180 protein-coding genes, 2 tRNA genes, 1 other RNA gene and 1 pseudogene are annotated in these 185,526 nt (G+C 59.3%); 79 read left to right on the top strand and 105 right to left on the bottom strand.

What is annotated here, in order from left to right:
• Nucleotides 1-175, top strand: a pseudogene (locus PIB16_RS07205) (IS4 family transposase); the annotation flags it as partial.
• A 109-nt stretch (nt 176-284) separates the two neighbouring features.
• Here PIB16_RS07205 and PIB16_RS07200 read toward each other — a convergent pair.
• From PIB16_RS07200 to PIB16_RS07190, 3 genes are all read right to left on the bottom strand, one after another.
• On the bottom strand, nt 285-1,214 hold the full coding sequence (locus tag PIB16_RS07200) for a prephenate/arogenate dehydrogenase family protein (protein WP_078051968.1): 930 nt from the start codon (nt 1,212-1,214) through the stop codon (nt 285-287).
• On the bottom strand, nt 1,214-2,320 hold the full coding sequence (hisC, locus tag PIB16_RS07195; protein ID WP_020808958.1) for a histidinol-phosphate transaminase: 1,107 nt from the start codon (nt 2,318-2,320) through the stop codon (nt 1,214-1,216). Before hisC ends, PIB16_RS07200 begins: the two co-directional genes overlap by 1 nt.
• Before the next feature lie 84 nt (nt 2,321-2,404).
• Nucleotides 2,405-3,166, bottom strand: coding sequence for a class I SAM-dependent methyltransferase (locus PIB16_RS07190; RefSeq protein ID WP_078051970.1), 762 nt, complete (start codon nt 3,164-3,166; stop codon nt 2,405-2,407).
• Between the two features lie 105 nt (nt 3,167-3,271).
• On the opposite strand from PIB16_RS07190, the gene gloB reads away from it, so the two are divergent.
• Together gloB and PIB16_RS07180 are read left to right on the top strand one after the other, a co-directional pair.
• Complete coding sequence (gene gloB / locus PIB16_RS07185; protein ID WP_065656770.1) at nt 3,272-4,042, top strand: hydroxyacylglutathione hydrolase; 771 nt, start codon at nt 3,272-3,274, stop codon at nt 4,040-4,042.
• Nucleotides 4,042-4,482: a cupin domain-containing protein gene (locus tag PIB16_RS07180; protein ID WP_162691912.1), complete on the top strand. Its 441-nt coding sequence runs from the start codon at nt 4,042-4,044 to the stop codon at nt 4,480-4,482. The genes gloB and PIB16_RS07180 overlap by 1 nt, the downstream gene beginning before the upstream one ends.
• Nucleotides 4,483-4,487: 5 nt before the next feature.
• Here PIB16_RS07180 and PIB16_RS07175 read toward each other — a convergent pair whose 3' ends face one another.
• Complete coding sequence (locus PIB16_RS07175; RefSeq protein WP_271045300.1) at nt 4,488-5,261, bottom strand: DUF3108 domain-containing protein; 774 nt, start codon at nt 5,259-5,261, stop codon at nt 4,488-4,490.
• Between the two features lie 252 nt (nt 5,262-5,513).
• Here PIB16_RS07175 and rpmB point away from each other — a divergent pair, with 252 nt between their 5' ends.
• From rpmB to PIB16_RS07160, 3 genes are all read left to right on the top strand, one after another.
• Nucleotides 5,514-5,804, top strand: a complete 291-nt coding sequence (rpmB, locus tag PIB16_RS07170; protein WP_003509888.1) for a 50S ribosomal protein L28 — start codon at nt 5,514-5,516, stop codon at nt 5,802-5,804.
• 161 nt (nt 5,805-5,965) lie between these two features.
• On the top strand, nt 5,966-6,610 hold the full coding sequence (locus PIB16_RS07165) for a queuosine precursor transporter (protein ID WP_125144925.1): 645 nt from the start codon (nt 5,966-5,968) through the stop codon (nt 6,608-6,610).
• A 90-nt stretch (nt 6,611-6,700) separates the two neighbouring features.
• Entirely contained in the window at nt 6,701-7,039 is a 339-nt protein-coding gene (locus PIB16_RS07160; RefSeq protein ID WP_125144926.1) for a pentapeptide repeat-containing protein, read from the top strand.
• Nucleotides 7,040-7,041: 2 nt separating this feature from the next.
• On the opposite strand, the gene PIB16_RS07155 is transcribed toward PIB16_RS07160, so the two are convergent.
• The 4 genes from PIB16_RS07155 to PIB16_RS07140 all read right to left on the bottom strand — a co-directional run bounded on the left by PIB16_RS07155 (nt 7,042) and on the right by PIB16_RS07140 (nt 11,762).
• Nucleotides 7,042-8,019, bottom strand: a complete 978-nt coding sequence (locus PIB16_RS07155; RefSeq protein WP_174039999.1) for an esterase-like activity of phytase family protein — start codon at nt 8,017-8,019, stop codon at nt 7,042-7,044.
• Between the two features lie 37 nt (nt 8,020-8,056).
• Nucleotides 8,057-9,961 (bottom strand): cobaltochelatase subunit CobT, encoded by a 1,905-nt coding sequence (gene cobT, locus PIB16_RS07150; RefSeq protein WP_127755896.1) that lies wholly within the window; start codon nt 9,959-9,961, stop codon nt 8,057-8,059.
• A 107-nt stretch (nt 9,962-10,068) separates the two neighbouring features.
• On the bottom strand, nt 10,069-11,058 hold the full coding sequence (gene cobS / locus PIB16_RS07145; RefSeq protein ID WP_004445672.1) for a cobaltochelatase subunit CobS: 990 nt from the start codon (nt 11,056-11,058) through the stop codon (nt 10,069-10,071).
• A 68-nt stretch (nt 11,059-11,126) separates the two neighbouring features.
• Nucleotides 11,127-11,762 (bottom strand): J domain-containing protein, encoded by a 636-nt coding sequence (locus tag PIB16_RS07140; protein WP_059755848.1) that lies wholly within the window; start codon nt 11,760-11,762, stop codon nt 11,127-11,129.
• A gap of 114 nt (nt 11,763-11,876) precedes the next feature.
• On the opposite strand from PIB16_RS07140, the gene PIB16_RS07135 reads away from it, so the two are divergent.
• On the top strand, nt 11,877-12,158 hold the full coding sequence (locus PIB16_RS07135; protein WP_003523290.1) for a BolA family protein: 282 nt from the start codon (nt 11,877-11,879) through the stop codon (nt 12,156-12,158).
• Nucleotides 12,159-12,183: 25 nt separating this feature from the next.
• Here the strand turns inward: PIB16_RS07135 and aroB are convergent, their stop codons facing one another.
• On the bottom strand, nt 12,184-13,317 hold the full coding sequence (gene aroB, locus PIB16_RS07130) for a 3-dehydroquinate synthase (RefSeq protein WP_078051976.1): 1,134 nt from the start codon (nt 13,315-13,317) through the stop codon (nt 12,184-12,186).
• 5 nt (nt 13,318-13,322) lie between these two features.
• On the bottom strand, nt 13,323-13,904 hold the full coding sequence (locus PIB16_RS07125; protein WP_035262338.1) for a shikimate kinase: 582 nt from the start codon (nt 13,902-13,904) through the stop codon (nt 13,323-13,325).
• 188 nt (nt 13,905-14,092) lie between these two features.
• Here PIB16_RS07125 and PIB16_RS07120 point away from each other — a divergent pair, with 188 nt between their 5' ends.
• The 5 genes from PIB16_RS07120 (at nt 14,093) to PIB16_RS07100 (ending at nt 18,097) form a co-directional block, all read left to right on the top strand.
• Nucleotides 14,093-14,266, top strand: a complete 174-nt coding sequence (locus PIB16_RS07120; protein ID WP_271045299.1) for a histidine kinase — start codon at nt 14,093-14,095, stop codon at nt 14,264-14,266.
• Nucleotides 14,263-15,255, top strand: coding sequence for a site-specific tyrosine recombinase XerD (gene xerD / locus PIB16_RS07115; protein ID WP_271045298.1), 993 nt, complete (start codon nt 14,263-14,265; stop codon nt 15,253-15,255). The genes PIB16_RS07120 and xerD overlap by 4 nt, the downstream gene beginning before the upstream one ends.
• Nucleotides 15,256-15,317: 62 nt before the next feature.
• A complete protein-coding gene (locus PIB16_RS07110) occupies nt 15,318-16,271 on the top strand; it encodes an acetyl-CoA carboxylase carboxyltransferase subunit alpha (RefSeq protein WP_078051979.1) in 954 nt (317 codons plus the stop codon).
• 294 nt (nt 16,272-16,565) lie between these two features.
• The gene (locus PIB16_RS07105; RefSeq protein ID WP_149742964.1) at nt 16,566-17,864 is read left to right on the top strand and encodes a L,D-transpeptidase family protein; all 1,299 of its coding nucleotides are present in this window, start codon (nt 16,566-16,568) and stop codon (nt 17,862-17,864) included.
• Nucleotides 17,861-18,097 carry a sulfurtransferase TusA family protein gene (locus PIB16_RS07100; RefSeq protein ID WP_142846587.1) on the top strand — a complete coding sequence of 79 codons (237 nt, stop codon included), beginning with the start codon at nt 17,861-17,863 and terminating at the stop codon, nt 18,095-18,097. Before PIB16_RS07105 ends, PIB16_RS07100 begins: the two co-directional genes overlap by 4 nt.
• A gap of 245 nt (nt 18,098-18,342) precedes the next feature.
• On the opposite strand, the gene PIB16_RS07095 is transcribed toward PIB16_RS07100, so the two are convergent.
• Nucleotides 18,343-19,479, bottom strand: a complete 1,137-nt coding sequence (locus PIB16_RS07095) for a CobW family GTP-binding protein (RefSeq protein ID WP_271045297.1) — start codon at nt 19,477-19,479, stop codon at nt 18,343-18,345.
• Between the two features lie 192 nt (nt 19,480-19,671).
• Entirely contained in the window at nt 19,672-20,727 is a 1,056-nt protein-coding gene (locus PIB16_RS07090) for a D-alanyl-D-alanine carboxypeptidase family protein (RefSeq protein WP_161988025.1), read from the bottom strand.
• Nucleotides 20,728-20,951: 224 nt separating this feature from the next.
• Here PIB16_RS07090 and PIB16_RS07085 point away from each other — a divergent pair, with 224 nt between their 5' ends.
• On the top strand, nt 20,952-22,115 hold the full coding sequence (locus PIB16_RS07085) for a M20 aminoacylase family protein (RefSeq protein ID WP_271045296.1): 1,164 nt from the start codon (nt 20,952-20,954) through the stop codon (nt 22,113-22,115).
• Between the two features lie 565 nt (nt 22,116-22,680).
• Nucleotides 22,681-23,190 carry a hypothetical protein gene (locus PIB16_RS07080; protein WP_271045295.1) on the top strand — a complete coding sequence of 170 codons (510 nt, stop codon included), beginning with the start codon at nt 22,681-22,683 and terminating at the stop codon, nt 23,188-23,190.
• Between the two features lie 268 nt (nt 23,191-23,458).
• Here PIB16_RS07080 and PIB16_RS07075 read toward each other — a convergent pair whose 3' ends face one another.
• Nucleotides 23,459-24,061 carry a hypothetical protein gene (locus PIB16_RS07075; RefSeq protein WP_271045294.1) on the bottom strand — a complete coding sequence of 201 codons (603 nt, stop codon included), beginning with the start codon at nt 24,059-24,061 and terminating at the stop codon, nt 23,459-23,461.
• 281 nt (nt 24,062-24,342) lie between these two features.
• On the opposite strand from PIB16_RS07075, the gene PIB16_RS07070 reads away from it, so the two are divergent.
• The 3 genes from PIB16_RS07070 to PIB16_RS07060 all read left to right on the top strand — a co-directional run bounded on the left by PIB16_RS07070 (nt 24,343) and on the right by PIB16_RS07060 (nt 25,713).
• On the top strand, nt 24,343-24,774 hold the full coding sequence (locus tag PIB16_RS07070) for a hypothetical protein (RefSeq protein ID WP_271045293.1): 432 nt from the start codon (nt 24,343-24,345) through the stop codon (nt 24,772-24,774).
• Nucleotides 24,713-25,069: a DUF5334 family protein gene (locus PIB16_RS07065; RefSeq protein WP_333779993.1), complete on the top strand. Its 357-nt coding sequence runs from the start codon at nt 24,713-24,715 to the stop codon at nt 25,067-25,069. Before PIB16_RS07070 ends, PIB16_RS07065 begins: the two co-directional genes overlap by 62 nt.
• Nucleotides 25,070-25,302: 233 nt before the next feature.
• Nucleotides 25,303-25,713, top strand: coding sequence for a hypothetical protein (locus PIB16_RS07060; protein WP_271045291.1), 411 nt, complete (start codon nt 25,303-25,305; stop codon nt 25,711-25,713).
• 6 nt (nt 25,714-25,719) lie between these two features.
• Here the strand turns inward: PIB16_RS07060 and PIB16_RS07055 are convergent, their stop codons facing one another.
• Genes PIB16_RS07055 through PIB16_RS07035 form a run of 5 tightly spaced genes read right to left on the bottom strand, consistent with a single transcriptional unit; the run spans nt 25,720 to nt 27,533 of the window.
• Complete coding sequence (locus PIB16_RS07055) at nt 25,720-25,986, bottom strand: hypothetical protein (RefSeq protein ID WP_271045290.1); 267 nt, start codon at nt 25,984-25,986, stop codon at nt 25,720-25,722.
• Nucleotides 25,983-26,408 carry a hypothetical protein gene (locus PIB16_RS07050; RefSeq protein ID WP_271045289.1) on the bottom strand — a complete coding sequence of 142 codons (426 nt, stop codon included), beginning with the start codon at nt 26,406-26,408 and terminating at the stop codon, nt 25,983-25,985. The genes PIB16_RS07055 and PIB16_RS07050 overlap by 4 nt, the downstream gene beginning before the upstream one ends.
• Nucleotides 26,405-26,632 carry a hypothetical protein gene (locus PIB16_RS07045; RefSeq protein WP_271045288.1) on the bottom strand — a complete coding sequence of 76 codons (228 nt, stop codon included), beginning with the start codon at nt 26,630-26,632 and terminating at the stop codon, nt 26,405-26,407. The genes PIB16_RS07050 and PIB16_RS07045 overlap by 4 nt, the downstream gene beginning before the upstream one ends.
• Entirely contained in the window at nt 26,629-27,132 is a 504-nt protein-coding gene (locus tag PIB16_RS07040; protein ID WP_271045287.1) for a hypothetical protein, read from the bottom strand. Before PIB16_RS07040 ends, PIB16_RS07045 begins: the two co-directional genes overlap by 4 nt.
• 32 nt (nt 27,133-27,164) lie before the next feature.
• On the bottom strand, nt 27,165-27,533 hold the full coding sequence (locus tag PIB16_RS07035; RefSeq protein WP_271045286.1) for a hypothetical protein: 369 nt from the start codon (nt 27,531-27,533) through the stop codon (nt 27,165-27,167).
• A gap of 113 nt (nt 27,534-27,646) precedes the next feature.
• Between PIB16_RS07035 and PIB16_RS07030 the strand changes: the two genes are divergently transcribed.
• The 9 genes from PIB16_RS07030 to PIB16_RS06990 all read left to right on the top strand — a co-directional run bounded on the left by PIB16_RS07030 (nt 27,647) and on the right by PIB16_RS06990 (nt 33,654).
• A complete protein-coding gene (locus PIB16_RS07030) occupies nt 27,647-27,892 on the top strand; it encodes a helix-turn-helix domain-containing protein (RefSeq protein ID WP_271045285.1) in 246 nt (81 codons plus the stop codon).
• The gene (locus tag PIB16_RS07025) at nt 27,892-28,476 is read left to right on the top strand and encodes a hypothetical protein (RefSeq protein ID WP_271045284.1); all 585 of its coding nucleotides are present in this window, start codon (nt 27,892-27,894) and stop codon (nt 28,474-28,476) included. The genes PIB16_RS07030 and PIB16_RS07025 overlap by 1 nt, the downstream gene beginning before the upstream one ends.
• 89 nt (nt 28,477-28,565) lie before the next feature.
• Nucleotides 28,566-28,844, top strand: coding sequence for a DUF6074 family protein (locus tag PIB16_RS07020; RefSeq protein ID WP_271045283.1), 279 nt, complete (start codon nt 28,566-28,568; stop codon nt 28,842-28,844).
• A gap of 552 nt (nt 28,845-29,396) precedes the next feature.
• Complete coding sequence (locus tag PIB16_RS07015; RefSeq protein WP_271045282.1) at nt 29,397-29,900, top strand: hypothetical protein; 504 nt, start codon at nt 29,397-29,399, stop codon at nt 29,898-29,900.
• 284 nt (nt 29,901-30,184) lie between these two features.
• Nucleotides 30,185-30,634, top strand: a complete 450-nt coding sequence (locus PIB16_RS07010; protein ID WP_333779992.1) for a thermonuclease family protein — start codon at nt 30,185-30,187, stop codon at nt 30,632-30,634.
• 7 nt (nt 30,635-30,641) lie between these two features.
• The gene (locus tag PIB16_RS07005; RefSeq protein ID WP_271045281.1) at nt 30,642-31,250 is read left to right on the top strand and encodes a hypothetical protein; all 609 of its coding nucleotides are present in this window, start codon (nt 30,642-30,644) and stop codon (nt 31,248-31,250) included.
• Nucleotides 31,251-31,576: 326 nt separating this feature from the next.
• Complete coding sequence (locus tag PIB16_RS07000) at nt 31,577-32,341, top strand: hypothetical protein (RefSeq protein WP_271045280.1); 765 nt, start codon at nt 31,577-31,579, stop codon at nt 32,339-32,341.
• A gap of 291 nt (nt 32,342-32,632) precedes the next feature.
• Nucleotides 32,633-33,097 carry a Panacea domain-containing protein gene (locus tag PIB16_RS06995; protein WP_271045279.1) on the top strand — a complete coding sequence of 155 codons (465 nt, stop codon included), beginning with the start codon at nt 32,633-32,635 and terminating at the stop codon, nt 33,095-33,097.
• Nucleotides 33,094-33,654 carry a hypothetical protein gene (locus PIB16_RS06990; protein WP_271045278.1) on the top strand — a complete coding sequence of 187 codons (561 nt, stop codon included), beginning with the start codon at nt 33,094-33,096 and terminating at the stop codon, nt 33,652-33,654. The genes PIB16_RS06995 and PIB16_RS06990 overlap by 4 nt, the downstream gene beginning before the upstream one ends.
• A 221-nt stretch (nt 33,655-33,875) precedes the next feature.
• Here the strand turns inward: PIB16_RS06990 and PIB16_RS06985 are convergent, their stop codons facing one another.
• Nucleotides 33,876-34,457 carry a hypothetical protein gene (locus tag PIB16_RS06985; RefSeq protein ID WP_271045277.1) on the bottom strand — a complete coding sequence of 194 codons (582 nt, stop codon included), beginning with the start codon at nt 34,455-34,457 and terminating at the stop codon, nt 33,876-33,878.
• Between the two features lie 243 nt (nt 34,458-34,700).
• Here PIB16_RS06985 and PIB16_RS06980 point away from each other — a divergent pair, with 243 nt between their 5' ends.
• The 6 genes from PIB16_RS06980 to PIB16_RS06960 all read left to right on the top strand — a co-directional run bounded on the left by PIB16_RS06980 (nt 34,701) and on the right by PIB16_RS06960 (nt 37,105).
• The gene (locus tag PIB16_RS06980; RefSeq protein ID WP_271045276.1) at nt 34,701-34,895 is read left to right on the top strand and encodes a dehydrogenase; all 195 of its coding nucleotides are present in this window, start codon (nt 34,701-34,703) and stop codon (nt 34,893-34,895) included.
• Between the two features lies 1 nt (nt 34,896).
• Nucleotides 34,897-35,205 carry a hypothetical protein gene (locus PIB16_RS06975; RefSeq protein ID WP_271045275.1) on the top strand — a complete coding sequence of 103 codons (309 nt, stop codon included), beginning with the start codon at nt 34,897-34,899 and terminating at the stop codon, nt 35,203-35,205.
• Nucleotides 35,206-35,208: 3 nt separating this feature from the next.
• Nucleotides 35,209-35,475 (top strand): hypothetical protein, encoded by a 267-nt coding sequence (locus tag PIB16_RS06970; RefSeq protein ID WP_271045274.1) that lies wholly within the window; start codon nt 35,209-35,211, stop codon nt 35,473-35,475.
• Between the two features lie 44 nt (nt 35,476-35,519).
• Nucleotides 35,520-35,825, top strand: coding sequence for a hypothetical protein (locus PIB16_RS06965; RefSeq protein WP_271045273.1), 306 nt, complete (start codon nt 35,520-35,522; stop codon nt 35,823-35,825).
• 264 nt (nt 35,826-36,089) lie between these two features.
• A complete protein-coding gene (locus PIB16_RS26765; protein WP_442866774.1) occupies nt 36,090-36,227 on the top strand; it encodes a YHYH domain-containing protein in 138 nt (45 codons plus the stop codon).
• Nucleotides 36,228-36,595: 368 nt separating this feature from the next.
• Complete coding sequence (locus PIB16_RS06960) at nt 36,596-37,105, top strand: hypothetical protein (protein WP_271045272.1); 510 nt, start codon at nt 36,596-36,598, stop codon at nt 37,103-37,105.
• 620 nt (nt 37,106-37,725) lie between these two features.
• Here PIB16_RS06960 and PIB16_RS26760 read toward each other — a convergent pair.
• The 12 genes from PIB16_RS26760 to PIB16_RS06905 all read right to left on the bottom strand — a co-directional run bounded on the left by PIB16_RS26760 (nt 37,726) and on the right by PIB16_RS06905 (nt 47,962).
• Nucleotides 37,726-38,031, bottom strand: a complete 306-nt coding sequence (locus PIB16_RS26760; RefSeq protein WP_442866776.1) for an HGGxSTG domain-containing protein — start codon at nt 38,029-38,031, stop codon at nt 37,726-37,728.
• Nucleotides 38,032-39,532: 1,501 nt separating this feature from the next.
• Nucleotides 39,533-41,602 carry a hypothetical protein gene (locus tag PIB16_RS06955; protein WP_271045271.1) on the bottom strand — a complete coding sequence of 690 codons (2,070 nt, stop codon included), beginning with the start codon at nt 41,600-41,602 and terminating at the stop codon, nt 39,533-39,535.
• Nucleotides 41,603-41,642: 40 nt separating this feature from the next.
• On the bottom strand, nt 41,643-42,662 hold the full coding sequence (locus PIB16_RS06950; protein WP_271045270.1) for a hypothetical protein: 1,020 nt from the start codon (nt 42,660-42,662) through the stop codon (nt 41,643-41,645).
• Nucleotides 42,652-43,092: a hypothetical protein gene (locus PIB16_RS06945; RefSeq protein ID WP_271045269.1), complete on the bottom strand. Its 441-nt coding sequence runs from the start codon at nt 43,090-43,092 to the stop codon at nt 42,652-42,654. The genes PIB16_RS06950 and PIB16_RS06945 overlap by 11 nt, the downstream gene beginning before the upstream one ends.
• 76 nt (nt 43,093-43,168) lie before the next feature.
• The gene (locus PIB16_RS06940) at nt 43,169-43,459 is read right to left on the bottom strand and encodes a hypothetical protein (protein WP_271045268.1); all 291 of its coding nucleotides are present in this window, start codon (nt 43,457-43,459) and stop codon (nt 43,169-43,171) included.
• 277 nt (nt 43,460-43,736) lie between these two features.
• A complete protein-coding gene (locus tag PIB16_RS06935) occupies nt 43,737-44,453 on the bottom strand; it encodes a ribonuclease H family protein (protein ID WP_271045267.1) in 717 nt (238 codons plus the stop codon).
• Entirely contained in the window at nt 44,450-44,956 is a 507-nt protein-coding gene (locus PIB16_RS06930) for a hypothetical protein (protein ID WP_271045266.1), read from the bottom strand. The genes PIB16_RS06935 and PIB16_RS06930 overlap by 4 nt, the downstream gene beginning before the upstream one ends.
• Before the next feature lie 178 nt (nt 44,957-45,134).
• Nucleotides 45,135-45,449 carry a winged helix domain-containing protein gene (locus PIB16_RS06925; RefSeq protein ID WP_271045265.1) on the bottom strand — a complete coding sequence of 105 codons (315 nt, stop codon included), beginning with the start codon at nt 45,447-45,449 and terminating at the stop codon, nt 45,135-45,137.
• Nucleotides 45,446-45,661, bottom strand: a complete 216-nt coding sequence (locus tag PIB16_RS06920) for a hypothetical protein (RefSeq protein ID WP_271045264.1) — start codon at nt 45,659-45,661, stop codon at nt 45,446-45,448. The genes PIB16_RS06925 and PIB16_RS06920 overlap by 4 nt, the downstream gene beginning before the upstream one ends.
• Before the next feature lie 8 nt (nt 45,662-45,669).
• A complete protein-coding gene (locus PIB16_RS06915) occupies nt 45,670-45,876 on the bottom strand; it encodes a helix-turn-helix transcriptional regulator (protein WP_271045263.1) in 207 nt (68 codons plus the stop codon).
• Nucleotides 45,877-45,996: 120 nt separating this feature from the next.
• The gene (locus tag PIB16_RS06910) at nt 45,997-46,758 is read right to left on the bottom strand and encodes a hypothetical protein (RefSeq protein WP_271045262.1); all 762 of its coding nucleotides are present in this window, start codon (nt 46,756-46,758) and stop codon (nt 45,997-45,999) included.
• A gap of 7 nt (nt 46,759-46,765) precedes the next feature.
• Complete coding sequence (locus tag PIB16_RS06905) at nt 46,766-47,962, bottom strand: tyrosine-type recombinase/integrase (RefSeq protein ID WP_271045261.1); 1,197 nt, start codon at nt 47,960-47,962, stop codon at nt 46,766-46,768.
• A gap of 397 nt (nt 47,963-48,359) precedes the next feature.
• Here PIB16_RS06905 and PIB16_RS06900 point away from each other — a divergent pair, with 397 nt between their 5' ends.
• On the top strand, nt 48,360-48,656 hold the full coding sequence (locus PIB16_RS06900) for a hypothetical protein (RefSeq protein WP_065656415.1): 297 nt from the start codon (nt 48,360-48,362) through the stop codon (nt 48,654-48,656).
• Between the two features lie 149 nt (nt 48,657-48,805).
• Here the strand turns inward: PIB16_RS06900 and pbpC are convergent, their stop codons facing one another.
• The 6 genes from pbpC to PIB16_RS06870 all read right to left on the bottom strand — a co-directional run bounded on the left by pbpC (nt 48,806) and on the right by PIB16_RS06870 (nt 58,927).
• Nucleotides 48,806-50,884, bottom strand: a complete 2,079-nt coding sequence (gene pbpC / locus PIB16_RS06895; protein WP_271045260.1) for a penicillin-binding protein 1C — start codon at nt 50,882-50,884, stop codon at nt 48,806-48,808.
• A complete protein-coding gene (locus PIB16_RS06890) occupies nt 50,881-56,337 on the bottom strand; it encodes an alpha-2-macroglobulin family protein (RefSeq protein ID WP_271045259.1) in 5,457 nt (1,818 codons plus the stop codon). Before PIB16_RS06890 ends, pbpC begins: the two co-directional genes overlap by 4 nt.
• A 118-nt stretch (nt 56,338-56,455) precedes the next feature.
• A complete protein-coding gene (locus tag PIB16_RS06885; RefSeq protein WP_003523265.1) occupies nt 56,456-56,644 on the bottom strand; it encodes a Trm112 family protein in 189 nt (62 codons plus the stop codon).
• 10 nt (nt 56,645-56,654) lie between these two features.
• Nucleotides 56,655-57,326, bottom strand: a complete 672-nt coding sequence (locus PIB16_RS06880) for an LON peptidase substrate-binding domain-containing protein (protein WP_003523264.1) — start codon at nt 57,324-57,326, stop codon at nt 56,655-56,657.
• Nucleotides 57,327-57,395: 69 nt separating this feature from the next.
• Complete coding sequence (trxA, locus tag PIB16_RS06875) at nt 57,396-58,364, bottom strand: thioredoxin (protein WP_003523262.1); 969 nt, start codon at nt 58,362-58,364, stop codon at nt 57,396-57,398.
• A 53-nt stretch (nt 58,365-58,417) separates the two neighbouring features.
• On the bottom strand, nt 58,418-58,927 hold the full coding sequence (locus PIB16_RS06870) for a prolyl-tRNA synthetase associated domain-containing protein (protein ID WP_080857459.1): 510 nt from the start codon (nt 58,925-58,927) through the stop codon (nt 58,418-58,420).
• A gap of 253 nt (nt 58,928-59,180) precedes the next feature.
• On the opposite strand from PIB16_RS06870, the gene PIB16_RS06865 reads away from it, so the two are divergent.
• Nucleotides 59,181-59,255: transfer RNA gene (locus tag PIB16_RS06865), tRNA-Gly, on the top strand.
• A gap of 809 nt (nt 59,256-60,064) precedes the next feature.
• Here the strand turns inward: PIB16_RS06865 and PIB16_RS06860 are convergent.
• The 24 genes from PIB16_RS06860 to ruvC all read right to left on the bottom strand — a co-directional run bounded on the left by PIB16_RS06860 (nt 60,065) and on the right by ruvC (nt 84,403).
• A tRNA-Met gene (locus PIB16_RS06860) sits at nt 60,065-60,141 on the bottom strand.
• A 135-nt stretch (nt 60,142-60,276) separates the two neighbouring features.
• The gene (gene mnmA, locus PIB16_RS06855; RefSeq protein WP_080854270.1) at nt 60,277-61,473 is read right to left on the bottom strand and encodes a tRNA 2-thiouridine(34) synthase MnmA; all 1,197 of its coding nucleotides are present in this window, start codon (nt 61,471-61,473) and stop codon (nt 60,277-60,279) included.
• Nucleotides 61,474-61,679: 206 nt separating this feature from the next.
• The gene (locus PIB16_RS06850) at nt 61,680-62,870 is read right to left on the bottom strand and encodes an OpgC family protein (RefSeq protein WP_271045258.1); all 1,191 of its coding nucleotides are present in this window, start codon (nt 62,868-62,870) and stop codon (nt 61,680-61,682) included.
• A 474-nt stretch (nt 62,871-63,344) separates the two neighbouring features.
• The gene (locus tag PIB16_RS06845) at nt 63,345-64,418 is read right to left on the bottom strand and encodes a Tim44 domain-containing protein (protein ID WP_271045257.1); all 1,074 of its coding nucleotides are present in this window, start codon (nt 64,416-64,418) and stop codon (nt 63,345-63,347) included.
• Between the two features lie 224 nt (nt 64,419-64,642).
• Nucleotides 64,643-66,238, bottom strand: coding sequence for a phosphoglycerate dehydrogenase (gene serA, locus PIB16_RS06840; RefSeq protein ID WP_003523252.1), 1,596 nt, complete (start codon nt 66,236-66,238; stop codon nt 64,643-64,645).
• Between the two features lie 83 nt (nt 66,239-66,321).
• Nucleotides 66,322-67,500 carry a phosphoserine transaminase gene (locus PIB16_RS06835; protein WP_271045256.1) on the bottom strand — a complete coding sequence of 393 codons (1,179 nt, stop codon included), beginning with the start codon at nt 67,498-67,500 and terminating at the stop codon, nt 66,322-66,324.
• 212 nt (nt 67,501-67,712) lie between these two features.
• A complete protein-coding gene (locus PIB16_RS06830) occupies nt 67,713-68,558 on the bottom strand; it encodes an outer membrane protein (protein ID WP_080795081.1) in 846 nt (281 codons plus the stop codon).
• A 186-nt stretch (nt 68,559-68,744) separates the two neighbouring features.
• Nucleotides 68,745-70,097: a phosphoglucosamine mutase gene (glmM, locus tag PIB16_RS06825; RefSeq protein WP_003523248.1), complete on the bottom strand. Its 1,353-nt coding sequence runs from the start codon at nt 70,095-70,097 to the stop codon at nt 68,745-68,747.
• A gap of 188 nt (nt 70,098-70,285) precedes the next feature.
• Nucleotides 70,286-72,250 carry an ATP-dependent zinc metalloprotease FtsH gene (gene ftsH, locus PIB16_RS06820; protein WP_080819500.1) on the bottom strand — a complete coding sequence of 655 codons (1,965 nt, stop codon included), beginning with the start codon at nt 72,248-72,250 and terminating at the stop codon, nt 70,286-70,288.
• Nucleotides 72,251-72,404: 154 nt separating this feature from the next.
• The gene (gene tilS, locus PIB16_RS06815) at nt 72,405-73,745 is read right to left on the bottom strand and encodes a tRNA lysidine(34) synthetase TilS (RefSeq protein WP_271045255.1); all 1,341 of its coding nucleotides are present in this window, start codon (nt 73,743-73,745) and stop codon (nt 72,405-72,407) included.
• A gap of 31 nt (nt 73,746-73,776) precedes the next feature.
• Nucleotides 73,777-74,793 (bottom strand): tol-pal system protein YbgF, encoded by a 1,017-nt coding sequence (gene ybgF, locus PIB16_RS06810; RefSeq protein WP_161987909.1) that lies wholly within the window; start codon nt 74,791-74,793, stop codon nt 73,777-73,779.
• A 158-nt stretch (nt 74,794-74,951) separates the two neighbouring features.
• Nucleotides 74,952-75,485 (bottom strand): peptidoglycan-associated lipoprotein Pal, encoded by a 534-nt coding sequence (pal, locus tag PIB16_RS06805; RefSeq protein WP_003506243.1) that lies wholly within the window; start codon nt 75,483-75,485, stop codon nt 74,952-74,954.
• Between the two features lie 210 nt (nt 75,486-75,695).
• Nucleotides 75,696-77,003 (bottom strand): Tol-Pal system beta propeller repeat protein TolB, encoded by a 1,308-nt coding sequence (gene tolB, locus PIB16_RS06800; protein ID WP_003523242.1) that lies wholly within the window; start codon nt 77,001-77,003, stop codon nt 75,696-75,698.
• Between the two features lie 20 nt (nt 77,004-77,023).
• Nucleotides 77,024-78,193 (bottom strand): cell envelope integrity protein TolA, encoded by a 1,170-nt coding sequence (locus PIB16_RS06795; RefSeq protein WP_003523241.1) that lies wholly within the window; start codon nt 78,191-78,193, stop codon nt 77,024-77,026.
• A gap of 9 nt (nt 78,194-78,202) precedes the next feature.
• Complete coding sequence (gene tolR / locus PIB16_RS06790) at nt 78,203-78,661, bottom strand: protein TolR (protein WP_003523240.1); 459 nt, start codon at nt 78,659-78,661, stop codon at nt 78,203-78,205.
• A gap of 52 nt (nt 78,662-78,713) precedes the next feature.
• Complete coding sequence (gene tolQ, locus PIB16_RS06785; RefSeq protein ID WP_003523238.1) at nt 78,714-79,433, bottom strand: protein TolQ; 720 nt, start codon at nt 79,431-79,433, stop codon at nt 78,714-78,716.
• 261 nt (nt 79,434-79,694) lie between these two features.
• Complete coding sequence (ybgC, locus tag PIB16_RS06780; protein WP_065656478.1) at nt 79,695-80,135, bottom strand: tol-pal system-associated acyl-CoA thioesterase; 441 nt, start codon at nt 80,133-80,135, stop codon at nt 79,695-79,697.
• Complete coding sequence (locus PIB16_RS06775; protein ID WP_271045254.1) at nt 80,132-80,668, bottom strand: NUDIX hydrolase; 537 nt, start codon at nt 80,666-80,668, stop codon at nt 80,132-80,134. The genes ybgC and PIB16_RS06775 overlap by 4 nt, the downstream gene beginning before the upstream one ends.
• Entirely contained in the window at nt 80,665-81,189 is a 525-nt protein-coding gene (locus PIB16_RS06770; protein WP_078052024.1) for an NUDIX hydrolase, read from the bottom strand. Before PIB16_RS06770 ends, PIB16_RS06775 begins: the two co-directional genes overlap by 4 nt.
• Nucleotides 81,186-81,767, bottom strand: a complete 582-nt coding sequence (locus PIB16_RS06765; RefSeq protein WP_271045253.1) for a DinB family protein — start codon at nt 81,765-81,767, stop codon at nt 81,186-81,188. The genes PIB16_RS06770 and PIB16_RS06765 overlap by 4 nt, the downstream gene beginning before the upstream one ends.
• 36 nt (nt 81,768-81,803) lie before the next feature.
• Nucleotides 81,804-82,022 carry a DUF2945 domain-containing protein gene (locus PIB16_RS06760; protein ID WP_080629651.1) on the bottom strand — a complete coding sequence of 73 codons (219 nt, stop codon included), beginning with the start codon at nt 82,020-82,022 and terminating at the stop codon, nt 81,804-81,806.
• 52 nt (nt 82,023-82,074) lie between these two features.
• Complete coding sequence (gene ruvB / locus PIB16_RS06755) at nt 82,075-83,115, bottom strand: Holliday junction branch migration DNA helicase RuvB (protein WP_031234297.1); 1,041 nt, start codon at nt 83,113-83,115, stop codon at nt 82,075-82,077.
• A 125-nt stretch (nt 83,116-83,240) separates the two neighbouring features.
• Nucleotides 83,241-83,858 carry a Holliday junction branch migration protein RuvA gene (gene ruvA / locus PIB16_RS06750; protein ID WP_080857465.1) on the bottom strand — a complete coding sequence of 206 codons (618 nt, stop codon included), beginning with the start codon at nt 83,856-83,858 and terminating at the stop codon, nt 83,241-83,243.
• 32 nt (nt 83,859-83,890) lie between these two features.
• Nucleotides 83,891-84,403, bottom strand: a complete 513-nt coding sequence (gene ruvC / locus PIB16_RS06745; protein WP_003523217.1) for a crossover junction endodeoxyribonuclease RuvC — start codon at nt 84,401-84,403, stop codon at nt 83,891-83,893.
• Between the two features lie 246 nt (nt 84,404-84,649).
• Here ruvC and PIB16_RS06740 point away from each other — a divergent pair, with 246 nt between their 5' ends.
• Together PIB16_RS06740 and PIB16_RS06735 are read left to right on the top strand one after the other, a co-directional pair.
• A complete protein-coding gene (locus PIB16_RS06740; protein WP_271045252.1) occupies nt 84,650-86,959 on the top strand; it encodes a methyl-accepting chemotaxis protein in 2,310 nt (769 codons plus the stop codon).
• A gap of 130 nt (nt 86,960-87,089) precedes the next feature.
• Nucleotides 87,090-88,091 (top strand): LLM class flavin-dependent oxidoreductase, encoded by a 1,002-nt coding sequence (locus PIB16_RS06735; protein WP_271045251.1) that lies wholly within the window; start codon nt 87,090-87,092, stop codon nt 88,089-88,091.
• Nucleotides 88,092-88,146: 55 nt separating this feature from the next.
• Here PIB16_RS06735 and PIB16_RS06730 read toward each other — a convergent pair whose 3' ends face one another.
• Entirely contained in the window at nt 88,147-88,893 is a 747-nt protein-coding gene (locus PIB16_RS06730) for a YebC/PmpR family DNA-binding transcriptional regulator (protein ID WP_003523214.1), read from the bottom strand.
• 194 nt (nt 88,894-89,087) lie between these two features.
• Between PIB16_RS06730 and PIB16_RS06725 the strand changes: the two genes are divergently transcribed.
• Nucleotides 89,088-89,591 (top strand): pyridoxamine 5'-phosphate oxidase family protein, encoded by a 504-nt coding sequence (locus PIB16_RS06725; RefSeq protein ID WP_065656489.1) that lies wholly within the window; start codon nt 89,088-89,090, stop codon nt 89,589-89,591.
• 38 nt (nt 89,592-89,629) lie between these two features.
• Here the strand turns inward: PIB16_RS06725 and PIB16_RS06720 are convergent, their stop codons facing one another.
• The 7 genes from PIB16_RS06720 to PIB16_RS06690 all read right to left on the bottom strand — a co-directional run bounded on the left by PIB16_RS06720 (nt 89,630) and on the right by PIB16_RS06690 (nt 94,594).
• A complete protein-coding gene (locus PIB16_RS06720; protein WP_059755787.1) occupies nt 89,630-90,472 on the bottom strand; it encodes an MBL fold metallo-hydrolase in 843 nt (280 codons plus the stop codon).
• A gap of 114 nt (nt 90,473-90,586) precedes the next feature.
• Complete coding sequence (locus PIB16_RS06715; protein ID WP_003523211.1) at nt 90,587-91,411, bottom strand: TIGR00282 family metallophosphoesterase; 825 nt, start codon at nt 91,409-91,411, stop codon at nt 90,587-90,589.
• Nucleotides 91,412-91,585: 174 nt separating this feature from the next.
• Nucleotides 91,586-92,203, bottom strand: coding sequence for a 5-formyltetrahydrofolate cyclo-ligase (locus PIB16_RS06710; RefSeq protein ID WP_174045569.1), 618 nt, complete (start codon nt 92,201-92,203; stop codon nt 91,586-91,588).
• Complete coding sequence (locus PIB16_RS06705) at nt 92,203-93,465, bottom strand: hemolysin family protein (protein WP_020812224.1); 1,263 nt, start codon at nt 93,463-93,465, stop codon at nt 92,203-92,205. The genes PIB16_RS06710 and PIB16_RS06705 overlap by 1 nt, the downstream gene beginning before the upstream one ends.
• 230 nt (nt 93,466-93,695) lie before the next feature.
• A non-coding RNA gene (ssrS, locus tag PIB16_RS06700) (6S RNA) lies at nt 93,696-93,854 on the bottom strand.
• 79 nt (nt 93,855-93,933) lie between these two features.
• A complete protein-coding gene (locus tag PIB16_RS06695; protein WP_003523207.1) occupies nt 93,934-94,311 on the bottom strand; it encodes a cell division protein ZapA in 378 nt (125 codons plus the stop codon).
• 10 nt (nt 94,312-94,321) lie between these two features.
• Nucleotides 94,322-94,594, bottom strand: a complete 273-nt coding sequence (locus PIB16_RS06690) for a DUF4164 domain-containing protein (protein ID WP_035263131.1) — start codon at nt 94,592-94,594, stop codon at nt 94,322-94,324.
• Between the two features lie 325 nt (nt 94,595-94,919).
• Between PIB16_RS06690 and tkt the strand changes: the two genes are divergently transcribed.
• The 13 genes from tkt to PIB16_RS06625 all read left to right on the top strand — a co-directional run bounded on the left by tkt (nt 94,920) and on the right by PIB16_RS06625 (nt 112,527).
• Nucleotides 94,920-96,902: a transketolase gene (gene tkt / locus PIB16_RS06685; RefSeq protein ID WP_271045250.1), complete on the top strand. Its 1,983-nt coding sequence runs from the start codon at nt 94,920-94,922 to the stop codon at nt 96,900-96,902.
• Nucleotides 96,903-96,964: 62 nt separating this feature from the next.
• Nucleotides 96,965-97,975: a type I glyceraldehyde-3-phosphate dehydrogenase gene (gene gap / locus PIB16_RS06680; RefSeq protein WP_059755800.1), complete on the top strand. Its 1,011-nt coding sequence runs from the start codon at nt 96,965-96,967 to the stop codon at nt 97,973-97,975.
• A 316-nt stretch (nt 97,976-98,291) separates the two neighbouring features.
• Nucleotides 98,292-100,157 carry a potassium/proton antiporter gene (locus tag PIB16_RS06675; protein WP_271045249.1) on the top strand — a complete coding sequence of 622 codons (1,866 nt, stop codon included), beginning with the start codon at nt 98,292-98,294 and terminating at the stop codon, nt 100,155-100,157.
• A gap of 67 nt (nt 100,158-100,224) precedes the next feature.
• Nucleotides 100,225-101,427 carry a phosphoglycerate kinase gene (locus tag PIB16_RS06670; protein ID WP_271045248.1) on the top strand — a complete coding sequence of 401 codons (1,203 nt, stop codon included), beginning with the start codon at nt 100,225-100,227 and terminating at the stop codon, nt 101,425-101,427.
• A gap of 191 nt (nt 101,428-101,618) precedes the next feature.
• The gene (locus PIB16_RS06665) at nt 101,619-102,644 is read left to right on the top strand and encodes a class I fructose-bisphosphate aldolase (protein ID WP_271045247.1); all 1,026 of its coding nucleotides are present in this window, start codon (nt 101,619-101,621) and stop codon (nt 102,642-102,644) included.
• Nucleotides 102,645-103,323: 679 nt separating this feature from the next.
• Nucleotides 103,324-105,201: a TRAP transporter large permease gene (locus PIB16_RS06660; RefSeq protein WP_271045246.1), complete on the top strand. Its 1,878-nt coding sequence runs from the start codon at nt 103,324-103,326 to the stop codon at nt 105,199-105,201.
• A gap of 68 nt (nt 105,202-105,269) precedes the next feature.
• Complete coding sequence (locus tag PIB16_RS06655; protein WP_059755806.1) at nt 105,270-106,280, top strand: TRAP transporter substrate-binding protein; 1,011 nt, start codon at nt 105,270-105,272, stop codon at nt 106,278-106,280.
• A gap of 107 nt (nt 106,281-106,387) precedes the next feature.
• Entirely contained in the window at nt 106,388-107,191 is an 804-nt protein-coding gene (locus tag PIB16_RS06650; RefSeq protein ID WP_161987910.1) for an SDR family NAD(P)-dependent oxidoreductase, read from the top strand.
• 1 nt (nt 107,192) lies between these two features.
• On the top strand, nt 107,193-108,050 hold the full coding sequence (locus PIB16_RS06645; RefSeq protein ID WP_065656496.1) for an IclR family transcriptional regulator: 858 nt from the start codon (nt 107,193-107,195) through the stop codon (nt 108,048-108,050).
• Nucleotides 108,047-109,216: an acetyl-CoA acetyltransferase gene (locus PIB16_RS06640; protein ID WP_065656497.1), complete on the top strand. Its 1,170-nt coding sequence runs from the start codon at nt 108,047-108,049 to the stop codon at nt 109,214-109,216. The genes PIB16_RS06645 and PIB16_RS06640 overlap by 4 nt, the downstream gene beginning before the upstream one ends.
• Nucleotides 109,213-110,838 (top strand): acyl-CoA synthetase, encoded by a 1,626-nt coding sequence (locus PIB16_RS06635; protein ID WP_174040053.1) that lies wholly within the window; start codon nt 109,213-109,215, stop codon nt 110,836-110,838. The genes PIB16_RS06640 and PIB16_RS06635 overlap by 4 nt, the downstream gene beginning before the upstream one ends.
• Before the next feature lie 31 nt (nt 110,839-110,869).
• On the top strand, nt 110,870-111,637 hold the full coding sequence (locus PIB16_RS06630) for an SDR family NAD(P)-dependent oxidoreductase (RefSeq protein WP_065656499.1): 768 nt from the start codon (nt 110,870-110,872) through the stop codon (nt 111,635-111,637).
• The gene (locus PIB16_RS06625) at nt 111,634-112,527 is read left to right on the top strand and encodes a PCC domain-containing protein (protein WP_271045245.1); all 894 of its coding nucleotides are present in this window, start codon (nt 111,634-111,636) and stop codon (nt 112,525-112,527) included. The genes PIB16_RS06630 and PIB16_RS06625 overlap by 4 nt, the downstream gene beginning before the upstream one ends.
• A gap of 47 nt (nt 112,528-112,574) precedes the next feature.
• On the opposite strand, the gene PIB16_RS06620 is transcribed toward PIB16_RS06625, so the two are convergent.
• The gene (locus PIB16_RS06620) at nt 112,575-112,973 is read right to left on the bottom strand and encodes a PPC domain-containing DNA-binding protein (RefSeq protein WP_271045244.1); all 399 of its coding nucleotides are present in this window, start codon (nt 112,971-112,973) and stop codon (nt 112,575-112,577) included.
• Nucleotides 112,960-113,526: a DUF296 domain-containing protein gene (locus tag PIB16_RS06615; protein WP_271045243.1), complete on the bottom strand. Its 567-nt coding sequence runs from the start codon at nt 113,524-113,526 to the stop codon at nt 112,960-112,962. The genes PIB16_RS06620 and PIB16_RS06615 overlap by 14 nt, the downstream gene beginning before the upstream one ends.
• 161 nt (nt 113,527-113,687) lie before the next feature.
• Between PIB16_RS06615 and PIB16_RS06610 the strand changes: the two genes are divergently transcribed.
• Complete coding sequence (locus PIB16_RS06610) at nt 113,688-114,173, top strand: Lrp/AsnC family transcriptional regulator (protein WP_065656502.1); 486 nt, start codon at nt 113,688-113,690, stop codon at nt 114,171-114,173.
• A 29-nt stretch (nt 114,174-114,202) separates the two neighbouring features.
• Here the strand turns inward: PIB16_RS06610 and PIB16_RS06605 are convergent, their stop codons facing one another.
• A complete protein-coding gene (locus PIB16_RS06605; RefSeq protein ID WP_003520354.1) occupies nt 114,203-114,358 on the bottom strand; it encodes a hypothetical protein in 156 nt (51 codons plus the stop codon).
• Between the two features lie 137 nt (nt 114,359-114,495).
• On the opposite strand from PIB16_RS06605, the gene PIB16_RS06600 reads away from it, so the two are divergent.
• The 3 genes from PIB16_RS06600 to rcdA all read left to right on the top strand — a co-directional run bounded on the left by PIB16_RS06600 (nt 114,496) and on the right by rcdA (nt 116,893).
• Nucleotides 114,496-115,785, top strand: coding sequence for an MFS transporter (locus PIB16_RS06600; RefSeq protein ID WP_035262904.1), 1,290 nt, complete (start codon nt 114,496-114,498; stop codon nt 115,783-115,785).
• The gene (locus PIB16_RS06595) at nt 115,782-115,973 is read left to right on the top strand and encodes a DUF1192 domain-containing protein (RefSeq protein WP_003506186.1); all 192 of its coding nucleotides are present in this window, start codon (nt 115,782-115,784) and stop codon (nt 115,971-115,973) included. Before PIB16_RS06600 ends, PIB16_RS06595 begins: the two co-directional genes overlap by 4 nt.
• Before the next feature lie 404 nt (nt 115,974-116,377).
• Nucleotides 116,378-116,893 (top strand): protease adaptor protein RcdA, encoded by a 516-nt coding sequence (gene rcdA / locus PIB16_RS06590; protein ID WP_003506184.1) that lies wholly within the window; start codon nt 116,378-116,380, stop codon nt 116,891-116,893.
• Between the two features lie 156 nt (nt 116,894-117,049).
• Here rcdA and rpmE read toward each other — a convergent pair whose 3' ends face one another.
• A complete protein-coding gene (gene rpmE / locus PIB16_RS06585) occupies nt 117,050-117,271 on the bottom strand; it encodes a 50S ribosomal protein L31 (protein ID WP_003497640.1) in 222 nt (73 codons plus the stop codon).
• A 260-nt stretch (nt 117,272-117,531) separates the two neighbouring features.
• Here rpmE and PIB16_RS06580 point away from each other — a divergent pair, with 260 nt between their 5' ends.
• Nucleotides 117,532-119,331, top strand: coding sequence for an ABC transporter transmembrane domain-containing protein (locus PIB16_RS06580; RefSeq protein WP_271045242.1), 1,800 nt, complete (start codon nt 117,532-117,534; stop codon nt 119,329-119,331).
• 1 nt (nt 119,332) lies between these two features.
• Here PIB16_RS06580 and PIB16_RS06575 read toward each other — a convergent pair whose 3' ends face one another.
• From PIB16_RS06575 to PIB16_RS06550, 6 genes are all read right to left on the bottom strand, one after another.
• Nucleotides 119,333-120,979 carry an FAD-binding dehydrogenase gene (locus tag PIB16_RS06575; protein ID WP_271045241.1) on the bottom strand — a complete coding sequence of 549 codons (1,647 nt, stop codon included), beginning with the start codon at nt 120,977-120,979 and terminating at the stop codon, nt 119,333-119,335.
• Between the two features lie 89 nt (nt 120,980-121,068).
• The gene (locus PIB16_RS06570) at nt 121,069-122,100 is read right to left on the bottom strand and encodes a peptidoglycan -binding protein (RefSeq protein WP_078052040.1); all 1,032 of its coding nucleotides are present in this window, start codon (nt 122,098-122,100) and stop codon (nt 121,069-121,071) included.
• A 2-nt stretch (nt 122,101-122,102) separates the two neighbouring features.
• A complete protein-coding gene (locus PIB16_RS06565; RefSeq protein WP_065656504.1) occupies nt 122,103-123,119 on the bottom strand; it encodes a flagellar motor protein MotA in 1,017 nt (338 codons plus the stop codon).
• A gap of 201 nt (nt 123,120-123,320) precedes the next feature.
• Entirely contained in the window at nt 123,321-124,121 is an 801-nt protein-coding gene (locus tag PIB16_RS06560) for an inositol monophosphatase family protein (RefSeq protein ID WP_003520360.1), read from the bottom strand.
• A 164-nt stretch (nt 124,122-124,285) separates the two neighbouring features.
• Complete coding sequence (locus tag PIB16_RS06555; RefSeq protein ID WP_035262893.1) at nt 124,286-125,386, bottom strand: tetratricopeptide repeat protein; 1,101 nt, start codon at nt 125,384-125,386, stop codon at nt 124,286-124,288.
• Between the two features lie 8 nt (nt 125,387-125,394).
• On the bottom strand, nt 125,395-126,048 hold the full coding sequence (locus tag PIB16_RS06550; RefSeq protein WP_174037008.1) for a thiamine phosphate synthase: 654 nt from the start codon (nt 126,046-126,048) through the stop codon (nt 125,395-125,397).
• A 104-nt stretch (nt 126,049-126,152) separates the two neighbouring features.
• On the opposite strand from PIB16_RS06550, the gene PIB16_RS06545 reads away from it, so the two are divergent.
• Nucleotides 126,153-126,917, top strand: coding sequence for a sulfite exporter TauE/SafE family protein (locus PIB16_RS06545; protein WP_271045240.1), 765 nt, complete (start codon nt 126,153-126,155; stop codon nt 126,915-126,917).
• 103 nt (nt 126,918-127,020) lie between these two features.
• Here the strand turns inward: PIB16_RS06545 and PIB16_RS06540 are convergent, their stop codons facing one another.
• On the bottom strand, nt 127,021-127,197 hold the full coding sequence (locus tag PIB16_RS06540; RefSeq protein ID WP_003506164.1) for a YdcH family protein: 177 nt from the start codon (nt 127,195-127,197) through the stop codon (nt 127,021-127,023).
• Between the two features lie 234 nt (nt 127,198-127,431).
• Here PIB16_RS06540 and PIB16_RS06535 point away from each other — a divergent pair, with 234 nt between their 5' ends.
• The 6 genes from PIB16_RS06535 (at nt 127,432) to PIB16_RS06510 (ending at nt 130,850) form a co-directional block, all read left to right on the top strand.
• Nucleotides 127,432-127,635 (top strand): YdcH family protein, encoded by a 204-nt coding sequence (locus PIB16_RS06535; protein ID WP_003497661.1) that lies wholly within the window; start codon nt 127,432-127,434, stop codon nt 127,633-127,635.
• 15 nt (nt 127,636-127,650) lie between these two features.
• Nucleotides 127,651-128,151 (top strand): 5-(carboxyamino)imidazole ribonucleotide mutase, encoded by a 501-nt coding sequence (gene purE, locus PIB16_RS06530; protein WP_065656506.1) that lies wholly within the window; start codon nt 127,651-127,653, stop codon nt 128,149-128,151.
• An 11-nt stretch (nt 128,152-128,162) separates the two neighbouring features.
• Entirely contained in the window at nt 128,163-129,239 is a 1,077-nt protein-coding gene (locus PIB16_RS06525) for a 5-(carboxyamino)imidazole ribonucleotide synthase (protein ID WP_271045239.1), read from the top strand.
• A gap of 147 nt (nt 129,240-129,386) precedes the next feature.
• Nucleotides 129,387-129,512, top strand: coding sequence for a type B 50S ribosomal protein L36 (gene ykgO, locus PIB16_RS06520; protein WP_003497670.1), 126 nt, complete (start codon nt 129,387-129,389; stop codon nt 129,510-129,512).
• A gap of 101 nt (nt 129,513-129,613) precedes the next feature.
• Nucleotides 129,614-130,234, top strand: coding sequence for a tetratricopeptide repeat protein (locus PIB16_RS06515; RefSeq protein ID WP_271045238.1), 621 nt, complete (start codon nt 129,614-129,616; stop codon nt 130,232-130,234).
• Between the two features lie 46 nt (nt 130,235-130,280).
• Nucleotides 130,281-130,850 (top strand): hypothetical protein, encoded by a 570-nt coding sequence (locus PIB16_RS06510; protein ID WP_174037010.1) that lies wholly within the window; start codon nt 130,281-130,283, stop codon nt 130,848-130,850.
• Between the two features lie 42 nt (nt 130,851-130,892).
• Here PIB16_RS06510 and PIB16_RS06505 read toward each other — a convergent pair whose 3' ends face one another.
• From PIB16_RS06505 to PIB16_RS06495, 3 genes are all read right to left on the bottom strand, one after another.
• A complete protein-coding gene (locus PIB16_RS06505; RefSeq protein WP_026364047.1) occupies nt 130,893-131,150 on the bottom strand; it encodes a DUF2312 domain-containing protein in 258 nt (85 codons plus the stop codon).
• Nucleotides 131,151-131,297: 147 nt separating this feature from the next.
• A complete protein-coding gene (locus PIB16_RS06500; protein WP_080857481.1) occupies nt 131,298-131,603 on the bottom strand; it encodes a DUF1244 domain-containing protein in 306 nt (101 codons plus the stop codon).
• 15 nt (nt 131,604-131,618) lie between these two features.
• Nucleotides 131,619-132,407 carry an N-formylglutamate amidohydrolase gene (locus tag PIB16_RS06495; RefSeq protein WP_271045237.1) on the bottom strand — a complete coding sequence of 263 codons (789 nt, stop codon included), beginning with the start codon at nt 132,405-132,407 and terminating at the stop codon, nt 131,619-131,621.
• A gap of 291 nt (nt 132,408-132,698) precedes the next feature.
• On the opposite strand from PIB16_RS06495, the gene PIB16_RS06490 reads away from it, so the two are divergent.
• Both PIB16_RS06490 and pyk read left to right on the top strand, forming a co-directional pair.
• Nucleotides 132,699-133,085, top strand: coding sequence for a DUF1036 domain-containing protein (locus PIB16_RS06490; RefSeq protein WP_020012242.1), 387 nt, complete (start codon nt 132,699-132,701; stop codon nt 133,083-133,085).
• On the top strand, nt 133,085-134,524 hold the full coding sequence (gene pyk, locus PIB16_RS06485; RefSeq protein WP_065656511.1) for a pyruvate kinase: 1,440 nt from the start codon (nt 133,085-133,087) through the stop codon (nt 134,522-134,524). The genes PIB16_RS06490 and pyk overlap by 1 nt, the downstream gene beginning before the upstream one ends.
• Nucleotides 134,525-134,608: 84 nt before the next feature.
• Here the strand turns inward: pyk and PIB16_RS06480 are convergent, their stop codons facing one another.
• Entirely contained in the window at nt 134,609-136,513 is a 1,905-nt protein-coding gene (locus PIB16_RS06480) for a DUF882 domain-containing protein (protein ID WP_161987913.1), read from the bottom strand.
• A gap of 175 nt (nt 136,514-136,688) precedes the next feature.
• A complete protein-coding gene (locus PIB16_RS06475) occupies nt 136,689-138,236 on the bottom strand; it encodes a sigma-54-dependent transcriptional regulator (RefSeq protein ID WP_125144959.1) in 1,548 nt (515 codons plus the stop codon).
• A gap of 169 nt (nt 138,237-138,405) precedes the next feature.
• Between PIB16_RS06475 and PIB16_RS06470 the strand changes: the two genes are divergently transcribed.
• Both PIB16_RS06470 and PIB16_RS06465 read left to right on the top strand, forming a co-directional pair.
• Complete coding sequence (locus tag PIB16_RS06470) at nt 138,406-140,256, top strand: M3 family oligoendopeptidase (RefSeq protein WP_271045236.1); 1,851 nt, start codon at nt 138,406-138,408, stop codon at nt 140,254-140,256.
• Between the two features lie 99 nt (nt 140,257-140,355).
• Nucleotides 140,356-140,991 carry an aminotransferase class IV family protein gene (locus PIB16_RS06465; protein WP_271045235.1) on the top strand — a complete coding sequence of 212 codons (636 nt, stop codon included), beginning with the start codon at nt 140,356-140,358 and terminating at the stop codon, nt 140,989-140,991.
• Here the strand turns inward: PIB16_RS06465 and PIB16_RS06460 are convergent.
• Nucleotides 140,988-141,896: a sensor domain-containing diguanylate cyclase gene (locus tag PIB16_RS06460; RefSeq protein ID WP_271045234.1), complete on the bottom strand. Its 909-nt coding sequence runs from the start codon at nt 141,894-141,896 to the stop codon at nt 140,988-140,990. The genes PIB16_RS06465 and PIB16_RS06460 overlap by 4 nt on opposite strands.
• Nucleotides 141,897-142,153: 257 nt before the next feature.
• On the opposite strand from PIB16_RS06460, the gene PIB16_RS06455 reads away from it, so the two are divergent.
• The 6 genes from PIB16_RS06455 (at nt 142,154) to PIB16_RS06430 (ending at nt 149,226) form a co-directional block, all read left to right on the top strand.
• Nucleotides 142,154-143,599 (top strand): homospermidine synthase, encoded by a 1,446-nt coding sequence (locus PIB16_RS06455; RefSeq protein ID WP_271045233.1) that lies wholly within the window; start codon nt 142,154-142,156, stop codon nt 143,597-143,599.
• Between the two features lie 149 nt (nt 143,600-143,748).
• On the top strand, nt 143,749-144,123 hold the full coding sequence (gene omp10, locus PIB16_RS06450) for an outer membrane lipoprotein Omp10 (protein WP_003506132.1): 375 nt from the start codon (nt 143,749-143,751) through the stop codon (nt 144,121-144,123).
• A gap of 214 nt (nt 144,124-144,337) precedes the next feature.
• Nucleotides 144,338-146,263 carry a 5'-nucleotidase C-terminal domain-containing protein gene (locus tag PIB16_RS06445; protein WP_125144963.1) on the top strand — a complete coding sequence of 642 codons (1,926 nt, stop codon included), beginning with the start codon at nt 144,338-144,340 and terminating at the stop codon, nt 146,261-146,263.
• A 354-nt stretch (nt 146,264-146,617) separates the two neighbouring features.
• A complete protein-coding gene (hemH, locus tag PIB16_RS06440) occupies nt 146,618-147,652 on the top strand; it encodes a ferrochelatase (protein ID WP_125144964.1) in 1,035 nt (344 codons plus the stop codon).
• Nucleotides 147,653-147,709: 57 nt separating this feature from the next.
• On the top strand, nt 147,710-148,759 hold the full coding sequence (locus PIB16_RS06435) for an SPFH domain-containing protein (protein ID WP_065656520.1): 1,050 nt from the start codon (nt 147,710-147,712) through the stop codon (nt 148,757-148,759).
• A 2-nt stretch (nt 148,760-148,761) separates the two neighbouring features.
• Complete coding sequence (locus PIB16_RS06430) at nt 148,762-149,226, top strand: NfeD family protein (protein WP_031233584.1); 465 nt, start codon at nt 148,762-148,764, stop codon at nt 149,224-149,226.
• Between the two features lie 36 nt (nt 149,227-149,262).
• On the opposite strand, the gene PIB16_RS06425 is transcribed toward PIB16_RS06430, so the two are convergent.
• Together PIB16_RS06425 and PIB16_RS06420 are read right to left on the bottom strand one after the other, a co-directional pair.
• Nucleotides 149,263-150,258 (bottom strand): KpsF/GutQ family sugar-phosphate isomerase, encoded by a 996-nt coding sequence (locus PIB16_RS06425; protein WP_003519544.1) that lies wholly within the window; start codon nt 150,256-150,258, stop codon nt 149,263-149,265.
• Nucleotides 150,259-150,370: 112 nt separating this feature from the next.
• Nucleotides 150,371-150,736, bottom strand: coding sequence for a PAS domain-containing protein (locus PIB16_RS06420; RefSeq protein WP_065656522.1), 366 nt, complete (start codon nt 150,734-150,736; stop codon nt 150,371-150,373).
• 420 nt (nt 150,737-151,156) lie between these two features.
• Between PIB16_RS06420 and uppP the strand changes: the two genes are divergently transcribed.
• The gene (uppP, locus tag PIB16_RS06415) at nt 151,157-152,662 is read left to right on the top strand and encodes a polysaccharide biosynthesis protein UppP (RefSeq protein WP_271045232.1); all 1,506 of its coding nucleotides are present in this window, start codon (nt 151,157-151,159) and stop codon (nt 152,660-152,662) included.
• A 59-nt stretch (nt 152,663-152,721) separates the two neighbouring features.
• Here the strand turns inward: uppP and galU are convergent, their stop codons facing one another.
• Nucleotides 152,722-153,609: a UTP--glucose-1-phosphate uridylyltransferase GalU gene (galU, locus tag PIB16_RS06410; protein WP_065656524.1), complete on the bottom strand. Its 888-nt coding sequence runs from the start codon at nt 153,607-153,609 to the stop codon at nt 152,722-152,724.
• A gap of 195 nt (nt 153,610-153,804) precedes the next feature.
• Between galU and PIB16_RS06405 the strand changes: the two genes are divergently transcribed.
• The 4 genes from PIB16_RS06405 to PIB16_RS06390 all read left to right on the top strand — a co-directional run bounded on the left by PIB16_RS06405 (nt 153,805) and on the right by PIB16_RS06390 (nt 158,601).
• Entirely contained in the window at nt 153,805-155,028 is a 1,224-nt protein-coding gene (locus PIB16_RS06405; protein WP_003519550.1) for a lytic murein transglycosylase, read from the top strand.
• 63 nt (nt 155,029-155,091) lie between these two features.
• Nucleotides 155,092-156,327, top strand: coding sequence for an SGNH/GDSL hydrolase family protein (locus PIB16_RS06400; RefSeq protein ID WP_078052055.1), 1,236 nt, complete (start codon nt 155,092-155,094; stop codon nt 156,325-156,327).
• 247 nt (nt 156,328-156,574) lie between these two features.
• The gene (locus tag PIB16_RS06395; protein WP_271045231.1) at nt 156,575-157,249 is read left to right on the top strand and encodes a response regulator transcription factor; all 675 of its coding nucleotides are present in this window, start codon (nt 156,575-156,577) and stop codon (nt 157,247-157,249) included.
• Nucleotides 157,246-158,601, top strand: coding sequence for a sensor histidine kinase (locus PIB16_RS06390; RefSeq protein ID WP_065656527.1), 1,356 nt, complete (start codon nt 157,246-157,248; stop codon nt 158,599-158,601). The genes PIB16_RS06395 and PIB16_RS06390 overlap by 4 nt, the downstream gene beginning before the upstream one ends.
• A 73-nt stretch (nt 158,602-158,674) precedes the next feature.
• On the opposite strand, the gene PIB16_RS06385 is transcribed toward PIB16_RS06390, so the two are convergent.
• Genes PIB16_RS06385 through gltB form a run of 3 tightly spaced genes read right to left on the bottom strand, consistent with a single transcriptional unit; the run spans nt 158,675 to nt 165,055 of the window.
• A complete protein-coding gene (locus PIB16_RS06385; RefSeq protein ID WP_065656528.1) occupies nt 158,675-160,129 on the bottom strand; it encodes a glutamate synthase subunit beta in 1,455 nt (484 codons plus the stop codon).
• Nucleotides 160,130-160,144: 15 nt separating this feature from the next.
• Nucleotides 160,145-160,273 carry a hypothetical protein gene (locus tag PIB16_RS06380; protein ID WP_271040152.1) on the bottom strand — a complete coding sequence of 43 codons (129 nt, stop codon included), beginning with the start codon at nt 160,271-160,273 and terminating at the stop codon, nt 160,145-160,147.
• Nucleotides 160,274-160,309: 36 nt separating this feature from the next.
• A complete protein-coding gene (gene gltB / locus PIB16_RS06375; protein WP_065656529.1) occupies nt 160,310-165,055 on the bottom strand; it encodes a glutamate synthase large subunit in 4,746 nt (1,581 codons plus the stop codon).
• A 373-nt stretch (nt 165,056-165,428) separates the two neighbouring features.
• Between gltB and PIB16_RS06370 the strand changes: the two genes are divergently transcribed.
• On the top strand, nt 165,429-166,481 hold the full coding sequence (locus PIB16_RS06370; protein WP_271045230.1) for a threonine aldolase family protein: 1,053 nt from the start codon (nt 165,429-165,431) through the stop codon (nt 166,479-166,481).
• Between the two features lie 30 nt (nt 166,482-166,511).
• Here PIB16_RS06370 and PIB16_RS06365 read toward each other — a convergent pair whose 3' ends face one another.
• From PIB16_RS06365 to PIB16_RS06325, 9 genes are all read right to left on the bottom strand, one after another.
• Nucleotides 166,512-167,201: a response regulator transcription factor gene (locus PIB16_RS06365; protein ID WP_078052059.1), complete on the bottom strand. Its 690-nt coding sequence runs from the start codon at nt 167,199-167,201 to the stop codon at nt 166,512-166,514.
• Nucleotides 167,202-167,249: 48 nt separating this feature from the next.
• The gene (locus PIB16_RS06360; RefSeq protein ID WP_271045229.1) at nt 167,250-169,952 is read right to left on the bottom strand and encodes a sensor histidine kinase; all 2,703 of its coding nucleotides are present in this window, start codon (nt 169,950-169,952) and stop codon (nt 167,250-167,252) included.
• A 55-nt stretch (nt 169,953-170,007) separates the two neighbouring features.
• On the bottom strand, nt 170,008-170,574 hold the full coding sequence (gene kdpC, locus PIB16_RS06355; RefSeq protein WP_078052061.1) for a potassium-transporting ATPase subunit KdpC: 567 nt from the start codon (nt 170,572-170,574) through the stop codon (nt 170,008-170,010).
• Nucleotides 170,575-170,586: 12 nt separating this feature from the next.
• Entirely contained in the window at nt 170,587-172,671 is a 2,085-nt protein-coding gene (kdpB, locus tag PIB16_RS06350) for a potassium-transporting ATPase subunit KdpB (RefSeq protein ID WP_174045637.1), read from the bottom strand.
• A gap of 44 nt (nt 172,672-172,715) precedes the next feature.
• Nucleotides 172,716-172,877: a hypothetical protein gene (locus tag PIB16_RS06345; protein ID WP_162934196.1), complete on the bottom strand. Its 162-nt coding sequence runs from the start codon at nt 172,875-172,877 to the stop codon at nt 172,716-172,718.
• Nucleotides 172,878-172,886: 9 nt separating this feature from the next.
• Nucleotides 172,887-174,590: a potassium-transporting ATPase subunit KdpA gene (gene kdpA, locus PIB16_RS06340; protein WP_271045228.1), complete on the bottom strand. Its 1,704-nt coding sequence runs from the start codon at nt 174,588-174,590 to the stop codon at nt 172,887-172,889.
• A 135-nt stretch (nt 174,591-174,725) separates the two neighbouring features.
• Nucleotides 174,726-174,815 carry a K(+)-transporting ATPase subunit F gene (gene kdpF, locus PIB16_RS06335; RefSeq protein ID WP_003506089.1) on the bottom strand — a complete coding sequence of 30 codons (90 nt, stop codon included), beginning with the start codon at nt 174,813-174,815 and terminating at the stop codon, nt 174,726-174,728.
• 375 nt (nt 174,816-175,190) lie between these two features.
• Nucleotides 175,191-176,144, bottom strand: coding sequence for an asparaginase (locus PIB16_RS06330; protein WP_271045227.1), 954 nt, complete (start codon nt 176,142-176,144; stop codon nt 175,191-175,193).
• Nucleotides 176,141-177,592, bottom strand: a complete 1,452-nt coding sequence (locus PIB16_RS06325) for an amino acid permease (protein ID WP_078052064.1) — start codon at nt 177,590-177,592, stop codon at nt 176,141-176,143. Before PIB16_RS06325 ends, PIB16_RS06330 begins: the two co-directional genes overlap by 4 nt.
• A gap of 272 nt (nt 177,593-177,864) precedes the next feature.
• Between PIB16_RS06325 and PIB16_RS06320 the strand changes: the two genes are divergently transcribed.
• The gene (locus tag PIB16_RS06320) at nt 177,865-179,292 is read left to right on the top strand and encodes an aspartate ammonia-lyase (protein WP_271045226.1); all 1,428 of its coding nucleotides are present in this window, start codon (nt 177,865-177,867) and stop codon (nt 179,290-179,292) included.
• Here the strand turns inward: PIB16_RS06320 and PIB16_RS06315 are convergent.
• The 4 genes from PIB16_RS06315 to PIB16_RS06300 form a co-directional block, all read right to left on the bottom strand.
• Nucleotides 179,261-179,977, bottom strand: a complete 717-nt coding sequence (locus PIB16_RS06315; protein WP_065656538.1) for a FadR/GntR family transcriptional regulator — start codon at nt 179,975-179,977, stop codon at nt 179,261-179,263. The two genes, PIB16_RS06320 and PIB16_RS06315, sit on opposite strands and share 32 nt — an antisense overlap.
• 197 nt (nt 179,978-180,174) lie before the next feature.
• On the bottom strand, nt 180,175-183,246 hold the full coding sequence (locus PIB16_RS06310; RefSeq protein WP_271045225.1) for an efflux RND transporter permease subunit: 3,072 nt from the start codon (nt 183,244-183,246) through the stop codon (nt 180,175-180,177).
• Complete coding sequence (locus PIB16_RS06305) at nt 183,243-184,328, bottom strand: efflux RND transporter periplasmic adaptor subunit (RefSeq protein WP_271045224.1); 1,086 nt, start codon at nt 184,326-184,328, stop codon at nt 183,243-183,245. Before PIB16_RS06305 ends, PIB16_RS06310 begins: the two co-directional genes overlap by 4 nt.
• Nucleotides 184,328-185,404, bottom strand: a complete 1,077-nt coding sequence (locus PIB16_RS06300; protein WP_271045223.1) for an efflux RND transporter periplasmic adaptor subunit — start codon at nt 185,402-185,404, stop codon at nt 184,328-184,330. The genes PIB16_RS06305 and PIB16_RS06300 overlap by 1 nt, the downstream gene beginning before the upstream one ends.
• Between the last annotated feature and the right edge of the window lie 122 nt (nt 185,405-185,526).

Raw genomic sequence — 185,526 nt, 5'->3', positions numbered from 1 at the left:
CCTGCTCCTGCGATTGGCGCAGGCTGACCAGAAGACCGTGCCAAGCCCACTCGCCTTCGCCAGGCTGGTACGCGCAAACCTCATGCACCGGCGACGCACCGATCGGCTTCTAAACCCGCCACCAGACAAACCCAGAAACCAAAACCAGATGGCCTTCCAATGGCCGCAAATTTAAACCGGACAGTAGTGGGACAAGCCCAAGGATGACGAAAGCAAAGCTCTGACACTTTGCCAGCGGTCTGATGGCCGGATCAAATCCGGCCATGACTGTCGCCAGCGGCGATTTATTTCTTCTGGTCCAGCGCGTGACGGCCGAAGTCCGGTGCGTCGACATCCTGGCCCGCCTGCACGATGGAGCGGCGGATGGCGCGGGTGCGGGAAAACAGTTCGAACAGCTTGTCGCCCTCTCCCCAGCGGATCGCCCTTTGCAGGGACGCCAAGTCTTCGGAAAACCGCGCCAGCATCTCAAGGATCGCATCCTTGTTATGCAGGCAGACATCGCGCCACATGGTGGGATCGGAGGCGGCAAGACGGGTGAAGTCACGGAAACCGGAGGCGGAATATTTGATGACTTCCGATTCGGTCACCGTCTCCAGATCATCCGCCGTGCCGACGATATTGTAAGCGATGATATGCGGCAGATGCGACACGATCGCCAGAACCTTGTCGTGGTGTTCGGCATCCATCTCATCCACGCGGGAGCCGAGCGCCCGCCAGAAATCCTTCAGCCTTTCCAGAGCCTCCGCATCCGTGCCCGGCAGTGGCGTGAAGATGCACCAGCGGTCGCGGAAGAGACCGGCAAAACCGGCATCCGGGCCGGATTTTTCCGTACCCGCCAGCGGATGGCCGGGAATGAAATGCACATTGTCAGGCATATGCGGCGCCATCTGTGCGATGACCGAAGCCTTGGTGGAGCCGACATCGGTAACGATGGCGCCCGGCTTCAGATGTGGCGCGATCTGCTGCGCAACGCTCTCGGAAGCACCGACCGGCACCGAGACGATGACGAGATCGGCATCCTTTACCGCCTCCGCCGCCGAAACGGTGTAATCCGTGCCAAGCGCCAGTTCTTCCGCCCGTTTCAGCGTGTCTTCGCTGCGGGTGGAAATCGTCACATGGCGGGCAAGACCCAGCTCTTTGACATCGCGGGCAATCGACGAGCCAATCAGGCCGATGCCGATCAGCGCGATGCGTTCAAACATGATCTCAGCCATCACGCCTGCCCCATGAACTCGGTGAGGGCCGCGATGACGCCGAGATTGGCCTCCTCCGAACCGACGGTCATTCTCAGCGCATTCGGGAAACCGTAACCACGTACCGCACGCAGAATGTAACCGCGGCGGCTCAGGAACTCGTCCGCATCCGCCGCACGCTTGCCGTCCTGATCCGGGAAATGGATGAGGATGAAATTGGTGACCGATGGCGTGACGGTGAGGCCGAGGCCGGTAAAGGTCGTGACCAGCTTTTCCATCCACAGCGCGTTATGCGCCACCGCCTTCTCTACGAAGGCCTGATCGCGGATTGCCGCAGCACCCGCCGCGATGGCCGGCGCGCTCATGTTAAACGGGCCGCGCACGCGGTTCAATGCATCGATGACAGCGGCCGGACCATACATCCAGCCCACGCGCAAGGCAGCGAGGCCATAGACCTTCGAGAAGGTTCGCGTCATCACCACGTTGCGGTTGCCGGAAACCAGCTCCAGCCCGGCCTCATAGTCGTTCTTGCGCACATATTCGGCATAGGCCGCATCCAGCACCAGCACGACATGTTTCGGCAGGCCGGCCTGCAGGCGGCGGATTTCCGCGACGGGAACATAGGTGCCAGTGGGATTGCCCGGATTGGCGACGAAAACCATCTTGGTCTTCGGCGTCACGGCGGCGAGGATCGCATCCACATCCACCGCGCAATCCTTTTCCTTCACCGTCACCGGGGTCGCGCCCGCACCCATGATCTGGATCTTGTAAACGAGGAAACCGTGTTCGGTGATGATCGCCTCATCGCCCGCGCCCAGATAAACGTGGCAAAGCAGGCCGAGAAGCTCGTCCGAACCGTTGCCGCACATGATATTCGCGATGTTGAGACCGTGCACGTCGGCAATCGCCTGGCGCAGCGCGATCGCCTGACCGTCCGGATAGATTTCCAGATGGCTGGCAGCCGTGCCGAAAGCCTCTATCGCCTTCGGGCTGGGCCCAAGCGGTGTCTCATTGGAGGAGAGCTTATAAACCTTCGCGACGCCGTCCACATGTTCCTTGCCCGGAACATAAGCGGCGATATCCAGAATACCCGGACGCGGAACAGGTTGGCTAAGCTCTGCACTCATTTGATCGACCTTTGGAAAAGCGCCGGAGAACCCGGCAAAAGCAATGCCGGAGGCATTAGACCGGAATGGGCGCTTTGTCGAGGGTCAGCGCGGCTTTCCTTGGCCTGCGGCAGTGCGGGTGGTGGGCACCCCCTGCGGGGCCAGCACCGGCACAAAAACGCGACGCGAGGCGCGCTGGGTGACGGGCAATCCCTGATAGAGACGCTTCTGGGCTTCCACCACGATGACACCGGAAAAAAGCGGCCACAGTCGGCGGCCGGTATGTTCGAGATAGCGGCGGAATTTCAGTATCGGCCGGCTGGTGGTGGGCGGGAAGAACAGCGCCTCGGCGGTGGCGCCCGGCGTGAAATTGGTTTCGCGCAAAAGCGCCGTCAGCTGTCCGCGCGAATAGGGCCTTCCGGAACCGAAGGGCGTATGCTCCATGCGCGCCCAGACGCCGCGCCGGTTCGGCACCACGATCACCAGACGGCCGCCGGGCGCCAGCACCCGCCACAGTTCCTTCAGGCTTTCACGCGGATTTTCGGCAAATTCCAGCGCATGCACCATCAAGACCCGGTCTATCGACGCATCAGGCAGCGGCAATTCCTCATCGAAAACCAGCGCCGTGGAAGACAGTTCGCCCGCCGGCCAGTTCACCGCCCCCTGCCCCGCCGGCATGAAGGCGAAGGTGCGCTCCGTATCGCGACGAAACCGCTCCAGAAACGGCACGGCATAGCCGAGCCCGACCAGCCGCTCTTCCGGCAAAGGCGGCCATAGCGTCGAAAGCGCCATGGTGATCGCCTGCTCGGCCGAGCGGCCAAGCGGAGAGTGATAGAATTCGCGCAGATCGACGATATCGGTATTCATGGGCGAGAATGTAGCATCAGGCGGTTGGACTTCAAGGCGTCTGCCCTTACATAGAAGGTCAGGCGGGCGATGCGCCGGTTTTGGCCGGCAAATGGAGAGGATAAGATGAAACCTTTGGAAATAGACGTCTTTCTTTGCCGCAGCGACAATTTCGGGGTTCTCCTGCACGATCCCGAAAGCGGCGCGACAGCCACCATAGACGCCCCGGAAGAAGGACCTATCCTGCAGGCGCTCGACGGCCACGGCTGGAAGCTCACCCATATCTTCACCACCCACCACCATCAGGACCATGTGGAAGCCAATCTGGCCCTGAAAGACAAGTTCCGCTGCGAAATTCACGGCCCCTACGACGAGGCGGTTGCGATCCCCGGTCTCGACCGTTCGCAGGCCGATGGCGACGAATTCGAATTCGCCGGCCGCCGCGTACAGGTCATCGGCACGCCCGGCCATACGGCGGGACATATCTGTTATTATCTGCCCGATGACGGGCTGCTGTTTGCGGCCGATACGCTGTTTGCCATGGGCTGCGGCCGCCTGTTCGAACGTCCCGCGGCGGATATGTGGCATTCCTTCCAGAAACTCATGGCGCTGCCGGATGAGACCAAGGTTTATTTCGGCCATGAATATACGCTGACGAATGCCCGTTTCGCCCTCACCGTCGATCCGGAGAATGCTGTGCTGAGTGAGCGCGCGGCCCACATCGAGAAGGCGCGGCAGGCGAATGAATTCACCATTCCCACCACCATCGGGCTCGAAAAACAGACCAATCCTTATATGCGGGTGGCCGATGCCGGTATTCGCAAATATCTTGGCCTTGAAAGCGCCACCGATGCCGATGTTTTCGCGGAAATCCGCACACGCAAGGACAATTTCTGATGGGAACGGATATATCGGCGCAGGCGATCATTCGCGAACTGGGGCTGGAGCCGCATCCCGAGGGCGGTTTTTACCACCAGACGTTCCGCGACAAGGCGGGCGGTGAGCGCGGCCATTCGACGGCGATCTATTATCTTCTGGAAAAGGGCGACCGCTCGCACTGGCACCGGGTCACCGATGCGGTGGAGGTCTGGCACTATTATGCCGGCGCGCCCATCGCATTGCATCTTTCGCAGGACGGCCGGGAAGTGCAGACCTTCACGCTCGGCCCCGCCATTCTTGAAGGCGAGCGCCCGCAGGTCATCGTTCCCGCCAATTGCTGGCAATCGGCCGAAAGCCTCGGGGACTTCACGCTCGTCGGCTGCACCGTCTCGCCGGGCTTTGCCTTTTCGAGCTTCGTTATGGCAGAGCCCGGCTGGTCGCCGGGCGATGCGCCGTAATTGCCTCAGCCGCCGTATTTCGTGGCGGTGATGTAAACCTGCCCCACCCGGGTCGGAATGATGGCATAAACAGGCGCATAGACATCCATGTTGTTCGACTTGGCGAACCAGATCTCCATGGAGATGGATTTCAGATATTCGATATCCTTGCGCCCCTGCCTGTAACCCGACTTCGGCACATACCGCGCCTTGCAGACGATGGCGTCGCCATTAAAACCATTGGTCTTGAACGGCTTGGTGCCGCTGGAGCTCAAAACCAGATCGAGTCGCGATTCGCCGTCATAGATCGGCAGGCGAGTCGGGCAGATGCGGCCGCCCGCGGGAATGATGAGGCCGGAGATCGGATCGAGAACCGAGCGCAGGTCGCGGTCCTTCACATCCACCCAGTTGTCCGGCCGGGCTTTCGGCTCAGGCTTCACCGTCGTCGATGTGACATTGCCGTTGCGATAGACAACGTCATAGGTGCGCACCCGCTTGCCGTCCTTGTAGACCAGCGAATATTCGTTGGCCTGCAGCCGGTGGCCGCGCTTGGCGCCGGAAACGGTCGTCTTGCCGGAAATATCCTTGAGTACGCTGGCAAGGCCGGCGGCGCTGAAGGAACCGGAGATCGAATAATTCGGTCCGTCCATGCGAGTCGAGAAACTCGCTTTGGCAATCGGCAAAATGCCGAGATTGATGCTGTATTCGCTTGTGTGGCGCGCTTCGGCGGCGAGCGAGGGGGAGACGCCCGCTAACGCTATTGTCGCGGCCACGAAAATGCTTTTTCCTCTGGCAATCATTTCGATATCACCTTAAAAGAGGCGCGGAAGCGGCCTTATCGGGCGATCATATACGCTGACTTGTGGCAATAAAAAAGCGGATGCCGGTTGAAAACGCCGGAATTTCCTTTCATTTGATCGCGAGCGGCTTGACTGTTAAGTCTCGTCTGACTATAGAACCGCAACTTTCCAATCATGGCCAGTTGGATTGCCACCCCGGTTTTGCCGGTGGCGAGCCAGTGGTGAAACAGACGAAACGAAATAGGTGTACCCATGTCCCGTGTATGCGAATTGACCGGCAAGGGCGTCCAGACGGGCAACAACGTCAGCCACGCCAACAACAAGACCAAGCGCCGGTTCCTTCCGAACCTCTGCCAGGTCACGTTGATCTCCGATGCTCTCGGCCAGCGTTTCCGCCTGCGTGTTTCCGCAGCCGCTCTGCGCTCCGTTGAACACCGTGGCGGCCTCGATGCCTTCCTTCTGAAGTCCGGCGAAAACGAACTGAGCATGCGCGCTCGTCTCCTGCGCCGCCAGATCGCCAAGAAGACGGCCGAAGCTGCTTAATAGCGGTTTCGACATCATCTGAATTCAGAAGGCTTGAATGGCTTTGCCGCTCAAGCCTTTTGTTTGTTCCAGATTTTAGTTGCATCGGGTTTGCGAAAACCGTTTGAGACGTTTTCCTCCGATGCTTGGCTCCAACTGGTGGCATCACCCAGGATAAAAAAATGCCCTATCTGCGCTATACGCTCATCTATGTTCTGCTGATGACGCTCGTCGTCGTCGCTTCCAATATTCTGGTGCAATACCCGCTTTCCGGCTCGTTGTTCGGCGTCAATCTGGGCGACCTTCTGACCTGGGGCGCCTTCACCTATCCCATCGCCTTCCTCGTCACGGACCTGACCAACCGCCAGTTCGGCCCCTCCATCGCGCGCCGCGTCGTGCTTGCCGGCTTCGTCGTCGGGGTCACGCTGTCCTTCTGGACATCCATTCCGCGCATCGCCGTCGCTTCCGGCACCGCCTATCTGATTGGCCAGCTGCTGGATATTTCCGTTTTCAACCGCCTGCGCCGCCAGCGCTGGTGGCACGCGCCGCTTGCCGGCTCCATGCTGGGTTCGGTGCTGGATACGGCCCTATTCTTCTCCATCGCCTTTGCGGCAAGCTTCTCCTTCGTCGGCCCCAACGATGCCTTCGCCATCGAAAACGCTCCCATTCTCGGTGTCTTCGCCGTGGAAGCGCCCCGTTGGATTTCCTGGGCTCTGGGTGATCTCTCGGTGAAGGTTCTCGTCGGCCTCGTCATGCTCCTGCCCTACGGCGCTCTGATGAACACGCTGAAGCCGATGCCGGGCGCCGTCAAAACGGGCCGCGTTTGAGGCCAGGCAAGCGCGGATCAAATCGCGCTTGCAAGCCAGCCGTCAGCATTGCAGTCTGTCGTCCGTGGTACAGCGCGGAGGCAGGTCGACATGCAGATAAAGGACGTTATAGACATCGTGGAGGCCGCCAGCGCCACGCTTTCAGGCTCAACCTTCAACGACGTCAATCTATCCGGCACGGTCTTCGACAATGTCAATCTTTCCGGGGCGAGCTTCAACAATATCAATTTGTCGGGTGCGTCGTTCACGGATAACAACATGTCCGGCTGGTCGATCAATGACGTCAATTTTTCCGGTCTGAAACTGAGCAACTCAAATCTGTCCGGTGCACAGATAACGTCATGCCGGATGACCGGCATGAAGATCGACGGCATTCCCGTCGAGGACCTGATGGCAGCCTACAAGGCGGCACAGCAGCAGCAGGCCTGATTTTATTCCACCAGCTTGAATTCCAGCATCAGGTTGCGCTGGAGGAACGAGTGATTGTCATCGGAAACGATGATGAGGCGCGTCGAGCCGTCCGGCCCCTTTACCACATCCATGCCTTCCATATTGTCGATCTGGTAGGCCATGCCGGCTTCCATGAGAATTTCGCCATCCACCACAGCACCCGGCCGGATATCGGCCCCACGGATGCGACGGATGCGCATGCCCACGCCTTCGGCGAAATTGAAGCGGCGCTCAAGAAGCAGCAGGTCGCCATTGGGCAGGAATGCGCCGTCCGTCACGTCGAATGACGGATGATGCTTGACGGCAAATGTGCCCTTGCGCGGACCTTCCAATATGGCGGCGAGAAGATTGCCGTCCGTGTCGATACTTTTTTCGGCCACCACGACCAGAGCGCCGGCGAGCGGCGAATCGGCGGGCGATACCGCGAGAGCCTCCAGGCCGCCATTGTGGCGCAACTCGTTGCTGGGGATGAGATATGGCAGGCGGTCTAGCGGCTTTGCGGTGGCGAAGCCCGGATCGGGATAGATATCGATCCTGTGGCGCTGCTCGTAACTGACGAAAACCCTGCCGTCGCGCAGCGCCAGCCCTTCCGCATCCATCTCCATCTTGCGCGGCGGTTCGCGCCCGCTCATGTCCAACATGGGGGTGATGCGGACATCGGCAAGCCCCGACAAAGCACCGCGAGCGTCACGCAAGACCCTGCCGGTCAGCCAATGGCCGGTATCGAGCACCGCAACGAAATCCTCCCCATTGGGACGGAAACGGATGGAGGATATCGCCCCGAACAGCTTTTCCGGCGCGCTCATCACCATGCCACCGATAAATTCCAGCTTGCCGAAACGTTTTTCGCTGGTGCCGACCTCGAAAGAGGAAAGCAGGCGCACGCTTACCGGCACATCGATGGTGGAAGCGCCGATGGAAACCGGACACAACGATGCGGCCGCCAGAATGGCGGCCATCGCAAGCGTTTTGCAGGCGGAAGAAGCCCGGCCCCGCTTATCCCGCACGGCGAACCCTGCGGGACGAACCGGAAGCGCCGCTCGTATCCTCGAAGAGCGCCGCAAGCTGCTCGGTCATCGCGCCGGCCAGCTCGTCCGCATCCACGATGGTCACGGCGCGGCGATAATAGCGCGTCACGTCGTGACCGATACCGATTGCCAGCAGTTCCACCGGCGAGCGCGTTTCGATCTGCTCGATGACGGCGCGCAGGTGCCGCTCCAGATAGTTGCCCGGATTGACCGACAGCGTCGAATCGTCCACCGGCGCACCGTCGGAGATCATCATCATGATCTTGCGCTGCTCGGGGCGGCCGATCAAACGGTTATGCGCCCACATCAGCGCTTCGCCGTCGATATTTTCCTTAAGCAGGCCCTCGCGCATCATCAGGCCGAGATTGCGCCGCGCGCGCCGCCACGGAGCGTCCGCCGACTTGTAGATGATATGGCGCAGATCGTTGAGACGACCCGGCGACGCCGGCTTGCCATTGGCGAGCCATTGTTCGCGCGATTGCCCGCCCTTCCAGGCTTTGGTGGTGAAGCCCAGAATTTCCACCTTCACGCCCGAGCGCTCCAGCGTGCGCGCCAGAATATCGGCGCAGGTGGCAGCCACGGTAATGGGACGGCCGCGCATCGAACCGGAATTGTCGATGACCAGCGAAACCACGGTATCGCGGAACTTGGTGTCGCGCTCCTTCTTGAAGGAAAGCGGCTGCATCGGATCGATGATGAGCCTGACGAGCCGGGCCGGATCGAGATAGCCCTCTTCCAAATCGAAGTCCCAGGAACGGTTCTGCTGCGCCATCAGGCGGCGCTGCAGGCGGTTCGCTAAGCGCCCGACCGCGCCCTGAAGGTGAGCGAGCTGCTTGTCGAGGAAAGCGCGCAGACGGTCAAGCTCGGCCTCGTCGCACAGTTCCTCGGCGTGAATTTCCTCGTCGAATTCCTGGGTGAAGATGCGGTAATCGACCTTCTCGTTGAAATCGTCGAAGGGGCTGTTGGGGCGACGGGTCTCGCCGGGCGTTTCGGAATCCTCATCGAGATCGTCGGACATTTCCTCGTCCGACATCTCGGCGCCGTCCATCTCGCCTTCTTCCATCTCCTCCTGCGAGGCCTCGTTTTCATCGGCAGGCGTCGCGTCCGAGCCGGCCTCTTCCTCGACCTGCTCTTCTTCGGTCTCGTTGGTGCGCGGCTGGTCCTCGTTGGATTCCGCTTCCTGGCTTTCCGGCTCGTTATCCTCGTCGCCGAAATCTTCCGCCATCTGCATGGAGGTCAGCATCTTGCGCACCAGCCGCGAAAACGCCTTCTGATCGGTGATGACGCTGGAGAGATCCTTGAGGTCGCCGGCCGCCTTGTCCTCGATGAAATCGCGCCACAGATCGACAACCTTGCCGGCGCTTTCCGGCGGCTTCTCACCCGTCAGCTTCTCGCGCACCAAAAGCGCAACGGCTTCGGCAAGCGGCGCATCGTCCTTGTTGTTGATGCCGGCGAAATTGGCCTTGGCGTATTTTTCCGTGTTCATGGCATGGATGTTGGAAGCCATGCCCGGCATGCGCAGCGCGCCGATGGATTCCACGCGCGCCTGTTCGACAGCATCGAAGATCAGTCGCGCTTCAGCGCCCTGCGGCGACATCACGGCGTGGGTATCGGCATCATGGCAGGCAAGACGCAGCGCCATGGAATCACCGAGACCACGGGTAATCGCAATTTCCTGCGCAGTCGGCTTCTTGGAAATTTCCGGCAGGCGCATGCGCTCACCGGCAAGACCCGGCCGTTCATTGGCGAAAACGACCTCGACTTCGGCATCGCCGGCGACGGATCGCACGCATCCGGCAATCGCCTGACGCAACGGCTCCGTATCGACCGCCGTACCCGGTTTTGCTCTGGAATTGTCGCCGCGCCCTGCCATTGTCTTTCCTGTCATTTGTCGGCGCCTGCGGCACGCGATTGGAAGATCGCGCGCGCCACCGGCGTCTTCAAGTCATCGGTGATCTTCCCCGGACAAGCCGGGGACTATCAGGCGCTGAGAACGATGTTCGCAGCGCTTTCCTTCAGCTCGACGCCGAAAGCCCGCTGATATTGCTCGGCCACCAGCGTGCGCTCCAGCTCGTCACACTTGTTGAGGAAGGTTACACGGAAGGCAAAGGCGAGATCGCCGAAGATTTCCGCATTTTCCGCCCAGGTGATGACGGTACGCGGGCTCATGACCGTGGAAAGATCGCCATTGATGAAAGCCGAACGGGTGAGATCGGCCACGCGCACCATCTTGGAGACGGTTTCACGGCCCTTCGGATTGTCGAAGCTCTTCACCTTGGCGGCGATGATGTTCACTTCCTGCTCATGCGGCAGGTAGTTCAGCGTGGTGACGATGGACCAGCGGTCCATCTGCGCCTGGTTGATCTGCTGCGTGCCGTGGTAAAGGCCGGTCGTATCGCCAAGGCCGATGGTGTTGGCGGTTGCGAAAATGCGGAAGGCCGGGTGAGGACGGATGACGCGGCTCTGGTCGAGCAGGGTCAGGCGGCCGGAGGATTCCAGCACGCGCTGGATGACGAACATGACATCCGGGCGGCCGGCATCATATTCGTCGAAGACGAGCGCCACATTGTGCTGGTAGGCCCAGGGCAGAATGCCGTCCTTGAATTCGGTGACCTGCTTGCCGTCCTTCAGGACGATGGCGTCCTTGCCGACGAGGTCGATACGGCTGACATGGCTGTCGAGGTTGACGCGCACGCAGGGCCAGTTCAGGCGGGCGGCCACCTGCTCGATATGGGTGGATTTACCCGTGCCGTGGAAACCGGAGACCATGACACGTCGGTTGTGAGCAAAACCGGCAAGGATCGCAAGCGTCGTGTCGCGATCGAAAAGATAGTCGGGATCGAGGTCAGGCACATAGGCGTCGCCCTGGGAATAGGCGGGAACCCGCAGATCCGTATCAATGCCGAAAACCTCCCGCACGGACACCGTCGTGTCGGGCAGGTTGGAAATATCAAGGTCGATTTTGCTCATCACGTCTCCAAGGCGGGCGGCAGCCACCCGGCCACATCATCAATCAGGCGGTAAACACATAAGTTGGCTTAGCAGAAACCTGACTGCTTTAACAATTGATATGCTTGAACAACAGCCCGAAAACGCTCTTCCGAACCACGATCGCCACCATTAGCATCAGGATGGTGCTTTTTGACAAGCTCCTTGTAGCGCCTTTTTATGTCTTCCTGCTTCGCGGTGGAAGAAAGACCGAGCGTATCGAAGGCTTTTGCCTCCAGCGTCTTCAATTTTCGGTCCTGCTGCATGCGGGTGCCGCCTGCCCTTGCGCCGCCCGCAAAACCGCCGGCAAAGCCGAAAGGATCGCGGATACGGGCGTTCCCGCTCGCCGTGCCGGAACGCAGCGTGGAGTGCAGCGGGCTGTCGCGCGCCGTCTTGTTGACGCCCACCGTCCAGGTGGGGCGATGGCCGGTGATCGCTTCCTTCTGGTAACGGGCGATCTCGCTGTCGGACAGGCCGGAAAAATAATTATAGCCCTTGTTGTATTCCTTCACATGCTCAAAACAGAACAGGAAGAATTGCCCCTCGGCATTGCGGCCGACGGGTGCCCGGTGAATACCCGGCTTGTCGCATCCGTCCCACTGGCAGGTGGGGGCCTGAACCTCAGGTTCCCTCTCCCTTTTCCGGCGCGTGCGGATGCGATCGAAATATTTCGAATCCAGTTTCATGATGCCCTGATTATGGGGTGCGAAAAGCCGCACAACAAGAATTGACAAAGCGGAATGTTGCTGGCTTTTAGGTAGCCCCCTTCAAGACCAGCCAACGAGAATGGAGCCCGTCGCATGTCCCTGCGAGAACGCATAGAAACGAAGCTTCGGGAAAGCTTTTCACCGGAGCGCCTGAGGGTCGTCGATGAAAGCCGGATGCATGCCGGCCACCAGCCGGATATGACCGGCACGGGCGAGACGCATATGCGTGTTCAGATAGTGTCGGAAAGCTTTTCCGGCAAGTCTCGCGTCGAGCGCCACCGGGCGATCAACGCGCTTTTGAAGCCGGAACTCGATGCCGGCCTGCATGCGCTGGCGATAGAGGCGGCGGCGCCGGGGGAAGCGGTGCGGTTCTAGGCACGGCTTCCTTTGTCTCGCGGCCTTAACCCGGATGTTTTTCCGACAGGAAGGACTGCACCTCGGACGCCGCAACATCATCGGCCACGAAGGACTGGCCGATGCCGTGGGTGAGGATGAAGGTCAGCTTGCCGCCCTTGACCTTCTTGTCCTGCGCGATTGCCGCCATCAGCGTTTCCACCGGCGGCAACTCGCCGGGGATATCCTTCATCGTCGTTGGCAGGCCGACGGCCTTCAGATGCGCTTCGACGCGGGCGGCATCGTCCGGGCTTGCGAGGTTGAGGCGGGCGGAGAACTGGTGCGCCAGCACCATGCCGATGGCGACGCCTTCGCCATGCACCAGCCGCTTGCTGTCGTAATTGGTCGCCGCCTCCAGCGCATGGCCGAATGTATGGCCGAGGTTCAGAAGGGCGCGCACGCCGTTTTCTTTCTCGTCGGCCACCACCACATCGGCTTTCGCCTGGCAGCTCGTCGCAATCGCCTGAATGCGGGCGGGGCCGCCGGTGCGGATTTCATCCCAGTTCTTTTCCAGCCAGAAGAAGAAATCCGGCTTGTCGATCAGCCCGTACTTCACCACTTCGGCATAACCGGCGCGGAATTCCCGCGGGCTCAGCGTATCGAGCACGGCCGTATCCGCCAGCACCAGATCGGGCTGGTGGAACACGCCCACGAGGTTCTTGCCATGGCGGCTGTTGATGCCCGTCTTCCCGCCGACAGAGGAATCGACCTGCGCCAGAAGCGAGGTCGGTATCTGCACGAAGCGCACGCCACGGCGCACGATGCCGGCTGCGAAACCCGCGAGATCGCCGATCACGCCCCCACCAAGCGCGATCACCGCATCGTTACGCTCTACTCTTGCTGCCAGAACCGCATCGCAGACGGTGACCAGATGCTCGAAGCTCTTGGTCTTTTCGCCGGCAGGCAGAGTCAGCGAAACCGCCTCGATGCCATCCGTCTGCAGCCCGTCCATCAGGCCTTCGAGATAGAGCGGCGCGACATGTTCATCGGTTATGATAGCCGCGCGCCGGCCCTTCAGCCGCGCCGAAATTTCGCCGCCCGCACGGCCGATGAGGCCCGGTCCGATAAGAATGTCATACGCGCGCTCGCCGAGCGGCACATGCACGAGACGTTCATCGGCGTGGATTTCGGAAGGCGTCATGGGGATCAGTCTTTCTGTTCGATGCCGGCTATGGCGGCCAGCACTTCTGTCACGATGATTTCCTTGCGGACATCGCGGGATTCGATGGTCAGATCCGCTTCCGCATAGATCGGATAGCGCTTCTCCATCAGGGCCGCCAGCGTGGCTTTGGGGTTTTCGGTCTTGAGAAGCGGGCGGTGGTCGCGCTTGTTGACCCTCTCCCACAACACCTCGAGATCGGCCTTCAGCCACAATGAAATGCCGCCGCGCGTGATGTGCCGGCGGGTATTGTCGTTGATGAAGGCGCCGCCGCCGGTGGAGATGACCTTGGGGCCGCCGCGCAGCAGCCGCTTGATGACCCGCGTTTCCAGCGCCCGGAATTCTTCTTCGCCATAGGTAGCGAAAAGTTCCGATATCGTCATGCGCGAAACGCGCTCGATTTCGACATCCGTATCGATGAACGGAACCCTGAGCTGCTGGGCGACCATGCGGCCCACTGCCGACTTTCCAGCCCCCATCAGCCCGACGAAGACGATGTTGCGCCGTCCGAGCTTTGCCCGCGCTTGCTCCCCGAGTGTGGCCGGGACGGATAAATTCGTTTCATTCATAGATTTGAAAGCCCGTTTGGCATGGATATCTGCAAATGTTTACGAAGCGTCAAGCCAAATTGCTGACTGAATTGCGGTGAATCACAATCATCGCCGCATGCGGCATGGAGCGGAGCGGGCATTTTGATCTTGTCGCCGCTTTCGCCGCACCGCATATACGTTTCGACCGCCACCTTCACGGAGCCGCCATGCCCACCCTCTTCCGCTTCACGATGATACTGGCGACCATCGCGGGGCTGGTCTATGGCGGCATGGTGCTGCTCGTCATGGTCGTCAAACCGCGCGACCGCGAAGTGACGGTACGCATTCCTTCCGAGCGGCTGAACCCGTCGTCTGCCGAACCGGCAAGGCGCACCCCATGAGCGGACCGGCAGGAGGGCGCGACGGCGCGCGGCTGGAAAGTTTTCTGGAAATGATGAGCGCCGAACGCGGGGCTGCCGCCAACACGCTCTCTTCCTATGAGCGCGACCTTGCTGACCTGCGCGAGTTTCTCGGCCGTCGCGGCCAGACCCTGACGGAAGCGCAGACGCCCGACCTTTCCGCCTATCTGACCCATCTTTCCGCACAGGGTTTTGCCGCAACCTCACAGGCGCGACGTCTTTCCACCATGCGGCAATTCTATCGTTTTCTCTATTCGGAAGGACTGCGCGGCGACGACCCGACCGGCATCATCGATGCGCCGAGAAAAGGTCTCGCCTTACCGAAAACGATGAGCGTCGCCGATGTGAACCGGCTTCTTAGCCTTGCCGCGCAGGAAGCCGCCACATCCGGTCCTGGTCAGCTTGCCCGCATCCGCATGCATCTGCTGCTCGAACTGCTTTATGCCACCGGCATGCGTGTCAGTGAGCTTGTCTCGCTGCCGGTCAAGGTGCTGCGTCAGGAAGGCCGCTTCCTGATGATACGCGGCAAGGGCAACAAGGACCGCATGGTTCTTCTTTCCCGCGCCGCCATCGAGGCGATGGAAAAATACGAGGCTGCCAGAAAGGCGCTCGCATCGGAGAAAAGCAGGGCGGCCGCTTCGCAGAAAAAACCGGAGACACCGGAAAGCCCGTGGCTGTTCCCTTCGCGCAGCAAGGAAGGCCACCTGCCCCGCCAGGTCTTTGCCCGCGACCTCAAGGACATCGCCATCCGTGCGGGCCTGACCCCGTCTGCGATATCGCCGCATGTGCTGCGCCACGCCTTTGCCAGCCACCTTCTGCAGAACGGCGCGGATTTGCGCGCGGTGCAGGAACTGCTCGGCCATTCCGACATTTCCACGACACAAATCTATACACATGTGCTGGAAGAACGCTTGCAAGAGCTGGTACAAACACATCACCCCCTTGCCAAACAGGGCAAAAACCTTGATTAGAGCGACCGGAACCGCCGGATAATCCGGTCAAACCTTGCGCAAAACGATCGGAAACGGATCTCATGCACAATTATCTCGACTTCGAAAAACCTATCTCGGACCTTGAGGGCAAGATCATCGAGCTGAAGAAGCTTGCCGATGAAGACGAGAGCATAGACACCTCGGAGGAGATCAACCGTCTGGAATCGCGCGTCAACGACGCGATGCAGGACATCTATTCCAAGCTCAACGCCTGGCAGAAAACGCAGGTCGCGCGCCATCCGCAGCGTCCGCATTTCGTCGATTACGCCAAGGCGCTGTTCACCGATTTCACGCCGCTGGCCGGCGACCGCAAATTTGCCGAAGACGCCGCCATTCAGGCAGGCCTCGGCCGCTTCAACGGTCAGCCCGTCGCCATCATCGGCCAGGAAAAGGGCAACGACACCAAAAGCCGCCTGAAGCATAATTTCGGCAGCCCGCGCCCGGAAGGTTACCGCAAGGCAATCCGCGTGCTGGAACTGGCCGACCGTTTCTCGCTGCCGGTGATCACCCTCATCGATACCGCAGGCGCCTATCCCGGCGTCGGCGCGGAAGAACGCGGCCAGGCCGAAGCCATCGCCCGCTCGACGGAAATGTGCCTCAACGTGAAGGTGCCGATCGTCTCCGTCGTCATCGGCGAAGGCGGCTCGGGCGGCGCAATCGCGATAGCCACCGGCAACCGCGTCTACATGCTCGAACACGCCATCTACTCGGTGATCTCGCCGGAAGGCGCCGCTTCCATCCTCTGGCGCGATTCGACCCGCGCCAAGGAAGCCGCGACCAACATGAAGATCACCTCGGAAGATCTGAAATCGCTCGGCGTCATCGACGGAATCATTCCGGAGCCGATCGGCGGCGCGCACCGTGCTCCGGAAACCGTGATCGGTGCGACCGGCGATGTCATCGCCAAGGCGCTGACCGATCTCTCCCAGCGTTCCGGCACACAGCTGCGCGCTGAACGCCGCCAGAAGTTCCTGGATATCGGCCGGAACCTCTAGAGCATTTCCAGTAAAAGTGCGCAGCGGTTTTACGTCCGGAAAATGCGTCAAAAGAAGGAGTCAGATTGTTTTGGCGGTTCGAAGAAAAGCCGAAACAATCTGACTCGGGTCTTATTTTCCTTGAATATCGCCCCAACTCGGCCATAGTCCGGTCACATCAAAAGATGTATCGGCGGCCGCGGGGCGGGTCCGATTTGAGTTAAGAAGATGTAAACGGTTAATACCGTATTTAAAATACACACGGGACGGTGTAGAACTGCCGCCGCTTCGTGCCATCGTCTTTCGGATCAGATCATGCGTTTGACACATTTTGCACTTCTTGCCTGCACCGCGCTCGTTCTTGCCGGCTGCAACGATACGCTCGAAACCGTTGAACGCGACGTCTCCCACGTCAAGAACAAGGTCGATTACCCGCTGTCTCCGGCCATTCTGGCCGAGATCGACAAAAGGGGCATGGACCGCACCTCGCCGATCATGATCCGCATCTTCAAGGAAGAAGGTGCCTTGGAAATCTGGAAAGCCAGGCGCGACAACCGTTTCGAGAAGATTGCCAGCTACGAGATTTGCGCATGGTCCGGCAAACTCGGCCCGAAGGTGAAGGAAGGCGACCGGCAGGCGCCGGAAGGTTTCTACAACCTGACGCCCGCGCATCTCAATCCGAACTCGAAATATTATCTCGCCATCAATACCGGTTTCCCGAACCGCTACGATGCCGCCAATGGCCGCAACGGCACCAATCTGATGATCCATGGCGCCTGCTCGTCCTCCGGCTGTTATTCGATGACGGATGCGCAGATTCTTGAAATTTACGGTTTTGCCCGTGACGCCTTCAAGGGCGGCCAGAAGACCGTGCAGCTGCAGGCCTTCCCGTTCCGCATGACAGCGGAAAACATGGCCCGCCACCGCCAGAGCGAACATCTCGAATTCTGGAAGATGCTGAAGGTCGGTTACGACAATTTCGAAGTGACAAAGCGCCCGCCGGAAGTGAATGTCTGCGAGAAGAAATATGTCTTCAACCAGCAGACGGAAGGCGGCAGCTTCAACGCGTCTGCCCAATGCCCGGCCATGAGCACACCGCCGGCGCTCGTCAGCGCGCTCTCGAGCTACGAGAAGACCTACGATCTCGCCTATGAAAAGGCGATGAAGAAATATGACGGCATGGCCTGGTACGACCCGAGCGAAGCCGAGCGCAAGGCGCTGGTCGCCGAAAAGCGCAAGGGCCGCGAGCCCGCCTATGCCCCGACCGGCTCGGCGCTGAAGGCCGGCAAGCTGATGAAGGAAACGGAATATGCCGCGCTGATGGAGAAAAAGGCGCAGCAGGTGACCACCTCCTCTCCGGCCACGACCGCAACCGCTTCTTCCCTGCGCGGCCCACGGCCTTCGGCTGTCCAGCCCGCCACGGCACCGCAATCGAACCCGGCCCCAGCGGCACCGACGATGGTTGCCTCGGCTACCCCCGCAGCGGCTGGCCAGACCGGAGCTGCTGCACAGAGCATCCCGGTTCCGGCCATGAACCCGCTTGCCTATTCCGCAGCACCCGCACCCGAAGCGCCGGAAAAGAAGCCGTTCTGGAAGTTCTGGGCCAAGGAATGAGCGACACGGCCGAGATCGTTTATGATTTGAGGGGGCTTAAATGCCCCCTTCCGGTTTTGAGAAGCCGCAAGAAACTCGCAACCCTGAAGGCGGGAGATGTTCTGACCGTCGAGACGACCGATCCGCTGGCGGTGATCGATATTACGCATATGTGCAATGAGGATGGGCATAGGCTGGTGGAAACCACTGCGCTGGATAAGGGGCATCGGTTTCGCATTGTGAAGGGGTCGTAGTATACGACGTTTCAACGTCCTCAGCCGTGGTTACCCCCCTCTGTCCTGCCGGACATCTCCCCCTCAAGGGGGGAGATCGACAAGCGGCTTGCTCCGCACATCTTTATCGATGCAGCAGCCCGAAGTGCAGAGCTTGTGAGAAAACGAGCGGTCGCCGCAACTGATCTCCCCCCTTGAGGGGGAGATGTCCGGCAGGACAGAGGGGGGTGAACCACACCCACCGACCTGGACCATCACGACACGCCCTAAAACCGCAACCCCGAAACCGCCAGCGGATTATCCGTCATCGCCTGCCTGTCCGGCCGGTCGATGCCCGGTGCGCTTGTGAAGGCCGCGAACAGGTCCTGCACGAAAGCCTCAGGCAAATCCTTCGTAATCAGCACCATGCGGGTTCGCTGATCAGCCGGGTCCGGCCACGCCGCGAGGCGCTCCGGCGTGTGGAAAATAGTCTGCACCCCATGTAACACCAGCGGCCGGGCCGGATTATCCGACAACTTGACGATGGCCTTCATGCGCAGGAGCTTTTCACCATGTGCCGAGCGCAGCAGATCAACGAACATGTCGATCGCCATCGGGCTGACTGGCTGATCGTGAATGATCGAGAAGGAACGGATAGACGCATCGTGCCGGTTCACATCGTGATGATGGTGGTGGTCGTCGTGATCGCCATGATGGTGGTCATGACCGTGATCATGATCGTGGTGATCGTGTACCGTCTCTTCGCCCAGCCAGCGGCCGACATCGGCATTCTTGCTGCCGGCATCGTAAAGGCCGTTGTCGAGAAGCCCCGCAGCGCTCCACTCGGTTTTGTCGCCATCCTCGATGGTCGCGCGCGGATTGAGCGCTTGTAGACGGGCTGTCAGCGCGGAAATCGTGGCAGCATCCGCAAGCGTGCGCTTGGTCATCACCAGACGGTCAGCCACGGCGGCCTGTTTCACCGCCTCCTGATGATTGTCGAGCGTGGAAAGGCCGTTGACGGCATCCACCACCGTAATCATGCCGTTCAGCACGAAATTCTGCGCGATGACCGGGTTGCCCATGACCGACTGCATGACGGGGGCGGGATCGGCAAGGCCCGTGGTCTCGATCACCACCCGTTTTACCGGCTTCAGCTTGCCTGTCTGGATGCCGTCCATCAGTTCCGCCAGCGTATCCACCAGCTCGCCGCGCACCGTGCAGCACAGGCAGCCCTCCGCCAGCTCGATGATGCCCTCACCAGCACTTTCGACCAGCATGTGATCGATGCTGACATCGCCGAATTCATTGATGATGATCGCCGCATCGCTCATCGCCGGATCCTTGAGAAGCCGGTTGAGCAATGTCGATTTTCCGGCGCCGAGAAATCCGGTGATGATGGAAACCGGGATGCGATCGCGAGACATGACTTGCCTGTATGTTGATGGCCGCTCCGGCCGATCACTGGACGACACGAAACCCGGAGCCGCTTGCAGCTAAAAGAAATCGCCCGCGCCTGGAAGCTGCGAGCGACACCGTAATATCATAACATCATCGACCTGCGAATACACAAACCGCATTGCAACCGCGAGGCTCACCCTCGAGGCAGTTACCGATCATCAGAATGTCGGGCGCGGGATCGGGATCGGCACGTTGGCGAGTTCGCCCTTGCCAGCTCCCTTGGTGGCATTCACCGCCACCGTCTCGCTGCCCGGAATGAGACCGGCGAAGGAATATTCCGGCGGGCGGGTCATTTCCTGCACATAAGGCGAATGGATGACCATGCGGCCAGCCTCGTCGCGGCTTTCGCTGCGCACCTTGGCGGCCTTCGGGTTGCAGATTTCGGCGCTGATATCGTTCACATCGCCGGTATCGCCATAGGGCGCCAGCGCGGCGAGCGAAACGCCTTGGCCCGAAGGCGCCGTCAGCCCCATCTGCAACAGATCGGCCGATTGATCGGTGCGTCCGGCAAGGCTGTCCGCGCCCAGCACAACCGTGATGACCGAGCGGCCATTACGCACGGCCGACGACACCTGGTTGAAGCCGGAGGCACAGATGAAGCCGGTCTTCATGCCATCCGCGCCATCGAAACGGCCGACCAGCATGTTGAAATTGGCGTAGTTCTTCTTGCCGGTGCTGACGCCTTCCAGCGAGAAATAATGGGCATATTCCGGAAACTCGCGCTTGATGATCAGCGCCAGCAGCGCCAGATCCCGGGCGGTCGTATATTGTCCCTTGCCGGGCAGGCCATTGGCGTTGATGTAACGGGTGGAACTCATGCCCAGCCGCTGCGCCTGCGCATTCATCTGCGCCACGAAATTATCGCTGGTGCCGCCGATGGTCTCGGCAATCGCCACGGCGATGTCATTGGCGGATTTGATGAGCAGCAGCTTCAAGGCGCTGTCCATCGTCAGCTTCTGGCCGGGCTTGAAATACATTTTCGAGGCCGGCTGATCGGCGGCCTTCTTGCTCATCACCACTTCCGTCTGCGGGCTGATCTTGCCGGCCTTCATCTGCGAAAAGGCGATATAGGCGGTCATCAGCTTGGTGAGCGAAGCGGGATACCACTTGCGGAAGGCTTCCTGATGGGAAATCACCTTGCCGGTTTTGACATCGACCACCATTTTCGGATTGGCATTTGCCACGGGTGCTGCGGCAACGAGGCCTGCGGTCATGATGGCAACGGCTGCGGAAAGCCGTCTGGCGGCGTTTGGCGATTTAAAAGTCTGTGGCAAGGCTTGTCCTCGAATTCCCGTCTTCGGTCGGGGAATGGCAATATTCACCATATATGTCCTAGCAATGGCAAAGTACATTGATTACGTCAATTATGCGGCGCACTATCCACCACGGAGGATAGGATTTTACGACACGCCGCACCTATGAACCCAGGAATGAACGAATGCCGATTTTGAACAGAGCCGCCGAACTCCAGCAGGAAGTCAGCGAATGGCGGCGTCACCTGCATGAAAATCCCGAGATTTTATATGATGTCGACAACACCGCGGCCTTCGTTGCGGAGAAGCTGAAATCTTTCGGCGTTGACGAAATCGTGACCGGTCTCGGCCGCACGGGTGTGGTCGGGATCATCAGGGGCAATCTTCCGGGCAATCGCACCATCGGCTTTCGCGCGGATATGGACGCTCTCCCAATTTTTGAGGAAACCGGCAAGCCCTGGGCCTCCAAAACCGCGGGCGCCATGCATGCCTGCGGCCATGACGGCCACACGGCCATGCTGCTTGGCGCGGCCAAATATCTTACCGAGACCCGTAACTTCGCCGGCTCCATCGCCGTCATCTTCCAGCCGGCGGAAGAAGGGGGTGCCGGCGCGCTTGCCATGGTCGAGGACGGCCTGATGGAGCGTTTCGGCATTAACGAGGTCTATGGCATGCACAACATGCCGGGCATTCCGCTTGGCGCCTTCGCCATCCGCAAGGGCGGCATTATGGCTGCACCGGACAAGTTCTCCATCACCGTCAAGGGCCGTGGCGGCCACGCGGCACAGCCGCACCGCACCGTCGATCCGATCACCATCGGCGCGCAGATCGTCGGCAACCTGCAGATGATCGCCTCACGCAATGCCGACCCCATCCGCTCGGTGGTCGTCTCCGTCACCCGCTTTCAGGCCGGTTCCAGCCACAACATCATCCCCAACGAGGCATTGATCGCCGGCACGGTGCGCAGCCTCGATGAAACTGTGCGCGATCTGGCGCAGGATCGCATCAAGCAGATGGCGGAAGGTATTGCCCTTGCCAACGGCGCGGAAGCGGAAGTCGTCTATGAGCGTTATTGCCCGGTGACCTTCAACCACGCCGCCGAGACCGACCACGCCATCCATGTGGCGCGAGATGTGGCAGGCGAACCGAATGTCGACCCCGATGTCGATCCTTCCATGGCGGGAGAGGATTTCTCCTTCATGCTGAAGGAACGACCGGGATGCTTCATCTTCATCGGCAACGGCGATTCGGCCGGACTTCACAATCCCGGTTATGATTTCAACGACGAGGCCATCGCTTACGGCATTTCCTACTGGGTGAAACTGGCCGAACAGCGCCTGACGAGCTGATTGCCGACTGACGCGAAGAAAGCCGAGGAAGAGATCGACCGCGATGAAGAACGCGGTTGATCCGCAGGCATGGTCAGGTTAAAGAGCAATTCAGTGTCCACGTAGCTCAGCAGGATAGAGCACAGGATTCCTAAGACAAATTGGGGGTTGCGCCCGGAAACGACGCAATCGATCTGCTCAAAGTCGGGGAAAGCTTCGCTGGTCTTCCAGCATGCCAATCCCGAGCCAAGCTCCGGAGAAATCCGGTGAAGGTGTAGAGACTGGATGGGCAGCACCTAAAGGCCGCAAGGCCCATGGTGAAGGGACAGTCCAGACCACGAACGTCTTGCCGGCAAATGGCGGGACGGCGGCGAAAGCCGAAGCGGTATGAATCCTGGGGTCGGAGGTTCGAATCCTCTCGTGGACACCATTTTCCTGTAAATTTTACTTATAAAACAACTAGTTAATGAAAATATTGGAGATTAAATCCACCTTTCTGCCCACCTTCCGCGCGGCGGTATAACGTTGCTTGTCTGTCCTCGTTCTGGCAGCTTTCACTCGTTTAAAGCATGAGGGGATCGGTTCTATGGTTTCAGCGACGTCGCTGCTTGGGGCTGCCGGTGAGCATTTCGTGATGTGCCAACTGCTCCGACATGGCCTGATTGCGGCACTCGCTCCTGCTGGCGTCCCAAATGCCGATATCGTGGTCACGGATGATATTGGCGACAGGCTCTGCGCTATTCAGGTTAAAACGCGGACCGACAAAGGGGCGGACGGCGGCTGGCACATGGGGCGCAAACACGAGTACATAGTTTCCGACCGGCTCTTCTATGTTTTCCTTGATTTTGGAATTGATCTGACGACGCAGCCAAAGTCGTACATCATTCCGAGCCGGATTGTCGCCGACGTCATAAAGACTTCTCATCAGGTTTGGCTTTCCGAACCCGGAAAAAAGGGGCAACCCAGGAAGGATACTGACTTCCGCCGGATGCTTCCTGACTATGACCGCATGGGCATTATATTCGGATTCGGCGCAGGCTGGATGGATCAGTACCGCGAGAATTGGGCAATCCTCCGGATCGAGTCCAATCAATGACGCAAGGTGCCGACGGCACAGGTTGGCGGCTATGATTCACTAAGCGAAGCGCAACCCCGGGGCGGAGCCGCCTTTTTTCGGCTTCCGAAAATTCGCCCTCACCAGTATTCCGCTCTATTTTAGAGGCCCATATGGGTGAGTGAAAAAAAGCGGGAGCCTAGGCTTCTGGCTTGTTTCCCCTTCCCGTTATTCCCCAAAAATACGGGGCGGTACTGACTCAAAAAAAGCGGCGAACTGATCAAGTCACCTTCACGCTTGCTGGCTGGCGTCAGTTTGCATTGACCTTGTTTTTTGCAACGTTGAGACAGTCTGCTTCGATCGTTCTCTCAGTCTCTTGATAATCTTGTGCGGCCACGTCCACTGGCACCCATGGGTTACCCGGCATTCGCTTGAAATGTTCGGGGACCAAATCCGTCTGAGCAAGCAAGAAGTCGCGAACAGAGAAAAGCAGCCTAGTGAGGCGCCTGTAATCCTGTCTCGTCTCAAAGCCAATAGCCTCGCGCGGAACTTGATCCCACATCAAATCCAACGCTGACAAGCTCTCTGCTATTTGGATAGCCGCGCCTGTGATCGATTTTGCAGGCTCGAAAGAGAGCAACTGCCTTGTTGCAAGTTCACGGTCATACTCGTGCATCCTTGCGTCTTCGAGCCTGCCCTTGTGTGCGAATCTGTCTTTTGGGAGCTCGAACGAGGCCTTTTCGTAGTCCATTTGCTTTTGCACGCCGGCAGCGATGGCCTCAGCAAGTTGCAGCACCTTGTCGGACGCATCAGCGCCCGCCTGGGTTCGAGATTCAAACTCGGCCGTCAGCCGCTGTTGATCCTGACGGACCTGATTTTCCTTTCGTGAAGTACGCACCGTTGCCTGTCCCATAAGATTTCCTAGCCTTGGTTCCGTGAACTCGCTGCGAAGGATGGATCAGCGCTCGTGAAGCAGCAATCAATAGTCTCAGGTATGGGGATTTTCGGGTTAGTTTCCACAGGACAAGTTTTAGACACGCACCAAATCAGCACGCACAATAGGTCTCCCTGGCTTCGCTCTGAAAGACCAATGATTCCTATTTTCTGTCGCTAATAAAAATCTCAGTTGAGTGGACTCGACTCTAAACGTCTTGCGTGTTTTTGTAATCACGGGGACGTTATCGGGGGGCTATTTTGACAATTTTTTATTTGCGGGTGCTTGGCGCCCTGTTCATTTCGTGTGCCTTGAGCGCATGCACCACTTCACGGGAAGCATTCAACGCTAATCCGAAGTCGATCGATAAACCCACGCTCTGTCGGACATACTTGCAGAGCCAAGATCCAGCATTCCAGCAAAATATTCTGAAAGAACTGAATCGACGGGGCGTACAAGCTTTTGATTGCCCTCAGATGGTTCAGAATCAGGATGCGGCGGCCACTGCGCTTGTTGCCGTAGCGCTCGTTGGCACCGCTGTTGCCGTGTGCGCGAACAACAATTGTGGGGGCGGCGGCTATCCTCCGCCTCGGTCGTACCACGGCAACTGCCAATACAACTGGCAATACGATGCGGCCGGTAACCGCTGCGGCAATCGCAGCGCTTGGGCTCGCCCCGGTGGCTATTATTGAAGAAAGGACTCCAATGCGTAAAAGGCACCTGTTTGCTGCTCTCGCAGTATTTTTCCCTCTAGTCACCAATTCGCTCGCCTGGGACGGAGTCGATACGGAAAGCGGAAATGACGTTGAAATTGGGAGCGGTAATCTTGTTCGCCCCGGTCGCGACATCGAGGTTTATGATTACGGCTCGAGCTCGTATCGGGATGTCGAAGTTCAATCAATTAGACGCTCTGGGTCGTCTGTCGAAGTCGAAGTGTATGACAACGAAAGCGGTGAGTACCGGACTTTCGAAATGGAAGACGACTGAGCTATCGGCATTCAAGTCATGTTTTCAATATCCTCTAAGATAAGGCGCGACTAGTCGTGAATCAGGATAGTTTTGAAACCGACCTCATTGACCCTGACCCATTTCTAATCGCGACCCTGGTAATCAGTGCCGTTGGGGCACTCGGTACGCTAGCGCAAGGGTACGCCGCAATCACAGCTACTCGGAGATCCATCTCATCTGGGGACGCCGTCAGTAATGTAGTGGAGGGCGGCTTGCGCCGCAGTCTTTCTGACGCGATTAGGGACACCGAAGATCTGATCCGGCTGCTGGCGAGACAGCAATTGCCCGCCAGCATCGACATTCCAGTACTTGCTCATGAGTTCCGTTACGGAAGCGGTCCGATGCTTCTCGAAATGCGCGATTTTATCCAGTTCCAAGACGTTTACTCCCGCCTTGCATTCTCAGCAAAGTCTGTGAACGAAGACGTTCTTACGCTTCTCAGAACGAGCCCGATCAGAGCAGAGCAATTGGGCCGGCTAATGAATTTAGAAGGCCTCAATCCTACAGCCCAGATCAATGAATTTTATCGCGGAAGCATGTCTACTGGGCAGGTGCTGGATTCAGCTTTGGAAGCGTTGAAGGCCTACCAGAGACTACTTGAGCGCCTCAATTTGCAGAACTGATGATGCCTAGCACGGCACGTTTATCAAAAGCTGCTTCAAGTCTTCAGGAGCTTCGACACGTAGGCCGCTTGGATTACACCAACCAAGCGAAGGCTCGTCATCGGTACCGGGCTCTCTTTCGTCGTCATCTTCTCTGTCTTGAAGTTCGGGAAATGTATCTGCGAGATACGGCTCCAGGTTCTCGTCGCCGTCGAGATGATCAAGGAGCGCGATAAGCTCCTCAATCTTGGCTTCGACCTGGGCGCGGCGATATTTGAGGAGGGCGCGGCTCATGGTGCACACCCTCTGGCCGTTCGAGCAATCTGCGTGAAAATCGAGTGCACGGCGCTTTCGTCGCAATAGAAGTACGCGCGGCAATCGTTCAAGCGGGCGTGAACCCATCGTGTGAGGGTCAGCACATCATCGAGCGTCGAAAGCTGGTAGGCAAAGATTGCCGCCTCCATGCGCTCCACGACGGTCTTTGCGTCCTGGCACCGTGCCTCTTGCGTGAGATATTCGGGCGATGGGTCTACCCGAAGGCCGGAGGGGTCGAGGTCAAACAGCTTACCCCATTCCGCACTATCTGCCTCATAGGCCAGCGTGTGAAGCTCGATAAGCCGCGAGAGAGTCACGTGGTCGGCCGTATCGGCAAACGCTGTGACGGTCGGCGTAGAGGCGGCAATGACTGCGGCCTTGATGAAGGTGCGGCGGTTCATACGCGTGCCCTTTCCATTGCCGTTTTCACGTCTTCAAGGCGGTCAACGACCTGACCCGCCAAAGCTTCGAGGGCGGCGCGCTGCTCGTCGTCCATCACTCTGCCTATTGCCATTTCAAGCGCGAGGGAAAGGCTAGCCACCATGCAGAGGTGGTCGTAAACGCGGAGCAGGTCGGATTGTGCGTCAGCGGGGGCGGAAGCGACGCTAGGATGTTGCGAGTTCATGCTGCCGCTCCTTCCAGATACCCTAGAACAGCGGCAATCATGCTTCTCACGCTTGGCTCCGCGTAATAGTCCTCACTCTCTTTCTGAGCGAACTTGAGCGCTGCTATAGCCCCTTCGCGCGAAACGCAGGGCTGCTTCCAATCATCGAGCGCTTGCATCGCTGCGCCATATGTGGACTGACACACCGCGTTTTCGCCGCCAAGTTCTGGCCACTTCTCCTCGGGAACGGCCCGAAACTCCGAGATACCCGCGTGATACCTGTTGATGACGCTGATAATCGGATCAGCTTCGTTTCCGCGCTCGTCGCGGGAAATGCTGCGGAAGAAAATCCCCCGTGCATCGCCTGCCGGGAAAACCATCGCCATAAACTTGCCATCAGCCCACTTTGGGAGGACTTCGGAAAGCTCGTGGGCCAAGCGTTCTACCTGATCGACAGGAAGTTCATCCCGCGTGGAATTTTTCGGCATAGCTTCGCCAGCGGCCGGAATCGTGTTCGGCATGATGGTGTCTCCTGATTGTTGGGTTGGTGCAGTCAGTGCGCCGTGATGGCGGCTATCTCGGATTTGATGGAAGCGCGGCGGGCGGCGGCGCTGTAGCGGAATGAAAGCGTGTCGGTATTGGCCAGAGCGGCGCGAAGGACGCGGAGGCGTTCACCGGAAGGCGTTCCCGCCAGCGTGGCAACCTTGGCGGCGACGGCAGCCTTGGTGCGGTTCTGCTTGGCAACGCGCCATGCGGTCTTGAGGCAAGCCGAGAAAGACGCATCAACCAAACCACGTTCGATCTGCCATGCGGCATACTGGCGACGGATATGGCGGTAGCGCTCCCATGCATCCGACATGATTGCAGCCAGGTCGAATTTGGGCATGCCTTCGGCGGTGGCCGGAACGGTGGTGTTCGGCATTTGCTTAACCTCAATTGATAACGATTAACGTTAACTGCAACATAAATCGTTACACGTTTACTTGTCAAACGATTTCCGTTATCCATAACGAAATTAATTGCCGGAGAATTTGCATGCTAACACCTGCACAGTGCCGCGCGGCCCGCGCACTCGTTGAAATGTCGCAAGATCAACTTGCCAGCGCAGCGAGGGTAGGAAATTCGACAGTTCGCAACTTTGAGGCGGGGCGCTCTGTTCCTGTTGCTAATAACCTCGACGCCATCACAAAGGCGCTGGAAGCAGCAGGCGTCATTTTCCTCTCCAATGGAGAGACCAACGACGGCGGCCCCGGCGTTCGCCTCGCGAAGAAGGAAGCTTGATGCCTCCAGTCTTCAACCCGCGAGACAAAAGCCGGACTTCTGCCGGCAAGACCTACAACATGGTCAAGAAGAATACCCAGCCGCCCGCGGATCAAGGCGGGTGGATGGCATTGACACGTGAGCTTCTAGAGTGCGCAGCCTATCGCTCGCTTTCTGTGAATGGTCGAAAAGCGCTGGATCGGCTCATCATCGAGCACATCTCCCATGGCCGCTCCGAGAACGGTAAGCTCATAGTGACACACGACCAGTTCTACGCTTACGGAGTGACCTTTAGCAGCATAGCCGATGCTCTGGACGAACTCGCGTACAAAGGCCTTGTAAAAATGTCGAAAGGCAGGGCGGGTAACGGGACAGCCCACCCTACGATTTACACCCTTACCTTTGACGGCACCCACGATGGCGCGGCAGCAACAAACGAATGGCGGCGCTTTACAATGGCCGAAGCCCGCCTGTGGTCTGAGGTGGTAAGAAAGCAACTGGCCGACGCGCGCTCGAAACCAGGCAGGAAGAAAAAAAGCTCGCTACGGGATTCCGTAGTCCCCCCGCTACGGGTTCCCGTAGTTCGTCGCCAGAACGGGGAGTAACAGGTGGAAAATTGTCCTTTGTTTTCAATATCCCAGCCGACTACGGGTTTCCGTAGCGCTATATATACTCTGGTGAGGGAATGCAGCGCATGAGCAACGACGCCGACAAGTTACCGCTGTTCGCATGGAAGCAGCCCGAATGCAGGCTCATACCGTTTCCCATGGTCAACCGGATAGGCCGCATTCGCGATACCGCCGCTAAGATGCTCGACAAGCCCACGGAAAAGAGCGCGGAGCATTACCGCCGGCAGGTCGATGAAGCCATGACGGGGCAGCTATCAAAAATCGGCCTGCTGGGCGAAGCGATTGAAGCTGAGCGAGCAGCATTCTGGAGAGCGGTTGACGCTGAGATGATGCAGCAGTCGTGAGTGAGGCAACCCAAAACTGACAGCTTGCTAGGCGGCAGCAATCTGGGGTTTCATAATCAATTAGCTTTCTAGGGATATTTGTCACTCAATTGAGTGAGGGGCAAATGCTGAGACAATCCACAATTTTCAAATACTGGGACACCGTTTGGTGTATCGCTGCGTCGAAGCACGTGCAGGAATTCATGATTGGTTACACGAGGCGCCCTTTGAGGTTCCGCCAAGGCGAGTATCAACGAAAACATGGATATCAATACTCGGTCGTATTGGCGAACGGCCTGACAAAAGACGAAGCCCATCAACTGGAAGAGTCAATTCAGCAATTAATCAAGTCAGATAAGCGGCTCAATATTTATCGGAAATACAACCCGGAACGCAGGGATGGTCGCTACTATCCAAGCGAAGGTCCGACGAGTCAGCAACCGTTGGACCCACTCCATTCCGTGTACATGGCTTGGTGGTGTGACGAATGAAACGAATTTTTTGTTTGGTTTTGATCGAGTGCGGTCTAAACGAGCATCGCCCTGCTAGCCCACGATCAGCGGAGGTTGCGCCATGAATACGTTAGTTGAACGGTCGATGGAAAAGATCGATGAGGATGACCTGAATCTCTTTGCGAACGCGGCGCTAGAAAGGTTGGCAGAAATTTACGAACGAGCACCAGTCGCGGGACTATATCGCGATAGGCTGCTTATGCTCACTTTGGCTCAAGGTGGCGCACTGCACTTCTTGGATCAGAAGAATGGCCTGAAGGATATCGACGTTTGGGCGTTCTATCGCGGCGGCCTAGAGAAGCCTTTCCCCGTTAGAGCCGTGTGGACTAAGGATTTTGGGAAATCGAAGTTTGGGAAAAACCCTCATGACCAAGGATTTTCCGGTCGGAGAATGGACATTATCGGCAGAGCGGTTGAGTGCCGCCCTGAGGATGATTTGATCAGTCCCACAATGAGATGGCTGCATGGACACAGCAGCTCGGCGGAGGCGCTCCGACAGAAGGCCGTGGTTTGCATTTATCCGCCCTCGGTCCGCGGGCGCGTTTTGATAAAACCACAGTACTGAACACCTTCTCTCATCAAGACGCTGGAAATAATGTTTTTCTCCTACCTGGCTAGAATTATCGCTGCGCTATCTTTGTTGATTGGCGTCTCCCAACTGCTTTTGGGAATATCTATAGGCGAGGGCCTGTTTCTCCCCTACGAGCAGGCGTTGGCGCGTTATGCACCGGGTTCGAAAAGCGCAGGCGCCGTGATAGATCGAGGCGTATACGCCATCGTCGTCGCAACAATTCTCGGAGCCGTGGCTGAAGTCAGTTTCCGCTTGCGGCAGATGCAACGTGACCGGACATGACTAGAGTTCTATTCTCAATCGCGGCGGTTGCCGGGTTTACGCTATTTCCTATTATTTTAACTGCTGGGCAGGGCGTATCGTGCGCTTCTCTTGTTGTCATTGATGGCGACACGATCAAGTGCGACGGCCAGAACATGCGCCTGCTGGGCAGTGGGGTGCCGTTCAAGTCGGGCGTGGACGCCCCCGAGATGGGGAGCCGCGCCAAATGCGATTATGAGCAGGATCTAGCCTTGAGGGCGAAAGCGAGGCTGAAAGAACTGCTGCTGGATGGCGTGCCTCGCATCGAGGACAGCGGGGCACGGGATCGAACGCAAAGCCGCAGGCCGCTTGTGAATATCTATCTCCCCGATGGCCGAGAAGCTGGGCAGGTTCTCATGTCTGAAGGACTGGCGAAGCTGTGGCACCCGAAGCGTCGCGTTGATTGGTGCAACGGTCCTACTGTATGACGCCCGCATGAGTGCAAAACGGGACGTCAGGCTTCGCATCTACGAAACGGTGGACGGAAGCCACCTTCACTTTCTTCTGGACTGTCCGCTGGAAAGCTTCGGTATATGCCCGAACGTGGGTGATACGTTGGCCCTCAAATTCGCAGAACAAAAGCTGTTTTCCGTCAGCCGGCGCTACTACGTCGACAGCGAAGGATGGGCTGTTATCGTTCGACCGGTCGAGACGTCCGCGCAATCAGACGCAGTTCTCCGCGCCTGGCAAGAGGACAACGAAGTTGACGCAGAAATCGATGCCGCCGAGCAAGAGCGTGTTCTAGAACGTATTCAGTTGCTCATCGGCAGGCCGCCTGCCGAGATTGACCTCAATCACAGAGAAGAACCTGTGATCAAAAAACTTGTTCGGAAAGGTGTTGGCATTAGGTTTCGGTGCAGCGCATTTAAAGGCTTTGGAGAGGCGACACGAAACCAGCTGGTCCAGCGCGGCCTCATTGCGATGGTTCCGAGCGATACTGGCAGGTTCAAGGACGACGAGGTTTCGCTGACAAAAGAGGGGGCAACGGTATGGAAAGCTCTGGTGGCCTATAGAAAACACGTGGAAGCGGCTCGAAAAACATGACCAGATCAATCCTCCGCCAACGCGACCTGGAGCGAATCTTCAGAGATGCAAAGGCGATAGGTGCTTGCGTGCAGATCGACCCGCCCGCCGAGCCGCCTGCAATCGATGACGACCGTGCTGCCGTGCCGTTTGGACAAGAGAACTGAGACAACTGATAAGGGCCGTGCAGCTTGGATTGAATATAAACGGTTTATAATGGACTATCCGCATCTCTGCCCCCCTGGCCGGAAAAATCTCACAAGGATATGCTCGATGGAATTCAGAGCCTTTACCCCTGAAGAAATCGCCGAAAAATTCGGGTGGTCGCCTCGCCTTTGGAGTTAATGATGCGCCGCAGCGACGCCATAGCCATTGCCGTTCTTGCCCTTATTCTTATCGCGATTTGTGCCTTAGCGATAATTTCGCAATTAGATGTATCAAGGTACGATGCGACCTTGAATTCATCTCTTAAAGATGAAGAGTTCGCAAAGAAGGCGGCGATAGCAAATATTGCGTTGTTGCAAGCGCAAATATACTGGGCCGCCTTTTCAGCTTTCTTGGCAGGACTAGGCTCGCTCGCCACAGCTGCCGGCATAATTTTTGTTGCCGCACAGCTTCGAGTGAGCAGACAGCAACTAAACCGCGATAGAGCATACGTCCACTATGACGGATTGAAATGGCTTTCTTTCTCCGCTGACGGAGTAAACACAGACAACTGGGGGCTTTTTCCGCGATGGATTAATTCGGGGGGGACGCCTGCACTACAAATGGAATGTTGGTACGGAGCAGATTGGCTGCAGCACGATCAATTTCCGGATTTTGACGCAACGCGAATGGAGGGCCATAAAACCACTCTGCGGCCGGGCGGGCAGATAGAGATGTCCCCAGTCTTCATTAAGCCTGCTGAAATCGAAGTGCCGCGGCACAACCACAGCTACTGCATTTGGGGAGAGGTAAACTACAGGGATATTTTCTTCCCAGAGACCAATCACGTTACTCGATTCTGCGTGAAGCTTTTGGGTTATAACGGCGATCCCAAACTAGATTGGAGTGCCGACAAAAATCCAGTTAATCTCCATTTCGGTAATATGGGCCCCAATTTCGCTACGTAGCACTCCTGCAATTTGTGTAAGTCTCTCCAGGTACTATTCATCGCCTATTGGAGCCGATGGCAGATGTTAGCAAAGAGCCCGCTGGTAGTACGAGGCTGCCGGCGGGTTTTCTTTATCGCCGCCCTGTGCAGGTGTCCAAGCTGGACTCTAAGACTTCGAACATCGCGGTATTTGTACGACTACCGGCGTATTTACATGTCGTTCGCAAATCACGTATAGCATCGCTATATATACGAAACGAATTGCGCGGCACTGTGTTATAATCGACCTCAGCGCCTATGGAGAACCGTCATGTCCGTAAGAGACGTTGCAGAATTCATTCTGCGGTCGCGCGGCGAAATGACCGCCATGAAACTGCAGAAATTGGTTTACTACTCACAGGCTTGGTCGCTTGTCTGGGATGAACGTCCCATGTTCGCAGAACCCATTCAGGCTTGGGCAAATGGTCCCGTTTGCCGCTCGCTTTACTCAGCTCACCACAAGCAATTCTCCGTCGCCGCTGGCAATATCATCCCGCCCGATGCACAGCCTAAGCTTGATGAAAAAGCTATTGGGACGATCAACGCTGTTTTGAATTTCTATGGAGACAAGTCTGCTCAGTGGTTGAGCGACCTGACGCATATGGAGGCACCATGGATTCTTGCTCGCAAGAGGGCAGGCGTAAAAGAGGGTGAGCCTTCGGAGGAAGAGATTCTTCTTTCTGACATGCACGAATACTACTCCGGCATTCAAGCGGCCAACACGACGCAGCAATGAGCAAAAAAGAGGCTCGCATCGAACGCAAGCTTGCCAAGAAGATGAGAGAGCAGGAGAAATCTGCTCGATTAGTGGTTCATGCGGAAGCCTCCCGGGTTCCGCGCACCGAAGCTAGCCCAACGACTGAAAAACTCCCTCGGTCTGATAAAGACCCTAGCAGCATCATGCAGATGCGGATGGAGTATCGAATCCATGAACACGCCGATAGGGAGGGCGCATGGTCTTGGGGTGCGCAGCGAAACTGGTGCCATCCCAGCAACGGCCCAGACAATGCATGCGTCGTGCGAGCGACCATGATTGAAATGGGAGGCCTGTACTGGCATGAAATCATGAGCCAGATGACCGGAGGCAAGGACCGGCATAAGAAACACCATTCGCAGAATTGGGACACCCTTTGCCCTGAAGCTCAAGAGCGTTGGGTAGGCATCGAACGCGTTGAAGAAGAGTTGTTTCGATTTCGAACCGGCGGGAAACAGAGGATTTGGGGATTCAGAACCGGACATGTTTTCAACGTCGTATGGTGGGATGCTGATCATCAAATCTACCCGTTAGACTGACATTCTCGTTTTCCTGTTACCTTTTGCGCGCTCCGCGGTGCAGCACGTACCAGCCTAGCCGGCATGATACCTTTGGAGATACCGTGGAAATTCGCGCAGTTCCAAACTGCACAGATTTGGCCAGTTTGCTGAATTAAATTGGTATAAGCCTTTGATTATGAGGCGGTCGCCAGGCAAACTCGAGAGGGTGTGTCGCGCAGCCTCAGATACAAAGCCTTCTGCTAATTCCAAGCAATCGCAAGCCGACCGTCCAACGCTTTCACCGCTAGTGCAATTTTCGCAATGTTTGGTCGCGAACGGCGCCAGCCTTGGTTTGAGAAGTATTTCTTTGTACGAGCTTCTTCATCCAAATCCGGTAGGGTCCAGCCTATTTCCTCGATCCTCGCTAGTATCGCGTCGATGAGATGGTGACCCGTTCTTTTGTACTTGCGGCGGGCACGGCTCATGCCATGTCTCTTGGCGGCAGCTTCTATTGCTCGCCAAGTCCCGCGCGGAAATTCCTCTCTGATTTTAACGCGTGAAGCAGTTGGATAGAGACGCCTCAACTTTGAAATCTCAGCGCCGGTCCACCAGTGAAGCTTCTTTGCGATTCCAAGCCTCTCGCACCGACCGTGGAGCGCCTTCAGACTACGCTCGGGGAATCTCAACTGCATTTCGGCGTACAAAGGGTAAAGAGATTTTACGATTTCGTCCTCTTCAGCAGTCCAGACTTTGAAGCCACTTGGCGTGTACCCAGTCCGCCGGATGCGCTCCTTGACTTGCATGCTAATCGTCAGGGTTCTGTTGTGAAAAGAAAGATCCATGGCAACCTCCAGGCCAAAACCGTGACGTTGGATGAGTAAGAGAGCGTGACAAAAAAAAGTTTTCCACCATATCCCCGCTCTTCAGTTTTGGTTTCAATGGCGAACGCCGCCCTTCCAAAAGCATTCACCGGCCGGCTTGACTCCTTAGCGAACGAGAACATAATAAGAACATGCTTGGCACGACGGCGTGTGCCTATCCAAAAATCAGGGACGATTTGAACTCTTGAACCGGAGAATGAGAACGTGCGCCCAGAAAGAGGAGAACCGGAAGCCGATCCGGTGGACCACATCATTGCCTGGCACGATGGCGGTAGCCGCGCTGCGATAGAGACGCTGATGGAAGATATACAGCATTTGCGGCTGCAGCTTGCCCTGGCGACCGCTGCAATGGGCAAGGGATTCACGAGAGGGTGGAAACCCGAGGCCGAGCGGAAATGATATGCGCCATCGTCGCGGGATCGATCTTACCGGCGGCAACAACGACAATTTGCCGCCAAAGCCCACGGGCATCTTTGTTCCCCAGCGCGACCACTCCGCCACCTTGGCAAATCTGCCGCAATGGTACGTCCTCGGTGCTCAGTGTTGGCGGTGCAAGCGGGTCGGCATGCTGGATAGGTGGGCAATCCAGCGCAAGCATGGAAAGTTCAGATCGATCATTTCCATGGAACCGCTGTTACGATGTCTCGGCTGCCAAAACCGCGAGAAAAACAGCTTTGTCCTCGCAAGGGCAAAAAGAGATTGGCCATGAGAAATGAACGTGGCATTTCTGGGCGCACTGTTGGAACAAGGAGCCGTCACGATGATATCCCGCATCGCCCGCCAGAAGAATGCAGAACAACGACTGGCGATGGCGCTTCGCCAATTGAATGATGCCATCAAGGAAGTTCACAAGACCGGCCTTGATGTAGAAGTCTCTACCCTGGCGATGATGACCTCGCGCGGGCCGTTGACACAGGTGGATCTTAAAACATTCAGAGCAGAAGGTGCGCCACCGGTCTTGAAGGTGGTAGGAGACTGACTATTCTGGACCGAACCGGAGGTGTGAAATGGGAGCAGCAGGCAATGTCACAGCCGACAGGGAAAACTGGCGGGTCGAGAAGCGGCTCATCTTGGCTGGGACGTTACATTGCGGAAGCATCGGGATTCTGGAAAGCGGCCATGTGCTTCCAAATCGCCTTCTTGGTTCTGATGCTGCTCCACGCCGGCGCCTTGCTTGCAGGCTGGCACAACGTTTCCAATCGGATACTAGGCTATTCGTCGCTGGCCCTTCTAGGGTTTTTCGTTTCGCTCCTGTGCCACGCATATGTGAGCATTAGGGGATCGATGAAACAGAACGCGGGAAAAAAGCAGAATAAAAATGCGCGTTGAAAAGGTTTACAATGCTTGGATGCTTCATTGAATCCATTTTGGGTAGCCTGTTCGGCGGCGCCAACAAACCGAAGAATGAAACGGAGCGGAAAGTACGCCGGGTTATGGTTCCGCTTGTTATATTTTTTCTCATTGGGCTGGCGGCGTTCTCGGTCTAGTCGCCACTGCGTAATCGGCTTACCTAATAAAAATTCTAGTTGAGTAGGCTCGACTCCAAACCAATACCGTGTTTTCTTTCTCCCCACTGTATGGGGGATATCAAGAATGAAAATGTTCAAACTCGCTCTAGCAGGAGCGTTGCTGATTTCGCCTGTCATTTCCGCGTTCGCGCACGGGGGCGGCCTAGACAAGAACGGCTGCCATAATGATCGGAAGCGTGGCGGCTATCATTGCCATAGGTGAAACGGGACGAGGTGAAGAAGCAGTGAACAACCATCCTTACCCTTGGCTCACCCCACAGGTTTTTCATGAGTTCGCAACAGACACCGGGCTGACGTACGTTTGTATGAAATGCAGCACGCTACCGAAGATGCCCTACATTGATGTCGGTGACGAAGGGTACATTCCACGGTCTAGTTCATACACGTCCACGCCAGAGGGCCTAGTGAACATGAGCCAGAGCCGCCACATACCGTGCGTTCGGGTATTGTGCACTCATTGTGGGCATGTCGATCTTTACTCAATGTTCGCCATCGAGCAGTGGCGAGAAAGAAAATCGAGGATGCAGCAACCTCAGATGGGCGGGTTGTTTGGTCTTGGAGGTGGCAACAATGTCGGCTGAGCTTCATCGAATTCATGGTGATGCAGGTCAAACCACTACCCCCTTGCAAGGCGGGGGTGGCGGTGGCACATTTGACGGCATGGAAGTTGTAGATGCAAAAATCGCCGCATCTGAGGCGCGTACAGATACAAAATTCGCTCAATTGTTGGGGGAATTATCTGCGATGCGCGCCGAAATAAATGGCCGTCTCGACGTTTTGGGAACCAGGGTCGGACACGTTGAAACATCAACTGCCGGCATGAAGACAACAGTCATCGTAACTGCAGTCGCAGCGCTTGGTTTGACCGTGGCAGTAATGGCTTACGGTTCGCAGTGGTTCGGACTAGGCATGGATGCTCAGCAGGTCGCTGACCGCTCCGCCCAAACCTCCTCGCAAAGCCTGCAGCCGCAGATAGACGCACTCAATGTGAAGATGGACACACTTATTCGCAGTCTGAATGACCGAATGATGGGAAGTGGTGGAGAGGCACCCGCCCCCTACAAAAATCCGAGTAACTGAGACCCGCTCTGGCGGGTTTCTTTTTGCTCTGGAATCGAACAGTTCGACTATCCGAGGGGAATCATAAAGTCTTCGGGCCCCACTACATGGACGCAAGCTGCGCTATGAGGACTCGAACCTCGCTCTCGTCTAGCTCAAACCCCGGGCCCTCTTGCATCGCCATCAATGTGAGGATTATCCGGTCCATCTCTGGCGTGAGGGCCAAACCATATCGCTGATAAATCTCGTGCGCCACGCTTGAGACCCTCGTCGCATTAAAGTCGCCAACAAGCGCCTTCTCCAGCAGCACGGCCAATTCGTTAGGCCCTGGGGTTACTTCCGTCATTTTCAGCTTGTACCCTGTGATTGCGCGTATCCATCTGATTTCACTATACTATCGGATTTTAACCCGTCCATCGCTGCGGTGCTTGGTTTGTCCCGAGCTTATAACACCCCATGTCGCGCACACGCCCATGCGTATTGGTGCGATTATGCTTTCGACATGCCATCTATTACCAATCTGCATAATTCTAGCGCCTATGACTCACTCCAAAAGAGCGGCAGAACTATTGTTCTCAATGATTAATCGTATGTTTTCGCTATTGTTCGCGGCCATTTGTTTCGAATCGATAACCCGAGAGTTATGAGTTATTCTCATGTGCTTCCCGTTGGAACGATGCTTTAGCCCATCGCCGCGCCTGCCCCTGCCTAATTCTCTCGATGCCTTCAGCGGTCTTTGCGCCTGTGCTTTTGCCCCCATGAAGTTTGCATCGGTTCTTCCCCTCTATCGCCTTGCATTGGCATGGCGTTCCCTTCCGCGTTTTCGCGCCACATAACCCCGTCCGCGGGGGTGGCGGAACGACGGGCTTAGAGCGTTCGTCAACTATCCGTTCAAGCTCGGACAGGCGCGCAAAGAGGCGCTTGATATGCTCATCCTGATATTCCATCATACCGCCAGCCTTCATAAATCCACACAGAGCGCCGCCAGCGCGCTTCAATGCTCGTTAGCGTATCGACGCCTAAAATCTAATAACGTCGCTCCTGGCCGGTTCTGCGACCCGTTTTGAGGCGTCGGGAGGTCAAAACCGTCAGCGCTCTCGTCATGCGAAAATAACAACTCCGAGAACGAAGCCGAACGAAGTCAGCAAAAACAGGCAATTTAATTCACCTAACCTACTGATTTTTCTCATATCGTCACACATTCTTTTACTCGCTTGAAACCTGTGTACTTTTCCGGGGCTGCGTTGTTCGCTATCCTGTCATTTTCCACATAGAGGAAAGGCAGCAGCATGAAACACGAGGATGGCATGTGGTGGGTCAATCCAGCCGCGTTCGTTCTGATTGCCGGAATGTGGGTTGTATATTTCATGACGCAAACCGTAAGCTGGGTTTCCCTCGGATTAGGGGGCGCCACTGGCCTCATGTTCATGGCCTGGGCTGGCGACACATTCCCCGGGCCATTCAAATCAGGGACCGACGATAGCCCTCCCGACGCCTGAAGCTTCTCCAGCCTGACCGCCTAACAGTATCTCGCCAAGCAATGCCCGTGCGCGAGGATCAAGCGCCATTTTCTGAGCCGCCTGATTTGAGAGGAGCGTTTGCCCTAGTCTTGACATCATGGCGGCGCCGAGAACCTTCGGAGCGGCGGCACCGGCTAGACCTGCCGTGATTGCTGCTGTGGGGTCGCCGCTGTAAGCGCCATATCCGAACCCCAGAATACCGGGGCCAAGCCTAGCCCCCAGGCGTGCAGCTGTCCCGCTGTTTGGCATAGGCCTCATGACGGATTCTCCAGCACGAGCAAGCTCGGCAAAATCGCCGCGGCCTCGGGCGTAGTTGCGTCGGCCCTGTCCGGTTACCGTTGCGCCTCTGAGTGCTGACGGTGAGATAATCCCTTGTGCAGCATCTTCGCCGGCTCTTGTTGCCGCCTTTTCCAGAACAAGCATGTTCCGGTATTTGTTTCGGGCCTCTTGCCATAACCCGGCGTCTGCTGGATTACTCACCGCAATACTGCGCTCCATGGCGTCATCGAGCGAGCTACGCAGTCCGTAGAGTGCTTGCTGAAGCTGGGGGTCGCGAACGGACGCACGGGCCGCCTTGTCTAGGCGGGAACGCGCAGATTGATATGCCGCCCCATCTAACGTGCCGGCTCCCTGTATCGCCTTCCCAATATCCTGTATCATGTTTTGAACGATTGGGGCGCGGGCGTTGTCCGGTGTAAGCGAGGCATATTCCCTCCACACGTCGCCCATGTCTTGCGCCAGCTTCGCGTCAGGGGCAATCGCGTTACGGGAAGCCAGAGTGTCAAACTCGTTTCCAATTGTGCGAAAAGCATCGTCTATGACTTCCGGGGTGGCCCGAGAAGCATTGATACCGGCGCGGGAAAGCGCGGCCTTTGTGAACTGCTCCCCCTGCCGTTCGAAAAGGTCACGGGCAGCATTGCCGCCGATTTCACTTTCCGCATATCGCAGCGCATCGGATCCAGTCTTCTGGCCGGCTGAAGTCTCTATGCCTTCGCGGACAAGAGCGTTGACTGCGGCGGCCCTTTCGGCTGTTGCGGGGAAAGGGCTTCGCGCCCGCGCCCAGATCGGGAATACCCACGTCAAAGAGCGCTCTTTCCCGGTCAAAGCCGTGACCTTCAGGATAAACCTTGTTCAGCCTGTCTCGATGACCTGTGACGGCAGCGGTTCCTGCTCGTTCCATGATATCCAGAAGGCGGCGAATAGTGCCCTCATTCAAGCCGATGCTCCCGCCTGCGGCTTTCTCGGCAAATTCACGATCCGCGTTCGAAATCTGCGTGCTGCCTACGGTCGCTTTCATCATCGCGGCAACCTGCGGGGCAATAGCCGAACGGAATGTTTCGGTGTTCTCGATCGTTTGGGGATTGGCGACGCCAAGCAATGCGCCAACACGCTGCAAACCTAGACGCGCATCGGCACCGGCACCGGAAATGATGCCGCCGTCAACAGCGTTCCGAGCTTCGCGCAGCGCGTTAAGACCAGTCACGGCAGAGCGGGCCGTGGCCGCGGAATCGGCCACGGCGTCAAAAACCTGCTTGTTATCGCCGCCGCCGACTGTGATGCTTGTTGCGCCAGCCTTTTTCATCTGCTGCTGGAAGTCGGAGAAGCTACCCGTGTAACCCTGGTTGACCGCAAAATTGTATTCGCGGATGTCATCTGTTGTCTCGGGTTTTGGCTGGCCGGCGTAAAGTACCTGACCTTCAGGCGATACCAGCGTTTCGCCTTGCCCCATCTTCAGAGGGTCGCGGGGCTTGTTGCGCTCAAAGTCGAATTTCTGGCGATCAAGGTCAATTCGAGCCTGATCGGCTGGCGACATGCGCGGGTTGCGCAGCGCGTCTAGCTCAAGCTGGCTCTTTTCCAGCCCAAGACGATAAGCTGGATCTTGTTGTTTAAGCTCTTGCTGCATGATGAGGTTCTGCCGCTCGTTCTGCTGCCCGAGCAAGGTCAACGCCAGTTTCTTCCGGTCTTCCGAAACCCAAGGATTTGAAAGAATATCCGCCGACGACTGAAGGCTAGGACCAGATTGCGCAAGGAGGACAGAGCCAAGCTGATTGGCAGTCCGCAAATGAGGGGGCGTTGATGGCTGGGCACCATCATTCGACATGACCGCTTGCGCCAGCTGCTCCCGCTGGGAATTTGGCGCTGACACCATGGGATCAACATAGCCGCCGGCCCTTCTTGAAGAAGGGGCAGGCATACCCGACGATGGGTCAAGGCTTGCGACTTCGGCATTTCCCTGAAACGTTGGGAGGTAGCCTTTCGCGTAACCGAGACGCCGCGCGGACTCCCCGCCGGGTCGATCGTAACCAGCGAATGCCCACGCGTTGTTCATAAGCTGCTGGGCTTCCTCGACGCTTTTTGCGCCGTTCAGTTTCTGGATAAGCGAAGGGTCTTCGTTCAGAAAAAATTTCGCCTGCCCCTGCGGCGACAGATCGCCCGTCGCGGCTAGCGCCTGATACCGCGGGCCGCGCCACGACATGATTCCGCCAGCAGTTCCGGGCTGACCGCTTTCGCTCGGGTCGCTCCATGTCCGGTTAGCATTCTTCGCAGACCAACCACTTTCGGCACGGCCAGTAGCTGCGATTGCTGCCAGAGCATACGGGTTTTGTACGCCGCCTGCCTTAATCGTGCCCATGAACGGGGAGAATGTATCGCCGGTCGTCGGTGATGTTGCCGCCACTTCGCCTGCTGCCTCACTCATCGGGATTTGAGCGGAGGATGACGATCGAGCGGGAGAGCCGTTAGAGAAACCGCCAAGATAGGATTTGAAGGCCGAATCCCCGCTCGTCTGACCGGTCTTCAAAGCCGTGTCGAGGTCGCCAAGGTCTTTGGCCGCAAAGTACGTTTCCGCCAGTTGGGCAAGACCTTGAAATGGGTGTTCGATTTTGCGCTGTTTCGTCGTGTCGCGCATTAGCGCCTCGGCAAGCAAGCGCTTCTTTGTGATGTAATCCGGCCCCATCTTGGCCAAATCTTCGGCCGTGTATCCGCTTTTGATAGCCATTGTACTGCCCCTCAATAAAGACCGCCGTTATTGCCGCTGCTCATCCCTCTTGCCCCCGTGTATCGATCCAGCCCTTCGTAAGAAGTTCGTTTGATAAAAGCGTGCCCCCAAGAAACTCGACTGAATATTGAATACGGCCAGAGGTGTCAGTGAAGATTCCGCTCGGGATGTAAGCTTGTCCTATTTCCTGATTTGCAACCGTCGTGACGAGCGTTGCCAAGTTCCCGCCCGCATTTGCGAAGCGCGTCTGAACGTTGCCCGTAGCGTTTTGCTGCTGCGTGGAAACCATGATCGGCTGAACAACAATTCCGCCGGGAACCGTCAGTGCAAGCAGTGTAGATGCTTGGGCGGCGTTCGAGGTTCTATTCATCACAGCGACGTTGAGTATGAAGGTATTCCCGTTCTGTGTGAACGCCAGAATGGTGCCGCCTGACCTGATGATCGATCCAATGCGGCGCTTGCGGTCGTAGTTGGTGGGCATCGTGGGCGCGGTGGCTGACAGCGAAAATAGAGCATCGACAACGCCTGTATCAGACCGCTGGATTAGCCAGACGTGATAGGTGGCGTTCGTTACCGTTCCTGCGTCAAGTCCGCCATTGTTGGAGCCGACTGCCCACAATGCATCAAGCCGTTTTGTTAGTGAGGCATCACGAGACATGAGGTAAGGAACTGTACCGTCACTCGATGCAGCACCAATAGCGATATCAATATCATTGGCCGCATCCACACCATTATTTGAAAGCGTGAGGCCATAGAGATAGCCAGCGATGAATTTGCCCCCGGGGATGCCATCGAGGAGCGCGTCTGTGAGACTATTTCCGTCCATATCGATGCCACCGGCCATGGTGTCGCCAGCTTTCGAAAGAACGTTCAGGTTTGTTGCGGCCGATGCGGCATTATTCGCGCCCGTGCCTCCCGCGATAACCGGGCGAGCGTAGTTATTGGCTGTCGCCAAATCCTGCAAAGGCTCGTTGTGTTGCGCGGCTATGATGACAGTTCCGGGGATTGCCAAATAGATAGCGGGTAGCGAAAACACGCCGGTCGATGGGTTATACGGCATGGTCATCCCCGTCGACTTCAATGGACACTATCAAGTCAGCATTTCGGCTAAGCGGCATTTCGGGGAAGGCTTCGGTAAACCCTCGTTCCCTGAGGTGACCAAGCGATTTAATCGCCGCCCGCATCGCCTTGCGCAATGCATCTTTCGTGGCGCTGTCATCATCGTCCCAGTTGGGGTAGCCGTGTCGCGTTTCCAATTCCGCAAGGCCATCCGAAAACGCCTGCCAATAAGCTCGGCACATTTCCTCTACAGGTAGAGACTCACCCGTTGCCCACACATCGCGGGTTTGTTCGAAAGCGTGGCGAAGACAACGCGCCGTTTCAATTGCGGCATCTATCCGAGCCAATGGCGGCTTTCCAATCTCGAAACCAAAGGAATCCAGAAAAGCCCGAAATGCAATATCAACGCCGGGGTTTTGGGTTTTGAACATTGACTGCGGTCCCTTATGTTTACAGTGATTTTTTACGCATTTGCTGCAAACTCGGGGATTGGACAGGTGTGGACATCTACAGACCAACAAAAAGCGGAGCAGCGGAGGGCTTAAACCTATCAAGGAAGGAAGCCACAATCGGATTTTCTCGATTGCCAGCGCGTAACATCTCCAAAGCTTGATGGTCTCCTTCGGCAACCATTTCGAGAGCGATAATAGAAATTTGCAGCGGAGCGCCGGCCGCCGATTGGCGGCCTATGCCATGACGACGGCACCACCTGCGAATTGTTTTCGTGCTTACGCGCGCATGATACGCAGCCCGCTTCACGTTGATAATCTCGTCCGGCAGCATTGGAACTGGTTTCACGCGCTCCCCTCCGAATGAGTCAGCAGATACACGGCGACCTGTATTTCCCGGTCTACACATGCCTCAAAAAAACTCGTCACTTGCTCAATCTCGTCTTGAGATAGGTCCGTAGCAGCAAGAAGCCTTCGCATCTCCGCGGATGCGTATTTCAGGCGTTCGCATACTGCTGGCGCGTCCAGATTCTCTCGATGCGTCAAGGCTGTTAGAAGCGCCACATATTCACGCCCAATAATGGCGATAGCTTCGGATGAAACTCCGCTCGGAAAGTGATCTATCGTCACGCTACCCGCCTTTCCCGAAGCCCACACTTCAGCGCATTGCAAGCCAACCGGTCGGCCGCTTCATTGCCGGGAATGCCAGAGTGACCGCGCACCCAATCGATGGAAACCGAAACAGCATCGAGAATTGCGTTCATCTGCTGCCATAGATCGGCGTTCGGCATGAGGTTTTCCCCACGCATCCAGTTCTTGCGCGCCCAGCCGTGCCGCCATTCGTTTGCGCCCTTCACACAATACTGGCTATCGCTGTGAACCTGGGCGGCGGCATATCCGCTCGACTGCATCCAGCGCAGCGCAGCCATGACGGCTTGCATTTCCATGCGGTTGTTCGTGGTCGCTGCATCAGTCCCACTTTCGCTGTGATTGATGGCGCCGTTCTCGATCGCTACGAATGCCCAGCCACCGGGGCCAGGGTTTGGATCGCATGCACCATCAGTGAAGACGTGAAGCCCAGACGAGAAATCAACTTTGGAAGCTGTTGGCTTGCGAGAACGTGGGCATTTGAATTTTGGCTTTGCGCCCTGCCCATCCTCAAAAGCAAAAACACCTTGCGGCATTTTGTCGGTCGATTTGATACCGTCGCTAGTCTCTTTGTCTCTAGTCTCTAGTCTCTTGTGTATCGATACCGTATCGATACCGTATTTCAGGGGCGAATTTGGGGTATTGATACCGTATGCATAGGGTATCAATAGGGTATCGGGGCGTTTTCTGGTCAAAGCTGCGCCCTCCGTTGCATGTAGCCAGTTTGAGCTAAATTCGAGGTGTTGGCCGTCCGCTCGATTGCCTCAATCATTTTCGCACGGGCCGCTTTCACCTTGTCGGGCTTCCTGTTGGCGTCGGTGGTGTAGAACGCGGATTGAACAGTCTCACGAAGTGTGGCGCTTTCGATCTCGGCAATCGCTTTTGTGATGCGCATAGCATGCCTGTCATTCATGGCCGCGTTCATGTCGAACCAACCGCGAATGAACATTTCGCTTGTCTCGCGATCGATCAATACGAGGCCGGAAGCCTCAATTTCCTGTAGCCGCTCGGCGTAATCGTCAGGCGTCCATCCTAAATCATGCTGCGCATATCCTTCCGGCAGGTGGAAACAGCCGGCAGAATTTTGATGCTCGCTCGTCATCAGATAGAGGAAAAGCAATTGGGAGCCGATAGACGGCAGGGCGCGAAAATCTCGGTTGCGCCAAATCTTCGGGGAAACTTTGCTGAAATCTCGCATCAGCCGTACACCTTGCGATTAAGTCGGAAGTTCTGCGCCAGCTTGCACGCCTCGCATGCTTGAAGGGCAGACAGACCGAACTCAGCTTTCAACGTTGGAACCGCCTGGGGCGGCGGCTCCTTCTGTTCGGCAAGCCACTGGGCTGCACGTATGACTTCAGGGTTATTGCTTGGCTCCCTCATGCTGCGACCCTCCCACTCGCAGCCGGCGCCTCAGCCGGGATAATCTCGACTTCGGTTCTAAGGACGTAGCGAGCATGGCTGCCAGGATAGGGCCCACCATGTTTTTCATCGATTGTTTCAATGAGGATGCCGTAGTCTTTGCGCAAGCGGTGAACGTATGCGGAGTGCCGGGGCGCCGGATGGTCAATCGGCGTGACGCCGCGCTCTCCAGCGTCAACGAGAGCTTTAAGCATCCAGCCGAAGCGACCGACAACTTTGAAAGGCTGCCCGTCAGGTAGAACACGGGCGGTGGTGATGATGCGTTTCGTCATGCTGCCAGACCTCCAAGGCCGTGAAGCTGGCAAATGGTCTTCGCATGCCAGAAGGACACGCGGCACCGACGCATGACGGACTTGACCGCCAGCAATTCAGATTGATTTTCAGGGATGGATTCTGTAGGGTTCCAAGTATCAAGCCCAGCCAGAGCATTGATATTGAAACCCGGTTTTGCGCCTGCCAGCGCGGCCGGGTTTTCCGTTTTCATGGGAAACCTCAGGCGGCGCGCTGGTGCTTCGCGGCCTCAATGACGCCGAGAATGTCTGAAAGAGGAAAGCGGGTGATTCCACCAAATGTCAGGGGTTTAGGAATTATGCCCTTGCGTACATAAGTCCACACCGTTTGCCGGGAAACCCCGAAATACTCACCTGCCTCCCTATCTGTGAGGAGGCGTTCTGACTTGTTGTCTGCGGAAATGTTCATGTCGTGCCCTCGTTTACGAGTTTGTCCAAAGGCGAAGTGCGCCTTTACGAGAACCGACAATGAAGCTGGCTGCGAATGATTAGGAGTAACGGAACCTCTATAATCGAGAAGGGGGTTTTGTTACCCTAGGAGCCATTTAGGAACGTGGGTAGACACCGCACTGGCGGGTATGCGGGCCTTTAATGCGTCAACAGCTGTGCGGATAGCGCGCGTGAAATTCTCATCTTCTCCTAGCGCACCAGCGTCTCGCCATGCAGCGCTGACGAAGTCTTCAAACAGATTCGGCTGACCGTTAGAGCCCGCTTGTTTCCCGGGCACGCGACCAGTCAAGCCGATCCACGTTTCCGCGAGCGATAGTGTAAAGGCCGCCTTGTCGCGCCGGCCTGGATTGTTGTTGTTCGACATGGCGGATAAGCGTGCGGCCGCAAATATTTCTAGTCCATGCAAAAGCTCATCAGCATGGAACAGCGTTCGAGAGTCATCGCGGGCTTCTGCAAGGGGAAGAGATGATTTGTTCCCTACGTGATATTGGGTGAGGAGCGGAATGATTGGCGTTTCATATCGTTGCGGAGCGATAAATTTGAGGAGCTCCCTAACAGCAACTGCCGCCCGTTTGGCATGTTCTTCCGTTCTTTTCCAATCATCACCAGAGTATTGCTCATTTTGCAGATGCAACGCCATCTCCGCTTGAGTGGCTGCGTTTTCTAGCGCGCGGCGGAATACTAATTGCATGCTCGGTTCAGAGTCCCAGCGTGGGTGCAGGCGCGGCATGTGATTGTTGCTCGGATTTCGGAGTTTTTGCAGAAACCCATCAATTTCGAAATGACTAGCTGACGAGTAAATGATTTCGTTTAGGTCGCTTCTGCCAAATTTCGCTTCCACTCTTATCCTATCCTTCCGCGACCAGTCGCAAGACTTTGCCACCCTTACCTGTCACATGTTTTGCCCAGCGCTCAAGAAGCTTCCGGCGCTGTTCCAAGAAATCAGTGCGCCGATATGCGCGTTCCACCTTACCGCCTACGGTATGTCCTAGCGTCGTCTCTGCAATATCGTGCGGAGTCTCAGTGGCTTCCGCAATCCAGTCTCGCAACGAAGATCGGAAGCCATGCGGGCGATACGGCATCTTGTCCCGTTCCATCAGTCTCGCCATTGTGGCGTCTGATATAACTCCCTTTTTGATGCTAGGGAAAAGGAACCCATTGCGCGAGAGCGGCTTAGCCGCCTCTACAATTTCCAGTGCTTCCGGGGTCAGCGGAACACGAAAATCCAGCGTCTTCCCCTTCCGACCCTTCATCACTTCCGCAGGTATGATCCACACATCGCCCTCAATCTGGTCAACATTTAGAAAGCGCAGCGGCCGCGAACGGACGCCCGTGAGGATGAGAAGGCGCAAGGCGAGGTGCGTTATAGAGCCATCGGACAAGCGCTCGTAGAAGTCGGGCACATCTTTCCATGGCATCGCCGGAATATTCACAGCATCGTGTCGTTGTTGGCCTAGCAATGCGCGTGCTTTCGTCGTCGCCTGGATGTCTACGTCCAAGCCAAGCGCCGCCGCGTGTTTCAGACAAAGACTGAGACGGTTGAGCGCCTTCAGCGCCGTGGGGGCTTTCGCGTGCCAGATAGGTAAAAGAACGTCTCTAATAGCAATCTGATCTATCTCAGCGACTGGTGTTTTCCCTAGTTTGGGAAGGATGTGCCGCTCAAGAGGAGTGAACCAGCGTCCGGCCTTGCCATCGCGTTTTAGTTCAGCCTTCCGACTTTCGAAAGCATCATTGGCGACGTCCTTTAGGAGATGCAATCGTTTGATCGCCTCTCGCTTGTCTTTCCCGCGCTGGATAATCGGATCTAGGCCGGACCGGACCACAGCGCGCCAACGCTCAGCCTCGTCACGAGCTTCCTTTAATGAGACATCTGAAATCGAGCCCAGCCCCATCTCTCTACGCCGGCCATGAACCGTCACACGTAGAACCCATTGACCGCCGCCGTCTTCACGCTTGAACAGCCAAAGGCCGCCCCCATCGGCGTATTTGCCTGCGCCGGCATTCTTAACTCCAAGGGCTGAAAGTCTATTTAGGGTGCGCGTCATCGATCCACCTTCTAATCCACCTTATTAGGCGCGACTTGACGATACCACATACTACATAAACAGACATGATTTTACAGCAGAATGCCGACAATCGCGCTTTTATCAGACAGAATATGACAGATGACTACCATACTTTACCTGTATTCAATTCCTCTCGTGGACGCCAATTTCCTGCAAAACGCAGCAAAAACAATGTTATAGTTTGAGCGCGGCCCAGCGCGGCTGATAGCCGTTTGGCAGGTCTCTACTTCGACCGGAGTCTTAGTGACATCCTTCACGAACACGAGAAATTAAAAGCTTCAAAAGGGAACGTTGAAAGCGGGCAATTGCTTCCTATTTCCTATCTGTGATGATGAAGCGCCTGTCAAAATTAGTTGCGCTAGAGGAAGGAGATTTGATGATCGACGAATATGGTCCATATGTGCAGATGTCCACGCTTGGAGAACAGATGGCTGCCTGCTACCAGACGGATACAAATCTCTTACTGGAACCGCATCTGGCGCATTACATGGACGAGGTGGAGGTCAATATCGCCGCCGATAGTTTTAATCACGTTGGCTTTCTGAACAACATCACAAGCCGGCTACAGGTGACACTGACGGCAACGACCAATCCCAGGCGCCGGGAATTTCTACAAGCCGTTGTGGCTTCGCTTCAGCAGCGGATCCACCGCCATTCACTCGATGTGGCGTAATAGAACTTAGGCACATCATCTTCGTCGTCACTCTTGTACAATTGCTTGCTACATATCTTTGTCAAGACGGCGAAAAAGAACTGACGAGACGCTCGAGGCGCTGTCTGACACAAGCCCGGGGCAACCCCTTGTGGAGTTGGACATCCCTGCTATTCGACGAAAACCCGCACGCTCGAGGCGCGGCCGTCGGCGTCGATAACCGTCAGTGTGGAAAATCCCTGGCCTTCCGGCCGCCATTCGCTGTTGCGGCGATGGGAAGCGTTCGGCAAAGGCAAACCATTGGCGAGCCAGCGGAAGGGCGCCCGCCCGCCCTGCAGCTTCAGTACCAGCGGCGAGATGCCCGACTGGCCAGAAAGCTCCACCCGCGCGCCTTCCGGCGGGTAAACGATGCGCGGGGCGCTTTCACGTCTTGAAGCAGAAAGCAGGCCGCTGGCCGTCGTGGTAAAACGCCGCTGGTTGGCGGGGAGGTCATTGACCCCGACCCGCGCGACACCGGAAGGTGCGGCCGGCATCGGCGTGATCGCCACGCCGGATTTTTCGAAAGCCTCGAACAGGATCGGGGCGGCTGTCGCATAACCGGCAATGCCCGGCACCGCGCCATTGTCGGCCCGGCCGACCCAGACGCCGACCACATGCCGCCCGTCATACCCCACCGACCAGGCATCGCGATAGCCATAGCTGGTGCCGGTCTTGTAGGCGATGCCGCGCTGTTTCATGCCGAGCGGCGGCAGCACGCCGGAGAGGATATCGGAGATGTTCCAGATCGCGGCATCGGAGAATAACCGGTCCCCCTCCAGCCGTTCCGGGGCGGATCGGACGCCGTCTCCAAGCCGCACGGGATCGCCGCCGCCGGCAAGCCCCGCATAGAGCTGCACCAGATCGACCAGCGAAACACCCGCGCCGCCAAGGGCGATGGCAAGCCCGGGCGCTTCATTGGCGGGAAGAACGAGTTTGACGCCCACCCGCCGGAACCGCACCATCAGCGCCGAGGGGCTGACGGCATCCAGCAGCTTGACGGCAGGCACATTGAGCGACAGTTGCAGCGCCTGCCGGATGCTGACATCGCCCTGATAATGCATGTCGAAATTGCGCGGCCTGTAACCGGAAAAGTCGGCCGGGCGATCCTCGATGATGGTTTCCTGCCCGACAAGACCGTCTTCGAAGGCAAGGCCGTAGATGAATGGCTTGAGGGTGGAGCCCGGCGAGCGAACGGCCCGGCTCATCTCCACGAAACCGCGTCTTGCCGTATCGAGATAATCCGCCGAGCCCACTTCCGCCAGAATATCGCCGCTCTGCGCATCCGCCATGACGATGGCGACGGAGACCCTGTCGCCGAGCTTTTCCGCCGCATGGCGGGCGACACCCTCCAGCTCCCGCTGGATCAGCAGCTTCAGCGTGGAGCGCACCTCGGCAGTATTCGGGAATTTCACCCGTGCGGCGACGGCCATATGCGGCGCATAGGCCGGCAGGTCCCGCCGGTTGGCGGGCACATTCGCAAGCGCCGACCGTTCCGCCTCCCCCTCACCCACCACGCGTTCCACGGCAAGCCGTTGCAGCACACGCTCCCGCGCCTGCTTCGCCGCCTCCGGAAAACGATCCGGACGGCGCTTTTCCGGCAATTGCGGCAACGCGACAAGCAGGGCCGCCTCCGCCGTATCGAGGCGGCCCGGTTCCTTGCCGAACCAGGCGAGGCTTGCGGCGCGAATGCCTTCGAGATTGCCGCCATAAGGCGCGATATTCAGATAGAGATCGAGGATTTCCGCCTTGCTGAGCCTTCTTTCGATCTGGAGCGCGCGCGCGGCCTGCAGGAATTTCGCCGAGAACGACCGGTCGGCGCGCGGCTCGATCAGCCGCGCCACCTGCATGGAAAGCGTCGATGCGCCGGAAACGATCCGGCCGTTGCTGGCCAATTGCCAGGCGGAGCGCAAAAGCGCCCAGGGATCGACCCCGTGATGATCGTAGAAACGCTGGTCTTCATAGGCCACCAGCATGCGCAGGAACTGTGGGTCGACTTCGGCGGCCGAGGTTTTCAGCCGCCAGCGGCCATCGGGTGTCGCAAAAGCGCGCAGCAGCTTGCCGTCACGATCCAGAACCTCGAAGGATCGTTGCTGCGCAGCGTCCAGCGGCGGCGGATAGGCCGTGTCCAGCGCATTAAGACCGAAGGCCGCGCCGCCCATAAGCAACGCGGCCGTCACGATGCCGACAATGATCGCCTTCTTCCGCCTCATGGGTTTGCCGAGCGCACCTCCATGCGGCCGGTTGCCGTGCGGGCGGCAAATTGCGGCCGGTACATATCCTCAACCGAAGCTGCCGGATGATCGTAGGTGCCGGGGGTAACGGCGCGGACCACATAGGCAAGGGCAATTTCCGAACTGTCGCCGGCCGAGCGGTCGAAGGCCGCCACGAAACGGTCGTAGCGGAATTCCGTATGCGCCGCTTCCGTTTCCGGCAGCCAGTCGAAATTCGAAAGCTCAGCCGAATTGACGAGGCTCGGATTGTCGATTTCGAAACCGGAGGGCAGCAGGTCGGTCACCAGAATGCGCGACTGCCAGTTATTCTGCGGCACCACATTCAGCACCACGACATAACGCTCGTTCTGGACCACCTCGCTCGGATTCACCTCCTCGCCATCCATGGAATAATAGGTGCGGGTGATGGTGAAGCCTTCGCCGCCGGCGGCAAGCGGCTGCGCCGGCGGCGCCACCGTGGTGACGACGGCCGTGACCGGATCGGCCGAGGCATTGGCGATCTTCAAGGGTGCGGCCAGCAGTTCATCGCCGCTCATCCGCTTGCCGAAGCCGCCAGTCTGCAGATCGCCGTTCACATCGAGACGGATATCCTTGTCTTCGCCTTTGACGGCGCGGGCGGCCAGCAGCATCCATGCCTGTTCCTGGGTGCTGGTATAGGGCTTCTTTTCCCATTCCTTCGCCACCGCTCCGGCAAGCTGCGGCACGACGGCCGGAACCGGCCGGCTTTCCGCGGCAAGCGCCAGCGTCGCCGCGCCGTCACGCAGGGCGGAGCCATAATCCGCGCGCGAGAAACTGACATTGGTGGTGCGGCTTGCCATGTCGAGCGAAGCGCCGAATACGGCCTTCGAACGGGCCTGATCGCCATAAAGCGAGAGGGCGGCGGCAACCTGCGCCTTGGCGAGCGGTGTGGCGAAATCGGCCAGCGCCGTATCCGCGTAATAACGCAGATCGTTGATCGCCGCCTTGCGGTTGCGCGCCAGCACATAAAGCGAATAGGCGATCTCGTTGCCGCGATCCTTGACATTGCTGTCATAGGAAAGACCGTTTTGCAGGTTGTTCAGCGCCTGCACCATGGCTGCTTCGGGCACATCGTAATTCTGCTCACGCGCCCTTGTCAGGAAGTCGCTGATATAGGCATCGAGCCACAGATCGCCGTAACCCGGCGACCAGAGGCCGAAGCTGCCGGAACTCGACTGGTAGGACAGCACGCGGTAGATCGCCTCCTGCACGCGCTTGCGGGTATCGGGGTCTTCTGCAAGGCCGCTATCCTTCATCAGTTCCGAAACGTAAAGCAGCGGCAAAGCGCGGCTCGTCGTTTGCTCGGCGCAGCCGTAAGGATATTTGTCCAGCATCATCACCAGCGCCGGAATATCAAAGGCGGGCGAGCGCGTGACATTGACCGCGACGGAAGAGCCGAGAAGCATGCTGTCCGCCAGAAGATCGCCATTGATCGTCAGGCTGCTATTGGGCGCGATCTTGATTTCGCGCCGCGTCGTCACCGGCAGAACGGCCGGACGTACCGGAACGTTCAGAACCTGCTCCAGTGAAAGACCGGCGGCATTGGAAACCTTGATGGTGATCGCGCCATTGCCGGGCTGTTCGCCCGTAAGCGGGACCGTCAGCGAAGACTTGCCGCCTTTCTGAAGCGCGAGAGTTTGCGACATCTCGCCCTGATCGACCGTCAATGCGGTATTGCTGGTCACATCCAGCCGGTAATCGCCGGGCTCGCCATCGGTATTGGCGATATCGAGCCGCAATTGCGAGACATCGCCGGGAGCGAGGAATTTCGGCGCGCTGGCCGTGACCACGACAGGATCGCGAATGATGGCGTCGGAGACGGCATGTCCCACGCCTGTCTTCGTCCAGGCCACCGCCATGATGCGGGCCGTGCCGTTGAACTGCGGAATATCGAAGCTCACCGTCGCCTTGCCGTCTGCGTCGAGTTCGACCGGACCGGCAAAGAAGGCCACGAGCTTTTCCGTGGGTGGGCTGCCCTGAAGGGCTGCCTGCCCGCCGTCACCGCCAGTGCGCAACCGGCCGGTGGCGCCGAGCGAACCGTCGATCAGGCGGCCATAGAGGTCGCGGATTTCCAGCCCCAGCCGGCGCTGGCCGAAATACCATTCATCCGGCTTCGGCGGCTCATAGCGGGTAAGGTTCAATATGCCGACATCGACGGCCGCAACGATGGCATAGGCCTTTTCGCCCACGTCGGCACCGGCAACGGTGATCGGAATTTCAAGCGGCTGGCGCGGCAGCGTTTTCTGCGGCGCACCGAGCGTGACGGCAAGTTTGCGCTCGGCCGGATCGACGGCGAGCCATTTGATGCCGATGGCGCGCATCGGCATACGGCTTTCCTGCGCATCGCCGGGACGGAACAGCGTGGCCGTCACATAAGCGCCCGCACCCCATTCCTCGGTGACGGGAATGTCGATCTCGCCGCCATCCTCGCCGATCTCGGCATTCTGCACGGCAATCAGCTTTTCCGAACCCGAAGTCACCATCAACTCGCCGGCAAAACGCGAGGAAACCTTGAGTTTGGCCGTATCGCCGATCTTGTAGCTCTGCTTGTCGAGAGCGATTTCCAGCGCATCCGGCGTTTCCGTCGAGCTTGCCTCGACATAAAAACCGGCATCGAACTCAACGCTGGAAACAGGCGCGCCGTTGCCGGCGCCCTCCACTTCCAGCCGATAGCGGCCCCAGGTAACGGGCACGGAAATCTCGCCGCCATTGGCATCGACCGAAAGCGTACCTGCTTCCTGCTGCTTGGTATATTCCACCGGTTCGTAACGCCAGGAGTTGCCCTGACGATACCATTGATAGTTCCTCTCAACCTTGATGAGCTTCCAGTTGAGGCCGTTCATCGCCTGTCTGGCGCCATCGGCGCTGACACCGATGATGTGGAAACGACCAACGGAATTCTGGGCGAGATCGCCGGAAAATTGCGGTTTGATACCGATGACCGGCGCTTCAGCCTTGATGGGCAGCGTCAGGGAGCGCTCCACGGCGCGGCCGCCGGCCTCGCGCATGCGCACGGTGATGTTGGCGGAAAGAAGCTGCGTTGTGGATGGCAGATCGGTCAGATCGATATTGAAGCTCGCCTTGCCCTCTTCGTCCAGCGCCGGCAGATCGGCAAGCGTGGTGCGGTTTTCCTCTTCGCTCTCCTCATCGGCCAGACCGAAGAAATAACCTTCGAAATCGGCGCTGGTGCGCGTCGGTTTGATGGCGACCTCGCCCTCCAGCGTCAAGCCGGCAGCGGGCGCGCCATAGAGATAACGGCCATCGACATCGATTGCCGTTTCCGCGCCAGGGTCGATCTGCTTTGCCTTGCTGGAAAGATCGAACTCGGTGCGATCAGGCACGAAATCATCGACGAGGAAGCTCTTTTCGCTGATCGCAGGCGTTTTCGGATCGGTATGGATGCGCAATGTCCAGGTGCCGCGCATCGCATTTGCCTGCAACGGCAGATCGACCGCATGGCCGCCCAGCGCCTTGCCGTCGCTGACGAAACGCCGGTCCTCGACACCATCCGGGCGCGAGAAGATGAAAGTGAGCGGCAGATCCTCGATTGCCTTGCCGTCGACATCGCGGGCAAGGGCTGCGGCATGCACGGTCTCGCCGGCGCGGTAGATGCCGCGTTCCGTCCAGCTGAACACGTCGATGGCGCCGGGGGCTGCACGGCCCGTCACGCCGCGATCCGAAAGATCGAAGCCGGCGCGGGTCATGTCGAGGAAGACGTAGTCCTTGTCGCCGTTGCGCGCCGTCAGGATCGCAGGCGCCTGCGCCGCCGTGCCGCGCATCAGGCCAGCCGAGAACACCGCGCGGCCGTCCGCATCCGTCTTCGCGGTGCCCAGCACCTCGTTATTCTTGGCGAGCAGCTGCAAATCCACATCTACCAACGGCTTGGCGCTGCCAAGTGCACGGACAAAGACATTCAGACCATCGGTTCCGGCATAGGTGGTGATGCCGGTATCGGAAACCAGGAACCATTGCGTGGCGCGCGAATCCCAGGTTTCCGGCGCGGTGCCCGGCGGTACGGCGGTCAGCACATAAATGCCGGGCTTGCGCTCCGGCAGGGCCTCGTCCACCGGGAAGCTCGTCACCACATCCTTGTTGAGATCGGGCTGGATATCGATCGAGCCCTGCCAGACAAGCTCGCCAATTTCGTTTTCGATACGGTCGGCATTGTAGCCGTCCATCTGCGTCAGAAACTGCGAGTTTGAAAGAAGCGAGGTGATGTTGCGGTCGCCGACGCGATAAAGCTTCAGGTCGGCCTTGTCGGCATTGACAGAGACGATTGGAATACCGCGGCGCGCCGTGCCCGGCAGCACGAAATTCTCGCCGGTGAAGCGCACACTGGCGGCGCGGTCACGCACATAGATATCGAGATCGACCTGCTTTTCGAGAGGCTCTTCCACCGAAGACGGCAGGCCGGCGCGAAACGCGATCTTGTAACGCTGGCCATGGGTCAGGCCTTCCACGCAAATCTCGCTGCCCTTCGCCTCGATGGCCTTGGGGGCTGCCCCATCGAGCGTGATGAAGGAGGAATAATCGACGCCGTTCTTCACCAGCGGCTCGGAAAACTGCACGCAGGCGCGCGGGCTGATGCTATCGGTATCCACGGTATTGTTGATGACGCGGAAACCCTGCCGCGTGCGCAGATCCGCATAGGCCGCCTTTGTCTGTGCATTGTCGGTAAGCGCAAGGCTTTCCTTATAGGCATTGAGTGCCGCGCGATAATTCTGGGTTCGCTCAAAAGCCTTCGCCAGCCGGTTCAGGGCCTCGGTGCGGGCGCTAACCGTGCGGCTGAGCTGGTAGGCATTGATGGCAGCGGAAGCGGCTTGTCCCGCTATCGAATAATTATCGGTGACCTGCGCGGCCTTTTCCGACAATTCCGCCCAGAGCGCGCCATCGTCAGGTGTGATCGCAAGCGCCTGTTTATAGGTCGTGACTGCATCGGGAATATTGCCAGCGGCTGCCTGCTGGCGCGCCGTTTCCACGAGGGCTTCCAGGCCCTGTTCGCCCTCACCCCCATTTGCCGCAAGGCCGGATTTCAGCCGGCGCGCTTCCTGCTGCAGGCTGTCGATCACGAAGGACAGGCGCTGCGGTGCGCCGATATCGGCTTCCGCGGCCACTTCCACAATCTTGCCGGCAACTGCGCCAGGGAAGGCGTTCAGCTGATTGAAATCCGACTTAAGGAAGCACCATTTCACCTTGGGATTGTAGGTAAAGGCCTTGCAGGTGGTATCGCCGACGCAAATCTCGCCGCATTGCTCCAGCGAGACATTTTGCTCCGTTCTGAGATCGAAGCCGAAATAATCGCCATTTTGGGTCGTAACGACCTTGCGGGAGGGTTCCGCCGCCATGGCTGGCGGAAAAAACAGGGCGGTTGAGACCGCAACCAGCGAAATCCGGACGAGCGCGCGCAACGACATCAGTTTTCTCCCCGCAACAGACATGTCGGGCGGGACTCTGGTCAAATCCACGCATGGTTGTCAACGCATCTTCGTCAATTCGCGACACGCAATGTGTGAAGGCGGACAAGCGGGAAGGTTAGTCTTCTATTTTTCTCGCTTCCGAAATCAGCATGATCGGCACGCCGTCGCGGATCGGATAAGCAAGCCTCGCGCTCTCGGAGATGAGTTCATTGCGGGCGCGGTCATAGGCAAGACGCCCTTTCGTCAAAGGGCAGACCAGAAGCTCCAGCAGCTTGGGATCGACATTGCTCATCCTGTCGTCCATGGCGGCGGTCCTATTGCAGCACGTTGCCGCCCTCGCCCGATCCCTGGGCAAGAACGATCTCGGTAATGGCGATCAATGTTTCGGCCCGCGTCTTCAGGTCCGGCGCTTCCAGCAGCGCCTGTTTTTCAGCCGGTCCAAAGGGAGACATCATGGAAAGCGAATTGACGAGAACGCGATTGCCCGCCCTTTCCACGCTTTCCCAATCCGCTTCCAGCTGGTTGGCATCCAGAAACGAGCGGAACACCCGGAGCAGATTTTCGCGGTCCACCGCATCCTCGTCATATTCGCCGGAAAGATCGGCGATGAAGGGCGCATGCCGGAAGCTGCGATAGGGTTTGCCCGCCTCCACCTCTTCCAGCAGACGGAAGCGGCACACGCCGGTGAGCGAAATGATATAACGGCCATCGCCGGTTTCGGAAAAGGACGTGATGCGGCCGAGGCAGCCGACCGCGCTCAGCGGACCGCCCTCAAGCCCCGCCTCGATGACATGCAGGGCGGGCTGCACCATGCCGATGATACGATGGCCGGCCAACGCCCAGTCGATCATGGCGAGATATCGAGGCTCGAAAATATTGAGTGGAAGATGGCCTTCCGGTAGAAGCAGCGCGCCCGGCAATGGAAAGACCGGCACGGTTTCCGGCAGATCGTCGTTCTTCACATATCTCGCATTTCCGACATGCATGGGAATCAAGCCCCCTGTTCAATGCTGCTCGGCCGGCGGATCAACCGCCACGGCCGGGATATGCCCGCATTACGAAAACAGTATCGCCGAAAGCTTCCTGCGGCCGGCAACGGTTGCCGGATCCTTGAAGCCCCAGGCCTCGAAAAACTCCAGAAGCTGGCGGCGCGCGCCGTCATCGTCGAAGGTCCGGTCCTTGCGCATGATGTAAAGCAGATGGTCCGCGGCCTCATCGCGCCGGCCTTGAGCATTCAGCACCTTGGCAAGCTTCACCCGCGCCTCGTGACGATCGGGATCGAGCGCCAGCTCGCGCTCCAGCGCCACGGGGTCGCCGATTTTACGGGCTTCCTCATATTGCGCGATCTTTTTCGAAACGAGCTGAATACCCGCATCCTCATTGAGTTCCGCGGGCAGCGAAGAGAGCAGTTCGCTTGCCCGCTCATATTGACCGGCGGCGATCATGCATTCCGCGATACCGGCAATCGCTGCCGGATTTTCCGGGTCGGCCTGCATGACGGCGCCGAAAAGCTGCGCCGCGCCGTTGAAATCGCCATCCGCCAGAAGCTGCTTCGCTTCCGTCAGAACAGCCTCGATCTCGGCCTTGGGATCGCCCGCGTCAGGCCCGGCGATCTTCTCGATGAACTGCTTGATCTGGCTTTCCGGCACGGCGCCCATGAAGCCATCCACCGGCCGGCCGTCGGCAAAGGCGACGATTGCCGGAATGGACTGGATGCCGAGCTGGCCGGGGATCGACGGGTGGTCGTCAATATTCAGCTTCACGAGCTTCACGCGGCCATTCGCCTCGTTGATGACCTTCTCGAGCACTGGCGTCAGCTGCTTACACGGACCACACCAGGGCGCCCAGAAATCCACCAGAACCGGCTGGCGACGCGATTCCTCAAGAACGTCCCTGGAGAAACCCGCCGTCGTGGTGTCCTTGATGTGGCCGGAGGCCGCACCGTTCAGCTCGCCATTATGATGGGCGCTTGCGGTCATCTGCCCGCTATAGGAACCGCCGTAAGGATTATTTTCGCCGCTCATGCCGGTCTCCCGTAACCTCTGTCATATGTCTTATTTGAAGCAAAGATCGTATCTCACTCGGTGACTTTCAAGACAAGCGGCGCATGTCCGGTTGCCTCGAGAAAGCGAATGAGATCCGTGGACGCGATCGTTGTCGTCTGGTCGTTGGAAAGCGGATGGCCATTGACCAGCTCGTTTTCCAGAAGCCCGCTGTCGAGCACGAAGGTGACCTGCCTGTCGGTGTCGTTGATGGCTCCGAACACCGTCACCGAGCCCGGCACGACGCCCAGATATTCAAGCATCTTTTCCGGTCTGCCAAAGGACACGCGGCTTGCCGCACCGATGGTCTTGTGAACGCTTTTCAGATCGACGACCGCATTTTCCTCAACGGTCAGAACGAAATACTGATCCTTCTTGTCCTTTACAAAGAGGTTCTTTGTATGGCCGCCGGGAATGAGATCGCGCAGCGACTGGGATTCGGCGACGGTAAACACCGGTTCATGTTGCTTCGTGGTGTGGGAAATGCCGAGTCCGTCGAGAAACTCGAACAGCTCCGATGCCGTCTTTCGAGAATTTTCCGCCATATCCTGCCACCTGCCTCTGCCGATTCCACTATCCTTGTTTCCTGATTAAGCGGGCAACCGACGCTTGGCAACGCAGGAAAAAACAGCGGGATGAAAAATTCTCAATCATTTCCGCCGCTTGTCGCATTTATCAAAGAAATTTTCGCGTTTTTGTCATTTCCCTGTTGCATTCCAAAATCGATTGAGCGATATAGCGCCCGTCGCCGCTTGGCGGCCCACGGTTCAGCGAACTACCCCGGACCGGTGGATTTGAGCGGGTGTAGCTCAGGGGTAGAGCACAACCTTGCCAAGGTTGGGGTCGAGGGTTCAAATCCCTTCGCCCGCTCCAAATTTCCCTAAAGATAGAATCATCATAAAATTATCGCCGTTTGCGCGTGTCGCATCGTTCCGTGTCGTGCGGCTTGAAACTCGGCCTGCGCAGCCCCTTTGTCGGCAAGGCGCGACGGAAATTATTCCGCAAGCGGAACTTATGCCGAAGATGTCCGTTTCAGACCCGAGGCTCCTAACCTCAGTTCCCCTCTGATTGCCCGCGATGAGCGGGCATTTTTTTGCCGATGTCCCTGGAACAGCTTATGTGCGCAGCACGTTCTCCTGCGTTGTTCAACGCGGGGAAGAGCCATGTCCGCACATCCTGGAAGAATTCTCTTGATTGCCGCAGTCGCCACCTTGTCGATACCCGGCATATCGCCTGCCGCCGATATGACGGTTTATCGTGAGGAACGGGTTTCACCGCACAAAGCACATTATCGACCGCAGCGGATCGAAAATACCTATTCCAATTCCGCGGAAATGCGCTGCACCGAAAATATCGTGTCCTATCGCTCCCCTTACGAACGGCACACGGAACAGGTCACGCTCTGCCATCCGCCACTAAACTGGCGAACAGGGCCATCAACCGCAACAATATGGTCGCCTTGATCTTGCCATAATTCATTCAATGTGCTTTTGTGCAGCCGCCCTTGTGGGAGGGGGTAAAGGTTGAGGCCCGCTGGCTGCGTTTTGGCAGTAAGCGGGTTTCCCTTTTTTTGGGCATAACTTACCGGCAGGCACCATCGGATCCATTGTTTCTCCGGCTCGGAAAATCAATGAAACATGGGCGCATAATCGTTCGGTTTGGATTTTTCGCATGAAGGAAAGTGGTAGCGGGAGAGGGACTTGAACCCCCGACACGCGGATTATGATTCCGCTGCTCTAACCACCTGAGCTACCCCGCCACAGGGGAAACGTGACAGTCATGTGACCGGCCGTTCCATCAGGATGAGCGGCTTATAAGGTGCCGCTCCCCAAAGTGTCAAGCGCAAGATGCGCAAAAAATTCGCTTTCCGCATCGCTGCAAAAAGCGAATGGTTTCAGGCGGCAACCGGCTTTTCCAGAAGCGCCTTCAGCGACGCCTCGGCTTCCGCCGAGCGTTCCGACCGTTCGATGAAACCGCCGCCGTAAACGCGGGCATCGGCCCCCGGTGCGGAATAAAGCACGCAGGCCTGACCGGGAGCGACACCGGCCTCCCCGGTCATCAGGTCCACATAGATACCGTTTTCGTCCGCATGCAGCATCGCTTCCGTCGGCGGGCGGGTGGAGCGCACCTTGGCGAAACAGGCAAAGCCCTGCCCTGCATCGTTCGCCAGCTCGCCGTCACCCAGCCAGTTCATGTCACGCAGATAGACCCGGCGGGTTTCCAGCGCTTCGCGCGGGCCAACGATGACCCGGCGGCCGCGTGCATCGAGATGCACGACATAAAGCGGCTCCCCCGTCGCGACACCAATGCCGCGGCGCTGGCCGATCGTATAATGCACGATACCATCGTGGCGGCCGAGCACGCGCCCGTCGAGATGGACGATATCGCCCGCCAATGCCGCATTCGGCTTCAGCTTGTTGATAATATCGGTATATTTGCCCTGCGGCACGAAACAGATGTCCTGGCTATCGGCCTTCTTGGCAACGACCAGCCCCATATCTTCCGCCAGAGCGCGCGTCTCGGCCTTGGAGAGGCCGCCGAGTGGAAAGCGCAGATAATCGATCTGTTCCTGCGTGGTTGCAAACAGGAACCAGCTCTGGTCACGGTCGCTGTCGATCGGCCGATAAAGCGCACGCCGCCCCGGCTGACCGGAAACGGGATTGGGACGCGAACGAATATAATGGCCGGTCGCCAGCGCATCGGCGCCCAGTTCCTGCGCCGTGGCGAGCAGATCGGCGAATTTTACCGTCTGGTTGCAGGCCACGCAGGGGATCGGCGTTTCACCCATCGCATAGGCTTCGGCAAAGGGGTTGATGACGGTTTCGCGGAACCGCGCTTCGTAATCCAGCACATAATGGGGAATGCCGAGCGTTTCGCAGACCCGGCGCGCATCGTCTATATCCTGCCCCGCGCAACAGGAGCCGGCGCGGTGCACGGCAGCTCCGTGGTCATAAAGCTGGAGGGTAATGCCGAGGACATCATAGCCCTCGCGCTTGAGGATACCGGCCACCACCGAAGAATCGACGCCACCGGACATGGCGACAACGATCCGGGTATCTTCCGGCCTCTTGTCAAAATCGAGCGTATTCACGTTTTTTCCCATCGTCAGTCATAACGGGGGTAAAGGCCCCGCCGCCTGTCGGTCATCCGCCGCGAGAAACCTGGCCGTCAATCGGGCTGTCCTGTCTCGTCATCCTGCGGATTTAAGGGCTGCATATAGAAAGGAATGGCCGCGCACGCAAGTACGGGGCGGAAAACCGCCCCGCAAAGCCGTCAGATTCGGGCTGGGACCGGCCCTCAGGCGCCGGCCGTCTTCTGGCCGCTGCTGCCGAACCACTTGTCGCGCTCCCGCCACAGGGCTGGCAGGGCCAGCAATCCGATAGCCGTGAAGGCGATCAGGGTCTTGTTGAGCTGCGACAATTCCGCTGTGCGGCCATCGAGATAATAGACACCATAGACGATGGCCACGTGCCAGACATAGACCTGAAGCGAATGGCGGCCGAGCAATTGCAGGAACTTCAGCGACAGCACCCAGATGACGCCCTCGGCGATGGAGCGCACGAGCGGACGATGATGCTTCGGACCTGCGATCACCAGCCAGGTCAGGCCGACGCCGACGGCGAGGAAGTTGATGAGATAGACCGGACCGAAATCGGCGCGGATTTCCATGGTGGAGAATTTGCCCATCATGAATTCCGGCATCAGGCCCCAGGCTGTGGCGATGCGTAGCGGCATGAAGAACAGGCAGATGAGGAGCGCCGCTTTCGGCAGCCACGTGTGCTCAGGCGAGAAGATCGCCTTCCACGGAATGCGGTTCTGCGCCGTCATCGCGCCCATCACCAGCGCCGAATAGAATACGAGCTGCCAGCCGAGCAGGTTAAAGCTGACGCGAATGCCCTGCTCGTCCGCACCCTTCACGAGTTCGTTGAGCGGGGTCGTCACGATCTGCTGCAGGCCGAGCTGACCGGCCATCCAGACCAGCAGGGAGCCGGCCATGACATAGGCCCACTTGCCATCAAGGCAGAGCTTCACCAGCACCGGTGCAAAGATCATATAGACGATATATTGCGGCAGAATATCCATGAAGGTCGGCTGGAACAGGAATGTTGCAATCGCCGCCAGTCGCAACGGATCATCGAACGACGTCATGCCGAGCCAGTTGTACCAGATATAGGGTGCATGCGGGATGACCATGCGGAAGAACAGCACGGCGATGACGAGACCCATCGCGTAACGATAAAGCTCCAGCGCCCGGTTCCAGATCATCTGCTTGCCGGCGTCATAGCCGTATTTCATCATCTTGCGCGCATAGACCATGCCGATCAGCAGGCCGGACAGGAACACGAAGCCCTGCGCGTCCTCGACAAAGGCAAACTGCCGGTGATTGATTTCCACCAGCCAGAAACCGCCGGCAAACACCAGATGGTTGATCAGCATGAAGACGAGGAAGTAACCACGCATCCCGTCGATCAGGTCAAAGCGTTTCATCTCGATAGCTCTCCGTTCTCGCAGGGCCTGCATTGCCCAGCCACCCAGCCCGGCTTGGGAGGGGCCGGGGATTGGATTGTCAACGCTGTTTTGCGCCTGAGGTTCCCTTTCCAAAGCGGTTTAGAACCGGCACGAAAAGTCACATTGACGTGTATGCATTCTGGTTAGGATGCAGGGACTGAATGCCGGATGAATAAAAAAAGGCAATTCCGTGGAGCGAATGAGCCATGCGCGGGCAACATGCCGCGACAGGCAGCGCTCAAAGCGTTGCATAGCAGGGCGAAACGGAATTCACCGCCGATGAGCGGTGGAGATATCACCCGTTAGATTTATCAGTCGTTTTTTTGACCGCATCTTTCCGCCCCTTTTGCGGAGCGAGCCTCGGCGTGACCATGCCCTCTGGAAGCGAGACGAACAAAGGCCCGGCGGTCGCCAAACCGCCGGGCCTCTATCTGTTAAACACATTCCGATTCGTCAGGCAGCGGCCTGAATAGCGGCCACCTGCCAGTTGTCGTTTCCGGGGCGACGAACGAAGGTCCACATTTCCACCGCTTCAGAAGGCTGGTGCTCGTCACCTTCGATTACCTTGCCGGAGGTGCGGTCGCGCATCACGTCGATGGCGGAGTAGCGCATCGCCACCGTTGCATAGTCCTGGCCCTCTTCGTGCCATGCTTCGGCAACATCGCCCTGTAGCAGCGTCACATCGCGTACGTCGTTTTTCACGCCGCTCGTGGCGTTGTCGCTCAGTTCTTCTGCGAGGTAAGACATGGCTTCCGGCGTCGTCAGCTTGCGCAAGGTGCCGTAATCCTCGGCGGCATAGGCGGCCTGTACGTCTTCCAGCATTTTCTGGAAAGTTTCGAGATCGCCCTGGGTAATGCCGATTTCATCGCCTTCCGACATGGCATTAGCATGAGGCACAGGCTTTGCCGTTGCGGCAGTGGCGGCCACACCGCCCGCAGCGCCGGCCAGCGCGCCGATCTTCGGAATCTTGAAAGAGGAAGCGGCAGAACCCGCCTGCGAACCGCCATTATAGGAGGAACCGGAATGATCCGTGCGCTGCGACCCACCGGCCGAGCCATAAGCGGGCTGGCCCTGACGGCGCGAGGCGAAGAAACGCATGGCGAGCATAACCAGAAGACCGATCAGCGCCACCTGCAGCAACATGCCGAAGAAACCGGCCATGCCGCCAAAACCGCCACCCAGCAGCATGCCGAACAGACCGCCCATCAGCAGGCCGCCCATCAAACCACCCATCATGCCGCCGAACAGGCCGCGATTCTGCTGCGGCGCCTGCGCGCCCGGACGGGCCGGCTGAGCAGCACTCGGCGCTGCCTGATTGGTGTTGGGCGTCATGCTGCGGTTGATCGGCGCGGTCTGGCCGTGGGCCGTGCTGGTCGAAGGCGGAGCGGAATAGGTCCGCGTGCCGCGGCTGCCGAAACCGCCGCTGGCGCGACGCGCTTCTGCCATATCAACCGCCACGAAAGACACCGCGATACCAAGCGCGGCGACTGCGAACAAACCCTTGAAGCGCCTAAAGGCAGCAAACATCGTTATCTCCTGTTGGCCGCCCTCCCATGAGCGGCATGTCAGCAGGCGATATAGCAACTCATGATCATCATTTTTAGACCACTCGGCTTAAATTTTTTGTGATATGCAACCAATGCGATAGTCGTCCGTGTTTTGCGACGAAACAGACAATGGAAAAACGAAAAACCCGGCACAGGGTTTCCCCTGCGCCGGGCCTTATTGTCCCCTTGGGAGGAACGATAAGATCAGTCGACGTTAAACGTCAGCGGCTTGACCTGGCGGATCGCCGGGTTGGCGCGCAGCTTGTCCAGCACGGCTTCGGAAACCGGGCCGTCGACATAAAGCAGCGCGATGGCGTCGCCGCCTTCCTTTTCACGGCCGAGCTGGAAGTTGGCGATGTTGACGCCAGCCTCGCCGAGCGTGGTGCCCATGAAGCCGATCATGCCGGGAACGTCGGTGTTGGTGATGTAGATCATATGCGACCCAACATCGGCATCCATGTTGATGTTCTTGATCTGGATGAAGCGCGGCTTGCCATCCGAGAACACCGTGCCGGCAACCGAGCGGATCTGATTTTCCGTCTTGACCGTCAGCTTGATGTAGCCGTCGTAAACGCCGGTCTTGTCGCGCTTGACCTCGGAGAGGATGATGCCCTTTTCCTTGATCATGACCGGGGCCGAAACCATGTTCACATCCGCAACCTGGCTGCGGATCAGGCCGGCCAGCAGGGCGCTGGTCAATGCCTTGGTGTTCATGCTGGCGGTTGCACCGTCATAAAGGATTTCGATTTCCTTGGTGGCGCTTTCCTGCACCTGACCGACGAAAGAGCCGAGAACATCCGCCAGACGGATGAACGGCTTCAGGCGGGGTGCTTCCTCAGCCGTGATCGACGGCATGTTGATGGCGTTGGAAACCGCACCCTTGACGAGGTAATCCGACATCTGCTCGGCAACCTGAAGGGCAACGTTTTCCTGTGCTTCCGTGGTCGAAGCACCAAGATGCGGCGTGCAGACGACATTCGGCAGGCCGAAAAGCGGGCTCTCGGTGGCGGGCTCGACTTCGAACACGTCAAAACCGGCGCCGGCGACATGGCCGGACTTGATGGCATCGGCAAGGGCCGCTTCATCCACCAGACCGCCACGGGCGCAGTTGACGATACGCACGCCCTTCTTGGTCTTGGCAAGGTTCTCTGCATTGAGGATGCCGCGCGTCTTGTCGGTCATCGGCACATGCAGGGTGATGAAATCGGCCTGGGCCAGAAGCTCGTCCAGCTCAACCTTGGTGACGCCCATTTCCTGCGCGCGTTCCGGCGACAGGAAGGGGTCATAAGCGAGAACATGCATCTTGAGGCCGAGTGCACGCGAGCAGACGATGGAGCCGATATTGCCGGCGCCGATGACGCCGAGCGTCTTGCCGGTAATTTCGACACCCATGAATTTCGACTTTTCCCACTTGCCGGCCTGCGTGGAGCTGTCAGCGGCCGGAAGCTGGCGCGCAACTGCGAACATCAGCGCAATCGCGTGTTCTGCCGTTGTGATGGAGTTGCCGAAAGGCGTGTTCATGACGATGATACCGCGGCGCGAGGCGGCCGGGATGTCAACATTGTCAACGCCGATGCCGGCGCGGCCGATAACCTTGAGGTTGGTCGCAGCCTCGATCAGCTTTTCGGTTGCCTTGGTGGCGGAGCGGATGGCGAGACCATCGTAGTTGCCGATGATTTCGGCAAGCTTGTCCTTGTCCTTGCCGAGCTTCGGCTGGAAATCGACTTCGACGCCACGATCGCGGAAGATCTGGACGGCGGTTTCCGACAGTTCGTCGGATACGAGTACGCGAGGTGCCATGGTTCACGGGCTCCTTGAAAAGCGGTGCAGTTTTGAAAGCGGGGAATGTGCGGCCCTGCACCAGCGCAGGGCCGGTATAAAAATCAGGCGGCAGCCTTGGAAAGTGCTGCCTTCTGCGTCTGGTAGGCCCAGGCGAGCCAGGGCATGACGGCTTCCATATCCGCCGTCTCGATGGTGGCGCCGGCCCAGATGCGCAGGCCGGACGGGGCGTCACGGTAAGCGCCGATATCGAGGGCGACATTTTCCTTTTCGAGCAGGGCGACGACGCCCTTGGCGAAATCGGCCTGTGCGGCGGCATCCAGCGCCTGTACCTCGGGATCGACGATCTTCATGCAGACGGAGGTGTTGGAGCGGGTTTCCGGCTCGACGGCCAGGTTGGCGATCCAGTCGTTCTTCTCGATGAAGTCGTAAATGACCTTGGCATTGGCATCGGCACGGCCGATCAGCGCCTTGAGGCCGCCGAGATTCTTCGCCCACAGCAGCGCGTCGATGTAATCTTCAACGCAGAGCATGGACGGCGTGTTGATGGTTTCGCCGGTGAAGATGCCTTCGATCAGCTTGCCGCCGGAAACCATGCGGAAGATTTTCGGCAGAGGCCATGCCGGCGCGTAGCTCAAGAGACGCTCGACAGCCCGGGGCGAAAGAATGATGACGCCATGGCCGCCCTCACCGCCCAGAACCTTCTGCCAGGAGAAGGTGACGACGTCGAGTTTCGTAAAATCCATGTCCTGTGCGAAGGCCGCCGAAGTGGCGTCGCAGATGGTCAGACCCTTGCGGTCAGCCGGGATGAAATCGGCATTGGGAACGCGAACGCCGGAGGTGGTGCCGTTCCAGGTGAAAACCACATCGCGGTCGAAATCGACTTCGGCAAGGTTCGGCAGCAGGCCATAATCGGCCTCGAATTTGCGGACGTCCTTCAGCTTCAGCTGCTTGACGACGTCGGTGACCCAGCCTGCGCCGAAGCTTTCCCAGGCGAGCATATCGACGCCGCGTTCGCCGAGCAGCGACCAGAGCGCCATTTCAACGGCACCGGTGTCGGATGCGGGAACGATACCGATACGATAATCAGCAGGAACGTTCAAAACTTCACGGGTGAGATCGATGGCCTGCTTCAGCTTGGCTTTGCCAACCTTGGCGCGATGCGAGCGACCGAGCGGCGCATCGGAGAGAGCATCTAGCGACCAACCGGGACGCTTCGAGCAGGGACCAGAGGAAAAATGCGTATTGCCCGGACGGACGTCCGGCTTCACGATATCTGTCATTTAACTACCCTTTCAGATAGGCGCCTCTCGTTAGGGAGAGGTGTCCTGACGCCGTTGCTATTCCTCTCGCCGATCCCAGTCAAGCGGAATATGTCGCTACGCAGAAGAATTTTGGTCCATATGCGTCATGCCCCGCGTCAGATGCCGGTAAAACAAAACCGCCCGCACCCGGAGGATGCGGACGGTCTGAAACTACCAGCTGGGCGTGACGTTTATTTATAAACGGCAGGCTGCAGAGGAATATCGGCGGGCGGCATGTATTGTGCGGTATCGCAGCCGTTGAAGACATAACGGCCGCCGACGCGCACTTCATGCGAATAAAGGCCCTTGTCACGGCCCGGACCGCCGCCATTCTCATAAGCGAACATATCGCCCTTGTTGATGTGGCGGAAACGATAGCCGATATCGGCCTTCAGATTACACGTGACGTCGATGGATGCGCCGGCCATCAGAGCATAGGCGAAGCGCCATTTGCCCTTGCCGCCATGCTCCGTGGTCGGGTCGCAGTAGCCGGATCCGTCCGTTGCACAGGACGTGTTACGCAGCTTGTCCCATTTCACATAGGATGCGCCGATACCGCCACCCACGTAAGGCGTGACACGGCCATAAGTGCCAAGATCGACATAGGCATTTGCCATCAGCGTGTAAGCCCTCAGCGCACTCAGGTCTGTCGAGACGCAATCAGCACCGTTGCCGCAATAGCCACGAGTAGAGCCACGGAAATCCGACTTGCCCATGTAGTCAAAGGTTAGGTCACTACGGAAATAGTTGTTGAACTGATAACCGACGCCGGCGCCGATGATGTAGCTGTCCTTGATCTTCGCAGTTTCGAAATCCGCGAGATAGCCGCCGGGGCCGCCCTGATAATAGTGAGCACCGCGTAGCTTGTTGAAGGAATAACCGACATCGCCGCGCAGATACCAGCCGCTCGCCTGGGTAACAGTAACCTCGGGTGCATCGACATAGGCCGGTGCGGGCTCGGCTTGATAAAGATCGGCAGCGATAGCGCTGGTACCGGTCAGCAGGACGGCCAGAAATCCGGCCAGGGCGTTTTTCATGACTTCCACTCCAGAAGAGGCACGTGCGGTTTCGGCAGCAGATGCCAGTGAACTGTTCAGTCATGGAGATTGACGTAAAATGGTTAAGTCCCGATTAACCACGATCATTCACTATATTTATTAGGAAATACTCAAAGAAAAAGCCGGCTGCAGAGCCGGCTTTTTGGGCGTTACTGTCTCGAAGGCTCACGCCGCCGAGCGGGCATTGGCGATGACGCCGACGAGATCGTTGACGATCTGCTCCACCTTAGCACTGTCATCGCCTTCCGCCATGACGCGGATCAGCGGCTCCGTACCGGAGGGGCGAATGACGAGGCGGCCATTATTGGCCAATGCGCTTTCCGCATCCGCAATCGCCTGCTGCACAACAGGGTTCTCCAGCGGCTTGCCGCCGGAGATACGGACATTCTTCAAAAGCTGCGGCACCGGCTCGAACTTGCGGCAGACTTCGCTGACCGTGAGGCCGGAGCGCTTGACCTTGGCGAGAACCTGCAAGGCCGCGACAAGACCATCGCCCGTCGTACCGTAGTCCGACAGCACGATATGGCCGGACTGCTCGCCGCCGACGTTGAAATTGTGGTTACGCATGTGTTCGACGACATAACGGTCGCCCACCTTGGTACGGGCAAGGGTGAGGCCCTTGTCGCCCAGGAAGCGTTCCAGCCCGAGATTCGACATGACGGTCGCCACGATACCGCCGCCGCGCAGCGTGTTGTCGGCAGCCCAGCTATCGGCGATGACGGCCATCAGCTGGTCGCCATCGACGATCTCGCCGCGCTCGTCAACGATGATGACGCGATCCGCATCGCCATCGAGCGCGATGCCGATATCGGCCCGTACTTCATGCACCTTCTTCTGCAGCGCTTCCGGGTGGGTGGAGCCGCATTCCAGATTGATATTGATGCCGTTCGGCTCATTGCCGATGGTGACGACTTCCGCGCCGAGTTCCCAGAGCGCAGCGGGCGCCACCTTGTATGCCGCGCCATTGGCGCAGTCGATGGCGATCCGCAGTCCGCTCAGCGTCACATCACGCGGCAGCGTGCGCTTGACGAATTCGATATAACGATAGATGTCGCCATCCACACGCTTGGCGCGACCGATCTCGCTCGGCTTGGCCAGCTGCGCATAGATATCCTTGTCGAGAAGGTCTTCAATCTCCAGTTCCAGCTCATCGGAAAGCTTGTAACCATCCGGTCCGAAAAGCTTGATGCCGTTATCGGAGAAGGGATTGTGCGAGGCCGAGATCATCACACCGATATCGGCGCGCAGCGACCGAGTCAGCATGGCGACGGCAGGCGTCGGAATGGGGCCGAGCAGGAAGACATCGAGACCGGCGGCGGTGAAACCGGCGACCAGCGCGTTTTCCAGCATATAACCGGAAAGACGCGTATCCTTGCCGATGACGACGCGATGGCGATGATGGCCACGGCGGAAAATCGTCCCGACCGCAATGCCCACCCGCATCGCCAGATCAGGCGTCATGGGAAAGACGTTCGATTGTCCGCGGATACCATCGGTTCCGAAATAACGGCGTGCCATTTGAACTCCAAATCTTTCGAGCATTCCGGCAAAGCTGAAAACAGCCGGAAGCGTTTTTGGCTAGATGCCACAAACCACGATAAACAGCACGTAAATTAGCGCAAAAATGGCTTATATCTTGTTACCAAAATGAAAAGGCCACCCGGAAGCCCGGATGGCCTTTTACAATTTTTAGCTTGCGCGAACGATCAATGCGGCTGCGGCTCCATGCCGCCTTCGGCCTCGCCGTCGCCCTTTGCTTCGCCGTCACCCTTCACTTCACTGGGACCGTCCTTCTTGGTGCCTGCCTTCGGCACTGCCGAACCACGGCTGCCCGGAGAATCGTCGCCCAGATCGCGAGCGGGCTTCTCGCCCTTCAGCAGGGCCTTGATCTCGTCGCCCGTCAGGGTTTCGTATTCAAGCAGACCCTCGGCAATCGCAACGAAACCATCGTGGTTTTCCGTCAGGATGCGACGCGCCTCACCATAGGCCTCGTCGATCAGGCGGCGAACTTCCGTATCGATGGTCTGGGCCGTTGCCTCGGAGACGTTCTTCGACTGCGAAACGGAATGGCCGAGGAAGACTTCCTGCTGGTTTTCACCATAGGACACCTGGCCAAGAGCATCGGAGAAGCCCCATTGGGTTACCATGGCGCGGGCAAGCTTGGTGGCCTGCTCGATATCCGAAGACGCGCCGGAGGTGATGTTTTCCTTGCCGAAGGTCAGTTCCTCGGCAACGCGGCCACCCATCATGATGACGAGGCGCGATACCATCCACTTGTAGCTCATGGAGTAGCGGTCGCCTTCCGGCAACTGCATGACCATGCCGAGCGCGCGGCCGCGCGGGATGATCGTCGCCTTATGCAACGGATCGGCCACGGCAACCTTCAGTGCGGTGATGGCATGTCCGGCTTCGTGATAGGCGGTCAGCTTCTTTTCGGCCTCGGTCATGGCGGAGGAGCGGCGTTCCGCGCCCATCATGATCTTGTCCTTGGCGTCTTCGAATTCCTGCATGGTGACCACGCGCTTGTTGCGGCGGGCAGCCATGAGGGCAGCTTCGTTGACGAGGTTCATCAGGTCCGCACCCGAAAAACCGGGGGTACCACGGGCCAGAACCTTAAGGTCGACATTCGGCGCCAGAGGCACGTTGCGGATATGCACCTTGAGGATGCGCTCGCGGCCGACAATATCCGGGTTCGGCACGACGACCTGACGATCGAAACGACCGGGACGCAGAAGTGCGGGGTCAAGAACGTCGGGGCGGTTGGTGGCGGCGATGAGGATGATGCCTTCATTCGCCTCGAAACCGTCCATCTCGACCAGCAGCTGGTTCAGCGTCTGCTCGCGTTCGTCGTTACCGCCGCCGAGACCGGCGCCACGATGGCGGCCGACGGCGTCGATTTCATCGATGAAGATGATGCAGGGCGCATTCTTCTTGGCCTGCTCGAACATGTCACGCACACGGCTTGCGCCGACGCCGACGAACATTTCCACGAAATCCGAACCGGAAATGGTGAAGAACGGCACGTTGGCTTCGCCGGCGACGGAACGCGCGAGAAGCGTCTTACCGGTACCCGGAGGGCCGACGAGCAACACGCCGCGCGGGATTTTACCGCCGAGGCGCTGGAACTTCTGCGGATCGCGCAGGAATTCGACGATTTCCTCGAGGTCCTGCTTGGCTTCGTCCACGCCTGCAACGTCATCGAACGTCACGCGGCCATGGGCTTCCGTCAGAAGCTTGGCCTTGGATTTGCCAAAGCCCATCGCACCACGCGAGCCGCCCTGCATCTGCCGCATGAAAAACAGCCAGACGCCGAGAATGAGGAACATCGGCAGAAGCGTGCCGAGATAGCTCAGGAAACCGGAGGAACCGTCGCTTTCGGGACGCGCCACGATGGTCACATTCTTGCTCTGCAAGCGCTCCATCAGGCTGTCATCGATGACGGGGGAATAGGTCTGAAAGGCCGTGCCGTTTTCGGTATAGGTTCCGAGAACCCGGTTACCGGTGACGGTCACGTCGCGAACTCGCCCGGAATCCACATCGCGAAGAAACTGGGAATACGGAATTTCCCGAGAACCCGTTTGCGTCGGCGATGTCTGGAACATGCTGAACAATGCGATCAGCAAGAGGGCAATCACGGCCCACAAGGCGAAATTTCTGAAATTTGGGTTCATCGAACTCCCCGAACTCACACGGACAAATTTGCTGCCCGCTATAATGTGCCCCTAACATAAGGACGACATCTCCCGTTGCCAAGGCGAACGGCGTTATCTGATGCGTTTTGGTGTAAAAACTATTCCAAGGCAATTCACGAAAAAGAGGCCGGATTTAAACCGGGGGCTGTGGATAGGCGGCGCGCAGGAGGCGCATGGCAATCACATTGGCCAACTCAAGGTCGAAACGCGGAAGAAAAAGATCATAAGGCGCAAGCAGCGGGCGGATCGCCGCCACGCCGGACCCCGGAAATTCCAGATCGTGATTTTCGCGCACGAAGACCGGCATTGTCTGGCTGGAGCGTTTCAATATCCCCGGAGGAATGACACCGGAAGGTTTGATCAGAATACCCATTGTGTCTCCGGCGCCAAAAGCGCGGACGACTATCTCTGCATCGGAACGGTTGACCACGTCAAAGCGCTCGTCCCAAACCATCCTCGCGCCCGGCGGCATTCGCAGTGATGGAATGTTTCTGTTTTCCCGCATCAGGTAGAGGGCATCCTTGCGGTAATCGAACACGACGCGGTTCGCCGTTATCCTTCCCGGTTCTCGATTCGCGACAAGCGCCATCACCCTGTCCATCGTGTCAGAGGCCATCGGATATCGTCGACCGCCGATAACACCTGATAGCGCCGACAATGCGTACCGGATAACAGCGGGGTCTTCACCGAGGCTCTCAGCGTTTATCCTGATTAAACCAAGGGAAAAAAACCAAGAGTTATGATGTACAAACCGGGCTGCGCGTGCGGATAATTCCAACCGTGTGTCTGACGTTCCGTACGGAAAAAGACGAGGCGTATCGTCCAGCGCCTGCCGCACTCTCACCCGCTCATATTTGCGGTTTTCATTGCTGGGATCATCGATCCAGCCTTGCGCCCTTTCGAGAAGATAATCGCGAATGGCTTGGCGCTCGCAATGCAGAAATGGCCGCATGACCCAGTGACGCCCACCATACAGCACGGCGTCTGCCATACCCGACAAGCCGAGATTATCAGCCCGTTTACCGCGGGCGGCGCGCATCTCAACCGTTTCCCGCTGGTCGCCCTGTGTATGCCCCGTCACGATGACATCGGCGCTCATCGTGTCCGCGACACCAGCAATCAGACGGTAACGCGCCAAGCGCGAGGCCTCGGCCAAACCGGAGGCGGGTTTTTGGTCATCCCAACGGCGCACGGCATGAAAGATGCCAAGCCCGGCGCATAACGTGGCGACTTTTTTTGCCTCGTCAGCGGATTCGGGCCGTAGCGCATGATCGATCGTGACGGCCGACAGCCGCACCTGTTCCCCTGAACCGATAGAAGCTTCGTGCAATGCGAGCAACAAACCGGTGGAATCGCTGCCGCCGGAAATTGCGACGAGAATATGCGCAGGTTTGCGCAGTTTCGCGACGAACAATCCCGCAGCCTCAAGTGGGGCAAGTCCGGTTTCGTCTGCAATGCTGGTCTTGGCAGGCATAGAAAGACCGCACTTCAACGGGAAAGAGGGATCAGCAGCTCAGCCGTTTCTGTTCGCTGGCAACCTTGCTCAGCACAGTCTTGGAAGCATTGGGATAACGCTTCGGCACCTCGCGCAGCGTGGCGCAGGCGGTTTCGGTATTGTCGAGAGCGGCAAGCGACATGCCGAGCTTCATCAGCATTTCCGGCGCCTTCGGCGATTTGCCATAGGCCTGATGGCCGTTCAGGAAGGTCTTTGCGGCCTCGTTGAACTTGCCCTGGGAATATTGCGCCTCGCCCAGCCAGAAGCTCGCATCCGCGGCCTTCGTGCCCTTGGGATAACCCTGCAGATATTGCTGGAACCCCTGTTCCGCCAGCTTGTAGTCACCGGAAAGAACATGGCCGTAAGCGGCCTGATAAATATCGCCTTCGCTGGTAAGCGCCGCCGTATTCACCGGATCCGTCTTGCGCTGGCTATTGCCCGTGCTGACGCCCGGAAGGCTGGCAGAGGAATTATTAGCGCCCTGATTCAACGTGCCGCCAACCGGCATTCCCTTGGAATCAAGCTCGATGGAGCCGAGCGTCGTCTCTCCCGGTGCGCCTGTCGGAGCGGTGGAGGGAGCAGACGAAGAAACGGAAGCGCCACCCTCGGGTGGCGTTTCGATGATCGTTGCAACGTCGTCGGTCGGCGGTGAGGCCGGATTGACCGGACTGGCTTCCGCCTTCTTTTTCGGCGCAGCGGTCGGGCTTGCACCCTTGCCGCCGGCATTGCCGCTCTCCAGTTCCTGGAAGCGGAACTCATTGTCTTCCTGCGCCTTGCGGATCGTTTCCTGCATCTGCAGAAGCTGGAAGCTCATTTCCTCGATACGGCCGTTGAGCTGCCGGATCTGTTCTTCAAGCTGCTGAACCCGATAGGCTTCATTGGCCTGAACCCGGACGACCGGGGGCTGCTGAGAGTTGATCGTGCCGAAGCTACCCCCCGCACCGAACAGCGGACCCGAAACGGCGATGCCGCTCAAGCCGGTGCAGGCTGCAAGCCCCAGCATTCCCGCCACGACAAGTTTCTTCATCTCATTCGTCCTGCCTTAACTGATTTGCACCGGAATGGCGCAAGCCGGATTTTTTCCATATCAACCGAAAAAGCAACTTAACTTCGGCCAAACTATGAAAAAAACAAAAGGCGGCCCAAAGACCGCCTTTCATTCAAGATCACAATAACGTCAGGCAATCACATGCCCGCGCCACCGAGAACCGTCACGGCGCGGCGGTTCTGCGACCAGCAGGAGATGTCGTCGCAAACGGCGACCGGCTTTTCCTTGCCGTAGGAGATCGTCTTCATGCGGTTAGCCGGAACGCCCTGGGAAGCCAGGAAGTCGCGGGTTGCAGCCGCACGACGGGCGCCGAGCGCCAGGTTGTATTCGCGCGTGCCGCGTTCGTCGGCATGGCCTTCAACGGTGATGGCGTAGTTCGGGTAACGGGCGAGCCACTGAGCCTGGCGCTGCAGGGTCTGCTGGGCGTCAGCGCGGATAGAGGTCGAGTCGGTGTCGAAGAAGATGCGGTCGCCGACATTGACCGTGAAGTCCTGCTGGGAGCCCGGCGTTGCGGAGCCCGCGCCACCAAGGCCAAGTTCACCGGCGCTGTTCGGCATGTTCTTCTTGTTCGCGCAGCCTGCGAGAGCGAGCGCGAGCGTCATGGCGATGACAGCCGGGTTACGGGCCAGTTTCTGCATGGGGCTGAGTGCCGAAATGTGTGTACGGCTCATCGCCGGTCTCTCCTTAGGATTTCAATAACGTTGCCGGACACTAACTGATCGCGGTTAATAGCCGGCAAACGCTTATGGTTAACAGAAAGGAAATGTCCCATTTTTTTGCTCCCTCACAACACTTTGCGGCAAGAAAGAGGCGCACTTCCCCATGGTATCAAGTAAAACATGACGGCGCCGGTTCATGCTGGCGCCGTCATGGCAGGCATATCAGTCCAGAAGCGGCGACCATGCCGGATCCGAAGCGAAAGTCGGCGTCTTGATGAGCTGTTCATTGTAGCCCGTCAGGTCGATCGAATAGAGCTGCGGACCGCCCGCACCGGCGTTCTGACGGAAGAACATCAGCACGCGGCCGTTCGGCGCCCAGGTCGGGCCTTCATTGTGGAAACCGCTGGTCAGGATGCGCTCGCCCGAACCGTCGGTCTTCATCACGCCGATCGAGAACTTGCCGCCCGACTGCTTGGTGAAGGCGATCAGATCGCCGCGCGGCGACCAGACCGGCGTGGAATAGGAACCATCGCCGAAGGAAACGCGCTGCTGGCCGGAACCATCGGCATTCATGACGTAAATCTGCTGGCGGCCGCCGCGGTCGCTTTCGAAGGCGACGCGCTGACCGTCGGGTGAATAGGACGGCGCCGTATCGATCGCCGACGTGTTCGTCAGCCGCGTCGTGGTGCGAGAGCGCAGGTCCATGGTGTAGATATTGGCGTTGCCATCCTGCTGCAGGCTCATGATGACCTTCTGGCCATCCGGAGAGAAGCGCGGCGAGAAGGTCATGCCGGGGAAATTGCCGACAACTTCGCGCTGTCCGGTTTCCAGCTGCAGCAGGTAGACGCGCGGCTGCTGGCCTTCGAAGGACATGTAGGTCACTTCCTGACGGTTCGGCGAGAAACGCGGCGTCAGGACGATGTCGTTCGAGTTGGTGAGGTTACGGACGTTGAAGCCATCCTGGTCCATGATCGACAGCTGGCGCTTGCGGGCCGTCTTCGGGCCGCTTTCAGAGACGAAAACGACGCGGGTGTCGAAGTAGCCCTTTTCACCGGTGATCCGCTCATAGATGGCGTCGGCGATGATGTGGGCGACGCGGCGCCAGTTTTCCGGCTGGGTAAAGAACTGCTGGCCAGTCATCTGCTGGTTGGCGAACGTATCCCACAGACGGAATTCGGCGCGCAGGCGGCCATCGCTTTCACGCGTGACACGGCCGGTCACGAGCGCCTGGGCGTTGATGACCTTCCAGTCCTCGAAACGCGGCTGCTGATCCGGATTGCTGATCTTTTCGATGAAGGCGTTCTTGTTGACCGGCGCAAAAAGGCCGGAACGCTGCAGGTCGGCGGCAATGACCGCGGAAACCTGCGCGCCGATGCCGTCGCTTGACATGAAGTCGGTAATGGCGATGGGCAGCGGCTCGACATTGCCCTTGTTGATGTTGATTTCCACCCGCGCAAAAGCCGGTGCGGAGAAAACCGACATGAGGGCCGCGACAGCGAGCACCAGCCGGATCGGCGAAAATATCTTCATGTTGCCAGGCCTTTCAGCATTCATAGCAATTCACTGGGATCGAAGTTCACGACAACTTCGTTCCATGCGTCATATTTGTCGGCAGGAAGGTTGGTGAACGGAGCAGAACGCATGATGGCGCGATAGGCTCCGCCGGAAAGAGCACGACGCGTTCCTTCGGAACCGCCGGTCGCCTCGATCTCGGGCCGACCGATGATGGTTCCATCACGGTCGAGCTTCATGGTGACCCGGACGCGAACGTCCGAGGCATCCGCCATGCCGGGAATGATCTGCCAGTTCTTCTGGATCGCGCCACGCAGCGCATCCATTTCCGTCTGGCTGAGCGTCGAACCGCCCGTCGTCTTCTTGCCGCCAAGCGAGGCCTGCTGGGTGGAGCGCTTGGCGCCGCCACCCGAAGGCGCCTGCTTGTTCAAAAGCGCGGCGATATCGTCGGCGTTAAAATCGCTTTCCTTCGAGGAAGCCGATTTCGCAGTCTCCTGCTTCTTCTCGCCGGGCTTCTTGTCGGAAGGCTTGTCGGTGGACTTCGCCTGATCGGGCTTGGTCTCGGCCGGTTTTTCCGCGGGCTTCTGCTCGGCAGGCTTGGTCTCGGCCTGCTTCGGCTCTTCCGGCTTCGGCGGCTCGGGACGGGAATTCGGGCGCGGCACGTTCTGCGGCACGGGAATTTCGGCCGGTTCCTGCTGCGCGGGCGGCGGCTCTTCGGCCTTCGTTTCCTGCGGCGGCGGCTCCGTCTTCGGCTGCGGCGCGATCTCGGGCTTGGTCTGCGGCAAGGCGGCCATTTCCTGCGGCTTCGGAGCCGAGGTTTCTTCCTTGACGATTTCCTTCACCTCGTTCGCCTTGGTGTCGACGACGGGTTGCGGCTTTTCCTGCTTTGGCGGAGCGGCGGCGCTGATATTGTCGTTCGGCTTGGTGGTCGGGGTCGGCGGCGCGTCAAGATCGACCGTGTTGTTGCCGACATTCTGGGCGTTTTCGACGATATCCGGCCGCGTGGTCGGAACGGGGGCCGACTTTTCCGCTTTCGGCGCGTTCTTGTCGCCCTGCTGGATCTGGCTCAGCTCCTCGATGGGCACCAGTTCCACCGGCAGGGCCTCGGCCTGCGACACGTCAAGCGGCTCCGGCGAGCCCAGGGAAACGAGGGCGAAAGCCAGAAGCGACGCATGCACGATCGCGGATGTGGTAAGGCTGCCCTTCATCGTTTTACGTCAATTGTCCTGTTTCTGCTGGGTCACAAGGCCGATATTCTTGAAGCCCGCCGCCTGGATGCGCGCCATCACATCGGCGACGACGCCGTATGCGGCAACGGAATCCGCGCGCACGAAGATGCGTTCGTTATAACCTGTCGTGGCGATTGCCTGCAGCTTGTCGGCCACTTCGGCCGCCTGGATTTCCGTTTCCTGCAGATGGATCTGGCCATTGGCGTTGACGGAAATGGTGATCGGCTGCGTATCCGAGTTCAGCGCATTGGCGGATGTCTGCGGCAGATCGATCGGCACGCCGACCGTCATCATCGGTGCCGCCACCATGAAGATGATGAGCAGCACGAGCATGACGTCGACCAGCGGCGTCACGTTGATCTCGCTGATCGCGCCGCCCCTGCGTCGTCCGCCGCGCCCCCGGCGTCCACCGGAACCGCCGCCGCTGCCACCTGCTGACATACCCATATCATCTACTCCATTTTGCCTTGCGGCAAATTACTGCACAGCATGCGGCCGCTTACTGGGCGGCCTGCCGCGTCTGAAGTTTTTCATCGATCTGGCGCGACAGGATCGCGGAGAACTCATCGGCGAAACCTTCCATGCGGGCGGAAAGCTTGTGCGCGTCGGCCGTGAACTTGTTGTAGGCGATAACCGCCGGAATAGCCGCGACAAGGCCGATGGCCGTTGCCAGAAGCGCTTCGGCGATACCCGGCGCCACGACCGCAAGGTTGGTGGACTTCGAACCGGCAATCGCCTGGAACGAGGTCATGATACCCACAACCGTACCGAAGAGACCGATGAAGGGACCGGCCGAACCGATGGTGGCGAGCGAACCGAGGCGCGCCTCGTATTGTTCGCTTTCACGCGCCATGGTCACGTCCATCGCCCGGTCGATGCGCATCTGCAGACCGATGGGCGAGCGTGCGCCGCGCTCGAATGATTTCTTCCATTCGCGCATGGCGGAAACGAAAATCGCCGCAAGACCGCCATTCTGGCGTTCCGCCAGCGTGCGATAAAGCTCTTCGAGCGACTGGCCCGACCAGAAGACCTGTTCGAACTGGTCGAACTGGCGTCTTGCCTTACCGAAGCTCACATATTTGTCAAAGACGATCGCCCACGTCCAGACCGAGGCGGCGATAAGTCCGATCATCACGAGCTTCACGATGAGGCCCGCCTGCATAAACAGTGCCCAGAGACTTACATCGTGCGTCGCCGCTGCCAAACCTGCCTGTTCCATAAATATCCAATCCCCGAATCCAAACGCCCGGTACGGGACCGGGCGATTCAAACGCGTGTTAACGCTCGAAGTCCTGCGGCAACAGCCGCCAACCCCTTAGCCATACCCCGATACTTGCCAGTAAGCCTTACTTGCCAATAAATTTGGTGAAAGGAAGGCGTGCGCCGCACAAATGCCAGTTGCTAAAGTAAGACACCATTATGGTTAAAGGAGTGTTACAACCGGGCCACGCCGGATGGATTTACTGGATGGGACAGCCAATTACTTCAGGAATTTTTCCGCCACCGTCTCCGGAAGACGCCTCGGGCGACCGTTGGCGTTGATGACGGCGATGATGACCTTGGCGGCGACCAGCAGTGTTTCGCCGCGCCGGATTTCCTGATTGAGCACCATTTTCGCGCCGCCGGCCTTCTCGGTGATAGTCGTGATCGTCAACACGTCATCCATCCGCGCCGGGCTTTTGAAATCGATCTCCATGCGATGCACGACGAAAACCAGCCCCTCCTCATCGGCAGTCAGAAGCGCGCTTTGTTCGCAGCCGAGGCAGCGCAGGTAATCGGTGCGGCCACGTTCGAGAAAATGCAGGTAACGCGCGTGGTAAACGAGGCCGGAGAAATCCGTGTCCTCGTAATAGACACGCTGCGTCAGGCGGTGGCCATGTTCGATAAGCTCACCCGACAGCGAAACCACAAGCTCGCTCATATTATCTCCTTGGGAATTTCAACTGCATCGGGACGTCCTTCACGGACAATAAGATGCTCATGCCGTTGCGGCAGCGCTTCGATACGCTCCGCGATGAAACGGGGCCTCAGATCGCTCTTCAGAAGTGCTGAAGGCTGCGCGGGCAGCCAGCGGAACTCCACCTCGACACCATCCAGCACCCGATGCACGATATCGCTTTCATGGAACGGCAGGGGCTGGCGAAGCGAAACGAGATAATAAAATCCGAGTTCATGCGCCGCAAAATCGTCATAGGCGAAAAAATTCTCGGCCGACCAGAGAAGACGTTCGACCGAACAATCCCGGTCAAGCTCCTCGCCGATCTCGCGGATGATGGTTTCCTGCGAGCTTTCGCCGATTTCGGCACGGCCGCCGGGCAAGGCCCTGTAACTGTCCTTCGCACCGCGCTGGACGAGAACATGGCCGTTCTGAAAGATCAGCGCCGCCACGCGCATGCTGAAAAGCTGCGGTTTCCGGTCCAGCCGGATCATGTGACGTTCAGGGGCAGAGGTCATTTATCGTCCAGATCGCCGTCATGCCAGACGAGGTGTCTCGTGGCCTTCGGCAGGTGCTCTATTTCGTCGGCGATGAAATAGGGCGGAATATCAAGCTCGGTCAATGCCTGACGGGTTGCGGCGACCCAGCGGAACTCCAGCTCGTTATCGCCGTCCTGAACGCGGTGAATGATATCGGTCGGATGAAAGGCCAGCGTCTCCGGCAGGTCCATCAGGTAATAAAACCCGAGTTCGTGCCAGTCCTTGCCTTCGTAGTGGAAGAAATTTTCGACCGCCCAGAGAAGCCGCCCGATCTTGGCCTCGACGCCAAGCTCTTCCACCATTTCGCGCGCCAGCGTTTCTTCGGAGCGTTCGCCCATTTCGGCGCGGCCGCCCGGAAAGGTCCAGAATTTTTCATGCGACGCCCGGTGCACGAGCACGTGGCCATCGCGAAACGCCAGTCCCGCGACCCGCATCTGAAAAATGCGCTTCGGCTTGAACTTGATGCGGATGCGGGTGTCCTGCTTGGTATCGTGTGTCATGGCGCTGACCTGCGGGCTGGAAACATCAAATCGGTTTCCGTCCACCCTAGCGCATCCATCTCATCTTTTCTCGCCTTTGCGTCATCTCCCACAATGAATTCATCCAGTTGCGGCGGCTTGAGCGCGGTGCCGGACAACATCGCATGCGCCTGCCCGCGATGATGCGTCTGGTGCTGGAAGAGATGCGACAGGATATCGTCGCAGCGATCATGCTGTATACGCGCACCGCGATGGATATTGACGTTAGCCACAAGGCCGTCTTCATCGAGGCTGTCGACAAATGCGATCAGCACCTCGTCCAATTCTGTCTGGGCAACATGCAGATCCGCCATGGTGGCGAAAGGCTCTTCTTCAGCAAAGGCCGCAAGGCCGAGCGTGCCGCCTTGCAGGGCATCGATATAAAAACGGTCGACGGTGTAGATGTGGTTCAGCGTCGCGCGCAGCGTTGGAAAGAAACTCACGCGGGAGGCGACGAACGCTTCCTGCGAAAGCTGAAGACAGGCCTGATGCAGCCGAAAATTGGCCAGCCGGTTGTTGCGCGCGAGTTTGCGGAAGACCCGCAGCGGATCGTAAGACATGAAGGCTCCTCAATTGCCGCCGAAGGGCGGCGTCGTTCAATCGACGCGCTCAAGCTCCGATCTGCTTTTCAGAACCCTGGCGCCGTCTTCCTGTTCGATCAGATAGGCAGGCTCCTGCCTGCTCGCCTTCCGCTTTATTCTGGAGCCGGCGATGGTGCGTTCGACATCATCCGTGAAAGTCTCGACAATTTTACCTTCACCGGTGCCACTGCCCCAGTTCCACCGGACCTTCGTGCCCTTGCGATACACCGACATGATCATCTCCGTGCCAAAGACGATCAAATGCCGGCACGCCGGGCTTGTTCCCTCAATCCTCCTCCAGGGTCAGCCGGAACTGCGCCGCCTCAAGATCCTTGGGTGGCTGCATGCCCAGATGTTTCCAGGCCGTGCCGGTCAGAATGCGACCGCGCGGCGTGCGCTGGATGAAGCCCTGCTGGATCATATAGGGTTCGATAATATCCTCGATCGCGTCGCGCGGCTCCGAAAGGCCGGCGGCGATGGTTTCGATGCCAACCGGGCCTCCGCCGAAATTGACCGCGATCATGGTGAGATACCGCATGTCGAGCTGGTCGAGACCCATTTTGTCGACCAGAAGCCGGGTCAAGGCCTCATCGGCGATCTCGCGGGTAACGGCTTCCGCCCGCGCCACCTCGGCGAAATCGCGCACGCGGCGCAGTAGCCGTCCGGCGATACGCGGCGTGCCGCGGGCACGCCTTGCCACCTCGCGCGCGCCCTCATCGGTCATGTTCAACCCCATCAGCCGTGCGCCGCGCCGGACGATCAGTTCCAGCTCATCCACAGTGTAGAAAGCCAACCGGACGGGGATGCCGAAGCGGTCACGCAGCGGCGTCGTCAAAAGCCCAAGACGGGTCGTCGCGGCGACAAGGGTGAATTTGGAAAGATCGATCTTCACCGAACGGGCCGCCGGTCCTTCACCGATGATGAGGTCGAGCTGGAAATCCTCCATTGCCGGATAGAGAATTTCTTCCACCGCCGGGTTGAGACGGTGAATTTCGTCGATGAAGAGAACGTCGCGCTCCTCGAGATTGGTCAAAAGCGCGGCGAGATCGCCTGCCTTGGCGATGACGGGGCCGGAGGTGGATTTGAAGTTGACGCCAAGTTCCTTGGCCATGATCTGCGCCAGCGTGGTCTTGCCGAGACCGGGCGGGCCGACGAACAACACGTGATCCAGCGCTTCGCCACGGTTCTTGGCCGCCTCGATAAATACCTTGAGATTGGCGCGGGCCTCCGCCTGGCCGGTAAAATCGTCCAGCGACTGCGGGCGCAGGGTGGTGTCGATGTCCTCACCGCGCTTGTCCGCCGAAATCAGTCTGTCCGCATCGCTCATTCAGGGCATTCCATTGTTCTAAACGAATTCATGAGGTGGTCTTCGCCGCTATATCATGACTGTCACGCCAAGGCGCTTCACGAAATTCAACATCGCGCCCGACCAGCATGTGTACCGCGCCCAGCCTACCGCGAAAGCTCTTTCAGCCCGAGCCGGATCAGCTTGGCGCTGTCGCCGCCCTCCCCGCCGTTCTTCAGCGCCGCGGCAACCGCATTGGCGGCCTGGTCGCGCGAATAGCCGAGATTGGTGAGCGCGGAGACGGCATCCGCTACCGGCGCGGACGCGACGCCTTCGCCAAGCTCCTGCTTGAGGCCCATTGAGGCGGAAGCCTCTCCCGCAAAGGTCGGAGCCTTGTTGCGAAGCTCGGTCACAAGACGCACCGCCACCTTCGGCCCGACGCCCGGCGTGCGTGAGATCATCGTTTTGTCCTGTAGCGCAATGGCATTTGCCAGTTCGGAGGGCGACAGCGTGGAAAGAACGGCCAAGGCCACTTTCGAGCCAACACCCTGCACGCTTTGCAGCAGGTTGAACCATTCCCGCTCCAGCGCCGAGAGAAAACCGAAGAGCTTCAGCTGGTCCTCACGCACATAGGTTTCGATGAACAGCACCACCGCCTCCCCGACGGAGCCGATTTTCGACAGCGTGCGCGCCGAACAATAGGCGACGTAACAGACGCCGTGCACATCCACCAGCACATAGTCCGCGCCGATTTCCTCGATGCTGCCTTTCAGTTTTCCGATCATGGTGCCGCCCGCTGTGATGAGACTTTAAATATTCAACCGGCCGCCAGCAGTCGCCGCATCCTGTCACCGCCGCGATTATGGGCGTGGCAGATTGCGATGGCGAGCGCGTCCGCCGCATCGTTACCCTTGAATTCGGCCTTCGGCATCAGGATTTTCAGCATCATGTGAATTTGCTGCTTTTCGCCGTGCCCGACGCCGATGACCGCCTTCTTCACCGCGTTCGGCGCATATTCAAAGACCGGCAATCCTGCGCGCGCCGGAACCAGCATGGCGATGCCGCGCGCCTGGCCGAGTTTCAGCGTCGCAACCGCATCCTTGTTCACGAAAGTCTGTTCCACCGCCGCCTCGTCGGGCTGATGGCTGTGCACAATATCCGCCAGCCCGTCATGCAGCTGGCAGAGCCGCGAGGCCAGATCCATATCACCGTCCGACGTCACCGTGCCGGAGGCGACAAACCGGAGGCTGTTGCCGAGGGTGTCGATCACCCCCCAGCCGGTGCGCCTTAATCCGGGGTCAATGCCGATGATTCGAATCGTCTTTTGCATGAGGCACCTTATCTTTCCGGCTGCGACCCTGCCAGCGATAAGTGAACAAAACGACAACATTCATCAAATTTGCAGTGCAGCATTTACCTCTGCTTAAACCGCGTACCGCATTGTTCCCCCACAAAATCAAAAAAGGGGAGCTGCGGACATGAAGATCCGCAGCATAATATCTGAGCCATATCAGCCATCCGGTGGCGCCACATGCATGGCGCGGGAACTGATACGGCATTGGGGGCTGCATCGGCCATGCTGAACCGTTTTCATTCCATATCCACCAAAGTGCTGGCGATTTTCCTGGCGCTGATGGCGATCTCGACCGGGGCTCTGACACTTCTCGGCTACCAAAGCAGCAGCGGCGTTCTGGAAGAACAGGCGTCGAAATCCATGGAGAGCATTCTCGTCTTTCGCGGCGACATGCTCCAGGAGCGTCTTGAGCAGCTGAAAACGCAGGCGGATTCCATCGCCAAGATCGAATCCCTGCAGATGGCTGTCGTTTCCATGCGCAGCGGCTGGGCAACCGTGCAGAAAAACTCAGGCGACGCGAAGGCGGAACTGCAGCGCGTCTTCGTCAAGGAAAACCCCTTTGGCGAAAAGGAAAAGCTGATCAAGCCGGAAAGCCCGAGCGGCTTTTATTATTCCACCCATGAAAAAACCCAGACGGATATTGGCGGTTATCTGCAGGGAACGCCGTTCAGCGACGTTCTCTTCATCGATCCCGCGGGCACGGTCTATTACTCTTACCTGAAAGGATCGGCTTTCGGGGAAACCGTCACCGGCAGCGCCTGGACGGAAAGCGGCCTCGGTGCGGCCTTCGCACGCGGCGCCGCAAATGCCGAAAAGGCCGTGAACGACGTGGCGCAGACCAGCTTCTCCGGCCTGCGCATCGATGCCGCCACGAAAGAGGCCGGCATTTATTTCGGCGTTCCAGTCGTCAAGTTCGGCGCTTTCAAGGGCGTCGTCCTCTTCCGGGTCAAGGAAGAGGTCTTCAGCCAGATCCTCACGAAGGGTGTCACGGCCGGCAGTTCCGAACAGTCGGCAATCGTTTCCGCCGATGGCAAGGTTATCGGCGTGGAGGGCAACAGGCTGGTCGGCCTTGATCCGGCAATCTATGGTTTCCATGGGCAGGCGCTGAATACGACGGGCATGACGATTGCCAAGATCGACCGTGCGGATGGCGAAGCCAATGCCTACGCCCGCCCCTTCTCCTTTGCCGGGGAAAAATATCTCGCGGTGGAAAGCATGCTGCGCAGCGAATTGAATGCGGGCTCGGTTTCGATTGCCGGCACGCTTGCCGTGATCGGCCTTTGCGTTCTGGCCGCAATGTGCGCGGCGACGGCCTTCTTCGCGCGGCGTCTCTTTGCACCGCTGGAAAAACTTGCGGGACTGACCGGCGAAGTGGCCGCAGGCCGTCTCGATGCGGAGATCGGCAATCAGGACAGAAAGGACGAGATCGGCCGCATGGCGCAGGCGCTTGGCAGTTTCCGCGAAAAGCTCATCCTGCAGCGGGAGATGGAAGAAACCGCATCGCGCACGCGGGAGGAAGCCGAAACGGCCCGCCGCGCGCATCTTGCGGAACGGGAGGCCGAGGCCGGCACCCTGCAGATGGTCGTGCATTCCCTGGATGAAGGGCTGGATCGGCTGGCGAACGGCAATCTCGCCTATCGTATCGAAACCGTCTTCCCCGACGATCTCGAAAGCCTGCGTCATAACTTCAACACGGCACTTTCCCGGCTCAGCGAAACCATGCAGGCCATCGGCGGCAACTCCGCCGCCGTTCGTGGCGGCTCCGAGGAGATGCGGGTGGGCGCCGACCAGCTCGCCGAACGTACCGAGCGACAGGCAGCTTCCATCACCGAAACGGCAAGCGCGATCAAGGCGATCACCGAAGCCGTTCGCGACCAGATCGAACGCGCCGAACTGGCAACGCGGATCGCCCGCGACGCCAGCGCGGAGGCCACGGCATCCAGCCGCATCATGGAGCAGACCATCGCCGCCATGGAAGCGATCCAGACCTCATCACGCCAGATCAACCAAATCATCGGCGTCATCGATGAAATCGCCTTTCAGACCAATCTTCTCGCCCTCAATGCCGGCGTGGAGGCAGCCCGCGCAGGCGAAGCAGGCAAAGGCTTTGCGGTCGTGGCGCAGGAGGTGCGCGAACTGGCGCAGCGTTCGGCAGCGGCCGCAAAGGAGATCACCAGCCTGCTGAAGCGCTCTACCGACGAGGTTTCCGCCGGCGTGGCGCTGGTGGAAAAAGCAGGCACGTCGCTTTCCGGCATCGGCAAGCATGTGCAGACCATCAGCACGCGCATCGAGGAGATCATGGACTCCACCCGCGAGGAAGCGCACACGCTCTCGGAAATCAACAGCACCGTCGCCAGCCTCGACACCATGACCCAGCAGAATGCCGCAATGGTGGAAGAAACGACGGCCGCCATTCACAATCTCGCCTCCGAAGCGGGCGAAATGGACGGCAGGCTTGGACAATTCACGCTGGCTTCCGACCGGGATGCAGCAGGTCATCGCGACGCCCGACAAATTCGGCGGGCAGGCTGAAAAAGCAAAGGGGCCTCTTCGGAGGCCCCAATTTTTTTGAACCATCCTTCAATTCTGCGCGACTTCACTGGTAAATCGGGACACGCGTCTTACATCCGCAGCAAAGATTTAAATTTCGCAGGAGCGTCGGATGATCCCCTTTTCCATTCTCGACCTTTCGCCCATCGGCGAAGGCGAGAGCGTCAGCGAGGCGCTTGAAAATTCCCGCCGAATGGCGATCAAGGCCGAAGAAAACGGCTATAACCGTATCTGGCTGGCGGAGCACCACGGCATGCCGGGAATTGCCAGTGCTGCAACATCGCTCGTCATCGCCCATGTGGGCGCGGCCACGAAACATATCCGCGTCGGCTCCGGCGGCATCATGTTGCCCAACCACTCCCCACTCGTCATCGCCGAGCAGTTCGGCACGCTTGCGGCGCTGCTTCCCGGCCGTGTCGATCTCGGTCTTGGCCGTGCTCCCGGAACCGACATGCGCACGGCAAGGGCGCTGCGCCGCAATCTCGATGCCGGCGCGGAAAACTTCCCGCACGATATAGTCGAACTCCAGCGTTACCTTGGTCCGCCGCAGCAGGATCAGGCGATTCTTGCCGTGCCCGGCATGAATTCGAATGTGCCGATCTGGCTGCTCGGCTCCAGCACCTATAGCGCGCATCTCGCCGCAGCCCTCGGCCTGCCCTATTCCTTCGCCTCGCATTTCGCGCCCGATATGCTGATGGAAGCGATCCATATCTATCGCGAGCGCTTCCAGCCCTCAGAAGTGCTGGACAAGCCCTATGTGATGGTGGGTGTGATGGGGGTCGGCGCCGATACGGACGAGGAGGCGCAGCATCTCTTCACCTCGTCGCAGCAGCAATTCGTCAACCTGCGCCGCAACGTGCGCACGCAGTTTCCGAAGCCGGTGCACAGCATGGACGATTACTGGAACGAGATGGAGCGTTTCTCTGTCGAACACACGCTGCGTTTCGCAGCCGTGGGCTCGCCTGAGACGATCCAGCGCCATCTCGACGATTTCCTGGCGGAAACGCAGGCGGATGAGCTGATCGTTTCCATGCCGATCCATGACATCGAAAAGCGGCTGCGATCCGTGGAGATTTTTGCTGACGTGCGAACCTCCATAAAGAAGGCTGCCTAAACAAAAAAGCCCCGGAGCGGATCGCTGCCGGGGCTTTTTTTTGAAATATGAGATGTCAGGCGGAAAGCTTGGCGAGAATTTCTTCGGACACTTCGAAGTTGGAATAGACGTTCTGCACGTCGTCATCGTCTTCGAGATTGTCGATGAGCTTCATCAGCGACTGTGCCTTTTCTTCATCCACCGGCACCGTGTTCTGCGGCTTCCAGATGGCCTTGACGCTTTCGGCTTCGCCCAGCACGCCTTCCAGCGCCTTGGAAACCTCGTTCATCGCTTCGAAACCGCAGATGATGGTGTGGCCGTCCTCGGAAGATTCAACGTCGTCGGCACCGGCCTCGATGGCGGCTTCCATGACCTTGTCGGCATCGCCGACTTCAGCCTTGTAGGAGATTTCGCCAACCCGGTCGAAAGAGAAGGAGACCGAGCCGGTTTCGCCAAGAGCGCCGCCGGCCTTGGTGAAAATGGAGCGAACGTTGGAGGCGGTGCGGTTGCGGTTGTCCGTCAGAGCCTCGACGATGACAGCAACGCCGCCCGGGCCGTAACCCTCGTAACGGACTTCGTCATAGTTTTCGCCATCGGCGCCGGACGCCTTCTTGATCGCACGCTCGATATTGTCCTTCGGCATGGACTGTGCCTTGGCGTTCTGGATTGCCAGACGCAGGCGCGGGTTCATGTTCGGGTCGGGCATGCCCGTCTTTGCCGCAACGGTGATTTCGCGCGCAAGCTTGGAAAACATTTTGGACCGCACGGAGTCCTGCTTGCCCTTGCGGTGCATGATGTTCTTGAACTGTGAATGACCAGCCATGGAAAACCTGATTGTCGTAATTTGGAGATTGCGGGCCTTATAAGTGCGATAGCCGCGCCATTCAACCCCGCAAGCGCTTTCTCTTGCCGCAACAACGGAAGGAACCGATTTATCCGCTCTTCGTTCTGATCATGAACGCGGCGGAAAAGGATATTTTTCCTCCGTCGCAACATGAGACCCGAAGGAGAAAACATATGGTCAGCCTGACTGAAGCAAGAGAAGCACCGGCCCGCCAGCTCTGGGACGAGATCAATTCCGTCCATGCCGGCATGCTCGGTCTCGAAGGACTGCACAACCACATGCAGCCCATGGCGCCTCATGCTGACCCCAAGACCAACACCGTCTGGTTTTTCTCCAAAAAAGACACCGATCTGGTGAAATCGCTGAAATCCGGCTCCCGGGCGCATTTCTGCGTGGTGGGCAAGGACCATGACTACCACGCCTGCCTTTCAGGCATCCTCGAAGCACGCGACGACAAAACCAAGATCGACGAATATTGGAACTCGGTCACTGCCGCATGGTACGAACATGGCAAAAGCGACCCGCAACTGATCATGCTGGCGTTGCATGTCGACGATGCCGATATCTGGGCTTCGACGGACAGCACGCTGAAATTCGGCTGGGAAATCGCCAAGGCGAACATGTCGGATGACAAGACGCCTGACGTCGGCGTCCGCCAGCACCTCACCTTTGCCTGATAAACCACTCCCCCCGGCCTTCCCCGCCCGTCGCCATGCTACATGCCTTTTGGCACCAGTATCTGCGGCTGGCGGGGAAGGTTTCTCATCGAAACCCGGATCACCGGATCGGTCGCATAGGCAATGCGGAAACTCTCGCCGAACATCGTCAGAAACTGCTCCAGTGGCGGGCCGGTGCGGTGCATCGGCAGGATCAGCGCGGAGCGCAGGCGCTTGACCACCCGGCTCATGCTGTCTGCCCCCATGGTCAGCCCGCCATCCACCGGCACCATCAACACATCCAGACGGCCGATCTCGGCATAATGCGTATCCGTCAACTCATGATGCAGATGCCCGAGATGGCCGATGCACAGCCCGGCAACCTCGAAGATGAAGATGGAATTGCCGTTCTCCTGGAAGGACTCGTAATCGCCCCAGCGGTTGCGGATGTCGGTTGCGACATTGCGGATATAGACATCGCCCACCAGAACCTTGTGCTCCGCCTTTTCTCCCGGCGTATCGCTCCAGCCATGCAGCACATATTGAATGGCCGGGTCCGGACTGAGGGTAAAATGCGTCGAATGCGCCCGGTTCATCGTCACCACCGTCGGCGTGACGGGCGGACGATAGACGCCGTTATAATCGGTGGCGATCGTCACACCGCCGGGGCTTTCGATCAGATAGGTGGAATGGCCGATGAAGCTGATCTTCACCTCTTCCTTTGCCGTCGCCTGCGCCAGCTGAACACCCGGCGGATTGAAGCTCGCGAACATGACGCCCGGAATGTTGCTGGCGATCGCCTGGCACTGGCTGACGGGAGGACGGCTCGCCGTCTGGGAGAAGGCCGCTCCCGAACAGGCGATCAGCCCCGTTATTGCAAGCATTAGCACGCGCAGCATCATGCCACTCCCCTGAACTTGCGAAGCTGAGAGGATGGGGCAGGTTTTGGCGAGCGTCCAGTTACAAGAGCAACGGAAGGCTCGCCCTCTCGTCATTGTGAACGCTTCGGGGGAAGATTAAACCCAGAAGGACGGCAGGGTTTCCGAAAGCCGCGGCCCGATGCGCAGCGGCGCAATCTTTTCCGCCAGTCCGGTTCGGTCGGAAATCTCCACGCCGACACCGCAGATCGTCGCAGGTCCGCTGGCTGCCTCGAAACGGCCCTTCGGCATTTTGGAAATGAAGCGGTTGATCGGCTCTTCCTTCTCCATGCCAAGCGAGCTGTCATAATCGCCGCACATGCCGGCATCCGACATGTAGGCGGTTCCGCCGTTCAATATCTGCGCGTCGGCTGTCGGAACATGGGTGTGGGTACCGACAACGAAACTAGCGCGCCCATCGACGAAATGGCCGAAACACTGTTTTTCGCTGGTCGCTTCCGCGTGGAAATCGAAAATAATGGCGTCGGCCTGTTCCTTCAGCGGGCAGGCGGCAAGAATGTTTTCAGCCGACTTGAAGGGATCGTCCAGTTCCGGATGCATGAAGACCCGGCCCATGATGTTGGCAACCAGTATGCGCGCGCCGTTGCGGGCATAAAAAATGCCCGAGCCTTTGCCCGGCGTACCATCCGGATAATTGGCGGGCCGGAGGAACTGGTCATGACGCTCGCAGAAGGAAACCGCTTCCTTCTGGTCCCAGACGTGGTTGCCGGTCGTCACCACATCGGCGCCGGCATTGATGGTCTCGAGATAGATATCCTCGGTGATCCCAAAACCGCCGGCAGCGTTTTCACCGTTGACGATGACGAAATCCAGCTTCAGGTCGGAAATCAGCCCCGGCAACCGCTCCCAGACAGCCGTGCGTCCGGTCTTGCCAACCATATCTCCGAGAAAAAGAAGCCTCATTCACCCGCCCCGATCTTGCGCATGTTTCTATATTTCGTCCCCTCTAGTGCATTTCCAGGAAAAGTGGAACCCGGTTTCCCGTCCGCAAATGCGACGAAACAAAGAGTTAGAGGGTCTTCGCCATTCAAGGAAAAGTGGAGACCCTCTAACCGGCAATCCATCTTTTAAAAAGTGCTAAAGCGCCTTTTGCCCACTATCGGAGATCGACAGTGGGGCGGAAAACCAGCGCAGGCCACTTTCCGTCAGAATGGCGTGAAGCGACACATCATGCGGCTCCGCCGGTACGGACGGCACTTCCTGACAATCGAAGGCGACGCCGATGAGCACAGGCTGACGGCCCCTGGCGTGCAGTCGCGCAATGGCGCGGTCATAATGGCCCGCGCCATAACCGACCCGCTGACCTTTGCCATCAAAGACGGAGAGAGGTACGAGCAGAATATCCGGATCGAGAACCTCCGCATCCTCACCCGGGCCGGTCGTGCCGAAGCCGGTCTTCACCAGCTGCGTATCCGGCTCAAAGGCGCGGAAGACGATGGTTTCACGATCCAGCACAACCGGCAGGACAAGACGCCCGCCCCTTGTCCGCAACGCTTCCATCAGCGGCCGGGTATCGGCCTCGGAGCGGATCGGCATGAAGCCGGAAATTACGGTGCCCGGTGCAAAGGGGATACCGGAGGCGCCATGCGCCGTTATGGACTGGCTCTTCTCCTGGCGCTCCGCCAGCGTCAGCGCATCGCGCGCGGCGAGCCTTTCGCCGCGCAGCCTTGCTTTTTCCGCAACGTCACCGGGCATCAGGCGGCCCGGCTCACGAGAACCTTGTCGATGCGGTGGCCATCGAGATCGATGACCTCGAAACGCCAGCCATTGCGGGTGACATGTTCGCCCAGTTCCGGCAGGCGGCGGAACTCGTCCAGAACCAGACCGGCAACGGTCTCGAACTCGGCATCCTCGTCAATCTGGAAACCCATGCGATAAGCGAACTCATCGGCGGGCATCCAGCCGGCGACGAGGAACGAACCGTCCTCGCGCTCGACCATGGCCGGCTCCTCGTCATCATCTTCCTGGAACGCGCCGGTGATGGCTTCCAGCACGTCGCCGGAGCTGATGATGCCTTCGAAATGGCCATATTCGTCGTAGACCAGCACCATATGCACGGTGGAACGGCGCAGCGACTGGATGACGTCCACCGCGCTCGTCAGATCCGATACGACCGGCACTTCCCGCAGAAGCTCGCGGATGTTGAGTTCCTTGCCGGAAGCGAGCGCATCGAAAGCGTCCTTGGCGAAAAGCACACCGAGAATTTCATCCGAAGCGCCGTTGCGCACCGGCAGGCGCGAACGCTGCGTCTGGCGAAGCTGCTCGCGGATTTCTTCGGCGCTGTCTTCGATATCGACCACTTCCACGTCGCGTCGCGGCGTCATCAGGCCGCGCGCATTGCGGTCGGCAAGGCGCATGACGCTGGTGATCATCGCCGATTCCTCGGTCTCGATCACACCGGCGCTGTGAGCTTCGGCCAGAACCGTGCGGATTTCATCGTCGGTGACCGAAGCGTTGGATTCACCGCTATGGCCGAGAAGCGCCAGAACGGCCTTGCCCGACCGGTCGAGCAGCCACACCAGCGGCGCGCCGACCTTGGACAGCAGCATCATGGTGGGGGCGACGCGGGCGGCGACCTTTTCGGGGTCGCGCAGCGCAATCTGCTTGGGCACCAGTTCGCCGACGATCAGCGACAGATAGGTGATGGCGACGACCACCGAGCCGACGCCGAGCGCATCGGCGGCACGGTCGGGAACGCCCTGCTCCAGAAGCCACGCCGTGAAGCGGGCGCCGAGCGTGGCGCCGGAAAAAGCGCCGGAAAGGACGCCGACCAGCGTGATGCCGATCTGCACCGTGGAAAGAAAGCGTCCGGGATTTTCGGAAAGGCTGAGCGCCATTGTGGCGCCCTTGCTGCCTTGTGTGGCAAGCACTTTGAGCCTCGCCGGTCTGGAGGAGACAACGGCAAGCTCGGACATGGCAAGCACACCGTTCAATACGGTGAGCAGGACCACGATCATAATTTCAGTAAACAAGTTTAGCTCTTTGGGCTGTTGAACGGCACGTCGCGGTTTTGACCGCAGCGCCCTTTTTTAAAGGGCATGACAGACATACCAATCCGGATAATAGGGAATTGTTCCGCCATTGCAATGACGGCAATATAAAAAAGCCGCGTCCGGCAGTTATGAAAAATGACTGTCGAATATATCAAGGATACAGGGAAGCCCCGGAGGTTGATCCGAAACTTCAAGCGCGATCCACGGCGACCGATGGAGATTTACGATCCTGGGTGCCTACAAAAGTAGGTGGGCACCGTGTGTCCAGCCCCACGGGACTGGCCAGGGACAGCTCCCTTTGGATCGAGTATGGCCCCAGGGATTGTGGTTCCTGTCGGGAAGCGCAGAACGCATAGAAGATATAGGACGGATCGGAGAAAACCGCCAGAGGGCAGCGCGCGAAATTTTGCCGCCTCAGAGCCCTTCAGGCCATCAATGCGCGGCGGGCTTCGGCCGCGCCAGCAGTTTTTCGGTGATCCCGTTCAGGCGGTCGGCCAGATCGCCGATGGCGAGCGCCACCATCTCGTCCGATTTCGCCCGGTGCTCGGCCATGCCGTCGCGGTTGCGGGAAAGGGAGGCGACCTCTCCTTCCAGCTTCTCGATCTTGCGATTGAGTTCGGAAAGCTCGTCCATCACCATGATGCCCGCCATAACGGTCAGGCGAAGATCGCCGATTTCGCCGAACTGGCTCTTGAGGTGCCCGACATACCGGTCGAACCTCGTTGCGAGATCGGTCAGATGGTCTTCCTGCCCCGCCTCGCACGCCATGCGGTAGGCCTTGCCGTCGATCATAACTGTGACTTGCGCCATGAGCCCGCTCCTATCGATCCAGCACCGCGCGGATCGTCTCCATCGCCGTCACCAGCCGGCGGGAAACCTCGCGATTGACTTCTTCAAGACGATTGGCACGAAACTCGGCCTGATCCAGCTCATGCGCGAGCCTTGCGCGGTCGACATGGACCCGCTTGACCTCGTTATCGATCTCGCCCGTCTCCCTTTGCCGCTCGATACGCATATCGATGGCATTTTCGAGATTTGTGATGGCAGCATTCAGCTCCGTCAGCGCAGATTGTACGGTCTTGTCAGCCGACATCGTTTTTTCCAACTCGCACGCCACCGGCCGAATCGTCCGGTTTCAGGCCTTTTCAACAATCACGAGGTTATTACCCGATTTACCATCCCGTCAATCAAACCAGTGCATTGAGACGTTTTGCTCTGTGGATGAACGAAGAGGCGGCAACGCCTATCGCACGGATTTTGTCAGGATGCCCGATTTTCTAAACGATTTTTTCTCCCTCAGCGAACCGCAAACGCCCGTGGATTTATTGACTTGCCGGCCTCACCTGCTATGGATCAACCCGCTTTTTGGATAGTTGCGTAAAACTATCTCCTTTCACCCGGAAACAGACGGAAAAGCCATGATTTCTCGCGACAAACACAACCGGATGGCAAATGCGATCCGATTTCTTGCCATGGATGCAGTGGAGAAGGCCAATTCCGGCCATCCCGGTCTGCCGATGGGCGCCGCTGATGTCGCCACCGTTCTCTTCACCCGTTACCTGAAATTCGATCCCAAGGCGCCGCTCTGGGCGGATCGCGACCGCTTCGTGCTGTCGGCAGGTCATGGCTCGATGCTTCTTTACTCGCTGCTTTATTTGACGGGCTACGAGGACATGACGATCGACGAGATCAAGCGTTTCCGTCAGTTCGGTTCCAAGACCGCCGGCCACCCCGAATATGGCCACGCGACCGGCATCGAAACCACAACCGGCCCGCTCGGCCAGGGCATCGCCAACGCCGTCGGCATGGCGATTGCCGAGCGTAAGCTGGAAGAAGAATTCGGCTCCGACCTGCAGAGCCACTTCACCTATGTCCTGTGCGGTGACGGCTGCCTCATGGAAGGCATCAGCCACGAAGCCATCGCGCTTGCCGGCCACCTGAAGCTCAACAAGCTCGTTCTGTTCTGGGATGACAACAACATCACCATCGACGGCGAAGTCGGCCTCTCCGACAGCACCGACCAGATCGCCCGCTTCCAGGCCGTTCACTGGAACACCATCCGCGTCGATGGCCACGATCCGGACGCGATTGCCGCCGCCATCGAAGCTGCGCAGAAGTCCGACCGCCCGACCTTCATCGCCTGCAAGACCGTGATCGGCTTCGGCGCGCCCAACAAGCAGGGCACCCACAAGGTGCACGGCAACCCGCTCGGCGCGGAAGAAATCGCCGCCGCCCGCAAGAGCCTGAACTGGGAAGCCGAAGCCTTCGTCATCCCGGAAGACGTGCTCGACGCATGGCGTCTGGCCGGCCTGCGCTCCACCAAGACCCGCCAGGACTGGGAAGCCCGTCTCGAAGCCACTGAAGCTGGCAAAAAGGCCGAGTTCAAGCGCCGTTTCGCAGGCGACCTGCCCGGCAACTTCGACAGCTCGATTGACGCCTTCAAGAAGAAGATCATCGAGAACAACCCGACGGTCGCCACCCGCAAGGCTTCGGAAGATTCGCTCGAAGTCATCAACGGCGTCCTGCCGGAAATGATCGGCGGCTCTGCCGACCTGACGCCGTCCAACAACACCAAGACCAGCCAGATGAAGTCCATCACGCCGACGGACTTCTCCGGCCGTTACCTGCATTACGGCATCCGCGAGCACGGCATGGCGGCGGCGATGAACGGCATCGCGCTGCATGGCGGTCTCATCCCCTATGCCGGCGGCTTCCTGATCTTCTCGGATTATTGCCGTCCGTCGATCCGCCTTGCAGCGCTCATGGGCATCCGTGTCGTCCACGTTCTGACGCATGATTCCATCGGCGTCGGCGAAGACGGCCCGACCCACCAGCCGGTGGAGCAGATCGCAGCCCTGCGCGCCATTCCGAACCTGCTCGTCTTCCGCCCGGCGGATGAAACCGAGACGGCAGAATGCTGGCAGCTCGCGCTGGAACAGAAGCATCGTCCTTCCGCACTGGCGCTTACCCGCCAGAACCTTGCGCCCTCACGCAAGGAATATGAAGAGAAGAACCTCTCCGCTTACGGCGCTTACGAACTCGTCTCCGCCAGCGACGCCAAGGTTTCGATCTTCGCCTCCGGTTCGGAAGTCGAAGTGGCGCTGAAGGCCGCCGCAACGTTGAAGGACAAGGGCGTTTCCGCCCGCGTCGTTTCCGTTCCCTGCTTCGAGCTCTTCAAGGAACAGCCGGAAACCTATCGCAACGCCATCATCGGCAAGGCTCCGGTGAAGATCGCGGTCGAAGCCGCCATCCGCCAGGGCTGGGATTATTTCATCGGCTCCGACGGCGCATTCGTCGGCATGCACTCCTTTGGAGCGTCCGCACCGGCGAAGGATCTCTTCAAGCACTTCGGCATCACGGCGGAAGCCGTCGTCGCCGCAGTCGAGGCAAAACTTGCGTGAGGGCTTCCCAGGCCCTCACCATTCAGCAAAGACCACGCCCATTCTTGTTCGGGAGACTGTAAATGACTGTAAAAGTTGCCATTAACGGCTTCGGCCGCATCGGCCGCAACGTCCTGCGCGCCATCGTCGAATCCGGCCGCACCGACATCGAAGTCGTTGCCATCAACGACCTCGGCCCGGTTGAGACCAACGCACACCTGCTGCGCTACGATTCGATCCACGGCAAGTTCCCGGCCGATGTGAAGGTAGAAGGCGACACGATCATCGTTGGCGGCGGCAAGCCGATCAAGGTGACGGCCGTTCGCGATCCGGCAACGCTGCCGCACAAGGAACTCGGCGTCGACATCGCGTTGGAATGCACGGGCATCTTCACCGCTCGCGACAAGGCTGCCGCTCACCTGACGGCCGGCGCAAAGCGCGTCATCGTTTCGGCTCCGGCTGACGGCGCAGACCTCACCGTCGTCTTCGGCGTCAACGACGACCAGCTGACGAAGGACCATCTGGTCATTTCCAACGCGTCCTGCACCACCAACTGCCTCGTGCCGGTCGTGAAGGTTCTCGATGACGTCGTTGGCATCGACCATGGCTTCATGACGACGATCCACTCCTACACGGGCGACCAGCCGACGCTGGACACCATGCACAAGGACCTGTACCGCGCCCGCGCCGCAGCCCTGTCCATGATCCCGACCTCGACGGGCGCTGCCAAGGCCGTTGGCCTCGTTCTGCCGCACCTCAAGGGCAAGCTGGACGGCACGTCGATCCGCGTTCCGACCCCGAACGTTTCGGTCGTGGACTTCAAGTTCATTGCCAAGCGCGCCACCACGGTTGAGGAAATCAACGAAGCGATCAAGTCTGCCGCCAACGGCAAGCTGAAGGGCATCCTCGGCTACACGGACGAGCCGCTGGTTTCCCGCGATTTCAACCACGACAGCCATTCGTCGATCTTCGCCAACGACCAGACCAAGGTCATGGAAGGCAATTTCGTGCGCGTCCTGTCCTGGTACGACAACGAGTGGGGCTTCTCCAACCGCATGTCGGACACGGCCGTCGCCTTCGCGAAGACCATCTAACGAAGACGCATTAATGGATGCAGGTCCGGCGGGAGCAATCTCGCCGGATTTTTTATTTCGATTTTCCTATGAGGTGCCTCCAAGTTTTCAATTTCCTGCCTTTGTCTGGTCGATTTTGAAACGGACAAGAGATGCAGGGATAACGGTCGTGCGCAATGCACTTCGGCCCTGCCGTATCATTCGATACACCCCGCCTTGCGTCGCCTCTCAACGCCACCCGAAACAGCGCTGACAGACCGCAACCCGTGGCGCATTGACTGCAGACGCGCAGAGCATTCATTGCAGCGGTCAACGCGGTTTGAATGAGGCGGTGGACGTGGAATCATTTTATCTTCTGTTGCTGGTCGCAACCGTTCTCGTTCTCGTCGCCGCCTTTTCCAGCCTCATCGCCTTCCGCTTCGGCGCGCCCCTCCTCCTGCTTTTCCTGATGATCGGCCTTGTGGCCGGTGTGGACGGCCTCGGCATAGAATTTACCAACAATCCGCTAGCCTATATGCTCGGCTCGCTTGTGCTCGCCGTCATCCTTTTCGATTCCGGGTTCGGCACATCCATCCAGTCCTTCCGGCTTTCCGCAGCACCCGCCGTCGCTCTCGCTACAGTCGGCGTCGTCCTCACATCCGTCTTTTTTGCCGGCGCGGCGGCCCTGCTGCTCGGGCTTTCCTGGCTGGAAGGCCTGCTGCTCGGCGCCATCGTCGCCTCCACGGATGCGGCGGCTGTGTTCTTCCTGCTGCGCATCGGCGGTATCCATATCCGCGATCAGGTGCGTTCGACGCTGGAAGTCGAATCCGGCACCAACGATCCGATGGCGATCTTCCTCACCATCGCCCTGGTCGAAATCATCGCCAAGGGCCAGGGGCTTGCCGGCATCGATAGCGGCTTCCTGCTTCTTTTCATTGAACAGATGGGCCTTGGCGTGATTTTCGGCCTGCTCGGCGGTGTCATGATCGCCACCGTCGTCAACCGGTTCGCCGCCGACCGCGGGCTGGCGCCGATCTTCGTGCTGGCGCTGGCGCTGCTGGTCTTCTCCTTCACCGGCACAATTGGCGGCAGCGGTTTTCTGGCGGTCTATGTGGCAGGCATCGTTGCTGGCAACCGCCGGATTTTCGCCAAGGAAACCATTCGCCGTTTCCATGAGGGGCTGACCTGGCTTGCCCAGATCATCATGTTCCTGATGCTCGGCCTGCTCGCCACCCCGTCGCAGTTTCCGGCAATCGCGATTCCGGCCGTGCTGCTCGCGCTTTTCCTGATCTTCGTCGCCCGCCCGCTCGCGGTCTGGCTGAGCCTAATGCCCTTCAACTATACCCAGCAGGAAACCTCCTTCGTGGCATGGGTGGGCCTGCGCGGCGCGGTTTCCATCCTGCTCGCCATCATGCCCATTCTCGGCGGCCTTGACGATGCGCAAATCTATTTCAACGCCGCCTTCATCATCGTGCTGGTGTCGCTCCTCGTGCAGGGCTGGACCATCAAGCCGGTGGCGACAAGGCTCGGGCTGATCGTGCCGCCGCGCATGGGCGAGGTGGACAAGCTGGAAGTCGATCTACCCGGCACCGCCAATCACGAACTGATCTCCTACCGGGTCGCCAAAGGTAGCGCCATCATGCAGGGCGAGCGTATTCCGCGCTGGGCCATGCCTTCGCTGGTGGTGCGCGACGGCAAATCGATCCGCTATCAATATGCCGGGCGGCTGCGGGAGAACGATCTCGTCTATCTCTTCATCGCGCCCGGCTATTCCCGCCTGATCGACCGGCTGTTCGCCAGCGCCCTGCCGGTTGCCGATGACGACGCCGATTTCTTCGGCACCTTCGCGATCTCGCCAGCCCGTCCGGCGAAGGAGCTGGACGCAGCCTATGGTCCCGACCTGCTTTCGCCCGCCGAACAGGCGATGAGCGTTGCGGAACTCATCGAAGCGCGCCTTGCCGGAAAGGCCGATTATGCCGACCGCGTGCGCCTCGGCTCCATCGTGCTGATCGTTCGCACATTGGACGAACACGAGGCGATAACCGGTGTGGGCATCTCCCTCGAACCGGTGGAACCGGCCACCAGCCTGCCGATCTTCATCAGCTTTTCGGAAATCCTCAACCGTGTACGCAACCATCTGGCAGAGAAGCGCCAGCCGCGCCCCGCCAGCGTTGAAGAAAGCGCCCCCGCCGCTCCGAACACAGTGAGAGAAAATGAGGCCTGACCGGCTTGCGTCGTCAATCAGGCATAGTATGGTCCGTGCCGAACTCGCAACAAATCAGGATCGACCTATGCCCGCTTTCAAGACCCTCGACGACCTCAACGACATTGCCGGAAAGCGCGTTCTCGTCCGCGTTGATCTCAACGTACCGGTCGCAGATGGCAAGGTGACGGACGCAACCCGTATCGAACGCGTTGCGCCAACCATTCTGGAGCTCTCCTCCAAGGGCGCGAAAGTCATTCTACTTGCCCATTTCGGCCGTCCGAAGGGCGAACCGGTCGCCGAAATGTCGCTTTCCCAGATCGTACCTGCCGTCGAGGAAGTGCTGGATCATGCCGTTTCCTTCGCGACCGATTGTATCGGTGCACCGGCGGCGGATGCCATCGCGAAACTGAACGATGGCGATATCCTGCTTCTGGAAAACACCCGTTTCCACAAGGGCGAAGAAAAGAACGATCCGGCCTTCGTCGAGGCTCTGGCGGCCAATGGCGATATCTATGTGAACGACGCCTTCTCCGCCGCCCACCGCGCCCACGCTTCCACCGAAGGCCTTGCACGCCACCTGCCCGCCTATGCCGGCCGCACCATGCAGGCCGAGCTTGAGGCTCTGGAAAAGGGCCTCGGCCAGCCGGTGCGTCCTGTCGTCGCCATCGTCGGCGGCGCCAAGGTGTCGAGCAAGATCGATCTGCTGATGAACCTCGTCAAGAAGGTCGACGCCCTCGTCATCGGCGGCGGCATGGCCAACACCTTCCTCGCCGCCCGCGGCGCACAGGTCGGCAAATCGCTTTGCGAGCATGATCTCGCCGAGACCGCAAAGCAGATCATGATCGAGGCAGCGACATCCGGCTGCGCCATCGTGCTGCCGGAAGACGGCGTCGTCGCCCGCGAATTCAAGGCCGGTGCGGCCAATGAAATCGTCGACATCAACGCTATTCCCGCCGACGCGATGGTTCTCGATGTCGGCCCGAAATCGGTTGAAAGCATCAAGGCCTGGATTTCCCGCGCCGAAACGCTGGTCTGGAACGGCCCGCTCGGCGCCTTCGAAATCGAGCCCTTCGACACGGCGACCGTTGCCGCTGCAAAACACGCGGCGGAATGCACCAAGGCCGGCAAGCTCGTCTCCGTCGCTGGCGGCGGCGACACCGTTGCCGCGCTCAACCACGCCGGCGTTTCCGAGGATTTCTCCTATGTTTCGACGGCCGGCGGCGCCTTCCTCGAATGGATGGAAGGCAAGGAATTGCCGGGCGTTGCCATCCTGACCGCCGCCAAGTAAACTCACCCTACTTGCCTGACACGAGGCCGGACAAGCCATGCTTGTCCGGCCTTGCTTTTTGGTAAGCGGCACCGGGAGGAAAAGTTTCAAACGATTGAAATGATTTCAATCGTTTCAATGAGTTAGCGTGCCATTTCCCTGCCCTGGAACTTCTGTTATCGGAAATTTATTGTGCCTTGGGAGAATAGCAAATGACCGAACGTCTCGAAGACATCGCAATCAAAATGGTCGCCGACGGCAAGGGCCTGCTCGCCGCCGACGAATCCACGGGAACGATCAAAAAGCGTTTCGACAGCATCAATCTGGAGTCCACCGAGACCGCCCGCCGCGATTATCGCGAGATGCTGTTCCGTTCCGACGACGCCATGAAGAAATACATTTCCGGCGTCATCCTTTATGAAGAGACCCTGTTCCAGAAGGCCGCCGATGGCACGGCTTTCGTGGATATCATCAAGGCGGCCGGCAGCCTGCCGGGCATCAAGGTGGATATCGGCGCCAAGCCGATGGCTTTCCATCCGCATGAATTCATCACCGAAGGCCTCGACGGTCTTTACGAGCGCCTGCGCAAGTATCATGAGGCCGGCGCGCGTTTCGCCAAATGGCGCGGCGTCATCACCATCGGTGAGCAGCGTCCGAGCTGGGGTTCGATCAAGGCAAACTCCCAGTCGCTCGCCCGTTACGCCGCCCTCTGCCAGCAGGCGGATATCGTGCCGATCGTGGAGCCGGAAGTGCTGATGGACGGCGAACCGGGCACGCATGACATCGACCGCTGTGCGGAAGTCACGCAGTGGGTTCTCCAGACTGTCTTCGCGGACCTGTTCGACGCCCGCGTGAACCTTGAAGGCATGATCCTCAAGCCGAACATGATCATCGACGGCAAGAAGGCCCGCAAGGCTTCCGTCGAGGAAGTGGCGGAAAAGACCGTGAAGGTTCTGAAGGCGACCGTGCCTTCCGCCGTTCCGGGCATCGCCTTCCTCTCCGGCGGCCAGTCCTCCGAAGAGGCAACGGCGCATCTCTCCGCCATGAATGCCGGCTACGACCTGCCCTGGTCTCTGACCTATTCCTACGGCCGCGCGCTTCAGGATACGGCCCTCAAGACATGGGGCGGCAAGCAGGAAAACGTCGCCGCCGGCCAGCGCGCCTTCACGCACCGCGCCGCGATGAACAGCCTCGCCGCCAAGGGTAACTGGAAGCAGGAACTCGAAAAGGCAGCCTGAGGCTGACAGAGAACATCAGATAAACAGCAGCCGCCCCAACGGGCGGCTGCTTCGTTTGATAAAGCAAGATCATCCGTATTCCGTCACCCGGACACATCGTCTTTCATTTTACCTGACTGATAATTCTCAACCGTTTTGATTGTGCATCGCTACCTGCGTGGAAGCATGTCCACCATGGGCAGCCTTATTTGCTCAAGTCGTGCGACCTGACGACTTTATGACCGTCATTGCCGCAATAGACAGCGGATGCGCTCCCCGACTTCTCCAGCGCATAGCGCCAGACCATCCGGATCGCCCGGCATCATAAGCGCTTTCGTTTCGACAGGCTTCCGAAAAGCCCCGGAAATTGCTGCACGCTCGTTACATCACAGATAAATTTCAATCAATTATAGTATGATCCACTATGTGGACCTATAAACACGCGATGAAAACCACGCAATACTGCATTTATACAGTTGATTTTGGCACTTTTCCTGTGTATCCCAAATGCATAGTTTTTTAACGGTCCATATTGTGGAGGCAATATACCGCTAGTTTCAGGCTTTTGGAGGGGTCTGGCCGGTCTGGCAATGACAGATATATCCTGATGCGTCGGTCATGATATTGGCCTCGACGCGGATAACTCTCTTTGTCTGCCGCAGTCCGTTGCGAAGGTTGTTCTGTGGGAGAGGAGGCCCCGATGACCATGACCGCAAACGCGAATGACGACGTATTTGTACTCGATGGAGAGCTTTTGCATACCGGGCCGGTAACAGGCTCGTGGTTCATGCGACCCATCGAGGCTGTGGCGGCCGTGCTGCTGGCGGTGATGATCGGCCTGCTTCTGCTGGGCGTGACATCGCGCTATGCCCTGCATTTGCCAATCGTCTGGATCGATGAAACGGCGTCGTTGAGCTTCCTTTGGTTTGCCATGCTGGGTGCGGCAATTGCCATCGATCGTAGCGAACACCTGCGACTGACGCTGTTTCTCAACATGTTTCCGCAGCGCATTCTGGGTTATGTCAATTCACTCGCTTTGGTGCTGGTGGCGACATTTCTTGCGGCGATTATCAAGCCGGCGATAGAATATGCCATTGAGGAATGGGTCGTTACCTCGGCGGCGCTGAATATTCCAATGTCCTTCCGCGCCGCGGCCTTGCCGGTTGGCGCCTGTCTGATGCTGCTGCTGGTCCTCAACAATCTCTTCCGCAGGGAAAATCTGCGGGACATCATCGCAGCCGTTGTCACCGTCGCGGTCGTCTCCGGCCTGCTCTATCTGGCATCGCCGACGCTCGAAACTTTCGGCAATTTCAATCTGGCGATCTTCCTCGGCCTGTTCGTGGCGGTGTTTCTGGTGCTGGGCGTACCGATCGCCTTCTGTTTTGGCCTTGGAACCCTCGCCTACCTGACCTTTACCACCTGGGTTCCGACCATCGTGATGATCGGGCGCATTGACGAGGGCATGTCGGGCATCATTCTGCTGTCGGTTCCGGTTTTCGTGCTGCTGGGCTGTGTGCTCGATGCCACCGGCATGGGCAGGGCGATTGTCGAGCTGCTATCCTCGATGTTCGGGCATATTCGCGCCGGCATGTCCTATGTGCTGCTCGGCTCGCTGTTTCTGGTCTCGGGCATTTCCGGCTCCAAAGTTTCGGACATGGCAACGGTTGCACCGGCGCTGTTTCCGGAAATGAAGCGCCGTGGCCACAAGCCCAAGGAAATGATTGCGCTGCTCGCCACCGGCGCCGCCATGGCCGATACGGTTCCGCCCTCCATCGTGCTGATCGTTCTCGGTTCGGCGGCGGGCGTGTCGATTGCCGGCCTGTTCACTTCCGGCTTCATGATCGCCATGGTGCTGCTTCTGGTGCTGGCCGTTCTGGCCCGCTGGAAGGCGCGGCATGAAAACATGGAAGGCGCAAAACGCACCCCGTGGCCGCTGGTCGGCAAGGCGGCCCTGGTTGCAGCACCGGCGCTGGTTCTGCCCTTCCTCATCCGCAGTCTGGTCGGCGGCGGCGTGGCGACGGCAACCGAGGTTTCAACCATCGCTGTGCTCTATGCGATGATTATCGGTGCGGTGCTTTATGGCGGCATCAGCCTCAAAAAGCTCTATTCCATGCTGGTGGAGACGGCCGCCCTTTCCGGGGCGATCCTGCTGATCCTCGGCTGCGCCTCGGCCATGGCCTGGGGGCTGACGCAGAGCGGCTTTGCTTTCCAGTTGACCGCGATGATCACCGATCTGCCGGGCGGCTGGATGACCTATATGGTCGTATCGATCCTGATTTTCATGATCCTCGGCTGCGTGCTGGAAGGCCTGCCGGCAATCGTATTGCTCGCACCGATCATGTTCCCCATTGCCCGCACGCTTGGCATCAACGACATCCATTATTCGATGGTGGTCGTGGTCGCCATGAATATCGGCCTGATGGCGCCGCCCATAGGCATCGGTTTCTATATCGCCTGCAAGATAGGCAATGTTTCGCCTGATGAGGCCATGGGCGCCATCTGGCCCTATCTCGCAGCCATGGTCATCGGTCTGCTGCTGATTGCGGCAGTTCCGGGCTTCTCGACAATTCTGCTCTAAGACCGTGGCGGGGGTCCACCCGCCACGCCGATGAATGACACATGCTTTTATTTTGGGAGGAGAAAGCAATGAATATCAACAGACGTACCGTGTTGGCCGGCGCCGGTTCTGCCGTTCTTGCCACCGCTTTTGTGTCGCGCGCCCGCGCTGCGCAATTCAATTATAAATATGCCAACAACCTGCCTGCCGCGCACCCCATGAACATCCGCGCCAAGGAAGCGGCCGACCGTATCGCGAAGGAAACCGACGGCCAGGTGATGATCAACATCTTCCCCAGCAGCCAGTTGGGTGCCGATACCGATGTGTTGAGCCAGGTACGCTCGGGCGGCGTTGAATTCTTTACGCTTTCGCCACTGATCCTGTCGACGCTAGTGCCGAATGCATCCATCAGCGGCATCGGCTTCGCCTTCCCGAACTACGATTCGGTTTGGGCGGCCATGGATGGCGATCTCGGCAAATATGTGCGCGGCGAAATCGCCAAACAGAACCTCGTTGCCATGGACACCATCTGGGATAACGGTTTCCGCCAGATCACCAGCGCTTCGAAGCCCATCGCCACGCCGGCCGATCTCGAAAGCTTCAAGATCCGCGTGCCGGTAAGCCCGCTCTGGACCTCGATGTTCAAGGCCTTCAAGTCGGCCCCAGCCTCGATCAATTTCGCTGAAGTCTACACCGCCCTGCAGACCGGCGTTGTCGATGGCCAGGAAAACCCGCTGGCGATCATTTCCACCGCCAAGCTGTTCGAAGTGCAGAAATTCTGCTCGGTCACCAACCATATGTGGGACGGCTTCTGGTTCCTGGCGAACAAGCGCGCCTGGGAGCGCCTGCCGGATGACCTGCGCGCCATCGTCGCCAAGAACCTCAATCAGGCCGGTAAGGACGAGCGGGCCGATGTGGCGAAACTCAATGCCTCGGTGAAGGAAGACCTGATTGCCAAGGGCATGACCTTCAACGACACCGACGCCTCACTCTTCCGCGCAACTCTCAAGGAAGCCGGTTTCTATTCCGAATGGAAGGGCAAATATGGCGATGAAGCCTGGGCCATTCTCGAAAAGGCCGTTGGCGCCAGCTTGACCTGACCGGTCCGCTGAATAATTGGCCCCGCTTTGAGAGCATTTCCAGGAAAAGTGAAAACGCTCTAGCGGGGCCGACCCGACTATTTCTGACGATTGTAATGGAGACTGTTTTGACAGGTCGCCTGACGGGAAAACGCGCCATAGTTTTTGGCGCAGGATCATCTGGTCCGGGTTTCGGCAATGGCAAGGCTGCGGCCGTGCAATTTGCCCGCGAAGGCGCGCGCGTAGCCTGTGTCGACCTTTCCGCTGACGCGGCCGAGGAAACCGCGCAGATCATTCGCGGCGAAGGTTTCGAGGCGATTGCGGTTGCTGCCGATGTCACGGAACTCGATTCCGTATCGGCTACGGTTGCGCGGACCTGCGAGATCTTCGGCGGCATCGATATTCTGCACAACAATGTCGGCGTGACCCATATGGGCGGCCCGGTAGAGCTGGACGAGGAACGTTTTCGAGCCTCGGTCGATCTCAATATCGGCTCCGTTTATCGCACCGCCAAGGCGGTGCTGCCGGTGATGCTGGCGCAGGGCGGCGGGGCCATCGTCAACATCTCCTCTCTCGCCTCCATTCGCTGGACCGGCTATCCCTATTTTGCCTATTACGCCATGAAAGCCGCCGTAAACCAGGCAACCGTGGCGCTGGCCATGCAATATGCCCGCCAGGGCATTCGTGCCAATTGCGTTCTGCCAGGAATGATCGACACGCCGCTGATCTACAAGCAGATCAGCAATCAATATGCCTCCGTCGAGGATATGGTGGCGGCGCGCAATGCCGCAGTCCCGGTAGGCCGCATGGGCGATGCCTTCGATATCGCCCGCGCGGCAGTCTTTCTGGCATCCGATGAAGCCAAGTTCATCACCGGAATCTGCCTGCCGGTCGATGGCGGGCAAAGCTGTGCGGTGGGAGCGTTTTCCTGATATGGCCACGATGATCCCGATGGAAAACGACCTGACAGGCGCGCGCGCGGTAGACCGGGCGCTGGGACTTCTATCGATGGTGGGGCGTCATGCCGAACGCGGTGTGGCGCTTTCGGTCATCGTCACCGAAAGCGGGCTGAACAAGCCCACGGCCCGACGCCTGCTGCTGGCGCTGATCCGCGCAGGCCTGGTGGAGCAGGATGAGGAAACGCGGCGTTATTATCTGGGCGAGGAAGCCTATGTGCTCGGCAGCCTGTCATCGCGCCGTTTCGGCTTGCTGCAGATGGCCCAGGACAGTCTGACGCGCATTTCCCGCCGGACAGAGGATTCGAGCTTCCTTTCCGTGCGTCGCGACACGTTCGCATTATGCCTCTATCGCGAAGAAGGCACCTGGCCGGTGCGCACCCACGCGCTTCAGGCCGGTTTCGAGCACCCACTGGGCATTGGCGCGGGATCGCTCGCCATGCTGGCGGCGCTGCCCGATGCCGAGGTGGAAAGCGTCATTGCCGCCAATAGCGGGCTGATTGCCGCGAACTATCCCGGCATCACGCTGGACGGGCTGCGCCGCGATGTCGAATTGACGCGAACCAACGGTTATTCGCTCAATCCGGGTCTGATCCTCTCGAATTCCTGGGGTATCGGCGTTGCCATCCGGACACCGGATGGCGCAGTGGCGGGGGCGTTGAGCATTGCCGCCGTCGACAGCCGCATGCGGCCGGAGCGCCAACCGGAACTGGCGGCGGTGCTGCGCGAGGAAGTGACCCGCATCGAGACACGCATTGCGGAAATGATGGCCAGCCGCGCCCGCACGCGCGGCGAAGGCGACGCGAAACGGCAAACAAGGAGAACGAGCAAATGAGCAAAGCGCAGATCGTCGGCTGGGCGCATTCGCCTTTCGGCAAATCGGCCCTTGAAAATACCGAACAACTGATGGCTTCGGTCGTGGCGCCAGCCATAGACCATGCGGGCGTCGATGTCGGCGATATAGACGGCATTTTCGTCGGCGTGATGAATAACGGTTTCTCGAAACAGGATTTTCAGGGCGCGCTGGTGGCCATGGGCGATGAGCGCCTCGCCTACACGCCCGCCGTGCGTTTCGAGAATGCCTGCTCGACGGGATCGGCCGCCCTTTACAGCGCCATGGATTTCATCGAGGCCGGGCGTGGGCGCATCGCGCTCGTTGTCGGCGCCGAAAAAATGACGGCGCTGCCAACCGCCGAGGTGGGTGAAATCCTGCTATCCGCCTGCTACCGTGCCGAAGAAGCCGATATTTCCGGCGGCTTTGCCGGCCAGTTCGGACGTATCGCCCAGGCTTATTTCCAGCGCTATGGCGATCGCTCGGAAGAACTGGCGATGATCGCCGCCAAGAACCACGCCAATGGCGCGGTCAATCCCTACGCCCATATGCGCAAGGATTTCGGCTTCGATTTCTGCAACACGGTATCGGATAAGAACCCTTACGTCGCAGGCCCGCTGCGCCGCACCGACTGCTCGCTGATTTCCGATGGCGCCGCCGCCATCATTCTGGCCGATGAGGAAACCGCAGCGACACTCAACCGGGCCATCGGTTTCCGGGGCCGCAAGCATGTCAATGACATTCTGGCGCTCAGCCGCCGCGATCCGCTGGCCTTCGAGGGCGCGCGCCGCGCCTGGGCAGGTTCGCTGGAACTCGCAGGCGCGACGCTCGACGACCTCTCCTTCGTCGAAACCCATGATTGCTTCACCATTGCCGAACTCATCGAATATGAGGCGATGGGATTGGCGAAGCCCGGTGAAGGGCACCGGGTGGTGCGCGAAGGCACGGCCCTGAAAACCGGTCGCCTGCCGATCAACCCCTCCGGCGGGCTGAAATCCAAGGGGCATCCGGTTGGGGCAACCGGGGTCTCCATGCATGTCATGGCGGCGATGCAATTGATGGGCGAAGCGGGCGACATGCAGATCCCCGGCGCCTCGCTCGCCGGTGTTTTCAACATGGGGGGAACTGCGGTTGCCAACTATGTCTCGATCATGGAGCGCGTGAAATGACGATACATCCTCCGGGCGGGGTTGCGCCTTCGACCACGCGGGTCATGAATCTCTCGCATTTCCTGACCCAGGCAGCGCGCCGCAACCCCGCCGACATCGGCTTCGTATGGGGTGACAAGAGCTGGACATGGGCTGAAATGGACGCCCGCGTCGATGCCATGGCGCAGGCGCTGGTAACAGAATTCGGCGTCAGGAAAGGTGACCGCATTCTGGTGCAGTCTTCCAACAACAACCAGATGTTCGAATCCATGTTCGCCTGCTTCCGCGTGGGCGCGGTGTGGGTGCCGACCAATTATCGCCAGTCGCCCGATGAGGTGGCCTATCTGGCAAAAGCCAGCGGCGCACGCGGCATGATCTGCGCCAGCGCTTTTCCCGAGCATGCAAGGGCAAGCCGCGAAGCAACCGCGATCGATTTCACCATCGCCATTGGCCCGGCCGAATTTGGCGAGGACTACGATACTATCGTGGCCCGCCATCTGGGCCAGAAAGTAAAAAGCGAGGCGGTGGATCGGGACGATCCCTGCTGGTTCTTCTTCACCTCCGGCACGACGGGTCGACCCAAGGCTGCGGTGCTGACCCATGGCCAGATGGCCTTCGTCATCACCAACCATCTTTGCGATCTGATGCCCGGCACCGGACCGGGCGACGCTTCCATCGTCGTTGCACCGCTTTCGCACGGCGCGGGCATTCACCAGCTCGTGCAGGTGGCGCATGGGGCAAAAACGGTGCTTCCGGCTGCGGAAAAACTCGATGTGACCGCGGTGTGGGCGCTGATCGAGAAATGGCGCGTCACCAATGCCTTTACCGTGCCGACCATTCTGAAAATGCTGATCGAAGACCCTTCCGTGGATCGTTTCGATCATTCCTCGCTGCGCTATGTCATCTATGCCGGTGCGCCCATGTATCGCGCCGATCAGAAACGGGCGCTCGCCAAGCTCGGCCCGGTGCTGGTGCAATATTTCGGCCTTGGCGAAGTGACCGGCAACATCACCGTGCTGCCGCCTTCCTTCCACAATGCCGAAGACGGCCCGGAGGCGCGGATCGGCACCTGCGGTTTTGATCGCACCGGCATGGAAGTGCAAATCCAGAACGATGCGGGCGAGGAGCTTCAGGCCGGTGAAACCGGCGAAATCTGCGTTATCGGCCCTGCTGTTTTCGCGGGTTATTACGATAATCCCGATGCCAATGCCAAAGCCTTCCGCAACGGCTGGTTCCGCACCGGCGATCTTGGTCACCGCGACGAGAACGGTTTCGTCTACATCACCGGCCGCGCCTCCGACATGTATATTTCCGGCGGCTCGAACATCTATCCGCGTGAGATCGAGGAGAAAATCCTCATGCATCCGGATATCAGCGAGACAGCAGTTCTGGGCGTGCCGGATGCGGTGTGGGGCGAGGTCGGCGTCGCCGTCTGCGTGGCGCGGGAGGGCGCGGATATCGCCGGCATCGACCTGAAAGCCTATCTCGACGGCAAGATGGCCCGTTACAAGCTGCCGAAAGCCATTGTGTTCTGGGATGCCATGCCGAAATCCGCCTATGGCAAGATCACCAAGAAGATGATCCGCGAGGAGCTGGAAAAGCGCGGCCAGATGCCGGTTTTTGAGGAAAAACTGACTGGCTGAAGGCCGTAACGCATAACCGGGAGGAGACGGTATGACACAGCAGACGAGAGAGATGAAAGGCGCTGTCGCCATCACCGGCGGCGCATCGGGTATCGGCTTTTCCACGGCGCAGCTGTTGATGGCGCGCGGCTGGCAGCCATGGCTTTTGGATCTCAAGCGTGAGGCGCTGGATGCGGCCTGCGAAAAACTCGGCATCGATGCTTCGCGCGGCATCGTCTGCAACGTGGCGGATGAGACGTCGATAGAAGAGGCTTTCGCCGCCTTGACGTCAGACGGCGCCGATCTGGTGGCCGTCGTCAACAGCGCCGGCATCGGCATCGACAAGCTTTCGGTCGATACCAGCGTGGAAGAATTCCGTCGTATCGTTGACGTCAATCTCGTCGGCAGTTTCGCCGTGGCCCGCACCGCCGCGCGTTATTGGCTGGACCGCGCAATTTCCGGTTCGATCGTCAATATCAGCTCGGTTTCCGGCATGTGCGGCAATCGTGGTCGCAGCGCCTATGGCGCTTCAAAAGGCGGCGTCAATCTTCTGACGATGGTTATGGCAAACGAACTGGGGCAATCGGGCATTCGCGTCAATGCGATTGCGCCCGGCCCCGTCGATACCCCCCTCACCCAGGCGGTTCATACGGAGAATGTTCGCAGCCAGTGGCACAGCCGCGTTCCCATGCACCGCTATGGCAGGACGGACGAGATTGCCTCTGCCGTGGCTTTCCTTGTGTCGGACGACGCGAGCTACATCAACGGTCAGGTGCTGGCCGTAGACGGCGGCTTCATTACCGCAGGGCTTGCGGTATGACGATAACGCCCCCGGAGGGGCTTCCGCGCAGCATCGTCCATCCGGGGCCGGCAACACCCGAACGCTTCCGCGTCGTCGGCTGCCACGCCCATCCGGTCAGGCTAAATGCCAGACCCGGCGTCTGCGTCAACGAGGCGATTGCAGAGGCCTTTGTCGAACAGGGTTTCGATGGCGGTTATGTCAGACTGAAAAATGTGCCGATGAAGCGGTTGCACTATGTGATGCCCGCTGCCGCACCCGATGACGCCCATGCCGCCTGGTATAGCGAAACATTCTCCATGCCGGGAGGCACGATCATCGATGCCGGCCTGCATATGGGGCGACGCGACGGTCAGCCGTTCCTGCACTGCCATGGTTCGTGGAAAAGTGCCGAAGGCGTTCTATCCATGGGGCACCTGCTGCCTTTGGAGTCTGAATTTGCCGGGGAAACGCCGCTCGAGGCGCTGGCGCTGGATGGCGCAATTCTGGACGTGCAGAAGGATGAGGAAACCAATTTCCCCCTCTTCACCCCCATCGCGCAGCCGCGCAACCGGAAAGATGCGGGGCTCCGGGCGCTGTTGTGCACCGTGCGGCCCAATACCGATATCTGCACGGCGCTTGAAGCCGCCTGCAGACAGTTCGGCCTGAGGGAGGCCGAGGTCAATGGTATCGGCAGCCTGATCGGCGCGGATTATGAAGACGGAACAAGTCTCACCGCCTATGCCAGCGAAATCCTCATCCGCAATGGCCGCATCCACCCCTCCGCCACGGGTGGCGAACGGGCAATGCTGGATATTGCGATGGTCGATCTTACCACGCGGATCAGCGGCGGGCGGCTGGTGCGCGGCAAAAACCCGGTCTGCGTCACTTTCGAGCTGCTTCTGACCGAAAGACAGGGGGCGGCTGCATGAGTTGCGCCGTGCAACTCCACCGCCCGCCTTACCGTACCTCACGCCGCCTACGGCTTTTCCGCAGGCAACCATTCTTCCAGCGTCACCTCAAAGGTCATGCACACCGGGTTGGCGCCGGCGATGAAGGGACCGCCATAAACCGCGCCATCGGTATCGGCGACAACGCCGGTCAGCGCGGCGCGCAGGGAGCCATCCGGCTGGGCGCGCACTTCACCGGCAATCGAAACGATTTCAACGGCAGGACCGCTTATCTGCAAAAACGCGCCGCTGCGGGTGCCGAGACACGCATCCACCAGACTGCCCAGCGCGCCGCGCACGAAGGCATTACGGAAACCTTCGGCCAGACACAGTTTCTCGACGCCGAGCACGAGGTCTTCATTGGGCGCAATGCGGGCATAGGCCACGCGGCCCATGGAGCCGGATTCGACAGTGTTATGCGTGTTCATCGGCGCGCTCCGTGCGGTTCCTGGGTTGAAGAAGGGGAATATTGGTTTCGGGATCGAAGGACTGCTGCAGCACAAAACTGTCGAGCGAGGTCACAAGGGCGGAAATGCCGCTTTCTCCGACGATACAGGATTCCGTCAGCAAATGGCCGCCTTTGACCACGCCCGCCGCAGTCCGCATGGCGGCATGGCAATGCACGATCGGCTCGCCCTTCATGCTCCGCCCCAGCGTCGCGTTGCCGAAAACCAGCCAGGCCGCCCCGGCATCGATGGGTTTCGTATAGGCGATGACCGCCCTGCCGGAAGGATCGGGTGGAGCCACGCAATAGGACAGGATGTCGAAATAACCGCCGAGAATGGTCAAAGAGGCATTTTCGATGCCGTTTTCGGCCAAAGGCCGCACGATGCCATCGTAGAGGCTGCACCCCGGCGCGATGAACAGCCGCATATGACGCGCAGATGGCGAGCGCAGGCTGTTGATACGCACCGGCGAAGAAATACCGGGGTGTATCAGCGTTCTCGGCCGTGGAAAATGCTGTTGCCGTGTGGGTGCCATGCCTGCTCCTCCCTGCTGCCTGTACCTTGCAGTACGGTACTCAAAGACCAGCCAAAGGTGCTTTCGAATGGCGTCGTCAAAGTGCCCTTCGGAAAACACTTCTTTCGCGAGCGGCCCCGCGGACGGCAGATTTTTTTGCGATACATTTCAGGGAGACCGGCATGACGAAGCCGCTGGACAGAATTGACCGCAAAATATTGCGGGCCCTGCTGGAGAACGGCAGGCTGAGCAATACGGAACTATCGGAAAAGGTGGGGCTGTCTCCCAGCCCTTGCTGGCAGCGCGTCAAGCGGCTGGAAGACGAAGGGGTCATTCGCGGCTATACCGCCATTCTCGATCAGGCCCATCTGGGACTGACGGAGACGGTGATCATCGAGGTCATGCTGGAACGTCACGACGATGAGGTTCTGGAACGTTTCGGTAAGGCCATGGCCGCTCTTCCCGAAGTGCTGGAAGCCTATCTGACAACCGGCGAATATGATTATCTCATCAAGGTGGCGGTGGCGGGAACCGCGGGCTACGAGCAGTTTCTGCGCCGCAAGCTTTACAAGATCGAGGGTGTGCGCCATTCCCGCTCCTGTTTCGCACTTAAATGCCTCAAGCATACTTTATCGGTCGTGCCGGACGCGGAGCCGCCACCCGCCTGAAAGGAGCCTGCCTCCGCGGCGGCTTTTCCTTACGGGCGCAGAAGCAGCGTCACCGACCAGATGACAAAGGCGGCAACCGCGATCTTCCAGCAATCGCCTCTTTTTTTCAGGCCCGGCAGACCGAGCGGCCGGATGATCTGGACCACCATGGCCAGCAGTAAAAAAAGGCCGATCGCCTTTGTCATTTATTGAGCCTTTTCTTTATTTCTGCATCGTCACAGGCTGGACATTTTTACCGTTCACCAGAAGAGTGCAACTCATTCGGGTAACGCCCGTCCTATGACCTGTCCGACCGTCCGTCCGAACGCATGAGAGTGTTTTCATGAGCAGAAATCTTCTACCCGTATTCGCTCTTTTATCCAGCACTCTGTTTCTTTTTCTCGGCAACGGCCTTCAGGGCCTTGTGCTGCCGGTGCGTGGTTCGGCGGAAGGTTACTCCAATGAAATTCTTGGCTTTCTGGGCACTTCCTGGGCGGCGGGATTCGTCGTCGGTTGCTTTGTCGCGCCTGCCATCGTGCGCCGCGCTGGCCATGTTAGGGCATTCGGGTCATTCGTGGCGCTGGTGTGCCTGACGGTGCTGATGACCGGCCTTATCATCGACGACACCTCATGGATCGCGCTGCGCGCGCTTACCGGTTTCTGCACGGCCGGAACCTCGATGATCATCGAAAGCTGGCTGAACGAGCGCGCCACCAACGAAAGTCGTGGCATGATCTTCTCGCTTTATATCGCCATCACGCTGCTCGGTGTCGTGGCGGGGCAGATGATCGTGCCGATGGGGGATATCAGCAATACCTCGCTGTTCATGATCTGCGGCATCATCTATTGCATCGCCATTCTGCCGGCGACGCTTTCGAAAGCGGCGAGCCCACAGCCGTTGCAGAAGGTGAAGCTGGATCTGCCGGCCCTTTACCGCAACTCACCGGTTTCCTTCATCGGCATCCTGATGATCGGCATTGCCAACGGCGCTTACGGTACGCTTGGCGCCGTCTTCGGTGCGCGGGCAGGGCTGGACCCGACCATGATCGCCATCATGGTGTCCGTCACGATTTTCGTCGGTGCGCTGGCGCAATTTCCCGCAGGCCGGCTTTCAGACCGGATAGACCGCCGCTATGTGCTTGCCGGGCTTGCCGGGCTTGGCGCGGTCGCGGGCCTGGCTGTCGCGGTGGTCCAGCCGCATGATGTCTATGTGCTGATTTCGATGATCGCCATTTATGGCGCCGCCGCCAATGCGCTCTATCCCATCGCGGTGGCCCATGCCAACGACTTCGCCGCATCGGAAGACTTCGTCAAGGTTTCCGGTGGTCTGCTGCTGCTTTACGGCATCGGCACCATCATCGGCCCGACGCTCGGCGGCGCGATCATGACCCATTTCGGCCCCTATGCGCTGTTTCTGGTCACGGCTGTGGCGCACCTGCTCATCACCGCCTATGCCATCATCAGAAGCCGCCGGCGCGCAGCGCTTTCAACCGAGGAAAAAGACAATTTCTCGACGATGATGCCAACGACACCCTCGCCGCTCGTCACGCCGGAAAGTATTGCGCTTGACCCGCGCGCGCCGCAATATCCAGGCGACGATGGCGACTATGTGGAAAAAGGAGCAGGCATATGAGCCTCTTTGACGATGACCGTCCGCAAAAACCGGCAGCGCATGAGATCGGTGGCGATCTCAGCCTTCTTTCCGTGGACGAACTGAGCAGCCGTATCGATCTTCTGCAAGCCGAAATCACCCGACTCGAAGAGGAGAGGACACGGAAATCCGCCGGAAGGCAGGCGGCGGAAAATCTCTTCCGATCCTGACGCGCGCTGCAGAATAGGTACACGACTGCACTTCCGCTGCCGTAAGCTAAGGCTCAGCCAGCGCCCGAAAATGAATATTACGGGGCAGTCTTTCGTTTACCATTAACCAAAAATTAAGCTTTCTGAGAGATTACTATACATGTCCAGTTCTTCTGGACCTCAGGCATCTTCTCCATACGGCGAATTGGTCTGATTTTTCTCCCTGTTTTACCTTGAGAGCCGCTTTCGCGGCTCTTTTTTTGCCGCTGGCCGGTTTCCGTAAAACTGTGGGTATTAACCCTTCTTTAATAATTGCCTTGCGCATTTCAGGTAAAGATACCATCCTGAAAACACTAAAGGCCGGAACAAAATATCCGCGTCGTCGTTGCCTGACAGTGTGGTGCGTGAGCAGGGATTTAAAGAAAATGTCGGAACAGGTTTTAAATACCATAAGCTTTGCGGGTCGCGCAGCTGCTTCCAACCAGTTCAAGACCCTCTATACCGAAGGCATGACCTTGGTTGAGGAAACGGCAAGTTATCTCGACGGCGCCGGCCGCGCCGCCTCCAAGGTGCTGCCGCGTATGGCCTCGGTTCTTTATGCGGCGGAATCGATGCGCCTCACCACCCGCTTGATGCAGATGGCCTCCTGGCTGCTTCTGCAGCGCGCCGTTAACAACGGTGAAATGACGCGCGATCAGGTTCTGAGCGAAAAGAACAAGGTGCGACTCGACAGCTTTAACGTCGACCGCAATGCGCCCGGCTGGAACGACCTGCCGGAATCCTTCCGCGACCTCATCGAGCGCTCGCTGCGTCTCCAGAACCGCATCGCCCTGCTCGACCGCGAAATCTATCGCCCGTCCGAAGCCGCCAAGGTGCCGGACAATGAAAACAGCGTGCAGGCGCAGCTCAACCTCCTGCGCACGGCTTTCTCGATCAACTGAGAAAAGACGACCTTATCTGGACAATTTGAAAAGCAGGCTCACCGGCCTGCTTTTTTCTTTTGCGTGCTACGCCGGCGCGGGCGCCATCGCCGAAAAATGGCAACAAAAAAGCCCGGCAAAACCGGGCTTTTTTTTAACGATCCGTCCGCAAGAGGATCAGAGGCCGAGGCCGCCGAAACGCTTGTTGAACTTGGAAACGCGACCACCGCGGTCCATAAGCTGCTGGTTGCCGCCCGTCCATGCCGGATGGGACTTGGGGTCGATTTCAAGGTTCATGACGGCGCCTTCCGAACCCCAGGTGGAGCGGGTTTCGTATTCGGTGCCATCGGTCATGACCACCTTGATCGTGTGATAATCGGGATGGATATCAGCCTTCATGACAATCTTCCTGGTTAAGTGACGTGCGGTCCATTTGCCGCAATTGCGTCAACTGAGCCATTTCAATAAATGAAGCCATAGACCAGATGGGCTATGGCTTCCCAATTCGATGCGGAGCCTATACATGAAGGTCGCCCAGATAACAAGAGCCTGCTATCCCCTTGTGAAGGGAGATGGCCAAAGGGGCGGGAATTTTGCCGCACGCGGGAAATTCACCCGCAAAAGGCCCAAAACGGCAGGGAATGAGGAGCATAGAGGACGTGGCAGACATTGACGAGCAGAAAGCGGCGAAACAACGAAGCCTGAAGCCGCTTCTTGGCCTGTTTCCCTATCTCCGGCGTTACCGCGGCCTGATGGCGGCTGCCCTTTTCGCTCTCGTGCTTTCTTCCGCCACGACACTCGCCCTGCCGCTTGCCGTTCGCCGCATTATCGATCACGGTTTCCAGACGCCTGATGGCGGCATGATCAACAGCTATTTCGCCATGCTTCTGGCGATTGCCGTTGTCCTCGCGCTCGCCAGCGCCATGCGTTATTATTACGTCATGACCATCGGTGAAAGGGTCGTCGCCGATCTGCGCCGCGATGTCTTTGCCCACCTCACCACCCTGTCGCAGCAGTTTTTCGATAGCAATCGATCCGGCGAGCTGACCTCGCGGCTGACCGCCGATACCGTGCAAATTCGCTCGGCTTTTGGCTCTTCCGCCTCGGTAGCGCTGCGTAACATCATCATGTGCTGCGGCGCGGTGGCGATGATGATCTATACCAGCCCCGGCCTTTCCGGCCTTGCGCTGCTTGCCATTCCCTTCATCGTTTTTCCGCTGATCGCCTTCGGACGCTCGGTTCGCGCCCGCTCCCGCACCACGCAGGACACATTGGCCAATTCCGCCGCCTATGCTTCCGAGACGATTGCGGCGAGCCGCACCGTGCAGTCCTTTAATGCCGAGGTGCTGGCGAATGCCCGTTATGGAGCCTCCGTGGAAGCCGCCTATCAGGGCGCACGCGCCGCCATCGGCGCCCGCTCCATCCTCACCGCCGTTGCCATTGCGCTCGTCTTCGGCAGCGTCGTCGGCATTCTCTGGTATGGCGCGCAAAGCGTGCTCTCGGGCACTATGACGGCCGGTACGCTCGGCCAGTTCGTGCTTTATTCGGTCATCGCGGCAAGCGGTCTCGGTCAGCTCTCGGAAGTCTGGGGTGAACTGGCGCAGGCGGGCGGTGCGGCAGAACGGCTCTCCGAACTGCTGAACGAGCACTCGCCCGTCGCGGAACCCATATCGCCCGTCGCCATGCCGCAACCGCCGCGCGGCGAGGCGGAATTCGAGAATGTCGATTTCGTTTATCCGCTCGCGACAGAACGGCCGATCGTTTCCGGCCTCTCCTTCAAGGTCAGCGCCGGCGAAACCGTCGCCATCGTCGGACCTTCCGGTGCGGGCAAGAGCACGGTTTTTTCCCTGCTGATGCGCTTTTACGATCCGCAGCAGGGCCACATCACCGTCGATGGCACGGATATTCGCGACGTCACCCTTGCCGATCTGCGCGCGCGCCTGTCCATCGTTCCGCAGGATGTGGCGATATTCGCCTCCTCCATCCACGATAATATCGCCTTTGGCCGACCTGACGCGACACGCGAGGAGGTGCGGGCCGCCGCCATCGCCGCACAGGCCGACAGCTTCATCGAACGTCTCACCGACGGATATGATACGCAGGTGGGCGAGCGCGGCGTGACGCTTTCCGGCGGCCAACGCCAGCGCATCGCCATTGCCCGCGCCATCCTGCGCAATGCGCCAATCCTGCTGCTGGACGAAGCCACCTCGGCGCTGGATGCGGAAAGCGAAACGCTGGTGCAGAAGGCGCTCGATGAGCTGATGAAAACCCGCACCACCATCGTCATCGCCCATCGCCTCGCCACCGTGTTGAAGGCCGACCGTATTCTGGTGATGGATGAGGGCCGCATCATCGAAGAAGGCACGCATCAGAGCCTCATTCGCCAGAATGGCCTTTATGCGCGGCTTGCCCGGCTGCAATTCCAGACCGGGCCGGACGAATTGCGCGCCCAGGCCTAGATCACGCCAGCACTTTGCGCCCCGCAACGCGGCCGGAAAACAGGCATCCGCCAAGGAACGTGCCCTCCAGCGCATTATAACCATGCATGCCGCCGCCACCGAAACCCGCCACTTCTCCGGCGGCATAAAGGCCCGGAACCGGCGCACCGGCAGCATCCAGCACCCGCCCCTCAAGATCGGTGTGGAGGCCACCAAGCGTCTTGCGCGTCAGCACATGCAGCCGCACGGCAATCAGCGGCCCCATTGCCGGATCAAGCAGCCGGTGCGGTTTTGCCGTCCGCATCAGCCGGTCGCCGAGATAACGGCGCGCCCCGTGTATCGCCGTTACCTGCGCATCCTTGCTGAAACCGTTTTCGATTTCGCGGTCGCGCGCCTCTATCTGATGACGGATATGGTCTATATGCAGCCGGTCGTCGCCGCTGATGGCATTCATCGCCGTCACGAGTTCTTCGAGCGTATCCCGGACGGCGAAATCTTCGCCGCGCTCCATGAAGGCACGCACCGGCCCCGGCGGTTCCTTGCCCAGTCTTTTGAGCAGCAGCCTTATATCCTTGCCGGTCAGATCGGGATTCTGTTCAGAGCCTGAAAGCGCAAATTCCTTCTTGATGATCGCCTTGGTCAGAATGAACCAGCTATGGCCGCTGCCGCGTTCGCCCAGCATTTTTAGCGTGCCGAGCGTATCGAAACCCGGCATGGCCGGGGCGGCAAGGCGGTTTCCATCCGCATCGCACCAGAAGGACGAGGGGCCAGGCAGGATGCGGATGCCGTGACCCGGCCAGATCGGATCGTGGTTCTTCACGCCCTCGGTATAATGCCACATGCGGTCACGGTTGATGACGGCTCCACCGGCGGTTTCCGTAATGGCGATCATGCGGCCATCCACATGCGCGGGAACACCGCATACCATGCTGGCAGGAGGCTCGCCCAGCCGTTCCACCGGCCAGTTGCGCCGCACCAGTTCCTGATTGCCGCCGATGCCGCCAGAACTGACGATGACGGCAGCAGCGGAGAAGACAAAATCGCCCTGCTCTTCCCGGCTGCTCTCCTGCCCACGTTGCGCCGAGTCGGCTGCGAGAACGGAGCCTGAAACACCGGTCACCCGGCCGTCGGTGATCTCCAGACGATCAACCCGGTGGCGAAAGCGAAAGGTTAGCCGGCCGGTTGCCGCCATGGCCTTCGCCTTTTTTACGAAGGGTGCAAGTACGCCCGGACCCGTGCCCCAGGTTACATGGAAACGCGGAACGGAATTGCCATGGCCGTGGGCAAGGCTGCCACCGCGCTCGGCCCAGCCAACAACGGGAAACCAGCGCATGCCCATGCGGTGCAGCCATTCGCGTTTCTCACCGGCAGCAAAATCGAGATAAGCCTCCGCCCAGCGGCGCGGCCAATAATCCTCCGGGCGGTCGAAACCGGCCGAACCGAACCAGTCCTGTCTTGCAAGATCGAGACTGTCTCGCACCCGCATCCGGCGCTGTTCGGGACTATCGATGAAAAACAGTCCGCCCAGCGACCAGAAGGCCTGCCCGCCAAGGTTCTGCTCGCCCTCCTGATCCACGACGCAGACGCTGAAACCCCGCTCAGCCGCCTCGGTTGCCGCCACCAGCCCTGCAAGCCCCGCGCCGATAACGATCACATCATAGCCTTCCATCAGCCCCTCCCAGATATGACGGAATTACTTTTACGCGAACGTAAATTTACTTTCATCAGAAGGCAACCGCGGTGACGCGGTCCGCGATTTCAGCGCTCAGTAAGCTTGAGTTCGATACGGCGGTTCTGCTGCCGTGCTTCCGGCGTATCGCCTTCGGCAATCGGCTGATATTCGCCGAAACCGGCGGCGACCAGCCGGTTTGCCGGCACGCCCTTGGAGATCAGGAATTTCACCACCGAGGTGGCGCGGGCCGAGGAAAGCTCCCAATTGTCTCGATAACGCCCGGAACCGGAAAGCTGAACGTTATCCGTATGGCCATCCACGCGCAGCACCCAGTTGATCTCCGCCGGAATTTCCTTGGCGAGATCGAGCAGCGCGACAGCCAGCTTCTCCATCTCCGCCTGCCCTTCCGGGTTGAGTTCATTGCCGCCGGAGGGGAAGAGCACTTCGGACTGGAAGACAAACCGGTCGCCAACGATGCGGATGTTTTCGCGGTCCGACAGGATTTCGCGCAGCCGCCCGAAGAAATCGGACCGATAACGGTTCAGTTCCTGCACCCGCTGCGCCAGCGCGACATTGAGACGGCGGCCAAGATCGGCGATCTTGACCTGAGAAGAGGCATCCTTGGCTTCCGAGGCCTGAAGCGCGGCTTCGACCGAGGCAATCTGCGCTCTCAGCGCCGCAATCTGCTGGTTGAGCAATTCGATCTGTGCGGAGGCACGGGAATTGGCCTGCCGCTGCTCGTCCAGTTCGCCAGTCAGGCTACCGATCCGGGCATTGGCGCTTGCGTTGTTGCCAGATCCCGCATCGAGAAGCGACTGCAGGCGCGAGCGCTCGTTTTCGGATGCGGCAAGGGTGGATTGCAGGCTCGCGAGCGCGTCCTCAATATCCTGCTTGTTGCCTTTTTCCATGGCCAGAAGTTCGGTCAGTTCGGCAATCTGGCTGTTGAGACGTGTCAGCACCTCGTCCTTGCCGGTGATTTCCCGCGACAGAACGAATTGCGCCAGCACGAAGACCGTAAGCAGAAACATGATGGCCATGAGCAGCGTCGACAGTGCATCGACGAAACCCGGCCAATAATCCACGCCCCTGTCGCGGCGGCGGTTGCGCGCAAGCGCCATGGCTACTCGCTCCCGTTATCGTGCCGGGTGCGTCCGGAAGATTTCGTGTCGCTGTCGATCCGCGCCGACAGCCGGTCGAGCGTGCGGCGGAGCGATTTCGATTCTTCCTGCTGCGCTTCGATCCAGTCACGCAACATCTGCTGTTCGCTGCGCATGTTCTTGACGAGCCCCTGAATGCCTTCGGCAAGGCTGGTCATGGCCGCAAGCGAACGCTCGGTGCTGACCACGGCGCCGGGTTCGCCCTTGAACTCCCTCGGCCCTTCCGTCGTATCCGTCACCGAGGAAAGCCAGTTTTCGAGCTGGGTATAGAAACGGTTCTGGGCGCGGCCGGCCTGAAGATCGAGGAAGCCGAGAATCAGCGAACCCGAAAGACCGAGCAGCGACGAGGAAAAGGCCGTTCCCATGCCCGCCAGCGGCGCAGTCAGGCCGGCCTTGAGGGAGCCGAGAATATCGTTGCTGTCGCCGGCGCTTGGATCGAGCGACTGGATGACATTGCTGATGGCGCCAATGGTGCCGATCAGGCCCCAGAAGGTGCCGAGCAGGCCGAGAAACACCAGCAGGCCGACGAGATAACGCGATGTGTCACGCGTCTCGTCAAGGCGCGTCGCGATGGAATCGAGGATCGTCCGCTGCGTAACGGCAGAAAGCCGGACTTCGCCACGCTTGCCGATCAGCGTGCTCATCGGCGCAAGCAGCTTGGGCGCACGGCCGACCTTTTCGACGCTGCCGGCAGCGCGAAAGGCATTGAACCAGCGCACTTCGGAACGCAGGCTCATCGTCTGTGTAAACACCAGAATGATGCCTATGGCCAACACGCCGAGAATGAAGCCGTTGAGCCCCGGATTGGTCATGAAGGCGGTGTGGGCCTGCCGGTAAAGAATGGCCGCCAGAAAGCCCACGAGGACCAGAAACAGAACCATCGTCCAGAGAAACGGTGTCGGGCTGGACAGCTTGTGGCTGTATTGCCGTGTGGTCACCGGTTTCTCGACGCCAAGATCGAGCAGCTCCGAATCCGCCATAACGTTCGCATTCCCTTTGGTCAGCTATCCAGCGGAAGCTATTTGAAAATTGCGACGATTTGAAGCGAAAAGCCGGTCTTTCGTCACAGGCGTTTCACGAAAACAGCCTGGAACCGGATGACGGAAAACAAAAACGCCCGGCGAATATTCGCCGGGCGTCTAAAACTTGCGGAAAACGGCAGGTTTTCCGCCGAAAACCAATCAGCGGCCCGGAATGGGACGGTTGGCGACCTCAACGAGCGCCTTGTGGATATATTCGTTGCCGGCAGCGACGGAGCTGCTGCCGAAGATATCCGTGCCGCCCTTGATGTCGGAGGCGAAACCGCCGGCTTCACGAATCAGCACGAGGCCTGCCGCCATATCCCACGGCGAAAGATCGGCTTCCCAGTAACCATCTAGACGGCCAGCGGCAACGTAGGCGAGATCGAGCGACGCCGCACCCATGCGGCGGATGCCGGCTGCCTCCCCCATGACGTGGCGAAGTTCGACCAGGAACTTGCCGTGATTGCCGCGGCCAAGATGCGGCACGCCGCAACCGATGACGCAATCGGTCAGCGCCTTGCGCGCAGCGACGCGGATGCGGCGATCGTTGAGGAACGCGCCGCCGCCGCGCTCGGCAGTGTAGAGTTCGTCGGTGGCCGGATTGAAGATCACGCCGGCGACGACTTCACCGTTACGCTCGAGCGCAATGGAAACCGCGAAATGCGGAATGCCGTGCAGGAAGTTGGTGGTGCCATCCAGCGGATCGACGATCCAGCGATGTGCGCCGTCCGTGCCCTTTTCCTCGCCGCCTTCTTCACCCAGGAAGTCGTAGGTCGGGCGGGCCTTCATCAGCTCGTCGCGCACGATCTTCTCGGCTTTCAGGTCCGCCTGCGAGACGAAATCGCTCGGTCCCTTGACCGAGACCTGAAGGTTCTGCACTTCACCGAAGTCACGCGACAAAGACTTACCCGCCTTGATGGCGGCCTGAACCATGACATTGAGAAGGGCTGAACGGGCCATCGATGTTGTTTCCTGGAAAGCTTGCGAACCGCCCGGAAGCTCACCGGGCAGGCACGTCATTATTTTCTTGAATTGAAAGTTTGCGGTTCAAGACCACAAAACGCGCGGAAATTCAAGGCAAAAAGCCCAAGGGTCAACGCCAGCGTGGCAAGGCTACCCTTCCATCACGTCGGGCGGAAACGATTTGCGGCCTCAATCGCCTTCTTCTGCTGCTCGTCGGTGATGCCGAGATAAAAGTCCTCGAGCGACGGGTCCTTCAGCCCGGCGCGGCGGGAAAGCACATACCATTTGGCCGCTTCGACCGGATCGGGCCGGGTGCCGAGCGCCTGAATGTAAAGATGCGCCACCTTGTTCTGCGCCACGACATTGCCGCGCTGTGCCGCACCATAGAGCCAGCGGAAGCCCTCATCCAGATTGCGCTCACCGCCGAAACCATTGACCAGCCAGATGCCGAGATCGACCTGCGCGGTATCGTAGCCCGCCTTCGCGGCCCGTGTCAGCCAGTCCCGCGCCTTTGCCTTCTTCTCGGCCGGCACATCCTTGAGCGACCAGTAAATCTGCGACACCGCATATTGCGCATCGGCAATGCCCTGTTCGGCGGATTTCTCATAGAACGGCAAAGCCATCAGCAGACCCTTGGCGCCGGGATTTTCCGAAACCAGTATCTGACCCCAGTTGAACTGGGCAGAGGCGTTGCCGGCTTCCGCCGCACGGCGCATGAAATCGTCGGCCTTCGCCTTGTCGCGGGTGACGAATTTGCCTTCCATCAGGATCAGCGCGAATTTGAACATGGCGACGGGATCGCCACCCTGAGCCGCCTGCTGGTACCAGAAAGCGGCTGTCTTCTCGTCACGGGCGATGCCCAGACCACGCGACATCATTTCCGCCACCAGCGTCTGGGCGGCTGCGTCACCGTTCTGCGCGCGGTTCAGCGCCTTGTCGAGCGCCTGCACATATTCGCCGCGCTGGAAATGCCCGTAAGCTTCGTCCACCCGGCCCTTGAATTCCTTTTCAGGCGGCAGCGCCGGCAATTCCGCGCCCATGCGCTGATAGACATTCACGCCTGCCGACGGCTGCAAGTCCTTCTGCTCTTCGGATTGCACCCGGCCCTGACGGGTCGGCTGAGCCTCATTTTCCAGCTGGCGGGACAGCGCATTGCTTTCGCTCTGCGGCCCGGACTGGGCAAAAGCGACACCCGCCGGCGCGCCGAAAGCGAGCGCCAACAGCGAAACGGAAAGGCAGAGGTGAACCGAGCGCATGATCATCGCCTGTATCAACCGTCAAACCGTGGCGCTTTTTCGTCAAGCAGGGCGTTGATTTCAGAAACGGCCTGGGCGGCGCCGGTGGCATTATCGAAAACGCCGCTGCGCATCGCCACGAACTCCACACCGGTTTCGGCCACGGCAACCACCGAGGACACATCGGTACCACCCATGACGATGGCCGGGATTTCGATCATCGAGGCCCACCACTCGCCGAGCGCCAGGTTTTTGGGGTGCGCTTCCGGCTTGATGTCGCCTTCGAGCTTTCCGAAAAACACGTAATCCGGATTGGCCTCGCCCTGCTCCAGCGCCTTGTGACGGTCATCCGCATTGCCGCCGCCGACGATGAGCTTCGGCGTGAATTTTTCCACTGCCTCGGCAAGCGCCTCGCCATTGCCAACCACATGCAGGCCATCCGCCTTCACGCGACCGGCAACGCGGCTGTCGCCGGCGATGAGCGCTGCCGCACCTGCCTTCTGGACAAGCGGCACGATCAGTTCGGCGCGTTTCTGGAAAGCGGCGTCGTCCAGACCATATTGCGGAATGATGACGGAAGCGACATCGCCGCCCCGCAATGCATCTTCCACCTCTGCCGCCTGCTTTTGCGCGTCGTCCGATTGCGGAACGATCAGGACAAGGCGGCAACGATCTTCAACTAGGGTCATCGGTTCGTCCATTTCAGACAGAAGACGCTTACCGCGCAATCTGCACTCGTTTTCATATGACAAATCCGATAAACCGGACCGGCGAAAGGATCAACTGTCCATCCATGCTCACCGATTTTCATTTTTATCTCGTCGCCATCCCCGCAGTCGTGCTCGTCGGCCTTTCCAAGGGCGGCTTAGGCGGCGCTCTCGCCCTTATGGGCGTGCCGCTGATGGCGCTTGCCGTATCGCCAGTGCAGGCGGCGGCCATCTTCCTGCCGATCCTGATCGTCATGGATATCGTGGCGCTTTTTGCCTGGCGGCATTACAACCACCGGGAAACGCTCCTCGTCATGCTGCCGGGCGCAATCGCCGGTATCGCGCTCGGCTGGGCGACCTCGAGCCTCATTTCCGCGAACGCCATGCGTCTCGTCGTCGCCTCTGTCACGATCCTGTTCGTACTGCGTTATTTCTATGAGAGCTTCAAAAGCCGCAAAGGCCAGGAAATTCCGGCCAAGCCGCAAAGACCAGCTGCTGCAACCCTCTGGTCCAGCCTGTCGGGTTATGCGAGTTTCGTGGCTCATGCGGGCGGTCCGCCCTTTCAGATCTATGTTCTGCCGCTGAAGCTCGATCCAAAGACCTATACCGGCATGAGCGTGCGCTTCTTCGCCATCATGAATGCGATCAAGCTCATTCCCTATTTCGCGCTCGGCGCGCTGGACGCCACCAACCTCAAGACATCGGCAAGCCTGCTGCCGGTGGCGATGCTGGCGACGCTTGCCGGCGCCAGGGTGGTGAAATATCTGAAACCGGCCGTGTTTTACCCACTCATGTATGCCATGGCGCTGATTGCAGCGCTTAAACTGCTATGGGACGGACTGCCGTTCTAAATCCGACAATAAAAAAGCTCTGGCAGCAGGTTTTCGCCGCCAGAGCTCGAAAGGCTCAGACCGTCGACCCCTCATTCATCGAGGGCCGACGGAATGGCATAAATCAATGTCTTGTCGAGGCCTTGAGCCTCTGCAGTTCATCCTTCAGGCGCAGTTTTCGACGTTTAAGGTCCGCGATCTCTCTATCGTCAGACGACGGGGAAGCAAGAATACTTTCGAGCTCCTCCTCCAGAGCACCGTGTTTCTTTTCGAGCGATGCAATATGAGCCTGAATGGTCATGCGGCACGTCCTTCCTTTTTGAACCTACCTCCAGCTCTCCATCGCTGGAGTTTCAGGTTTACGACGGCAATGTGACACGGATCGCGCCGCTTGTCGAAGGCGAAATGAAGGCAATAAGTGGGCAATTTGGTCGCAAGGGATAACTTCCCGTTACCGCGATTTGATGATAGAGGCTCGTGAACGATCACAGACGCGCCGGAGCCGATCCGGCTGGCATAAAATGGGGATGACGAGATGCCCGATCAGGACCAGGCGGACATCAGGCTCACGCTGGCGCGGCTGCGCCAGGAGCATGAGGATTATGACGCGGCGATCAACGCGATGATCCAGACCAGCTGCGATGCGCTGAGAATACAGCGCATGAAAAAGAAGAAGCTGGCCGTCAAGGACAAGATGACCCAGCTCGAAGACCAGGTCATTCCCGATATCATCGCCTGAGCCCGGAGACATTACGTGACAGCAGAAACGCCCCCCGTCGCCATCATCATGGGCAGCCAGTCCGACTGGGAGACCATGAAGAACGCCGCCGATACGCTGGATGCGCTCGACATCGAATACGAAGCCCGCATCATTTCCGCCCACCGCACCCCGGACCGGCTTTATGACTTCGCCAATAGCGCGAAGGACGAAGGCTTCAAGGTCATCATCGCCGGTGCGGGCGGCGCCGCCCACCTGCCGGGCATGACGGCCTCGATGACGCCGCTTCCGGTCTTCGGCGTTCCGGTGCAGTCCAAGACCATGTCCGGTCAGGACAGCCTCTATTCCATCGTGCAGATGCCCGCCGGAATTCCGGTTGGCACGCTCGCCATCGGCAAGGCAGGCGCGATCAATGCGGCCCTTCTTGCCGCCGCGGTTCTGGCGCTGAGCGACGACGACCTCGCCGACCGGCTGGATGCCTGGCGTGCGCGCCAGTCGGCGGCTGTCGCGGAATATCCAATGGACAGCACCCAGTGACGACAAAAGTGATGGCAAAGACGACCAACCTGACCATCGGCATCATCGGTGGCGGGCAGCTCGGGCGTATGCTGGCGATGGCCGCAGCCCGCCTCAACCACCGTACCATCGTACTCGAACCGCAGGCCGATTGTCCGGCTGCGCAGGCCTGCAACGAGCAGATCGTGGCGGAATATGACGACGAAAACGCGCTTGCGGAACTCGCAAGCCGTTGCGATGTCGTGACCTACGAATTCGAGAACGTGCCTGTTGCGGCCGCCGAAAAGCTCAGCCTCTCCGTTCCCGTCTATCCGCCTCCGAAAGCGCTCAGCGCCTCGCAGGACCGGTTGACGGAAAAGCGCTTCCTCAATGGCTGCGGCATCCCGACTGCTGATTTCCGTGCTGTGGACAACCAGGAAGAGCTGGAGGCCGCATTGGCCGCCTTCGGGGGCAAGGGCGTTCTGAAAACCCGTCGCATGGGTTATGACGGCAAGGGCCAGCGTCTTTTCCGCGGTGGAGAAGACCTCGAAGGCGCTTTTGCGGCGCTCGGCGGCGTGCCGCTGATTCTCGAGAGCTTCATCTCCTTCGAGCGGGAAATTTCTATCATCGCCGCCCGTTTCCTGGATGGAACCGTCACCTGCTACGATCCGGCCGAGAACGTTCATCTGAACGGCATTCTACACACGTCCAGCGTTCCGGCCGCACTTTCCGACGCCGCGAGGGAAGTTGCCGTGCAATCGGCGGAAAAGCTTCTGGCTGCGCTGGATTATGTCGGTGTCACCGGCATCGAATTCTTCGTCCTGCCGGATGGTTCGCTGGTCGCCAATGAAATGGCGCCGCGCGTTCACAATACCGGCCACTGGACGGAGGCGGCCTGCGTAATCTCGCAATTCGAACAGCATATCCGGGCCGTATCGGGCCTTACTCCCGGCAGCACGGATCGCCATTCGGATTGCGTCATGACCAACCTCATCGGCGACGACATCGACGATGTACCGGCATGGCTGTCGAAAAAAGACTGTTTCGTGCATCTCTACGGCAAGACGGAAGCACGGCCGGGCCGCAAGATGGGCCATGTGACCGAGCTTTTGCGCACAGGAAAAGCCTAGTCTTTTAAGGCAAAGACACGGGCAAGTGTTGACAGGCAGGGCTCAAACGGGTATCTGCCTGCCAACCGAAAAGAGCGCGCCCCGTTGCGCGTTTTTGATTGTTTGAATAAGCACGGCAGAAACCGTGCAAAACTGCGGACCAGTAAAATGAAGATCAAGAATTCGCTTAAAGCGCTTAAGGCCCGTCATCGCGATAACCGCCTGGTTCGCCGCAAGGGCCGCGTCTACATCATCAACAAGCAGAACCCGCGCTTCAAGGCTCGCCAGGGCTGATTGACTGCGACTGCGGTTCGCGATCAAGCTCGCGGATCACTTTGTTGACAGAGCAGAAGTTTGCATTTGATATTGGGCGCAGTCGGGTTAAGCTTTAACCCATGCGCCCAAATCGTTTTTGCACGGCTATCATCCTCGCCCAGGGCTTCCTGTTTTCAAGCCTCCCGATTCCGGGAATGGCTGTCATTGCCCATGCGGCGGACGGGCAACCGCCTGCTGTTGCGGACTCCGCACCTTCATCCGCCAAGACGATCGACACGCTTTTCGCATCACTGAAAAAAGAACGGAATGCGGTCAAGGCGCGCAGCATCGCCAACCAGATCGCCTCCGAATGGAATGATTCCGGCAGCGCAACGGTCAACCTGCTGATGCAATGGGCGGGCGAAGCCGCAGACGAAAAGCGCAACGCCGCCGCTTACGATTTTCTCGACCAGGTCATTCTGCTCGATCCGGACTATGTGCAGGCGCCCTATCGCCGCGCCATGGTGCATTTTGCCGATGGCGACACCCGCAAGGCGATGGCGGATATTAACCTGACACTGGAAAGGGAGCCGCGCTATTTCCCGGCGCTGGCAAGCCTCGCCAATATCCTCGAAGCCTCGGGCCGCGACGAGCTGGCGTTGAAGGCTTGGGAACGTTATCTGGCGCTCTACCCCGCCGACAAGGACGCCCGCAAGGAGGCCGTCGACCTTTCGGAAAAGCTGGCCGGCACGCGCGGCTGAATTCGATACCACTGATTTTATTTATTGGACTTAGCAGGGCTTTATTTTGGCAGAGCAGAATGAATTTAAAGCAGCCGAAAGTCTTTTAAACTCCATCGGAGACAATCCGAGTTTCGATATAAGCGAGTTCATAGATCGAATTTCCGTGACTGAGGATTGGGGGAAACTCATCGTCGCCCATATCTATCTGGATCACATCGTCACTGAAGTTTTGAACATGCATCTAGATCATCCCGCCTCATATTTCAACGGCCACAGATCGTTCGCTGAGAAGCTCAGCCTATGTCAGGCGCTGGGATATTTTCGTGATGAATTCGGCAATGTTCTAAGGGCCGTCAATAACTTACGGAATAGGTTTGCGCACAAACTGGTATTCCACGTTTCGGACGAAGAGAAGCGCAATTTGTTTCGTACTCTCACGACGGAACGCGCCACATCCGAAGTGACCCGGTCAGGCGGTTTCGAGGAGTTTCTGTTTACAGTCGTTATGTTTGCAGAGATTTCGCGATCCGCGGAAAAGCGCCAAGCCGAATTGTCAAAAGAGCACAAATTCGTAAGTGAAAAAATCCTGGAGCTTCTTATCGCCAACAAGGACGTGTTGGAAAATAAGATTTAGCCGCAGGGCGCACCCGGAAGTCGCCCCACAGCTAGCTGTTGATCATTCCATGCCGAGCGCAGCCATATACGTCTGAAGAATGGTTTCTTCCTCGATACGCTCGTTGGCGTCCTTTTTGCGCAAGCGGATAATGGTGCGGATCGCTTTGGTATCGTAACCACGGCCTTTGGCCTCACCGATGACATCCTTGATATCGCCCTGAATGGCAGCCTTTTCTTCTTCCAGACGTTCAATCCGTTCAATAATCTGGCGCAGTTCTGCGGCGGCGACGGTTTCGGTGGTGCTGGTATCGTCCATCATGTCATCCTTCATTGGCGGCCCGCATGCGAGCCTTGTTCATTATATCCGGGCGAAGCCTTCGCCGGTCGCTGCCGGCGGGCAGCAGAATTCCGGCCTGTGAACTGCCCACTGAAAGGCCTCGCGTCAAGTCGTTTCCGTCGATCGGGGTTATTCCCTGGGCCTGTTCTGCTCAAAGGCGGCTTTCTGGGCATCACTCGCCTCCGCCTGATATTTTTCCTTCCAGTCCTCATAGGGCATGCCGTAGACGATTTCCCGGGACTCTTCCTTGCTGAGGGGAACGCCGGCCTCCTCGGCCGCTTCCCGGTACCAGTTGGAAAGGCAGTTGCGGCAAAAGCCGGCGAGATTCATCAGGTCGATGTTCTGCACGTCGTGGCGTTCGCGAAGGTGCTGCACGAGACGGCGAAATGCCGCCGCCTCGAATTCGACCTGCCGATTGTCGTTCTCAGTCGTCATGGCAAAACTCCAGGCTCAGTAGGGACCGGTGCGGGAGGCGAACTGCTGATATTCATGCAGGACGGGATCGTCGTTCATTGCGGCGAAAATGGGAGCGAGCCGGTCCGACCATTCGGCGATCCCCTCTTCATTCGCGATCAGATCCTGCCGAACCTCGAGAAGCGCATGCGGTATGCCCTTCATCATGCAATGGCGATACATGGTGTCACCCTTGAGCGCTCCGTCATAGGGTTCGTTGTCACCGACGAGGATGTCGCCCGTGGCCCGCAGATGCGCCAGAAGCGGATCGACCGCACGATGATCCGTATCCCACAGAACCGCCGCATGCCATGGCCGCGGCGTTTCCTTCCAGAACGGCGTGTAGGAATGCAGCGACAGAACCAGCGGCGCTTCTCCCGAGGCCTCGGCCACGCCGGTCAGCACACGATCCACGGCATTGTGATAGGGCCGGTGAAAAATCTCGATCCGCCTTTGCCATTCCTCGTCCGAAATCGGATGATTGCCAGGGATGATCGCCCCGTCCGAAATCTTCATGATGAGAGTGGGATCATCCTCGCCGCGATTCGGATCGATCAGCAGCCGGGAAAACCGCCCGAGCACCGCCGGCACGCCAAGGCGCGCGGCAAGTGAGCGCGTCAGCCCCTCTATACCGATATCAAATGCGATATGGCGATGAAAAGCGGTTTGCGGAAGGCCAAGTTTGCCGTAGTGTGCCGGCAGGAGGTTCATGGCATGGTCCGCCAGAAGAACCATGCCTTTGTCATAATCGCCTTCTATGATTTCATAGGGTATGAAGTCGTTCATCGATGATTTTCTGGGGCAGGATTGAGGAGAGAAGCTTGATGGCATGGCTTGAGGCCGGGCGCAAGTTGCGGCGAAAGAACAGCCATCTACCTTATCGCACTCACGATCCCACGAACAATATAATCGATTAAAATCGCGTTGACTTTCTTGGGCGGCCACGCCAAGAAGTGTGTTCATTATAACCATGGAATCCGGATGGAAGCCGTGACTCAGTCATCTCTCGCTCTTCCTCGCCACTTTCGGCATATCGCCCGTCTTTTTTCCGCAGCGGCATTGTTTCTGACCCCGTTCATGATCGCGGCGCCCGCGCATGCGGATTTTCGCGTGTGCAACAGCACGCAGAACCTCGTGGGGGTCGCAATCGGCTACCGGGCACAGGAGGGCTGGGTCAGCGAAGGCTGGTGGCAGGTCCCCTCCTCGACCTGCGCGACGCTGATCGAGGGTGAGCTGCAGTCACGTTATTATTATCTCTATGCCGAAGATGCCGCCCATGGCGGCCGCTGGACCGGTGACGTCAACATGTGCGTGGCGGAAAACGAGTTCAAGATCAACGGCGTGGACGATTGTTTTGCCCGCAGCTTCCAGAGAATGGGTTTCAAGGAATATGACACGGGCAGACAGGGCAGCTGGATGGTCCAGCTCTCCGATACGCCAGGCACACAGGGAAATCAAAACTGATGAAGCGTAACCGCAAAGTCAAAATTCTTGCAACTCTCGGCCCGGCCTCTTCCGAAGAGGCGATGATTGAGAAGCTGCATCTTGCTGGCGCAGATCTTTTCCGGATCAACATGAGCCATGCGAGCCACGACGTGATGCGGACGCTCATTCAGCGTATCCGTTCTGTCGAGAGCCGTACCGGCCGCCCCATCGGCATTCTGGCCGACCTGCAGGGTCCCAAGCTGCGCGTCGGAAAATTCGCCGAAAGCAAGGTCGAACTTGTTCCGGGCCAGACCTTCACGCTGGACAATAACGACACGCCCGGTGACAACACCCGCGTTTTCCTTCCCCATCCGGAAATTCTCGAGGCGGTCAAGCCCGGCCATCGCCTGCTGATCGATGACGGCAAGCTGCATCTGCGCGCTGAAAAGAGCGACGGCAAGAGCATCGTCACCACCGTCATTTCCGGTACACGCATTTCCGACCGCAAGGGCATCAGCCTGCCGGATACGCTGCTCGGCGTCGGCGTTCTGACCGACAAGGACCGCGTCGATCTCGACGCCGTTCTCGCCACCGGCGAAGTCGACTGGGTGGCGCTTTCCTTCGTCCAGCGTCCGGAAGACCTTGCCGAAGTGCGCAAGATCGCACGCGGCCGCGTCGGCCTGATGTCCAAGATCGAAAAGCCGCAGGCTGTCGAGCGCATCGAAGAAATCATCGAGCTTTCCGACGCGCTGATGGTCGCCCGTGGCGATCTCGGCGTCGAAATGCCGCTGGAAGCCGTTCCGGGCATCCAGAAGCAGTTGACCCGCGCCTGCCGCCGCGCCGGCAAGCCGGTCGTGGTCGCCACGCAGATGCTGGAATCGATGATCACCGCACCTGTACCGACCCGCGCCGAAGTCTCCGACGTCGCCACCGCCGTCTTCGAAGGCGCGGACGCCATCATGCTTTCTGCTGAATCTGCCTCCGGCGACTACCCGGTCGAAGCGGTCTCCACCATGGCCTCCATTGCCAGCACGGTGGAGCAGGACCCCTATTATTCCAATATCATCTATGCGCAGCGCGCCCAGCCGGAACCGACCGGCGCCGACGCCATTTCGCTCGCCGCCCGCCAGATCGCCGAAACGCTGAAGCTTGCGGCAATCGTCACCTATACGTCCTCGGGCACAACCGGTCTGCGCGCCGCGCGCGAACGGCCACAGGTTCCGATCATCGCGCTGTCGCCGATCATCCAGACCGCACGCCGCCTGTCGGTCGTCTGGGGCCTGCACTGCGTCGTCACGGGCGATGCCAGCGACCTCGATGACATGGTGAACCGCGCTTGTCGCATCGTGGTTTCCGAAGGTTTCGGCAAGCCGGGCGATCGTATCATCATCTCCGCCGGCGTGCCTCTCGGCACCCCTGGAGCAACCAACATGGTCCGCATCGCCTATATTGGCTCGGACGGCCAGAGCGGCGTCTAAAGCTTCAATATCCCGCATAAAAAACCCGCCGGTAACGGCGGGTTTTTTGTTGGCCTCTCGGCCGTCTTACTTATGAAAACAGGCTCAGTGCATCTTCACCGGCGTGCTGAAGCGGCTGGATTCGATGGCCACTGCACCAGGCTTGAAGCTCGCCGAGGTGGCGGAAGCCGACATGTCGTTGCTGAGCATGCGGTTGGCGACAACACGCGGCGCCTTTACCGAGCGTCCAGTCGTACCCTTGTTCTGGTTGAGCGCCCAATCCGAAATCAGATCCTGAGTCAGGCGTCCACCGCCCACCATGGCCTGCTGGGAAACGGCGGCATCCTGCCTGCTCGGGCGCGAACCCTTGGTCGGCATGCCGGCGCTGAGGCCGCCATTGATGGCAGGCTTCAGGTCGAAAGCATCACCGAAGCCAGCCTGCGGTTCGGCCTTGGCCGTTTCGGCGGGTGCGACGGTAACCTTGTGGTTGACGGCGGCCGGGAATGGCGCGGCTGTCGGCATGGCAGCCGACTGGACATGCGACCGGGCGGCCTGACCGCTCTGTTCAAGAGCCGCAACCACCGTCGGCGAAAGCGTATCCTCCTGCGCCTCGGCGAGATCGTCCTCACCTTCTGGATCGGCATTGGCCGCCGCCAGCAGGGCTTCCGCCACGGCCGGACGATTGGCAGGAACCGGAACAGAAGCGAGTTCGCCGGTCGCAGCCGGTGTCGCACCATCTGCGGACGCCGTCAGGATCGATCCCTCCGCATCACCTTTCATGCCACGGGGTCCGAGAAGTGTGGGCACCGGCACGGATACTTCAGCCAGATCGGCAAATTGCTGGCGCTCGGCCGGCGCGGAAGCCGGAGTCGGCGTGGTCGCTGCCTGCAGGGCATCCTGTGCGGCATTGCGGGCCGGCGAATAAAGCGCGGTCGCAAGGCCGGTATTGGCCGGCGGCTGGTTACCGAAGGCGGGTCGAGCCGTTGGCAGCGGCGCATCGTTCACGCCGGGAAGCGCCTGTGCCGAAGCAACTGCAATGGTGGGTTCAGGCTCGGGAGCCGCCTGCTGCGGAGCCGCCGGACGGGCGACGGCCGGGCGTTCTGCGGGCTCCGGCGCTGCGATGCTATCGGGATCTTCATCCTCGTCACCGCCGCCAAAGAGGGCCTGCAGCAACGTCTTGCGCTTGCCGCCGCCAGATGAGGCAGGGCCGGCACCGGCACTGGAAGCAACCTGAATGGAGGAGGAGCTGACGCGCTTCTTGTAATCGGCGAGCGCCTGCTCATAACCGGGAAGCGGCTTGCCGTCGGAAGGAAGATGCAGCGTATTGCCGTTCGGGAAGATGCGGACGAGTTCCTGGCGGCTCATGCGCGGCCAGGCGCGAACGCCGCCGACATCCATGTGCACGAAGGGAGAGCCCGACGTCGGATAGAAACCGACGCCACCGATCTGCATCTGCATGCCGATTTCACGAAGACGGGCAAGCTTCACACCGGGGATATAAAAATCCATGGCCTTGCCGAGCATATGCTGGCTTTTTTCCGCGACACCCTTGGTGCGTGTGCGCAGCAAACCGTTGGTTTCCGGCGAGCGGAAAGCCGAAACGACGTTGATATAGTCGGTCGCGCCGCTGCGGCGATAAACTTCCCAGACGAGATCGAAAAGGCGCGGGTCCATGCGTGTCGGCTGGTTGCGCCGCCAGTCGCGCAGGAAGCGGTTCAGCTCCTGCAGACCTTTCTGGTCATATTTTCCATTGCGCTTGAAGGTGATGACCGCCTTCTCGCGTGTATGGATATAATACAGTTTGAGGCTTCGCGTCTCGGCGGCGGCTTCCGTCGCCGAAACACCTACGAAAGGCATTGCGGCGAGCATCAGGCAGGCAAAGGTGACAGCGCGCGCCGACAGCTTCGTGCATATATCCTTGATCAAGCCGCGCGCGATCTTAGTCGAAAGCGCGTTATTCCGATGCAGATATGGCAATTCGATCCCCGCCTGGAAGACAATTTCTGTCACATTGCCTCAAATGAACGTCAAATACGGTGACACGATGGCAAAATTGCCACACACATACAACCTTCCTCTACATAGTGAATCAGCCACTAACAAGAGGTTTATAGACGGTAAGCGGATATCCTTGCTCAGAAGTTAACGAATTTACGATCTGCCTTCGAATACGGGGGTTGTGCGCTCAGGCTGCATCTCGAAGGGGATCGTCGGGATCGATGCCATAATCTTTCAGCTTTCGGTAAAGAGTCGAACGGCCGATACCAAGCTTTCTGGCAACCTGACTCATCTGCCCACGATAGAAGCGCAGGGCGAAACGGATGAGCTCCTCCTCGATCTCGGCCAGTTTGCGGATATTGCCCGATTCATCCATGCTGGAGATCAGGTTTCCGCCCCGGTAGATAGTGGTGGAAATATCCGACGGCTCCTCCATGACGGCGTGGTTTTCAGCGGCCGGTGGCGGGGCCGGCGAATAGGCCGCAAGTTTCAGAGACGCTCCCGATGGTGTGCGGATGACATCGTCCGCATCGTCGCCGGTCGAAAATTCCGGCAGCTGAAGCGCGATCTGCGGAAAATCGGAATCCGACAGTTCCTCGCCCTGCGAGAGCACTACCGCACGGAAGACAGCGTTTTCGAGCTGGCGGATATTGCCCGGCCAGTCATAGGCCGTCAGCAGCGCCAGCGCGCTGGCATTGAGGCCGACGGGATTTGGCAATTTCTGTTCCGCCGAAAAGCGCTCGGCAAAAACCCGCGCCAGATGGGGAATATCTTCCTTGCGGCGGCGCAGCGCCGGAATGGTGATCGGGAAGACGTTGAGGCGATAATAAAGGTCTTCGCGGAAACGACCTTCCTTCACCTCTTCGATGAGGTTCTTGTTGGTGGCGGAGATCAGCCGCACATTCACCTTCTGCACCCGTGCGGAGCCGACGGTTTCGATTTCGCCCTGCTGGACCGCGCGCAAGAGCTTCACCTGCACGTCCAGCGGCAAATCGCCGATTTCATCGAGGAACAGCGTGCCGCCATCCGCCTCCATGAATTTACCGACATGTTTTTCCGTCGCGCCTGTGAAGGCTCCTTTTTCGTGGCCGAAGAGGATGCTTTCCACGAGATTATGGGGAATGGCGCCGCAATTGACGGTGATGAACGGCTTGCTCGCCCTGTCGCCGGCCGACTGGATGGCGCGGGCGACCATTTCCTTGCCCACACCGGATTCGCCTTCCAGCACCACGGGGATGCTGGACTGGGCGGCGCGCTGCGCGAGTTCGATGACCCTGAGCATTGCGGGGCTTGCGGAAACGATATCGGTAAAATTCACTGCATTGCTCCGTCCGCGCCGGCCCGTGCGGGCCTTTGCCTCTCTCCTGTCGAGCTTGAGCGCATTGGAGATGGCGGCGCCGATCCTTTCCGGCGAAACCGGCTTGACGACAAAATCGAAAGCACCGGCGCGCATGGCCTGCACGACGGTATCGATGCCGCCCTGTCCCGTCTGGACAATGACGGGAACATCGGTGCCGAGTTCGCCGATAGCTTTGAGAAAGGTAAGCCCGTCCATTTCAGGCATCATGAGGTCGAGGACGATGACATTGATCTCGCCGCTATATTGCTTGAGCAGTTCCAGCCCCGCCTTGCCGTTTTCGGCGAGCAAGGCGAGATGCCCATAACGTTCCACCGCATTTTTGAGCAGGCGGCGCTGGACGGGATCATCGTCTATCACGAGAACATGCGCGGTCATTTTTAGCTCCGGTTTCCGGTTTATGGACCTGCTTCATGCGGTCCCTTATTCCGCACTCTGGCATGGGAGACTTGAACATCCAGTTTTGAGAATTGCTTGCATTTTATCCATTGCCGCGGGAAACAAGGTCCCCATATGCTTCGCACGCATAATCAGAAGGACACGTTCGATGACCCTCAACCGCCCTACCCCGCAACCCGTCTTCTCCCTTGCCGAAACCACCGGTCCGGCGCTTGGCGACCTGCCCGGCTGGAAGCTCTCGGACCTCTATCCGTCGGGCGATTCGCCGGAATACAAGGGCGATCTCGACAAGGCGGCGTCGATGGCGGCGGCTTTCGAGAAGAAATGGAAGGGCAAGCTTGAAGCAGCCGCGAAGGCGACGGGCGAAAACGGCATCGGTGCCGCGCTCAGGGAATATGAAGCGCTGGACGATCTCATTGGCCGCATCGGCTCCTTTGCCGGGCTCACCTATTTTTCCGATACGTCGAACCCGGCAAACGGCAAGCTTTACGGCGATGCCCAGGCGAAGCTGACGGATATTTCCTCCCACCTCCTGTTCTTCACCCTTGAGCTCAACCGCATCGATGACGCCACGATGGACGCCTGCATGGCGAATGACGCCGCGGCGGGTCACTACCGCCCGTGGCTGGTGGATTTGCGCAAGGACAAGCCGCACCAGCTCGACGACCAGCTGGAGCAGCTGTTCCTCGAAAAATCGATGACCAGCGCAGCGGCCTTCAACCGCCTGTTCGACGAGACGATGGCCGACCTGCGTTTCGACATTGACGGCGCGAGCCTGCCGCTGGAAGTGACGCTCAACATGCTGCAGGAACCGGAGCCGGAAACCCGAAAGAAAGCGGCTCAGGCGCTGAGCGCCACCTTCAAGGACAATCTGCGCGTCTTCACGCTCATCACCAACACGCTTGCCAAGGACAAGGATATTTCCGACCGCTGGCGCAAATTCGAGGATATTGCCGATAGCCGTCATCTCGCCAACCGCGTCGAGCGCGAGGTGGTCGATGCCTTGGCGGCGGCGGTCAAGAAGGCCTATCCGCGCCTCTCGCATCGTTATTACGCCATGAAGGCGAAATGGCTCGGCATGGAGCAGATGAATTATTGGGACCGCAACGCGCCGCTTCCCGATACGTCGAACACCATCATTCCCTGGGATGAGGCAAAGGACACCGTGCTTTCCGCCTATGGCAATTTCGCCCCCGAGATGGCCGATATTGCCCGCCGTTTCTTCGATGAAGAATGGATCGACGCGCCGGCCCGCCCTGGCAAGGCGCCCGGCGCCTTCGCGCATCCGACCGTGCCCTCGGCCCATCCTTACGTGCTCGTCAACTATCTCGGCAAACCGCGCGACGTGATGACGCTTGCCCATGAGCTTGGCCATGGCGTGCATCAGGTGCTGGCCGGGGAGCAGGGCGCCTTGATGTGCGCGACGCCGCTGACGCTTGCCGAGACCGCCTCCGTCTTCGGGGAAATGCTGACCTTCCGCAAGCTGCTCGACGACACGAAAGATGTCCGGGAACGCAAGGCCATGCTCGCCCGCAAGGTCGAGGACATGATCAACACGGTCGTGCGCCAGATCGCTTTTTATGAATTCGAGCGCAAACTGCACACCGCCCGCAAACAGGGAGAACTGACCTCCGAGCAGATCGGTGAATTGTGGCTGTCCGTTCAGGCCGAGAGCCTTGGTCCGGCAATCCGGATTTCCGAAGGCTACGAGACATGGTGGACCTACATCCCCCATTTCATTCACTCGCCCTTTTATGTTTATGCCTATGCCTTCGGCGACTGCCTGGTGAACTCGCTCTATGCGGTTTACCAGAAGGCCGAGACGGGTTTTCAGGAGAAATATTTCGAGCTTCTGAAGGCGGGCGGCACCAAGCATCATTCGGAGCTTCTGAAACCCTTCGGCCTCGATGCGACCGATCCCTCTTTCTGGGACAAGGGGCTTTCGATGATCGAGGGACTGATCGACGAGCTGGAAGCGCTGGATAACAAACAGGCTTAATCTCTTCCGCCGGCAGGGCTATCCTATTTCGGACAAGCTTTGCCGGTTGATATTGCCGGCGGAAGACACCGGCAACAATTCGGGCGACGAGCACAGGCAATGAAACGCAAACCCGCCGATCTGACCTTGAGGGAAACCCTGCGCTGGGAGCCGCAGACCGGCTTTCAGCGCATCGACCAGCATATACGCCGATTGCTGCGCTCCGCCGACGCGCTCGGTTTTCGCGCGCCGGTCAATGCGGTTCAGGTGCTGGAAAAGAAGGTGGGCGGCGAAAAGCCGCTCTGCGTCAGGCTGGTCATGAACTACAAGGGCGAACTCGACGTCGAAACCGCCGACTTCCAGCCCTTGCGGCAGGATGCCGTCTGGCGGGTCCGCATCGCCCGGCAGACCACGCTCGATTCCGCCGATACCTTCTATCGCCACAAGTCCTCACGCCGCGAGCCCTACGATGCCGCCCGGGCCGAATTTTCAGCCGGGGAGGCCGACGAGGTGCTGCTGCTCAACGAACGCGGTGAGTTGTGCGAGGGATCGTCGACCAGCATTTTCGTTGAAATGCCGGATGGGCAATTGCTGACGCCGCCGCTCGACAGCGGCATTCTGCCGGGTGTGCTGCGCGCCGATCTGATCCGCGAACGCAGGGCGCGCGGACAGGCGCTGAAACCGGCAGACATTGCCGGCCGGAAACTCTTCGTCGGCAATTCGCTGCATGGGTTGATTGCGGCGGAACTCGTTTAAACAGTTACCGACAGAAGCCGGTCGCGGCCTTTTTCCTTGGCCGCATAAAGAGCCTGATCCGCCCGCATGAAAACATCGTCGGCGCTTTCGGACGCGCGATAGACCGTCAGCCCAGCTGAACAGCTATAGGAAAAGTCCGGAAATTCGGAGAGAGGCCTTGAAAGGCGCACCTTCTGCAGCAGCCGTTCGACGACCTCCCGGCCCTCGGCCACCGTGCTGCGCGGCAGGATGAGCATGAATTCCTCACCGCCGATCCTGCCGAAACAATCCACCCGCCGGATGACGGAATGGGCGATGCCGACGAAATCGCGAAGCACCGCATCCCCGCATTTATGACCGAAACGGTCGTTGATCTGCTTGAAGAAATCGATATCGAGCGTGCACAGGCAAAAAGGCGTTTCCAGCCCCTTGGCAACCCGCTCCACCTGCAAAGCCAGCTTGGCGAAGACGAAACGGCGGTTTGCCGTTCCCGTCAATTCATCGGTCTGCGAGGCGCGGACTGCCAGATCCCGGTCCTGCCGCAGCGTTCTGTAGCCCTGGCGCAATTCGGTGACGTCGCTTGCAACGCACAGCATCCAGCCATCCTGCTGCACCGTTTCCGTCATCCAGAACCAGCGGCCGTCATGCATATCCATCTCAAAGGCGCGGTAAGGCAGCTTGCCGCGCCGGGACTGCGCCGACAGCAGCCATCCCTCGAAATCATTGTTGCGGACGACGACACCGGTGCGCAGCCGATGGTTCAGCCGCATGATATCCGCCCAGGTCGGGAAATCGCCGGCGGCGAGCTGAAAGCTTTCCCGAAACGACGGATTGGCATGGCGCAACCGGTCCTCGGAATCGTAAAGCGCAATAAGAACGGGGGTGGCACTCTGAAGCGCTGCGACACGCTCGATAAGATTATTCAACAGGCAACTCTCCCGTGATGGCGAAAATTCCCCCGTCGTCATCCGGCCAAAGCCCCCAAGCCTTTGGACATAGAGAGGAAAAGAAGAACTTAATTATAAACGCACTATCTAAAATGCGAAGAGGCAGAATGCGGTGGAAAGGGTGCGCGCGCCCGCCTTGCCGTCGCCATCGTCATATGTCCGTCATCCACCTGCCCTTTATTGTGGCACGCTTTTATGATCTAGCTTACTTATTGGCAAAAAAGGAAAATTGACGAATGACGGATAAAAACCACCCGATTTACGGCGATATTGACGGCCCCATCATCATGATCGGCTTCGGCTCCATCGGGCGCGGCACTCTTCCGTTGATCGAACGTCATTTCAATTTCGACAGGACCCGGCTCGTCGTCATCGACCCGCGCGAAGACATCGCCGCCTTTCTGGCCGAGAGGAATATCCGCCATATCCAGACGCATCTGACCAAGGAAAATTACCGCGAGATTCTCAAGCCGCTCCTCAAGGGCGTTCAGGGCCAGGGCTTCTGCGTCAATCTTTCGGTCGATGCCGCCTCCGTCGATCTGATGCGGATTTGTCGCAAACATGGCATGCTTTACATCGACACGGTCGTCGAACCCTGGCCCGGTTTTTATTTCGACGCCGATGCCGATAATGCGGCCAGAACCAATTATTCGCTGCGCGAAACCATGTTGAAGGAGAGGGCGCGCAAGCCGGGCGGCACGACGGCGGTTTCCACATGCGGCGCCAATCCGGGCATGGTGTCCTGGTTCGTGAAACAGGCACTCGTCAATCTCGCCAGAGATACCGGCCTCGACATCGAGGAGCCGCAGCCGCATGACCGCGATGGCTGGGCAAAGCTGATGAAGCGGCTTGGCGTCAAGGGCGTTCACGTGGCCGAACGCGACACCCAGCGGGCGAAGGAACCGAAGCCCTTCGGCGCTTTCTGGAACACATGGTCCGTCGAAGGTTTTATCGCGGAAGGTTTTCAGCCAGCCGAACTCGGCTGGGGAACGCATGAAAACTGGATGCCGAAAAACGCAAAAAAGCAGAAAAAGGGAAGCAAGGCGGCGATCTATCTCGATCAGCCCGGCGCCAATACGCGGGTGCGGACATGGTGTCCGGGCCTTGGGCCGCAATACGGATTTCTCGTCACGCATAACGAAGCGATTTCGATTTCCGACTATTTCACCGTCCGCAACGATGATGGCGACGTGACCTATCGGCCAACCTGCCATTATGCCTACCATCCCTGCAATGACGCCATTCTTTCCCTGCATGAGCTTTTCGGCAATGGCGGCACCCCCCAGCCGATCCAGCATGTGCTCGGCGAAGACGAGCTTGTCGACGGCGCCGATGAACTCGGCGTTCTTCTTTATGGCCATGACAGGAATGCCTATTGGTATGGCTCGCGGTTGAGCCTGCAGGAAGCACGCTCACTCGCCCCCAACCAGAATGCGACCGGATTGCAGGTCAGCTCCGCTGTGCTCGCGGGCATGGTCTGGGCGATTGAGAACCCGCAGGCCGGCATCGTCGAGGCGGATGAAATGGATTATCGCCGTTGCCTTGAGGTGCAGCGCCCCTATCTCGGGCCCGTCGAGGGACATTATACCGACTGGAAGCCGACCGATGGCCGCCCCGGCCTGTTTCCCGACAATATCGATACGTCCGATCCCTGGCAGTTTCGCAACATCCTCGTGCGCTGACGGGGCGGAGTCTCATATTTGTCACGCACGGGCTTTCCTGCACGACATCAGGAACCGGGGAGAGCGAACAACGTTGCCTTGAAATAAGCAACGCTTCGCGGCATGGTCGAAGCACAGAAGGTTTCATCGAATCGCAGGAGAACAGGCCCATGAACTTCAAGACAAGCGCTGCTTTGCTTTCAGCCGCCATCGCGGTGTCTTCATGCGTCGCGCCGGGTCCCTCCCAGCAGACCTCGATGGCGCCTTCGCTTTCCCGCGGCCCGGCCGTCGACGGTCGCTGGATCGACCGCAACGGCATCGTATCGACATTCCAGAACGGCGCCTTCTCCACCCGTTCGACCGATACCAACACGCTTCTGGCCTCCGGCACCTATGTGACGATTTCGCCGACGCTTTACGAAATCAACATGACCTCGCTGGTGCGCAACACGCAGTCGCGCGTCAACTGCGCCCTCGTCTCCCCGTCACAATTGAACTGCACGACCGACACGAACAGCCAGTTCTCGCTGACGCGCCAAGGCTGATAACGTCACCTTTTCAAAGAGATGATCTTCTGGAACGCACGCCTCAGGCGTGCGTTTTCGTTTATTGTGCGCCTGTCATAATTTCGCTTGCGGCGATTGCCGCTAAATGGAAACATCGCGCTTTGAAAGACTGACATGATTTCAGATTAGAAAATGAGCACGGCCGGAGGATGATCGACCACCGGGCTTCCGCTTTGAACAGGAGAGAGGGACCATGAAGAAAATTTTGGGACTGGGCATGCTGAGCGTTTCGGCGATAACGCTTTCGGCCGGAGCGGCTCTGGCCGATTACGAGCTCAACATTCTTCACATCAACGATTTTCACTCCCGTATCGAATCGATCAACAAGTTCGACTCGACCTGCTCGGCGGAAGAAGAAGGCAAAAACGAATGCTTCGGCGGCGCCGCCCGTCTTCTGACTGCAATCAATCAGACCCGTGATGCCCTGAAGGCTCAAGGCAAGAATGTCCTCCTGCTCAATGCTGGCGACAATTTCCAGGGATCGCTGTTCTACACCACCTACAAGGGCACGGTGGAAGCGGAAGTACTGAACGCCATGAAGTTCGACGCCATGACCGTCGGCAACCATGAGTTCGACGACAGCGAAGACGGGCTTGCCGGCTTCCTAGACAAGGTGCAGTTCCCCGTCGTGACCGCCAATGTGGTGGCCACCGCCGCCTCGAAAATCGGCGACCGCGTCAAGCCGTCCATCGTGCTCGAAGTCGGCGGACAGAAAATCGGCATCGTCGGCGCGGTCGCAAACGATACGGCGGAACTGGCAACGCCCGGTCCCAATATCACCATCGCCGAAGATGTCGCGAAAATCAGCGAGCAGGTGCAGAAGCTGAAGCAGGACGGCGTCGACAAGATCATCGCGCTGACCCATGTCGGCTATCCGCGCGATCTCGAATTCATCGCCAAAATCCCTGACGTCGACGTCGTGGTCGGCGGCCACACACATACGCTGCTTTCCAACACCGACCAGAAGGCCGAAGGCCCCTATCCCACCCTCGTCGACAATCCCGGCGGCTATAAGGTTCCGGTCGTGCAGGCCGGGCAGTACAGCAAATATCTGGGCGACCTCAAAGTGGTCTTCGATGACAGTGGCGTGGTCAAGGAAAGCAAGGGCGATCCAATCCTCATCGACTCCTCCTTCAAGCCCGATGAAGCCACGCTGAAGCGCATCGATGAGCTGAAGGCGCCGATCGAGGCTCTGAAGTCGAAGGTCGTCGGCTCCTCGGAAGGCCCGATCGAGGGAGACCGCAAGGTTTGCCGCGTGAAGGAATGCTCCATGGGCAATCTGGTGGCGGATGCAACGCTTGCGCGCGTCAAAGATCAGGGCGTGACCATCGCTTTCGCCAATAGCGGCGGCCTGCGCTCCTCCATCGATGCCGGCGATGTCTCCATGGGCGAAGTGCTGACGGTTCTGCCGTTCCAGAATACCGTCGCAACCTTCCAGCTGAAGGGCGAGGATATTCGCGCCGCCCTCGAAAACGGCGTCAGCCAGATCGACGACGGCGCTGGTCGTTTCATGCAGGTCTCCGGCCTGAAATATTCCTTCGACCGCTCGAAGCCCGCCGGCGGCCGGGTCGTTTCGGTCGAGGTCAAGGAAGGCGACGCTTTCGTGCCTCTCGATCCCGCCAAGACCTACATCGTCGCGGCCAATAATTACGTGCGTACCGGCGGCGATGGCTTCAAGGTCTTTGCGACCAAGGCCATCAACGCCTATGACTTCGGCCCTAACCTCGAGGAAGCCGTTGCGGCCTATATCACCGCCAACAGCCCCTATAAGCCCTACACGGATGGCCGTATCAGCGAAGTGACGCCTGCCGGTTATGTCGCGCCGGCAAAGCCTGCGGCACCTGCGCCGGCAGCAACCGCACCTGCGCCGGCCGCCACACCCGCTCCCGCAGCACCTGCAGCCACAGCACCGGCCGCCACGGCTCCGGCCACGGCGACGCCCGCAGCCGCCGCTGCAGCCGCCAGCAAATATGTCGTTGAAAAGGGCGACTCGCTCTGGAAGATCGCAGCCGAGAAATATGGCGACGGCGCTCTCTGGAGCAGGATTGCCAAGGCAAACACGCTGAAGCATCCGAACCACATCGAGATCGGCGAGGAGCTGGAGCTGCCGGCTCAATAAGCCGGACGGGAACAGACAGGGCAATTTGCCGCAGACAGGAAACCGGCCCTCGGAAATCGGGGCCGGTTTCTTATTTTCCTTTTAAAAACAAATCCTTACAGATCAAATTTTGGCAAAGGACATCCTGCAGCGCCCCCCGCCCCGGAAATAGCCTCCGCCGGTGGTTTAATCCTGAAAAATTTCGTCTAGAACACGTGAACAAATTGATAGCACGAGCGTATAGCTCGGGCATCGCCGGCCCAACCCCGTCGCGGTTTGCGTTCGGCGCGCATAAACAGAAGATGGAGCGTTTCCGCCCTTGTCCGAAACGGAACCGCTCCTCACGCAACCAGTCCGAGTTTCAGGGTGTCATTCATGGCGACAGAACTATCCGCACTCCCCGCAAACCATCCCCACACAGCATTTGGCAAGGTCGGCGTCCTGCTCGTCAACCTCGGCACGCCTGACGGTACGGACTATTGGCCGATGCGCCGTTATCTGGCGGAATTCCTGAGCGACAAGCGGGTAATCGAATGGTCGCGTCTCTACTGGTATCCGATCCTTTACGGCATTGTTCTCAACAAGCGCCCTCAGAAAGTCGGCAAGGCCTATGAGGAGATCTGGAACCGCGAGCGCAATGAAAGCTATCTGCGCACCTATACTCGCAGCCAGGGCGAGCTGCTGGCGGAAGCGCTGAAGGACCTGCCCAATGTCGCGGTCGACTGGGGCATGCGTTACGGCCAGCCCTCCATCGCCTCCAAGATCGACGCGCTGAAGGAACAGGGTTGCGAAAAAATCCTGCTTTTCCCGCTTTACCCGCAATATGCCGCATCGACCACGGCAACCGTGAACGACAAGGCTTTCGAGCATCTGATGAAGCTGCGCTGGCAGCCCGCCATCCGCACCGTACCGCCCTATCACGACGATCCGGCCTATATCGAAGCGCTCGCCACCTCCGTCAAAAACCATCTGGCGACGCTGGACTGGGAGCCGGAAATGCTGATCACCTCTTTCCACGGCATTCCGCAATCCTATTTCAAAAAGGGCGATCCCTATTATTGTCACTGCCAGAAAACCGCCCGGCTGCTGCGCGAGGCGCTGGGGCGGACAGAGAAAAATTTCATGATCACCTTCCAGTCGCGTTTCGGACCGGAAGAATGGTTGCAGCCCTATACCGACAAAACCGTGGAAAAGCTGGCGTCGGAAGGCATCAAGCGCATCGCCGTAATGAATCCCGGCTTTGTTTCGGATTGTCTTGAGACGCTGGAAGAAATCGCCGGTGAAGCGGGCGAGATTTTCCTGCATAATGGCGGAGAGAAATTTACCCATATTCCCTGCCTGAACGACAGCGCCGAGGGCATGAATGTTCTCGAAAAGGTTGTGCGGCGGGAGTTGCAAGGATGGGTGTAATCTTGCCATAACCATGCCGGGGTAAAACCCGGACGGTTCCGATCAGGAGGAAAAGTGATGATTGCATTGGGCGGTTTCGACATCGTCGTCATGGCAGCGGTGGTTCTCGTTATTCTGGTGCTGTTTGCCGGCATCAAGACCGTCCCCCAGGGGCATCGTTACACGGTTGAACGGTTCGGGCGCTACACCCGCACACTCGAGCCGGGCCTGAACCTCATCGTGCCGTTCTTCGAAACCATCGGTTCGAAAATGAACGTGATGGAGCAGGTCCTGCATATACCGACACAGGAAGTCATCACCCGCGACAATGCCAGCGTCTCCGCCGACGCCGTCACCTTCTATCAGGTCCTCAATGCCGCGCAGGCCGCTTACCAGATCGCCAATCTGGAAATGGCCATCGAAAACCTCACCATGACCAATATCCGTTCGGTGATGGGCTCGATGGACCTCGACGAATTGCTGTCGAACCGCGACGCCATCAACGACCGCCTGCTGCGTGTGGTGGACGAGGCGGTGGGACCATGGGGCATCAAGGTCACCCGCATCGAAATCAAGGACATCGCACCGCCGAAGGATCTCGTCGATTCCATGGCGCGGCAGATGAAGGCCGAGCGCGAAAAACGCGCGCAGGTGCTGGAAGCCGAAGGCGCCCGCAATGCCCAGATCCTGCGCGCGGAAGGCGCAAAGCAATCCGCCATTCTGGAGGCGGAAGGCCAGCGCGAGGCGGCATTCCGCGATGCCGAGGCGCGCGAGCGTCTGGCCGAGGCCGAAGCCAATGCCACCCGCATGGTCTCGGAAGCCATCGCCGCCGGCAATGTCCACGCCATCAACTATTTCGTCGCCCAGAAATATACCGAGGCTCTGGCGGAGATCGGCACGGCGAAGAATTCCAAGATCGTGCTGATGCCGATGGAGGCTTCGGCGCTGATCGGTTCCCTCGGCGGTATCGGCACGATTGCGAAAGAGGTTTTCGGTGACAGGGGCGATGCGCCGACTGCGCCCGCCGCCTCCACAGCGCCCCGTTCCGTGCCGCCGACGCGGCCTTCCGGCCAGAGCATCAACGTCACGATCCCCGGTAATCCCTTCGGCGCTTCATCGGAGAAGTGATGATGTTGCAACGGCTTGCCACTGAGCTGGGACCATGGAGCTGGTGGATTGTCGCCTTCGTGCTTCTGGCCGCCGAACTCATCGCTCCCGGCGTATTCCTGATCTGGATCGGCCTCGCCGCGCTGGTCATCGGCGCGGTCTCGCTGCTTTTATGGGATGCGGCATTCTGGGCCTGGCAATTGCAGCTGGTGCTGTTTGCCGCGCTTTCCGTCGTGTTCGCCCTGCTCGGCCGGAAATATTTCGGCAGGAACCGGGCGGCAAGCGACGAGCCCTTCCTCAACCAGCGTGAGGCAAGCCTTGTCGGTCGCACCGCTACCCTCCAGGAACCGATTGTCGAAGGGCGTGGCCGGATCAGGCTGGACGATACCTGGTGGCCGGTCAACGGCGAAGACCTGCCGGCCGGCACCCGTGTGAGAATTGCTTCCGCACGCGGACGCACGCTGACAATCGAGCCGTTGGACCGATAGGTTTTCAGGAACATTTTTTCAGGATCGGCGGTGGCTTCAAGCCACGCCAATTCTCAAGAGATCGTGGAAATGCACCAGCCCGATGGGCCGGTTGTCATCATCGATGACAATCAGCGCGCCAATGTGGAATTTTTCCAGCGTCGCCAGCGCGCTGGTCGCCAGCACCGATTTTTTGACGGTCTTCGGCGTGCGGGTCATGATGTCATCGACCGTCATTTCGGCGAGGTTGCGCGACAGGTTTCGTGCCATATCGCCTTCGGTGACGATGCCGCACAGGCGGCCATCCTCGTCCAGAATGCCGACACAGCCGAAATGCTTGCGGGAGAGAACCCCGACCGCTTCCGGCATGGCCGTTCCCTTGTTGACCAGCGGCACACGATCGCCGGTATGCATGATATCGCTGACCAGCGTCAGGCTCGCCCCCAGCTTGCCGCCGGGATGAAACACCTTGAAATCGCCCGCGGTGAAATTGCGCGCCTCCAGCAGCGCAACGGCAAGGGCATCGCCCAGCGCAAGCTGCATCAACGTTGAGGTCGTCGGCGCAAGGCCGAGCGGGCAGGCTTCCTGCTCATTGGGAACCAGCAGCACGATATCGGAAGCCTGTGCCAGCGATGAATTTTCCGAGCAGGTGAGCGCGATCAACGGAATGGAGAAACGGCGCGAATAGTTGATGATGCTGCGCAGTTCGGCGCTTTCGCCGCCCTTGGAAATGGCCAGCACCACATCATCGCCGCCGATCATGCCCAGATCGCCGTGATTGGCCTCCGCCGCATGCACAAAAAAGGCAGGCGTCCCGGTGGAGGCGAAGGTGGCGGCAAGCTTCGCGCCTATGTGGCCGCTTTTACCGACCCCGGTAATGATGAGACGGCCATTCGACTGGCCGATGGTCTCGATCGCCTTGCAGAAGGGGTCTGAAAGACCGTTCCTCAGAGCATCCTCAAGGGCGGCAAGGCCAGCCCGCTCCATCGAAATCGTCCGCACGGCGGATTCGATGGCATTGTCTTCGACCAGTTTGACGGCGCGCGTAATCATGGCCGACTGTTACTCTTTCAGCCGGAATAAGTCCACTCTCCAGCCGGTGAGCGCCGGGTTTTAGTCGATGTCGTCCAAAAATGTTCGACGGTTTCAGTCCGACGACATGTCATCAATGACGCCGGTCCGGCGGAGAAATCTCCTCCATCGTTCCAAGCCGCTTGAAAGGGATGTTTTCCTCGTCGACCAGATATCGCCCGAGCGTCCTTACCCATGAGACCGAGCCGTCGCTGCGGCGCACGGCATATTCCTGATTATAAAAACTCGCGGCCTTCAGGGTGGTCAACGCCGTTTCGATCACATGGTTTCGATGATCGAGGTCCACTTTTTCAAGCATCTGAAAAATGCTGATGCCCTGCATCGCCTCCCGCAGCGGAATCCCGAAGAGTTCAGCACATACTTCATCTAGGTAGAAACGGTCATTGGTAATATCCCAACAATAAAAACCGACCTGCTTGGCGTTCAAAACGGGATTCATGAAACGGCGCTGTCACACAAAATAAAATTCAATACCACTTGCTGCGCAATAGACGATCAGCCGCTGTAAACTATAGGGCAATTCCGTGCCAAATTGAAACGTTTTAATCTTCTCATATTAGAATTTTTTTGCATTTATGACTATTCTTCTCCAGTAACCGAGGTGAGTGAAATCGAGCCGCCCGATTGAGCGATGGGATGTCTCTGCTTTTCCCTCGCCTGCCATAACGCTGAAATCCCGGCGATCTTTATCAACTGTTAACCATAAAAAACCTATTGTTAAAGCGATGTTAAAACTTGCGTCGCGTGTCTGGTCCCTGGTTTCTTCACGTCATTTCATCGGCCTGTCACTCATGGGCCTGAGGAGATGTCTTGTTGGCCCTTCGATCCGGCATCGGCCAAACTCGCCGGGTGAAAAGGAATGAGCGTGAAGGGCACCGCCACACGTCTGCCGACGTCGCGGAAAGCAGCAACCCTGCTGCTCGCCTGCACGATTTTTTACCCACAGGGAAGCACCTTCGCGCAGACTGCAACGACAGCCATACCGGTATTGCCGGGCAGCGCTTCTGCCGTCGACGGAGCAGCTTCCCCCACACCGGCGACGGACAATGGGGTGAGCACTGGCACGGGCGCTGTCCCGGCCACAGCTACACCCACGCCGGCACCGCAACTCTGGCGTCCGTCCAACAATCCCGGCGATCCGATTTACGAACAGCAGGACGAAGCGGGCCAACCCTATGCCGAAGGCGAAAACCCCTATGAGCCGACGGTGGACGGTGGCGAAAATCCACGGATAGCCACCGAACCCGGCCAGACGCCCGGCATCCGGCTCGGCACATTCCTGCTGCGGCCCTCGATCAGCCAGACGATCAATACGGAAAAGCAGACGAATACCGGCGGCCCTTCCAGACGCAATTATCTGACGACAGGCATACGCGGTACGCTCACCAGCGACTGGTCCCGTCACGCCTTGACGGTGACGGGCGACGGCGCCTGGGAGAGGAACTTCGGCAGCGACAAGGACGGCGAAGAACCCCGGGCCAGGATAGAGGCCGATCTGCGCCTTGATCTTGGCGAAGAAACGACGGCCAATCTCAAGGCCGGTTACGAATTCAGCCGCGAAGACACGACGGACCCCAATGCTCTCACCGGCGCTGCCGTGCAGGGCGGCGAACACCGCTTCACCACCGGCGCATCGATAGAGCGGGATTTCGGCAAGCTGCGCGGCCTGGCAGCGCTCGATCTGTCGCGCACGGTCTATACGGATGCGAAAGGCGTCGACGGCCGGCCGATCAGCCTCAGTGACCGCGACCAGAACGGCGCGAACCTGCGCGGACGCATCGGTTATGAATTGTCGCCGGCACTCATCCCCTTCCTCGAACTGAATGCCGGGACGACCAAATATGACAGGCGTCTCGACAATTCGGGCTATGCCCGCTCCTCCAATGCCTATGGGGCGAAGGTCGGCGCGGAAGTCGATCTTGGCGAGAAGACACGTGGCGAGGCCGCCATCGGCTATCTGCGCAAGCAATATGACGACGATCGCCTCGCCTCGATAGGCGCATTGACGCTGGATGGCGAACTCAACTGGTCACCTCAGCGGGGCACCAATGTCAATCTCGGCCTGCGCACGACGATAGAGGACTTTGCCGGCGGACCGCAGGGTGGCTGGATTTCCTATCGGCTGGATGCCGGCCTGACCCACGAATTGCGCAGCAACCTCGTTGCCCGCCTGACGGGACAGATCGTGCATCGCACATTCCCCTCTTCCGACATGGAAAATGCCGTTGAATATACCGCTGGCGCCGGCCTGACCTGGGGACTGAACCGCTATCTCGACCTGACGGCGGACGTCAGCTATCAGTGGACACCGGTTTATGACAGCAGCGAGCTGCGCGTCGGCGCAGGACTTGTCCTTAAGCGATAGGCTTCGGCCAAAAAGAAATCCCGGCGCTGAGGCCGGGATTCCGTTGTTGTTCTGGTGAATTACTTCAGCCCGTTGATCAGGGCCTTGATCGGCTCTTCGATCGCCGGGCGAATATCGCCACGCTCCAGCGCGAAGGCGACGTTGGCAAGAATGAAACCATCCTTGGCGCCGCAATCGAAGGTCTGTCCACGGAAATGATATCCGGAGAACTGCTGCGACTTGGCAAGCGTCAGCATGCCGTCCGTCAGCTGGATTTCGTTGCCGGCGCCACGCTCCTGATTTTCGAGAATGTCGAAAATCTCGGGCTGAAGAATATAACGGCCGTTGATATAGAAATTCGACGGCGCCGTACCCTTGGCAGGCTTTTCGACCATTTCAGTGATCTTGAAACCTTCACCCACGGCATCACCCACGCCGACGATACCGTATTTATGCGTCTGGTCGGGAGCGCATTCCTGCACCGCGATGACGTTGCCCTGGGTCTGGTCGTAAAGTTCGACCATGCCCTTGAGGCAGCTTTTCTGCGAATGCATGATCATATCGGGCAAGAGCACGGCGAAAGGCTCGTCACCGACGATATCACGGGCGCACCAGACCGCATGGCCAAGACCGAGCGGCACCTGCTGGCGCGTGAAGCTTGCAGTACCCGCCTTGGGCAGAAGGCCGGCCAGCAATGTCAGCTCGGCATTCTTGTTGCGCTCGCGCAGCATCTGTTCAAGTTCAAATTGAATATCAAAATAATCTTCGATCACCGCCTTGCCGCGGCCGGTGACAAATACAAAATGCTCGATGCCCGCTTCCGCCGCCTCATCGACGACGTATTGAATGACCGGCTTGTCGACGACGGTGAGCATTTCTTTCGGAACCGCCTTGGTTGCGGGCAGGAAACGCGTGCCGAGACCTGCGACCGGAAATACGGCCTTCCGAATTTTCTTCTGTTCTACCACATATCCCTCCTGAGAGATAAAACTTGATCACAATCCCCGCACGCTGTTGTTATTTCAAAAATAACAACGTTTTGTAAAGGGTGACGCTACCATCTATTAATGGTAAAGAATTTGTTGACGTTCTTTTGTTATCCATGATGACGCCCGATGCGTTTTCGCAATCGAAATGACATTCGAGAGAACGAAAGACAGACGATGACAAAGATGATCCTTTCAGATGTCCGCAAATTCGGCTGCATGGTCGTTGCAGGCCTGGCAATCTCGCTGGCGCCCGTTTCGGCCCGCGCCGATCAGGGATTCCGTCAGTGGATCAACCAGTTCTATGCAACAGCCGCGAAAGAAGGCATTAGCAAGGCGACCTATCAGAAGGCCTTTGCCGGTGTCAGCGAGCCTGATCCGGATGCGCTGCGCAAGGCCACCTTCCAGCCGGAATTCACCACGCAGATCTGGGATTATCTCGATTCCCGCGTCAATCCGTACACGGTGCGGATCGGCCGCGAGATGAAGATGAAGCACGCGACGACCCTCAACTGGATCGAGCGTAACTTCAATGTCGACAAGCACATCATTCTCGCCATCTGGTCGATGGAATCGAATTACGGCGCGGTTCTCGAAAAGCCGGAACGGCTGCACAACATCCCGCAGGCGCTGGCAACGCTCGCCTATTCCGATCCCAAACGCGCCAAATTCGCGCGTACGCAATTGATCGCCGCTCTGAAGATTCTCCAGGCGGGCGATGTCACGCCGAAACAGCTGACAGGCTCCTGGGCGGGCGCGATGGGTCACACCCAGTTCATTCCCACCAGCTACCTGCTTTATGCGGTGGATGCGGATGGCAACGGCAAGCGCGACATCTGGCACTCCGTTCCGGACGCGCTGGCAACTGCCGCCAATCTTCTTTCCAAAAACGGCTGGGAGCCTGGCCGGACCTGGGGTTATGAAACCGCCGTTCCGCGTGGCGGCGCCCGTTATGAAGGGCAAACGAAGACCATTGCGGAATGGACGAAGCTCGGCTTTGCCCGCCCGAACGGCAAGAACTTCACGCGCGGTTCTGATCGCGCCATGCTGAAATTGCAGGGCGGGGCAAACGGCCCCGGCTTCCTGATGATGAAAAACTTCTTCACCATCAAGAAATACAACGCCTCCGACAGCTATGCGCTCGCCGTCGGCCTGCTTGCGGATGAGATCGCCGGTTATGGCGGCATGCAGCAGAAATGGCCGCGCCCCGATGGGACGCTGGACATTCGTGAAAAATTCGAGCTGCAGACCCGCATGAAGGAACTGGGCTATTATGACGGCGAGGTGGATGGGAACTTCGGCTCCGGTTCGAAAGCCGCCATCAGCGCCATCCAGTCGCGCATGGGTATGGAAACCGATGGCCAGCCGTCGCAGCGGTTGCTGAGAGCCCTGCGCAATTGATAATGTGCCGGTGAATTCGGCGGCGGCGTGAGCGCCGCCGATGCATCCGGAAAGGTTGATGTCATGAGTAGGAAACCTGCGGCGAAGAACGGAAGAACCGGCTGGCGTTTCTGCGCCGTCCTTCTTTGCGCTGTCCTTACCGTGCCGCTCGTTCCTTTCGAAAGCTTCGCGCAGGAGCAACGGCGCACCCTGTTTGAAATGCTCTTCGGCAGACCGGTGGGCCGCGATGGCGGATCCGGGCGCGAATACCAGCCCCGCAACCGTCGCGACTTTCCGTCTGCTCCGCGCGAAAGATCGGTCACCCGCCCGCAACCCGCCAGAAAAGCGCCTTCGGTGGTGCAGATGCGAACCGCAAAGCCGGAGCCAGCCGCCAAGCTTGAAAATGCGCGGCGCGTTCTGGTCATCGGCGATTTTCTCGCCGGCGGCATGGGTGAAGAACTGGTCAATGCCTTCGCCAGTTCGCCTGCAATCGCCGTCGATGTGCGTGCCAATGGTTCTTCCGGCCTCGTCCGTACCGATTATTACGACTGGTTCACCAACCTGCCGCAATTCATCAGCGAGACCAAACCAGCCACCATCGTCATCATGATGGGATCGAACGATCGCCAGCAGATGCAGATCGGCGATATCAGGGAAAAGTTCGGCACGGAGGTCTGGTTCAAGGAATATGAGCGGCGGATCGACGAGCTTCTGGCCCTTGCCGGACGCCCAAAGGTGCCGCTCTTGTGGGTTGGCCTGCCCGCCTTCCAGTCGCCGTCGCTTTCGGCCGATCTCGTCGGTTTCAACCGCCTTTATCGCAGCCATGTCGAGAAATATGGCGGCGAATTCGTCGACGTCTGGGACGGTTTCGTTGATGAGGCGGGAAAATTCGTCATTACCGGCTACGACATGAACGGCCAGCAGGCCCGCCTGCGCGAGGCTGATGGCATCGGCATGACCCAGGCCGGCAAACGCAAGCTTGCGTTTTACGTCGAAAAATTCGTGCGCCGGCACCTCGATAGCGCCGGGCCGGACCTCGTGAAACTGGACGGCAGCAATCTGCCGGCGCTCACCTCCCTGCCCGCACTCGGCATCGATGCCGGGCAGGTGCGCACCCAGCCTATCAGTCTCACCGATCCCAATCTCGATGGCGGCGACAAGCTGCTGGGCGATGCTCCTTTGACCGCCGGACCGACACGCGTATCCGTGGTGGAATCGCCACGTGAGAGGTTGACCAAGCGGGGCGAAATGGCCGATGCACCGGCAGGCCGCATCGATGACTATCGTGTGGCGCCCGATACCACACAGGCAAAACAATAGACGCTTTCGCAGCTGCCTGACCGCCCCGCAGCGGGCGTAATGTTTAGGCAATCCGCGCATGACAGGATAGGTACAGCTTTGCAGGAATGCGGGGTTGGCCATCCACCATCCCCGGTCCCCTTTTTGCATGGCGACATCCATTTGACGGCGACGCCTCGCTTGTTTGTAGCGTCAGCGGCGCCGTCGTTTTTTGCCTTTCGCCGCGCCCCTTTCCGGACGGTACGCCGGACAATACCGAGATGAATTCATGCGCCTGCTGCTTGTTGAAGACGAACGCGAAATGGCAGCAGCCCTGTCCGCCGCGCTCCACCGGTTCGATATTATCGTGGATACGGTCGGCACGCTCGATCTTGCCCGTCACGCCATCATGGACGGCGTCCACGACCTTGTCGTGCTCGACCGGCAATTGCCCGATGGTGACGGCATCCAGCTTATCGAAGACTTGCGGCTCCTGCCCGTCACCCCGCCCGTCATCGTGCTCACCGCGCAGGGCGCGCTTGTGGATCGGGTGAATGGCCTGAACCTCGGTGCGGACGATTATCTGGCCAAGCCATTTGCCGTCGAGGAACTGCTTGCACGCATTCGCGCCCTGATGCGCCGGCCGGCGGGCACCGTGACGATGACGGCAAAACTGGGCAGGCTGGAATTTTGTTTCGAAACCCGCGAGGTGCATATCAAGGGTGAATTCCTTCCGCTGACCAGACGCGAACTGCTGATCCTCGAGGCCCTGTTGCGGCGACAGGGCAGAACGGTGCTGCGCTCATTGCTGGAGGAAGCCGTTTATAATTTCGACGATGAGATCCAGTCCAATGCACTCGATTCCCATATCTCCCGCCTGCGCCGCAAATTGGCGGCCGCGGATGCGGGCCTCGAGGTCCACGGCATTCGCGGCGTCGGTTACCTGCTGAGGGCAACCTCGTGAAGCTGGCCAGAAGAAAATCGCTCAAGCGCCGGCTCACCATTCAACTGCTGCTGTTCCAGATCGGCAGCCTGTTCTTTGTCACCGCCGCGATTGTCACCTATATGTCGAGCGGCGGCGCAGGCAGCGCGCTGCTCAGCCCGGAGGCGGCCCAGATAACCGCCAACGCGATCATACGGAATGAGGACAATCGGCTGGTTCTCCAAGAAACGCCCGAATTCATCAACCTGCGCAGCAATACCTCCGATTTCTGGTTCGTCGCGGTCAGCGAAAAAGGGGAGATCGTGCAGGGCGGGCAGGTGCCCGAGGCATTCAGCAACATGGATCAGCAGCTGAGCGACATCAGGGTCTCCGATGTGCGCGACGCGGCGCTGTCCTATTCCTACCTCGCCGTGGTGCGCATCGCCATTGTTCGCCGCGCTTCGGGGCCGGCCGGAGAATTCGTCATGATCGGCAAAGGCGGACCGTTCAGCATGACCTTCCCCGTTTTTTTGTTCTCGAACATATTGATCATGCCTGTCCTCATTCTCATGTCCATCGTGACGGTCATGACCATCCCCTGGATCATCCGCAGGGAATTCCGCGCCCTTTCCACCATTGCCCGCGCGGCGGAAACCATCGATATCGACAGGCGCGGATACCGATTGCCGGATGGCGATATTCCACGGGAGGTGCAGCCCCTCGTGCATGCCGTCAACGGCGCGTTGAAGCGGCTGGACGATGGCTACGAACGGCACAAGCGCTTCATTCTCGATGCCGCCCATGAATTGCGAACCCCCGTCGCCATTCTCCAGACCCGCGTTGAAACGCTGCTGGACGGCCCGGCCCGCAGCAGAATATTGGCGGATGCCAGCCGTATCGCCGTGCTGGCCGAACAATTGCTAGATTTGCAGCGCCTTGGCGGGCAGAAAGCACCGCTGGTTCCGCTTGATATCGTCGGCCTGTGCAGGTCCGTCGTCGCCGATATGGCGCCGCTTGCGATCTCACAGGGATATAATCTGTCCTTCGAGCCGGAAGAGGAACCGATCCTCGCCCTTGCCGATGATGCCTCGCTGCAGCGCGCTTTAATGAACATCGTGCAGAACGCCATTGAACATGGCGGCAATCGCGGAACCATCACTATAAGAGTGGCCTCAAACCGGGTGATCGAGATAGCCGATGAAGGAAATGGTATTCCCGAGGCGGAACGGGAACTCGTCTTTGATGCGTTTCACCGGCTGAGGCCGAAGGATCGCGGCACCGGGCTTGGGCTCAATCTCGTGCAGGAGATCGTCCGTTATCACGGCGGCGAGATCACCATCAGCGATTCCTCCACCGGCGGCGCCTGCTTCCGCATTGCGCTTCCCTATTGCTGAGGACACCCAAGTCAAACAAAAAGGCCTGTCGCGTCCGCAACAGGCCTTTCCAATTCTTATCGGTTCCGCCTGCTTAGCGCGGAAGAACGGTCGCACCCATCAGCGCCTCATCTATCGCGCGCGCCGCCTGGCGGCCTTCGCGGATCGCCCAGACCACCAGTGATTGGCCACGGCGCACGTCGCCCGCCGCCCACAGCTTGTCGACCGAGGTCTTGTAGTCCGTTTCGTTGGCGATCACATTGGTGGAGCCGCGACGGTCGGTGTTGAGCGTCAGCTTGCCTTCCATTTCCTTCAGCACGCTGTCCGTGAAGGGACCGGAAAAGCCGATGGCGATGAAGGCGAGATCGGCCTTGATGATGAATTCCGTGCCGGCAATCGGCTTGCGGCGGTCATCCACCTGACAGCACTTCACACCGGTCAACACGCCGTCTTCGCCGACGAATTCGAGCGTCGCCACCTGGAACTCGCGGATGGCGCCTTCGGCCTGCGAGGACGAGGTGCGCATCTTGGTCGCCCAGAAGGGCCAGACGGCCAGCTTGTCTTCCTTTTCCGGCGGCATCGGGCGGATGTCGAGCTGCGTGACCTTCACCGCACCCTGACGGAAAGCCGTACCGACGCAGTCGGATGCGGTATCGCCGCCGCCGACAACGACGACATGCTTGCCGCCGGCAAGAATCGGATCGGCCGGCCAGCCGACGCTGTCGATATTTTCGCGACCGACGCGGCGGTTCTGCTGCACGAGGTAAGGCATGGCATCGTAGACGCCATGCAGATCGGCACCGCCGATACCGGCCGGACGCGGGGTTTCCGAACCGCCGCAATAAAGCACGGCATCGTGGTCGGCGAGAAGCGCCTCGACCGTTACATCCACGCCGACATTGACGCCGCAATGGAAGGTGACGCCTTCACCCTTGATCTGCTCGACACGGCGGTCGATGAAGTTCTTCTCCATCTTGAAGTCGGGAATACCGTATCGCAGCAGGCCGCCGGGCTTGGATTCGCGCTCATAGACATGGACCTCGTGGCCGGCGCGGCCGAGCTGCTGCGCAGCCGCCATGCCCGAAGGACCGGAACCGATGATGGCCACCTTCTTGCCGGTGTGGATCGTCGCCGGCTTCGGCACGATGAAGCCCAACTCATAGGCCTTGTCGGCAATCGCCTGCTCGACAGTCTTGATGGCGACCGGCGCATCCTCAAGGTTCAGCGTGCAAGCCTCCTCACAAGGCGCGGGACAGACGCGGCCGGTAAATTCCGGGAAGTTGTTGGTGGAATGGAGGTTGCGGATCGCCTCTTCCCAATTGTTGTTATAGACCAGATCGTTCCAGTCGGGGATCTGGTTGTGCACGGGACAGCCGGTCGGGCCATGACAATAGGGAATGCCGCAATCCATGCAGCGCGCCGCCTGCTTCTGCACCTCGGCATCCGACATCGGAATGGTGAATTCGCGGAAATGGCGAATACGATCCGATGCGGGCTGATACTTGCCCACCTGCCGGTCGATCTCCAGAAAACCTGTAACCTTGCCCACGTTTATGTCCTCACATCAAAGCGGAGCGCCTGTCGGGCCCCAGTACCAGTAAGCGAAACCAAAAGCCGCCCCCAGCACGATGAACTCAAATCCGGTCTCGCCGCTCGTCCAGATGATCGCCGTGGGAACGGCGACCGCGATCATCAGCGAGACCAGTTGGTGTAATTCTCACGCGGCGGATTACTCCGCCGCCACGCCCATGCGCATGCGCTCCATTTCCTCAAGCGCACGGCGGTATTCGACCGGCATGACCTTGCGGAATTTCGGACGGAACTCGCTCCAGCGGTCGAGTATATCCTTGGCGCGCGACGAGTTCGTGTAATGGAAGTGGTTGGAGATCAGCTGGTAGAGGCGCTCCTCGTCGTGGCGCGTCATGTCCTCGGAAACGTCCACGCGTCCTTTGTGCATGAGGTCGCCGCCGTGATGGTGCAGCTTCTCCAGCATGTCGTCCTCTTCCGGAACCGGCTCCAGCTCGACCATGGCCATGTTGCAGCGGGTGGCGAAATCGCCCTTCTCGTCGAGAACATAGGCCACGCCGCCGGACATGCCGGCCGCGAAGTTACGGCCCGTTTCACCGAGAACGACGACGATGCCGCCGGTCATATATTCGCAACCGTGGTCGCCGACACCTTCGACAACCGCGACCGCGCCGGAGTTACGCACCGCGAAACGCTCGCCAGCCACGCCACGGAAATAACACTCGCCGGTGATCGCACCGTAAAGAACGGTATTACCGACGATGATCGAGTTTTCCGCGACGATACGGGTGTTTTCCGGCGGACGCACGATGATGCGGCCACCCGAAAGGCCCTTGCCGACATAGTCGTTGCCGTCACCCACCAGATCGAAGGTGATGCCACGGGCGAGGAAAGCGCCGAATGACTGGCCCGCCGTACCCTTGAGGGTGACGTGGATCGTGTCGTCTTTCAGACCCTTGTGACCCCAGCGCTTGGCAAGCGCACCCGACAGCATGGCGCCGGCGGAACGGTCGACGTTCTTGATCGGCACTTCGAAGACCACGGGCTCGCGGTTTTCGAGCGACGGCAGGGACTTCTCGATCAGCTTGCGGTCGAGAATGTCATCGATCGGATGCTTCTGGCGCTCGGTCCAGAAGGTTGCTTCCTTCGGAGCCTCGACCTTGTGGAAGATGCGGCTGAAATCCAGCCCCTTGGCCTTCCAATGCGCCAGCATCTCATCCTTCTCCAGCAGCTCGGAAGCGCCGATGATCTCGTCCAGCCTGGTAACGCCAAGCGAAGCGAGGATTTCGCGCACTTCTTCGGCCACGAAGAAGAAGTAGTTGATGACGTGTTCCGGCGTGCCCTTGAAGCGCTTGCGCAGAACCGGGTCCTGCGTGGCAACGCCGACAGGGCAGGTGTTGAGATGGCACTTGCGCATCATGATGCAACCGGCCGCAATCAGCGGCGCGGTGGCAAAGCCGAATTCATCCGCACCGAGCAGCGCGCCGATGATGACGTCGCGGCCGGTCTTCAGACCGCCATCCACCTGCAGGGCAACGCGCGAGCGAAGACCGTTCAGCACCAGCGTCTGCTGGGTTTCGGCAAGACCGATTTCCCATGGGGAACCGGCGTGCTTCAGCGAGGTGAGCGGCGAAGCGCCCGTGCCGCCATCGAAACCGGCGACGGTGATATGGTCGGCGCGCGCCTTGGCGACACCGGCCGCAACCGTGCCGACGCCCACTTCAGACACCAGCTTCACCGAAACATCGGCTTCCGGGTTGACGTTCTTCAGGTCGTAGATCAGCTGCGCCAGATCTTCGATGGAGTAGATATCGTGATGCGGCGGCGGCGAGATGAGGCCGACGCCCGGCGTCGAATGCCGGGTTTTGGCAACAGTCGCATCCACCTTATGGCCGGGCAGCTGGCCGCCTTCGCCGGGCTTGGCACCCTGCGCCACCTTGATCTGCAGCATATCGGCATTGACAAGATATTCGGTCGTCACACCGAAGCGTCCGGAAGCGATCTGCTTGATGGCGGAGCGTTCCGGGTTCGGCTTACCGTTCAACAGCGGCATGTAACGGTCGGATTCTTCGCCGCCCTCACCCGTGTTGGACTTGCCGCCGATGCGGTTCATGGCAATCGCGAGCGTGGTATGCGCCTCACGGCTGATCGAGCCGAAGGACATGGCGCCAGTGGAGAACCGCTTGACGATATCAGCCGCCGGCTCGACCTCATCGATGGAAACCGGCTTGCGGCCGAGCGCTTCCGCCGACTTGACCTTGAACAGGCCGCGAATGGTGTTCATGCGCAGCGCCGTCTCATTAACCATGCCGGCGAATTCGCGGTAGCGATCCTGGCTGTTGCCACGCACGGCGTGCTGCAGCGAGGCGACGGCATCCGGCGTCCAGGCATGGCTTTCGCCGCGCATGCGATAGGCGTATTCGCCGCCAATATCGAGCGTGTTGGCGAGGATCGGGTCCTTGCCAAAGGCCGCCGTGTGGCGTGCCACGGTTTCTTCGGCAATCTCCGTCAGGCCGACACCTTCGATGGAGGTGGCGGTGCCGAAGAAATACTTCTCGACGAATTCCGAGGAAAGGCCGATGGCGTCGAAAATCTGCGCGCCGCAATAGGACTGGTAGGTGGAAATGCCCATCTTGGACATGACCTTGAGGATGCCCTTACCCACAGCCTTGATGTAGCGATAAACGACTTCATCGTCGGAGACTTCCTTCGGGAAGGCGCCGTGCTTGTGCATGTCGAGCAGCGTGTCGAAGGCGAGATAGGGGTTGATCGCCTCGGCACCATAACCGGCCAACAGACAGAAATGGTGGATTTCGCGCGGTTCACCGGTTTCCACAACGAGGCCGACCGAGGTGCGCAGACCCTTGCGGATCAGGTGATGGTGCACGGCGGCCGTCGCCAGAAGGGCGGGGATCGCGATGCGGTCCGGTCCGAGCTGGCGGTCGGAAAGAACGATGATGTTGTAACCGCCGCGAACGGCCGATTCCGCACGCTCGCACAGGCGGTCGAGCATTTCAGGCATGCCTTCGGCACCGCGCTCCACATCATAGGTGAAGTCGAGCGTCTTGGTGTCGAAACGGTCTTCCGTGTGGCCGATGGAGCGGATTTTTTCCAGATCGCCATTCGTCAGGATCGGCTGGCGCACTTCCAGACGCTTGGCACGAGCCGCACCTTCATGGTCAAGAATGTTCGGGCGCGGACCGATGAAGGACACGAGGCTCATGACAAGCTCTTCGCGGATCGGATCGATCGGCGGGTTGGTCACCTGCGCGAAGTTCTGCTTGAAATAGGTGTAGAGCAGCTTCGACTTTTCCGACATGGCCGAAATCGGCGTATCGGTGCCCATCGAGCCGATGGCTTCCTGACCGGTCGTCGCCATCGGCGACATCAGGAGCTTGGTATCTTCGCTGGTGTAGCCGAAGGCCTGCTGACGGTCGAGCAGCGACACGTCGCGGCGCAGCGCGCGCGGTTCAACCGGCTTCAGCTCTTCGAGGATGAGCTGCGTGCGGTCGAGCCAGGTGCGATAGGGGTGCTTGGCGGCAAGCTCGTGCTTGACTTCCTCGTCGGAAACGATGGAGCCCTTTTCCATGTCGATCAGCAGCATCTTGCCGGGCTGCAAGCGCCACTTCTTGACGATGCGCTCTTCCGGCACCGGCAGCGTGCCTGCTTCCGACGCCATGATGATACGGTCGTCATCGGTGACAAGGTAACGCGCGGGGCGCAGGCCGTTGCGGTCGAGCGTTGCGCCGATCTGCTTGCCATCGGTGAAGGCGACGGCGGCCGGGCCGTCCCACGGCTCCATCAGCGCTGCGTGATATTCGTAGAACGCCTTGCGTTCGGCCGACATGGACTGGTTGCCGGCCCAGGCCTCCGGGATCAGCATCATCACGGCATGGGCCATGGAGTAGCCGCCGCGCACGAGGAATTCGAGCGCGTTGTCGAAGCAGGCGGTATCCGACTGGCCCTCATAGGAGATCGGCCAGAGCTTGGAGATATCGTCGCCGAACAGCACGGAGGAAACCGACGCCTGACGCGCCGCCATCCAGTTGACGTTGCCGCGCAGCGTGTTGATTTCGCCGTTATGGGCAACCATGCGGTAGGGGTGCGCCAGCTTCCAGGACGGGAAGGTGTTGGTGGAAAAACGCTGATGCACGAGGGCGACGGCGGATTCGAAGCGCGGATCGGCCAGATCCTTGTAATAGGCGCCCACCTGATAGGCGAGGAACATGCCCTTGTAGACGATGGTCGAAGACGACAGCGAAACGGGATAGAAATCCTGCGTTTCCTTGCCGCCGCCTTCGTCATAGATGCGGTTGGACAGTACCTTGCGGATCAGGAACAGCTTGCGCTCGAAATCGGCATTGCTCGCGGCATCGCGGCCGGCGCCGATGAAGACCTGCACGTGGTGCGGTTCGGTCGCTGCGATATCCGGCGCCTTGGAGAGCGAGGAATTGTCGACCGGCACATCGCGGAAGCCGAGGAACTGCTGCCCCTCTTCGCCGATGACGTCGACGATGACCTTCTTGTAGTGCTCGATGCGGGAAGGATCGCGCGGCATAAAGATGTGGCCGACGGCATATTCGCCGGCCTTCGGCAGCGTAACGCCCTGCGCGGCCATTTCCTCGCGGAAGAAGCGGTCGGGAATCTGCACGAGAATGCCCGCACCATCGCCCATCAGCGGATCTGCGCCGACGGCGCCGCGATGCGTCAGGTTCTCAAGGATGAACAGGCCGTCCTTGACGATCTGGTGCGACTTGGCGCCCTTCATATGGGCAACGAAGCCGACGCCGCAGGCATCATGTTCATTGGCCGGATCGTAAAGACCCTGCCTTTCCGGCAAACCGCCCGCGAAACGCGCTTTCGCAGAAACGGGTGCGGCCGCAGCCGCGGTGGGACAGTCTGTGGTCAGGGTGGCGGCGGCGATTTCCGCCTGCGGCTTGTTCGTCATTTTTGTCCCTCCTGCAAAATTACTTGCATGGTTTCATGCGAAGATCCGGCTCGACCACGAATTTTCGCTTCCCGCAAAATCCGCATTCAATCCGGCTCGACCAAATTTAGGACAGCAAAGCTGTCTCAATTCACGAGGATTTTGGCAGAAACAGGCGAATTTAGCAAGGGTGCGAATCCAATTAGTGAAAGCCCCTTTTTGCAGCGAAGTTTCGATACTGACCTATTGCGCGAAACTTTCTTATCGCAACACCCGCGGAGCCATTGCTTTCATTGCCGGATTTGCCAATCGCAATCTTAGGCCATAGAACTTTGCCGTTCATCGCGCCACGCATTCCCAAACCAGAACCCCAGCCATCGGAAAGCCTTCAGAGATGTTTTTTGCTTCAGACAATTGGGCCGGCGCCCACCCTGCCGTCAACGAACGGCTTTCGCGGGAATCCACGCGCTTTGCCGCCGCCTACGGCACCAGCGAACTCGATCTCTCCATCGAAAAGCGCTTCAACGAGATTTTCGAGCGCGAGGTCGCGGTGTTTTTCGTCGCCACCGGCACGGCGGCCAATTCGCTTTCGCTGGCCAGCATCGCCCGCGCCGGCGGCCTGACCTTCTGTCACTCCGAAGCGCATGTGATCGAGGACGAATGCGGCGCGCCGGATTTCTTTTCCGGCATGCGCATGGTCGCCGTCGAGGGACCGAACGGCAAGATGCTGCCGGAGAACCTCATCGAGCGCATTGCGCGTTATCCGCAGGATGCCGTGCATCACGGCCGCGCCGCAGCCATCACCATGACGCAGGCGACCGAGGCCGGCACGGTCTACACGCTCGATGAAATCGACGCCATCGCCAAAATCGCCAAGGATAACGGCGTGCCGCTGCATATGGATGGCGCGCGCTTTGCCAATGCGCTTTCCGCGCTCGGCACCACGCCGGCCGAAATGACTTGGAAACGCGGCGTTGACGTCCTGTCTTTCGGCGGCACGAAAAATGGCTGCTGGTGTGCGGAAGCCATCGTGTTTTTCGATCCTTCGCTCGCCCGGGATTTCTCCTTCCTGCGCAAGCGCACCGCTCAACTTTTCTCGAAATCGCGTTTCATCGCCGCGCAATTCGAAGCCTATTTGCAGGACGACCTGTGGCTCGGTCTCGCAAGCCATGCCAATGCCATGGCCAACCGGCTGCGCGCCGGCTTCGGCTCGCTGAACAGCGCCCGCCTCGCTTGGCCGACCCAGGCCAATGAAGTTTTCGCCATTCTGCCGAAGGCTGCCGCAGAAGCCGCCACGGCAAAGGGTGCGAAGTTCTATGACTGGCTGGAGCCGCGCGACATGCCGGAAAAGGTCGGCAAGGACGAAGTGCTGATCCGTATGGTCACCAGCTTTGCGACGACCGAGGCCGATGTCGACGAATTCCTGTCGATCTGCGCTGCCGTTTAAACTATCGGAGGGCGTCGCCTTGCGGCGCCCTCATACCTCCTGCAGCCGGTAACCGACCCCGGTTTCCGTCAGAATATAGCGCGGCTGATCCGGGATTTTTTCGATCTTCTGGCGAAGCTGGCGCACATAGACCCGCAAATATTGCACATCGGTCAGTTCGTCCCATACATGCTCCAGCAGAAAACGGTGCGTCAGCACCTTGCCGGCATGCTGCACCAGAACCCTGAGAATGTCATACTCCTTGGGCGAGAGCTTCACTTCCCGATCCTCCACCTTGACGATGCGCCGGACCAGATCGACGGAGAGATCGCCGGTCTGGAACACCGGCCTCTCCCCCTGGCTTTGCAGACGATGGCGCAGGGCGACGCGGATGCGGGCGACGAGTTCGTTCATGCCGAAAGGCTTGGTGATATAGTCATCCGCCCCCAGTTCCAGCGCCCTGACGATACCCGCCTCATCCGTGCGGCTGGAGAGAATGATGACCGGCAGCGCCAGCCCTTCGCCGCGCCATTTCGCCAGAAGATCATGACCCGACATATCCGGCAGGCCGAGATCGAGAACGACGAGATCGGGCTTGTCCTCACTGACCAGCTGCATGGCGACCTTCGCATTCATCGCCTCGCTCACCGCATATTCTTGGGTCGACAGCCCTACGCGCAAAAGCTTGCGGATCGGCGGTTCGTCGTCGACGATCAGAATACGAACGGCGGAATTGGTCATTCTCGATCTCCCTCAGCGGCATAGCTGCTTGTCGCCGGCAATCGCGCCTTAATCATGGTCTATCATCGGCGCATCGGCGGGAACCGGCAGACTGACGGTAAACTGTGCACCGGTGCGGCCCGACCTGTTTTCCGCGCGGATCGAACCGCCCATAGCCTCGATAAACCCTTTGCAGATCGATAGACCCAGGCCCGTTCCCGCCTGCACATGATCCGTCTTGCGCACCCGGTAAAAACTGTCAAACACCCTCTCCGTATCGTCGGGCGGAATACCCGGCCCCGCATCCGCCACCGAGAGAAAGATATTTTTGCCCTGCCGCCAGCCGCGAATCTCGATAGCGGTATGTTCGGGAGCGTATTTGGCGGCATTGTCGATGAGATTGAACAGAACCTGTTCGAAAAGCACGGGGTCGACCTTCAGCATCGGCAGGTCGGAGGGAATATCCAGAACGATCTCATGCCTGACGACGATTTTCGCTGCGCGCGAAAGTGCGGTTCCGACCATATCGCCCACGAAATGCAGACCGTAATTCGGCTCCATCGCTCCCGACCCGATCCGCGTCATATCAAGAAGATTGGAGATGAAGCGGTTCAGCCGCTCGGATTCCTCGATGATCGTCGAAAGCAGTTCGGCGCGGGCATCCGGCGGGATGTCCTCGGCGAAATCCTTCAACGTTCCCGCCGAGCCCAGAATGGCCGCAAGCGGCGTCTTGAGATCATGGGAAATGGATGTCAGCAGCGCGGTGCGCAGCCGGTCGGTTTCCGCCGCAAGCCTTGCCCGGTCGACATCCGAGACGAGCTGGATTCGCTCGATGGCAAGTGCCGCCTGATCGGCCAAAGCATCGAACAGTCGCTGCTGTTCCGGCGTCAGAAGCGGGCCGAGCCGGTCATCGTCCAGCCCCACCACGCCGACGGCGCCGCTGCCGGTGCGCAGGGGCAGATAAAGCCGTTTGGCGCCGGGCAGCGTATCCGCGCCCCTGCCCGCAGCCTTGTTATGTTCCCAGGCCCATTGCGCGGCGGCAATATCGGCATCCACCAGCGTATCGTCCGGCGGATACCCCGCCTTGACCGTGATCGTATTATTTTCAGGTAAAAGCAGAACGATCCGAACCTTCAGCATCGAGGCCATCTGGAAGGCCGCCGCCCATAGGACATCGTCCAGCGTTCCAGTCACCGAAAGCTTCTTCGAGAACAGATATAAATCTTCCGTCGTTCGCGCCCTTGCCCGCGCGGCGGCGGCCTGCCGTTGCACGGCTGCGGTAAGATTGGAGGCGACAAGCGCCACACCGAGATAAAACAGCAGCGCCACGACACTTTCCGGATCGCGAACGGTCAGGGTGTAACGCGGCTCAAGGAAGAAAAAATTGAATGCAAAAGCGCCGAGCAGGGAAGCATAAAGCGCTGGTCCCAACCCGCCGCGCACGGCGGCGGCCAGAACCGCCATCAGGAACACCAGCGCCAGATTTCGAACATCGAGCGTCTGGTCGAGCACGATGCCGGCCACGATCGCCAAACCGACGAACAGGGTGCTGCTAAGATAAGGCCGTATGGAACGATGCGATTGCGCCGAGGCTGGCTTTGCGGCCTGGCCCAGCTTCTCTTCTTTTTTGTCGCCGGAAATAACGTGAACGCTGATATCGCCCGCATGGTCGATCAGATCATGCGTCAGCGAACGCTGAAAAATCCGTTGCCACCAGGATTTTCGCGGGCGGCCGATGATGATGTGGGTGAAATTATTGGCGTTGGCATAGGAGATGATCTCCCGCGTCAGATCGAGCGCCGGCAGGGTCACCGTCTCGCCGCCAAGCTGCTGGGCAAGCCGCATCGTGCCGGCCAGCCGGTCCTTCTCCGCCTCCGACAATTGCTGCGAACGCGGCGTATCGAGATGCAGCGCCGTCCAGGGCGCCCGCAGGCGATCCGCCTGCCGGCGGGCATAACGCACCAGCCCCGGACCGTTGCCGCCGTGGTCCAGGCAAACCAGAACCCTGTCGCCCGCCGCCCATGGGCCGGAAATGGCATGGGACTGCATGTGGTTGAGCAATTGCTCATCCACCCGTTGCGCGGTGCGCCGCAGCGCAAGCTCTCGCAACGCCGTCAGATTGCCGCGCGAGAAATAATTCTCGATGGCGCGCCGGGCGGTGCGGGGCAGGTAAACCTTGCCATCCTGCAGCCGCTTGATCAGATCGTCTGGCGTAATATCGATGATTTCGACATCGTCGGCCCGGTCGATAATGCTGTCGGGCACCGTTTCGCGGACACGGATGCGGGTGATCTGCGCAACGACGTCGTTCAGGCTTTCGACATGCTGGATGTTCAGCGTCGTATAGACGTCGATACCCTGCGCCAGAATTTCCTGAACGTCCATGTAGCGCTTGGGGTGGCGGCTGCCGGCGGCATTGGTGTGCGCCAGTTCATCGACCAGAACCAGAGCGGGACGGCGGGCGAGAATGGCATCGAGATCCATCTCTTCCAGCACCTGACCGCGATAGTCGATACGCCGGCGCGCGATGATCTCGAAACCCTGCACCAGCGTTTCGGTTTCCCGGCGGCCATGGGTTTCCACGACGCCGATGACGGCATCCACCCCATCCGCCAGCTTCGCTCGGCCGGACATCAGCATTTCATAGGTCTTGCCGACGCCCGGTGCCGCCCCTAAAAATATCTTCAGCCGGCCACGCGCCTCGCGCCGGGCGTTTTCCAGCAGCGCATCGGGCGACGGTCGGCTCGGCATATCGCGATTGTCGTCAGGCATTTAACCCACCAGTGGTCGAGGCTATGGCTTGCGAACAAGCCATAGCCATTTCAGTTCATGAGCCGGCTGCGTCAAGAGCCATGTTGAGCGCCAGCACATTCACGACCGGCTCTCCCATGAATCCGAGTTCCGGTCCTTCGACATGGCGCTCGACGATGGCACGCAGGGATGCCTCATCCATGCCCCTTGCTTTGGCGACACGGGGAACCTGAAAATAAGCAGCCTCCGGCGAGACATGCGGATCAAGGCCGCTGCCCGAGGCCGTCACCAGATCGGCCGGAACCTCGGCCGTCGGATTTTCGGCTTTTGCGGTCTCGTAATCCTGTTTCACCCGGTCGATGAGCTTGGCGCTCGTCGGACCGAGATTGGAGCCGGACGACGAAGCGGCATTGTAACCATCGCCGGCAGCCGATGGCCTGCCATGGAAATATTTCTCACTGGCAAAGGCCTGCCCGATCAATTGCGAACCTGCAACAGCACCATTCTTTTCGATGAGGCTGCCATTGGCCTGAAAAGGGAAGATCGCCTGCGCGAGACCCGTCATGCCCAGAGGATAGGCAAGGCCGGTGATAGCGGTGGTGGCGAGGATGAGCACCAGTGCGGGACGAAGCTGTTTGAACATTGTCTTTACTCCTCAGGCGAGACCGAGCGCCGTGACGGCGAGGTCGATGACCTTGATGCCGATGAAGGGAACGATGATGCCGCCGAGGCCATAGATGACCAGATTGCGCGACAGCAGGGCACCCGCGCCGATCGGCCGATATTTGACGCCCTTCAGCGAGAGCGGGATGAGCGCGATGATGATGAGCGCGTTGAAGATGATGGCCGACAGGATGGCGCTCTGCGGTGTCGAAAGCCCCATCACGTTCAGAACGCCAAGCTGCGGATAGAGCACCAGGAACATTGCCGGGATGATGGCGAAATATTTGGCGATATCGTTGGCGATGGAGAACGTCGTCAGCGCGCCGCGCGTCATCAGCAATTGCTTGCCGATTTCCACGATCTCTATGAGCTTGGTCGGATCGCTGTCGAGATCGACCATATTGCCCGCCTCGCGTGCCGCAACCGTACCCGTATTCATGGCAACGCCGACATCGGCCTGCGCCAGCGCCGGCGCGTCGTTGGTGCCATCGCCGCACATAGCGACGAGCTTGCCCTTGGCCTGTTCCTCGCGGATAAGCTCCAGCTTGTTTTCCGGTGTCGCCTGGGCGAGGAAATCATCGACGCCAGCTTCGGCCGCAATCGCTGCTGCCGTCATGGGATTGTCGCCGGTGATCATCACCGTGCGGATGCCCATGCGGCGAAGCTCTGCGAAACGCTCGCGAATGCCGCCCTTGACGATGTCCTTCAGCTGAACGACGCCGAGCAGCTTGCCATCGCGCACGACGGCGAGCGGCGTGCCGCCGGTCTTGGCGATCTCTTCGGCAATTGTCCGGATGCCGCGTGCGGCGTCCGTTTCGGTTTTGACGGCAAGCGCCACATTGCCCTGTTGCGGAGCGCCGCCGTTAACATAGGCTAGAACGGCGTCGACTGCGCCCTTGCGAATGGAGGAGCCTTCGAAATCGACACCGCTCATGCGGGTCTGGGCGGTGAAGGGTACGAAATTCGCATGCAGCTTCTGCATGTCACGGGCGCGGATGCCGTATTTTTCCTTGGCGAGAACCACGATGGAACGGCCTTCCGGCGTTTCGTCAGCAAGGGAGGCAAGCTGCGCCGCATCGGCCAGTTCCTGCTCGGAAACGCCGGCAACGGGACGAAACTCGGTCGCCTGCCGGTTACCCAGGGTGATGGTGCCGGTCTTGTCGAGCAGCAGCGTATCCACATCGCCGGCGGCCTCGACGGCGCGGCCGGACATGGCCAGCACGTTGAAACGCACCAGTCTGTCCATGCCGGCAATGCCGATGGCGGACAGAAGCGCGCCGATGGTAGTCGGGATGAGCGTTACGAACAGAGCCACCAGCACGATGATCGGGATCGAACCGCCGGCATAGGCCGCGAAGCTCGGAATAGTAGCGGTGGCCAGCACGAAGATCAGCGTCATGCCCGCGAGCAGAATGTTGAGCGCGATCTCGTTCGGCGTCTTTTGGCGTTCAGCGCCTTCGACCAGCGAAATCATCCGGTCGAGGAAGGTGGAACCGGCGGCGGCGGTGATGCGAACCCTGATCCAGTCCGACAGCACCTGCGTGCCGCCGGTAACGGCCGAGCGATCACCGCCGGATTCGCGGATGACGGGGGCGGATTCGCCGGTGATTGCCGCCTCGTTGACGGAGGCGACACCTTCGATGACTTCGCCGTCGGAGGGGATGATATCGCCCGCCTCGACGAGAACGACATCGTTCACCTTCAGGCTGGTGCCCGCCACCATCTTGTACTGGCTGCGGTCATCGCCGGTGAGCAGTTTCGCCTGGGTTTCGGTGCGGGTCCGGCGCAGCGAATCCGCCTGCGCCTTGCCGCGCCCTTCGGCGACGGCTTCCGCGAAATTGGCGAACAATACGGTGAACCAGAGCCAGAGATTGATCTGGAAGGAAAAACCGAGATTGGCGCCGCCGGTGATGAGGTCGCGGATGAACAACACGGTCGTCAGCGCCGACACCGTCGCGACCACGAACATGACCGGGTTGCGGGCCAGGGTGCGTGGGTTGAGCTTTTTGAATGCGGCGGCAATGGCCGGCACGAGAATGCGAGAATCGAGGATGCTCGCTTGTTTGGACTGGCTCATGAAGAGGCTCCAGCGTTTGAAACGGGGCGACCGATAAAGGTCGATCAGCCCGTGATAACTTCGAGAGCGACAACGGCGGCGACGAGAGCCGCCATCATCGCGAGAATGACATTGGAAGCGCACCAGCCGCCGGGCGTGGCGCTGCCTTTGACGGGAGCGCCTTTGCGGGCGGAGACGATGCGGTTACTTCGGGATTTGTCGTTCATGGCGTCACCTCAGAAGAGCTGGCCTGCCGCCATCACCAGATGTTCGGCAACGGGGCCGAGCGCCAGTGCAGGCAGGAAGGTAAGGCCGCCGACAATCAGGATCGTGCCGACAAGCAGGCCGACGAAAAGCGGGCCATCCGTCGGGAAGGTGCCAGCCGAGGCCGGAACGGTCTTCTTGGTGACCAGCGAACCGGCAATGGCGAGTGCCGGAATGATGACCAGAAAACGGCCCATCAGCATGCCAAAGCCAAGCGTGATGTTGTACCAGGTGGTGGTGCCTGTGAGGCCGCCGAAGGCGGAGCCGTTATTGGCGGCCGCCGAGGTATAGGCATAGAGGATTTCGGAGAAGCCATGCGGCCCCGCGGTGCCGATCGATGCGACCGCCGAGGGCAGCACGGTGGCCGTTGCCGTGAAGACGAGCATGGCGAGCGGCAGGCAGAGAATGGCCAGAACCGCCATCTTCATTTCCTTGGCCTCGATCTTCTTGCCGAGATATTCCGGTGTGCGCCCGACCATCAGACCCGCCACGAAGATGGCGATGACGATGAAGAGCAGAATGCCGTAAAAACCCGCGCCGACACCGCCGACGATCACCTCGCCCAGCTGCATGTTAATGAGTGGGATAAGACCACCCAGCGCCGTGAAGCTGCCATGCATGGCATTGACCGCGCCGCAGGAGGCGGCGGTGGTGATGACCGCAAAGAGCGACGAGAGCGCCACGCCGAAACGGACCTCCTTGCCCTCCATATTGCCGCCGGCAAGACCGAAACCGTGCATCAGCGGGTTTCCGGCCGCTTCCGCCCAATAGGTGACGGCGACGCCGGCGATGAACAGCACGCCCATGGCTGCGAGGATCGCCCAGCCCTGGCGCTGGTTGCCGACCATGCGGCCGAAGACGTTGGTAAAGGCTGCCCCGATGGCGAAGATCGACACCATCTGGATCATGTTGGAAATGGCATCCGGGTTCTCGAAGGGATGCGCCGAATTGGCGTTGAAGAAACCGCCGCCATTGGTGCCCAGCATCTTGATCGCCAGCTGTGACGCGACGGGGCCGACGGCAATCGTCTGCTGCGCGCCTTCCAGCGTCTGCGCGTTCACATAGGCGCCGAGCGTCTGCGGCACGCCGAGCCAGACGTAAACGAGGGTCAGCACGATGCAGAGGGGTAAAAGCACGTAGAGCGTGGAGCGGACCATATCCACCCAGAAGTTGCCGATCGCCTTGCCGGAAGCGCGGGAAAACGCGCGGATGAGGCCGATGGCGATTGCCATGCCTGTTGCGGCGGAAACGAAGTTCTGCACGGTGAGACCCGCCATCTGGGTCAGATAGGACAGGGTGCTTTCGCCGCCATAATTCTGCCAGTTGGTGTTGGTGACGAAGCTGACCGCCGTATTGAAGGACAATTCCGGCCCCACGGCCGCCATTGCCTGCGGATTATAGGGCAGCACCGCCTGAAAGCGCATCAGGGCATAAAGCAGGGCAAAACCGAGCAGGTTGAAGAGAAGCATGGAGAACGCATAGGTCGTCCAGTGCTGCTCCTCACGCTCGCTTGTCCCGGCAAGGGCATAAAGGCCGCGCTCGACGGGTGCGAGAACCGGCGACAGCAGGGTGCGCTCGCCATTAAAGACACGCGCCATATAGAAGCCGAGCGGCTTCACCAGCGCAAAAATGATCCCGCAAAACAGCAGAATCTGAAACCATCCATTGAGGGTCATGGTATTGAACTTTCAATAAAGCATCGGACCGAAAAGTGTCATGCGGTTTTCGGAAAATCCGATGCTCGGACAGAAAGAGAGAGCGGCGGATCCGATTCCATTTTTCTCTCCGCCGCGCGAACCGCCGCTTCCCGATCAGAAACGTTCGGGGCGAATGAGAGCATAGGTGAGATAGGCGGCGATAAAGACCGTGACGGCGCCGCTCAAGATATAGTCGAATGTCATCGCAGCCTCCGTCTAAAGCCGGTTGCAGGCGCGCGTATAGGCAAAGCAGAGGGCGAAAAACACCGTGGCTGCGCCGATCAGAACAACATCCATCATCGATGGGACTCCTTTTTATTTGAGGAGCCGGACAGGAAGAAAAGCGCCGTCATGTGGGACGTCGCTTTTCATTCTTTCTGGCTGAGAAGGGAACACCATCCCTTCACGCACAGAAGAATGCACCCGAACCGCATAAAGGTTCGAGACGGCCACAGAGGCAATAAAATAGGAATCTTATAGGAATTTCGATGCCCGCCGGTCGCGGGCATCGCTGCCGCTACTTAGAGTTTTGACGCATTTCCGGACGGAAGACCGGGGTCCACTTTTCCTGGAAATGCTCTAAGAGAGCGGGCTGTCACCGAAAGCGGAAACGATGGTTTCCGCCGGGCTTTTACCGGCCAGCAGCGTGGCCAGCAAAATGCGGGCCTGGCCCGGGCGAAGCGTGGATGAATGCACGGCGCCCGCCGCGACAAGATCATGCCCGCCGCCGCCGCCGCCATAGGTCGCGACCAGCCGCCCTTCCGGCACGCGGCTGGAAACGATGACGGGCACGCCGCGTTCGGCGCAGCGCTTCACGGCTTCGGCGATACGCGGATTGGCGTTGCCGGAACCGAGTGCGGCAAGAACGATGCCTTTCGCGCCGGCCTCCAGGCTTGCATCGATATGGGTTGCGTCACAGCCGGGATGAATGGCGACGATATCGACGCGCTGATCGGTTACCGGGGCGGAAAGCCGCAGCGTTGCGGCAGCAACCAGCGGCCGGGCGGAGCGGAAGGCATCCGCCTCATCCGCGCTCAGCTTATAAAGCCCCCAGGCCGGCAGACAGCGGCCGCCGAAGGAGAGGAGCACGCCTTTTGCGGCATTCGCCTGATCGAGCGCTGTTTCTATGGCCCGGGCCAGATTGGCCGGCCCGTCCGCGTCCTTATGGTCTGCCGTAAACTGTGCGCCGGTGAAGACCACCGGCTTTGTGATGGCCCGCTGCAAATGCACGAGCAGCGAGGATTCTTCCATGGCATCGGTGCCATGCAGAACCACGATGCCGGCAACGGCGGGATCATCGAGCTCGGCGCCCACCGCATCGCTGATGCGCTGCATGTCTGCCAATGTCAGGCTGGAGGAATCCTTCGCCATCAGGTCGACCGGCTTCAGCCGGGCGGTGATCTGCGGAACCAGCGCCAGCAGGTCCTCACCCGAAAGGCTGGGCGTGCTCACGCCATCGGCACCACGCCGGCTGGCGATGGTGCCGCCGGTGGCGATGACCGCCACCAGAGGCGTTGCGTCCTGCCCGCTCACTGCGATGCTCCCGCACGCTCGTCCGCAAGGCGGTAGATGCGGTCACGCAAGAGATACCAGCCGATGACGAGCGCGGGGATGATGACCAGTAGCGAAGCGATTGTCCAGGAGCCGACGGGATAATCGAAGGCCATCAGCACCAGCACGCCGAACAGGAAGATGAGCGTGAGAATGCCGGTGTACGGCGCGCCGAACATGCGGAAATCCGGACGCACGAGTTCACCACGCTTGGAAAGCTGCCAGAGCTTCAACTGGCAGAGCACGATGACGGCCCATGCGCAGATGATGCCGAGCGCCGAAAGGTTGAGCGCGATCTCGAAGGCCGAAGCGGGAACGACGGCGTTCAGCGCCACGCCGAGAACGGTGACGACGGCGGTCACCGCGATGCCGCCATAGGGCACGCCGTTCTTGTTCATCTTCGCAAGTGCTGCCGGCGCCGAGCCGGAAACCGCCATCGAGTGCAGGATGCGGCCGGTGGAATAAAGTCCGGCATTGAGCGAGGACAGCACGGCGGTCAGAACGACGAGGTTCATGATCACGTCGGCGCCCTGCACGCCGATGGAACCGAAGAAGGTGACGAAGGGGCTCTCGCCAGCCTTGTAGGCGGTATAGGGCAGAAGCAGCGCGAACAGCAGCACCGAACCGACATAAAAGACCACGAGGCGCAGGACCACGGCGCGGATGGCGCGGGGCATGACCTTGCGCGGGTCTTCCGTCTCGCCTGCCGCCGTGCCGATCAGTTCGATGGAGGCATAAGCGAAGACGACACCCTGTATGATGACGAAGGCTGGCAAAATACCGTTCGGGAAAAAACCGCCATTATCGGTGATGATGCTGAAGCCGGTGACATGGCCTTCGATGGGGGTGCCGAAGATGACGAAATAAATGCCGACCACGAGGAAGATCGCAAGCGCCAGCACCTTGATGAGGCTGAACCAGAATTCAAGCTCACCGAAGACCTTCACCGACAGCATGTTCATGGCCAGCACGACCAGAAGCGCCGTCATCGCGAAGACCCACTGGTCGATACCCGCAAGCCACGGAACATATTGCTTGAAGAAATTCATGTAGAGGGCAACGGCGGTCACATCCGCCACAGAAGTCATGGCCCAGTTCAGCCAATACATCCAGCCGGCCGCGAAGGCCATCTTCTCGCCGTAGAACTCACGGGCATAGGACACGAAGGAACCGGAGCTCGGACGGTGCATGATCAGTTCGCCGAGCGCGCGCAGCACCAGAAAAGCGAAGAAGCCGCAAAGCGCATAAACAAACACCAGCGCCGGGCCTGCCTGTGCCAGACGCCCGCCCGCACCGAGGAAAAGCCCGGTGCCGATGGCGCCGCCAATGGCGATCATCTGAATCTGACGCGGCTTGAGGGCCTTGTGGTAACCGAGATCTTCTTCGACGAAGACCTCACGATCGGCAGACGCCGTTTTCCCAGAATGCATGGATATTTATCCTCCCGATAAAGTGCTTGCAGTCGGCGATAAGCCGGAAATGAAAATGAAACTGGCACAGTCCGCGCTGGAATATGGCCAGCATGCATGCTCATGCGCGCTGTAAAGCTGCATGACAGATTTTCGCCCCTCATAATGGCAGATAATGCCGTTCGTCAAGCGTATTCGATATGATTGACCTTCTCCTCCACCCCAATTAAGGTCAAAAATCTGTAAGACAGCTTTACAGATATAGCAACGCTTAAAAGCCAGTGGAGGAAAAAGTGAGCGTGACGCGCAAGGAGCATGATTTGCTCGGGACCAAGGAAATTCCGGCGGATGTCTATTGGGGCGTGCACACGGCACGCGCTGTGGAAAACTTCAAGATCACCGGGGTGACCATCGGCCACAACCCCTATCTCGTCCGGGGACTGGCCTATGTGAAGGAGGCGGCGGCACGCGCAAACCACGAGCTCGGCCTTCTCGACACGGAACGCATGGAAGCCATCGCCGAGGCCTGCCGCGAAATCCGCGCCGGCGCGCTGCATGAGCAGTTCGTGGTGGATGAAATTCAGGGCGGAGCCGGCACTTCCACCAACATGAACGCCAATGAGGTCATCGCCAACCGTGCGCTCGAACTGCTCGGACGCGAAAAAGGCGATTATGCCCGCCTTCACCCCAATGACCATGTCAATCTCAGCCAGTCGACCAACGACGCCTATCCGACCGCGATCAATGTCGGCCTGATCGAGGCGATCGACGATCTGGCGGCTTCCATGGGCGTGCTGAAGGATGCCTTCGACCGCAAGGCGCAGGAATTTGCCGGCTTCGTCAAGATCGGGCGAACGCAATTGCAGGACGCCGTGCCGATGACGCTCGGCCAGGAATTCCGCACCTTCGTGGTGATGCTGGGAGAAGATCAGGCGCGCCTCATCGAATCCGCAGCACTTCTGCACGAGATCAATCTCGGCGCCACCGCCATCGGTACCGGGCTGAATGCACCGCGTGGTTATGCCGAGCTTGCCTGCCAGCATCTGGCGGAACTGACCGGACGACCTCTGGTGACGGCGGCAGACCTCATCGAAGCCACCCAGGACCCCGGCGCCTTCGTGCATCTCTCCGGTGTGCTGAAACGCGTCGCCGTGAAGCTGTCGAAAACCTGCAACGACCTTCGCCTGCTCTCTTCCGGCCCGCGCGCCGGGATTGGCGAAATCACCCTGCCCTCCGTTCAGGCGGGTTCCAGCATCATGCCAGGCAAGATCAATCCGGTCATTCCGGAAGTGGTCAATCAGGTGGCCTATGCGGTGATCGGCAATGACATCACCATCACCATGGCCGCTGAAGCCGGGCAGTTGCAGTTGAACGCTTTCGAGCCAATCATCGTGCGCGCGCTTTCACAGAGCATCAGCCAGCTCAGCGCCGCCTGCCGCACGCTGGCGGAACGCTGCGTCGACGGCATCGTCGCCAATCCGGCGATCATGGCGCAGCGCGTGGAAGAATCCATCGGTCTCGCCACCGCGCTCAACCCGTTGATCGGTTATTATGCGGCGACCGAAGTGGCGAAGGAAGCACTTGCCAGCGGCCGCACCGTGCCGCAGGTGGTTCTGGAACGCGGTTATCTCACCGATGCGCAATTGCAGCAGGCGCTGAGCCCGCGGCACCTTGCCAACTTGCCCGCCGTCACGGCTGGCGAAGCCGATCTTCGCCAATAATCGTGGTCACCACCTGCTTCACCTGCCCAAGGTGAAGCTCCATCGCCTCCCGCGCCTCAGGCGCTGAACCCCGCCGGATCGCCTCGACGATCCGGCGGTGCTCGAAATTCGAGGCAACGCGTCGGCCGGCCATCAGGTTGACCATCTCTGACTGTTGGGACAGCGCCTCACGGGCATCGGCCACCACCTTGGCAAACAGCCTGTTGGCCGAAGCTTCCGCAATGGCGCAATGGAATTGCCCATCCAGCAGCACCCAGGGATGCGGCCTTTCTTCGGCTTCCATCCGATCACAGAGGTCAAGCAGGACTTCCAGCTGGGCATTCGTTCGCCTCAACGCCGCCCAACCGGCCGCAGGAACTTCGATGAAGGGGCGGGCCTCAATCAGATCGCGGGCGGAATAGGCGCCGTAATTCAATTCGGAAGGCGGGGTCGGCGTCATCACATAGGTGCCGCTTCCGGTGCGGGTCTGTGTCAGCCCCAGGGTCTGGAGCGACCGCAAAGCCTCGCGAATGATCGGCCGGCTGACGCCATATCGGGCGGCCAGATGGGCTTCGGAAGGCAGCCGGGTGCCGACCGCAAGCTGCCCCGAGGTGATGGCGGAACGGATATCATCGAACACAGCTTCTGCGGCATTCTTGCGATTGATCGGCTGCGCATCCGACAGCCAATCCGACAACCCGCCCATCTTCAAACCCTCCGCACTCTCAATATGTTCGCAATATCAACGCAAAACCAGACAACCGCCCAAATGCAAAGGACGGCCGCCGCTCTCGCGGCCAAGCCGACCTTCCTAACATTATCCTGCCCGCCGGAACAACGACGGCGGATATTTTTGTTGGAGCGAGGGTACAGTATCGCCGCACCCTCGCTCCGCGTCAGATATTACGCCTTGATTTCCGCTGCCTCCGGCTTCTCATCCTCACGCGAGATGCGGAACCACGTGACATAGAGCGCCGGCAGGAAGAGCAGGGTAAGCGCCGTACCCACCACAATACCGCCCATCATCGCATAGGCCATCGGACCCCAGAAGATTTCCCGGGAGATGGGGATGAGGGCAAGTGTGGCCGCCGCCGCCGTCAGCATGATCGGCCGCATGCGGTGTTCGGTCGCCTCGATGACGGCACGCCATGCCGAGACCCCTTCGCTTCTCAGATGCTCGATCTGCACGACGAGGATGACCGAGTTGCGGATCAGGATACCGATCAGCGCCAGCACGCCGAGAATGGCGACGAAACCCATCGGCGCATTGGAGAAGAGCAGCGCCACCACGACGCCGATCAGGGCTGTCGGCGCCACGGCAAAGACCAGGAACAGCCGGCTGAAACTCTGCAACTGGATCATCAGGATCGTCGCCATCGCAAACAGCATCATGGGGACGACAGCGACGATCGGCGCTTGCGAATCCGCGCTGGATTCCACCGAGCCGCCCGTCTCCAGCGTATAGCCGACGGGAAGCGTTTTCTGGAACGCCTCGATGTTCGGCTTCAGCTGCTCCACAATCGTTGCTGGCTGCGTTGGACCGATAATGGCAGCCTTGACGGTGACAGTGGGGATCCGGTCGCGACGCCAGATGGTCGGCTGCTCCAGCTCATAACGGAAATTGGCGATTGCCGAGAGCGGCACGGCCTTGCCGTTGGTTGCCGGCAATTGCAGGTTCTGCAAGGTCTCGATGGAGCCGCGCTCCGAAAGCTGCGCCCGCGCCACCACGTTAACGAGGTAGATATCGTCCCTCACCTGCGTGACGGTGGAGCCTTCGACAATGCTGTTCATGGCATTAGCGATGTCTTCCGACGAGACGCCGAGTTGGCGGGCCTTGTCCTGCAGAACATCCACTTTCACCACGCGCGTCGGCTCGTTCCAGTCCATGACCATGTTGGACAGCAGCCGGTGTTCGCCGACGATGCCCGACAATTGCTGCCCGAGCTCGCGCACCTTCTGGATATCCGGACCGCTGAGGCGATATTGCACCGGCTTTCCGACCGGCGGACCGATATCGAGCAGTTTCACGAAGGCGTCGGTGCCGATAAAAGTCTTGTTCAGATAGTCCTGCAGCTCGGCGCGCACCTTGTCACGCACATCCAGCCCCTTGGTGACGATGACCGTCTGGCCGAAGGTGACATCCGGCGTCTGCACGTCGAAGGACAGGATGAAACGCGGCGCGCCTTCGCCGACATAGGTTGTCCAATGGTCGATATCCGGATTCTTGGCCAGCATTTCCTGCTCGAACTGCGCCATCTGCCGGTTGGTCTCGGCAATCGAACTGTTCTGCGGCAGGTTCCAGTCAACGATCAGCTCCACACGGTCGGATGACGGGAAGAACTGCTGCTGCACAAGGCCCATGCCGCCGACGGAAAGGCCGAACAGCGCAATGGTGAGGATGATCGTCACCCAGCGCCAGCGCAGCGCCCGGCCGAGAAGCCAGGAAAAGGCAGAGGCAAAGCGGCCCTTTTTCTCATGATGCGATTTCATCGTCTTCGGCAGGATCGTCACGCCGAGCAGCGGCGTGAACAGGACCGCGACGATCCATGACACGATCAGCGAAACGGCGATCACCACAAAAAGCGTGAAGGTGAATTCACCCGCCGCGCTGTTGTTGAGACCGACCGGAATGAAGCCAGCAACGGTGACCAGCGTACCGGTCAGCATCGGGAAAGCGGTAGAGGTGTAAACATAGGTCGCCGCTTTCCTGAGATCGTCACCGACCTCAAGCCGCGCAACCATCATCTCAACGGCGATCATTGCATCGTCGACGAGAAGCCCGAGCGCGATGATGAGGGCGCCCAGAGAGATACGCTGCAGGGAAATGCCGGTATATTCCATGTAGACGAAGGTGATCGCCAGCACGAGCGGAATGGAAACCGCAACCACCATGCCGGCCCTGAGGCCAAGGCTGATGAAGCTGATGACGAGAACGATGGCGATGGCCTCGAACAGCGCCGAGGTGAAGCCCGAGACTGCCTCATCGACCACGGCCGGCTGATCGGACACGCGATGCACATCGACGCCAACAGGCAGATCCGCAACCACCCGCTTCATCTGCGCATCCAGCGCCTCGCCGAAGTGCAGCAGGTTCGCGCCGGTTTTCATGCCGATCGCAAGGCCGATGGCCGGCTGGCCGTTAAAGCGGAACAGCGAGGACGGCGGATCGACATAACCGCGCCGGATCGTCGCCACTTCCGTCAGAGGGAAGAATCGGTTGTTGACCCGCAGATTGATGGACCGCAGGCTGTCTTCCGAGGTGAACTGGCCGCTGACGCGCAGCGCCACGCGCTCAGGCCCGGCATTGACGAAGCCGGATTGCGTGACGGCGTTCTGGGCTTGCAGCGTCTTGATAATCGATTGCTGGTCGATGCCGAGCGCCGCGATCTGCCGCGTGGAGAACTCCAGATAGATCGTCTCATCCTGTGCGCCGATGACATCGACCTTGCCGATATTGTCGACGGTCAGCACCTTCGCACGCGCATCCTCCACCAGATCGCGCAATTGCCGCTGGCTGAGACCGTCGCTGGTGAAGGCGTAGATATTGCCATAGACATCGCCGAAGCGGTCGTTGAAGAAGGGACCGACAACGCCCGAGGGGAAATCGCCCTTGATGTCGCCGATCATGTTGCGCACCCGCACCCAGGTCGGCTCCACGTTGCGCGCCTTGGTTTCCGGCACCAACTCCACAAAGATCGTCGTGCGGCCGGCCACCGTCTGGCTGCGCAGATGATCGAGATTGTCGAGTTCCTCGAGCTTCTTCTCGATCCTGTCGGTCACCTGCCGCGCCACTTCTTCGGCGGAAGCGCCGGGCCATTGCGCGCTGATCACCATGGTCTTGATGGTGAAGTTCGGATCTTCCTCGCGGCCGAGGTTGAGATAGGAGAAAACGCCGGCAAGAACGAAAACCAGCATGAAGTACCAGACGAGCGAACGGTGTTCGAGCGCCCAGTCGGAGAGATTGAATTTCTTCACTGACGGACCTCCTGATCGATCCTGATGGCCTGTCCATCCTTAAGCTTGTGCACGCCGGCGCTGGCAACGCGTTCGCCGGGTTTGACGCCGCCGGTAATGCGCACGCTGCCGCCCTCGGTGGGCTCGCCCTCTATCGTGACCGGGCGGTAGGTCACCGTTGCCGCATCGGCATTAACGATCCAGACGCCCCAGCCGGTATCGGTTTTCAACAGCGCCGATGCGGGAAGCGTGATCTGCGGTTCGGAGGCCGCAAGCGCGAGAGCAGTGACAACGGAACCGAGCCGGAACGCCTGCGGCGCATCCTGCAGGCTGATCTTCGTGCGGCGTGTGCGCGTCGCCGTTTCGGCTTCCGGCGCTATCTCGCGCACCACACCGGTGGTGCGGATTTTCGGATCGAGTTGCAGGGCAATCTCGAAGGTCGAGCCGATTTCAAGCCGCTGCGCCGCAAATTGCGGAACATCCACCACCACGTCCCGCACTTCCGGGCGGGCGATGGTCACCACCGTCTGGCCGGCGGAAACGACCTGGCCGATTTCGCCCGAGGTGGCAGTCACCACACCGTCGAATTCGGCGCGCAGCTGCGCATAACCCAGCTGCTCTTCTGCCTTGTCAAGATTGGCGCGGGCCTTGGCAACGGCGGCATTGGCCGTGCGCGTGGCCTGTTCCGCCTCTTCCAGTGCCGCTTCCGTGCCGCTGCGAGCTTCGGCCAGCACACGCTGGCGCTGTTCGGTCGTCACCGCATTGGCGAGTTGCGCCTCGGCATTGGAGAGATCGGACTGGGCGCTTTTTACCGCCAGTTCCAGCGCCAGCGGATCAATCGAGGCAACCACATCGCCTTTCTTGACCAGATCGGCCACATCGACATTACGGGCGATGATGCGGCCGAGAACGCGAAAACCAAGATCGGTCTGAATGCGCGATTCCACCGTGCCCGTCAGCCGCAATGCATCGGCCGATTTTTCTTCCACGACAACGGAGAGCACCGGACGCGGCGCTTCCGCGGCCGCCTCCTGCTTTTCCTGGCAGGATGAGAGCGCGATTGCGGGCAGCAACAAAAACAAGCTTCTGTTTATCCTGAACATTATTGTGCCTGCCCCTTTTCATAGGCGACCTTTTCACCGGTGCGGAGAAATTTGGTCCCGACGGTGACGACGAGATCACCCGGCTTGAGGCCTTCCGTGACAACGAATTGACCGGTCTCGTAATCGGCAACCTGAACCGGGCGCATGGCGACTTCCGACGACCGCGGATCGACCAGCCAGACAGCGGGGACGCCGTCCTTCGAGGTCATCGCCGACCACGGAAGCTTGATCGCATCGACCTGTTTGAAGCGGAAATGGCCGGATACGGGCGCACCGAGCGGCATGGTCATATCGCCGTTCAGGCCGACCTTGACCCTGATCGTTCCATTGTCCGGGTCTATCGTCGGAGAAATCTCCCGCACCGGCGCCGCAACGCTGCGGGCGGGGTCCGACAGGAGGCTGACATTGACAAGATTGTCGATATCACGCTCGAGGAAGAGGGATTCGTAAACATCGAAGACCGCATCGCGCGGCCCGTCATGCGCCAGCGTGAAGACGAGCTGGGCGGCCTGCGCCACCTGGCCGACTTCGACATTGCGCGCCGTGATAACGCCATCCGCATCCGCCCTGAGTTCCGTATAGGACAGGGCATCCCGCGCCGTATCGAGCTGCGCCTGCGCCGATCTCACCGCTCCTTGCGTCGTGAGAAGGGTTTCCTGGGCCTTGTCGACCGCCGAACGCGAGGTCACCTGCGTCTTGAAAAGGCTTTGCTGACGGTCGAACGTCAATTGCGCCTGGGTCTGCTGCGCTTCCGCTGATTGCAGGTTGGCCAGGGCGACATCGAGATCGGCCTTCTGCTCTTCGGGATCCATGCGGGCAAGCAATTGCCCGGTCTTCACCCGTGCGCCCACATCCACCAGCCGCTCGGTGATCTTGCCGCTGACCCGGAAGGACAGATCCGTCTGGACCCGTGCCTTCACTTCGCCCGTGATGACGCTGCCGCGATCAACGGGCTTTTTTTCAGCCGCGACCACATCGACGGTGCGGAGCGGCTTTTCGGCGGGCGGCTCTTCATTGCTGCAGGACGACAGGGCGAAAATACCGCCAAGCGCCGCCGCGATAAGAATGGTTCTCATGGTGACCTCTTGATCTTCGCCTCATCCTATAATATTTGACTGACTGAATAGTCAATGAAATTCTTATGCCGCTGATCGGGGAGCTGTCCGGAGTATCGGCACGGGTTCCCGAATGATCATTC

The organism is Agrobacterium sp. ST15.13.015 (assembly GCF_027871645.1).
In the GTDB taxonomy this organism is placed as follows: Bacteria; Pseudomonadota; Alphaproteobacteria; order Rhizobiales; family Rhizobiaceae; genus Agrobacterium; species Agrobacterium leguminum.
The sequence above is the reverse complement of the archived record's forward strand: the minus strand, read 5'-3'. Positions and strand labels throughout refer to the sequence as shown.

Excerpts from the sequence above, each read along its gene's own strand:
- PIB16_RS07200 (WP_078051968.1), bottom strand. The coding sequence starts at position 1,214 with ATGGCTGAGATCATGTTTGAACGCATCGCGCTGATCGGCATCGGCCTG.
- hisC (WP_020808958.1), bottom strand. The coding sequence starts at position 2,320 with ATGAGTGCAGAGCTTAGCCAACCTGTTCCGCGTCCGGGTATTCTGGAT.
- PIB16_RS07190 (WP_078051970.1), bottom strand. The coding sequence starts at position 3,166 with ATGAATACCGATATCGTCGATCTGCGCGAATTCTATCACTCTCCGCTT.
- gloB (WP_065656770.1), top strand. The coding sequence starts at position 3,272 with ATGAAACCTTTGGAAATAGACGTCTTTCTTTGCCGCAGCGACAATTTC.
- PIB16_RS07180 (WP_162691912.1), top strand. The coding sequence starts at position 4,042 with ATGGGAACGGATATATCGGCGCAGGCGATCATTCGCGAACTGGGGCTG.
- PIB16_RS07175 (WP_271045300.1), bottom strand. The coding sequence starts at position 5,261 with ATGATTGCCAGAGGAAAAAGCATTTTCGTGGCCGCGACAATAGCGTTA.
- rpmB (WP_003509888.1), top strand. The coding sequence starts at position 5,514 with ATGTCCCGTGTATGCGAATTGACCGGCAAGGGCGTCCAGACGGGCAAC.
- PIB16_RS07165 (WP_125144925.1), top strand. The coding sequence starts at position 5,966 with ATGCCCTATCTGCGCTATACGCTCATCTATGTTCTGCTGATGACGCTC.
- PIB16_RS07160 (WP_125144926.1), top strand. The coding sequence starts at position 6,701 with ATGCAGATAAAGGACGTTATAGACATCGTGGAGGCCGCCAGCGCCACG.
- PIB16_RS07155 (WP_174039999.1), bottom strand. The coding sequence starts at position 8,019 with ATGGCCGCCATTCTGGCGGCCGCATCGTTGTGTCCGGTTTCCATCGGC.
- cobT (WP_127755896.1), bottom strand. The coding sequence starts at position 9,961 with ATGGCAGGGCGCGGCGACAATTCCAGAGCAAAACCGGGTACGGCGGTC.
- cobS (WP_004445672.1), bottom strand. The coding sequence starts at position 11,058 with ATGAGCAAAATCGACCTTGATATTTCCAACCTGCCCGACACGACGGTG.
- PIB16_RS07140 (WP_059755848.1), bottom strand. The coding sequence starts at position 11,762 with ATGAAACTGGATTCGAAATATTTCGATCGCATCCGCACGCGCCGGAAA.
- PIB16_RS07135 (WP_003523290.1), top strand. The coding sequence starts at position 11,877 with ATGTCCCTGCGAGAACGCATAGAAACGAAGCTTCGGGAAAGCTTTTCA.
- aroB (WP_078051976.1), bottom strand. The coding sequence starts at position 13,317 with ATGACGCCTTCCGAAATCCACGCCGATGAACGTCTCGTGCATGTGCCG.
- PIB16_RS07125 (WP_035262338.1), bottom strand. The coding sequence starts at position 13,904 with ATGAATGAAACGAATTTATCCGTCCCGGCCACACTCGGGGAGCAAGCG.
- PIB16_RS07120 (WP_271045299.1), top strand. The coding sequence starts at position 14,093 with ATGCCCACCCTCTTCCGCTTCACGATGATACTGGCGACCATCGCGGGG.
- xerD (WP_271045298.1), top strand. The coding sequence starts at position 14,263 with ATGAGCGGACCGGCAGGAGGGCGCGACGGCGCGCGGCTGGAAAGTTTT.
- PIB16_RS07110 (WP_078051979.1), top strand. The coding sequence starts at position 15,318 with ATGCACAATTATCTCGACTTCGAAAAACCTATCTCGGACCTTGAGGGC.
- PIB16_RS07105 (WP_149742964.1), top strand. The coding sequence starts at position 16,566 with ATGCGTTTGACACATTTTGCACTTCTTGCCTGCACCGCGCTCGTTCTT.
- PIB16_RS07100 (WP_142846587.1), top strand. The coding sequence starts at position 17,861 with ATGAGCGACACGGCCGAGATCGTTTATGATTTGAGGGGGCTTAAATGC.
- PIB16_RS07095 (WP_271045297.1), bottom strand. The coding sequence starts at position 19,479 with ATGTCTCGCGATCGCATCCCGGTTTCCATCATCACCGGATTTCTCGGC.
- PIB16_RS07090 (WP_161988025.1), bottom strand. The coding sequence starts at position 20,727 with ATGACCGCAGGCCTCGTTGCCGCAGCACCCGTGGCAAATGCCAATCCG.
- PIB16_RS07085 (WP_271045296.1), top strand. The coding sequence starts at position 20,952 with ATGCCGATTTTGAACAGAGCCGCCGAACTCCAGCAGGAAGTCAGCGAA.
- PIB16_RS07080 (WP_271045295.1), top strand. The coding sequence starts at position 22,681 with ATGGTTTCAGCGACGTCGCTGCTTGGGGCTGCCGGTGAGCATTTCGTG.
- PIB16_RS07075 (WP_271045294.1), bottom strand. The coding sequence starts at position 24,061 with ATGGGACAGGCAACGGTGCGTACTTCACGAAAGGAAAATCAGGTCCGT.
- PIB16_RS07065 (WP_333779993.1), top strand. The coding sequence starts at position 24,713 with ATGCGGCCGGTAACCGCTGCGGCAATCGCAGCGCTTGGGCTCGCCCCG.
- PIB16_RS07055 (WP_271045290.1), bottom strand. The coding sequence starts at position 25,986 with ATGAGCCGCGCCCTCCTCAAATATCGCCGCGCCCAGGTCGAAGCCAAG.
- PIB16_RS07050 (WP_271045289.1), bottom strand. The coding sequence starts at position 26,408 with ATGAACCGCCGCACCTTCATCAAGGCCGCAGTCATTGCCGCCTCTACG.
- PIB16_RS07045 (WP_271045288.1), bottom strand. The coding sequence starts at position 26,632 with ATGAACTCGCAACATCCTAGCGTCGCTTCCGCCCCCGCTGACGCACAA.
- PIB16_RS07040 (WP_271045287.1), bottom strand. The coding sequence starts at position 27,132 with ATGCCGAACACGATTCCGGCCGCTGGCGAAGCTATGCCGAAAAATTCC.
- PIB16_RS07035 (WP_271045286.1), bottom strand. The coding sequence starts at position 27,533 with ATGCCGAACACCACCGTTCCGGCCACCGCCGAAGGCATGCCCAAATTC.
- PIB16_RS07030 (WP_271045285.1), top strand. The coding sequence starts at position 27,647 with ATGCTAACACCTGCACAGTGCCGCGCGGCCCGCGCACTCGTTGAAATG.
- PIB16_RS07025 (WP_271045284.1), top strand. The coding sequence starts at position 27,892 with ATGCCTCCAGTCTTCAACCCGCGAGACAAAAGCCGGACTTCTGCCGGC.
- PIB16_RS07020 (WP_271045283.1), top strand. The coding sequence starts at position 28,566 with ATGAGCAACGACGCCGACAAGTTACCGCTGTTCGCATGGAAGCAGCCC.
- PIB16_RS07015 (WP_271045282.1), top strand. The coding sequence starts at position 29,397 with ATGAATACGTTAGTTGAACGGTCGATGGAAAAGATCGATGAGGATGAC.
- PIB16_RS07010 (WP_333779992.1), top strand. The coding sequence starts at position 30,185 with ATGACTAGAGTTCTATTCTCAATCGCGGCGGTTGCCGGGTTTACGCTA.
- PIB16_RS07005 (WP_271045281.1), top strand. The coding sequence starts at position 30,642 with ATGAGTGCAAAACGGGACGTCAGGCTTCGCATCTACGAAACGGTGGAC.
- PIB16_RS07000 (WP_271045280.1), top strand. The coding sequence starts at position 31,577 with ATGCGCCGCAGCGACGCCATAGCCATTGCCGTTCTTGCCCTTATTCTT.
- PIB16_RS06995 (WP_271045279.1), top strand. The coding sequence starts at position 32,633 with ATGTCCGTAAGAGACGTTGCAGAATTCATTCTGCGGTCGCGCGGCGAA.
- PIB16_RS06990 (WP_271045278.1), top strand. The coding sequence starts at position 33,094 with ATGAGCAAAAAAGAGGCTCGCATCGAACGCAAGCTTGCCAAGAAGATG.
- PIB16_RS06985 (WP_271045277.1), bottom strand. The coding sequence starts at position 34,457 with ATGGATCTTTCTTTTCACAACAGAACCCTGACGATTAGCATGCAAGTC.
- PIB16_RS06975 (WP_271045275.1), top strand. The coding sequence starts at position 34,897 with ATGCGCCATCGTCGCGGGATCGATCTTACCGGCGGCAACAACGACAAT.
- PIB16_RS06970 (WP_271045274.1), top strand. The coding sequence starts at position 35,209 with ATGAACGTGGCATTTCTGGGCGCACTGTTGGAACAAGGAGCCGTCACG.
- PIB16_RS06965 (WP_271045273.1), top strand. The coding sequence starts at position 35,520 with ATGTCACAGCCGACAGGGAAAACTGGCGGGTCGAGAAGCGGCTCATCT.
- PIB16_RS26765 (WP_442866774.1), top strand. The coding sequence starts at position 36,090 with ATGAAAATGTTCAAACTCGCTCTAGCAGGAGCGTTGCTGATTTCGCCT.
- PIB16_RS06960 (WP_271045272.1), top strand. The coding sequence starts at position 36,596 with ATGTCGGCTGAGCTTCATCGAATTCATGGTGATGCAGGTCAAACCACT.
- PIB16_RS26760 (WP_442866776.1), bottom strand. The coding sequence starts at position 38,031 with ATGGAATATCAGGATGAGCATATCAAGCGCCTCTTTGCGCGCCTGTCC.
- PIB16_RS06955 (WP_271045271.1), bottom strand. The coding sequence starts at position 41,602 with ATGGCTATCAAAAGCGGATACACGGCCGAAGATTTGGCCAAGATGGGG.
- PIB16_RS06950 (WP_271045270.1), bottom strand. The coding sequence starts at position 42,662 with ATGCCGTATAACCCATCGACCGGCGTGTTTTCGCTACCCGCTATCTAT.
- PIB16_RS06945 (WP_271045269.1), bottom strand. The coding sequence starts at position 43,092 with ATGTTCAAAACCCAAAACCCCGGCGTTGATATTGCATTTCGGGCTTTT.
- PIB16_RS06930 (WP_271045266.1), bottom strand. The coding sequence starts at position 44,956 with ATGCGAGATTTCAGCAAAGTTTCCCCGAAGATTTGGCGCAACCGAGAT.
- PIB16_RS06925 (WP_271045265.1), bottom strand. The coding sequence starts at position 45,449 with ATGACGAAACGCATCATCACCACCGCCCGTGTTCTACCTGACGGGCAG.
- PIB16_RS06920 (WP_271045264.1), bottom strand. The coding sequence starts at position 45,661 with ATGAAAACGGAAAACCCGGCCGCGCTGGCAGGCGCAAAACCGGGTTTC.
- PIB16_RS06915 (WP_271045263.1), bottom strand. The coding sequence starts at position 45,876 with ATGAACATTTCCGCAGACAACAAGTCAGAACGCCTCCTCACAGATAGG.
- PIB16_RS06905 (WP_271045261.1), bottom strand. The coding sequence starts at position 47,962 with ATGACGCGCACCCTAAATAGACTTTCAGCCCTTGGAGTTAAGAATGCC.
- PIB16_RS06900 (WP_065656415.1), top strand. The coding sequence starts at position 48,360 with ATGATCGACGAATATGGTCCATATGTGCAGATGTCCACGCTTGGAGAA.
- pbpC (WP_271045260.1), bottom strand. The coding sequence starts at position 50,884 with ATGAGGCGGAAGAAGGCGATCATTGTCGGCATCGTGACGGCCGCGTTG.
- PIB16_RS06890 (WP_271045259.1), bottom strand. The coding sequence starts at position 56,337 with ATGTCGTTGCGCGCGCTCGTCCGGATTTCGCTGGTTGCGGTCTCAACC.
- PIB16_RS06885 (WP_003523265.1), bottom strand. The coding sequence starts at position 56,644 with ATGGACGACAGGATGAGCAATGTCGATCCCAAGCTGCTGGAGCTTCTG.
- PIB16_RS06880 (WP_003523264.1), bottom strand. The coding sequence starts at position 57,326 with ATGCATGTCGGAAATGCGAGATATGTGAAGAACGACGATCTGCCGGAA.
- trxA (WP_003523262.1), bottom strand. The coding sequence starts at position 58,364 with ATGAGCGGCGAAAATAATCCTTACGGCGGTTCCTATAGCGGGCAGATG.
- PIB16_RS06870 (WP_080857459.1), bottom strand. The coding sequence starts at position 58,927 with ATGGCGGAAAATTCTCGAAAGACGGCATCGGAGCTGTTCGAGTTTCTC.
- PIB16_RS06850 (WP_271045258.1), bottom strand. The coding sequence starts at position 62,870 with ATGAAACGCTTTGACCTGATCGACGGGATGCGTGGTTACTTCCTCGTC.
- PIB16_RS06845 (WP_271045257.1), bottom strand. The coding sequence starts at position 64,418 with ATGTTTGCTGCCTTTAGGCGCTTCAAGGGTTTGTTCGCAGTCGCCGCG.
- serA (WP_003523252.1), bottom strand. The coding sequence starts at position 66,238 with ATGGCACCTCGCGTACTCGTATCCGACGAACTGTCGGAAACCGCCGTC.
- PIB16_RS06835 (WP_271045256.1), bottom strand. The coding sequence starts at position 67,500 with ATGACAGATATCGTGAAGCCGGACGTCCGTCCGGGCAATACGCATTTT.
- PIB16_RS06830 (WP_080795081.1), bottom strand. The coding sequence starts at position 68,558 with ATGAAAAACGCCCTGGCCGGATTTCTGGCCGTCCTGCTGACCGGTACC.
- glmM (WP_003523248.1), bottom strand. The coding sequence starts at position 70,097 with ATGGCACGCCGTTATTTCGGAACCGATGGTATCCGCGGACAATCGAAC.
- ftsH (WP_080819500.1), bottom strand. The coding sequence starts at position 72,250 with ATGAACCCAAATTTCAGAAATTTCGCCTTGTGGGCCGTGATTGCCCTC.
- tilS (WP_271045255.1), bottom strand. The coding sequence starts at position 73,745 with ATGCCTGCCAAGACCAGCATTGCAGACGAAACCGGACTTGCCCCACTT.
- ybgF (WP_161987909.1), bottom strand. The coding sequence starts at position 74,793 with ATGAAGAAACTTGTCGTGGCGGGAATGCTGGGGCTTGCAGCCTGCACC.
- pal (WP_003506243.1), bottom strand. The coding sequence starts at position 75,485 with ATGAGCCGTACACACATTTCGGCACTCAGCCCCATGCAGAAACTGGCC.
- tolB (WP_003523242.1), bottom strand. The coding sequence starts at position 77,003 with ATGAAGATATTTTCGCCGATCCGGCTGGTGCTCGCTGTCGCGGCCCTC.
- PIB16_RS06795 (WP_003523241.1), bottom strand. The coding sequence starts at position 78,193 with ATGAAGGGCAGCCTTACCACATCCGCGATCGTGCATGCGTCGCTTCTG.
- tolR (WP_003523240.1), bottom strand. The coding sequence starts at position 78,661 with ATGGGTATGTCAGCAGGTGGCAGCGGCGGCGGTTCCGGTGGACGCCGG.
- tolQ (WP_003523238.1), bottom strand. The coding sequence starts at position 79,433 with ATGGAACAGGCAGGTTTGGCAGCGGCGACGCACGATGTAAGTCTCTGG.
- ybgC (WP_065656478.1), bottom strand. The coding sequence starts at position 80,135 with ATGAGCGAGCTTGTGGTTTCGCTGTCGGGTGAGCTTATCGAACATGGC.
- PIB16_RS06775 (WP_271045254.1), bottom strand. The coding sequence starts at position 80,668 with ATGACCTCTGCCCCTGAACGTCACATGATCCGGCTGGACCGGAAACCG.
- PIB16_RS06770 (WP_078052024.1), bottom strand. The coding sequence starts at position 81,189 with ATGACACACGATACCAAGCAGGACACCCGCATCCGCATCAAGTTCAAG.
- PIB16_RS06765 (WP_271045253.1), bottom strand. The coding sequence starts at position 81,767 with ATGTCTTACGATCCGCTGCGGGTCTTCCGCAAACTCGCGCGCAACAAC.
- PIB16_RS06760 (WP_080629651.1), bottom strand. The coding sequence starts at position 82,022 with ATGTCGGTGTATCGCAAGGGCACGAAGGTCCGGTGGAACTGGGGCAGT.
- ruvB (WP_031234297.1), bottom strand. The coding sequence starts at position 83,115 with ATGAGCGATGCGGACAGACTGATTTCGGCGGACAAGCGCGGTGAGGAC.
- ruvA (WP_080857465.1), bottom strand. The coding sequence starts at position 83,858 with ATGATCGGAAAACTGAAAGGCAGCATCGAGGAAATCGGCGCGGACTAT.
- ruvC (WP_003523217.1), bottom strand. The coding sequence starts at position 84,403 with ATGCAAAAGACGATTCGAATCATCGGCATTGACCCCGGATTAAGGCGC.
- PIB16_RS06740 (WP_271045252.1), top strand. The coding sequence starts at position 84,650 with ATGCTGAACCGTTTTCATTCCATATCCACCAAAGTGCTGGCGATTTTC.
- PIB16_RS06735 (WP_271045251.1), top strand. The coding sequence starts at position 87,090 with ATGATCCCCTTTTCCATTCTCGACCTTTCGCCCATCGGCGAAGGCGAG.
- PIB16_RS06730 (WP_003523214.1), bottom strand. The coding sequence starts at position 88,893 with ATGGCTGGTCATTCACAGTTCAAGAACATCATGCACCGCAAGGGCAAG.
- PIB16_RS06725 (WP_065656489.1), top strand. The coding sequence starts at position 89,088 with ATGGTCAGCCTGACTGAAGCAAGAGAAGCACCGGCCCGCCAGCTCTGG.
- PIB16_RS06720 (WP_059755787.1), bottom strand. The coding sequence starts at position 90,472 with ATGATGCTGCGCGTGCTAATGCTTGCAATAACGGGGCTGATCGCCTGT.
- PIB16_RS06715 (WP_003523211.1), bottom strand. The coding sequence starts at position 91,411 with ATGAGGCTTCTTTTTCTCGGAGATATGGTTGGCAAGACCGGACGCACG.
- PIB16_RS06710 (WP_174045569.1), bottom strand. The coding sequence starts at position 92,203 with ATGCCCGGTGACGTTGCGGAAAAAGCAAGGCTGCGCGGCGAAAGGCTC.
- PIB16_RS06705 (WP_020812224.1), bottom strand. The coding sequence starts at position 93,465 with ATGATCGTGGTCCTGCTCACCGTATTGAACGGTGTGCTTGCCATGTCC.
- PIB16_RS06695 (WP_003523207.1), bottom strand. The coding sequence starts at position 94,311 with ATGGCGCAAGTCACAGTTATGATCGACGGCAAGGCCTACCGCATGGCG.
- PIB16_RS06690 (WP_035263131.1), bottom strand. The coding sequence starts at position 94,594 with ATGTCGGCTGACAAGACCGTACAATCTGCGCTGACGGAGCTGAATGCT.
- tkt (WP_271045250.1), top strand. The coding sequence starts at position 94,920 with ATGATTTCTCGCGACAAACACAACCGGATGGCAAATGCGATCCGATTT.
- gap (WP_059755800.1), top strand. The coding sequence starts at position 96,965 with ATGACTGTAAAAGTTGCCATTAACGGCTTCGGCCGCATCGGCCGCAAC.
- PIB16_RS06670 (WP_271045248.1), top strand. The coding sequence starts at position 100,225 with ATGCCCGCTTTCAAGACCCTCGACGACCTCAACGACATTGCCGGAAAG.
- PIB16_RS06665 (WP_271045247.1), top strand. The coding sequence starts at position 101,619 with ATGACCGAACGTCTCGAAGACATCGCAATCAAAATGGTCGCCGACGGC.
- PIB16_RS06660 (WP_271045246.1), top strand. The coding sequence starts at position 103,324 with ATGACCATGACCGCAAACGCGAATGACGACGTATTTGTACTCGATGGA.
- PIB16_RS06655 (WP_059755806.1), top strand. The coding sequence starts at position 105,270 with ATGAATATCAACAGACGTACCGTGTTGGCCGGCGCCGGTTCTGCCGTT.
- PIB16_RS06645 (WP_065656496.1), top strand. The coding sequence starts at position 107,193 with ATGGCCACGATGATCCCGATGGAAAACGACCTGACAGGCGCGCGCGCG.
- PIB16_RS06640 (WP_065656497.1), top strand. The coding sequence starts at position 108,047 with ATGAGCAAAGCGCAGATCGTCGGCTGGGCGCATTCGCCTTTCGGCAAA.
- PIB16_RS06635 (WP_174040053.1), top strand. The coding sequence starts at position 109,213 with ATGACGATACATCCTCCGGGCGGGGTTGCGCCTTCGACCACGCGGGTC.
- PIB16_RS06630 (WP_065656499.1), top strand. The coding sequence starts at position 110,870 with ATGACACAGCAGACGAGAGAGATGAAAGGCGCTGTCGCCATCACCGGC.
- PIB16_RS06625 (WP_271045245.1), top strand. The coding sequence starts at position 111,634 with ATGACGATAACGCCCCCGGAGGGGCTTCCGCGCAGCATCGTCCATCCG.
- PIB16_RS06620 (WP_271045244.1), bottom strand. The coding sequence starts at position 112,973 with ATGAACACGCATAACACTGTCGAATCCGGCTCCATGGGCCGCGTGGCC.
- PIB16_RS06615 (WP_271045243.1), bottom strand. The coding sequence starts at position 113,526 with ATGGCACCCACACGGCAACAGCATTTTCCACGGCCGAGAACGCTGATA.
- PIB16_RS06610 (WP_065656502.1), top strand. The coding sequence starts at position 113,688 with ATGACGAAGCCGCTGGACAGAATTGACCGCAAAATATTGCGGGCCCTG.
- PIB16_RS06605 (WP_003520354.1), bottom strand. The coding sequence starts at position 114,358 with ATGACAAAGGCGATCGGCCTTTTTTTACTGCTGGCCATGGTGGTCCAG.
- PIB16_RS06600 (WP_035262904.1), top strand. The coding sequence starts at position 114,496 with ATGAGCAGAAATCTTCTACCCGTATTCGCTCTTTTATCCAGCACTCTG.
- PIB16_RS06595 (WP_003506186.1), top strand. The coding sequence starts at position 115,782 with ATGAGCCTCTTTGACGATGACCGTCCGCAAAAACCGGCAGCGCATGAG.
- rcdA (WP_003506184.1), top strand. The coding sequence starts at position 116,378 with ATGTCGGAACAGGTTTTAAATACCATAAGCTTTGCGGGTCGCGCAGCT.
- rpmE (WP_003497640.1), bottom strand. The coding sequence starts at position 117,271 with ATGAAGGCTGATATCCATCCCGATTATCACACGATCAAGGTGGTCATG.
- PIB16_RS06575 (WP_271045241.1), bottom strand. The coding sequence starts at position 120,979 with ATGGAAGGCTATGATGTGATCGTTATCGGCGCGGGGCTTGCAGGGCTG.
- PIB16_RS06570 (WP_078052040.1), bottom strand. The coding sequence starts at position 122,100 with ATGGCGCTTGCGCGCAACCGCCGCCGCGACAGGGGCGTGGATTATTGG.
- PIB16_RS06565 (WP_065656504.1), bottom strand. The coding sequence starts at position 123,119 with ATGGCGGATTCGGAGCTGCTCGATCTTGGCGTCGAGAAACCGGTGACC.
- PIB16_RS06560 (WP_003520360.1), bottom strand. The coding sequence starts at position 124,121 with ATGGCCCGTTCAGCCCTTCTCAATGTCATGGTTCAGGCCGCCATCAAG.
- PIB16_RS06555 (WP_035262893.1), bottom strand. The coding sequence starts at position 125,386 with ATGATCATGCGCTCGGTTCACCTCTGCCTTTCCGTTTCGCTGTTGGCG.
- PIB16_RS06550 (WP_174037008.1), bottom strand. The coding sequence starts at position 126,048 with ATGACCCTAGTTGAAGATCGTTGCCGCCTTGTCCTGATCGTTCCGCAA.
- PIB16_RS06545 (WP_271045240.1), top strand. The coding sequence starts at position 126,153 with ATGCTCACCGATTTTCATTTTTATCTCGTCGCCATCCCCGCAGTCGTG.
- PIB16_RS06540 (WP_003506164.1), bottom strand. The coding sequence starts at position 127,197 with ATGACCATTCAGGCTCATATTGCATCGCTCGAAAAGAAACACGGTGCT.
- PIB16_RS06535 (WP_003497661.1), top strand. The coding sequence starts at position 127,432 with ATGCCCGATCAGGACCAGGCGGACATCAGGCTCACGCTGGCGCGGCTG.
- PIB16_RS06525 (WP_271045239.1), top strand. The coding sequence starts at position 128,163 with ATGGCAAAGACGACCAACCTGACCATCGGCATCATCGGTGGCGGGCAG.
- ykgO (WP_003497670.1), top strand. The coding sequence starts at position 129,387 with ATGAAGATCAAGAATTCGCTTAAAGCGCTTAAGGCCCGTCATCGCGAT.
- PIB16_RS06515 (WP_271045238.1), top strand. The coding sequence starts at position 129,614 with ATGCGCCCAAATCGTTTTTGCACGGCTATCATCCTCGCCCAGGGCTTC.
- PIB16_RS06505 (WP_026364047.1), bottom strand. The coding sequence starts at position 131,150 with ATGATGGACGATACCAGCACCACCGAAACCGTCGCCGCCGCAGAACTG.
- PIB16_RS06500 (WP_080857481.1), bottom strand. The coding sequence starts at position 131,603 with ATGACGACTGAGAACGACAATCGGCAGGTCGAATTCGAGGCGGCGGCA.
- PIB16_RS06495 (WP_271045237.1), bottom strand. The coding sequence starts at position 132,407 with ATGAACGACTTCATACCCTATGAAATCATAGAAGGCGATTATGACAAA.
- PIB16_RS06490 (WP_020012242.1), top strand. The coding sequence starts at position 132,699 with ATGATCGCGGCGCCCGCGCATGCGGATTTTCGCGTGTGCAACAGCACG.
- pyk (WP_065656511.1), top strand. The coding sequence starts at position 133,085 with ATGAAGCGTAACCGCAAAGTCAAAATTCTTGCAACTCTCGGCCCGGCC.
- PIB16_RS06475 (WP_125144959.1), bottom strand. The coding sequence starts at position 138,236 with ATGACCGCGCATGTTCTCGTGATAGACGATGATCCCGTCCAGCGCCGC.
- PIB16_RS06470 (WP_271045236.1), top strand. The coding sequence starts at position 138,406 with ATGACCCTCAACCGCCCTACCCCGCAACCCGTCTTCTCCCTTGCCGAA.
- PIB16_RS06465 (WP_271045235.1), top strand. The coding sequence starts at position 140,356 with ATGAAACGCAAACCCGCCGATCTGACCTTGAGGGAAACCCTGCGCTGG.
- PIB16_RS06455 (WP_271045233.1), top strand. The coding sequence starts at position 142,154 with ATGACGGATAAAAACCACCCGATTTACGGCGATATTGACGGCCCCATC.
- omp10 (WP_003506132.1), top strand. The coding sequence starts at position 143,749 with ATGAACTTCAAGACAAGCGCTGCTTTGCTTTCAGCCGCCATCGCGGTG.
- PIB16_RS06445 (WP_125144963.1), top strand. The coding sequence starts at position 144,338 with ATGAAGAAAATTTTGGGACTGGGCATGCTGAGCGTTTCGGCGATAACG.
- hemH (WP_125144964.1), top strand. The coding sequence starts at position 146,618 with ATGGCGACAGAACTATCCGCACTCCCCGCAAACCATCCCCACACAGCA.
- PIB16_RS06435 (WP_065656520.1), top strand. The coding sequence starts at position 147,710 with ATGATTGCATTGGGCGGTTTCGACATCGTCGTCATGGCAGCGGTGGTT.
- PIB16_RS06430 (WP_031233584.1), top strand. The coding sequence starts at position 148,762 with ATGTTGCAACGGCTTGCCACTGAGCTGGGACCATGGAGCTGGTGGATT.
- PIB16_RS06425 (WP_003519544.1), bottom strand. The coding sequence starts at position 150,258 with ATGATTACGCGCGCCGTCAAACTGGTCGAAGACAATGCCATCGAATCC.
- PIB16_RS06420 (WP_065656522.1), bottom strand. The coding sequence starts at position 150,736 with ATGAATCCCGTTTTGAACGCCAAGCAGGTCGGTTTTTATTGTTGGGAT.
- uppP (WP_271045232.1), top strand. The coding sequence starts at position 151,157 with ATGAGCGTGAAGGGCACCGCCACACGTCTGCCGACGTCGCGGAAAGCA.
- PIB16_RS06405 (WP_003519550.1), top strand. The coding sequence starts at position 153,805 with ATGACAAAGATGATCCTTTCAGATGTCCGCAAATTCGGCTGCATGGTC.
- PIB16_RS06400 (WP_078052055.1), top strand. The coding sequence starts at position 155,092 with ATGAGTAGGAAACCTGCGGCGAAGAACGGAAGAACCGGCTGGCGTTTC.
- PIB16_RS06395 (WP_271045231.1), top strand. The coding sequence starts at position 156,575 with ATGCGCCTGCTGCTTGTTGAAGACGAACGCGAAATGGCAGCAGCCCTG.
- PIB16_RS06380 (WP_271040152.1), bottom strand. The coding sequence starts at position 160,273 with ATGATCGCGGTCGCCGTTCCCACGGCGATCATCTGGACGAGCGGCGAG.
- gltB (WP_065656529.1), bottom strand. The coding sequence starts at position 165,055 with ATGACGAACAAGCCGCAGGCGGAAATCGCCGCCGCCACCCTGACCACA.
- PIB16_RS06370 (WP_271045230.1), top strand. The coding sequence starts at position 165,429 with ATGTTTTTTGCTTCAGACAATTGGGCCGGCGCCCACCCTGCCGTCAAC.
- PIB16_RS06365 (WP_078052059.1), bottom strand. The coding sequence starts at position 167,201 with ATGACCAATTCCGCCGTTCGTATTCTGATCGTCGACGACGAACCGCCG.
- PIB16_RS06360 (WP_271045229.1), bottom strand. The coding sequence starts at position 169,952 with ATGCCTGACGACAATCGCGATATGCCGAGCCGACCGTCGCCCGATGCG.
- kdpC (WP_078052061.1), bottom strand. The coding sequence starts at position 170,574 with ATGTTCAAACAGCTTCGTCCCGCACTGGTGCTCATCCTCGCCACCACC.
- kdpB (WP_174045637.1), bottom strand. The coding sequence starts at position 172,671 with ATGAGCCAGTCCAAACAAGCGAGCATCCTCGATTCTCGCATTCTCGTG.
- PIB16_RS06345 (WP_162934196.1), bottom strand. The coding sequence starts at position 172,877 with ATGAACGACAAATCCCGAAGTAACCGCATCGTCTCCGCCCGCAAAGGC.
- kdpA (WP_271045228.1), bottom strand. The coding sequence starts at position 174,590 with ATGACCCTCAATGGATGGTTTCAGATTCTGCTGTTTTGCGGGATCATT.
- kdpF (WP_003506089.1), bottom strand. The coding sequence starts at position 174,815 with ATGACATTCGACTATATCTTGAGCGGCGCCGTCACGGTCTTTATCGCC.
- PIB16_RS06325 (WP_078052064.1), bottom strand. The coding sequence starts at position 177,592 with ATGCATTCTGGGAAAACGGCGTCTGCCGATCGTGAGGTCTTCGTCGAA.
- PIB16_RS06315 (WP_065656538.1), bottom strand. The coding sequence starts at position 179,977 with ATGGGCGGGTTGTCGGATTGGCTGTCGGATGCGCAGCCGATCAATCGC.
- PIB16_RS06305 (WP_271045224.1), bottom strand. The coding sequence starts at position 184,328 with ATGTTCAGGATAAACAGAAGCTTGTTTTTGTTGCTGCCCGCAATCGCG.
- PIB16_RS06300 (WP_271045223.1), bottom strand. The coding sequence starts at position 185,404 with ATGAGAACCATTCTTATCGCGGCGGCGCTTGGCGGTATTTTCGCCCTG.